The sequence below is a fragment of the Amycolatopsis sp. PS_44_ISF1 genome (genome assembly GCF_032335455.1).
In the GTDB taxonomy this organism is placed as follows: domain Bacteria; phylum Actinomycetota; class Actinomycetes; order Mycobacteriales; family Pseudonocardiaceae; genus Amycolatopsis.
This window is the reverse complement of record NZ_JANUXO010000005.1, coordinates 229,393-441,226: the sequence shown is the minus strand read 5'-3', so window position 1 is coordinate 441,226 and position 211,834 is coordinate 229,393. Positions and strand designations below refer to the sequence as shown.

Genomic DNA, 211,834 nt, shown 5'->3' with positions numbered 1-211,834 from the left:
CACGGCTGTGGCAGCCGCCCGCGCCGCCCGCGCCCGCGCCCCGCCCCGGGTCGAGGGCCCGCTGGGCGGACCCGGGGTCGCCGAATTCCTCGCCGCCGCCCCGTTCCTCGTCCTGTCCACCTGGGACCGGTCCGGCGGGAGCGACACCAGCCCGCGCGGGGACCAGCAGGCCGTGGCGCGGATCCTCGACGACCGGACCCTGGTCATCCCCGACCGCCGGGGCAACAAGCGCGCGGACAGCCTGCACAACCTGCTCCAGGACGACCGGCTCTCGTTCGCCGCCCTGGTCCCGGGCCGCACCGGGGTGCTGCACGTCCGCGGCCGCGGCTCGATCACCGACGACGCGGCGCTGCTGGAGACCATGGCGTTGCGCGGGACTCCCCCGCACGCCGCGCTGCTCATCGACGTCGAGCACGCCGAAGTGACTTCCAGCGCCGCCGTGGCGCGCTCCCGCGTGTGGACCGCGCACCTCGAACGCGGCGCGGTGCCGGACCTGATGGCGCTGGCCGGGGACCACCTCGCGGCGAACACGGCGTCGAGCGGTCCGCTCGCCCGCGTTCTCAAGCTCGTCGTGGGGATTCCCGGGATCGGCCGGGTGGTGCGGCTGGTGATGAACCGCGCGTACCGGTCCGGGCTGCGGAAGGAGGGCTACGAGGACATCGAGGTCGGGTCCCCGCGTCCCGGGGCGGCCGCGCCGGACCCGGGGCGGGAGGTGCGGATCGCCGAGGTGCGCCGGGAGACACCCAGCGCGGTCACCCTCGTGCTGGAGGACACCGAGCGCGCGCGCCCGTTCGACTTCCGGCCCGGGCAGTTCTTCACCCTGGTCACCGACATCGACGGAAACCCGGTGCGGCGGGCGTACTCCGCTTCGTCGGCGCCGGGGCCCCGCGGCTGGAAATCACGGTCAAGCAGGTCGAGGGCGGCCGGTTCTCCACCCACGTCCACCGGGTCCTGCGGGCCGGGGACCGGCTGTCGGTGCGCGGGCCTTCGGGGGCGTTCCACCCCGACCCGGCGACGGCGCACGAGCTGGTCCTGATCGCCGCCGGCAGCGGGATCACCCCGGTGATGAGCATGATCCGCTCGCTCGCGGGGACTCGCCGGATCTCGTTGCTGTACACCAATCGCAGCGCCGACGAGGTGATCTTCGCCGACGAGCTCCGCCGGCTGGGCCAGGAAGACCGGCTCTCGGTCAGCCACGTCCTGACTCGGGACCGAGGCCGGCTCGACGCCGCGGGCGTGCGCGGCTGGCTCGACGAGGTGCGGCCGGCGAAGGACGCGCGGTACTACGTCTGCGGGCCCGAAGCGCTGAGGGACACCGTGCTGGAGGTCCTGGGCGGGCGGGGTGTGCCGGGCGACCACGTGCACCACGAGCGTTACACCAGCGGGGCGGAAACGACCCTCGGAACCACCGAGCCGCAGGAAATGCTGGTGCGCAACGGCTCGGACGAACTCGGCTCCACCGTGGTCGAACCCGGCCAGACGCTGCTCGACGCCGGGCTCGCGGCCGGATTGCCGATGCCGTACTCGTGCACGGTCGGCAACTGCGGGGACTGCCTGGTGAAACTATGCGACGGCGAGGTCGCCCTGAGCGGGCCGAACTGCCTGACCCCGCAGCAGCAGGCCGACGGCTACGTACTGGCCTGCGTGGGCTGCCCCCGGTCCAGGGTCACCCTGGACCTCGCCGAGCCGTGACCCCGGTGGGCGCGGGCGGCCCCGCGCCCACCGGGCCCGGTCGGGCTGGGGTTCCGCCGAGATCGCGGTCGCCGAGGCCCGGGCGAGCTGCCGCCGAACCGCGAGCCGACCGGGACAACGGGCACGCACCCGGTCCGGGCCCCATCGGGCCGCGGGCGTGATGGGTGCCCGCGGCGCGCGCCGCGGGCACCGCCGAGCCGTCAGCCGAGGTGGCCTCGATCACGCTCGCCGGAGCCGGTCAGAACAGCGCGCTCGCCAAGTTGCGGCGGGCCTTCATCACCCGGTCGTCAGCCGGGTCGAACAGCTCGAACAGGGCGATCAGGTGCTCACGGACGCGGTTGCGGTCCTCGCCCGCGGTGCGGCGGACCGTGTCGATCAGGCGGGTGAAGGCGGCGTCCACGTGCTGCTCGGCGACGTCCAGGTCGGCCGCGGCGAGCTGGGCGTCGAGGTCCGACGGGTCGGCGTCGGCCTTCGCGCGGGCGTCCGGGTCGGCGGCTTCGGTGCGGGCGGTGAACTTCACCTGGGCCAGCGCGTTCCTCGCCAGTTCGTTGGCGGGTTCGGCGTCGAGGATGCGCTCGTACGCGGCCTGCGCGGCGGCGAAATCACCCTGTTCGAAGGCGTCCTCCGCCTCGGTGAACCGCGGGTCCTCGGGCTCCTCGACCGGTCCGCCACCGGCCTGCTCCGCGGCCCGGATGCCGGGAAGCTGGTCGCGCAACGCGTCGAGCAGGCCGTCCAGCCACTTGCGGATCTCGGGCTCCGGCAGGGCGCCGGAGAACGCGTCCACGGGCTGGCCCCCGCCGATCGCGACGATGGTCGGGATCGACTGGGCGCCGAACAGCTGCGCGATGCGCGGGTTGGCGTCCACGTCCACCTTGGCCAGCACCCACGCGCCGCCGGACTCGGCGGCCAGGCGCTCCAGGACCGGGCTCAGCTGCTTGCACGGGCCGCACCACTCCGCCCACAGGTCCACCACGACCAGCTGGTTCAGCGAGCGCTCGACCACCTCGGCCTGGAAGGTGGCCTCGGTGACGTCGACGACCGCGCCGGAGGGCGGGGCGCCACCGTTCGCCGGCGGGGCGCCCGCGGGGGGCGCCGGGGGCTGGTTCCGGGACGATTCGGCCCGGGCCTTGAGCGCGGACAGGTCGACCGCGCCGGACAGTGCGGCGGACATCGCCGCCGAGTTCGCTGCAGATCCGCGTGGGTGAGTCACCCTGCCATCCTGGCACGCCCGCCCCCGGCATTTCACCGCCGGTGCCCGCCCCGACCGGTACGGTTCACCCGGCTCGGGCAAGCGCACCCGGGAACGGGCGGGAGGCGGCAGCGAACGTGATGAGCCGGCGGAGGATGACGGTGGCCCTGGCGGTCACCGCGGTGGTCGTGTGGCTCGGCGTGGTCACCGCGCTCATCGCCCGCCGGCCCGACCCGGGCGAGCCCTCCCCGGCCGCCCTGCGCGACGCCCTGGCCTCGGCGCTGTCCGCGCACGACGCCGACGCGCTGGGCGACCTGCTGAACTACCCCGGCTCGGGCGCCTCGGATTTCGCCGACGACTACATCGCGGTGCTGGACGACCGATCCGTGCACGACGTCACCGTGCGCCTGTCCCCCGACGACCGCGCCCCGACCACGGCCGAGGTCAGCGGGCGCTCCGGCCAGGGCCAGCCCTTCAGCTACCGGCTGGCCGTGACCACGGAGGACGGCCGGTGGACGGTGGCGTTCACCCCGCCCCTGCCCTGACCGCACCGTCCTGACCGCGCTGCCCTGCCTGCGCTGCCCTGCCTGCGCTGCCCTGGCCCGATCCTCCTGCCGCTGCGTTGGGCGCGCTGCCCACCCCGTGATGACGGGCACGCCACTCTGCGCCCACCGCCCCGGCCGCACGACGGCGGACACGGCTGTCCCCGGCCGCGCGGCCGGGCTGCGGCGCCTCGACCACATCGTCTCGGTCACGGCTGGCCCGCCAGGGGTACTGCGGCCCGACCGGCCGGTCCCGCCTCAGCGGCGGAGCGTCAGTCCTCCCGCAGGTGCGCCTCGACGCGCTCGACCTTCGCGGTGAGCTGGCCGGAGTCGTAGCCGGGGCGGATGTCGGCCTTGAGCACCAGCCCGACGCGGGCCGAACCCGCCCCCGCGGCCTCGACGGCCTGCTTCACCACCGCCATGCACTCGTCCCAGCTTCCTTCGATGTCGGTGAACATCGCACCCGTGGAATTGGGCAGGCCACTGTCGCGGACCACCTTCACCGCGCGCGAGACGGCCTCGCTGACTCCGCCGTCCGGGTCGCCGCCCGAGGGGCTGACGCTGAACGCGACGATCATGTCCGGGTTCCCTTCAGTTGTCGGTCAGGTCGAAAGCGCGGGCGAACCACGGAGCAGGTCGAGCGGCGCGTTCGGAGTACTCGCTGGTAATTTCGCCTGTCATGAACCGTCCGTTGCCGTTCGACCCGATCGCCCGCGCGGCCGAGCTCTGGGAGGACCGGATCGGCCCGGCCGGAACCATGGCCGCGGTCACCGGTGTGATGCGGGTGCAGCAGATCATCCAGTCCGCGGTGGACGGCGCGCTCAAACCGCACGGCCTCACCTTCGCCCGCTACGAGGCGCTCGTGCTGCTCACCTTCGCCCGCACCGCCAGCCTGCCGATGCGGGTGATGGGTGAGCGGCTGCAGCTGCACCCCACCAGCGTCACCAACATAGTCGACCGGCTGGAAAAGGACGGGCTGGTCAAGCGCGTGCCGCACCCGACCGACCGCCGCACCACGCTGGTGGAGATCACCGACGGCGGCCGCCGCCGCCGCGAGGCCGCGACCGAGGCCGTGACCTCGATCGACTTCGGGCTCAGCGGGCTCACCGAGCGCCAGGTCGAGCAGCTCACCGAACTGCTCACCAAGGTCCGCAAGTCCTCCGGCGACTTCACCGGGTGACCGCGGCCGGGTCATCGCCGCCGGGCCACCGCCGCCGGTAACGCGAACGGGCCCGCACGACACGAGGTCGTACGGGCCCGTCGGGGTCGAACGGGGACGGTCAGGCCGTCGCGGTCTCCCGCACGCGCGGCTCGAACAGGCCGACGCCGCCGTGGGTCAGGCGCTGCGGGCCGTCGAGGCGGCCGTTGCGCAGGGCCCACTTCTCGAACAGCCAGGTGAACAGCGGCGGGATGCTGGACAGCAGCGCGAGCACCAGAGTCTTCGGGCGCCAGCCGAGCGGCTTCGCCACGGACAGGGAGACCAGCAGGTACAGGACGAAGACGACGCCGTGCACCATGCCGATGACGGGAACGCCGCCCTGGCCCGAGGAGCCGACGACGTACTTGAAGAACATCCCGATCAGCAAACCGGCCCAGGACAGGGCTTCGGCGACTGCGGCCACGCGGAACACGAGAGCGGCCTTGCTGGACACGACTTCCTCCTGTGCGTCACACGGGTGCGTGCTGCCTGCACACACGAAAACGTCCGGTCAGCACTGTCCAAGACGGACGGAACCGCTTGGCGTCAACAGCACTGTCGGACGTTGTCTGAGACCAGTGTGAGGCGTGACGGCCCTCACCGGAACACCGGGGGCGGTGATCGTGCTCACGAAATGGGTCCATTGTGGCCTGTGCCACTCCGGTGAAGACCGGTGACGGGCCGGGAAAATCGTGAAGGCCCCCTCCCCCTCCCGCATGGCGGGAAGGAGCCTTCACGGACAGTCTTCGACCGGGCACTAACCGGCGCAGGGGGACGGCGGGGCGGATGAAGGTGACGTTGCCCACGTCGCCCGGGCCGGGTCGCTCGTCAGTGAGAAGTCCAGGTTCGTGCCACGGCGAAGTTGCTCGACACTGACGTAGGACTTGTCACTCGGCCGCGCGCCCACCTCGAGGCCCTGCACGTACTGAAGCTTCGCACCGTCCGCGCCGCCGGCCTTGATCGTGACCGAGCGGCCGTTCTCAAGATGCAGGACGGACCGGGCGAAGCGCGGGGCGTTCAGCACGAAGTTCCCGGTACCCGGGACCGCCGGGTAGAGACCCAGCGCGCTGAACACGTACCAGGCCGACATGGTGCCGAGGTCGTCGTTGCCGGTGACGCCGTTGGGCGCGTCGGTGAACAGCGTGTGCGCCGCGCGCACCACAGCGGAGGTCTTCCACGGCTGCCCGGTGAGCGTGTACATCCACGGCGAGTGCAGGTCGGGCTCGTTGTTCGGGTTGTAGCGGAACTGGTTGTAGTAGCTGTACGGGCCGACCACCCAGTCCTTGCGCACGGTCGCCGCCGGGTCCTTCACCAGGTTGCCGTAGGAGAAGAAGTCGTCGAGCCGCCGGCCGACGTTCGCCGCCCCGCCCATCTTCTGCTCCAGGCCGGGCACGTCCTGCTGGACCAGCCACTGGTACTGCCAGGCCGTGCCCTCGTGGAAGCCGTCCTGGCTCTGCGGGCTGTACGGGCCGTCGGCCGGGGTGAACCAGGCGCCGCCGGCCAGCTTCGGGCGGAAGAAGCCGGTGAAACCGCGGTCGCCGACGCTCGGGTCCCAGAGCGTGGAATACGTGCGGCCCTTCGCGGCCAGCGCGGCCGCGTCCTGCTTCCGGCCCAGGGCCGCCGCCATCACCGACAACGAGCAGTCGCCGAGGGCGTATTCGAGGGTGGCCGAAGCGCCGTGGTCCGGGTCGGTGTCCTGGCCCTTCTTCGGGAAGTCGGTCTGGTACTGGACGAACCCGTCGGCCTGGTAGCTGGCGTTGCCCGAGCGGCCCTGGAAGGGCGAGGCGGCCGGCGGGATCTCCCGCGAGTTCTGCAGCAACGCCCGGTACGCCCGCGCCTCGTCGCCGCTCAGCGCGCCGAACCGCCACAGGTCCACCAGGAACGGCGTGACCGGGTCGCCGGTCATCGTGTTGGTCTCCTGGCTCGCATACGCCCACCGCGGCAGCCAGCCGCCCTGGTCGTGGATGGCGAGGATGCTCTTGGCGATGTCACGGGCCCGGCCGGGCTTCAGCAGCGCGAGCAGCTGGTTCTGCGAGCGGTAGGTGTCCCACAGGGAGAAGAAGTCGTAGTACGTCCAGCCGATCGCCCGGTGCACCTTCCGGTCGAAGCCGTAGTACCGCCCGTCCGCGTCGTTCGCGGTGAGCGGCTGCAGGAAGGAGTGGTAGAGCGAGGTGTAGAACACCGTGCGGTCCTCGGGGGTGCCGCCGCCGATGTCCACACTGGACAGTTCCTGGCGCCAGGACCGCTGCCCGTCGGCCTTCACCGCGTCGAACGGGCGCAGCCGGGAGGCGGCCAGGTTGAGGTCGGCGCCGCGGGCGTCCACCTGGGAGATCGAGGTGGTGGCCGTGAGCTGCCCGCCGCGGGGGAAGGTCAGCCAGGCGCCCCGCAGTCCGGCCGCGCCGGCGGAGGCGCGGCTGCCGGGGGTGCCGCCGGTGGGCGACCAGGTGCCGTAGCGGCTGAACGGCTGGTCGAACTTCGTGGTGAAGTACGTGGTGTACGCCTTGCCGCCGCAGAACGCCTGGGACTCGACCGTGCCCGCGATGGTGTGGTCGTCGACCACCCGCACGCTGCTGCCGGTCACCGGTTCCTTGGCGTTGGCCTGCCCGACGTTGACGAACACGTTGGCCGGGCCGGACCGGTCGAAGGTGTAGCGCTCGACCCCGCTGCGGGTGCTCGCGGTGGTCTCCACGTCGATGCCGCCGTAGCCGGTCAGGTGCACCTTGTAGTAGCCAGGCTTGCCGACTTCGCCCTCGTGCGTGTATGGCGCTGCGTACGCGGCGTTGTCGAAGGTCGCGGGTTTCGTCGTGTCGAAAGCGGCGCCCGGGCCGATCTCGCCGGTGGTGGGCAGCGTGGACACCAGGCCGCCCTGCTCCCAGCAGCCCGCGCCGGAGAGGAAGAAGTGGCCGAAGCCGCGGATCGCGGGGTCGGTGTAGAGGTAGCCGGCGTAGTGGCTCGTCTGGGGGCTGACCTGCGTCATGCCGAACGGGGCCGAAGCTCCGGGGAAGGTGTTGCCCTCGTCCTGCGTGCCGATGAAGGTGTTCACGGCGTCGAGCGGGTCACCGCCCGGGCGGGCCCCGGCGGGCGCGGGGGTCAGCCCGGCCGCGGCCACGGCGAGCGCGAGCGCGCCCGCCAGAACTCTGCTCCTCATCGAGGATTCCTTTCTGGGACAGCGTGAAGGCCACCGCGGGGTTCCGCGGTGGCCTTCACGGCTGAAGGTGGCGGAGATCAGCCGATGCCGATGCCGAACACGTGCAGCACCCCGCCGGTGACGTTCGACGGCAGCGTCACGCTGGCCACCGTCTTGCCCGCGTCGAGGGTGATCGGCGCGGTGCCGAACACCATCGTGCGGATCTGCTGCGGGTCGCCGCCCGAAGCGTTGCGGTACGGCGTGCTCAGCACCGTCCGGTTGCCGAACGCGGGCTGCGCCCCGCCGCCGCCGAGCGTCCAGTCCGACAGCCCGACGGTGGCGGTGGACTTGCTGCCGTCGGTGTAGTTGACCGTCAGCGTGCCCTGGGCGTTGCCGTCGGCACCCGAGCCGAGCAGGGCCAGCTTGCCGGAGCCGGTCACGTTCACCGTCTGGCCGTTCGCGACCGCGTTGTCCGGCTCGCCGGTGGCGAAGGACGGCCAGGTGAACTTGATGCCGTCACTGGTCACCGTGCCACCCGGCTTGGCGCCGGCCGCGGCCAGCGCGTCGGCCGAGTAGCTCCAGCCGCCGCCGTCGAAGTTGGCCGCCGAGGGGTCGGAGTCCGGGGAGATGCCGGTGTTGTCGACCGTGGCCAGCCAGCTGTTCGGCTGCGCCACCAGCACGGTGAGCGTGGCCTGCGTACCGGCCAGCCCCGGCGCCGAGAAGGTCACCGGGATCCGCCGCGGCCCGTCGGAGGTGCCGGCCGGCACCGAGACGGTGAACGTGGCGCGCGCCTTGCCGCCCGCGGGCACCGCGACGCTGCCGGTGGCCGGCGAGACGGTGATGCCGTCGACCGAACCGGCCGAGTAGGTCCACGTCCTCGCCGTGCCGGACAGGTCCTGCACCCCGGCCGAGGCGGCGATCGAGGAGCCGGCCGGGGTCACCACGCGAGCCGGGTCCACGAAGGACAGGCTCGGCTTCTCCTGCTCGCGGAACGACGGCGGGGCGTCGGCGGGGGCGCTGCCCCACGCGGTGGCCGTGGCCGAACGCGTGTAGTCCAGCGTGCCCCCGGCGGAGATCAGCGCCTCCGGCAGCCACGCCTTGGCCTCGGGCGCGCCGTTGACCTTCAGCGAGCCCACGTAGGCACCCGAGCCCGGAGCGTTGACCGTGATCTTCTTGCCCGCGCCCGTGGTGATCACGGAGTGGGCGAACCGCGGCGTGGTCAGCAGGGTCTCGGCCCGGCCCGGGATCTCCGGGTACACCCCGAGCGCGGACCAGACGTACCAGGCCGACATCTGCCCGAGGTCGTCGTTGCCGATCAGGCCTTCGGGACGGGGGTTGTACAGCTCGTCCATGGACCGGTGCACGATCGACTGGGTCTTGGCCGGGGCGCCGGCGAAGGAGTAGACGAACGGCGCGTCGGAGTTCGGCTCGTTGCCCATGAACGCGTACGGCCTCTGCGTGCCCGCGTTCAGCTCGGTGAAGAAGGTGTCCAATCGCGACTGCACGGCCTTGTCGCCGCCGAACGCCGTGACCAGCCCGCCGAGGTCGTAGGGGACCATCCAGTCGTACTGCGCGCCGTTGCCCTCGACCCAGCCCTGCGAGCTGGCGGGGTCGAAGCTGCCGGAGAACGAGCCGTCCGCGTTGCGCGGCTGCAGGTGCCCGGTGCCGGGGTTGTAGAGGTTCTGCCAGTTCTGCGCGCGCTTCATGAACGTGGTGTACGTGGCGCTGTCGCCGAGCCGCTTCGCGAACTGGGCGATGGAGAAGTCGGCGCTGGAGTACTCCAGCGTGTCCGCGCCCGCGCCCGGCACGTAGCCGAGCTTCTGGTACGCGTCCAGGCCCGGCCGCTCGGTGTAGCCCTGCGTCGGCTGGGTCGCGCCCTTGATCATCAGCAGCAACGCCTTCTGGGCGTCGAAGTCACGGGCGCCGAAGGCGTACGCGCTGGAGACGATGATGTGGTACGGGTCGCCGTTCATCACGCCGGTGTAGTCGTTGGCCACGGTCCAGCGGTCCCAGGACCCGCCCTGCTCGGCGTAGGCCATCATCGAGCGGACGATGTCCGAGGTCTGCTTCGGGTCGATCGTGGCCAGCAGCGGGATCTCCGAGCGGTAGATGTCCCACCCGGAGAAGTTGGTGTACATCGCGTGGCCGGCTCGGGCACCGTCGGCCTGGTGGATCTGCCCGTCGAAGCCGGGGTAGCTGCCGTCCACGTCGGAGAACACGTTCGGCTGGATCAGCGAGTGGTAGAGCGAGGTGTAGAACGTCGTCAGATCGGCGTCGGGACCGCCGCTCACGGCGATCTTGCCGAGCTGGTCGTTCCACGCCTGGCGGGTGGCCGCGGCCACCTGGTCGAACGACTTCTTGCCGTTGTTCTCGGCCTTGAGGTTGGCCTTGGCTCCCTCGACCGACACGAACGACACCCCGACCTGGGCGTTGACCTGCGCGCCGTTGAGGTTCGCGAAGGTGACGTAACCGCCGCTGCCGGGGCCGCTGACCGTGGTGTCCTGGGTCTTCTGCTTCGCCGGGCGCGCGATCGCGGCTTCGACGCCGTTCGGCTGGGCCACCTTGGCCTTCGCGCCGCCGGTCTCGGCGGTCTTGCCCGGGGTCACGGCGCCGTTCTTCCAGGTGCCCACGGAGGCGAACGGGGTGTCGAACTTGGCCGAGAAGTAGACCCGGTAGCTGTTGCGCGCCCCGCAGAACCGGCCGCTGGTCGCCCAGCCGCTGATCGTGTCCTTGCCGATGGTGATGGACGCGTCGTCGGTGCCGTTGACCGAACCGGAGGTGTTCACCAGCAGCGTGGACGACGCGCCGGCCGGGTAGGTCAGCCGCGCGGAGCCGGTGCGCTGGGTCGCGCTCAGCTCGACCTTGGCGCCGCTGTCCAGTTTCACGTCGTACTCGCCGGCCGTGGCGTGCTCGTTGGCGTGCGAGAACGTCGAGGTGTAGTGGCCGGGGTCGGTCGCCGGGGAGGTGCCCACCTCACCGACGTAGGGGATGAACGGGATGTCCTCGTAGGTCGAGCAGCCCGCGCCGGACAGGTGCGTGAGGCTGAACCCGGTGAGGGCGTTGTCGTCGTAGAAGTACCCGCCCGGCTGGGACTTCACCGTGTCCGGGCTCCACTGCACCATGCCGAACGGCGCCACCGCGCCGGGGAAGGTGTTGCCGGCGCCCCCGCCGGTCCCCTGGTCCGCCCCGCCGGGCCGGGTGCCGACGAAGGGGTTCACCCACTTCGCCAGGTCCTGCGCGGCCGGGGCCTTCGCCGCCAGTGCGGGCGCGGCCGGGGCCACCGCCGCCACCACCGCCGTGGTCAGGAAGATCAGTCCGGCTCTCCAGCGCGCTCGCGCCATATCGCCATCGCCTCTCCAGTCGTCGGCGCGACACCGGTGGATGACAACCTTGTCGCGCACACCTTCGATGCGGGCAACCTTGGGCAATGCCTCACGAGAACGTCAAGGCCGAGGTGGGAGTCTGTCCGGTTCCGGACAGGCTGATCAACCGTCTGCCCTACGACTTTCGCCGGGCGGATTCCGGTCACCGCGGCACGGGGATTGACATACCACCGCGCCGTGGTGTGAAATCTCCGCCACTATGACAACGTTGTCTCCTCATGGCCGGGAAGCGGACGGGTTCCCCCGCCCGGCGAGCCGGCGGGCCACCATGAGCGACGTGGCCCGGCTGGCGGGCGTCAGCATCAAAACGGTGTCGCGGGTCGTCAACGACGAGCCCGCGGTGCACCCGGACACCGCCGAGCGGGTGGTCGCGGCCATCGAGCAGCTCGGCTTCCGGCGCAACCTCGGCGCGCGCAACCTGCGCCGCGGGTCCACGACCGGCACCATCGGCCTGATCGTCGAGGACGTCGGCAACCCCTTCTACTCCGAGCTCAACCGCGCGGTCGAGCGGATCGCCACCTCGTTCGGCCGCCAGGTGCTCACCGGCTCCTCGGAGGAGAACTCCGACCGCGAGCGCGAACTGGCCCTGGAGTTCTGTGCGCGCCGGGTGGACGGCATCCTCGTCGTCCCCGCCGGCCTGCAGCACGGCTACCTGGTGCCGGAGATGCGCGCGGGCACGCCGGTGGTCTTCCTCGACCGCCCGGCCGGCGACATCGTGGCCGACACGGTGCTGCTGGACAACCTCGGCGGGGCGATCGAGGCGGTCACCCACCTGGCCGGGCACGGGCACCGCCGGATCGCCTTCCTGGGCGACAGCCCGGACATCTTCACCGCGGCCGAGCGCCTGCGCGGCTTCCGGGAAGGCTGCGTGCGCAACGGGATCTCCTACGACGAGAGCCTGGTCGTGATGACCACGCCCTCCCCGGAGACCGTGGGCCACGCCGTGCGGAGCCTGCTCACCGGGCCCGGCGCCGCCACCGCGGTGATCGCCGGCAACAACCGGGTGGCCGTGCACCTGCTGCGCGCGCTGGCGCACGCGCCGCACCGGCTCGCCGTGGTCAGCTTCGACGACTTCGAGCTGGCGGATCTGCTGGAGCCGCCGGTCACGGTCGTCGCGCACGACGTCAGCGCCCTCGGGCACGCGGGGGCAGAGCTGCTGTTCGCCCGCGTCCAGGGGGATCAGTCCGCACCGAGAAAGGTAATCCTGCCCGTGCATCTTGTCGCCCGCGGTTCCGGTGAGGTCGCCCCGTGAGTGAGCGCCTCCAGCCCATCCGGCTCCCGGCCAACCAGCCCCCGCAGTTCTACCGCGGCGGCGACGCCATCGCGGCCCTGCGCGGTGTCGGCTCCGAAACCAAGTTCGGCCCGGAGGACTGGGTCGGGTCCGTCACCCCGATGTTCGGCCAGGACACCACCGGCCTGACCCGGCTGCCCAGCGGCGTGTGGCTGCGCGACGCCGTGCGGGCGGACCCGGCCGGCTGGCTCGGGGCCAAGCACGTGGAGAAGCTCGGCGACTCCACCGGTCTGCTGGTGAAGCTGCTCGACGCCGGCCAGCGGCTGCCCGTGCACTTCCACCCCTCGGACGCGTTCGCCCAGCAGCACTTCGACTCGCACTTCGGCAAGACCGAGGCGTGGATCGTGGTCGGCACCTACGGCGAAGACCCGCGGGTGTACCCGGGCTTCAAGGAGACGGTGGGCAAGGAGACCGTCTCGGAGTGGACCCGTGAGCAGGACGCGCCGAGCATGCTGGGCGCGCTCAACAGCGTGCCGGTCCAGGCCGGCGACACGGTGTACATCCCGTCCGGACTGCCGCACGCGATCGGCGAGGGCGTGTTCGTGGTCGAGCTCCAGCAGCCCACGGACTTCTCGCTCACGCTGGAGTGGCGGGACTTCCTGGCTTCGCCGGAGAAGGGCCACCTCGGCATCGGCTTCGACACCGCGATCGAAACCCTGGACACCTCCGGCTGGGACGAACAGCGGCTGAAGTCCATCGTCAAGCACACCGCGGCCGACCCGTCGTCCACTGTGGACCTGCTGGCGCCCGGCTCGGACGCGTTCTTCCGCGCGGACCGGCTGCAGGTGACCGGCCCGGCGGTGGCGCTCGACCCGTCGTTCGCGGTGCTGGTGGTGCTCGACGGCCAGGGCACGCTGCGCACGGAGCGCGGCGGCGAGCACCCGCTGGCCAAGGGCGACACCTACGTGGTCCCGTTCGACGCCGGCCAGGCCGAGGTCACCGGGACCCTGACCGTGATCCGCTGCCGTCCCCCGCTCCCCGAAAAGAGGTAGCCGATGAGCGAGATCCTGCTCGACGCCGTCGACCTCACCAAGCACTACGGCTCGGTGGAGGCCCTGCGCGGCGCCTGCTTCCAGGCCCGTGCTGGTGAGGTCACCGCCCTGATCGGCGACAACGGCGCCGGGAAGTCGACCCTGGTGAAGTGCCTGTCCGGCGCGGAACAGCCGTCGTCGGGCCGGATCTCGCTCGCCGGGGCCGAGGTGCAGCTCGACAGCCCCACCACCGCCCGGCGCCTGGGCATCGAAACGGTGTACCAGGACCTCGCGGTGGCCCCGGAGCTCGACCCGGCCGCGAACCTGTTCCTGGGCCGGGAGCTGCACCGCAAGGGCATCCTGGGCAAGATCGGCATGCTGGACAAGCCCGAGATGCGGCGGCGGGCGGTGGCGGAGTTCAAGCGCCTCGGCGTGACCCTGCAGAGCACCGACGTGCCGATCGGCACGCTGTCGGGCGGGCAGCGCCAGAGCGTCGCGGTGGCGCGCTCGGTGGTGTGGGCCTCGAAGGTCGTGTTCATGGACGAGCCGACCGCCGCGCTCGGCGTGGTGCAGCGCGAGCGCGTGCTCGAGGTGATCAAGAAGGTGCGGGACCAGGGCATCGCCGTGGTGCTGATCAGCCACAACATGCCCGAGGTCCTGGCGGTCTCCGACCGGGTCGAGGTGCTGCGCCTGGGCCGCCGCGTGGCCCGGTTCGCCGGACCGGACACGAAGCTCGAAGACCTGGTGGCCGCCATGACCGGCGCCTTGGTCCAGGAAGAGGCGGCGTGAGCCACACCATCGCGCCAGCCCGCTCGCGCCGCCGACCGGGTGCGGGTACCCCGCAAAACCCAGGAGGCGGCGTGAGCACACGATCGCGCCAGCCCGCCCCCGCCGCCGACCGGGTGCGGGTACCCCGCAAGACACAGGAGGCGGCGTGAGCACACCGGTGGAGGACCCGGCGATCCAGACCACTGTGGACGGTGATTTCGGCAAGGTGCCGCTGGGCCAGCGGCTGGTCGGGGCGAACACGTTCTGGATCGCGCTGGTGCTGGTGGCGCTGATCCTGGTGTTCAGCGTGATCGCGCCGGACAACTTCCCCACCCTGTACAACTTCCAGCAGCTGATGAACGAAGCCTCGGTGCTGCTGGTGGTGTCGGTGGGCATGACGTTCGTGATCATCACCTCCGGCATCGACCTGTCCGTGGGCTCGGTGCTGATCTTCGCCGGCATGGTGGCGGGCAAGACCATGGAGGCGCTCAGCGGCGGCGACGCGTCGAGCGCCGGCTGGGGGGTGATCACCGCCGGGCTGGTCGCGGCCGTGCTGGGCGGCACGGTCTGGGGCCTGGTCAACGGGTTCCTGATCGCGGTGGCGGGCATCCCGCCGCTGATCGTCACGCTCGGCACCACGGGCGCGGCGCTCGGCGTGGCCTACCTGCTCAACGGCGGGTCCGACGTGCGCAGCGTGCCCACCGCGCTGAACAGGCAGCTGGGCTACGGCACCTCGTTCGGCGGCGTGCCGAACCTGGTGCTGGTGGCCGCGGTGATCACGCTGATCGGTGCGTGGCTGCTGCACACCACCAAGTTCGGCCGCTACACCTTCGCCGTCGGCTCCAACGCCGAAACCGCGCGGCGCTCCGGGATCGGGGTCACCGGGCACCTGCTGAAGGTGTACCTGCTGACCGGGTTGCTGGCCGGGGTGGCCGGGTTCCTCTCCCTGGCCTACTACTCCTCGACCACGGTCTCCGGGCACACCACCGACAACCTGAACGCCATCGCCGCCACGGTGCTGGGCGGCACCAGCCTGTTCGGCGGCGTCGGCTCGATGCTGGGCACGGTGATCGGCGTGTTCATCCCGGCCGTGCTGACCAAGGGTTTCAACATCATCCACGTCCAGGACTTCTGGCAGCGGATCGTGGTCGGCGCGGTGCTCATCGCCGCGGTCTGGTTCGACCAGCAACGTCGCCGCCGCCGCAACTCCCGCTGAATCCTCCCCCGAGTACGAAGAGGTGCTTGAAGATGCAGCTGAGCAAGACCCTGATCACCGCCGGAGTGCTGGCTTCGGCCGCTTCACTGGTGGCGGCGTGCGGCAGCGGGCAGATCGGCGACAGCGGCTCCGGCGGTTCGTCGAACCCGGCGAACAGCAAGAAGCTCGCGCTGGTGCCGGGGGTGCAGGCCGAACCGTTCTACATCTCGATGCAGTGCGCGGCGCAGGAGGAGGCCAAGAAGCTCGGCTACGACCTGACCACGCAGGCGCCGCAGAGCTTCGACGCGGCGATGCAGACCACGATCGTCAACGCGCTGGGCGCGAACCCGCCGGCCGCGCTGCTGGTCACCCCGACCGACGACCAGGCGCTGCGCGCGCCGATCGAGCAGGTGAAGAACCGCGGCGCGAAGATCATCGAGGTGGACACCGCGCTCAAGGACACCAGCGTCGCGGTCTCGTCGATCTCCTCGGACAACGCCGAGGGCGGCAAGCTGGCCGCGCAGACGATGGCGAAGCTGGTCGGCGACAAGCCGGGCTCGGTGCTGGTGCTGGACACCATCGCGGGCACGTCGACCTCGAACGCGCGGGCCAAGGGCTTCACCGACGAGCTGAAGAACCACCCGAACCTCAAGTCGGCCGGCATCCAGTTCACCCAGAACGAGCCCGACCAGGCGGCGGGCAAGGTGACCGCGGCGCTGGCTTCCACCCCGGACCTGGTCGGCGTGTTCGCCACCAACCTCAACACCGGTGAGGGCGCGGCCACCGGTCTGCGCAACTCGGGCAGGATCGGCCAGGTCGACCTGGTCGGCTTCGACGCCAGTCCGTCCGAAGTGGACGGCCTGCGCAAGGGCGAGTACCAGGCCCTGATCGCCCAGGACCCGGCCTCGATCGGCACCCAGGGCGTCGACCAGGCCGTGGCCGCGATCGAGGGCAAGACGGTGACCCGCCACCTCACCGCGCAACTGCACTCGATCACCAAGGACGACCTGGACCAGAATTCGCAGTACTTCTACAAGCAGAAGTGCTGAGCCCGCACTGAGGTGCGCCGAAGGGGACTCTCCCGGCGAGGAGGGTCCCCTTCGGCGTGTCCGGGTCTAGGATCGGCACCCCGGAACCAGCACCGAGGGGAGGCCGTCGATGACCGAGGGTGCGCGCCGGTCCTCGGGCACCGGCCCCGCCGCCGTGCTGGCCGCGGCCCGGAAGGTCTCCGACGAGCTGGCCGACGGGCTCACTGGCCTCCGCGCGCGCCGCGCCGCCCACGGCCTGCGGCGGCTGTTCGGCTTCGCCGGGCTCGGCCTCACCGACCTTTCGGGCTCGCTGCTGTGGTCCGGGCGGCCGGGCGCGGACCCGGCCGTGGATCGTCTGCTGCACGAGGTGCTGCACGGCGAGGAGCCGGTGTCGTCGGGCGGGGTGGACGCCGTGCCGCTGCACGTCCACGACGAGCTGGCCGGTGCGCTGCTGGTGGTCGGCGGTCCGCCGTCCCGGGTGCTGCGGCAGGCGGGTGAGCTGGTGGTGCGGGCGCTGGAGCGCGGGCGGCTGGAGTCCTCCGCGGACCAGGCGGCGCAGGCCGAGCTTCGGGCGTTGCGGGCGGAGATGTCGCCGCACTTCGTGTACAACGCGCTGACCGTGATCGCGTCCCTGGTCCGCGAGGAGCCGGACCGGGCGCGGGACCTGATGCTGGACTTCGCGGACTACACGCGCTACAGCTTGGCGCGCCACGGCGAGTACACCGTGGTGGCCGAGGAGTTCCGCGCGGTGGAGACCTACCTGGCGCTGCAGCGCGCGGTGCTGGGCGAGCGGCTGCGGGTGCAGGTGCGGGTGGCTCCGGAGGTGCTGGCCGTCGCGGTGCCGTACCTGGTGCTGGAGCCGCTGGTGGAGAACGCGATCCGGCACGGCATCGAGCCGCGCGCGGGCGCCGGGCTGGTCCAGGTGCACGGACAGGCGGAAGGGAACGACTGCGTGATCAGCGTGGAGGACGACGGGGTGGGCCTGGACCCGGCCCACGCGGCGGACATCCTCGCCGGCCGGGCCGGCGACGGCCTGGGCTTGACCAATGTGGACAGACGACTCCGCACCGTCTACGGGGCCTGGTACGGGCTGACGGTCGAGACCGCCCCGGGCGCGGGCACCCGCGTCGTCGTGCGCGTGCCGCGGTTCCAGCCGGGGGTGCTGCCGTGAGCGGGCTGCGGGTGCTCGCCGTCGACGATCTCCCGGGGGCGCTGGCCGAGTTGTGCCGGATGCTGCGCGAGGCGCCGGAGGTGGACGAGGTGGTCGGGGCCGGCGACGCGCTGCGGGCGGTGAAGCTGGTGCAGGCGGACCGGTTCGACGCGGTGTTCCTGGACATCTCGATGCCGGGACTCGACGGGCTGGAGCTGGCGTCGCTGCTGGCGAAGCTCTCGGAACCCCCGGTGATCGTGTTCGTCACGGCGCACGACGGGCACGCCGTGGCGGCCTACGGCATCGGTGCGGTGGACTACCTGCTGAAGCCGGTCCGCACGGAACGGCTGGCGGCGGCGCTGGCGAAGGTCCGGCGCCTGGCCCCGGCCGGCGGTCCCCGGCCCGCGCCCGACACGATGGCCGCCCTCCCGGTCGACGCGGGCGGGCGCACCCGTTACGTCCGCCGCGACGACGTCCTGTTCGTGGCGGCCCACGGCGACTACGTCCGCCTCCACACCCGCGGCGGCGTGCACCCGGTGCGCATGCCCCTCTCCCGGCTGGAGGAGTACTGGGAGGGCGCCGGTTTCACCCGCGTGCACCGTGGTTTCCTGCTCGCCGTGGGCGCGGTGCTGGAGCTGCGCAGCGACTCCGCGGGCGGGCTGCTGGCCCACACCGAGGCCGGCGACGTCCCGGTGAGCCGGCGCCACGCGCGAGACCTGCGCGACCGCCTGCTGGAAGCGGCGCAGCGCGGGCAGCCGGGCTCGTGAGCGTGCCGCCCGGTCCCCACCGGCGCAACCACGCGCGGCCCCGGCGGGTCACCGTCACCAGCCCGCAGACGCGGCTGGCCCGTTCACGACGGCAGGCCCGCGGCCGCTGGCGCACGCCCCGGCTCCGGGCGGCCGACGCCGAACGCGCGGCCGAGCTCCACCGCGCCCAGCGACGGCGCGGAATCCCGGCGCTGGTGGCGCTGTTCGGGCTGGTGCTGGGCCTGCCCGTGGTCTTCGCCGCGGCCCCGGTCCTCGACGACGTGCGGTGGTGGGGGATTCCGTTGTCCTGGTTGATGATCGCGGTGCTGCCGTACCCGGTGATGGCCGGGCTGGCCCGCTGGCAGCTCCGCCGGGCCGAGCGCACCGAACGCACCGAGGACCAGCGATGAGCCCGTCCCGATCCGCGCCCACCCGAGCCCTGCCGCCGCCGCACGTCCCGAGCCGCCTCCGAGCCCAGCCGACGCCGCCGCACAACCCCGACCGCCGCCCCCAGCCGACGCCGCACAACCCAGGCCACTCCCAGCCAACGCCGCACAACCCAAGCCACCCCCACCCCCGACCGACGCCGCACAACCCAAGCCACCCCCTCCCCCCGCCGACGCTGCCGCACAACCCCAGCCACCCCCACCACCAACCGGCGCCGCACAACCCCAGCCACCTCCACCCCCAACCGGCGCCGCCGCACGCCACCCCGCACGGAACCCGGTCCGCCGCCACGAACCGGCTCCCCCCGGCGGCTCCCCGCCCCACCCCGGCCGGAGCCCGTTAGTGGACATCGCCCTCGCCGTGGCCCCCGTGGTCCTCATCACCCTCCTGATCGGTGTCCGCGGGGTCGCCGCCATGCGCACCACCTCGGACTTCCTGGTCGCCTCGCGCCGGATCTCGCCCTTCGTCAACTCCGCCGCGGTCTCCGGCGAGTACCTCTCCGCCGCTTCCTTCCTCGGCGTGGCCGGGCTCGTGGTGAAGGACGGGGTCGGCGCGCTCTGGTACCCGGTCGGGTTCACCGCGGGGTACATCGCGATGCTGGTGCTCGTCGCGGCGCCCCTGCGGCGGTCCGGGGCGCTGACGGTGCCCGACTTCGCCGAGGCCCGGCTCGCCTCGCCCGCGTTGCGGCGGCTGGCCGCGGTGGTGGTGCTGGTGATCGGCACGATCTACGTGGTGCCGCAGTTCCGCACGGCCGGGCTGGTGCTCACCGCGGTCGGCGGCACGCCGTACTGGGTCGGGGTGGTCATCGCGGGCACGGCCGTCAGTGTCACCCTCGCGCTCGGCGGAATGCGCGCGGCCACGTACGTGCAGGCGTTCCAGTTCTTCCTGAAGCTGGTGCTGTTCCTGGTACCCGCCTTCTGGCTCGTGCTGCAAGTCGGCGCGAGCGACCGCGAAGCCGCCCTCAACCCGGTGGAATTCACCCACTTCGGCCGCGAGACCACGGTCGAGTTCCAGGCCGGCGTCACGCTCGAACTGCGCGAGCCGACCACCCTGGTCACCGGCGAAGGGCCCGTCACCCGGGAACCCGGCGAGCTCACCGCCCGCAGCGGGGAGGAGCTGACCTTCGCCGCGGGCGCGCCGGTGCCCGCGGTGCGCGGCGGCGCGGCGCTCGGCGGGCCGGACTGGCAACGGCCGCTGCTCGATCTCGAGGACCAGGGCCACCCGCTGCTCGGCACCTGGGCCGTGCTGATCGCCACCGTGCTCGGCACGATGGGCCTGCCCCACGTGCTGATGCGCTTCAACACCAGCCCGGACGGCCGCGCCGCGCGCCGCACCGCGGCCATCACCGTCGCGCTGCTCGGCGTGTTCTACCTCTTCCCCGGCGTCTACGGCGTGCTCGGCCGGGTGCTGGTGCCCGAGCTGTACCTCTCCGGCGCCACCGACACCGTGGTCGTCGCGCTGCCGGCCCAGGTCGACCACGGCTGGGCCGGTCGGCTGTTCACCGCGCTGCTGACCGCGGGCGCGTTCGCCGCCTTCCTCGCCACCTCGCTCGGGCTGCTGCTGGTGATGTCCGGCGCGCTGGCCTACGACCTGACCTCCGGCGGGCTGCGGCGCCTGCGGGTGACGGTGGTGCTCGTCGCCGCCGCGATGGTCCTGCTCGCGCTGCCTTCGGCCGGGCTCGACGCCGGGGTGCTGGTCACCTGGGGCTTCACCGTGGCCGCCTCCACCTTCTGCCCGCTGCTGGTGCTCGGCCTCTGGTGGCCGCGGCTGACCGCGGCCGGCGCGATCAGCGGGGTGCTGGCCGGGCTGCTCGGCTCGTCCGGCTCGATCCTGTTCGCGCTCGCCGGACCGGGCCTGCACGGCTGGGTGGCGATCCTGGTCGCGCAACCGGCCCCCTGGTCGGTACCGCTCGCCTTCGGCGTGATGGCCGTGGTCTCGGTGCGCGGCCGGCCGCCGTCCTGGGGCGGGGCGGCGATGCTCCGCCTGCACCTCGACGAACGCGAGCGCGGTCCCGGGCCGCCCCATTCGACGGCGCCCGCGCACCGCTGGCCAACCGTTCGTCGCCTGGCCCGGCGTTTGGGCCGCTGACGGTTCCTCCCGCGGTGTCCGGCTCCCTACTGTGGCGCGGACCACATTCGCAGCGCAGCGAGGGAGAAGCCGATGACCGACACGGGCGTGACCGGCGATCCGCCGGAAGCGGACTGGACGCAGGTCCAGCAGAGCGCGGAGTTCCGGGAACTGCGCGGGCGGCTGCGGCGCTTCGTCTTCCCGATGGCCGGGCTGTTCCTCACCTGGTACCTGCTCTACGTGCTGCTGGCCGACTACGCGCACGGGTTCATGAACACCAAGCTGGCCGGGAACTTCACCGTCGGCCTGCTGTTCGGCCTGCTGCAGTTCGTCTCCACCTTCGTCATCACCGGGCTCTACGTCCGCTACGCCAACCGGAAGCTCGACCCGCTGTCCGACCGGATCCGCGCCGACCTCGAGGCCCCGGCCGCGAAGGAGTCCGAATGACCACGCTCGCGGCCGGCGTCGAAGGCAGCAACCCGACGCTGAACATCATCATCTTCGCCGTGTTCGTGCTGATCACCCTGGTGATCGTGTTCCGCGCGAGCCGCACCAGCAAGACCGCCTCGGACTACTACGCCGCCGGGCGCGCGTTCACCGGTCCGCAGAACGGCATCGCGATCTCCGGCGATTACCTGTCGGCCGCGTCGTTCCTCGGCATCGCCGGGGCCATCGCGGTCTACGGCTACGACGGCTTCCTCTACTCGATCGGCTTCCTGGTCGCCTGGCTGGTGGCGCTGCTACTGGTCGCGGAGCTGTTGCGCAACACCGGCCGGTTCACCATGGGCGACGTGCTGGCGTTCCGGATGCGGCAGCGGCCCGTGCGCGCGGCCGCGGCCATCTCGACGCTGGTGGTCTCGTTCTTCTACCTGCTGGCGCAGATGTCCGGCGCGGGCGGGCTGGTCGCGCTGCTGCTGGGCATCGAGGGCAAGTCCGCGCAGTCGCTGGTGATCGCCGTGGTCGGCGTGATCATGATCGCCTACGTGCTGATCGGCGGCATGAAGGGCACCACCTGGGTGCAGATCATCAAGGCCGCGCTGCTGATCGTCGGTGCGCTCGCGATGACGCTGTGGGTGCTCGGCCACTACGGCTTCAACTTCTCCGCACTGCTGCAGGGCGCCGTGGACAAGGCGGGCCGGGCCGGGTCGACGCTGCTCGGTCCGGGCAAGCAGTACGGCGCCACCGGGACGACCAAGCTGGACTTCCTCTCGCTCGGCATCGCGCTGGTGCTCGGCACCGCGGGCCTGCCCCACGTGCTGATGCGCTTCTACACCGTGCCCACGGCGCGGGAGGCCCGCCGCTCGGTGGTCTGGGCGATCGGGCTGATCGGCGTGTTCTACCTGTTCACCCTGGTGCTCGGCTACGGCGCGGGCGCGCTGGTGGGGCCGGACCGGATCAAGGCCGCGCCCGGCGGGGTCAATTCGGCCGCGCCGCTGCTGGCCCTGCAACTCGGCGGCCCGGTGCTGCTCGGGCTGATCTCGGCCATCGCCTTCGCCACGATCCTCGCGGTGGTGGCCGGGCTGACGATCACCGCTTCGGCTTCCTTCGCGCACGACGTGTACGCGAACGTGTTCAAGAAGGGCCGGACCGAGCCGGGCTCGGAGGTCCGCGTCGCGCGGATCACCGCGCTGGTGATCGGCGCGGTCGCGATCCTCGGCGGCATCCTGGCCAACGGGCAGAACGTGGCCTTCCTGGTGGCGCTGGCCTTCGCCGTGGCCGCCTCGGCGAACCTGCCGACCATTCTGTACTCGTTGTTCTGGAAGCGGTTCAACACCCAGGGCGCGCTGTGGAGCATCTACGGCGGGCTGGTCATCACCCTGGTGCTGATCGTGTTCTCACCGGCGGTGTCCGGCAAGCCGGTCGACCCCAAGACCGGCAAGAGCGCGTCGATGCTGCAGGGCGTGGACTTCCACTGGTTCCCGCTCGACAACCCGGGCCTGGTCTCGATCCCGATCGCGTTCTTCCTCGGCTGGCTCGGCACAGTGCTGTCCAAGGAGCACAACGCGGCGAAGTACGCGGAGATGGAGGTGCGGTCGCTGACCGGCGCGGGCGCCGAGAAGGCCACCGAGCACTGAATTCCGGTCCTCTGCGAACGGCCCGTTCACGACACCGGGCACGGGCCGTTCGTTCTGGCTCAGCCGGAGCGCGCCGGAGCTCACGCCTGGCGTTCCGGCAGCGGTGAGTGGCTGGCCACCGAGATCCGGTTCCACGCGTTGATCGCGACGATCGACCAGGCCAGCACCCGGTACTGCGCCTCGGTGAACACCCGCACGGCCTCGGCGTAGACGTCGTCGGGCACGTCCTTGTGGTCGGCGATCAGCGTCATCGACTCGGTCAGCGCCAGCGCCGCGCGCTCCTGCTCGCTGAACAGCTCCACCTCGCGCCAGGCTTCGAGCACGAAGATCCGGCGGGGTGACTCGCCCAGGCCGAGGGAGTCGGTGGTGTGCAGGTCGAGGCAGAAGGCGCAGCCGTTGATCTGTGAAGCCCGGATCTTCACCAGCTCCAGCAGCTTGCCTTCGAGCCCGGCGTTCGCCGCCGCCTTCTCGACCTCGCTCTGCAGGTGGGACATGGCCTGGTAGATCCCGGGCACGGAGCGCCCGATCGCGATGCGGTTCGTCATGCCACCGACGCTAGCCCGGACTGGTCCACGAGTATGGTCCAGTTGCGTGGCAGATTCGTGGTCCGGTTCCGGTATCGACGTGCACCTCGACTGGCGGCCGGAGACCGGGCGTCCGGGACTCGCGGACGCGGTCCGCGCGGCCGTCCGGTCGGGCCGCTGGCCGCCGGGTGCGGCGGTCCCCTCCACCCGCGCGCTGGCGGCCGACCTCGGTGTCGCGAGGGGGACCGTCACGCGGGTGTACGCCGACCTCGCCGCCGAGGGCTACCTGCACACCCTTCAAGGCGCGCCCACCCGCGTCGCCACGGCGGGGGCGCTGCCGTTGTCCGCGCCCGGTCCCGTCCCACGCGAGCTGGCGCCGCGCTGGGATCTGCGCCCGGGCCGTCCGGACCTGACCGCGTTCCCCCGCGCCGACTGGCAAGCCGCCACCCGCAAAGCCCTGCAGCGAGTGGCCGCGGCCGACCTCGGCTACACGGCGGAGCTGGGCGCGCCCGAGCTGCGGGCCGCCCTGGCGGCCTACCTCTCCCGCAGCCGCGGGGTGCTCACCGACCCGCAACGGATCGTGGTGTGCTGCGGCTTCTCCCACGCGGTCGCGCTGATCTCCCGGGTGCTGTGCGAACGCGGGGTGACCGAAATGGCCTTCGAGAACCCTTCACTGCCCCTCTACCGCGAGATCGCCGCCGCGAACGGGCAGCGGATCCGGCCGGTGGACGTCGACGCCCACGGGCTCCGTGTGTCCGAATTGGACAGTCCTGCGGTGGTGGTCACCGCCGCGCACCAGTACCCGATGGGCGTCGCGCTCGCGCCCGAACGCCGGGCGGCGCTGGCCCGCTGGGCCGGCGAGACCGGGGCGGTGGTGGTGGAGGACGACTACGACGGCGAATTCCGCTTCGACCGCCGGCCGGTCGGCGCGTTGCAGGCGCTGGCCCCCGAGCACGTGGTCTACGCGGGCACCGCGAGCAAAACGCTGGCCCCGGCCCTGCGGCTGGCCTGGCTGGTGCTGCCGCGGGCCCTGGTCGAACCGGTCCGCGCGGCGATGGCGGGCAGCGGCGCGCGGCCACCCCTGCTCGACCAGCTCGCGCTGGCCGAGCTGATCTCCTCGGGCGCCCACGACCGCCACGTCCGCCGGTCCCGGGCCGGGTACCGGGCCCGGCGCGACCGGCTGCTGGCCGCACTGCCCGGCACCGTCCGTCCACAAGGGATCTCCGCCGGACTGCACCTGCTGCTCGGGCTGGACCGCCCGGGCAGCCCGGCCGAGGCCGAGGTGCTGGCCGCGTGCCGCCGCCGGGCGATCGGCATCGAGGGCCTCGGGCCGTGCTGGCACGGCGAACGCGGACCGGGCGGGGTGATCGCCGGCTACGCCGCCCCGGCCGGGCACGCGTTCGCCGGCGCCACCCAGGCCCTGGTCGACGCGTTGTGGGAAGTGACCGGCTGAGCCCGGCCGGCGGGATCCGGCCGGGTTCGGCGAGTCAGGGAGTCCGGCGGATCGGGAGTTCGGCCGGGCCGGGGGTCAGCCGCAGAACAGGCAGAGCGGCAGCACGTGGCGCAGTTCGGTGGTGCGCACCGGCGTGCCGTCGACCGGGGTGGTGCCCGGCGGGGTGTCCGCGTCCGGCTTGATGCCGCCGGCGGCGACCCGGTCGAGCGTGTGCAGGCCGAGGGCCCCGACCGTGCCGAACACGGTGTAGTTCGGCAGCAGCGTGGAATCGCCGTAGACGACGAAGAACTGCGAGCCGTTGGTGTCCGGGCCGGCGTTCGCCATGGCCAGCAGTCCGCGCGAGTAGATCCGGCGCCGGCCGGTCGGGTCGTTCGGCGCGGGCGGCAGGGTGGTGGGCAGCTCGTCGGCGAACTTGTAGCCGGGGCCGCCCTCCCCGGTGGCCGACGGGTCGCCGCACTGCAGCACCTTCAGCGTCGGGTACGCGGTCAGCCGGTGGCAGGTGGTGAAGTCGTAGAACCGCTGGTGGGCCAGGTGCAGGAAGCTCTGCACGGTGCACGGCGCCTGCGCGCGGTCCAGCCGCAGCGGCAGCGCCCCCTGGCTGGTCGAGATCAGCACTTCGACCTTGCCGCGGTCCGGGGTGGGCCGCGGGTCCGGCGGCAGCGAGACCGGCCGGACCGCGGGGTCGTCGGGGGTCGCGGTGTACTGGCACGGACCGGACGTGACCTTGACCGGCGCGGCGGGCGCGGTGGCGGCGGTGGCCGCGGGCGTGACCGCGGCCAACAGCGCGCCGACCGTCAGCGCGGTGACGAGAAGCCTCTTCATGCGAAACCTTTCCGGTGATCCCCAGTGGCAGGCCCGCAGTATAGGAACGCCCGAGCCGCGGCGGCAGCCCGCAAAAGTCGCGGAAGCTCCCGGGCCCCGGCCAGGGGGCACCGTGACCGTGCTGGCGAGGACGCGGTAGCGCGGTGGGGCCGCGGTCCGCATCGCCGTTGGGTCCGTTCGGTGGCTACTTGGCCGCTGCGCGAGCGGGCCGCGCGGCGACGCTACTGCTTCAGATCAGCGACCAGCTCCGCCGCCGCGGTGAATGGGTCGAGTTCGCGGGTCACCACGCGGGCGGCCAGTTCGGAGAGGCGGTCGCCGTGGTGGAGGTCGGTCAGTTCGGCGTGGAGGCGGCGCAGGGCGATGGCCTCGACCTCGCCGCGGGCGCGGGCGGTGCGGCGGCGGGTGAGTTCGCCGTGGGCGGTGAGCCAGGCGTGGTGGGCGTCCAGGGCTTCGACGACCTCTTCGGCGCCTTCGGCCTTCGAGGCGACGGTGCGCACGATCGGCTGGCGCCAGCTCGCGCCGCGCCGTTCGCGGCGGGACAGGGAGATCATCTGCTTGAGGTCGTGCACCGTGGCTTCGGCGCCTTCGCGGTCGGACTTGTTGACCACGAACACGTCCGCGATCTCCAGCACGCCCGCCTTGGCCGCCTGGATGCCGTCGCCGGCGCCCGGGGCGAGCAGGACCACGGTGGTGTCGGCCAGTTTCACGACGTCCACTTCGGACTGTCCTACCCCGACGGTCTCGATCAGCACCACGTCGAAGCCGGCCGCGTCGAGCACGCGCACGGCCTGCGGCGTCGCCCAGGACAGCCCGCCCAGGTGACCCCGGGTGGCCATCGAGCGGATGAACACCCCGGGGTCGGTCGCGTGCTCGGTCATCCGGATCCGGTCGCCCAGCAGCGCGCCGCCGGAGAACGGCGAGGACGGGTCGATCGCCAGCACCCCGACCCGCTGCCCGGCCGCGCGCAGGGCGGTGAGCAGCATCGAAGTCGAGGTCGACTTGCCGACCCCGGGCGGGCCGGTCAGGCCGATCACCCGGGCGTGGCCGGTGTGCGGCGTGAGCCGGCGCGCCACCTCCGCCACCGCCGGCGAAGCGTCCTCGACCAGCGAAATCAGCCGGGCGACCGCGCGCGGACGGCCTTCGCGCGCGCGGCCGACCAGCTCGTCGAGGTCGGGTCCGGCCACCGGTTCGTCCCCTGGTCCGATCGGCCCGGCTCAGGCCGACGGGACGCGCAGCAGCAGGGCATCGCCCTGGCCACCGCCCCCGCAGAGCGCCGCCGCGCCGAGACCGCCACCGCGGCGACGCAGCTCGTGCACCAGGTGCACGGCCAGCCGCGCACCGGACGCACCGATCGGGTGGCCCAGCGCGATGGCCCCGCCGTTGACGTTCACCTTCGCCGGGTCCAGGCCCAGCTTCTCCGACGAAACCACGCCGACCGCGGCGAACGCCTCGTTGATCTCGACCAGGTCGAGGTCGCCCACGTCCAGCTTCGCCTTGGCCAGCGCCTTGCGGATGGCGTTGGACGGCTGCTCGTGCAGCGAGGCGTCCGGTCCCGCGACCACGCCGTGCGCGCCGATTTCGGCCAGCGGCGTGAGACCCAGCTCCGCGGCCTTCGCCGCGCTGGCGACGATCACCGCGGCCGCGCCGTCGGAGATCTGCGAAGCGGAGCCGGCCGTGATCGTGCCGTCGGAGGCGAACGCCGGGCGCAGCCGGGCCAGGCTGTCCGCGGTGGTGTCCGCGCGCACGCCCTCGTCCACGCTGAACAGCACCGGCTCGCCCTTGCGCTGCGGGATCGACACCGGCGCGATCTCCGCGCGGAAGAACCCGGCCTCGATCGCCGCCGCGGCGCGCTGGTGCGAACGCGCGGAGAACTCGTCCTGCTGCTCGCGGGTGACGCCGTAGCGGCCGTTGTGCTTCTCCGTCGAGGCGCCCATGGCGACCTGGTCGAAGGCGCAGAACAGGCCGTCGTGGGCCATGTGGTCGAGCATCGTCACGTCGCCGTACTTGAAGCCGGTGCGGGACTTGGGCAGCAGGTGCGGGGCCTGGGTCATCGACTCCTGGCCGCCCGCAACCACGAGGTCGAACTCGCCCGCGCGGATCAGCTGGTCGGCCAGCGCGATCGCGTCCAGGCCGGAGAGGCAGACCTTGTTGATGCTCAGCGCGGGCACGTCCATCGGGATGCCCGCGGCCACGGCCGCCTGCCGGGCCGGGATCTGGCCCGCGCCGGCGGTGAGGACCTGGCCCATGATCGTGTACTCGACGTCCTTCGGGTCGACCCCGGCCTGCTCCAGCGCCGCCTTGATCGCGAATCCGCCGAGCTGCGCGCCCGAGAAGTCCTTCAGCGAGCCGAGCAGGCGACCGATCGGAGTACGGGCAGCGCCCAGGATCACGGAACCGGACACGACGTCCTCCAAAGCATCGGCGCACTGGTAGATCCACCGACCATACCCGGGCCGGACCCCTCTTGACGGAGCCAGTGTGAGGGGGCGCACGTACCGGTTCGAGGGGGGAGCGACAGCCGATGAGCCCTTATCATGGCGCCCATGAACGCTGAGTCCGCGCCGCCCGCGCAGTCCGTGCTCGAGCCCTTCGTGACGGCCATCGACCACGTCGGCATCGCCGTGCCCGACCTCGACGCCGCCATCGCCTTCCAGACCACGCACTTCGGACTGGAGGTCGCGCACGAGGAGGTGAGCGAGGAGCAGGGTGTCCGGGAGGCGATGCTGCGCGCCCCCGGCTCCGCGGGCACCGAGACGATGATCCAGCTCCTCGCGCCCCTGCACGAGGGTTCGACGATCGCGAAGTTCCTCGGCCGCAACGGACCCGGCCTGCAGCAGCTGGCCCTTCGGGTGTCCGATGTGGACGCTGCCGCCGAGGCCCTGCGGGCGAAGGGACTGCGGCTGCTGTTCGACGAGGCCAAACGCGGCACCTCGAACAGCCGGGTGAACTTCGTGCACCCCAAGGACGCCGGTGGCGTGCTGGTCGAGCTGGTGGAGCCGGCCTCCGCCCGGCACTGACCAACATTGACCAGCACTGGCCAGCACTGGCCAGCACTGCACCGACCGGAGGCGGGCTTCGGCTCAGTCGGCCGGTGCGGCGGGGCGGATCTTCGACGAGAGGGCGTTCGCCAGGAAGGTGAGCTCACCGTCGAACTCCGCCGGGCGGTCGTCGCGGGAGTGCCGCGCCGTCGCGTGGCGGTGGCTGACCGCGCGGGCCAGCAGGCCCGAGGCGCTGTCGAGGTCCGCCACGGCCAGCCGCCCGCCCGCCGCGCCCGCGATCACCGAGCGGACCAGCCGCACGAGCTGCTGGAAGCGTTCCGCGAGCGCCTCGCGCACCGCTTGGTGGGTGTCGGCCTCGCGCCACAGCAGGTGGGACAGGCCGAGTGAACCGGCGAAGCGCCGGTCCAGCTCGACCACCAGCCGGCGCAGACTGCCCGCCAGGTCGCCGGGGACGACCACCGCGGCGAGCTCGATCCGCTCGTCCGGCAGCCGGTCCACCAGCGCGGCCAGCAGGTCGGACTTGCGGCGGAAGTAGTAGTGCACCAAGCCCTTCGGCACCCCGGCGCGCTCCGCTATGCGGGACGTAGGGGTGGCCTCGAAGCCGGATTCGGCGAACAGTTCCTCGGCGGCGCACAGGATCCGCTCCTGCGCCGAGTCCTCGGTCATGCCGGCTCCTTCGCTGCCAGTCTGCCGCCCGTGCCGTCCGTGCCGTCCGTGCCGTCCGGAGACGATCCGGCTCCCCCGCCGGGGACCACCATCGTCCCCATCGCGGGGTTGCCCGTGCTGAGCCGAAGGGGTGAAAGAGCGGCGAGGACGCCGATGCCCCTTCCGTCCGGCCGGCCGAGATCCGTGGGTCACACCGCGGGTGTGTGGGAGCCTCTTGTCTCCTACAGTTGTGCCACGAGTTACTGACGGGTAATTTCGTGCGCCAGGCCGCGACCGCTCCTGCCGGAGGTATCGATGACGCAGCTCGACGAGATCAAGCAGGCCATCCTCAGCGGGGACTCCGCCGCGGTCGGCGCGCTGCCGGTGCCCGAGAGCTACCGCGGGGTGACGGTGCACGAGGACGAGGTCGGCCTGTTCGACGGACTGGACAGCCAGGACAAGGACCCGCGCAAGTCGCTGCACGTCGACGAGGTGCCGACCCCCGAGCTGGGCCCGGGCGAGGCGCTGGTCGCCGTGATGGCGAGCGCCATCAACTACAACACCGTGTGGACCTCGATCTTCGAGCCGATCCCCACGTTCAAGTTCCTGAAGAAGTACGGCCGGCTCTCGCCGCTGGCGAAGCGGCACGACCTGCCCTACCACGTGGTCGGCTCCGACCTGTCCGGCGTGGTGCTGCGCACCGGCGCCGGGGTGCACACCTGGAAGCCGGGGGACGAGGTCGTCGCGCACTGCCTGAACGTGGAGCTGGAGAGTCCGGACGGGCACAACGACACCATGCTCGACACCGAGCAGCGGATCTGGGGCTTCGAGACCAACTTCGGCGGGCTGGCCGAGGTCGCGCTGGTCAAGGCCAACCAGCTGATGCCGAAGGCGGCGCACCTGACCTGGGAGGAGGCCGCCTCCCCCGGGCTGGTCAACTCCACCGCGTACCGGCAGCTGGTCTCGCGCAACGGCGCCGACCTGAAGCAGGGCGACGTCGTGCTCATCTGGGGCGCCTCGGGCGGCCTCGGCTCGTACGCCACGCAGTACGCGCTCAACGGCGGAGCCATCCCGGTGTGCGTGGTCTCCAGCCCGGAGAAGGCCGGGATCTGCCGGAAGCTCGGGGCCGAGCTGATCATCGACCGCAGTGCCGAGGGCTACCGGTTCTGGAAGGACGAGCACGAGCAGGACCCGCGGGAGTGGCAGCGGTTCGGCGCGAAGATCCGCGAGCTGACCGGCGGCGAGGACCCGGACATCGTGTTCGAGCACCCGGGCCGCGAGACCTTCGGCGCGTCGGTCTACGCCGCGCGCAAGGGCGGCACGATCGTGACCTGCGCCTCGACCTCGGGCTATCTGCACCAGTACGACAACCGGTACCTGTGGATGAACCTGAAACGGATCATCGGCTCCCACTTCGCCAACTACCGCGAGTCGTGGGAGGCCAACCGGCTGATCGCGAAGGGGCTGGTGCACCCGACGCTGTCCAAGACCTACCCGCTCGAAGAGACCGGCCAGGCCGCCCTCGATGTGCACCGCAACGCGCACCAGGGAAAGGTCGGCGTGCTCGCGCTGGCGCCGGAGGAAGGGCTCGGCGTGCGAGACGAAGAGCTGCGGGCCAAGCACCTCGACGGGATCAACGCGTTCCGCGGGGCGTGAGGCCCCGCCATCGGGCGATCCCGTTCGCCCGGTCGGCGCAGGTACCGGCCGGAGACCGTGGGGGCTCACCCGTCCGGGACCCCGTAGCGACTACGGTGGTCCCATGAGCCTTGGCGAGGAACGGGAGCTGGTGCCGCTGGGAGCCGGCTTCGACGTGGCGAAGCGCGGCTACAGCCGAGCACAGGTCGACGAACACCTGGAACGGCTGGACGCCGACCTGAAGATGCTCACCGGCGACCGGGACGCCGCCATCGGCCAGGCGGGCGATCTGGCGCGGCAGCTGGAGACCGCGCGCGGCGAGATCGCCGACCTGCGCGGCCAGGTGGACCGGCTGGCGCAACCGCCGACGAGCGTCGAGGGCCTGTCCGAGCGGCTTCAGCGCATGCTGCGCCTGGCGCAGGACGAGGCCGCGGACACGCGGGCGCGGGCCGAAGCCGAGGCCGGCCACATCCGCGCGAAGGCGGAGACGGACGCGAGCGCCATGCGCGCCCGCTACGAGCAGTTGCTCACCGAGCTCGACCTGCGGCGCAAGGAGATGGAGGCGGAGCACCGCAAGGTGCTCGAAGACGCCCGCGCCGAGGGCAAGGAGATCACGGACAAGGCCGAGGCCGAGCGCAAGCGGCTCGACGCGGAGTCCGAGGCCCGCCGCACCCAGGTGGAAGAGGACTTCGAGATCGCCATGGCCGCGCGCCGGGCCGAGGCCATGCGGGTGCTGGCCGAGCAGGAGGCCGCGAGCAAGGCCGAGGCCGAACGCCGGGTGCGCGAGGCGGCCGAGGACGCCGCCGCGATCCGCTCGAAGGTGCTGGAAGAGGAGACCACCGCGAAGGCGGACATCGAACGCCGCCAGCGCGAGTCGGTCGCCGACGCGAACCAGCGCCGTCAGGACTCGATCAACGAGGCCAACGCGCGGCTGGCCGAGGCGGCCGACGAGGCCCGCCGCCGGGTGCGCACCGCCACCGACGAGTCGAACCGGCGGATCACCCAGGCCAACGAGCGCGTCGAGTCCCTGCGCACCGTGCGTTCCAGCCTGGCCGAGCAGGTGCGCCAGGCCCGGACCGTGCTGGCCGAGGCGCACCACGTGCTCGGCGAAACCGACACGGCCGTGCCCGCGGACATCAAGGCGGCCGTGACGCCGTCGCCCACGCCGAAGCCGTCGGGTAGCGCGAACGGTGCGAAGAGCACCAACAGTGCCAACAGTGCGAACGGCGAGAACGACATCGAGAAGACCGTGCGCCTGAGGGCCTCGGACGTGCAGAAACCGAAGGCCCCGGCCCAGGCGTCACCGCGCCCGGCAGGGAAACCGACTGGCGAGTAACCTTCCACCCGACAAGGGGCGGCAGCGCCCTGTTCGCCGGTCGCTGGGAGGTTCGCGGATGGCTGTGTATCGGACTGTGGTGGTGGGCACCGACGGGTCGGACTCGTCGCTGGCCGCGGTGGACCGGGCGGCCGGGGTCGCCGGTGACGCCGGAGCCACCCTGGTGGTGGTGTGCGCCTACTACCCGGCCAGCAAGCACGACGTGGACCGCGCGCAGGACGAGCTGGGCGACGAGGCCTACCAGGTGGTCGGCTCGGCCCCGGCCGAGGACACCCTGCAGAGCGCCCGCGACCGGGCGGCCAAGGCCGGTGCGAAGACCATCGAGACGGTGGCCCTGAAGGGCGAGCCGGTCGACGCGCTGCGCAAGGTGGTGCACGAGCGCTCGGCCGACCTGCTGGTGGTCGGCAACCGCGGGCTCAACACGCTGGCCGGGCGGATCCTGGGCTCGGTGCCCTCGGAGGTGGCCCGCAAGTCGGGGGTCGACGTGCTCATCGTGCACACGACCTGAGCCGTGGCCACCGGCGATCTCCAGCACCGCCTCGAGCGAGTGCTGCTCGGCGGCCCGCGCAGGTACACGCGCCTCGAAGTGGCCGAGCGGGCCGGCGTGCCCGAGGAGCGTTCGCGCCGCCTGTGGCGGGCCCTCGGGTTCGCGACGGTGGACGACACCGAGGCCGTGTTCACCGACGCCGACGTCGAGGCCATGCGCACCACCGACCAGCTCGTGCACTCCGGTCTGGTGGAGGCGGACTTCGAGGTGGCGGTGACGCGGGCGCTCGGCCAGCACCTCTCACGGCTGGCCGAGTGGCAGGTGCACCTGCTGTGGACGCTGATCACCGAAAACCCCGAGCTGGCGCGCGACGACCGGCAGGTGGCCCGGCTGGTCGAGCGGTTGCTGCCCGAGCTGGAGCAGGTGCAGAACTTCGTCTGGCGCCGCCACCTCGCCGCGTACGCCGCGCGCGCGTTCGCGGCGCCCGACGAGGACCTCGAAACCCGCACGCAGGTCGTCGGGTTCGTCGACATGGTCGGCTACACCCGGCTGACCCGCCAGATCGACGAGGACGAGCTGAGCCAGGTCCTGGACGCGTTCGAATCGCTGGCCACCGAGGTCATCGCCGAGCACCACGGCCGGGTGGTCAAGATGATCGGCGACGAGGTCCTGTTCGTGGCCGACGAGCCCGCCGCGGCGGCCGAGATCGCCCTGACCCTGACCGAGCGGACCAGCGCCGCGCCGGACCGGCCCGCGGTCCGCGCCGGACTCGCTTCGGGCCGCATCCTGTCCCGGCTCGGCGACGTCTACGGCTCGGTGGTCAACCTCGCCGCCCGGCTCACCTCGGTCGCCCGCCCGGGCACGATCCTGGTCGACCGCGAGCTGGCCGGCGCGCTCGAATCCCGGCCGGAATTCGACCTCCGCACCCGGCGTCCGGTGGCGGTGCGCGGCTACCACCGGCTGCGTCCGTCCGCCCTGCGGCGGGCCAGGGACGAGCCTTCGGGCCGGTTCGCCTCCGCACAGCAGCAGGCCGCGGAGATGCTGGGGCTGGCGGAAACCGTGGAGGAGGCCGCCGAGCCCGAGGCCACGGCCGAGGACCTGACGGTGGGCTCGCGACGGCGGCGAAGGCGACGCTGACCGGCCCTCAGTGTCCGGGGTCCTCCGCTCGCGGGAAGGTGGCCACGAACCGCGCCCCCACGGCGCTGTCGGCCACCCGCAGCGTGCCGCCGTGCCGCCGGGTGATCATGCGGGCGATGGCCAGACCGAGGCCGGTTCCCCCCGCATCACGAGCCCGCGCGTCGTCGAGCCGGGTGAACCGGTCGAACACGCGCTCCCGGTCCGCCGCAGCGACGCCGGGGCCGTCGTCGGCCACCTCCAGGACCACGGTCTCCGCCGTGCTGGTCACGGAGACCACCACGGTGGATCCGGCGTGCCGCACCGCGTTGTCGAGCAGGTTGCGCAGCACCCGTTCCAGCGGGGCCGGATCGCCGCGGACGAGGGCCTCGGCCTCCGCCTGGCACCGGATTTCGCGGTCTTCGACGAGGTAACGGCGTTCGGCGGTCTGCTCCTCGGCCAGTGCGGTCAGGTCCACCAAGCCCAGGGGGACCTGGGGTTTCCCCTCTTGTTCGGCGAGCAGCAGGAGATCGGTGACCAGGGCCTGCAGGCGGCCGACGTCGGCCAGGGCGCGGCCGGTGACCGACGGCCAGTCGGCCTGGTCCGGATGGCTGCGGGCACTGTCGAGCCCGGTGCGCAGGGCGGCCAGCGGGCTGCGCAGCTCGTGGCTGGCGTCGGCCACGAACCGCTGTTGCTGGCGCATGGCCGACTGAAGGCGGTCGAGGGTGGCGTTGGTGGTGGCGGCCAGCTCGGCGATCTCGTCACGCGCGGCGGGCACCGGCACGCGCCGTTGCAGCGCGTGTTCGCCGATCTCGGCCATCTCCGCGCGGATCGCCGCCACCGGTCGCAGCGCGCGTCCGGCGACCACCCACGCGGCCGCCGCGACGAACAGCACCGACAGCGGGATGCCGATCCACAACGCCCCGTCCACCCCACCCAGCGCGCGCTCGGTGTAGTACGGCTCGACGAACAGGTACACGGTGGCGTTCACGTACTCGGGCTGCTGCGGCACGGCGAGCGGGGTGCGCAGGCCGGTGAAGAAGAAGTACCCGGACCGCCCCGGCGGGTTCACCACCTCGACCGGGAGCCGGATCGACATGCCCTGGACCTCGAAGGTGCGGTCTTCCAGACTGTTGCTGGGCCCGGAGACCACACCCGGACCGAACGAGACCGTCCGGCTCGGGACCCGGGCGCCGGCGGGTACCGGGGGTAGTGGTGGCCGCCCGGGATAGTAGGTGGCCAAGTCGTGGCTGCGGATCGCCACCCGGCCCGAGTCCAGCACCACCTCGAAGGTGCGCCCATCGAGGCTGGTCTGGGCGACCGGGGCGTCCGGCGCGTTCGGGCCGTCGTAACGGGTGCCTTCGAACCGGGTGAAGAAGAACTGTATCAGCGCCTGGGTGGTGAGGAACCTCGACTGCTCCATGGTCCGGACCTCGACGAAGTGCCGGGCCGCCAGGCCGCCGAAGGTGAACACGAAGGCGCAGGCCAGCCCCGCGACCAGCGCCGAGCGCGCCCGCGTCGGCAGCGGCCACCGGTCACGCATCGGCCAGCAGCCGGTAGCCGACCCCGCGCACGGTGTTGATCGTGCGGCGGCCGAACGGCCCGTCGATCTTGCGGCGCAGCGCGCTGACGTACACCTCGATCACGTTGGAGTCGCCTTCGTAGGTGCCGTCCCACACGCGGTCGAGGATCTCCGACTTCGACACCACGTACCCGGCCTGGCGGGCCAGGCACTCCAGCACGGTGAACTCCTTGGCCGTCAGCCGGATCTCCTGCCCGGCCCGGTGGCAGGAGCGCCGCGCCGGGTCGATCACCAGGTCGCCGACCTCGATCGTCGGGGACCGGGTGGCCGGGGCGCGGCGCAGCAGGGCCCGCAGCCGCGCGGTCAGCACCACCCAGGCGAACGGTTTGCTCAGGTAGTCGTCGGCCCCGGTGTCCAGGGCCTCGGCCTCGTCGTGCTCGCCGTTCTTCGCGGTCAGCATCAGGATCGGGGTGTCCACCCCGGCCCGGCGCAGCCCGGCGCAGACCCGGTAGCCGTTCAGGCCCGGCAGCATGATGTCGAGGATGATCGCCTGGTACGCCTGGGTCAGGGCCTGCTCCAGGCCGACCGTGCCGCTGCCGGCCACGTCGACGGCGTAACCGTCGGCCCGCAGCCCCCAGGCCAGGGCGTCGGCGAGCCGGGTCTCGTCCTCGATCACCAGTACCCGCACCCCACCCATGATCCCTGACCCGGCGGCCGAGGCTGAAACCCGCTTCAGGATCCTTCAGGAACAGCTCACCGCGGAAGGCCGGTCTCGAACGGACCGGATCTCCCGCAGCCGATGCTTCCAGGGCAGGCCGTGCCGACCGGTCCCGCACTGTCCACAGTGGTCACCATCGGTACCCGTCCGGCGTCCCGGCCGATCCTCTTCGGTGGTGCCCGCGGCGCTGCCGCACCCGGTCATCGACGACCCGGCGGGCAACCACCCACCCCGACGGCGTGACTCTGCTGCCGTGGTGGGCTTCACCGCGGTCTGCCACCTCTCGCCGGTGGCCGGCTTCCGGGGCCACCGGGGCGCTCAGACGTCGTAATCGACGGTGACGCGGTCGCTGACCGGGAACGACTGGCAGGTCAGCACGAAACCGGCGTCCACTTCGGACTTCTCCAGCGCGAAGTTGCGCCGCAGGTCCACCGTGCCCTCGGTGACCTTGGCCCGGCAGGTGCCGCACACCCCGCCCTTGCAGGCGAACGGCAGGTCCGGCCGGAAGCGCTGCGCGCCGTCCAGCACCGAGTCCTCGCGGGGCAGGCTCATGGTGGTCGAGCGGCCGTCGAGCACCAGCGTGACCTCCGAGGACTCACCGGCCACGGCGGCGTCCACGTGCTTCACCGGCTCCGGCGGCACCTCGTCGACGTAGAACAGCTCCTGGTGCACCCGCTCGTCCGGTACCCCGAGCGAGGACAACAGCTCCTGGGCCCCGGTCACCATCCCGAACGGGCCGCACAGCCAGAAGTGGTCCACGTCCTCGACCGGGACCAGCGAATCGAACAGGGCCCGCAGCTTGTCCCCGTCGAGCCGGCCGGTGAACAGCTCGGCCTCCCGCGGTTCGCGCGAAAGCACGTGGACCAGCTCGAGCCGGGCCGGCCAGCGGTCCTTCAGATCGGCCAGCTCGTCGGCGAACATCACCGAGTCCGTGCGGCGGTTGCCGTAGAGCACGGTCACGCTCGCGTCCGGGGTCGCGAGCAGGGAGGAGGCGATCGAGAGCACCGGCGTGATCCCCGAACCGGCGGCGATCAGCACGTGGTGGCCGCCCGCGCCCAGGTCCGGCGTGAACGAGCCGGCCGGGGCGGCCACTTCCACCTCGTCGCCGGGCCGGACGTCGTGGACCAGCCAGGAGGAGAAGGACCCTTCGGGCACCAGCCGCACCCCCACCCGCGGGCGCGCGCCCGCCGGGGCGCAGATCGAGTACGAGCGCCGCTCGTCGCGGCCGTCGACCTCGCGCCGCAGCGTCAGCGACTGGCCGGGCGCGAAGGCGAACGTCTCGGCCAGCGAAGGCGGCACGTCGAAGGTGACCGCGACGGCGTCGTCGCAGAGCCGCTCGACGGCGGCGACCCGCAGGGGGTGGAAGCCCGTGCGCCGGGGGGCTGCGGTGGTCACTTCAGATCTCCTTGACGTGTTCGAACGGTTCCAGGCAGGAGCGGCACCGCCACAACGCGCGGCAGGCCGTCGCGCTGAACCGCGACTGCTCTTCGGTGTCGGCCGAACCGCAGTGCGGGCAGGCCACCCGCGTGGCCGGCGGCCCCAGCGTGAGCGGGACCGGCCCGGCCGCCCGTCGCGGCGCGGGCCCCGGCGGGGCGATCCCGGCCGCGGCCAGCTTGCGCCGCCCGTCGGCCGAGATCCAGTCCGAGCTCCAGGCCGGCTCCAGCACCGTGCGGATCTCGACCTCGGTGAACCCGGCGCCCAGCAGGGCGTGCTCCAGGTCGTCGCGCATGGTGTCCATGGCCGGGCAGCCGGTGTAGGTGGGCGTGATGGCCACCGTCACCCGGCCATCCACTTCGGACACTTCCCGCAGTACGCCGAGCTCGGCCAGGGTCAGCATCGGCAGCTCGGGATCGGTCACGGCCGACGCCACCGACCGGGCGTCGAGCACGCCGGTCACCACGTCGCCCCCGGCATCGCCCGGGCGACGCTCTGCAGCTCGCCCACCAGGAAGCCCATCTTCTCCGTGTGCACGCCGTCGCGGCCCATCCGCCCGGAGACCCCGGCCACCGCGCCGCTTTCCGGCCACGAGACGGTCGCCGCGGTGAACACCTGACCGGCCACGGCGTCGAACTCCTCCCGCAGGGTGGCCGCGTCCACCAGCTCCAGGGGGTGCGTGGTGAACAGCTCGCCCACGTACGGCCAGGTCGCGTCCAGCCCTTCCTGCGCGCGCTCGTGCGAAACCTCGGTGCCGTCGCCGAGCCGGATCAGCCACTGGGCCGCGTAATCCCGGTGGTAGGTCAGCTCCTTGACCGCCTTGGCCGCGATCGCGGCCAGTACCGGATCCGCACCGGGCTCGAGCTCCTGCATCAGCGCGAGCCGCCAGGTCGAGAAGACGAACAACCGGGCGATCAGGTGACCGAAGTGGCCGCCGTCGAGCTCGGCCAGCCGCACGTTGCGGAACTCGTTCTCCACCCGCTCGAAGGCGAACGAGTCCTCGCCCCGGTCCGAGCCGTCGGCCCGGCCGGCCCGGGCCAGCAGGAGCCGGGCCTGGCCGAGCAGGTCCAGGGCGATGTTCGCGATCGCGACCTCGTCCTCCAGCTCGGGCGCGTGCGTCACCCACTCCTGCAGGCGGTGCGAGAAGATCAGCGCGTCGTCGCCCAGCATCAGGCAGTACGCGCCCAGCGCGGCGGCGTCCAGCCCGTCCGGCACCGAAGTGTCCACTCCGGACAGTGGGTCTTCGAAGCCGGTGCCGAAGGCCCAGCGCGCGTCGTTCTCCTCGATCAGGGACTCGTAGACGTTGTCGAAGGACATGGCTCTCCCCTACATGTGCGGGACGTCGTCGGGGATTTCGTAGAACGTCGGGTGCCGGTAGACCTTGTCACCGCTCGGCGCGAAGAACGGGTCCTTCTCGTCCGGCGAGGAGGCGGTGATGTCCGCCGCCTTCACCACCCAGATCGAGACGCCCTCGTTGCGCCGGGTGTACAGATCGCGCGCGTGGTGCAGCGCCATGTCGTCGTCGGCCGCGTGCAGCGACCCGACGTGCACGTGGTTCAGCCCTCGCTTGCCCCGGACGAACACCTCGTACAACGGCCAATCGTGCTTCACGCGGAGCCTTCTTTCTTCGCAGCATGGGCGGCAGCGGCCTCGCGGACCCAAGCGCCTTCGTCGTGCGCGCGCTTGCGGTGCGCGACCCGCTGGGTGTTGCAGGGCCCGTTGCCCTTCAGCACGTTCTTGAACTCGTCCCAGTCGACGGCGCCGAAGTCGTAGTGCGCGCGCTCGGCGTTCCACTTCAGCTCGGGGTCCGGGAAGCTGACGCCCAGCGCCGCGGCCTGCGGTACCGACATGTCGACGAACCGCTGCCGCAGCTCGTCGTTGGTGTGGCGCTTGACCTTCCAGGCCATGGACTGCTCGGTGTTCGGCGAGTCCGCGTCCGGCGGGCCGAACATCATCAGCGACGGCCACCACCAGCGGTTCACCGCCTCCTGCACCATCTCCTGCTGCTGGGTGGTGCCGCGCATCATCGTCATCAGCAGCTCGAAACCCTGCCGCTGGTGGAACGACTCCTCCTTGCAGATGCGGATCATCGCCCGCGCGTACGGCCCGTACGAGCTGCGGCACAGCGGCACCTGGTTGCAGATCGCGGCGCCGTCGACCAGCCAGCCGATCACGCCGACGTCGGCGAAGGTCAGCGTCGGGTAGTTGAAGATCGACGAGTACTTCTGCCGTCCGGCGATCAGCTTGCCGGTCAGGTCCGCGCGGTCCGCGCCCAGGGTGGCCGCGGCCGAGTACAGGTACAGCCCGTGACCGGCCTCGTCCTGCACCTTGGCCAGCAGGATCGCCTTGCGCCGCAGGGAGGGCGCGCGGGTGATCCAGTTGCCCTCCGGCTGCATGCCGATGATCTCCGAGTGCGCGTGCTGCGCGATCTGGCGGATCATCGTCCTGCGGTAGCCCTCGGGCACCCAGTCGCGCGGTTCGATGCGCTGGTCGCGCTCGATGGTGTGCTCGAAGAGCGCTTCGAGGTCGGCCTCGGAAACGGCCGCGGGGCGGGAGGCCGCCTCCGCGGCGGGGACCACGTCGGCGGTCATGCCTTCTCCTTGGTGACGAGGGTCAGCACGTCGTACTTGGCCACCGAGTCGCCTTCGGCGTTGGTGACATCGGCGTCCCAGCGGACCTCGCCGTACTCCTGGTCGATCCGCGGGGTGATCTGCTTGGCGGTCAACGTCACCGTCAGGGCGTCGCCGACCTTGACCGGGGTCAGGAAGCGCAGGTTCTCCAGCCCGTAGTTGGCCAGCACCGGACCCGGCTCGGGCGAGACGAACAAGCCGGCCGCGAACGAGACCACCAGGTAGCCGTGCGCGACGATCCCGCCGAACAGCGGGTTGGCCGTGGCCGCCGCCTCGTCGGTGTGCGCGTAGAAGGTGTCCCCGGTGAACTCGGCGAAGTGGTCGATGTCGGCGCGGGTCACCGTCCTCGGGCCGGCGACCACGCAGTCGCCGACCCGCAGCTCGGCCAGCGACTTGCGGAACGGGTGCTCGCCGCCCTCGGTCCTCGGGGCGCCGGGCACCCAGCGGCCGGTGACGGCGCTCAGCACCGCCGGGCTGCCCTGCACCGCCGTGCGCTGCAGGTGGTGCAGGACGCCGCGGATACCGCCCATCTCCTCGCCGCCACCGGCGCGGCCGGGACCGCCGTGCACGAGCTGCGGCATCGGCGAGCCGTGGCCCGTCGACTCCTTCGCGTCGTCGCTGTCGAGCACCAGCAGCCGGCCGTGGTACGGCGCGAGGCCGAGGACCACGGTCCGGGCGAACTCCGGGTCGCCGGTGACGATCGACCCGGCCAGGCTGCCGCCGCCGCGCGCGGCCAGCTCGATGACCTGCTCGACCGAGGTGTAGGGCAGCAGCGTGGACACCGGCCCGAACGCCTCGACCTCGTGCGGCTCGGAGCGCTCGGGGTCGGCCTTCAGCAGCACGGGCGACATGAACGCGCCCTTCGCGGCGTCGCCGTCCACCACGTCGACCCGCTCGGGGTCGCCGAAGACCACGCTGCCCGCGTCGAGCAGGGCCTTGAGCGAACGCCGGACCTCTTCCCGCTGCTCCAGGCTGGCCAGCGCGCCCATCCGGACGCCCTCGGCCGACGGGTGGCCGACGGTCACCTTCGCCAGCCGCGCACCGGCGGCCTCGGCGACGTCGTCCAGCAGCTCGGCCGGCACGAACGCCCGGCGGATGGCGGTGCACTTCTGCCCGGCCTTCACCGTCATCTCGGCGACCAGCTGCTTGACGAACAGGGCGAACTCCGGCGTGGACGGGCGGGCGTCCGGCGCCAGGATCGAGCAGTTGAGCGAGTCGGCCTCGGCGTTGAACCGCACGGAGTGGCGGACCACGGCCGGGTGCGCGCGCAGCTTCTGCGCGGTGGCGGCCGAACCGGTGAACGAGACCAGGTCCTGCGCGGTGAGGTGGTCGAGCAGGTCGCCCACGCTGCCCGCGACGAACTGCAGCGAGCCCTCGGGCAGGAGTCCGGACTCGATGATCAGCTCGACCAGCCGGGCGGTCAGGTAGGCGGTCTGGCTCGCGGGCTTGACCAGGCTCGGCACCCCGGCCAGGAACGCGGGGGCGAACTTCTCCAGCGGCCCCCAGACCGGGAAGTTGAACGCGTTGATCTGGACCGCGACCCCGTGCAGCGGGGTGGCGATGTGCTGGGCGACGAAGGTGCCGCCCTTGCTCAGCGGCTCCACCGCGCCGTCGACGTAGACGGTGTCGTTCGGCAGCTCGCGCTTGCCCTTGGAGGCGTAGCTGAACAGCACGCCGATCCCGCCGTCGATGTCGAACTTCGAATCGCCCAGCGTGGAGCCGGTCCGGGCCGACAGCGCGTACAGCTCCTCGCGGTGCTCGCGCAGGTGGGAGGCGAGCGCCTTGAGCAGGGCCGCGCGCTGGTGGAAGGTCAGCTCGCGCAGGGCCGGGCCGCCGACCGTGCGCCCGTGGTCGAGCGCGGCGGCGAAGTCCACGCCGTCGGACGACACCCGGGCGACCTCTTCGCCGGTGGCCGCGTCGTGCAGCGGGACACCCGTTCCGGACGCCGTGTGCCAACCACCGGAGACGTAGCTGCGGAGCAGAACCATGCCGACCCTCTCACCGAATTACCAACCGGACGTTCAGTAAGTCGCATGGTAGCCGTTCCCGGGCCGGACCGACAGGCCCGGATGCTTGACACCGGCGCCGGGCCCCGCCTTTACTGACCCCGGACCCGCATTACCGGCCATTCGGTCGGTAATCGGCCCGAAGGCATTCCGACACGGAGGCTCCCGACCTTGGCACCCAACGCCGCGCACACCATGTTCGCCCTCGACCGGGCCTCCCACGCGCTGGGCATCGAGCTGGTCGAGGCCGCCGACGGTAACGCCGTCGCCACCATGGTGGTCACCGCGTCGATGGTCAACGGCCACGACATCGCCCACGGCGGTTACCTGTTCCTGCTGGCCGACACCGCGTTCGCGCTCGCCTGCAACAGCCACGGCCCGGTCACCGTCGCCGCCGGCGCCGAGGTCTCCTTCGTCGCGAGCGGCCGGCTGGGGGACCGCCTGGTCGCCACCGCCGCCGAGCGGACCACCTGGGGCCGCGGAACCGGCGTCGGGCACCGCGGCCGCAACGGCATCTACGACGTCACCGTGCACCGGGAGACCCCCGAAGGGCCCGAGGTCGTCGCCGAGTTCCGCGGCCGCAGCCGCGTCGTCCGGACCACCGGGGAAGCCTGATGGAAGATTCCGCCGCGCGGCTGAGCGTGGACGAACTGACCGCCCTGCAGCTCGAGCGCCTGCAGTGGACCCTGCGCCACGCCTACGCGAACGTGCCGTTCTACACCAGGAAGTTCACCGAGGCCGGGGTCCACCCGGACGACTGCCGCGAGCCGTCCGACCTGGCGAAGTTCCCCTTCACCACCAAGGCCGACCTGCGCGAGAACTACCCGTTCGGCCTGTTCGCCGTGCCGCAGCGGGACATCCGGCGGATCCACGCCTCCAGCGGCACCACCGGCCGGCCCACCGTGGTCGGCTACACCGAGGACGATCTGGACACCTGGGCCACCGTGGTGGCGCGCTCGATCCACGCGGCCGGCGGGCGCCCGGGGCACAAGGTGCACGTGGCCTACGGCTACGGGCTGTTCACCGGCGGGCTCGGCGCGCACTACGGCGCGGAGAAGCTGGGCTGCACGGTGATCCCGGCCTCGGGCGGGCAGACCTCGCGGCAGGTGCAGCTGATCACCGACTTCGAGCCCGAGGTCATCATGGTGACCCCGTCGTACATGCTCACCCTGCTCGACGAGTTCGAGCGCCAGGGCGTGGACCCGCGGGCCAGCTCGCTCAAGATCGGGATCTTCGGCGCCGAGCCGTGGACCGAGCAGATGCGTTCGGAGATCGAGGAGCGCTTCGCCATCGACGCGGTGGACATCTACGGGCTGTCGGAGGTGATGGGGCCGGGGGTCGCGCAGGAGTGCGTGGAGACCAAGGACGGCCTGCACATCTGGGAGGACCACTTCTTCCCGGAGGTGATCGACCCGTTCACCGAGCAGGTGCTGCCCGCCGGCACCCAGGGCGAGCTGCTGTTCACCTCGCTGACCAAGCAGGCGCTGCCGGTCATCCGCTACCGCACCCGCGACCTGACCCGGCTGCTGCCGGGCACGGCGCGCCCGGCGTTCCGGCGGATGGAGAAGGTGACCGGCCGCAGCGACGACCTGATCATCCTGCGCGGGGTGAACGTCTTCCCGACCCAGATCGAGGAGGTCGTGCTGCGCACCGAGGGGCTGAGCCCGCACTTCCAGCTGGTCCGCTCGACCCGCGGCCGGCTCGACCACCTGACCGTGCGGGTCGAGGCCCGGGCGGGCTCCGGGGGGCCGCTGCGGGAGTCCGCCGCGTCCGCGCTGGCCGCCGGGGTGAAGGACGGGGTCGGGGTGAGCGTTGCGGTGGAGGTCGTGGAGCCGGACACGCTGGAGCGTTCGCTGGGGAAGATGCGCCGGGTGCTGGACGAGCGGGACCCGGCGTGAGCGAGGCCGAGGAGCGCTCCCCCCGTGGCGGCGCGATGACGGCCCCGGCCCGGCGCGGGCGCCCCGGCTACGACCTGGAATCGCTGCTCCAGGTCGCGGTGAAGCTGTTCAACGAGCGCGGTTACGACGGCACCAGCATGGAGGACCTCTCCCGCAAGCTCGGCATCACCAAGTCCGCGATCTACCACCACGTGCGCAGCAAGGAGGAGCTGCTGCGGCTGTCGGTGGACCGGGCCCTGGACGGGTTGTTCGAGGTCGCCGCGGAGACCGCCCGCCTCGACGGCCGGGCGATCGACCGGCTGGAGCACCTGGTCCGCGGGAGCGTGCTGGTGCTGGCCGACCGGCTGCCGTTCGTCACCCTGCTGCTGCGCGTGCGCGGCAACACCCGGGTGGAGCGGGCGGCGCTGGCCCGCCGGCGCGAGTTCGACCTGGTGGTGACCGAACTGGTCGGACTGGCCGAAACCGAAGGCGACGTCCGCGCCGACGTCGACCCGGCCGTTGCCGCCCGGCTGCTGTTCGGCACGGTGAACTCGCTGATCGAGTGGTACCGCCCGCGCCGCGGCTCTTCCCCCGCCGAACTGGCCGACGCGGTGTGCAAGATGGCCTTCGACGGCCTGCGCTCCTGAACCGGCGCCGGGGACGGCTACTCCCCGGACTTCTCGCGCGAGGGGGCCGCTCGCGGCGGAGGGCGGTCCTGCCACAGCATGGCGGCGCGCAACTGCTCGATCAGCAGCTCGTCGTCCTGCTCCGACGGGTCGGCGCCCAGCGGGATCCAGCGCTCGCCGACCAGGTGGCCCTCGTCGTAGTTGCTGATCGCGATGCCGGGGTAGGACAGGGACAGCCGGTCGTCGGCCTCGTCCGTCTCGTGCACCCGCACGTGCCGGTGCTGCAGGCGCACGCTCACCCAGCGTCCCGCCGGGCCGGTCGGGCCGGCGTTCGCGTCACCCATCTGCTCCTGCCCCCAGCGCGCTGTCCCCTGCCGGTCTCGTCGCACTGGCGGCCGGAGAAGTTACCCGGCTGGTCGTTCCGGTTGGGTAACGACCGCCACGGCACCGGAGAAATGCCGTCGCGGACGTCGGGGGGTCACCCTCTTTACCTGTTGTCAACGAATTGTTGACAGCACCGGGCCCGGCGGGTTGGCTGACCCGATGACCAGCGGAGCGCAGCCCACCCGGCGCCGGCTCGAACCGGCCGAGCGCAAGGCCGAGATCCTCGCGGTGGCGCGGCGGCTGTTCGGGGCCGGCAGCTACGCGTCGGTGTCCACTTCGGACATCGCGGCGGCCGCCGGGGTGGCCCGGCCGTTGATCAACCACTACTTCGGCGGCAAGCGCGAGCTGTACCTCGAAGTGGTGCGGCAGATGGTGATCGTGCCCGCGCCGGTGGTCGAAGCCCTGCCGGACGAGCCGATGGAGCGGCGGCTGGAGATCGGCATCGAGCGCTGGATCGAGGTCGTGGAGCGCAACCGCGACGCCTGGCTGACCGCGATCGGGCCGGAGGCGGCCGGCCGCGATCCCGAGATCGAGCGCATCCTGCTGGAGGCCGACGAGATCGCGGCCGACCGGGTGCTGGCCGCCGCGCTGATGACCGGGGTCACCGAGGGCCGCGAGCCGCTGCGCGCGATGATCCGGTCCTACGGCGGCATGGTGCGCGCCGCCTCGCGCGAGTGGCTGGTCCGCGGCACGCTGGACCGGGCGCAGTTGCGCACCTTCCTGGTCGAGTCGATCCTGGGCCTGCTGAAGCTCACCTACCCGGCCGTGCTCGCGGAGACGAACGGCGCGCGAACGCGGCCGGGGTCATCCCGGTCCACCGTTTGAACGCGTGGATGAAGCTCGACGCCTCGGCGTAACCCAGCCGCAGGGCGACGTCCTCGACCGACAGCGCCCCGGTGTCCAGCATCTCCTCGGCCAGCGCCCGGCGGACCTCGTCCACGAGCTGGCGGTAGCCGGTGCCGGCGTCGGCCAGCCGGCGGCGCAGCGTCCGCGGGCTCACCGCGAGCTGGCGCGCGACCTCGTCCAGGCCGGCGTCGACCCCGCCCAGGCGGACCAGCCGCTCCCGCACCAGTTGTGAGAGGCCCGAGCGCTCCCGCCGGTGCGCGACCAGCGCGTCGCACTGCGCGACGCACAGGGCCACGGTCTGCTCGTTCGCCTGCGGCAGCGGGAGGGTGAGCAGCGCCGGGTCCAGCTCGGCGCGGTGCGACGCGGCGCCGAACGAAGGCACCAGGCCGAATGCGTCCACATAGGACTGCACCGAGGGGGGCGCCGGGTGCCGGAGGGCCAGGCGCTGCAGGCGGACCTGCGGGAGCAGGTCGCGCATCACGGTGTGGATCGCGGCGAGGTCGCGCAGGACCAGGAAGCGGGCCACGTCGGCGGGCACCCGGGTGTCGTCGAGGACCAGGCTGATCCCGTGCTCGCCCAGCTCGACGTGCGGGATGCAGAAGGTGAAGCTGAGGTCCAGGTACCGCAGTGCGAACAGCATCGCGTCGCGCATGGTGGGGCTGCTGATGCAGGCGAACCCGAAGATGCCGAAGGTGGTCACGCGGTAGCGGCGGCCGAGGTCCAGCGCCAGTTCGTCCGAGTCCCCGGCGCGTGCGGCGACGGCGCGGACCACGGCCAGCTCGTGCCGCGCGTCCACCGGCCGGTCCGGCGCGTCCGCGCGACCCGGGCCGCCCGGATCATCGAGCCCGGCTGCGGACCGCAGCTCCCGCGCGGGCACGCCGTGATCCTCGGCGAACCGGAGCATGAGCCGGATGCTGGCCGTGCCGCGGGGGAAGTCCCAGTCGTGGACCGCGGGCGCGGCGAGCTCGGCCATGGCCGGAATTATGGATCAGTCCCCGGTTCCTCCGCTCGTCGAAAGCGCAAACTGCGGCGGGTGAACCGGCCCGCCCTCCCCCGGCGCCGAACACGGCACAGGAGGGCAGGCGCCGTTCCCACCCCGGGAGGCGCCGGCCGGGTGCGAGTCGTGGCCGGAAATCTCGATTTCCTGGCCGCCGCGGTCTTTCCGGCGCGGTGGCCGCTCGGTTAGCTTCCCGGGCATGGGTGACACGGCAAGGACGCCGTCGGTGCTGATCGTCGGCACCGGGTTCGGCGGTATCGGCACGGCGATCGAGCTGAAGCGCGCCGGGTTCCACGACCTCACGATCCTGGAGCGCGCGGACGGGCCCGGCGGGGTGTGGCGGGAGAACACCTACCCGGGCGCGGCCTGCGATGTCGCGTCGCCGTTCTACTCGTTCTCGTTCGCGCCCAACCCGCGGTGGCCCCGGCGGTACTCGCGGCAGCCCGACATCCACGCCTACCTCGAACGGGTGATCGACGAGTACGGGATCGGCCCGCACATCCGGTACGGGCGCGAGGTCACCACGGCCACCTTCGACCAGGGCCGCTGGCGGGTGGAGACGGCGGGTGGCGAGTCCTTCGAGGCGGACGTGTTCGTGCCGGCCGTCGGCCAGCTGTCCACCCCGGCCCTGCCCGCGATCCCCGGGCTCGACCGCTTCGAAGGGCCCTCGTTCCACTCCGCGCGGTGGGACCACGGCGTGGAGCTGGCGGGCCGGCGGGTCGCGGTGATCGGGACCGGCGCGAGCGCCATCCAGTTCGTGCCGCGGCTGCAGGAGCGCGTCGCGAAGCTGACCGTCTTCCAGCGCACCGCGCCGCACATCATCGCGAAGAACGACACGGCGTACACGGCTTGGCAGCAGCGGCTGTTCCGGCTCGTCCCGGCCACCCAGCGGTTCGGCCGGCTGCGGATCTTCCTGCTGGCCGAATACGCGACCTACGCCATGACGCGGCGCCCGATCCTGGCGAAGCTGATCGAGGCCCGTTCCGCGCAGTTGCGCCGCCGGTACCTCAAGGACCCGCAGTTGCGGCGGAAGCTCGAGCCGGACTTCCCCCTGGGCTGCAAGCGGATCCTGTTCACCAACGAGTACCTGCCCGCGATCGCGCAGCCGAACGTCGAGGTCGAGACCACCCGGATCCGCGAGATCACCCCGCGCGGCGTGCGCACCGAGGACGGGACCGAGCACGAGGTGGACGCGATCGTCTACGGCACCGGCTTCGCCGCGACCGAGTTCCTCGCCACCGTGGAGGTGCGGGGCCTCGGCGGGCGGGTGCTGAGCGAGACCTGGGCCGGCGGCGCGCGGGCCTACCTCGGCCTCACCGTGCCCGGCTTCCCGAACCTGTTCTGCGTCTACGGACCCAACACCAACCTCGGCGCGGGCTCCATCCTCTACATGATCGAACGGCAGGCGCGCTACATCCGCCAGGCGGTGGAGCGGCTGGCCCGGCCCGGCGTGTCCTATTTGGACGTCCGGCCCGAGGTCGAGCAGCGCTACGACGCCGAGGTGCAGCGGCGGCTCGGCGGCACCGTGTGGAGTGCCTGCCGCAGCTGGTACCGCCGGGCCGACGGCCGGGTGACCACGAACTGGCCCGGGCTGGTGCGCGAGTACGACCGGCGGACCCGGGTGCTCGACCCGGCCGACTTCCGGGTGGTGACCGAGTGAGCGGCGTGGTGCGCCCGCGAGGGCCCGACCGGCGGACGGGCCGGGACCGGGGCCGGGAACACCACCGTGCGGTACTGCCTCCACCCGGCCGAACCGCCCGGACCGGGCCGCGCACGCGGGCCGTGGTGGACGGGGCTCCCACGGCGGCGATCCCGCCGGCCGCCGGGGAGCCCCTCCCGAGCCGTCCCTACGGCAGGTTCGCCAGGCCGGCGCCGACGGTGTTCGCGAACGCGTACCCGGCGGAGGCGTCCCAGTTGATCGACCAGGTCATCGCCCCGCGGATCGCCGGGTAGGTCGCCGGCGGCTTGAACGAGCCGCAGTCCGAGCCCTTGGCCAGGCAGTTCAGCGCCGAGACCACGTTGGCCGGGGCCTGGTAACCGCCGCCCGCCGAGCCCGAGGCGGGTGATCCGAGGGCCACCTGGTCGGGGCGCAGCCCGCCCTGCAGCTGGATGCAGGCCAGTGCGGTGAGGAAGTTGACCGTGGCCTGGCCGTAGACCTGCCCATCGCAGCCGAGCATGGTGCCGGAGTTGTAGTACTGCATGTTGACGATGGTCAGGATGTCCTTGATGTTCAGCGCGAGCTGGAAGTAGCCGCCCTGCGTGGACTGCATGTCGATGGTCTGCGGCGCCATGGTGATGACCTGCGCGCCGGCGTCGTGGATGCTGCGCAGTGCCTGGGCCATGTAGGTGGGGTTGACGCCGTTCTCCAGGTCGATGTCCACCCCGTTGAACCCGTAGGCGGAGATCAGCGACTTGATCGAGTTCGCGAAGTTGCTCGCCGAGGCCGGGTCGCTGACGTTGATCGTGCCGTTCTGGCCGCCCACGGAGATGATGACCTGCTGACCGCGGGCCTGGACCGCCTTGATGTCGGCGCGGAACTGCGCGTCGGTGTAGCCGCCGAGCTTCGCGGAGAGGTCCGGGTCGAGCGTGAAACTGACCGCGCCGGGCGTACTGGTGGCGTCGGCGAAGGCCACCGCGATGATGTTGTACCGCGAAGGCACGTCCGCGAGCTTCAGCGTCTTCGCGCCGTTGTCGAAGTTCTGCCAGTAGCCGGTGAGCAGGTGCTTGGGCAGGGCGCCGGTGGTCGGCGGGTTCGTGGGCGAGGTCGGCGAGGTGGGCACTGTGGGCGAGGTGGGCACGGTGGGCGAGGTGGGCACGGTGGGCGAGGTGCTGGGAGACGACGGGCCGGTGGTCGGCGGCGCGGTACCCGGTCCGTCGAGGCTCACGTCGTCGGCGAGGTAGGCGGGCTGGCCGTACCAGCCGTGCAGGTACACGGTGACGCTGGTGGAGGCGCCCGTGGTGAAGTTCAGCGAGAGCTGGCTCCAGCCGTTCGCGGCGGGGGTCCAGGTGCTCGGGTCGGTGCCGCCCGTGCCGGAAGCGCCGAGGTAGACGTAGCTGCCCTGCACCCAGGCCGAGAGCCGGTAGGCGGTGTTGGGCTTGACCGGCACCGGCTGCGAGCACTGGGCGGTGTCGGACGAGGACGGGGTGGCGCTGAGCGCGTGGCCCCCGTCGTGGGCGGGGGACGGGACGACCGAGGCGGTGCCGGTGCACGACCAGCCCGACAGGCTCCCGCTCTCGAAGCCGGGGTTGGCGAGGATGTTGGCCGCGGAAGCGCTGCCGCCGGCGGTGAACGCCACCGCCAGACAGGCGGCGACGGTGGTCACCAGCGCGATCAGCGCCGATCTGGGCTTGGGGGACATGGGGGGACCTCCACTGGGGTTCAGCCGGAGCAGTGAGGCGGGTCACCACAAAGTGGACTAGACCAATATGGTTGTCAAGGAGCCCCTGGGCAGGCCCATACGAAAGTCGCACCGCGGCGGACGGCAGAATGCTCGGCACGGAAACGTCGAGACGGAGCAGGAGCTTGGTTGTGAGCGTGCAGTCGGTCGAGCAGCGGATCGCCGAAGAGCTGGAGGTGCGCGAAGGGCAGGTCAAGGCCGCCGTCGATCTCCTCGACGGGGGGTCGACCGTGCCGTTCATCGCCCGGTACCGCAAGGAAGTGACCGGGATGCTCGACGACGCGCAGTTGCGCACGTTGGAGGAGCGCCTGCGGTACCTGCGCGAACTCGACGAGCGGCGCCTCGCCGTGCTGGAGTCCATCCGCACCCAGGGCAAGCTGGACGAGGCGCTGGAGGCGCAGATCCTCGCCGCGGACACCAAGTCGCGGCTCGAGGACATCTACCTGCCGTACAAGCCGAAGCGGCGGACGAAGGCGCAGATCGCGCGGGAGGCCGGTCTCGAGCCGCTGGCCGACGGGCTGGTGAACGACCCGTCGACCGACCCGCACGCAGCCGCCGCGGTGTTCGTCGACGCCGGCCGGGGCGTGGCCGACGCGCAGGCGGCCCTCGACGGCGCCCGCTCGATCCTGGTCGAGCGCTTCGCCGAGGACGCCGACCTGATCGGCGAGCTGCGCGAGAAGATGTGGACCGAGGGGCACATCACCTCGAAGGTCCGCGCCGGCCAGGAGACCGACGGCGCCAAGTTCGCCGACTACTTCGACTTCTCCGAGCCCTACACCAAGCTCCCCTCCCACCGCATCCTGGCCATGCTGCGCGGGGAGAAGGAGGAGGTCCTCGACCTGTCGATGGAGCCCGAAGCTCCCTCGGACGAGCCTCGCGTCGGGCCCACCCAGTACGAGCAGCGGATCGCGCAGAAGGTCGGCATCACCCAGCAGGGCCGTCCGGCGGACAAGTGGCTCGGCGACACCGTGCGCTGGACCTGGCGCACCAAGATCCTCCTGCACCTGGGCATCGACCTGCGGATGCGGCTGCGCCAGTCGGCCGAGGACGACGCCGTGCGCGTGTTCGCGGCCAACCTGCGCGACCTGCTGCTGGCCGCCCCGGCCGGCACCCGCGCGACCATGGGCCTCGACCCCGGCTTCCGCACCGGGGTGAAGGTCGCGGTCGTCGACGCCACCGGCAAGGTCGTCGACACGCACGTGATCCACCCGCACCAGCCGGCGAACAAGTGGGACCAGTCCGTCGCCGAGCTGGCCGCCCTGTGCGCGCGCCACCACGTGGACCTGATCTCGATCGGCAACGGCACCGCCTCGCGCGAGACCGACAAGCTGGCGCAGGAGCTGATCAAGAAGCACCCCGACCTGAAGCTGACGAAGGCCGTGGTCTCGGAGGCGGGCGCTTCGGTGTACTCGGCTTCGGCGTTCGCCTCGCAGGAGCTGCCGGGCATGGACGTGTCACTGCGCGGCGCCGTCTCGATCGCCCGGCGGCTGCAGGACCCGTTGGCGGAGCTGGTGAAGATCGACCCGAAGTCGATCGGGGTCGGGCAGTACCAGCACGACCTGTCCGAGGTCTCGCTGTCGCGCTCGCTCGACGCGGTGGTCGAGGACTGCGTGAACGCGGTGGGAGTGGACGTGAACACGGCTTCGGCGCCGCTGCTCACCCGGGTCTCGGGCATCACCACCGGGCTGGCGGAGAACATCGTGTCCCACCGGGACTCGAACGGCCCGTTCCGGACGCGGACCGCGCTGAAGGAGGTCGCGCGGCTCGGCCCGAAGGCGTTCGAGCAGTGCGCGGGCTTCCTGCGCATCCCGGACGGCGACGACCCGCTCGACGCCTCCAGCGTGCACCCCGAGTCCTACCCGGTGGTGCGGCGGATCCTGACCGCGACCAGCACGGACCTGCGCTCGCTGATCGGCAGCACGCGCACCCTGCAGGCGCTGAAGCCGGCCGAGTTCGTCGACGAGACCTTCGGCCTCCCGACGGTCACCGACATCCTGTCCGAGCTGGAGAAGCCGGGCCGCGACCCGCGACCGGCGTTCAAGACGGCCACCTTCGCCGAGGGCGTCGAGAAGATCGGCGACCTCAGGCCGGGGATGCGGCTGGAGGGCGTGGTGACGAACGTGGCCGCGTTCGGCGCGTTCATCGACGTCGGCGTGCACCAGGACGGGCTCGCGCACGTCTCGGCGCTGTCGAAGAACTTCGTGAAGGACCCGCGCGACGTGGTGAAGCCGGGCGACATCGTGAAGGTCAAGGTGCTGGAGGTCGACGTGCCGCGCAAGCGGATCTCGCTGACCCTGCGCCTGGACGACGAGCCGGGCACCGCCCCGGCCGAACGCCGGGGCGGGGGCGGCCAGGGCGGCGGTCGCGAGCGCGGTCAAAGCGGCCAGGGCGGCCAGCGCCGGGGCGGTCAGCCGCAGAACCGCGGCGGCGGCCGGGGCGGCAGTTCCGGTGGCAGCGGCTCCATGGCCGACGCCCTCAAGCGGGCCGGTTTCGGCCAGTAGGCCCCCCGGAACCGGTCGAGGCCCCTTCTCCCGCGGGGGAAGGGGCCTCGACCGCGTTCGGACCGGCCGGGGTCAGGGGTTCATCGCGTAGGCGCCGGAAAGCCCGCGGACCATCGTCCACACGCGATCGAAGCGCCCGGGGTCGACCACCGGCTTGCGCACGGCGGCCAGGGCGATCGCCTGCTGCGCTTCGGTGGAGCCGGCCTTGCCGTGGAGGTCGACCGCGGCGGCGCTGAAGTCCTGCACCAGCACGGCGAAGATCTGGTCGAGCACCTCGGTCTCCAGACCGGTCAGCTCGGCCTGCTCCAGCACCAGCTGGCCGTAGACGACCAGGGTGAACAACTCGGTCAGGGCCAGGCCGAAGTCGAGGTCCTTCTGCTGCGCCTCGTCCGGCGTGGCCTCGGTGAGCAGCTCGACCAGCGCCGCGGCCTGTTCGGTGAACAGCGCCACGTTCGGGACGCCGGAAGCCTTCTCGTACGCGGTCTTCCAGTCGTGGAAGCGGACCTTCGACAGCCCGCGCGCCGGACCCTGGCGGAACAGGAACTCGTCGTCCGCGGCGTCGTCGCGGGTCGGCACCGGGGCGTAGTCCTCGGGCGCGAAGAGGTACGCGGGCATGAACTTCGCGATCAGCGCGAGGTTGACCGCGACCGTGCCCTCCAGCTTGGGCAGCCCGTCGATGTCGTTCTTCGCCATCGCCAGGTAGGTGTCGGCCTCGAAGCCCTTGGCGGCGACCACGTCGGCGACCAGCCCGATCACCTTCTGTGCCTCCGTGGTCACCTTCATCTTGGTGATCGGGTTGAACAGCAGGTAGCGGCGGTCCCCGGGGCCGGCCGAGCGGAAGTAGTCCACGGCGCGGTCGGAGAACAGCTTCATCGCGACCAGCCGGGCGTAGGCCTCGACGAATTCGCGCCGCACGTGCGGGAAGTCGGTGACCGGGTGGCCGTAGAGGACCCGGGTGTGCGCGTGCGTGATCGCCTCGTACAGCGAGTGCGTGGCCATGCCGATGCCGCCGAAGCACAGGTTGAACTTGCCGATGTTGACCGTGTTCAGCGCGGCGCTGAACGCCTCCGCGCCGACGTGCAGGAGGTCTTCGGCGTGCACCGGGTAGTCCTCGAGCCGGAACTCGGCCACGAACATCTGCGAGGGCACCACGTTCTTGACCACGTGGTAGTCCGGGTGGCGGGAGTCGGCGTAGAAGAACACGTACTGCTCCGGCCCCTCGACCCCCTCGATCCGGCCGAACACCGAGACGGTCCGCGCGCAGTTGCCGTTGCCGATGTAGTACTTCGAGCCGTTCGCGCGGTAGTGGTCGCCGTCGCGGGTCAGCACCAGGTCGGACGAGTAGATGTCCGCGCCGTGGTCCTTTTCGGACAGTCCGAACGCGCCGACGCCGCCGTCCGCGAGCGCGTCCGCGGCCCGTTTGCGCGCGATCTCGTTGCCGCTCTGCCAGACCGGGCCGAGGCCGAGGATGGTGACCTGCCAGGGGTACCAGTAGTTCAGCCCGTAGAACCCCAGGATCTCCGAGAGCGCGGCCACCCGGCTGGTGTCCCAGCGCTTGTCCGGGTGGCCGTCGGCGTTCGCGGCCGGGGTCAGGAAGGTGGCGAACAGGCCCTGCTCGCCCGCGAACTCGAGGAAGTCCGCGTAGAAGACGCGGGCGTGGTAGTCCTCGGTGAGCTTCGCCTTGCCCCGCGCCTCGAACCAGTCGATGGTGGCGCGCAGCAGGCGCCGGGTCTCGGGGTCGAAACGCCGCGGGTCGAAGGCCCGCGGGTTCAGCAACAGCGACGTCGCGGTCATGGCACTCCTGTCGGTAAATTACTCATCGGTAACTTAGCAAGCGGGCGGAGTGCGGGCAAACTCACGCGACGGGAGGGGACCGGGCCGGGTAGACTGATCACGCGGTCCGCACAGTTCTGCCTCGGGCCGCGTTGTCGACTACCACGCGCCGCGGCCGAACCGGGTCTGCGCCGGGCAGGACAACCCTTCTCAGGTATGGAGACCAGGGCGCACCGCGCCCGCACCGCTTATGACGACTTTCACCGAACTCGGCCTGCCCGCCACCCTCGTGGACGCCCTCGCGGCCCAGGGCGTGACCGAACCGTTCCCCATCCAGGCGGCCACCCTGCCGCACACCCTCGCCGGCCGCGACGTGCTCGGCCGCGGCCGCACCGGCTCCGGCAAGACCTACGGCTTCGTGCTGCCGCTGCTCAGCCGCCTGGCCGCGGGTCCGACCCGGCGCCGTCCCGGCCGCCCGCGGGCGCTGATCCTGGCGCCCACGCGAGAGCTGGCCACCCAGATCGAGGCCGCCATTCTGCCGCTGGGCCGGGCGCTCGGCCTCAAGACCACCACGATCTTCGGCGGCGTCAGCGCCGGCCCGCAGATCACCCGGCTGCGCGACGGCGTCGACATCGTCGTCGCCTGCCCGGGCCGGCTGGCCGACCACATGCGCTCGGGCGAGGTGAAGCTCGACCAGATCGAGATCACCGTGCTCGACGAGGCCGACCACATGGCCGACCTGGGCTTCCTGCCCGAGGTCCGGCGCATCATGGACGCCACCCCCGAGCGCGGCCAGCGGCTGCTGTTCTCGGCGACGCTCGACGGCGGGGTGGACGTGCTGGTCAAGCGCTTCCTGCACGACCCGGTCACGCACAGCGTCGACTCGGCCCAGTCGCCGGTCTCGACCATGACCCACCACGTGCTGCACCTCGAGGAGACCCACCGGCTGCCGGTGCTGGTCGACCTCACCGCGGCGCCCGGCCGCACGCTGGTCTTCACCCGCACCAAGCACCGGGCGAAGACCCTCACCCGCAAGCTGGTGGCCAGCGGCGTGCCCGCCGTCGAGCTGCACGGCAACCTCGGCCAGAACGCGCGGACCCGCAACCTCGAAGCGTTCTCCTCGGGCGCGGCGAAGACGCTGGTGGCCACCGACATCGCCGCCCGCGGCATCCACGTGGACGACGTGACGCTGGTCATCCACGCCGACCCGCCGGTCGAGCACAAGGCGTACCTGCACCGCTCGGGCCGCACCGCGCGGGCCGGCGCCTCGGGCACGGTGATCACGCTGATGACCGACGAGCAGGTGCGCGACGTGCGCGACCTCACCCGCAAGGCCGGGATCAAGCCGACCACCACGCAGATCGGCCCCGGCCACCCGCTGCTGGCCGAGCTGGCCCCGGGCGAGCGGAAGTTCGACGCCTCCCCGCGCCGTCCGATCGTGGACGACCGGCCGAAGAAGGTCACCGCGGCCGGCCAGGCCGCCCCCTCCTCCCGCCGCGACGACGACGAGCGGCCCCCGCGCGGCCGGGGCCGTCGAGGCGGCCCCGCCGCGGAGAACCGCGGGGGCGCGGGGGCCCGGGCCGCGGGCCAGGCCCGGCGCGACGAGGGCGGCGGCCGGGGCCGGCGCTCCGGCGGTGGCCGTTCGGGCTCGGGCGGCCGCGGCTCGCGCTCGGAGTACACGACCTACACCACCGAGACCGGCTCGGACCGGCGTGAAGACGGGCAGGGCCGTTCCCGCGGCCAGTCGGGCACCGGCGCGGCCTCCGGCGGGCGTTCGGGTTCCGGCCGCTCCGGCTCGGGCGGCCGCTCCGGGGCCCCGGCCCGCACCGGCCAGACCCCGGCCCGCGCCACCTCCGGCGGCGGCCAGCGCGGCGGTGCCCGTTCCGGCGGCGGCCAGCCCCGCTCGGGCGGTTCCTCGCGCGGCGGCGCGGCGGCCTTCTCCGCCGGCACCCGCGCCGGTGGCCGGCGCTCCGGCCGCTGATCCACCAGCTCACGGCACCGGCCCGCGGGCTCCCCCCGCGGGCCGGTGCCCCATACGGGTTCAGCCGATGAGGGCCACCGCCACCGGGCCGGCCGCGAGCACCGCGCAAGCCGCCGCGTTGGTCTTCCGGTACTGCACCAGCAGGGCGACGAACTCCCGCAGGAAAGCGCTGGGGACGAAGTACGAAGCCGTCCGCGCACCGATCACGTCCAGGCGCAGGCCGAGGCGGCGGGCCAGCACCGCGGTGCGGAACACGTGGTAGTTGTTCGTGACCGCGAGCACGCGGCCGGCGAACCCGCGCTCCCGCAGCAGGTCGACGCTGAAGCGCAGGTTCTCGTCCGTGGTCGAGGCCTGGTCCTCCACCACGATCTGCGACACCGGCAGCCCCGCGGCCACCAGGTAGTCGGCCATCGCGGCGCCTTCGGACCGCAGCTCGTCCGGGCCCCGGCCGCCGGAGACCACCACCAGCGCCTGCGGGCAGCGGCGCCAGAAGGCCACGGCCCGGTCCAGCCGTCCGGCCAGCAGCGGCGGCACCCGGTCCCCCCGCAGCCCGGCGCCCAGCACGATCACGGCCTCGGCCCGGGCCCGGCGCTTCATCCGGCTGTAGAGCACCGAGTACAGCAGCAGCGCGGCGAACACGAAGGCCAGGTACGCCGCCACCAGCAGGGCCGAGAACGCCAGCACCACCAGCCACCGCGGCTGCGCGAAGACCACGGTGGACCCGGTCAGGCCGAACACCGCCAGCAGGGCCAGCCCGGCCAGCAGGGAGAGCAGGTTGGCCGGGCGGTGGCCCTCACGCCGCAACATCACCACGCCGTTGGCCACCAGCGCCCAGGGCAGGACCAGCGCCGACAGCAGCGCCAGCACCGCGAGCAGCACCAGCACCACGGTTTGCAGCCAGGTCACGCCCTCGATCAGGCTGAGCAGCCACAACCCGGTCAGCACCAGCGCGAGGGCGAGCCACACCGCGTTGCCGAACCGGCGCGGCTCCCGCAGGAACCGCGTCACGAAGATCAAGACGGCGACCAGCGCGAGCACCCCGAAGACCATGACCGGGATTCTCGCAGGGGGCCGGCTTACCCGTCAGAGTGACGCCGTGAGACCCCGCGCGCGCAGCACCGCGCGCTCCGCCGGGCGGAACACCAGCAGCTCGATACCGACCCCGACCAGCATGATCAGGAAGATCGCCGCGATCACCTTCTCGATCGCGTTGAGCGAGGAGCCCTGGTTCAGGTAGGCGCCGAGCCCGACCCCGAGCTGGGGCGAGAGCGCGATCAGCTCGGCCGCCATCAGCGAGCGCCAGGAGAACGCCCAGCCCTGCTTCAGCCCGGCCAGGAACCCGGGCAGCGCCGCGGGCAGCAGGATGTGCCGCGCGGAGGACAGCCGCCCGGCCCCCATCACCTGGCCGACCTGCGGCAGGATCGGCGGGATCTGGTCGATGCCCGACACCAGCCCGTTCGCGATCGAGGGCACCGAGCCGAGCAGCACCACGAAGTAGATGGCGCCGTCGTTGATGCCGAACCAGAGGATCGCGGCCGGCACCCAGGCCACCGAAGGCAGGCTCTGGAGCCCGGTCAGCAGCGGCCCGATCGCCGCCCGCACCACGCGGACCTTGGCCACCAGCAGCCCGAGCGGGGTGCCGAGGACCACCCCGGCGGCGAAGCCGAGCGCGGCCCGGTGCACCGAGGTCCAGACGTACTCGGCCACGTCGCCGGTCACGAGCCGTTCCCAGAACTCGTCCCACACCGCGAGCGGCGCGGGCAGGTAGGCCTCCGGCCAGAACGCCGCGGCCCACAGCACCTGCCACAGCACGACCAGCAGCACCAGCGCGAGCACCGGCGGCAGGAAGCCCCGGGCGAAGCGCTTCCAGAAGCCCGGGCGCGATTCGCCGGGCGGGGAGTCGAGCGCGTCGAGGCCGGCGCCGACCGCGTCCAGCTCTTCGGCGGCGGTCACCGCGCCCTTCGCGGCCGAGCGGTCAAGCGGCGCCATGAGTGCTGATCACCTCTCGCAACCGCCCGGTGATTTCCTCGGTCAGCTCCTCGGCGCCGGTCAGCGGCACGTCGGCCCACTCGCACACGACCCGGCCGGGGCGCGAGGACAGCAGCACCACCCGCTGGCCGAGCCGGACCGCCTCGCGCACGTCGTGGGTCACGAACAGCACCGAGGTGCCGGTGCTGCGGTACACCCGCAGCAGCTCGCCCTGCAGCACGTCGCGGGTGATGGCGTCCAGCGCGGCGAACGGCTCGTCCATCAGCAGCAGCGCCTGCTCCGGGTCGCCGCCGACGCGGTGGGTCGCGGCCAGCGCGCGGGCCAGCGCGACGCGTTGGCGCATCCCACCGGAGAGCTCGTGCGGCCGCTTGGTCCCGGCACCGGTCAGCCGGACCAGGTCCAGCAGCTCGGCCGCCTTGGCCCGGCGCTCGGCCCGGCCGAACCCGGCCAGCCGCAGCGGCAGCTCGACGTTGCGGGCCGCGGTCAGCCACGGCATCAGCGCGGCCTCCTGGAACATCACCGCGGGCCGCGAGGTGTTCAGCGTGATCCGCCCGGCCGAGGGCGCGTCGAGGCCCGCCACCAGGTTCAGCAGGGTGGTCTTGCCGCAGCCGGACGCGCCGAGCAGGCAGACGAACTCGCCCGGCGCCACCGCCAGGTCGACCCCGTCCAGCGCCACCACGGCCCGCCCGGCCGGCCCGAACGCCTTGCGCACGCCTTCGAGCCGGACCGCGGCCGGGCCGGTGTGGCTCGTCCGTCCACTCGGGAGGGTCGTGGTCATCGTCGGCCGCCTCCGCGTCACTTGGTCAGGTCAGGGGCGGTGACCGCGGGCCGGCCCCGGGCCTTCAGCACGTCGTTCAGCGGGCCGAAGTCGGCGAAGCCCTTCAGCGCGACGGCCGACTTCGCCACCCCGGCCGTGACCGAATCCCGGGCGAGCTGCGGGAACTCGGCCGCGATCGGGTCGGGGGCGAGCTCGATGCCGGAGAACGCGCGGTCCAGCACCGCCGGACCGAGGCTGCTGCCGGCCAGTTCCTTGAGCTCGCCGTTGACCACGGTCTTGGCCTCGGCCGGGTTCGCCTTCGCCCAGTCGATCGCGGCCAGCTGGCCCTGCAGCAGCGCCCGCACGGTGTCCGGGTGCTGCTGCAGGAACTGGCTGCGCACGATGACCACCGTGGTCGGGAACCGGCCCTGGGGCCACAGGCTCTTCTCGTCGACCAGCACCTTCGCCCCCGCGTCGAGCACCAGCCGCGACGACCACGGCTCGGGCAGCCAGCCGCCGTCGACCTCGCCCTTCTTGAACGCGTCGAGCGTCTTCGGGTTGTCCATCGTGGTGATCTTGACCTGGTCGGTCAGCTTCCGGCCGGCCAGGAACTTCTTCAGCGCCACGTCCTGGGTGTTGGCCAGCTGCGGGGTGGTCAGGTTCTTGCCCGCGAGCTGGTCCACGCCGGTGATGTCGGGCTTCACGACCAGTTGCGCGCCGCCCGAGACCGAGCCGGAGACCAGCTGGATCGTGCCCGCGGACTTGGCGAAGGCGTTGATCGCCGGCCCGGAGCCGATGAACGCGACGTCGAGCGAGTTGCCCAGCAGCGCGTTGACCTCCTCGGGCCCGGCGTTGAAGGTCTGGGTGGTGAGCTTGGTCGAGCCCAGCTCCTTGGCGAAGAAGCCCTGCTTCACGCCGATCAGCGCGGGCGCGTGCGTGACGTTGGGGAAGAACCCGAGGCGGACCTCGCCGGCCGCGCCCTGGTTCGCCGCGGGGGCGGCGGAGGTCTCGGCCCGGGAACAGCCGGCGAGCACGCCCACGGCGGTCAGCGCGGTCAGCGCCGTGGCCAGGAAGCGGGTTCTGCGGTGGGTGCGCACGTCGACGTCGCCTTTCGGGGGTGGTGTCCGGGGGCGAGGTTCGCACGGTCACCCACCCGCGTGCAGCAACATCCGCATCCCGGGAAAACCGATGAGATCCCTTGACATCCACCTCGGCTGCGGCTAGCGCGACCCCCAGTCAGCGACCCGGCGGCCCCTCCGGCCGAACCGTCCTTTTCGGACGTACCACCGGACGGGCGGGGTCAGCGGCGCGGTTCCGGCCGGCGCCCGCGCAGCGGCAGGTACACCGCCAGCGAAACCACGAACCCGACGTAGTACGCCAGGTCCGCGCCACCGAGCGCGGCCGCCACCGGTCCCGTGTAGACGGTGGTGTTCATGAACGGCACCGCAGCCGCGAACCCGGCCACGAACGCGACCAGCGCGGCCCACGAACGGACCGGTCGCGCCAGTTCGGCGGAGACGTCGACCGCGCGGCCGGCGCGGGCGCGGCCCAGCCAGTCCGGCACCACCACGCCCAGGAACGGCGGGATCCAGTAGCTCACGACCAGCAGCACGTTCTGGAACTTCGCCGCCAGATCGCCGCTGTGCATCCACAGGATCAGCGCGAACGCGAGCACGGTCACCAGCACCGCGGACAGCGGGCGGCGCAGCCGGACGCCGACGGTCTGCAGCGCGAGCGAACCGCTGTAGTCGTTCATCGCGTTGGACGAGACCGCGGCCAGCGCGATCACGAGCAGCGCCAGGCCGCCGAGCAGGCCGTCGCCCAGCAGGTGGGAAACGGCCCAGACGGTCTGGTCGCCCATGCCCGGGGCCAGGGCCAGCCCGATGGCCTCGCCGATCGTGTAGGACGCGACGAGACCCACCACGGTGAACCAGAAGACCCCGCGCCGGCTCGTCGAAGCGGGCAGGTAGCGGCTGAAGTCCGAGGCGTAGGGCGCCCAGGAGATGGCCAGGCTCAGGGTGATCGTCGAGAACAGCACCACGGCGGCCACCAGTCCGCCGCCGTGCACGGAATTCGGGGTGGTGAACGGGTTCGCGAGCGCGACCTTCACCGCGAGCGCGACGAACGCGATCGCCAGCACCGCGCTCATCACGGCCTGCACCCGGTGGATCACGGCGTACCCGAACACCCCCAGCGCGCACTGCAGCACCAGCACGACGAGCACCGCGGCCCAGAACGGCAGCCCGGTCAGCAGCGCCAGCGCCTCCCCGCCGAACAGCCCGACCAGCGCGTCCCAGGCGATCGAGCCGAGCCACTGCACCAGCCCGGGCAGCACCACGCCGCGGCGGAACGGCAGCCGGGCGAGCGGGAGCTGGCCGGTGCCGGTGCGCGGGCCCCAGGTCGAGAGGTAGGCCACCGGCAGCGAGCCGAGCACCGTGCCGGCCAGCAGCACGAGGAACCCGGTGAGGAAACCGAGCCCGAGCGTGGCCCCGAGGGTGCCGGTGAACACCGCCGTCATGGTCAGGTTGGGCGCGAACCACACGGTGGCCAGCCGCCACGGCCGGCCGAACCGGTTGGCCTCCGGGATGGGCCGGATCCCGTGCGTCTCGATCGCGAAGTCGCCCGCCCCCGTGGGCATCCGCCCGCCGAACGCTTCCGCGTCGATCCCGCTCATCCACCGCTCCCGTGCTCGCCCGATGCTCCCGTTCACCTTAAGGTCCCGGACGGTGCGAGACCCCTCTTCCGGCGGGGAGAGGGGCCTCACACCCGGCCCCGCGCACGAAGAAGGCCCCCTCCCCGCGCGTGAGCGGGAAAAGGGGCCTTCACCGACCCTCAGTGCATCAGACGAGCAAAAGGAAGGCCAGGCCGTTCGGCGAGCCGAGGCCGGTCACGTCGTCGTAGCCCTTCGTCGTGTGGATGGTCAGGTTCGGGTAGTCGAGCGTCCGGGCCGAGGTGAGCAGGCCGCCGGAGGCGTCGACCCCGTTCGCGTAGTCCACCCGCGCCACGGCCCCGTCCACGTGCTTCACGTCGCTGATCGCCGAAGTGCGCGAAGTCAGCTTGTACAGCACAGGGTTGATGAACCCGTGGTGGAAGTGGTCGAGGCTGTCGGCCACCGCCATCACACCGGCGAACACCGGCGACGCGAGGCTGGTGCCGCCGATCCGGTACTGGTCGTAGTAGGCGCCGTCCGGGAAGGTCTGCGTCTGGCCCATCAGGAAGCCGGTGTTCGGGTCCGCGATCGCCGAGATGTCCGGGACCACGCGGCCCTTGGCGCTGCCGGTCTGGTTCTTGGTCGACAGCGCGTCCGGCACGACGCCCTTCTGGTAGAAGGGCTGCGGGAACAGCCGGCTGGTGCCGCCGCCCGCGCCGCCGTTGTACGCGCCCGGGAACGCCGGGGTGTACACGCCGTTGGTCAGCACGGACTTGCCGGTCTCCCACCCGGTCTCGAACAGCCGCTGGCCGTTCTTGCCGATGGCGATCGAGGTGCCGCCGACCGCGGTCACCCACGGGGCCGAAGCGGAGAAGTCCGCCGAAGGCGTGCCGAGCCGGGCGGCCTCGTCGCCGTTGTCGCCGGAGGAGAAGTACACGCCGATGCCTTCGAGCACGGCCTGGATCGAGATCTGGTTGAACGCCTTGACCTCGTCGGCGGGGATGTCCTCACCGGTGTCGCCGTAGGAGTTCGACACGATGTCGGCCTTGTGCCCCGCGATGACGTAGTTCAGCGCGGCGTCCAGGGAAAGGTCCTGGCAGTCCGCACCGCCGACGTAGAGCAGGTTCGCCCCCGGCGCGAGGGCGTGCGCGGCTTCGACGTCGAGGGTCTCCTCGCCGTACCAGCCCGCGGCGTCGCACTGGTCCGGCGCCTCCTGGCCCGGGGTGGGCGGGAAGACGTGCTGGCTGAACTGCGCCTGGGTCAGCGGGTGCGACGGGTCGTTGCGCTTGGCGTAGGTGGACGCGTCCGAGTAGATGGTCGGCGAGCCGAAGGCGTCCACGATGGCGATCGTGGTGCCCCTGCCGTCCGCGCCGAGCTTCGCGGCGGTGTCCAGGCCGTAGGCCGAGCGCAGCTGCGCCGGGGTGTAGCCGCACGGCGCGTAGGGCAGTTGCTTGCCCTGGTAGGCCGGGTCGGTGGTGTCGACCTTTTCGCCGTAGTAGGCGCTGCACGGCTTGGCGTTGCGGAAGCCGGGGGCGGGCGCCACGGCGCCGGGCTTGGCCGACTGGGCCACCGGGGCGGCCGAGCCGTCGGTGTGGTCCGGCTTGAACAGGCTGGTCGCCTGGTCCACGCCGATCACGCCGAGCACGTCGCCGGCCAGCGGGGCCGGCACGGACAGGTTCCGGTCCGCCGCCCGCAGGGTCTGGCCCTTGACCGCGTACTTGCCGAGCTTGACCGCGAAGGCCTGCTGCACCTGGTCCGCGGTGCCGATCGCCTCCACGTACGCGCGGTTCGACGGCACGTCGCCGATCCGGAACCCGCTGCCCTGCAGCCAGGTCTTCACGGCGCCGACGGTCTGGTCCGAGGCCGCGAACCGGTCCCGGACCTGCTGCGGGGAAAGGTAGTTGCGGTAGCCCTGGCTGCCCGGGTCGGACACGGACTGGGCCGCGGCCTCCGCCCCGGCCTGGTCGCGCAGGTTCAGGTAGACGCGGAAGTCCAGTGTGGACGAAGGCGTGGTGTCGGCCACCTTGGCCTGCGGGCTGGCCCACAGCGGGTGCGACTGGGGGATGTCCTGGCGTCCTTGCGCGGAGGCGACGGCCGGCGCGGTCGCGGCGAGGCCGCCCGCCACGGCGAGCGAAAGGAACAGGGTGAGACTTCTTCGCACAGGCAACTCCCTCGTGAAACGCGGCCCCCAGGCCGCGGACGTTCGCGGCGAAGACTACGTCGGCGGTCGGGCCCGGGGAAGGTTCCCGGCCAGGGGTTCAGAACCGTTATCTGTCCTCACTGGACAGCCCGGCGGCGGGCGGCGGAATTTCCGGGGGAACAGTCCATTTCGTCCCGAGTGTCCGGCGGTAAATGTCAAAAACACGAGCTAAGTCCCTTTTTCTCGATCGGTTCACCGGTACGGCGGAACAAGGGAAACCCTTTCGCGCCACCTACTTCCGTCGGTGGCGCACGCGCTTCAGCCCGGTGAACGGGTGGCCAACCGCCGGTCCACTTCGGCAGGAGCGAACACCGACTCGACCACCGTGGCCACCGCGCCGCTCACCGCCGCCTCCACGCCGCGTCCGCCGATCTCGACGCGCAGGTTCCGCGTCGCGCGCGGCAGGGCGTGGCGGTAGAGCACCTCCCGCACCCCGGCGACGAACGACGGCTCGGCCAGGTCCCCGGCGATCACCAACACCTCCGGGTTCACCACGGACACCACGGTCGCCAGCACCTCCCCCACCCGGCGCCCCGCGACCTCGGCGAGCCGGACCGCGGCGGGCTCCCCCGCGTCGATCCGCTCCCGCACCCCGGAACCGGACGCCGTCGGCAGGCCCTGCTCGGTCAGCCGCGCGGCCAGCGCACCCCCGCCGGCGACGGCGGCCAGGCAGCCGTAGGAGCCGCACTGGCAGCGGGCGTCCGGGAAGCCGGCCAGGCGGATGTGCCCGATGTCGCCGGCCCCGCCGTCGGCGCCGCGGTAGACCTGGCCCCCGAAGACCAGCCCCGCGCCGATCCCGGTGGACACCTTGACCAGCGCGAACGCCGAGGAGTCCGGATAGTTCGCGCGGTGCTCGCCCAGCGCCATCAGGTTCGCGTCGTTGTCCACCAGGACGGGCCCGGCGAAGCGGGGGCCGAGGTGTGCGCCGATCGGATAGCCGTCCCAGCCGGGCATGATCGGCGGGCGGCTCACCCGCGCGACGCCCGGCTCCACCGGCCCCGGCACGGACAGCCCGATCCCGGCCACCTCGCCGGCGTCGTGGCCGCTCTCGGCCAGCAATGCGTCGAACCAGCCGACGATGGTGTCGAGCACCGGCTCCGGCCCGTCCGCCACTCGCAGCGGCCCGCCGCGGCGGGCCAGCCGCCGCCCGGACAGATCGGTGACGGCGGCCTCGGCGTGCATCGTGTCGATGCTCGCGGCCAGCACCACGGCGTGCCGGTCGTCGAAGCGGAGGTGGCGCGCGGGCCGCCCACCGGTCGAGTCCTCGTGGTCACCCTCGGCCAGCAGGCCCGCCGCCTGGAGCTGCTCCAGGCGGCCGACCAGCGTCGAGCGGGAAAGCCCGCTGGCCTCCTGCAACGCCTTGCGGGTGGTCGCCTGACCGGTCCGGACCAGGTACAGCAGCTCGCCCGCCGTGGTCGGGGCCGCTCCGCCGGTCACTGCTGGTCCTCCCTGCGCCGCCATCCGGGTGTAGCGGACATCATCCCAGGTCACCACTTCTGTCCATTGACTCTACAAAAGTGAGAGATAAATTGGACACATGCTGGAAACATCGGGCGCCCTGCGCGCCGCTGCCGCCCGCGTGCTCGAAGACAACTGGCTCGGCTCGTCCACGGTCCCCTCCCGCGGCCTCTACCCGCACCAGTGGAGCTGGGACTCGGCGTTCATCGCCCTGGGCCTGCGCCACCTCTCGCCGGAGCGGGCGCGCCGCGAGCTGGTCACCCTGTTCGACGGGCAGTGGCGCGACGGGCGGGTGCCGCACATCCTGTTCGACCCGGACACCCCGGCCGAGTCCTACTTCCCGGGCCCGGGCTTCTGGCGGGCCGGGCGCACCTCCGGGCTGGTCCAGCCGCCGGTGCACGCGCGCGCGGTGTGGGCGGTGCACCAGGCCGATCCGGCCGGGTCGGCCGCGGAGGCGTTCCTGGCCACGCTCTACCCGAAGCTCCAGGCGTGGCACCGGTACCTGCCGGCGCACCGCGACTTCGGCGGCCACGGGCTGGTCTCGATCGTGCACCCGTGGGAGTCCGGGATGGACAACAGCCCGGCCTGGGACGAGCCGCTCTCGCGCGTCACCCCGGTCGGACCCGGCCTGTTCACCCGCCGCGACCTCGAGCACGGCGCGGCCGCGGACCGGCCCACCGACGAGGAGTACCGCCGTTACGTGCGGCTCGCCGCGGGCTACCGCGACCGCGGCTACGCCGACGTGCACTGGCCGGCCGAGCGCGACGGGTTCACCGTCGAAGACCCGGGTTTCAACGCCCTGCTGGCCGACGCCGAGCTGGCCCTGGCCGAGATCGCCCTAGCACTGGGCCTGCCCGCCGCCGCGGCCGGCCACCGCGAGAGCGCGGCCCGGATGGTCAAGGCGATGACCGAACGGCTGTGGGACGCGCGCGCCGGGTTCTTCTTCGCCTTCGACGTCCGCACCGGCCGGATGGGCCGCGAGTACACCTGCGGCGGCCTGCTGCCGCTGCTGCTGCCGGACCTCGCCGTGGCCCCGGCGCTGCTGGGCACCGCCACCGGTCCGCGCTTCCGCCTCGGCCGGGTGCTCGCCGTGCCGAGCTACGACCTCACCGCCCACGGCTTCGACCCGGCGAAGTACTGGCGCGGCCCGGCCTGGGCCAACGTCGGCTGGCTGGTCCGGGAGGGCCTGCTCCGCCACGGCGAAGAGGCGCTGGCCCGCCAGCTTCGCCTCGACCTGCTGAACCTGGCCCGCTGGACCGGCTTCGCCGAGTACGCCGACCCCTTGAGCGCCGTGGGCCACGGCGCCCGCTCGTTCGGCTGGACGGCCGCGCTGACCGTCGACCTGCTCGCCGACGACCGAACCGGGTAGCGGCGCCCGGCCCGCCGACGGGCGCCGCGGTACTCCTTGCGAGAGACCTCCGGTGCCGCGTTCACCTCCGGAAGCCCACGGCGTGCGGCGGACCCACCAGCGTGACCTCCCTGGGCGCGTAGTGGTCGAAGTACGGCATCGGGATGTGGGTGAGGATCAGCAGGACCGCGCTCAGCACCCCGAGCTGGGGAAGCTTCAGCTCCCGGCCGCGCTCGCCCAGCCAGAGCCACAGCACCACGGCGAAGTTGGTGATCAGCAGGAAGCCCCAGCGGGCCTCGTCCCAGCCGCCGAAGGCCAGCAGGAGCGGGGCCGAGATCGCCGCCAGCGGCAGCAGGACCGCGCCACCGCGCCGGTGCAGCGCCAGGAATCCGCCCAGCACCACCACCGCGATCGGCACCAGGTAGAGCAGGACGTCGGTGATCGAGTACAGCGCCCAGCTCTCGGCCTGGCCGCGCTCGAACAGCTCCAGGGCGTCGGTGCGGTAGGGGAAGTTGGCGCCGGACAGCGCGTGCCCGAGCCGGGCGACGGCCCCGGGCGCGGCCGGGCGCACGGCCAGCACCACCAGACCGGCCAGCGCGGGCGGGGCGAGGAGGACGGCGGCCCGCCGCAGCGGGAGCTTCCGCAGCACCACGGCGCCGAACACCGGGAGCACGGTCAGCAGCGCGATCTCGTGCGCGGTCACCGAAGCCACCATGAGCGCGCTCGCGAGCGCCGGGCGGTCGCGGTGCAGCGCCCACAGCGCGCCGAACAGCAGCAGGTACAGGGCCTGGTCGTAGTAGCCCACCTCGTGGAACAGGTAACCGCCGGTCGGCAGCAGCAGGAAGCCGGTGATCACCAGCCGCCGTCCCGCGTCGGGGCTGCGGAAGTACGCGACCGCCACGGCCACCAGCAGCCCGCCGAGCACGGCGTAGCTCGCGACCGCGAAGACGCGGTAGTCGTATTCGGTCAGCACGGCGAACGGGTGCAGCAGGGTGCCGATCAGGAACCGCCGGTGGAAGCCGTCGGTCAGGGAGGTGGACTCCAGCGTCGCCACCCAGGTCCCCGGCAGCCGGAACCCGGTGTACCCGGCCAGCCCCACGGCGATCGCGAACAGCCCGGTGCCGAGCCACCCGACGGGTTTCCGGACCCGCGCCGGGGCCGGGATCGGGGCCGGCGCGGGCCGTTCGAGCAGGGTTTCCATCGCTTGGTCCTCTCCTGGGCGCTGGAAGCCAAGCTAGGGACCGATCGTGGCCCGTCCGTGACCGGAATTCGACAATCCGGCACCGGTTCGTGACAACTCGGTGACCGTCTCCGGACCGGCCGGAGGGGACGGGAAAACCGATCCGGGAATGGCGAATTCACAACCGTGAACAATTCACAACCGTGAACAGCCGTTTCGGCGGGTGTACAGGACCACGCCGTTCGTGTAAAACTTTGCCGACCTTTCCGTGCGGCATTTCCCCACTGCGAATGGCGGGCCCCGTGAGCGTTTCCCGGCGAACCCTGCTGACCACCGCGGCCGGCGCCGCGGTGGCGGCGACCGCGAGCAGCACCCTCCCGGCCGAGGCGGCATCCCCTTCGGGCGGCCGCACGGAGATCGGCCCCCGGGACCAAAGCCAAGCCGCCACGTTGCGCGCGGCGGCGGACTACGCGGTGCGGAAACTGCGTGCGGTGGCCCCGTCCGTCACGTCCTTTCCGACCGGAACCCGGTTCGAGAAGTGGAAGTATTCCCAGAATGGCGACTGGGTCGGCGGATTCTGGCCCGGCACGCTCTGGATGGCCTGGCTGCACTCCGGCGACGAGCAATTCCGCACGCTCGCCCTCGCGGCGGCGGAAAAGCTGGCGCCGCGGCAGCACGACACCAGCACGCACGACCTCGGTTTCCTCTTCTACCCGTCGTGGGTCACCGCGTGGCGGATCACCGGCGACGAGCGGTGGCGGGCCGGCGCGATCAAGGCGGCTTCTTCGCTGATCCAGCGCTACAACCCGAAGGGCCACTTCATCCGGGCTTGGGGCGCGCTGACCGACCCGAAGGACGCGGGCCGGATCATCATGGACACGATCATGAACCTGGACCTGCTGGACTTCGCCACCCGGCAGACCGGCGACCGCAGGTACCGCGACATCGCGGTCGAGCACGCGAAGACCGCGCAACGCGTGTTCCTCCGCCCGGACGGCTCCACCCCGCACGTGTTCGACCTCGACCCGGCCACCGGCGCCGAGATCGGCCCCGGCACCGTGCAGGGCTACAGCCCCACGTCGTGCTGGTCACGCGGCCAGGCCTGGGGCGTCTACGGTTTCACCACCGTCTACCGCCGCACCGGTGACGGGCAGTTCCTCACCACCGCCCGGCGACTGGCCGACTACGCGCTCGGCGCCCTGACCCCCGACCACATCCCGGTCTGGGACTACCTCGCCCCGCAGGCGCCGAACGACGTCAAAGACGCTTCCGCGGGCGTCGTCACCGCGTGCGGCCTCCTGGACCTGGCCGAGGCCGCCGGGCAGCCGAAGTACCGCGAGGCCGGGCTGAAGATCCTGGAGGCGACGGCGAAGACCTGCCTCACCGCCGAGTCCGCCCGGGCCGAGGCCGTGGTCGCCCGCTGCACCCGCAACCGACCGGCCGAGGACGGTGTCGAGATTTCCCTTCCCTACGCGGACTACTACCTGCTCGAAGGCATCCTGCGGGTGCTCGAACCGCGCGAGCTGGATCGGGCGATCGATCTCTCCGGCCGCTGACCGGGCCCCGGCTCGTCAGTGGTGGCCGTGGACGACGGCGTGTCCCCGGCCGCGGCCGATCATCCACTTGTTCACCGGCACCGTGATCACGAAGGCGCCGGCCAGCGAGAGCACCAGTGACAGCCAGAACAACGCGCTCGACAGCCCGGCGTCCATCGCGCCGGGGATGGCGACGACCACGGTGTTGTCCACGATCTCCATCACCGCGATCGACACCGTGTCGGCGGCGAGCGCGATCTTGAAAGCCGCCGCCGGGGCCAGCCCGGACTTCAGCACGCCGCGCATGGTCAGGCCGTACCCGAAGCCGAACGCGAGCACGATCGACACCACCACCGTGGCCGCGTTGGGCAGCCCGAACGCGGTGCCCAGGACCAGGCCGAGCACCTCGCCGATGGCGCAGCCGGTGAGGCAGTGCAGCGTCGCCCGGGCCGCGGTGGTCCAGGAGGCGCCGGGCTGAGAAGTGGTCATACGGACAGAATACCCCTATGGGGTACCCAAGCGAGCAGGTGAACCACTTCGGGGGACGAGAGAGGGCGCGGGGGTTGGAGTGGCTCTCGTGGTGGAACAGCGGGAAACGGCTTCGCGGAGTGCGGGCCCGACTCCGCGAAGCCGCTCCCGCTCACGGGGGTGGCGGGACGCCGACGGTCAGCCGCCGAGCAGGGACTTCATCGTGGTGATCTCGGTCTGCTGGGTGTCGGTGATGCGCTGGGCCATGGCCTTCGCGGCGGGGTCCTGGCCCTGGGACAGCTCGGTGCGGGCCATGGTGACCGCGCCTTCGTGGTGCTGGATCATCAGGTGCAGCCAGGTGCGGTCGTAGTCCTGGTCGTGCAGCCGGTCGAGGCCGGCGGTGTCGACCATGCCGGGCATCGACGCCCCGTGGTCCATCCCGCTCATGGGCGCGGCCGGGGCCGACCCCCAGGCCGTCAGCCACTGGGTGAGCCGGTCGATCTCCGGCTGCTGGGCCTGCTGGATCTCCTGGGCGAGGCCGATCACCCGCTGGTTCGCGGTGTGCTGCGGCACCGGGGCCGCCATCTCGACGGCCTGTCGGTGGTGCGGGACCATGTCCCGCGCGAAGGTGACGTCCGCGGCGTTGTGGGCCGAAGGCGGGGTCTGCGGCGCCGGGGACGAGCAGCCGGCCAGGGCGGCGGCGATGGCGGGCAGCACGAAGACGGCCTGAAGCTTGCGGTTCATGAGACTTCCTCACTGGGGGTACGGCGGGATCGAACGGACGCGGAAAGATCCGCGCCGCTCAGATCCGCAGCACGCAGGACACGGCGAGGAGTTCTCTGCCGCCTCGACCGGGCGGTGGGCGGGCTTCACCGGTCTTCCCGGGGCCGGCGGTGGCCGTCGCCGGGCGGGATCGGCGGGTGCGGGCGGCCCTCAGCAGCAGGGCCGCCGCGATCAGCAGCACCGCGAGGCAGAGGTGCAGCATCGAATGCGAGGCACCGTCCATCCCGGCCGGTGCGGCCGTGTCCCCCCGAGGATCCGGGGCGGCCGTGTCCCCCCGAGGATCCGGCGCGGCCGTCCCCGCCGCGCGGGCCGGTGGGGCCATTCCCGCGGCCGGGGTCAAGGACGCCGAGGCCCCGGTCATCCCGCACCCCGGAGCCGGCACGTGGTGCATGGCCACCACGCCCAGCAGCACCGCGCCCAGCAGCAGCCAGCGCGCCAGGGCCCGCGCGGGGCCCCGGCCCGGAGCCGCGACCGGAGGGGAGCTCATCACCACCAGCCTAACCCCATACCCCGAACGGGTACCAGGTGAACGCCGAACACCCGGAACTCACTTCCGTAACCCTTTGCACCCGATCGGTTGACCTCCGTGAACGGTCTCCCCTACCTTCCCCTCCAGGTCTCCACCGCGTCTCCACCGTGCAGACCGCGAGACCGGAGGAATGGGCGGGGATGCGAGGGCCGACGAAGACGCTGGCGCTGGGCGTCGCGGCGCTGCTCGGGGTGGTGGCCGTTCTCGTGGGCTGCTCCGGCGGGCTCGGGCGGGCGCCGGCCGACGCACCGGTCAAGATCGCCTTCGTGCCGAAGATCGCGGGGATCCCGTACTACGACGCGATGGAGGCGGGCGGGCAGAGCGCGGCGAAGCGGCTGGGGGCCGAGTGGGTCACGCGCGGGCCCGCGACCGTCGACCCGGCCGCGCAGGCGGCCATCGTGCGCGACCTGATCGCCGAGCACTTCACCGTGATCGCCGTGGCGCCCAACGACCCCGTCGCGCTCGCGCCCGTGATCGCCGACGCGCGGGCGCGGGGCATCCACGTGCTCACCACCGACACCGACGCGGCGGGCTCGCAGCGCGAGGTGTTCGTCAACCAGGCCACCGCCGACGGGGTCGGCACCGCGCTGGTCGACGCGTTGATGGCCAAGACCGGCGGGGCCGGAGAGTTCGCCATCGTCTCGTGCGGGGAAACCGCGGCGAACCTCAACGCGTGGATCGCTGCGGAGAAGGCTTACACCGCGAAGCGCTATCCGAAGGCGCGAGTCGTCGACACGGTGTACGCCGGTGAGGACACTTCCGCCGCGACAGTGCTCGCGAAGCAGGTTCTCGTCCGGCACCCGGATCTGGCCGGGCTGATCGGGCAGTGCACCACGGCCGCGCCGGGCGTCGCCCAAGCCGTGCGTGACCAGCAGAAGATCGGCCGGGTCTACACCGTCGGCGTCGGCACACCGCAGACCATGAAGCCCTACCTGCTCGACGGCTCGTCCTCGATGTCCGTGCTCTGGGACGTCGAAGCCCTGGGCTACCTGACCGCGTGGACGGCCGAGCAGCTCGCCCGGGGCAAACCGCTCGGCCGCAGCAACGACGTCAGCCTCGAACTGCCCACGGTGAAGTACGACGCGGCCACGAAGACCGTCCTCCTGGGCGACCCGCTGCGGATCACCCAGGACAACGTGGACCAGTACAAGTACTAGCGGACCTCGATCGTCACGGTGGCGGTGCTCGTGCGGGCCGGGAGTTTCGTGGTGTCCACGGCCAGGTACTCGCCGTCGTCCTGACGGCCGTCGGGCAGCGTCTTCGGGTGCAGGGTGTAGGGCGCGGCGCCGTTCGCCACCCCGTCGATGCCGAAGTCGTTGTCGTTGCTGATCACCAGGGTGCGGCCGCCGTCCGTGGTGGCGACGCCCTCCACCTTGTCGTGGCCGAAGAAGCCGCCCGCCGGGTCGAGACCGGTGACCAGCGCGCCCAAGTCGAGGTACAGCCTCTTCGACACCGGCCGCACGCCCACCTCCGCGAGCTCCTTCACCGCCTCGTCGGTGGTGTCCTTGCCGACGTAGGCGTCGAGGCTGCGCCGGTCGTCGCCGACGAGCAGACCGCCCTTCGCCGCGTCGTACGTCGCATCCGCCACCCGCTCCCCCGCACCGACATCGGTCGCGCCGGCCAGGTCGATCTCGAACAGCTTCTTGTACGCGCCGGGCTCGAACCCACCGTCACGCTCGTCCACCAGGAACTTCGTCGACGAGAGCGCGGTGATTTCGCTGACCGCCGTGCCCGTCTCGTCCGGGTCGTCGAGCAGGTAGAGGTACTCGTGGGTCGCGCGGGTCCGCAGGTCGACCGTGACGATCCGCAGCGTGGTGACGTTGCCGGGCTTCTTGGTCAGGTCCGGCTGCTGCAGTGCGGACTGCATGATGCCGACCAGCGTCCGGCCGTCCGGGGTGAGCGCGAGGCCCTCCATGCCCTTGTTGGGCACGCGGTACTTCAGCTCCCGCGGCAACGAGCCGTCGAACGGGGAAAGCCGCTCGATCGCGCGGCCGTCGGCGCGCAGGTGCGTGATGAACGGGCCGTACTCGTCCGACACCCAGAACGTACCGTCGCGCAGGGCCACCAGGCCCTCGGAGTCGTAGCCGCCGGGCGAGGCGGGCAGCGGCTTTCCGTTGAGGTCCACGATCTTCTCGCCGGTGTCCGCGCTCGTGCTGACCTGGCCGTTGTACGGGGTGCCGTCGGCGGCGCGCAGCGGGATCCGCTTCTCCAGCACCGCCTTCCCGTCGCGGAGCCGGAACCGGCCGATCGACGGGTCGAACGCGGGCAGCGGCTCCACTTTGGACCCGTCCGGGGCGTTGACGTTGGGGCCGCGGTCGGTGAGGCCGTAGAACTCGCCGGGTGAGCCGGGCACCGGGGTGAGCGCGGAACCGTAGGCCCCGCCGGTGAGGGCCACGCCGCCGATCGTCGCCAGCGGCGGCAGGCTCGTCGGGTACAGCCGGACGGCGTCGGTCGCGGTGTAGGTGAAGCGGTCCTGGCCGTGGAAGCCGGGCGCGGGGGTGTAGCGGAACGCGCCGTCGGCCCCGATCGTCAGTGCGCCGTGCGCGGGCGCGGTGTGCCGGACCACGGAACCGCCGGTGGCCGGGGAACCGGGCCGGCCACCGGCGCCGAGAGCGTCGTTGCCGAGCACGCCGTCGCCGCCGACCTGCAGGATCTGCCCGGACCGCACCCGGTAGTGGTCGTCGCGGGAAGTGGGCCGGCCCCCGTGCGCCGACGCCGTGCCGGTCACCGCCAGCGGCAGGACGAGCAGCCCCGCGGCGACCCCGAATCTCACGCGCTTCATCCGTGTTCTCCTCCTCCGGCGTCGAACGACGCCGGAGGAGGAGTCTTCGCGGCCGAGTTGGACGAAGACCGTCTTCCAGGCGAAACCCGGGTTAACGACCTCGTCTCGCCCGCCCGGCGGCGCCGGCGCCGAGCACCAGGATCAGCACGGTCAGCCCCCAACGGCGCTGCTCCCTGACGTGGGCCGCGGTGCGGTCGACCGGCGTCGCTCCTGGCTTGGGTTTCGGCCGCGTGGACGGCGGCGGAGCCGGTGGCGTTGGCTCGGACGGGGTCGGCGGCGGCTCCACGAGCACCGGCGGGGGCGGGCTGGAGGAGGGCGTCGGGCTCGGCGACGGCGTCGAAGACTGTGGTGGCGAGGGTGGCGGCGTCGAAGGTGACGCAGTAGGCGGGGTGGTGGGGGGCAGGGTGGTGGAGGGCAGAGTGGTGGAGGCGGACGGGGTGGTTGAGGGCGGGGTGGTCGAGGTCGGGGTGGTCGACGAAGGCGGGGTCGAAGGTGGTGCCGTGGGCGGGGTCGAGGAGGAAGGGGGCGCCGCCGGTTCCAGGCAGCCCGCGGCGTCCGAGCTGACCAGGGCCGGGCCGCTGCCGACCTCCACCGCCGGACCGGAGCCGTCCAACCGGAGCCGGTAGGTGACGCTGCGGTAGCCGATCCGGTTGGCCGTCGCGTACAACGCGCCGTCCGGGCCCAGCACCACCGCGCCGTACGCGCTCGCGGCGGGGAATTGCAGTCCGGGCGAGGGTTCTACGTGGCCGTCGCGGGGGTTGATCGTGACCACCCGGTCGCGGCCGGCCGGCGACCCGGAGACGCCGTACAGCAGGCCCGAGGCCGGGTCGTAGGCGAAGTCGTCGACGCCGGAGGACAGCGCCACGGGCCACAGCCGCACCCGGCCGGTCACCGTGAGGTAGTCCGGACCGGCCGGATCCAGGTCCACTGTGTACAGATCGCCGGCCCGCCTCAGGTACCAGGTGGTGCCGTCGATCGCGCCGGCCGTGGCCCCGGTGGCCCAGCCCCACCCGCCGCGGTGGCCCGCGCGGCCGACCGCGCCCAGATCGGTGACGTGGCCGGAGCGGGAGATCTCCACGGCGTGCGCGCCGTCGGGGAACGGGCCGCGGCGCGAGGTGTCGGCGATGCCGTAGACCAGGTCCGGCCCGGCGGAGTAGGCGATCGCGTTGAGCGCGTACCCGGTCGCGCCGAGCTCACGCCGGTCCCCCTCGGGCACGGTGAGGCGCGCGGCCGAGGACGCGCCGGGCCATTCGCTCTCCACCTGGAGGATGTCGCAGGAGGCGGGGGTCGCGGCGGAGGTCCGGCCGGGTGGGCTGAGCAGTCCGGATACGGCCAGCAGACCGGAGACGGCCACGGCGGCGGCCAGCACGGGCAGGAGCCGGGCGGGGCGCACCGCGGTCAGGACAGCCGGGCCAGTGCGGAGGTGAACGCGTCGGGCTGGATCCTCGCCCCGCCCGCGAACGGGTCCTGCAGCTGGAAGATCGCATACAGCAGCAACGCGATGGTGCCGGCCAGCGTGGACACGATGACCAGGTGCGCGGCCATCCGCGTGCCGCCGAACAGGTTGGGCAGCAGCACCGAGATGAAGCTGCCGAGGATCAGCGCGAACCACACGACCGAGCCCACCCCGCCGGACGCCGAGGCGGTGAGCCGGGCCTGGCGCGCCTGGTAGACCTGCCAGAGCTGACCGGCCGCCTCGCTCTTGCGGTCGTCGAGCCAGTCGTCGCCGGCCGGCGCGCCGGCGATGGCCTTGCTCAGCTGGGCGAGCTGGTTCCAGCCGGTGCCGGGCAGCTCGGCCCCGTCGGCCAGCCGCGGCCACTCCTGGCGCGAAACCGTGGTGGCGTAGGCCGAGGCGAGCCGGCGGACCTTCGGCCCGGTGTCGCCCGGCAGCGCGTCGGCGGCCCAGCTCATCGCGACCAGGCCGTCGGCCTCGGTGTAGGAGCCGGCACGCACGTCACTGACGTGGTCGAACAGCGAGATGAGCACGAAGGCGACCAGAACGGCGTGCAGTCCGCCGACGATGGTGAACACCTGCCCGGCCGCGTCGTTGTTGTCCCGCCGGCCTTCGTCCCAGCCGAAGCGCCTCACCAGATAGCCGATCACCGCCGCCACCACGGCGGCACCGACCACCCAGAAGATCCCGGTCAGGTAGACGTTCATCCGCGCCCTTCCGCCTTCGCCCCACGTCCGCGCGCCCTCATTGACCGAATGGTCCGCACGGCTTTCGCCCAAGCTAGTCAGACGTCGAGCGGGCGACAAGACCGGTTTCGCTTTTTCCACCTGGTGGCTCCGGCCGGCTCCGCGCATCGCCGGAACGGAGCAGCCGAAGCGAACCGGAAACCCTTCGAACACAAGGAAATCGCGGCAATGTCACCGAACCGGCTCCTGACCGGGTGACGTGCTCCGACGTTGCGTGACCGAACCCGCTACCGGGCAAGATCGTTTTCGAAACTGGCAACTCGACAACTAATGGGAAAAGCACCAGCGGCCCCCCGGCAAACAGGTGAATCGCGGCTCGCACACGATCGTGTTATTGCCGGGGATGGCCGAGTTGATATGTTGATTCCGCCCGGATCGCCGGGCCGAATCGCCGTAAAGCGAAGATGGGCATTCACCCCCGCAATTCCTCCGTCCGGAAATCGACGATAGGTGGTTTTCGCTGTGACCGTCACGGACCCTGTGGAATCCGCGAACGCGGAGCACCAGCCGCTGAGCCTCGGCCGGGCCGCGGCCCGCACCCTCGCGACGACGACCAAGTCCGTCCCGCAGATGCAGGCGATCTCCTCGCGGTGGCTGCTGAAGCTGCTGCCCTGGGTCGAGGTCTCCGGCGGCTCGTACCGGGTGAACCGCCGGCTGAGCTACGCGGTCGGCGACGGCCGGGTCAGCTTCACCGGCGCCGGCGCGCAGGTCCGGGTGATCCCGCCCGAGCTGGGCGAGCTGGCGCCGCTGCGCGGGTACGACGACGAGGACGTGCTGATCGAGCTGGCCGGCCGCTTCGTGCAGCGCGAATACGCCCCCGGTGAAGCGCTGGTCGAGTTCGGGCACCAGGCCGACCAGGTGTTCCTGGTGGCGCACGGCAAGATCAGCAAGGTCGGCACCGGCGCGTACGGCGACCAGACCGTGCTCGGCACCCTCGCCGACGGAGACTACTTCGGCGAGGGCGCGCTCGTCGCGGACGACGGGATCTGGGAGTACACCGCGAAGGCGGTCACCGCCTGCACCGTGCTTTCCCTGCCCCGCAGCGAGTTCCGGGGCGTGCTGGACCGGTCCGAGACGCTGCGCGCGCACCTCGACGCGGTCATCGCCGAAGAAGCCGGGCCGTCCAACGACCACGGCGAGGCGGTGATCGACGTGGCTTCCGGGCACGACGGCGAGCCGCGGCTGCCCGGCACGTTCGTGGACTACGAATCCTCGCCGCGCGAGTACGAGCTGAGTGTGGCGCAGACCGTGCTGCGGGTGCACAGCCGCGTCGCGGACCTCTACAACCAGCCGATGAACCAGATCGAGCAGCAGCTGCGGCTCACCGTGGAGGCGCTGCGCGAGCGCCAGGAGCACGAGCTGGTCAACAACCGCGACTTCGGCCTGCTGCACAACGCCGACTTCGCCCAGCGCGTGCCCACCCGCACCGGGCCGCCGACCCCGGACGACCTCGACGAACTGCTGGGCCTGGTGTGGAAGGACCCCGGGTTCTTCCTGGCCCACCCGAAGACGATCGCCGCGTTCGGCCGTGAGTGCAGCCGCCGCGGGGTCTACCCGGAGGCCGCCGAGTTCGGCGGGCAGCACGTGCCGGCCTGGCGCGGGGTGCCGATCCTGCCGTGCAACAAGCTCCCGGTGACCGAGACGCGCACCAGCTCGATCCTGCTGATGCGCACCGGCGAGCAGGCCCAGGGCGTGGTCGGGCTGCACCAGACCGGGCTGCCGGACGAGTACCAGCCCGGGCTGAACGTGCGGTTCATGGGCATCAGCGAGCAGGCCATCATCTCCTACCTGGTCAGCGCCTACTACTCGGCCGCCGTGCTGGTGCCGGACGCGCTCGCGGTACTGGAGAACGCCGAGATCGGCCGCGGTGACTGAGCATGACCACGCCGACCACCCCGCCCCGGCTTCCCGAAGCCGGCCCGCCCCGCCCCGGTCCAGCCCCGGCCCCGCCCGGGCCACCGCCGCCGCGGACCGCGGGCACCCCGTTGCCGCCTTCGCTCTTCGGCCCGACCGGGCTCGGCACCAGCGCCGCCCGGATCCGGCCGGGGCCCGCCCCCGCGCCACCCCGTCCTGACCAGCGAGGACCCGCATGACCGTCACGGAAGAACCCCGCGTTCCCCTCAGCCTCTCCACCCAGGCCGCGCGCGCCCTGGCCACCACCACGAAGTCGCGGCCGCAGATGCGCGGCATCACCCCGCGGTGGCTGCTTTCCCAGCTCCCGTGGGTGGAGGTGCCGTCCGGCTCGTACCGGGTCAACCGGCGGCTCACCCACACCGTCGGCGACGGGGCGGTCAGCTTCTTCACCACCGGCGCCCGGGTCCAGGTGGTCCCGGCCGAGCTGGCCGAACTGCCCCTGCTGCGCGGATTCGGCGACGAAGAAGCGCTGTCGGCGCTGGCCGAGAGTTTCGAGCAGCGTGAGTACGAGGCGGGCGACACGATCGTCACGGCCGGCTCACCGCTGAATTCGGTGCAGCTCTTGGCCTTCGGCAAGATCGGCCGGAGCACACCGGGCCGGTACGGCGAAGAAGCGCACCTCGCCACCCTCACCGCGGGCGACCACTTCGGCGGTGAGCTGCTGGGCGGGGACGCGGGCGAATGGCCGTTCACCGCGAAGGCGGTCACGCGCTGCATCGTGCTGGTGCTGCCGGCCGAGGCGTTCGAACGGCTCAACGGGCGGATCGAGAGCCTGCGCGCGCACATCCGTGAAGTGCGGGCGAACCCGGGAAAACCTTGCAACAAGGCCGGGGAAGCGAGCATCGACCTGGCGGCCGGGCACGACGGCGAGGCCCCGCTGCCCACCACGTTCGTCGACTACGACCCCTCGCCGCGCGAGTACGAACTGGCGGTGGCGCAGACCATCCTGCGCACCCGCAACCGGGTCACCGACCTCTACAACCAGCCGATGAACCAGCTCGAGCAGCAGTTGCGGCTCACGGTCGAGGCGCTGCGCGAACGCCAGGAGCACGAGCTGGTCAACAGCACCGACTTCGGCCTGCTGCACAACGCCGACCTCGGCCAGCGGATCACCACCCGCACCGGGCCGCCGACCCCGGACGACCTCGACGAACTGCTGTGCCGGCGGCGCAAGTCCCGGTTCTTCCTGGCCCACCCCCGGGCCATCGCCGCGTTCGGCCGCGAGTGCACCGCGCGCGGGCTGTACCCGGCGAACACCGTGATCGACGGCCGGCGCGTCACCGCGTGGCGCGGGGTGCCGCTGCTGCCGTGCGACAAGATCCCGGTCACCGCGGGCGGCACCACGTCGATCCTGGTGCTGCGCACCGGCGAGGCGGACAACGGGGTGATCGGCCTGCGGCCCGCCTCGCTGCCGGACGAGTACCAACCCGGGCTCAACGTGCGGTTCATGGGCGTGGGCGAACGGGCCGTGACCTCCTACCTGGTCAGTGCCTACCACTCGGCCGCGGTGCTGGTGCCGGACGCGCTGGGCGTGCTCGGCGACGTGGAGGTCGGGCGCTGAGCCCGGCACCGGGGAGGGGACGGACATGACGACCGTGGACGCGCGGACCGGGGCCCGGGCGGTCACCGAGGTGCTGGCCTGGAGCCGGGCCCGGTGGGAGCCGTCGATGCGGGCGGCGGTGGACCGGCTGCCCGGGTCGATGCGCCGGATCGCCGGCTTCCACTTCGGCTGGTGGGACGAGCAGGGCCGGGCGACGCACAGGCGCGGAGGGAAGGCGCTGCGCCCGGCGCTGGTGCTGCTGTGCGCGGAGGCGGCGGGCGGGGACCCCGAGGACGCCGTCGCCGCCGCGGTCGCCGTTGAGCTGGTGCACAACTTCTCCCTGCTGCACGACGACGTGATGGACCGGGACGAGACCCGTCACCACCGGCCCACGGCGTGGACCGCCTTCGGCACCGGACCGGCGATCCTGGCCGGCGACGCGCTGCTGGCGCTGGCGTTCGACGTGCTGGCCCCCGACGGTCCCGACGCCACCCGGCGGCTCGGCCGGGCCGTGCTCGATCTGCTCGAAGGCCAAGGCGAGGACGTGGCGTTCGAGCGGCGCGGCGACGTCACCCCGGCCGAGTGCGTCCGGATGGCCGCGGGCAAGACCGGCGCGCTGATCGGCGTGGCCTGCACGCTCGGGGCGCTGGTGGTCGGCGGCCGGGGCGAGCAGGTGGGGCGGCTCGGCGTGTTCGGCCGCTCGCTCGGACTGGCCTTCCAGCACGTCGACGACCTGCTCGGCATCTGGGGTGATCCGGCGGCCACCGGCAAACCGGTGTACTCCGACCTGCAGAACCGGAAGAAGTCGCTGCCGGTGGTGGCGGCGCTGGCGGCGGGCACCCCGGCCGCGCGGGAGCTGGCTTCGCTCTACGAACGGGAAGCCTCGCTCTCCGAAGGGCAGCTCGCGCACGCGGCGTCCCTTGTGGACTCGGCCGGTGGCCGGGAGTGGAGCCGGTCCCAGGCCGCCACCCTGCTCACCACCGGCCTGACCGCGCTGGCCTCGGCCCGCCCCACCCCGCGCGCCGCCGCGGAGCTCGCGGCGCTCGCGCGGCTGATCACCCGCCGGGACCACTAGGGCTCGTGGAGTGGTCGTGCCGGTTCCCGTCGGCACGACCACTCCAGGACCGGCTCCAAGTCCGGTCCTCGAAGCGGTGGGTGATCTGCTGTGATCTTCGGCCGTGGTGCGTAGGCGTGAGCTGACCGATGAGCTGTGGCAGGTCATCGAGCCGTTGCTGTTCAAGGCCAAGACTCACCACCACGATCCGCCTGGCCTGCGACGGTCACGGGCAGCCGCTGCCGGTGATGCCGACCGGTAGCACCGGCAACGACTGCACCTAGTTCACGCAGTGATGGCGGGTGCCGGCCGGTAAGGGTTACTCCAGCCAGGCCATCCGCTCCTCCCCGCGCCTACGCCACATCCCGGCAACCACCCCCGAACACCGGGACCAGCAAGCCAACCGGCTACGCCGGGGCCGGGCCGGTGGACAACCACCAACCTTCGACCGCGTCACCTGCCAACGCCAACACGTTGCCGAGCGCTGCGTCAACCGCCTCACGCAGTTCCGCGCCATCGCCACTCACTTCGACAAGACCACCACCTCCTATCGGAGCATGACCGACCTGCTCATCCGGCTTTCAGGACCGGCTCTAGCGGCCGGGCCGGGTCAGGCCCTGCTCGCCGGCCCCGCGGGAGAGGACCACCCGGTCGGTGTCGGCCAGTGCCCGCGTCCCGCGTGGGGTGACCGGGCTCGTGGTCAGGTCGCGCAGGCGGAGGGGCGGGCCGAGGTCGATCAGGGACGGCAGGTACTCCGCCTGGTCCACCGTCCAGTGCCCGTCCGCCCGGGTGAAGCGGAAGCGGGCGGCGGTGCCCTCCTCGGTCGAGCCGCGCGGCTCGTCGTGGCGGGCGACCTGGTTGCCCAGGCCGAACGCGACCCACTTGCCGTTGACCTTTTCGAACGGCTGCACCACGTGCGCGTGGTGGCCGATGATCAGGTCGATCTCCGGTGCGGCGGTCAGCTCCTCGGCCAGCTCCTCCTGCTCGCCGGTCAGCTCGTGCTGGTACTCCACACCCCAGTGCAGGCTCGCGATGACCACCTCGGCCCCGGCCCGCTTGGCCGCGCGGGCCGCGGCGAGGATGTCACCGGCGTCGATCTGGTTGGCCAGCCAGGGTTTCCCGGCCGGGCGCTCGATGCCGTTGAAGCCGAAGGCGAACGACAACTGCGCCACCCTGACCCCGCGCACGTCGAGGATCAGCGGGGTCCCGGCCTCCTGGGCCGAGCGGGCGGAGCCGGTGTGCTTCACCCCCACCGCGTCGAGCTTGTTCAGCGTGCGCGTGACCCCGGACTGACCTCGGTCGAGCGTGTGGTTGGACGCGGTGGAGCAGGTGTCGTAGCCGGTGTCCTTCAGCGCGTCCACGATTTCCGGCGGCGCGTTGAACGACGGGTACCCGCTGTACGGCCCGCCCGCCGGCGCGAGCGGCGTTTCGAGGTGGCAGATTCCGAGGTCCGCCCCCGAGACGAGTGGCTTGACCCCGGCCAGCAGCGGCCGGTAGTCGATGACCCCGTTGCCGTCGGCCTCGGCCTGCTCGGTCAGCTTCGGGTGGATCAGCACGTCACCGGTCGCGACCACGGTGAACGAGTCACGCGAAGGCGCGGCGGACGCGGACGAAGACGGCTTGGTGTCCGGCACGGTCACCGCGCCACCGCCGGCACAGCCCGCCAGCAGGACGGCACCCGTCACCAGGGCGGCACCCGTCAGCAGGGCGGGCCTCGTCGGTGAGACAGCACCCGTCGGCAAGGCAGCACCAGTCGGCAAGGCGGCACCCGTCGGCAAGGCGGCGCCCGTCAGCGACCGGGTGGCCCTCGTCCGGATCGCGCTCCGGCGTGCGCCTGCCATTTTTGCCCCCTTTGTCCGGCTGTCCGGTCCATCCTGCCGCATGTCCACCGGACAGGAAGCCCGGCCCGACACTCGCGCACGGTAATCAAACCTAAGTCAACAACAAAACTCACTACCGACCGGACTCATCAGGCCCACCACGAGCCACGACCTGCGCTGGTCAGAAGCGAAAAAGTACGATTAATGCCCGACCCAGGCCCGCCGGGCTGTCACTTTGAGTAGGTATCTGTCCGCTAACTGCTGGGCCATCTGTGGTTGACGTCACCCGATCCAGTGTCTTGTAATACGAGTCATTCGCAGTTCACTTGCCCGAAACACTCGTCCTCGGCCCCCATGGGAGCGCTCGATGTCCACATACCCGCACAGGTCTCGCGCCTGGAGCGTTGTTGGTTGTTGTTTGGTTGCCGGGGTGGTGTTGGTCGGCTGCTCCTCGGGCAAGGACACCGGCGCCCCCGCCCAGCAGGCACCGGCCAACGGCAAGATCACCCTGTACTACCTGCAGAAGCAGGGTGACCAGCAGTACTTCGTCGAGCAGGCGCAGGGCGCGCAGGAGAAGGCGAAGGAGCTGGGCGCCGACCTCAAGGTGGTCAACCTCGGCCAGGACGCCAACAAGGCCATCACCGAGCTGGACGCGGCCGTCGCGCAGGGCGCCAACGGCATCGCCATCGTGGTGCCGGACCAGGCGATCGGCCCGCAGGTGATCGACAAGGCCAAGAGCGCGGGCATCCCGCTGGTCGCCTCCGACGACGTGATCAAGGACGGCTCGGGCCAGAACGCGGCGTTCGTCGGCTTCAACGGCACGCAGATGGGCACCTCGGTCGGCCAGGAGGCCGCGAAGCTGTTCAAGGCCTCGGGCTGGACCGCGGCCGACACCAAGATCATCAGCGCGTACAAGCAGGACCTCACCGTCTGCACCGACCGGGTCAACGGCGCCAAGGCCGCGTTCAGCCGGGACGCCGGGGCGAACGTGCCGGTGATCGACGTCGGCACCGACAACTCCCCGGTCGACGCGCAGAACCGCAGTGGCGCGGTGATCAGCTCCAACCCGGGGGTCAAGCACTGGGTGGTCTGGGGCTGCAACGACGAGAACGAGACCGGCGTGGTCACCGCGCTGGCCAACTCCGGCGTCGCCGCGGACAACATCATCGGCGTCGGGCTCGGCGCGTACCTCGACTGCAAGGACTGGGCCGCGGGCAAGGACACCGGCAACAAGTCCTCGCTCTACATCTCCGGCGCCGAGGTCGGCCGCACCGCGATCCAGGTGCTGTTCGACAAGGTCAAGAACGGCAAGGCGCTGCCGCCGGAAACCATCGCCAAGACCCAGATCGTGAACAAGGACAACTTCAAGCAGGCCGGCGTCAACTGCACCTGAGCACCCGCTCGTGACCGGTGGCGCCGGGGCGACCCGGCGCCACCGGCCGTGACCTGAGGAAGGTCGGACATGTCCAGTTCCACCGCGCTGACCGCCGAGGGCATCGGCAAGCGCTTCTCCGGCGTGACCGCGCTCGACGACGTCACGCTGGAGTTCCGTTCCGGCGAGGTGCTCGCGCTGATGGGCGAGAACGGCGCCGGCAAGTCGACGCTGCTGCGGGTGCTCTCCGGTGACCAGGGTCCCGACGACGGGACGCTGCGGCTCGACGGCGCGCCCGTCGTCTTCGACACCCCGCGCGCCGCGATGGCCGCGGGTGTGCGCGTGATCTACCAGGAGCCCGAGATCATCCCGCACGTCTCCGTGGCGGAGAACGTGTTCGTCGGCGAATTGCCCGCCCGCGCGCGGGTGTTCAACCGCCGCACGCTCAACCAGCGGACGTACGAGGCGCTGGCCGAGTACGGCTTCGAAGGGGTGCTCGACCCTTCGACGATCGGCAGCCGGCTGTCCCCGGCGCAACGCCAGCTCGTCGAGATCCTCCGGGTGCTCACCGCGGCCACCCCACCGCGGGTGGTCGCGTTCGACGAGCCGACCTCTTCGCTGTCCGAGCACGAGGTGGAGGCGCTGTTCCGGCTGATCCGCCGGCTGCGCGACTCCGGGGTGGCCGTGGTCTACGTCTCCCACCGGATGAAGGAGATCTTCCAGCTCGCCGACCGCGTGGCCGTGCTGCGCGACGGGAAGCTGATCGGGGTCCAGCCCGCGGGCGAGACCGACGAGAACCAGCTGGTGCGCATGATGATCGGCCGGGATCTGTCCGCTTTGGAGCGTCGCGAGAGCGCGGAACCCGGCGCGGTGGTGCTGCGGCTCGACCAGGTGACCACGGACGACGTCACCGGCATCTCGTTCCAGGTCCGCGCCGGTGAGGTCGTCTGCCTGGCCGGGCTGGTCGGCGCCGGGCGCTCCGAGCTGGCCCGCGCCATCGTCGGCGACCTGCCGGTGCGCTCGGGCAAAGTGGAGCTGGACGGGAAGCCGCTGAGAGCCCGTACGCCGGGTGACGCGGTGAAGGCCGGTATCGGTTTCGCGCCCGAGGAGCGCAAGACGGACGCGTTGCTGATGCAGCGTTCCGTGCGCGACAACGTTTCCATCGCCGTGCTCGACCGGCTGCGGCGCTTCCGCGTGATCCGGCGGGCGAAGGAGCGTGAGCTGGTCGCGGAGTACATCCGTGAGCTGAGCGTGCGAACGCCGTCGATGGAGCAGGAGGTCCGCAAGCTCTCCGGCGGCAACCAGCAGAAGGCCGTGCTCGCCCGGTGGCTGGCCCGGCGTCCGCAACTGCTGATCCTGGACGAGCCGACCCGCGGCGTCGACGTCGGCGCGAAGGCGGAGATCTACCGGATCATCTCGCGCCTGGCCGCCGAGGGCATCGCGCTGCTGGTGATCTCCTCCGACCTGCCCGAGGTCCTTTCGCTGGCCGACCGCATCGTGGTGATGCGGGCCGGCCACGTCGCCGGCCAGCTCAGCCGTGACGAAGCCACCGAAGAAGCCGTACTCACCTTGGCCATTCCGGCGACGGAGCCGGCCGCCGAAGACATCCAGGAGGTGGGCGCGTGAGCACCCCGACCCGTCCGAGCCCCGCGCAGGAACGCCCCGAAGCGCCCGCACCGGAGCCCGTCTCGCCGGTGCGCCGCGTGCTGAGCGGGATCGGCGTGCAGAACAGCAGCCTGATCATCACGCTCGTGGTGCTGATCATCGTGCTGTCCGCGCTCAACGACAACTTCTTCCGCACCAACAACCTGCTGCTGATCGGCAGCGCGGTCACCATCATGGGCCTGCTCTCGCTGGTGCAGACCCTGGTGATCATCCTCGGCGCGCTGGACATCTCGGTCGGCTCGATGGCCGGGCTGGCCTCGGTGGTCTCGGCGATGGCGTTCACGGCCACCGGCAGCTCCGCGCTCGGCGTGCTGGCCGCGGTGGGCACCGGCATCGCCTGCGGACTGGTCAACGGCCTGATCATCATCTTCGGCCGGGTCAACCCGGTGGTCGCGACGCTGGCCACGCTGGCCACGTACAAGGGCATCGCGCAGGTCGTCTCGGACGGCAAGGCGCAGGGCTACACCGGCGCCGACGACCTGTTCATCTTCCTGGCCAAGGGCACCGTGCTCGGGCTGCCGACGCTGGTCTGGGTGCTCGTGATCGTCGCGGCGATCCTGCACTTCCTGCTCAAGTACACCGACATCGGCCGCAACATCTTCGCCATCGGCGGCAACGACACGGCGGCCCGGCTGGCCGGCATCAACATCAACCGCTACATCATCGGGGTGTACGCGCTGGTCGGCGTGGTCGCGGCGATCGCGGGGGTGCTGATCACCGCGCGCACCGGCTCGGGCCAGCCCACCTCCGGTTCGGAGGGCCTGGAGCTGCAGGCGGTCACCGGCGCGGCCCTGGGCGGCACGATGCTCAAGGGCGGCCGGGGCTCCATCGTCTCCACCGTGCTGGCGGTCTTCATCCTCGGGGTGCTCGACAACGGCATGTCCGGGCTGGGCATCAACCAGTTCTGGCAGAACGTGGCGCACGGCGCGCTGCTCGTGGTCGCCGTGGTGCTCCAGCAGCTGCGCAGCGGGGAGCGCCGCGTCGGTCTCCCGGCCTGAGGTGGCGGCGGCGCCGGGGACGGGCCTGCACGCCCGTCTCGTCGAAGCGCTCGGCCGCCTGATCGTCGAGGGCAGCCTGCCGGCGGGCGAGCCGATCGTGCCCGACGACCTGGGCCGCCGCTTCTCGGCTTCCCGGACGGTGGTCCGGGAAGCGTTGCGGGTGCTGGAATCCAAGGGCCTGGTGGCGGCGCGCCCGCGCGTGGGCACCTGGCCGCAGCCGCCCGAGCGCTGGGTCGCGATCGACCCGGACGTGATCGCGTGGCGGGTCGGCGGCCCCGACGGTCGGCGGCACCTGGACGAGCTGCTGGAGCTGCGGGGGCTGGTGGAGCCGCAGGCGGCGCGGCTCGCGGCCCGGCACCGGCGCCCCGAGGAACTGTCCGCGATGGCCGCGGCCTACGGGCTGATGGCCGACGCGGCCGAACGGGGTGACGCCGGGGCCTTCGCCGAAGCCGACCCGCTGTTCCACGCCGCGCTGGTGCGGGCCGCGGGCAACTCGCTGTTCGCGCAGCTTCAGGTGCCGGTGCTGGCCGCGGTGCGCGCGGTGCCCGAACCCGCGGGCGAAACGCTGCTCGCGCATTCCCGGGTGTTGACCAAGGTGCTGGCGAAGGACGCCGACGGCGCCGAGCAGGCGGCGTCCCGGCTGCTGGAAGCCCTGGCGCAGCACCGCTCAGCGGCACCTTGACCCGCCGCGTGCAGCCCGGCCCCGGCCGGGGCTCCCGCACCGGAACCGCCGGGTCGATGCACCCTGGGTCGATGGGGCACGAGCGGGGCGACTCGTGGGTGCACTGCCGCCTCCCCGCTCGACCCGCTCACGCCCGTCGCCCGCCATCCACCGACAGGGCGATCCCGGTCACGCACGCCGCGGCTTCGGAGCAGAGCCAGACCACGGCCGCCGCGGCTTCCTCCGGGCGGGCCATCCGGCCGAGCGGCGTGATCGCCTCCTGCCGCGCGATCAGGTCCGTGCCCGCCGCGATCCGGTCGAACGCCGGGGTGTCGGTCGGCCCGGGGCAGACCGCGTTGACCCGGATGCCGCGCGGCGCGTAGTCCACCGCGGCGACCTTGGTCAGGCCGACGACGCCGTGCTTGGCCGCCACGTAGGCGGGGGCGCGCGGGATGGCGTACAGGCCGCCGTTGGAGGCGACGTTGACGATCGCGCCGCCGCCGTCGAGCAGCGGCAGTTCGTGCTTCAGGCACAGGAAGGTCCCGCTGAGGTTGACGCCGAGCACCCGGTCGAACTCGGCCAGGGTCAGCTCGTCGAGCTGCCGGTCGTGCGAAGCCATTCCGGCGTTGTTCACGGCGAAGTCGAGACCGCCGTACACCTCGACCGTGCGCCCGATGGCCGCCTTCACCGACTGCTCGTCCGCGATGTCGACGGTGACGGCCAGTGCTTCCCCGCCGCTTTTGCCGATCAGGCCGGCGGTTTCCGCGGCCGCGTCCGCATCCAGGTCGAGCACGGCCACCGCGGCCCCGCCCCGGGCGAACTCCAGCGCCGCCGCGCGGCCGATCCCGCTGCCGGCCCCGGTGACCAGCCCGGTCCGGCGGACCGCCCCGCTCACGACAGCGATTCGTGGTTGGCCCAGGCGACCCGGTACGAGTGCCGCGACTGCCAGCGCTCGATCACCTCGTGCAGGGCGGGCGTGGTGAACGCCTTCGCCAGCGTTTCCAGGTCGGGCACGGAGAACTGCACGATCGCGGTGGCGATCAGGGCCGGAACGGCCTCCTCACCGGGAACCGCGAGGTGCCGCCGGGTCGCGACCGAAGGGGCGAGCCCGGTCTCGACCACCGCCCGTTCCACGTCCGCCAGGTATTGATCGAGTTCTTCGTCGGGGATCGGCTGGGTGAACGAAACCAGCATCGTATGAGTGATCATGGCTCGATTATCGGCCCGGCCGGACCACGGAGTCCAAGATCGATTGCTTATCCACTGATAACCTACGGGAATGATTGAACTGGAGACCCGCGAACTCGAGTACTTCATCGCGGTCGCCGGTGAGCTGCACTTCGGCCGGGCCGCCGCCCAGCTCGCCATCGCGCAGCCGGCGCTGTCGAAGGCGATCCAGCGAATGGAGAGCCGGCTCGGGGTCCGGCTGTTCGTGCGCTCCAGCCGGCACGTTTCGCTGACCCCGGCCGGGGAGGCGCTGCAGGAGCACGGGCGCCACGCGCTCAACGCGATCAGCGCCGCGGTCCGCAACGCCCGCCGCGCCGGCGAGCCCCAGGCCCGGCTGCGGCTGGTGCTCAAGCCCGGGGGCGACGCGAACCTGCTGTCCGGGATGCTGGCCGGGTACGCCCACCAGCCCGACGCCCACCGGGTGGACATCCTGTTCAGCACCCCCTCCGGCGGCGCCGCTTTCGTCCGCGACGGCCGGGCCGACCTCGGCCTGCTGTACGCGCCGTTCGAGGACCTCGACGGGCTGGCCCACGAGACGCTGCACGTGGAGGACCGGGTGGCCGTGGTCCCGTCCACGCACCGGCTGGCCGGTCGCGCCTCCGTGCTGATGTCCGATTTGGACGGTGAGGTCCGGCCCCGCTGGGCGGGCGTGCCCGGCACCCCCGGCGACGCGGGCACCGGCCCCGAGGTGGCCGACGTGGTCCAGCTACTGCACCTGATCACGGTCAGCCGGCTGATCGGGGTGCTGCCCCGTTCGCTGGCCGAGCCGGTTCCGGCCGGGCTGGTGTGCGTCCCGGTCTCCGACGCCCCGCCCAGCCGGCTGGTGCTGGCCTGGAACGAGCGGGACCGGCGGCCGCTGGTCGCGTCCTTCGTGGCCGCCGCGGTGAACCTGGTCCGGGGCTCGGCTACGCCAGGCAGTCCCACGGCTCGCCCCGCGTGAGCGCCGGGTCGGCCTGGGCGAACGTCCGCGCCACCCCGGGCCCCGAGGCCATCGTCTCGAACCGCACCGTCACGCGGTTGTGCCCCGCGCCCTGCACCCAGCCGGTGCCGAATTCGGCGTGCACCACGTCGTCGCCGGGCCGCCAGCCGCTGGACGACACCGGGGCGGAGCCGCCGGGCGAGGGCTCCACCGCCACCACCGCTTCGGCTGCGGCTGCGGCGGGCACGGTGAGCGTGAACAGCGCGTCCTGGTGCGGCACCGAAAGCCCGCTGAACGCGACCCCGGCCAGCCGCACCCCGCCGAACTGCGCGGGGTCCAGCAGGAGCCGCTCCGCGGTGGCGGCGAGCTGTTCGAGGTCGTCGGTCGGCGAGGCCGTGGTCTCCGACCGGGTCACCGTGCTCATGTCGGTGTGCCGCAGCTTGATCACCACCGTGCGGGCGACACGGCCGGCCTTGACCAGGCGCGCGTGGGCGCCGGTGGCGATCCGCCGGACCTCGGTGCGCAGCCGGGCCAGGTCGACCACGTCGAGGTCGAAGGTGGTCTCGGCACTGACCTGCTTGGCCTCCCCGCGCTCGGCCACCGGGCGGTCGTCGGTGCCGCCCGCGAGCCTGCGCAGCTCCCGCCCGACCACGCCGCCCAGCGTCGCCACCGCGTCCGCCTCCGGCAGGTTCGCCAGCTCCCCCAGCGTCAGCACGCCGATGGTGCGCAGGTTCGCTTCGGCCACCGGGCCGATCCCCCACAGCGCGCGCACCGGCAGGGGGGCCAGGAACTCCCGCTCGGTGCCCGGCGCCACCACCAGTAGGCCGTCCGGCTTCGCCCGGTCCGAGCCGATCTTCGCGACCTGCTTGCCCGTGCCCGCGCCGATCGAGGCGGTCAGCCCGGTCTCCGCGCGGATCCGCGCGCGCAAGGCTTCGGCGAACGCCTTCACCTCTTCGATCGAGGCTCGCGCCAGCGACGGCGGCTCCGCGAACGCCTCGTCGAGCGAGATCCGCTCCAGCACCGGCGCGACCGAGGACACGACGTCGAACACCCGCTTGCTCAGCCGTTCGTACAGCCGGAACCGCGGGGGCAGGATCACCGCGCCCGCGGGCAGCAGCCGCCGGGCCTGCGACATCGGCATGGCCGAGCGCACGCCGTGCTCCCGCGATTCGTAACTCGCCCCGGCCACCACCCCGCGCGGGCCGGTGCCGCCCACCACCACCGCCCGGCCGCGCAGCGTCGGCCGGGTGAGCTGCTCGGCGGAGGCGAAGAAGGCGTCCAGGTCGAGGTGGACCACCCAGCGGGGCAAGATCAGCTCCCGCCGGTCGCGTCCAGCAACCGGTGCAGCGCCTGGGTGTAGGCCTCGAACGCGGCGCGGCCCCGGCTGGTCAGCCGGACCAGGGTGACCGGGGTGCGGTGCTCGTGGGCCTTGGTGATCCGCACGTACTCGGCGTCTTCGAGCTTGCGCAGATGGGTGGAGAGGTTACCGGCGGTCATCTCGAGCAGGTGCTGCAGCCGGGGGAAGGTGATCTGGTCCTCGGCGCGCAGCCCGGCCAGCGCGACCGTGACCCGCAGCCGCGCCTGGGCGTGGATCACCGGGTCGAGTTCGGGCAGCGCGGGCCCGCTCACCGCCGCCCCGTCCCGGCCGAACGGGCACGACGCCCCCGCCCGTAGTAGACCAGCGCCGCGGCCAGGAACCCGCCCCCGCCGGCCAGGCACAGCACCAGGAAGTTGCCCGGGACACCGACCAGCACGCTGACCCCGCCGCAGACGATGATCCACACGCCGAAGCCGTACTGCAGCTTGTCCTGCCAGAGCATTCCGCCCGCGAGGTAGAGCACGCCGGTGACCAGCAGCGAGGTCCCGGACCAGAGCACGGAGATCGTCGCCGGGGCCAGCTGGGCCACCGCCATCACCCGGAGGTTGACCAGGGCTAGCGCGGCGAAGGAGATCATCCAGCTCCAGCCGTACATCGCGCCGACGAGCTGAGACGGCCCGCGGATGCCCCGGTTGACCCGGCTGCCGTAGAAGAGGGAGTAGGCGATCCCGGTGACGAACAGCACCGCCACCACGATCGCGGCGACCCAGTTCGGCAGGAGCGGTTTCGCGTGGCTGGAATCGGCCAGGTACACCAGCCCCCAGCCGACCAGCCACGCGAAGGCCCACACCCCGAGCAGCCGCGCCGGGCTCGCCCCCAGCTCCCGGCGCATCCGCTCGTTCTGCCGGGCGATCAGGCTCAGCGACTCCTCCGCCGACAGCGGCGTTTCATCTTCTTCCACCCCGATTCACCCTCCCTCCGTGCCGGCCCCGCATGCTCCCGCGGAAGCTAACACGTCGTTCAGCCGACCTTGGCCGTGTCCAGCCGGAACCGCCGGACCACCACCACCGCGGGCGCCACCAGCCACGCGGCGAGCACCACCACGGCCAGGCCGAACCCGCTCCCGTGGCTCACCGGCAGCGTGGCGACCCGGCCGAGCCAGAAGGTCGGGAAGAAGTGCGCCACCGCCGACATCCACGCGGGCATGATCGACAGCGGCATCCACAGTCCGCCGAACACCCCCAGCGGCAGCATCAGCGCCCCGGTCATCGCGCCGACCGTGTCCCCCTGGCCGAACAGCCCGAGCAGCAATCCCAGCACCGCGAACGGCAGCGCGCCGAGCCACAGCGCGAGCCCGCAGAGCAGCCACTGCGCCGCGGTCAGATCGACCCCGCCCAGCGCGCCGGCCACGAAGACCACCAGCACCACGGGCAACGCCATGGCCAGTGCGGCGGCGAGCTTGACCACCAGGTAGCCCGGACCGCGCATCGGGGTCAGGCGTAGCTGCCGCTGCCAGCCGTCGGTGCGCTCGGTCGCCACGCGGGTGCCGGTGAACAGGGCGCCGCTCATCGCGCCGTAGGCACCCATGTCGATCATCGTGGTGACGCCCGTCCGGATCCCGTCCGGCCCGGTCCCGTCGCCGAAGAGGCTGTCGAACAGCAGGAACATGCCCAGCGGCACCGCGATGGTGAACAGCGCGAACTGAGGGCTGCGGATGATCCGCAGGATCTCCAGGCGCAGGTGGACGAAGTTCATCGGAGTGCCCCTTCCGGCTCGTCGGCGGTCAGGGCCAGGAACGCCGCTTCGAGGCCCACGGCGGTGATCTCGATCCCCGCGGCCTCGGGGAACCGGCCGAGCAGCGCGCGGATCGCGAGGTCGGAGTCGGCACACGACAGCTCGGCCCGCCCGGCCCGGACCCGCGCGGTGGTGACGCCGGCCAGCGCGGCCAGCGCGGACTCGTCCGCGCCCGGCACCGTGGCGCGCAGCACCCGCCCGGAGACGGCGGCGCGGACCTGCGCCACCGGCCCGTCGGCGACCACCCGGCCGTGGCGCATCAGCACCACGCGGTCGGCGAAGTCCTCGGCCTCGGCGAGGTAGTGCGTGGCGAAGAGCACGGTGCGCCCGGTGGCGCTGAATTCGCGCATCGAGGCCCAGAACGCGCGCCGCCCGTCCACGTCCATGGCCGCCGTCGGCTCGTCGAGCACCAGCAGCTCCGGGTCGCCGGTGAGCGCGAGCGCGTACCGCACGCGCTGGAGCTGACCGCCCGAGAGCCGGCCGCAGCGGCGGTTCGCGAATTCGGTGACCCCCGCCCGCTCCAGGACCTCCCGCGCCGGCCGCGGGGTGCGGTGCACCGAGCGCAGCAGCCCGACCAGCTCGGCCGGGGTGACGTCCCGCAGCAGGAACCCGTTCTGCACCATCGCGGCCATCCGCCCGTCGTCGACCGCCGCCCGCGGCTCGCCCCCGAACACCCGCACCCGCCCCTGGTCCGGACGGATCAGCCCGAGCAGCAGCTCGACCGTGGTCGACTTGCCCGCCCCGTTGGGGCCGAGCAACGCGACCACCTCACCCCGGCCGACCTCGAGCGACAGCTCGTCCACGGCCGTCACCGGACCGAACCGCTTGCTCAGCCCGCGCAGGCTGAATGCTTCGTCCATCTCTTCCCCCAGTCGATCTCGCCGCGCCTTCGCCACGACTTTGCCGCGCAAACCCGACGAGCAACTTTGTAACACAAACCTCCCTGCGATGAAAAGCCCCGTCTTGGCCAGCGGCCCCGCCCGGAGCACGTGCTGTGGCCGAGGCAGCGCGATGCGCTCCCCCACACCGCGGGTCTCAGCCGGTGCGGCCGGAGTCCTCGGGCGTCGACCGCCGCTGACACGGTGGAATCGTTGTGCGGTGGCGGTTTCCCGGGCCGGGGTCCGGGCGGTGGCCGCGCCTGCTCAACCCCGGATCTCGTTGAGGTAGTTGTAGATCGTGTACCGCGTGACCTCCAGCCGGCCGGCCAGGTGGTCCACCGCGTCCTTGATCAGGAAGAACCCGGCCTCGTCCAGTTCCCGCACCACGGCCGCCTTGTGGCGCTTCTTCATCAGCTCCACCGGGATTCCCGCCTTGCCGATCGCGCGGGTGACCAGGAAGCGCTGGAGGCTGTCCACATCCGGCGGGAAGGTCTCCCGCGGCGCCTCGGCCTGCGCCGCGCCCGGCAGTTCGCTGTTCACGCACAGGCAGCCCACCGCCGTACCCGAAGCGTCGCGCAGGAACAGGGTGGACGAGCGGATCGCGCGGCCGTCCGGGCCGTGGGTGCGGTAGTTGGTCAGGTCCTGGGTGGTGCCGCGGCGGACCAGGCCGAGCAGCAGGTCCGTCATCGGGCCGCCGACGGTGCGGCCGGTCAGGTCACCGGCGATCGCGACGATCGAATCCGGCAGGCGGCTCAGATCGTGCAGCAGCACCTCGTTGCCCGGGCCCAGCATCGCGGCCAGGCCCTCGACCGCCGGGACCAAGGCGCTGAGCAGTTCCGGCGAGGCCGCGCCCGAGGCGGCGGGCGGCGCCACCGGGTGTGGTTTCCGGGGCCGGGTCAGGGTTTCCAACGCCGTGCGCAGATGCTCGGCGGCGGCCACCGGGGTGGACGCGTGGGGCGACAGGCGCACGTGCTCGGGCCGCACGGTCGCCGCGATCCCGGCCGCGGCCAGTGCCGTGCCGACCTGCTCGGCCGGGTGGCCGGGCAGCGTGAACGCGAGGATGCCCGCCCGTCGCCCGGTCGCCGAAACGATCTCCGCCCCGCACGCGCGCAGCACCTCCTCCAGCGAGCCGACGCGTTCGGCGATCCGGCCCGCGATCGCGCCGACCCCGGCTTCCTCGACCAGCTCCAGCGCGGCGGCGAAGGCGCCGGAGGTGACCGGGCTGAGGTTGGAGATCGACCAGCCCGCCGCCGTGGTCTCGGCCGGGTGGATCTCGTTGTCGAACAGGCCGGGGTCCCGGGCTCCGGTCCAGCCCGACAGGATCGGCTCCGCCCGCTCCAGCGCGCGGTCGGACACCACGGCGAACCCCGTGCCCCAGCCCGCGCGCAGCCACTTCTGGCCGCCGACCACCAGCACGTCCGCGACCTCCCACGGCGCCTCGGTCGCGCCGAAGCCCTGGATGCCGTCGACCACCAGCAGCCGATCGCCCACCACCTCGCGCAGTGCGGCGAGGTCGGCCCGGTAGCCGGTGCGGAAGTCGACCGCGCTGACCGAGACCGTGGTGAGCTCCGGGGTCAGCGCCGCGGCCACCCGGTCCGCCGTCACCGGGCCGGGCGCCAGCCGCCGCAGCTTCACCAGCCCGGCCTGCTCGGCGCGGGCCCACGGGTAGGTGTTGGCCGGGAACTCCGCGGCCGAGACCAGCACCTCGGCGCCCGGGGAGTTGAACGCCGCCTGGAACAGCCCGAGGCTGGTGTTCGGCAGCAGCACGGTGTGGTCGGTGTCGCTGCCGCACAGCCGCGCGGCCGCCGCCTTGGCCCGCGTCTCCTGCCGCATCAGCTCGTCCACGGTGGACGGTCCGGCCACCGTGGTCTCCTCCAGCAGCCGCGCCGTGGTGTCGAGCACGGCGTGCGAGGGCGGGCCGAACCGCGCGAAGTCCAGATAGCCCGCGGGCTCGTCGAACTGCAGCAGGTACCGGGGTGAAATCCGCGTCACGACAGGACCCGCGCCAGGAACTGCCGGGTGCGCTCGTGCTCCGGCGCCTTCAGCACCCGCTCCGGCGGACCGGTCTCGACCACCGCGCCGTCGGCGAGGAACACCACCTCGTCGGCCGCCTCGGCGGCGAAGGCCATCTCGTGCGTCACGACCACCATCGTCATCCCCTCCCGCGCCAACGTACCCATCACCGTGAGCACCTCCCCCACCAGCTCCGGATCGAGCGCCGAGGTGGGCTCGTCGAACAGCATCAGCTTCGGCTTCATCGCCAGCGAACGCGCGATCGCCACCCGCTGCTGCTGGCCGCCCGAGAGCTGTTCCGGGTAGGCGTCGGCCCGGTGGGCGAGTCCGACGCGGTCCAGCAGCTCGAGCGCCTCGGCGCGCGCCCGGTCCGGCTTCACCCCGAGCACCCGCACCGGACCTTCGACCACGTTCTCCAGCGCCGTGCGGTGCCCGAACAGGTTGAACCGCTGGAAGACCATGCCGATGTCACGGCGCTGCCGGGCCACGTCGCGCTCCCGCAGCTCGTACAGCTTCCCGCCGCGCAGCTCGAAGCCGATCGGCTCGCCGTCGACCCACACCTGCCCGGCGTCGATCGTCTCCAGGTGGTTCAGGCAGCGCAGGAACGTGCTCTTGCCCGCACCCGAAGGCCCGAGCAGGCAGACCACCTGCCCCTTGTGGACCTCCAGGTCGATGCCCCGCAGGACTTCGGTGTGGCCGTAGCTCTTGCGCACGCCGACCGCGCGCAGCAGTGGTTCAGGCACGGGCCCTCCTCAAAGGCATGCCGCGCAAGGCCTTCCCCGCCCGCGCCACCGGTCCCCGCCCGGCTGCGCCGAACGCGCGTTCCAGGTAGTGCTGGCCGGCCCCGGCCACGCTGACCACCACCATGTACCAGATCGCCGCCGCGATCAGCGTCTCCATCACCAGCAGGTTGTTGGAGGAGATGTTGTTGGCCGCGTGGATCAGCTCGGTCACGCCGATCACCGAAGCCATCGACGTGCCCTTGAGCAGGTTGACGAAGTCGTTGCCGGTGGGCGGGATGATCACCCGCATGGCCTGCGGCAGCACCACCCGGCGCAGCGTGGCGCGCGGGGTCATGCCGATGGACTTCGCGGCTTCGGTCTGTCCACTGTCGACACTGTTCAGGCCGGCCCGGACGATCTCGGCCATGTACGCGCTCTCGTTGAGCGCCAGCCCGAGCAGCGCCGCGGTGAACGCGCTGATCAGCACGTTCGTCTGCTCGTGGAGCAGGTGGCCGCCGAACGGCAGCGGGATCGAGATGGTCGGGAAGATCAGCGCCAGGTTGTACCAGATCAGGATCTGCAGCAGCACCGGCAGCCCGCGGAAGAGCCAGGTGTAGGCCGCCGCGAACCACTTCGCCACCGGGTTCGCGCTCCGGCGCAGCAGGGCGATCAGGATGCCGAGCACGATCGCCACCGCCTGCGCGAACACCGCGAGCACCACGGTGTTGAGCAGGCCGAGCGCCATCACGCGGTAGAACACGAAGTCCGGTACCGAGTCCCACTCGATCTGGGCCTGCGCGAGCGCGAACCCGAGCAGCACCAGCAGCGCGACGATGACCACCGCGCTGACCCAGCGCCCCCAGTGCTTCAGCCGGACGATCGGCAGCAGTTCAGCTTCCGCCATTGACGGCCGCCTCCTTCACCGCGCCCTGCTCGACACCCCAGGACCGGAGGATCTTGCCGTACGTGCCGTCGGCGATCAGCGACTGCAACGCCTGCTCCACCGCGTCGCGCAGCTTCGGGTTGGCCTTGGCGAAGCCGATGCCGTACGGCCCGCCCTCGATCGGCTGGCCGGGCACGACCTCGAAGAACTTGCCGTCGCCGGCCGTGCGCGAGATGTAGACGGCGCTGGGCAGGTCGTTGAGGATCGCGGCGACGCGGCGGGTGCGCAACTGGTTCTGGTTCTGCGTGTCGCTGTCGGTGGCCGTGACGGTGATGGCCGGCTTGCCCGACTGCGCGCACTTCGCGCTCTGCGCGGCGGCGAACTTCTGGTGGCTGGTGCCCTGGACCACGGCCACGTTCTTGCCGCACAACGCGTCCGGGCCGGTGACGGACTCGGGGTTGCCCCGGCCGACCATGATCGTGATGCCGGAGGAGAAGTAGTCCACGAAGTCGACCTGCTGCTGGCGTTCCTTCGCGTCGTTCATCGCCGCCATGGTCAGGTCGACCCGGCCGGACTGCAGGCTGGTGATCAGCGAGCCGAACGCCATGTCCTGGTAGGCCACCGTGACGCCGAGCTTCGCGCCGACCGCCTTGGCCAGGTCGACCTCGTAGCCGATCGGGGTCTTGCCGTCGCCGGAGTAGAAGTTGTTCGGCGCCGACTGCAGGTTGGACGCGAGGTGCAGGGTCCTGGCCTGCGCCACGGCGGGCGGCAGCGCGGCCGTGAGCCGCGGATCGGCCTTGATGGCGGTGATCAGGGCGGCGTTGTCCGGGATGGCGGCCGAACCGTCCGGCGGCGTGGAGCCACCGGCCCCGTCGGGGCCGCCTCCGCAGGCCGAAGTGACCAGGACGAGGGCGGCGGCCAGAGCAGCCGGCCAGGCGCGGGTACGGGACGGCGACGGCATCGGGGACCTCCAGGGCGTCGGGATGGCGCGAACGCTACAACTCGTTGTTGAATAGGTCAACGAATGGTTGGAATTCGCTGGAATCCAGGTTTCCGCTATGCAGATCGGAGTGCTGGGAGCCGCCCGGATCGGGCCGAACGCGCTGGTCCGGCCCGCGCGGGCGAACGCCTAGGTCGAGGTGGCGGCCATCGCCGCGCGCGACCCGCGCCGCGCCGCCGAATTCGCGGTGAAGCACGCCATCGCCCACGTCCACCCGACCTACGAGGCGCTTCTCGCGGACCCGTCGCTGGCCGCCGTGCGCATCCCCGCTCCGAACGGCCGCTTAACCCTCGCCGCGCTGGAAGCGGGCAAGCACGTCCTGGCCGAGAAGCCGTTCACCGCGAACGCGGACGAGGCCGCCGCCGTCGCGCGGGCCGCCGCCGCATCGGGCCTGGTGGTGATGGAGGCCTTCCCCTACCGGTACCACCCGTTCACCCTGCGGATGGCGGAGATCCTGGCCTCGGGCGCCGCCCGTCGTACGACTCGCGGACGCGATGCTGCGCGGAGGGATCTACCGGGCGGCCGGTCTGGAACCACGGCTCCCCACGCCGTAACCGCCGGCGGCCACCCCCGCGCGAAACCCGGGAGCACCGGCGTAAGCCGGCGGCCCGGGGCAACCGCTAGCGTGGCCCCATGCAGACCGACCTCACCGGCCGCGGCGAAGACTTCCGCGCGTTCTGGACCGAACGCCGCCTCGCCAGCCTCACCACCGTTCGCCCCGACGGGACCCCGCACGTCGTGGCGGTCGGCGTCACCGTCGACTTCGAGACCGGTATCGCCCGCGTCATCACCTTCGACCGCTCGCACAAGGCGAAACTCGTCCGGGCCGCCGGGGAGCGTGGTGTCGCCGCCGCGGTCTGCCAGCTGGAGGGGCCACGGTGGTCCACTTTGGAGGGTCGCATGACGATCAAGGACGATCCGGAGTCGGTCACGGACGCGGAGAACCGCTACGCCGCCCGGTACCGGCAGCCCAAGCCGAACCCGGAACGGGTGGTTCTGGAGATCGCCGTGCGGCGGGTGCTCGGCAACGCCTGAAGGCGGGCGGGCGGTTCAGGCCAGCAGTCCCTCCGCGCTGCGCACCACCACGTGCGCGGCGGCGCGCTCGGCCGGTGGACGATCCGGGCGCTCGGCCTCGTGCCGCCACCGCCGGACGGCGTCGACCCCCGCAGCGTAGACCTCGCGCGGGTCGGCGTCGGGGGCGAGGCCCAGGCGTTCCTCCGGCGTGGTGCCCTGCGCGCCCAGCAGGCGCACGGCCTCCTCGGCCGGATCCCCGGACAGGGCGGTGCGGCCGCCGCGGATGTCGGCGATCAGGCGCAGCTCCCGGAAGTCGTGCGCGGTGGCGGCGAACCGCTCGACGCGCGCGGCCAGCCGGTCGCTGTGCGGACGGGGTTCGGCCTGCAGCACGCTTTCCAGCCGGATCACGGCGGTGCGTGCCTTCAACGCGTCGGCGCGCGCGGCGAAGCAGCCTGCCACCGTGTCGCGCAGCTCGCCCAAGCCGCTGCGGCGTATCAGCTCGCCAGAAAGCTTCACCCGGCTGTCGCAACCCGTGCGGATCAGCGTGAGGGCCAGCCGCACGCCGAAGAGCCCGAAGCGCGCGACGAGCGAGCGCCGGGTGTCAACCGATACCGGGCCGGGGAACGCCGGATCGGTGAAGGAGTCCACGGAGATGAGATACCGCTCCAGCTCTTCGCGAGGCACAGCGGCGAACGCTGCGAGCAGTTCGAACTCGTCGTCGTCGAACGCGCGCGCCCCGTACGCGAGCTGCCCGGCGACAGCGATCACCCCCTGCGAACCGCTGCACAACGGGTCTTCGCGCCAGGCCCGCCGGGCGAGCTGCTTCGCGGAGAGAAGCGCGTCGATGCGGCCCGCGCCCGTTTCATCGGCGCGTGCGAGCACCAGGATGGTGTCCACGGCCGTCTGGCGCGCGAACGCCGACCGGGCCGCGGGTTGCGCCGCTGCCAGCTCATCCGGTTCGAGGTGCCGGACCAGCCGGACCGTGGCGTCGGTGAGGGCGCCCGGTGACGGGTCGTCGAGCAGCGCGAGATTCCGCAGCGCCCGGCTCGGCCAGTCGCCCAGCGCCGCCGCCAGCGTCGACTTCCCCGTGCCCGCCGCGCCGGTCAGGCCGACGCGCAACGGCTGTTCGAGGTGGTCCAGAGCCTCGCGCAGCGGCCTGGCCGCCTGCGGGCTCTCGCGGTAGAGCGTGAAAGCGTCGGCCATCAGGCCGCGGACGTCCTCGGTCACGCCGGCAACTCCCGCGGCGCCGTGCGGCCCGCGAGCAGGCCCAGCTCCCCGGCGCGCTGGTGCAGCGAAGCGAGCCGCTCGATCTCCCGCCGCAGCCGCATCGTGCGGCGCTCGCGCTCGGCCGAACCCGCGATGATGGTCTCGCGCTCCCGCGCCAGTTGCTCGGACAGCTCGTCCGCGAGCGCGGTGAAGTGGTCGCGCAGCTTCCGTTGCGCCCCGCGGATCGCGTCGCGGCAGTCCTTGCTGAACCGCAGGTAGACGTCGTCGACGTGGCGCTGCGCGGTCATCTTGGCCACGGCCTGGCGCCGCTGCCGCCGCATTCCGCCCTCGTCGCTGATCGTCTTGGCCGCGAACGCCGCGCCCGCGCTCAGCGAGATCGGGTTGATCAGCGGCAGCCCGGCGAGGCTGGTGACCAGGCCGAACATCAGCACCCCGCCGTAGGAGCCGCGCAGTCCGGTGAACAGCTTCTGGCCGACCTTGAACCGTTCGATGCGCGGCCGGCGGACCTCGCCGATCAGGTCGGCGCCGGAGTCCGCGAGCCGCAGGTCCGGCAGGTCGTACTGCTCGCCGAAGCTCACCGTGACCGCCTGCGCGATCCACTCCGCCCGGTCGGCGGCCCAGGTGTAGTTGGTCTCGACCGCCTTGGCCAGCTCCTCGTCGAGCCACGGACCGAACTCGTCCCAGACCTTGGCCGGATCGCCGCGGTCGAAGGTCTCGTCGATGGTCTCGACGATGTGCCGGGTCCGCTCCCGCAGGTCGTACTCGGCGTCGGAGAGCAGGTCGGCGATCTCGTCGGAGAGCAGGTTCTGCCAGCGGGTGTTGCGCCTGCGCAGCTCGTCGGCCTTGCGCTGGGCGCGGTGCAGCAGCGTGGTCTGGTCGACCCCGGTGCCCTGCCCCGCCACCTCGGCCCGGGTGCGCAGCGTCTCGACCAGCTCGGCCGCCGCGGCCCGCACGCTGACGGCGGCGAGCAGCGCATCGGACCGCTCGGCCGGGCGCGCCACCTGCTCGGCGATCCAGGACAGCAGCTCCGGGAAGCCGGACCGGGCGTTCAGCTCCTGGTCCCCGGTCTTGGCCGCGGCCTGGCGGACGGTGGCCGAGACCGGCAGCACCGGCGCGTCGATACCGGCCCCGGAAAGCGCCGCGCGGTCCGCCTCGGCCACGGCGCGCCAGCTCGGGCAGACGTCGATCTTGGTCAGGGCCAGCACCACGTGCGGGCACCAGGTGCGGACGTGGTGGGCCAGCGCCAGCTCGGCCGGGCTGAGCGGCGTGGTGGCGTCGGAGACGAGGACCACGGCGTCGGCGTCGGCGAGGACGTCGAGGGCGGCGGCGGTGCGGGCCGAGCGGGGTTCGCCCACGGCCGGGGTGTCGACCAGCACCAGGCCGGCCGAGAGCAGTTCACGCGGCACGCCGACCTCGACGCGGCGCAGCGAGCCGGCGGGCCGCGCGCCGACCTCGCCCGACATCCGCTCGACGGCCACCGGGATGCGCTCGTCGGCGTGGCCGATCAGCGCCGCGGCGGGCTCGGCGGCGTAGCCGATCTCGACCGGCACCGCCGGGGTGGGCGCGTCTCCGACCGCGCACACGGGCGCGTTGAGCACCGCGTTGACGAGATAGCCCTTGCCCTGCTTCGGGAAGCCGAGCACGGCGACCCGGGCACCCCCGGACGGCCGGTCCCGGCGGCGGCGCAGGCGAAGAGCCAGGTCCTCGCGGCCGTGCGTCCGGCAGGCGTCCAAGGTCTCGTCGAGCACTTCGAGCCAAGGTGGAGCGGTCACGACGAAGCAGTGTCCCCCGTGCACGCGGAGTGAACGAACCCGGTGGTGGCTCCGCGGCCCCACCCGGACCGTGGAGCCACCACCACCGGGGCTCGGCTCAGCGGCAAAGATGCAGGTCGCCGCCACCTCGCCGGGTCTCGGCCCCGTCGTGGAGGCCGAGGCGGCCGATCGCGTCGTGCCGCGGGGCCGTCACCGAGGAGACGGTGTCACGCACCACGCCGGCGCCCGTGCCCCGAACTGCTGTGGATCGTGTCGCCGGGCCCGCCGCCGTGTGCTTGGGCACCGGGCGATCGACCCGGCCATCTCCGGACTGGGCGGGGCCCGAGGCAGGGATCCCCCGGGCCCCGGCCTACGTCGGGCTTTGTTCCCCGGTCGCGACTGGCTCGACCGTTAGGGAGTCGATATGAGATCGTTAGGGGGTTAGGGGCTCGTTCGAGCCGGAGGGGGTCAGGCAAATTCCCACCGTCACCTTGCTTGAATAACCCTTACGGGTGAGTATGGACCACCCCCGGTGGTCCGTTGGGCCGGTCGGCGGCCCCCCTGACCGACGAAGGGAGGAATCGGCGTTGCCCTACGTGCTCGGCATCGATATCGCCCACTCCCAGACCCACGCCACCACCCTCCTCCGCCAAGGTGACGGGTGGGAAGACCCCGAACCGCTGTGGCTGGGTGAAGGCGCCCCCGCCGCCGCGACCGCGCTGTTCCTCGACGACGAGGGTTACCTGCTCACCGGTGACACCGCCGCGCGCGCCGGGGCCGTGGTGCCTTCGCGCCGGCTCACCGGGTTCCACCGCCGGATCGGCGACGACGTGCCGATGCTGGTCGAAGGCGAGGCGTTCTCCCCCGAATCGCTGACCACCGTGCTGATCGAAGGCATCGCCGAGCACGCGGCCGCGCAACTCGGCGGCCCGCCCCGCCACCTCGTGGTGACCCATCCCGGTGACTGGGGCGACTATCGGCGCGGCCTGCTGCGCCGCGCGCTGGCCGACGCGGGCTTCGCGGCGGTCACGCTGGTGCCCGGCTCGATCGCTGCGCTCTACGCGCACCTGCCGGAGCCCGGCGCGGCCGAGGAATCCGCCGTCGTCTGCGAGTTCGGTCCCGACGGCGTCACGGTCACCCTGGCGACCACGTCCGGATCGAGCGGCTGGGTGTCGCGGACGAGCACCGAGGGGGTCGCCCCCGCCGCCGCCGTGAGCACGGCCTTCGCCCTCGCACACGGTGCTTCGGTCACCCCGGATGCGTTGGCGGGCATCGTGTTCTGTGGCGAGCCCGGGCCGGGCTCGCTGCCCGGCCGGCTGCCGTGCCCGGTGTTCGCCGGACCCCAGCCCGCGCTCACGGCCGCATCCGGGGCGGGTATTCTCGCCGCCCAACGGACGAGCCCGCCTTCGCGGCGGGCGCGACCGGCGGCCGAAACCACCCTGCTGCCCCGGGTCGAGAGCCCACCCGAGCTCACCGAGCGGCCCACCCGGCCGCCGGTGGACATCAAGCCGTTCGAACTGCCCGAGCCCGAAGGGGCCGCGAAGCTGCTCCGCCGGTGGCGACCGCTCGCCGCCACGGCCGCGGTCCTCGTGGTCGGATCCACCATCCTGATCGCCACCCTCACGTCCCACGAAGCCACCGCGGGCCGGGGGCCGGCCCCGGCCCACCCCGCCACTTTGAGCTCCTGCGCCCATCCCACCGGTGAAGGTCACTGTTGAACGCACTGCTGGCCGAGCCCGGCACCGAAGCCGTCCACCCCGTCGCGCGCCGGCTGCTGGCCGAGCTGAGCGCCACCCCGGAGACGCCCGCGCGGCTCGTCGTCGTAGCGCCGGGCGGTTACGGGAAGACCGCGCTGCTCGACGCCCTCGGCCGCGGCTACCGCGCCGCCGGCGTCGAGGCGACCTTGGTCGACGACGCCGACCAGCTCGGCGAAGCGGACCTGGCCCGGCTGAGCACCCTCGCGACCACGGCCGAAGGCCCGATCGTGCTGGCCCACCGGCCGAACGCCGGTTCGGAGGCGTTGCGCACGCTCGGCGAGGCGTTCGGCCGCCAGGCCCCGGCGATCGTGCTGCCGCCACTGGCCGCCGACGAGGTGGCCGCGCTGGCCAAGCAGCTCACCGGCCGCTCCGTGGACACGAAGACGGCCGCCGCGCTGCACACCCGCACCGGTGGCGTGCCGAGGCTGGTGGAGCGCGTGGTGACCGGCCGCCTTCCGGACTTCCGGGCCGAGCTGGCCGACCTGGACGAGGACGTGCTGCGCTACCTGATCGCCGCCGAGGCGGGCGCGGGCCGGAACCTGGACCTGCTGTGCGCCCTGCTGGGCCGCTCCCCGGACCGGCTCCCGGAGGTCGTGGACGGCGCCCGCGCCACCGGCCTGCTGAACGCCGACGACGCGCTGCTCCCGATCGCCGCCGAAGCCGTGCGCACGTTCGGCCCCCCGGCGCGGCGTCTGACGGCGCTGCAGCAGCTGGTGGAGCTACAGCTGCGCAACGGCCTCCCGGTGCTGGACCTGGCCAAGTCCCTGTTGAACGCCGGGAGCTCCGGCCCCAGCGCCGCCGCCGCCTTCGCCGCCGCCGCGGCCGAAGCCCTCCCCGGCGACGCAAAGCTGGCCGCCCGCCTCTTCGAGGCCGCCTCGGACGCCGGCACCCGCGACGCCCTGGTGACCACGGGCTGGGCCCGCGCCGCCGCACTGTCCGGAGACCTGGACACCGCCCTGCGCCTGGGCGACGGCATGCTGAGCGCCGCCGACCGGCAGACCCGCGCGGCCGGCGCCGAGATCGCGGCCACGGTGCTGGCCCACCGCGGGGAACTCGCCCGCAGCGCCGAGCTGTACCGGTGGTCGGCCCGGTGCGCCGCGGAAGCCTCGCCCCGGCCCGCCGGGGGTGGATTTCCCGACGCCGGTGCGAATTCCGGCACCGCCTCGGATGGCGACGCGGCCGTCCTCGGAACCACCCACGCAAACGCCGACGGCTCCCCAGGCCACGACGACGGCGGTAACGCCGGGTTGACCAGGGCCACTGACAGCGGTCTCGGCCCCAGCAGCAGCGCCGGTAACGGGCTCGGCGACGGCAGCGGATTCGCGGGCAACACCGGCGGGCCCAGCACTACCGGCCTGACCAATACACGATTTCCCGGTGTTACCAGCGGATTCGCAGGCGACACCGGCGGAGTCAGCACTACCGGCCGGACCGACGCCCGATTCTCCGGTGTTGCCAATGGATTCGCAGGCGACACCAGCGAAGTCAGCACCACCAGCCGGACCGACGCCCGATTCCCTGGTGTTGCCAATGGATTCGCAGGCGACACCAGCGAAGTCAGCACCACCAGCCGGACCAACGTCCGATTCCCCGGTGCTGCCAGCGGATTCACGGGCAACACCGGCGAAGTCAGCACTACCAGCCGGACCAACGCCCGATTCCCCGATGTTGCCAGCGGCGGCGGTGGAGCCGCCGGTCCTGGCGGAAAAGGGCCGGTCGCCGGTGCCGGTGCCGGATCATCGGGTCAGGAAGGCATCGTCCCGGGTGCCGGGAACCGTCCGCCGAGTCCTTCCAGGGCGGCGTATCCGGGCAAATTTCCCCTCGCCGGCCCGGACGGGTATCCCGCAGCAGCCGGCGCTTCGCTTTCGCGCGAAGGCCATCGGTGGGCGGGGCAGGGTGCGGTGCACGCGTTCGCCGCGATCGCGCTGGTCGGGACCGGGCAGCCCGAGGGGGCGCGGGAGCTGTTGCGGGCCCCCGTGGCCGGGATGGCGCCGACGTTGTTCGCCGGGGCGGCCGGGCGCACCGCGGACGGGATCGCCGAGTCGGTGACCGGGCCGGGAGCCGAAAGCCTGTCGGTGCTGCTGGGGGCGGCGGCGATGCTGGAGCCGTCCGGGGGCGGCGCGCCGTTGCCGGACAGCCCGGCCGCGCTCGCGGCCATCGTCGGGCTGCAATCGGGAGAGCTGGGACTCGCCGAATCGGTTCTGACCCGGGCGCTCGAGTGCGGGGTCGGCGGTGATCTGCTCGCGACGCGCCACCGCCTGTTGCTCGGCTGGGTCGCGATGACCGCCGGCGATCTGACCACGGCCGGAGAGCACCGCGACGCCGTCGCCGAGTCCGGACGGCTCGAGGCCCGGGACGAGCTGTTCTTCGCGACGCTGGAGCTGGGGCTGGCGCGCCGGGCGAGTGACCTCGTCGGGCTGCAGCGGTCCTGGGACCGCGCGTACCAGGCTTCGATGCGGCAGCAGACGGACCTGTTCACCCTGCTGCCCCTGGGCGAGCTGGCCATCGCCGCCGCGCGGAACGGGGCGCACGCGAAGCTGGCCCGCCAGCTCGATCGCGCCCACGCGATGCTCGGCCGGCTCGGCCATCCTCCACTGTGGACGGTGACGCTGTGCTGGCACGAGCTGCACGCGGCGATCACGCTGGAGGACCGCGCGACCGTCGAAAAGCAGCTCAAGGCGTTGACCGGCTTCGCCGGCGGTGGCCGGTACCCGTCGGCGCTCGCCCAGGCGGCGTCGTGCTGGCTGGCCGTGCTCAGCGGCGCCTTCCAGCCCGACACGATCTCCGCGGCCGCCGCCGAACTGCACGAGCTGGGTCTCGGCTGGGACGCCGCGCGCCTGGCCGGTCAGGCCGCGATCCGCACCTCCGATCGCAAGGCGATGGTGCAGTTGCTGGAGGCGGCCCGCCAGTTCCAAGGCATCACGAACCGCCGCGAGTCCCCCGTCCCGGAGCCCATCGCGGGCGCCGGGCTGAGCGCGCTGAGCGAACGGGAACTGGAGGTCGCCCGCCTGGTCGTCGACGGGCTGACCTACAAGCAGGCCGGCAGCAAGCTCTTCATCTCCGGCAAGACGGTGGAGCACCACATGGCCCGCATCCGCGGCAAGCTGGGCGCCGCCGACCGCCGCGAGCTGCTCGCCACCCTGCGCGATCTGCTGAGCAGGGCCGGCCATTCCTGACCCCTCCCGACTCGGACGAGGGGCCGGACGCCTGGTTCCGCCCCGAGGGTAGGAACGATTTCCTCGACTGTGTCACGAACTTCCGGCCTTCGCGCGGCACACCACGATCGAAGAGCTTCGGGCGAACCCACGGGCCGGACCCCGAGCCGAGACCAGCGGCACGGCGGTCTTCCTCGCGGCCTGGTCCGTCGGGACAATCCGCGGAACCTCGCACCAGCAAGGCCCGGCATCGGCGAATCGGATGAGCCCGAATCGCCGACTTCGCTGCTGGGGACCGTGCTCGGAAGGTCAGTCGCGGCTGGGACCGAAGCGCTCGGTGCGGATGCTGTGCGGGTCGTGACCCAGCGCGAGCAGGATGTCGGCCACGGTTTCCACGAAGCCGGTCGGGCCGCAGACGTAGGTGGTCGCGTTGAAGTCGGCGGGCCAGCCCGCGGTGTTCAGCGTGGCGACGTCGATCCGGCGCGGGATGCCGGACTGTCCTTCGGGCAGCTCGCGCGTGTGGACGTACGTGACATCCAGCCCGGCGATCGGGCGGCGCAGTTCGTCGGCGTAATACCGCTCGGCCGGCGTGCGCAGGGAGTAGACCAGCCGGAACGGCACCTTGCTGCCCGCCTCGCGCCGGGCGCGGATCATCGCCATCAGCGGAACCACGCCGGAGCCGCCCGCGACCAGCAGTACGGGCGCGGGATCGGCGGGGCGCCAGACGAACCAGCCGCCGACCGGTCCGCGGACCTCCACCGGGTCACCGACCGCGTACCGGCCGGTGAGGTGTTCGGACACCTCACCGTCGGGCACTCGCTGAACGGTCAGCTCCACCCGGTCCCCGTCGGCCGGCGCGGCGAGCGAGTAGCTGCGCTGCGCGGTGTAGCCGTCGGCCGCGGTGAGCCGGACGTCCACGTGCTGGCCCGCGAGGTGGCCCGGCCACCCAGGGATGTCGAGGACGAGCGTGCGCGCCGACGGCGTCTCGGGCCGGGCCTCGGCCAGGCGGGCGACGCGCCACGCTAATCGCCCTGATACCGCTGTTCCCGCCATGGGTCTCCGTAGTCGTGGTAGCCCGCGGCCTCCCAGAACCCCGGGTCGTTCCTGGTGGTGAGCTGTAGTCCGCGCACCCACTTCGCCGACTTCCAGAAGTACAGGTGCGGCACCAGGAGCCGCGCGGGCCCGCCGTGCTCGGGGGCCAGCGGCTTGCCGTTGTACTCGTAGGCGATCCAGGCCCGGCCGTCGAGCAGGTCGGCCAGCGGCAGGTTGGTGGTGTAGCCGCCGTAGGAGCGGGCCAGGACGTAGTCGGCGGAGGTTTCGAGATCGCCGATGAGCGCCGGCACCGGCACGCCGCGCCAGCGGGTGTCGAGTTTGGACCACTGCGTGACACAGTGGATGTCCACGGTGAACTTTTCGCTCGGCAGGTCGAGCAGCTCCCGCCAGGACCACGCCCGCTGGTCGCCGTGCTCGGTGACGACGGTGAACTCCCAGCGGTCCGTGCGCACCCGGGGGGTGGGCCCGGTGGACAGCACCGGGAAGTCTTCGGCCCGGTACTGCCCCGGTGGCAGCCGTGGGTCACCGCTGCGCGCCCGACCGGTGAACCCCGGTGTGACGACACCCATCCGGCGCTCCTCCCCGTTGCCCTGTCCGGAAGCCTACCCGCGCACGTGCAGGCCGAGCGAGGTCACGAGCACCGTCGCCTGCTCCGGCGAAACGATCGCCCCGGCCAGCTCCGCCTGCGTCGGATCGAGCGACGAGAGGTCGCTGCCCCGCAACTCGGCCCGCCCGAACTTGACGTTGCCCAGGTCCGCCCCCGAGAGGTCGACGTCGGAGAAGACCGCGTCGGTGGCGTCGGCCCAGGTGAGGTCGGCCTCGCGCAGGCGCACCCGCTCGAACTTCACCCCCCGCAGATCGGCTCGTACCAGGCCGACGAACGACCAGTTACCCCCGTCCACCCGCAACGGCCGCATCGAACACTCCTCGAACCGGCTGCCGACCAGCTTGCACCCGGTGAATTCGGCGTCGAACAGATTGCAGCGCTGGAAACTGCAGCCGGTGAAGGCCGAGTGAAAGTGCCGCGAGGCGTTGAACCGCACGTTGCCGAACACGCAGTCGGTGAACGTCGCACCCCGCGTGATCGACTCGGTCAGGTCGACCTCGTGGAATTCACACCGCACGAACCGCCGGCCGGTGACCTCTTCGCCGTACCAATCCTCACGCCGGTAGGTTCGCTCCTCCTCGATGACGACTTCGGCCGCCGCCCCCTCCTTCGACTCGTCCGCGGACTGGGCGGGATTCTGCGTGGCTTCGGGCACCGGCTCAGCGTAACTCCGATCTCTCGACGGCAACGGGTCGCCGACGCCGAACCGTCCAGAGCGTTCCGGCCACGCGAACCCGGTCCTGGGTGGAGCCGGCACCACCGCGATTCCGCAGCTCACCGTGGTCCCACCGGTGACGGGGAGCAAAGGGCCCGGCCAATCGGCGCAACTTCCCCGCTGGCGCGTTTCAGCATCACCCGAAAGTGGCACCTAGCGGCATGTCCAGATGGCGAGGGTCCACCAGAACCCACACTGCTGCTCGAGTGATCACCGGGATCGGCGCGCTGTTCGCGTTCATCGAGGTGCTCTACATGGTGATGCTACTCGTCGGCGCCAATGCGTCGAACGGCTTCTTCATCTTCATCCGGTCCTTGGCGGACCCCCTCGCACTGTTCTGGCCGGGCCTGTTCCCGGTCGGCAACGCCGACTTGGCCGTGATCCTCAACTACGGTCTGGCTGCGGTGTTCTGGCTGGTGATCACCGGCATCATCGCCCGTCTCGTGGACCGGTGACGCTGATTTCCACGTCTCCCTGACCTTGGGCTCGCACCCGGTCAGGGAGACCTTTTTTCGCGGTACACCTCTTTTCTCGCGCGCCCGAGCGGCACGGTCGAGGCGACGCGGCGAAAAACACAGCCGCGAGCGAACGACGACCGCCCGCCATACCATGGCCGGATGACCGAAGGCCGAAAGTCCGGTGACTCGCCCTTCGGGGGCTTGCCGTTCGCCGGCCTGATGCAGTGGAAACAGCTCACGGCTCTCGCCGCCGCCAGCCGCTCACTACTGCCGGACGTGCCCGCCGCGATCGTGCGCACGGTCACCGAGCAGCTCATCGGCCGGCGCCTGACCACCAGGGTGGACGGCGCTGAGATGGCCCTCACCCTCACCGAACTCGACTGCGCCGTGGACCCCCTGCTCTTAGCGGCCGGCCGTATCGGCGACGTCCGCATCGTGGCCGAAGACCTGGACTGGCCCGAGCCGGGCCGGCGGCCCTCCGACTCACCCCCGGACGGTCCGGACGCCGGTGGCTCCCCGACTGGGCTGGCTTCGGAACGACTTGAGCGGAAACAAGGTCCCGATACCGCATGGGGGAAGGAAAAGCCGCGGCTGAAGTTCGGCCGTCCGCGCGACAAGGTGCGCTGGGGTTCCGGTAAGCATGGTGATCCGGACGCAGGTGAAGCTGACTCGGCGCGCCGGGAAGCGCAGGTCGGTGCACTACCGCCGGATCGGCGGCCAGGTGACCGGGCCGACCCGAGTACACGCGGCGACGAAGATGACCGATCACAGACCGGGACACCGCGTTCCGGAGCACGTGAGACAGCGGAACGAGGCACGCACGCAAGCGGTCGGTCTCGGTCGGAGACACCGCGCGCCGAGGTGCGTGAACCGGCGCAACGGAACACGCGCGACGGGGCGAGCAGCCGTTCACGCTCAGAGACCCGGCTTTCCGGAGCGAGCGAATCGGCGGAATGGGACCCGCACGGCGGCGCAGACGGCCGTTCGCAAACAGAGGCAGAACCCTCCAAAGCAAACGAACCGGCTGAACGGAACCCGCACAGCGGCGCAGACGGCGGTTGGCAGTCAGAAAGACGAGCCTCCAGAACGAGCGGACCGGCGGTTCGGAGCGCTCATCACGGCGCAGACAGCGGCTCGCGAACGGAGACGCGGCCTCCCAGAGCGAACGAACCGGCGGAACAGTACCCGCACGACGGCGCAGACGGCCGTTCACGGATTGAGACGCGGCCTTCCGAGGGGCGTGGAGCAGCGAACCGGAGCGCGCGCGGGGGCGCAGTCGCCCATTCCCGGCCGGGAGCACAGCTTTCCGGGTCGGTGGGACGGGTGCCGTTGCGGCGGGTGGTCGCGCTGGCGAGGGATGTGCGTGTGCGTAGCTTGCCCACGCCGTCGGTGATTCCGGCGGAGGTGGAGCTGCGGATCTTCGTCGGCGGGGATGCGGTCCGGGAGCGGGTGGCGGAGATCCGGCCTGGCATCGTGGCCACGCCGCATGAAGACGGGCTCCACGTGCGATGGGCCAAACGGCCTGGGTGGGGGCGGCTGACGTTGCAGCCGTCGGTGGGGCCGGACGCCGTCGTGCTGACGCCCACCATCCTCCACATCGGACGGTGGCGGCTCCGGGCGCCGCGGAGGGTACGGCCACTTGTGTTGCCCCTGCCGGAATTACCGAACGGGCTGCGGCTGACCGGAGTCCGGATGTCGGAAGACGAGCTGGTGCTGGAAACGGTCGCCGATGAGTGGCCCGAGCGGCTCTCGCGCATTCCGCTCGGCGATCTGCTGGGCTGGCTGACCAATGCCGCGCTGACTTCGACCCTGCCTCGACTCGGTGCACGATCCTGATCCCTCCCCTGGTTGGTGCTGCCCCACGGGATCCAGACTAGTCGAACACGCGTTCGACATACAGTCACACGATCGGGCCGACTTGCGCCAGAAGAGTATCCACATAGGACAGTAAGGGCGTGAAACCGTGGCCTCGGCCCCGCGGTCGCTCGTCAGAGTGAGGCTTGCTCCTCCACCGGGAGGCAGATCTCGAACCGCGTGTCGCCGGGGGCGGACTCCACCTTGATGTCGCCGTAGTGCCGCTCGACCACGATGCGCCAGGAGATGTCGAGCCCGAGACCGGTGCCTTCGCCCACGCCCTTGGTGGTGAAGAACGGCTCGAAGATGCGCTGCCGCACGTCGTCGGGGATGCCCGGGCCGGTGTCGCCGATCTCGACGCGCACCTGCTGGTCGACCTGCCAGGTGCGCAGGGTCAGCGTGCCCTCGCCGGCCATGGCGCCCAGCGCGTTGTCGATGACGTTGGTCCACACCTGGTTCAGCTCGGCCGCGTAGGCCGGCACCCGGGCGATGCCGTGGTCGTACTCCTTGACCACGCGCACGCCCTCGCCGATCTTCCCGGACATCATCACCAGCGTGGAGTCGAGTCCCTCGTGGACGTCGATCCACTGGTGCGGCGCGCGGTCCATCTGCGAGTACTGCTTGGCCGCCCCGACCAGGGCCGAGATGCGCGTGGTCGAATCCTCGATCTCGCCCATCAGCATCTCGGTCTCCAGCGCGTAGGCCAGCCACCGGACCGCGCCGTCGAGCAGGCCCTCCCCGACCGAGTCCAGGACGCCGTCGAGGCTGTCGGCGGTCAGGCCCGCGCTGACGAAGATGCTGGCCAGGTCCCAGCCCTGGTCGACGCCGTGCTCGTCGAACCAGTCGCCGATCTCGTCCTCACGGTCGGACTGCTGCATCGCGGTCAGCTTGGGCGCGTCCGCCACCTGCTTGACCAGCCGCTCCTGCACCTCCAGCAGCAGGTCCAGCAGCTCCGGGTCGATGTCCTTCTTGGCCAGCACGGCCAGTTTGTGCCGCATCCCGGCCACCCGCTCGCGCAACGACGCGGTCGCGCGCACGGCGGCCGCGGCCGGGTTGTTCAGCTCGTGCGTCAGACCCGCCGAAAGTTCACCGAGAGCCAGCAGCCGGCGGCGCGAGGAGATCACCGTGTCGGTGTTGCGCCAGCCGACGTACATGCCCTCCAGCAGGTGCGCGGCCATCGGGAACCAGCCGCGGAACTGGACCGCGAACTCGGCCGCGGGCAAGGTCAGGAACTCGACGTCGCTGACCGCGTGCACCGAAGCGCCGTAGGAGTGCTCGGTCTCCTGGTGCACGAAGAACTGGGTCGCGCCGCAGTAGGAGCCGCGCTGGTCGGTGCGCTTCATCTCCACCTCGACGCCGCTGACCAGTCGGGTCATCCGCAGCGCCCCGGTCAGCAGGACGTAGAAGCAGGTGGCGGGGTCGCCCTCGCGGATCACCACTTCGCCGCTGTCGTGCCGCTCGACCTCGGCGTGCTCGTCGATCCAGTTTAGCTGGGCGTCGGAGAGGTGCTCGAACAGGAACAGGCCGCGTAGTTCCTCGCGCGGCAGTGCGGGAGTGCTCACTGCTCCTCCAGGTAGCGGTGGACCAGGGTGACCGCCATGGCGCCTTCGCCGACGGCGGAGGCCACGCGTTTCACCGACTGCGAACGGACGTCGCCCGCCACGAACACGCCGGGCACGGACGACTCCAGGTAGTGCGGATCCCGGTCGAGCGACCAGCCGACCGGGTAACGGCCCTCGGCCACCAGGTCCGGGCCCGTGCGGACGAAGCCGTGGTCGTCGCGCTGGATGGTGTCGCCGAGCCACTCGGTGCGCGGAGCGGCGCCGATGAAGACGAACAGGTGGCCGCTCTCGACCGTCTCGGTCACCCCGTTTTCGCACAGCGTCAACGATTCGAGGTGCTCCGAACCGTGCGCCTTGATCACTGTGGTCTGCGTGCGGACGTGCAGGTTGTCGATCGCCGCGAGCTGTTCGATGAGGTAGTGCGACATCGACGCCTCCAGCGAAGCGCCGCGCACCAGGATGGTCACGTCCGCGGCGTGGCGCGAGAAGAACACGGCGGCCTGGCCGGCGGAGTTCGCGCCACCGACGATGTACACGTGCTCACCCTGGCACTCGGGCGCCTCCGTGGCGGCCGAGCCGTAGTAGACCCCGCGGCCGGTCAGCTCCTCGATGCCCTCGGCCTCCAGAGCCCGGTAGGTGACGCCGCTGGCCAGGATCACCGAATGCGCGGCGATCTCCGAACCGTCGCCGAAGGTCACCACCCGGCTGGACCCGCGGGCTTCCAGGCCCACGACGTCGCGGGCGGTGAGCACCTCGGCACCGAACTTCTGGGCCTGCCGCCGCGCGCGGTCGGTCAACTGGGCGCCGGAGACGCCGTCGGGGAAGCCCAGGTAGTTCTCGATCCGTGAGCTGGTGCCGGCCTGGCCCCCGGTGGCCTTCTTCTCCACCAGCACGGTCCGAAGGCCCTCCGACGCGCCGTAGACGGCGGCGCCGAGTCCGGCCGGTCCGCCACCGACCACGACCAGGTCGTAGAACTCCTGCGCGGGCCGGGTCGACAAACCGACCGCGTCCGCGATCTGGCCGCCGGTGGGCTGCTTGAGCACGGTGCCGTCGGGGGTGACGACCACCGGGATGTCGGTCTCGGCCGCCTCGGCGGCCTGCAGGATCCGGCCGCCCTCGTCGTCGTCCACCGAGTACCAGCGGTACGGCACGGCGTTGCGGGCGAGGAAGTCGCGGACCTTGAACGAAGGCGCCGAGTAGCGGTGGCCGATCAGCTTGGTCTCCTCCACCGGCCGGTCGCCGACCGCGAGCCAGGTCTCGACCAGGGAGTCGATCACCGGGTAGAGCTTCTCCTCCGGCGGGTCCCACGGTTTGAGCAGGTAGTGGTCGACGTCGACCACGTTGATGGCCTGGATGGCCGCGTCGGTGTCGGCGTAGGCCGTCAGCAGGGCGCGGCGGGCGTTGGGGAACAGGTCCATGGCCTTCTCGAGGAAGACGATGCCGTCCATGTGGGGCATGCGGTAGTCGGCGAGGATGGCCGCGACGGCGTCTCCGCGCAGCTTGATCTCCCGCAGCGCGTCGAGGGCGTCGGCCCCCGAGTCGGCGCGGATGACCCGGTAGTCCTTGCCGTAGCGGCGACGCAGGTCACGGGCGACCGACCGCGACACGGCGGGGTCGTCGTCGACGGTCATCAGGATCGGCTGGCTCACACCGTCCAGCCTACGGCTTGCGGGCCGCCGCCGACCTCGAAGGACCTCGGTGGTGGGGACCGGTGCGCGCCGCGGCCGCCACCACGGCGCGCACCGGTTGTCCGGGGGAAAGCGGCTAGGGGTAGCTCACCAGGTTGACCGGCTTGGTGCCCTCGGGCGTGGTCGCGCCCGAGCCGTTGATCACGTGCGTGATGGTGCCCTGGTGGTTCAACGAGACCGTCACCATGTCGTGGAACCGCACGCCGGGGGTGGTGGGCGCTTCGAACGCGTGGGCGCTGGCGACCGAGGGGTTGGTGCTGAAGAAGCAGTAGCTGCCCAGGCCCCAGGCCTCGTGACTGGTGACGTTCGGGCCCACCTGGTACGCGGAGTAGCCCCGGGTGGAGCCGTTCATCCAGCCGGACTGGTCCGGCACGTCGTAGGGCATCTCGTTCTGGAAGAAGTAGGTCCGCCCGCCGTTGCCGTTCCAGACCACCTGGGTCTTCTGGTAGTGCTCGACGAACAGGCCGTACATGGTGACGTCGTTCCCGCTCACGGTCAGCCCGGTGGCGGCGGTGTTGGTGTTCCAGCCGACGTAGCTGCTGTCCGCCGCGTGGTCGGCGCGCCAGATCCACAGGTGGTCGCCGATCACGTTGTTGCTGTTCACCGCCAGGCTGGTGGTCGCTCTGCCGACGGCGGCGCCGCCGACGCGGAAGTACACGTCGTGCAGCGAGGTCGGGTCGGCCGAGTGATCGGCGCTCGAACCGGGCGCGCCGACCTGCATGAGCGTGGCCGAGTTGGTGGTGCCCGCGTCGATCAGCAGGCCGGCGATCTTGACGCCGTCCACGTCGTCCACGTTCATCGCGGTGACGCCGTTGTCCGGCACCAGGGTGGCGATGCCCAGGCCGAGCACCACGGTGTCCGGGCGGGTCACGTGCAGGGGCTGGTTCAGGTGGTAGACCCCGGGGGTGACCAGCAGGTTCTTGCCCGCCGCCAGCGCCGCGTTCAGCTCCGCGGCGGTCGCACCCGGCTTGGCGACGAAGAACTGGCCGATCGGCAGGGAGCGGCCCGGCGCGGTCCCGCCGGCCCAGCTGGTGCCCGAGGTGCCGGTGCGCACGGACGGGACGAACACCTGGTAGTCACCCGCGTCGTCGAGGTAGAGGAACGGCTTTTCGCGGACCACGGGGGCCTGGCCGACCGTGGTGTAGGGCGGGGACGGGAAGGTGTTGGCCGGGGCGCCGTCGACGCCGACGAAGACCATGTTCCAGTTCGAGCCGTTCCAGCCGCCGAACTGCGAGTTCCGCGAGATCCACTGCTGCTGCGAGCCGGAGCGGACCTGGCCGTCGATCTTGGAGTCGGAGATCCAGCCACCGCTGGCCCAGCCACCGTCGTCGAGCTGCAGGTCACCGCGCAAGTGCATGCGGCGGTACGGCGCCGCCTGCGAGACGGCCCAGCGGTCGGCGCCGCCGGTCGGGTTCACCGACAGGTTTTCGGCGCCGCGCCAGAAGTTCTGCGTCGCGTTCTGCGGCGGGAACCAGTCGGCCTCGACGTGCACGGCACCGTTGATGGTGACCGCGTCCGGCGACAGGCCGAGTCCCAGCACCTGGGTGTAGAAGCCGACGTTGACGTCGTTGGAGTAGGTGCCCGGCTTGAACATCACCGCGTACCGCTGGCTGCCGAACTGGTTTTTCTCCTGCTGGCTGAAGATGCTGTTCAGCTTGCCCTGGATCGTCGACGCGGCCATCGAGGGGTCGAAGACGACGACGTTCGGCCCGAGGTCCGGCTGCCCCGAGGTCGGAGGAGTAGTGCCACCCACAGGGGTAATTGTGAACGATTGGGCATTGGTGCCGTTACAGACGTACTGCTGGAGTTGAACGCTGTCCGCCGCCGAAGCGCCCGGCACGTCCAGGCACTTACCACTGTTGCGGCTCACGAAGTGGTAGGCACCGGAAGCCTCCCGGACCGGTGACCACTGCTGGTTCACCCCGCTGGAGTAGGACCAGAGCTGCACGAGCCCGCCGTCGGCCTTCGAAACGTCGGTCACGTCCCAGACCTGCGCGGCGTCGTTGCCGGAGTTGACGCGGTAGTAGCCGTCGCCCGCGGCCTGGATCTGCCACTGCTGCGAGGCCGACTGGTTGCAGGAGTACTGCTGGACCACGGTGCCGTTCGCCCGCCCCGCGCCCCGCGCATCCACGCACTTCCCGCCGCTCACGGCCGTGACGGAGTACCACTGCCCGGGATCGATCGCCGCCTGCGCGGCTGGCGCCGTAGTCAGGTAACCGGCAACCAGTGTGAACGCGGACAGCAGCAGTATTGAAACTCTCCGTGACCATCGACTCATCGGAACCTCCTCTGCCGCGTCACGCGGCGTTCAGCGAGCAGGAAACGGCAAGGCTTTACCCAGTGATGGAGACGCGGCGTAGCGGGCGGGGACCTCGGCGTCACAACCGAGGGAAAATGTAACCGGGACCACACCAATAATCAATACGGAAGTTAAAATAAGTCATGAACGTGCACCCGACCTGCCCGGACGCCCCAGCGGCGGTTGAGCACCACCCCCCTGCCGAGCGCGTTGGGGCGGGGTGTAGCGTATGGAAACACGAGATGCGGAGTACACCTTCGCTCCGGGGCTATGGCGCAGCTGGTAGCGCACCTCACTGGCAGTGAGGGGGTCAGGGGTTCGAGTCCCCTTAGCTCCACTGTGACGAAACACCGCTCACCGGACTTAAAAGTCCAGGTAGGGCGGTTTTTCGTTGGCTCGAATCTTGAGTTTCTTCAAGCAAAACTTCAGCTACCCGCCAGTAGGTGGAGCAAAACTGGAGCAGCGCATGAGCGGCGGCGGAATGGGGTCATGTGAAACGGCCCAGTGCCGCCCACGAACGGGTGGATCTTCAAAGGCACTCTGGGAACATGACACCTGCGTCACCGAGTGGCTCCATCACCGCGGCACCTGCCCCGACAGATAGTCCACCGATCCTGATCAGACTCAAGAGCCGAAGGTGGCCCGATCACGTCGTAAGTGATTATCGGGGCCAAGGCGTCGTACCGCCCAAAGGTCCCAGCTCACGAGTCACAGCGCGTGCTATTGCTGCCATTCCTCGTAGTGCGGACGCGGCCGTGTGCGAAAGGCTGCGATGGCATGAGCGGCAGGGCTCCGGCGCCCCGCCGGCGATGCCAAGGGTGTGGGGCACCCGCTTTGCGCATAGGGATGGAAATGATCGTGCCAACGTGACCATGTGCGGGCCGGAACGCGGAATGGATCACGCATGCCCTCATCATCGCGTCGCAACCTCAGGGACATCCGGCGTTCGTACACCGGCGAAGACAAGGCGAGCGCGGAAGCCGGCGTCAGCAGGGACGGCCTGGGGCTCGATCGCTGCTCACCGCAACAGCGACGGTTCCGTGCTCTCCTGGCGATCTACCTCTTCAACGCCAATGTGCCCGACACACCCTTCGATACCCAGCACAGCGCGACCGCTTTCCTGTCCTACACCATGACCGTGTCGCCATGGTTCAATACCTTCGTCTGTGTCGTGCCGGGTGCCGCCGAGAACGCCGTCGGCAGGCTTTTGGCCTCATCCGCACGCGATGATCTTCGGTACGGGGTGCCCGGGTTGCGTGTGGCCGCCGGCATCGACTTCGGGACGTACCATCTTGCCCACCTGCCCACCGGCGCGAAGATGGTGGTTACCCGCCGTACAGACTTTCCGCCGCTGAGCGAATTACAGCGCCTCGGCCCCTACCGCAAAACGTGGAGCTCTGAACACTACGTCGGCGCGGAGGTCCCGATGGCCGAGGTTGAACACGAAGCCCTGTCTCGCGTTCCTTCGATGCCGTCGGGCATGGAGCGGATTCTTGCGGCGCTCGTAGCCCGGCTCGATGTACGCGACCCATCTGACAAGTGGGCGCTGGGGTTGTGGTGGTACGACCCCCTTCTCCGCCCTAGCACCCACGACCATCAGCGCAGGCACAGGTTCGCACTGTGGGGCCAAGGCCCAAAGTGGGAACTCCGCTGGAACGGCTGGCCGCAGCCAGAAGACGTCATCGCGTGCTTGACAGCACCCGTCATCGGCGTATCAGGCCTAGATGGTTGATTCCGTGAAGTTGGAGTGTGGTTAGTGGTCGTAGGCGGTCAGTGATCGTTTGCGGATGCTGCCGGTTGCGCCAGATCGCGGCCGCCATCGTGAGTAGGCGCTGGGCGACGCGGGTGAGTACTCCGGCGGGTGTACGGCCACCGTGTTTTTCCAGGTTGAGCTAGCTTTTGAGGGTGTTGTTGACTGATTCGATCCGCTGACGGACACCGCCGAGGTTGCCGTGGGTGTAGGTCTCGTCCTTGCGGTCGGGCCGCAGCAGGCGAAGCCCCAGCGAGTGGGTGAACTCCCTGAATGCTTTCCCGGCGAAGCCCTTGTCTGCGAGTAGGAGTTGACCGTCCCTGATGAGGTGGTGGTTGGTGTCGAGCAGCGCGGTGAGGACTTCACGTTCACCGACCTTCGGGTTGGCCAGGCACCACATGATCGGCATGCCGTCCCCGGCGCATACGAGGTAAAGCTTGAAGCCCCAGTACCACCGCGAGTGTGACGCGCAGTAGCCGTAGCTGGCGTACCCGGCGAGGTCTGATCGTTTCACTGTCTCACGTGAGGTTCCGCAGGGTAGAGGTGTGGCGTCGGTGATCCACAGGTCGTCGAACCAGGATGGGCACTGCGCGGCCAGTACGCGGATTGCTTTACTCAGCAACGACTGTGTTGCTCTGAGTCGTTTGTTGTAACCGGACTGGCCGAGCAGGACGGGGAACATCGCGCGTAGTTGGGGATCGTTGTGGATGTGCCGTATCCAGCGGCGTTCGCTGTGGTGGCCGAGGAGAACGTGAGCTACTGCCAAGGTGATGAGTTCACTGTCGGTGAGTTCCGGTCGGCGTCCGCGGCCGGTGCGGGGTGCGACGACGTGGTCGTCGATCAGGACGTAGAGTGCAGTTAGGAGGGTGTCTAGGTCTTTCGTCACACATCGATCTTGGACACCCTCCGCCTACTTTCCCGGTAGCGACGCGTCTCACGCGATCTTCACGGAATCAACCATCTAGCTGCCGCGCAACGTTCGTCATCCGAATGGGTCGTCACCCTCGACGGATGCCACCTGACCTTGAGGTACGGCACCCTCTGAATGCCGATGATCGCGAGAGCCCCTATTCCCCACCGCTGACCGCAGAGATCATGTACTCTCATCGAGTACTCGGCCTGCAAGGAGCCGGGGCTGCGGCGGATCTCCCCAGACGATCCCGCTGGCGGCAAGAAGGTGTGGGCCACCTACCTTGCAATTGGTTGGTGTTGGTCGTCAGCATGTCTGGCACGTGTCTATAGTCGAGTCTGGGCGACAGGAGACGCGCTATGCCTGAAACGTCCCGTCTGCGCTTCGCTGACCTCCGCAGGCCACTCACACAAGAGCCCCGCTCACTCGCAGCACGAGCCATCCCGCGTATCAGTCACGGGACTACGCCGCCAGCACTGGGACTGGACACCTGCAAACCTGCCCAAAAGCGATTCCGCGCATTCGCAGCACCCTTCTTGCTCAACACTCCAGACGTGCCACCTCACCTCAGGATCGCCGGGGACGCTCAGCTCATCGCTCACTCGGGAGTCTCACGAGTGGGATGGAGCGACGTCGTCGTCTCACCGCAATATGACGACCTCAGCATCCTCTCTGATCTACCCGATCACCTGGTCCAATGCCTCGTCGGCACTCCCAACGGCTCGGGCCACGGCATCCCCGGGTTGCGCCCCCTGGCGGTGGAGGGATCCGGCGATGCCCTGCTGATGACGCATCTCCCCACCGGCGCCCTCTTGCGGATCCGCTATCACGACCCCGAGACGCCCAAGCAGCGAACACCACCGTGGTTCTACCCCACTAAGTGGCGACGCCTGCGACAGGACGCCGCCCTAGACGCGCAAGAGCGCAACACCCTCGACGCGATCCCTCCGATGCAGAAGGACACGGTGGACCTGCTCGCCGGCTTGGTTGCGCGGCTCACATGTCAAAGCGACAAAGAGGGCTGGGCAGTCGGCTGGCTGGTCAGGGACCCCATGTCACGGCCCTTCCGAGAGCAAAGTGGGTCCGACTTCACCCAACTGTGGGGCGGCGAACACCACTGGACACTTCGATGGGGCGGCTATGGCGCGGTACCAGCACGTGATGTAGCCCGAGCGCTTACACACCCCATCATCGGAATCCTCGACGCCCGCGCCACGAAGTCAACCGAGACGCACGCGGAAGTCCGACTCCGCAAAGCGCGCCTGACGCTCGAAGTACACGACATTCTCATATCCGAGTACTTTCCCAGCAAGAATCGCACCACGCCGGACGAGGCACGACGGTGAACCACGCCCAAGAGCCGCCCTCATGGCGGGACATCGTGGACAGCTGCCTCCGCGACCGTCGACGATTCCGCCGCCTACTCGTACTGGTCCTCGTTTTCGCCGCCTTTGTCCTCACACTCGTAGCCATCGCAGGCTGGCCACTAGCCGGCATCGGGTCAGTAGCCACGTGCGCCCTGGCAAGCCGCCACAATCGACAGCCACGCTCGCCCGGCTGACGAATGACCTCATGGTCCTGCAATCAGGGCATTCAGAACGCACCTCACTGAACGGAGTTACTACCGAGCCCCCCACCTGGACCTCCACCGGCAATCAGACCAAGTCATCGCCGACTCCTCAGAGATGAATCGACCGAGACCCTGGCAACTTCATCCCAGCCGTCGAGTTCGTCACCGGGCAGTCCCGTGCTATCGCGCGCATGTTCGCTGCGGTTCGCCGGACCGCCAAGGTCGTACACCGTCGCGCCGGACTGGTAGTCGGCGATCAGCTGCTCGACTTGACCGGCGAGATGGGCGAATGCAGCTCGTGTGAACTCCCGTCGATGATGCGTTCTGCGGCCAACTTCGAGTCGGCCCGTCGCCGTGCCGACCTCATAGCCGAACACGCACCAGCCACGTACCCGCCGCAGGGCCATTAGTCCGCAAGCCGATGCGCCGGCGCCCTTCGGGGGCTGCGACCATGCTGCTGCGGGTTCGTCGAGGTTGTGTACTGCGGAAATCTCTGCCGTCGTGACAACGCATCGTTTACGAGACTTGGACGCGGGGACTGGACACTGCGGTGTCGGCGTCGTCCTCGACGGCGTCGTCCAGCTGGTCTGCGTCGTCGTAGGGCAGCGCGTACTGCAGCGTCAGCTCCGCCAGGTGCAGGATGAGCGGCAGCTTGAGGTCGTCGCGATAGTCGTCGGGGAGGCGCTGCTGGTGCAGGTACATCGCCCAGATCTCGGCCTCGTCGCCGTCCTGGAGACCAGCGACGGTGTACTCGAGAAGATCCGGGTTCCACGCGTTCTTGTTGGCCTTGATGACCGGTACGCCGGCATCGGTGATGTGCGGGGACAGCTTGCTGGCGTCGACGGCGATCGGGTGAGTGCTGGCCTTCTCGCTGGTGCTGTAGAAGACCCGACCGATCTCCCCCTCTGCTGCCTGCGGCGCCCAGAGGCCTTTCGACAGACCTCCCTTACCCCCGGGTTTCGGAGCCCACCACTGCGGTGTCTCGGCGCGCTCCCCCTCGGCGACGCGCACAATACGCAGGCGCTTACCCAGAAGTCCGAGTCGTTGCAGGGGTCCGCTGCCGATCTGAATTCTGTCGGCGACCAGCCCGTTGTTCTGCAGCCAGGGCCACCGGTTGCGGGTGTTCTGGGCGTGGACGACGAGGAGTGTCGGCACGCTGCGCATGGTCGAGAGGGTCTTCTTGATGAAGACCGCGACGGCCGCGGTTTGGTCGGCCTCGCTGGCCAGCTCGTGCGGGCGTACCCGGCCGGTCAGGTCTTTGAGCAAGTCAGGGTAGGGCACCCATTCGTCCATGTCTGCGGTGCGCCCCATGATGCAGTTCTGGCCGGGCCGGATCAGGACCGCGACGGGGGTGAACTGCGGTCGGCGATTGAGGCCGTCGGCGCGGCGCTTGACCATCCAGAAAGCCAGCTGGTTGAGCTGGTCGGGAATGGCTTGGCCGAGGGAGTGTTCCGGGACGAATCGCATGCCGACCTGCCGGAGTCCGTCGGACCAAGCCGCTGCAGCGCGGAACGCGGAGTCGTCCTCGTCATCGGTGGCCTCGGGGTCGCGGGGTCGGACGAACTGGCTGACCATGCCGGCGTCGACGCAACCGAGCCGGATGGCGAACTTCGGGTCTGTCGTGCGCTTGGTGAAGACGTCGAGCCCTTCGAGCTCGACGAACGCCAGTTGCGGTCGATCGGCACGCGCCTCTCTAAGCTCGGCGAGCATCGCCGCTACTGCCGTGCGGCGGTCGTTGATGGCGGTGTCGTGCTGCTCGCCGCGCCGAGGTGCCTTGTCGTCGGTGCCCAGTGGTGCTCCCAGCGCTCCCAGTGGCTGTGTATGCAGGGTCAGGGTGAGTTCTGGGGACTGCCAGGACCAGTGTTCGGGGCCGGCGTGGGTTCGGTGGGTGGAGAGCCCGAGATTGGTCTCGATGGCGTTGATCAGGTGTGTACGCATCGCGTCGGTCTGGTACAGCATCACGGCGGTGAGTCCGGATTCCCCGACTGCGGCTGCGGTCAGCGTTCGCCGCTTGTCAGCGTTGCGGCCGGTGATGCCGACATTGTGCGCCGCGACCTCAGCGAGTTTCAGCTCTGTGGCTTCCTTTGGGACGGAGGCGTTCGCTTCGAGCGTGCGGCGGGGGTTCTGTTTCTTGATCCCGCTGCGTTGCAGCGGTTGCAGGGCGACGAAGTCGGGGGCGAGGGCTTGGGCGGCCCATTCGGTCAGCCGGCGCCGTTCACTCGGCATCAGGCCGGCATTGACGCCGTGCCATCTCATCCTGGTGTGGAAAGCGACGGCTGCGGTGAGGTCGTCGCGGCCGTGGATCCACCTCTCCGGCTCTTTGGCGAACACGTCGGCTGCCGGCAGGTTCTCCACCGCGGAGATCGTGCTGAGGATGCCTTCGGGGCCACCGCGTTTCCACCCGATCTTGCCTGTCTTGTGATCCCACTCGAGGTGCGCCACGGCGAACCGGCCAGGTGAGGCTCCGCCAGCGACGAGGGAGTTCTTAGCCAGGAGGTAGGTCGCCACTCCGGCTCGTGCCGGCATGGACACCGGTCCGCTGACCCATCGGCGGATGCTGGTGCTGATGTGGATCCTCGGCGTCGGAGAGAACGGCACTGTGCGGAGATTGAGCCGGATGACGGCCGAGTAGAACCACACTCGCGTTCCACCGCCCTTGGCCCTCACGTGGTGCTCCAGTGGTGGCCAGGACATCAGCTCAGCGCCTTGCGCGCGCGTATCGACGGCCACGCGCCGGAAGGACAAGGCTTGTCCGCCGTGCTCGTAGGGCTGGAATTGCTCGATCCGTGCGGCCAGCATCTCCGGGACAAGGCGGAACAGCCTGTTCGCGGGGATGGCGGTGCCGCCATCGGACAAGGTCTGTTCGAGCAGGTCGATGTCGGTGGTCTTCCACTGCAGCGCATGGGTGTCGAGCGCGCGCACAGTGTCCCGGAACAGCGGGTAGGCCTCGGGACTGGGACGCAGAGCACGGAGCCAGGCGTTGATCAAGCTGCCCATCACCGGCTGCGGGTACGGGGCGTCGGCGTAGAGCCAGGGCTTGCTTTCGTCGAACGACGCTGAGGCATCGACGGTCATCAGGTCGGGTGCAACAGCGCGCATGACGGTGTTGAGGTTACTGATCGGAACGCTTTTGATCTTAGCCTGGGCAGCCTCGGACCTGCCGTGCCGGTAGAGATCGAGGATGGGCGTTCGCCATGCCGCGGGGAACGCGAGTGTGGAGAGGGTGGTGTGGAGCGGGCCGGAGTCGGGGTTGTGGACGAAGGCGGCGGTTTGGATGTTGTTGTAGGCCACAGGTGAGGTCTTCCTGCTCAGGGAGGTGGATGGTGGTTTAGCGGTCGATGCCGGTGAGCGCTCGGTGCAGCGGTTCATAGAGCGCGGTGACCAGGGACTTGTCGATGTCAGGAAGCGGTGAATCGTCGTCGAAGTAGGGGGCCAGGACCTCGCGCATGCTCTCGAGGAGGCTGGTGGCGGGAGTGTCGACAGCGTTGAGCCCGGCCTCGCGTGGTGAGAACGCCGCATCGACGAACACGACCCGTGCGGCGACGCCGCCTCGGACGAGGCGGCCGATGACCTGCCACATCACGACGAGCTGATCCCAGGTGAACGCCTCTTTCTCCTCGGGCGGAAGGCTGGTCCAGGACAGCTGGCGGGTGAGGAAGCGGTTCCACTTCCTGCGGGCTTCGCGGCGGAACGCGAGGCCGGCGAGGTCCGGCGTGCCGGCGGCGAGAGCGGCTTGGCGGAACTCCCCGCCTGGTCCGCGGACTTGCCGCACGGCCCAGTCGTTGATGGCCTGGATTGCCAGGGTGATGTCGTCAGGGCGGGGATGGGGCCTGGCCAGGAAGTACACACTGCCGATGGCGGCTTTGCCGCCGGGCACGACGATGTTGTGGCCCCGTTCGACTGCCAGCAGCGGTGCCACGAGGATGTCGCCTCCGGTGCCGGCGAAAGTCGCTACATCCCCGCGCCGCAGTGTCCCGACCGCGGAGTCACGCGGCAACGCAGTCCAGGCGTTGTCGAGATCGGCGTCGTCGGAGACCAGCTGAGTGATCCGACCGGCCCATTCGGGGATGGAATTGAGGTACTCGGCGGCCCATTTTGCTTCGGCGTAGCTGCCGACGAGCAGGAGGATCCTGCGGCGGTCAAGGTCGTCGATGTCGGCGAGTTCATCGTCGAACATGCTGGTAGAGCCAGCGAGGCTGCGGTCGGGAACGGCGAGCTGGTGCAGCATCTGGGTCAGGACCAGCGGCCGCCGCTCGGTACCACTGCCCGAGAGCCGCAGCGCGGTGGACGTCCCCGGCCAGTAGAGAAACTCTTTGCGAAAGTCGGTGTCCAGGACGGCCTGGACCTCCTCGGTGTGGGGCCGCAGAACTGCGCCGACGGGGGCCTGGATGTGGTAGCGGCTGGAGGTTCCTGCCCAGCTGGTCGCGGACATGAGCAGCACGTTCGGGCCCGGACGATTGTCGATGGCCGGCATCGAGGCCAACCCGAGAAGCAGTTCCCGGCCTACGCCCCCACAGCGGAAGAACCGAAGTTCACCGCTCTGGTCGCCGTCGCGATTACGGTCACCGAGCTGGAACTGGAAGCCCAGGACATTGCCCATGGGTGATTCGGGGAGAACCGGTTCGTAGTCCTTGGGTGGGCGGCGGGAGAGGACGTTGGAAGTGGCTTCGAGGTTGAGCGCGGCCTCGACGCGCTGCCAGAGGGTCGTCATGTGGTTGAGCCGGTGGTGCAGGGCTGCGAGCAGGAGGGTGAACTCGAAGCGGGTCGCATGGGTGTCGAGGTCGGCGACGACACGGGGATCGTCTTCGACCAGCGTGAGCAGCGCTGCGCGCAGGCGTTGCCGGGTGGTGGAGCCGCGGGGCGCGTGAAGCAGCTCAAGGGCGAGGTGGACCAGCTCGTTGATGGTCCCGGTGTCCTCGAAGTCGTCGTCGGCGAGTTCTTGGAGGGGTTCGTCGCGGAACCGGTCGAGGATCTGGTCGACCCTGGCAATGGCGCGTTCGCGTTCCTCTCGAGTCGTGCCCGCGGGCATGGCGTCGGCGGGAGCGTCGGCTTTGAGTTCAGGGAACCACGCGTTTATCAGCCATTGGTGCAGCGTCAGAGCGCTGAAGTAGTCCTCGGTGATCCACGTCCGCAGCGGTGGATCCTGGATCAGCAACGCGTAGAGGCGGTCTGTTGCGCTGCTGACGGTGTTGACGGCGTTGATCCAGTCGTCGACCTCACGCGCGGAGAGTTGCAGTCGTCCCTGCCGGGCGAGCTCGCCGACCTTGTGGCTGGCGACCTCGTCGAGCCAGGAGTTCGGCAATTTGCCGACGAGCGTGGTGGCAGGAGCGAATGCGGTATCGAGTTGCATCTGGACCCGGTCGGCTTCGTCGACGATGACGAGGTCGCTCAGGCGGCAGGCGAGTTCGAGGTAGCGCATCCGTTCGGCGTGCAGGTGCTGCGGGATGCCGCTGTGCACGAGGCCGGCGGGTGTGGCGACCCAGATCTGGGCATCGACGAGTGCGCGGGCAGCGTGGTGGCGTGGGCACTGGGTCCACAGCGGGCACGCATGACGTTTCGGCCGGGTCCCGTCCCTCTCCGAAGAGGCTGTGTCCTCTGGAGTGTCGGTCAAGGTGGCCGAGGCGGAGACCGGTGTGGTCTTCGCGACGGGGTAGAGCGACAGGCACGGGGCTTCCCCGATGCGCAGCGGCCGGGGCGCTTCCAGCCCACGTAGCGCGTCGAGGGGGCAGGCGCTGCTGAGATAGTCGAAGCTCGGGTCGTCGTGAGCGAGCATCGTGGGAGCGCCGGCAGTGGCGGTGCGCCGATGAAGCCGCTCGATGTTGCGTTCGCGGGTGGAGTGCCCCAGGATCGGCGCTGCGTCCACTCCGAGCTGGCGGAATTGCTGGACGACGGCGAGGGTGTCCGCGACGTCCCCGACGACGATGGTGATCCGCCGTCCGGTTTCGGTGGCGACCCAGAACGCGAGGATGTCGCGCAGGGTCGATTTTCCCGCGCCGACCATGCCCACCATGTTGAGCAGTCCGTCGATGCTCAGGATGTCGCTGTCGACGAATTTGCCTTTGCTGTCGTCGCGCAGCAGGAGTGTGACCCGGGCGAGCCGATTCGCCCAGTCGTGTTGCTTGCTGCCAGGGGTGCGGGCTTCGATGCCGTCCATCGTGGTCGCGGCGTGTTGGAGTTGCGTCCATGTGACGTCGATCGGGGCGCCGGCGCCCCGCGGTGGTGCGGTGAGGTCGTGCGGATGGGGCGCGGGGCCGGGCAGGAGGTCGTCGGTGAAGGTCACGGAGAATCGGCGGTCTCGGACTTGGAACTGGTACTCCCCTGCGCCGGCGATGGGCAGGGGTTTGCGTTCGAAGCGGGGTGCTGAGGTCAGGACTTCTTCGTAGGTGGTGAAGCGGCTGGCCGCCCGCGCTGGTGAGCGGCGTTGAGGCACGGAGTCGAGGTCGGTGAGTGCGTAGCCGCGCAGCTCGACGGGGACAGCGAGATAGGCCTCGACGGCGAGGCGCCATTCGCGGCGGCGGCGCATGTCCCAGAGGTAGTGGCGCGCCCGGTGGATACGGAATCGCTGGTTGTCGGCGCGGACGTCGCCGAAGGCCTCGCTGTAGGGGTAGCCGCCGAACAGTGTCCATGCATCTGCCGCGCAGCGGGTCGGCATGACGGTGGCGAGCAGATACAGCCCCAGTTCCACGTCGAGCAGATCGCCCGGGGTGAACGATGTCAGGTGGTCGGGCCATCGGTCAGTGAGCTGGGCGAGCAGCGGGCGGTGCCAGCGGCTGCGGTCACGCATGGGTCTGCCCTTCGGACGTGGCGGGGTCGGCGCAGGCTCGGCGGATCTTGCGCAGCTCTGTGCTGAGGCGTCGGAGGAACTCCTGGTCCGAAAGCAGCTGCACGCGGCCTCGGAGGGAGTCGGGGAGGTGGTGGGTGAAGATCCGGGTGTAGGCCTCGCGTTCGTCGAGGCGGTATTGAGGCACCACGAGGAATGCGCGGTCGAAGGGCGGGTCGGCGCGGAAGGGTTGTGTGCCGCGGCCGAGGAACGCGGGGTTGGCGCGGTCCTTGACGTCGATCGCCCAGACTTGCCGGTTCGGCAGGGTGATGCGCAGGTCGTAGGCGTCGAAGTTCGGCCACATGTCGGGCATGAGTTTTTTGCTCGTCAAGGCGGTCTCGAGGTCGACTTCGGCGAGGCCTGGGCCGGTGATGAACATGCGGAGTGGGCGGGTGAGCTGGTAGACCCCGCCACTGCGTGCGGGGTCCAGGGTGCGTCCGACGACGGGGCGGGTGTCTCGGCGGCACCGGTCGAGCTCGCAGCGGTATCCGCCGTGCTCGAGCGGTACGAGCAGGCAATGGCAGCGCGCGCATTGCGCGTAGACCCCGTCGCGCAGGTACGCAGCCGACGCTGGTTCGTAGGATCTCTTGATCGTCTCGACGAGCAGGCTCAAGTCCAGGTCCTCGCCCAGGAGTGCGCGTTCGGTCCCGGTCAGGACAGGTCGGGTGATGAGCAGGCGGCGGAACGCGCTGTAGGACTCAGGGGCCTTCGCGACGCGGCATTCGCCGATGGCGCCGAGCATGAGCTGGTTCTCGAACTGCTCGGCGGCGGGATCGGGTGCGGAGACGACCCATTCCAGGCATTGCTGTGTGGGCGCGTGGGTGCCGGCGTCGACGAGGTACCCGTCGGATGCCTCAAGCTCGTCGGGCAGTCCGAGGGGCCAGTCCCGTAGCGGTTTGTGCGCTGCCCAGCGCGCCATGCCGGGGATGCTGGCGGGCGGGGTGACGCCTTGACTCAGGCAGCGCAGGACGAGGTGGTTGAACGCGCCCTGGACGGTGTCGTCGTAGACGGGGTTGCGCGGGGCGTGTTGCCGGGACAGGGTGACGACGGCGGTCGCGATCATCCGCACCAGCGTCTCCCCGTCGAAGAACGCAATACCCGCGGCGGGGCTGGGTCTGACCATCAGAGGTCGTCTCCCTCACTAGACGGACCCGGGCCGGGAAAGCTCGGGCACCATCTAGATACCGGACACCACCGACAGTTTCGGCCCGGCCGGGCGTCGAAGGTCTCGTCGTCGCGCCATGGCTGGGCCAGCTCACGCAGGACTGTGCGGGCTTTGGCGACACGTTCGGGGTCCGTGGGGTCGATCCAGTCGATGTCGGGGCCGGTGGGGCGTAGTACTTCCAGCTCGATGCGGGAGCTGGTGGTGTCCCCGCCCAGGACGCCCTCGGCCAGGAACGACACCGCGAGCGCGAGCTGCGGGAACTCATCGAGCAGGTCGGTGTGGAACCAGCGTCGTTTCTGGGTGGTCTTGACTTCCCGCCACACCCAGGCGCCGTCGTCGAGGTAGAGCATGTCGGGCTTGGCGATGACCACGGCGTGTGCTGCGGTGTCGTGCACAGTGAGGCGTGGTTCGATTCGCACCTCGGTAACGGTGTCGTTGTGGCGTAGGGCGCACACGTCTGGGTGGTGGCGTAGCATCTGTGCGCCGATTCGCGCGTGTTCGCCGCTGACTGTCCATCGGCCGGCTGACCAGGGCTCGTCCCCGGTCGGCATCGCGTCGCGGTCGCACGGTGCCCCGCTGGTGTGGAGGTTCTCCAGCCAGGCATGGACGGCTTGGCCGAGGACGGCTTCGTCGCTGTATTCGCCGTCGCGAGGCAGGTGTACCGACCGCAGGTGTGCTTGTGCTGGGCACGTGCGGTAGTAGCGCAGGTCGCTGGCCGACACGACGCGTTGTGGTGCTCGTTTAGCCGGGAGGCCGAGTACTCCGGGGATCCGCGGCAGTGTGGTGCAACTGGTCAGTTGCTTGCACTCGGGGCAGGACGATCCGGGGTGCGCGGGGCCGCCCTCGGCGATACGTTGGATCTGCGTACGTCCGTGGGAGGCGAAGAAGGTTTCCGCGTCTGCGGGGGTGCCGTCGAACCGGACGACCTCGGAGCCGTCGAGAAGGCCGACATCGACGATCCGGACGTGGTCGATGTTCTGGTGGGCGCCGGTCTGAAACCTTGTCGACCAGGGATCGGGCCACGGAGCGGGGGCGCCGAACGCCGCGGAGAACGCGGCGATCGCGACCTGGGTGAGGTCACGTGGCCGGGAGCTGGCGTCACCGAAGCGCAGGAGTCTGAGTTCGCGGTGGCGTCCGTCTGCGGATTGGTAGCGGCGTCCCCAGGCGTAGAGCTCCCAGGTGCGGGTCTGGGCTTTCTGGACCACCCACCAGTCGCGGACAGGCGTCAGCACGGTGGCGGTGGATGCGGCGGCGTCGAGGTAGGAGCGGACGGCGTGGCGGGCGAAGGTCACGGTGCCCGGATGGCAGGGCTTGCCGGCAGTGCCGATCTCGGCGAGCGCCTTATCGAGATCCCAGTGATCGAGTTCGAAGCGGTTGAGCGCTGTCATCACCGGGTCGAGCGCGAAGGTCTCCAGGCGAGGCCGGAGGCTGTTGACACGGGTGCGGGGTCTGATCTGGGGCCGGACTTTGACGCCGGTGAAGGAGGGGCAGTTCAGGTCGTCGTCGCCTACCGCGCCAGTACCGATGCGAATGAGGTCCGCGCTTCCTGCCATACCGGGTGGAATATTCCATTGTTGCGTTGTCACGAAGCTCCTCACTTTTCGCCGCATGCGCGGGTGAGGTTCAGGTGACGTCCACTCGCGGTGTTCTCGGACGTTAATATTTGACGTGCCGGGCGCCTAAGGTTTGGCCCGACGGTCACCCTTTCGGCGGCGTATCGGCGGTACGAGTACAACATGCGGATTCCCTTCGACGGTGTTGATGTGTGGCGGTCCGTCCCCCGTGCCGGACCGCCAGGACAGACCATTCGCTGTGAACCGTGAACAAACCTGCTGCAAACCTGGAATGCTCTGGTCACGGCTCCGCGCGGAGTCGCCGGACAAGGGAGGTCGCACACTCATGCCGGTGGAGTTCCGCATCCTCGGTGCCACCGACGTGGTCCTCGACGGGGAGCATGTCGAGGTGGGTCACGCGCGTCAGCGCAGCGTCCTGGCTGCGCTGCTGGTCGACGCGAATCGGCCGGTCAGCGTTGCCCAGCTCGTCGATCGGGTGTGGGGCGAGTTCGCCCCACACCGGCCTGTTGACGCGCTGTACAGCTACGTCTCACGACTGAAGCGCGCCCTTGCCGGTATCGGCGAGATGTCAATTGTGAAGGACCGCGGGTACTCACTACGTGTGGATCCTCTCCGCGTAGACCTGCATAGGTTCGACGATCTCGTCACGCACGCCGCCAGAAGTGATGACCACCGCGCCTTGGAGCTACTCGACGAGGCGTTGTCGTTGTGGCGAGGCCCGATGCCGAGCGAACCTGACACTGAGTGGTTCACTGAGATGCGAGGACGGGCACAGCGGCGATACCACGCGGCGATGCTGGACCGCAACGACTTGGCACTGCGGATTCCTGGGCAATCAGTGTCGCTGGCTGCTCTCGCTGCCCAGATCGATGAGCATTCGTTGGACGAGCGGCTAGCTGGCCAGTGGATGCTCGCCCTGGACCGCAGTGGTAGCCGAGCCCGAGCGCTGGAGCACTACGCACAGCTGCGCCGCCGCCTTGTCGACGAGCTGGGTACTGATCCCAGCCCGGCGCTGCAGCTCCTCCATCAGCGAATCCTCACCAGCGACGCCGACGCACCTGCGCTAGCGACCATCAGGTCGCAGCCAGCCCTTGCCACGGCCCCCAGGATGTTGCCCGCCCAGCCACGGTCCTTCACTGGCCGCGAGGAGTACGTCCAGCAGCTTGTGCACGGGCCGCTGGGGGGTCTCGACGAAGATGACTACGGGCAGGCCATGACCGGTGTGTGCACAATCGACGGCATGCCCGGAGTCGGCAAGACCGCACTCGCGGTACACATAGCTCACCAGATAGCACACCGATTTCGAGACGGGCAGTTCTTCCTCAACCTCCAGGCACACACTCCGGGCCAGGAACCACTCGATACCGCAGACGCGTTGAGCGCCCTGCTGACCGCGGCGGGGCTCGAGCCAGAGGCGATCCCTGCGGATCTGGCCAGCCGCTCCGCGGTGTGGCGGCAACTCATGGCCGACAAGGCCATCTTGGTGGTCCTGGACAACGCAGCCGACCACCGCCACGTACAGCCGCTTCTGCCTGCCTCGGTCGCGTCGTTAGTGCTGATCACCAGCCGCCGACGCCTCGAGGCCATTGAGGATGCCGAATCCCTTTCTCTTGACGTCTTGTCGCCGGCCGATGCCCATGACCTCTTCAAACGGGTATCACGGACACGCGAGGACGATTCGGAGCTGATACTCGTACTCGTCGAAATTTGCGGATACCTACCGCTGGCCATCACGCTCCTGGCCGGCCGCCTGCGCCACCACTCGACATGGACTCTGCGCTACCTCACCGACAAGGTGGCCAACACACGGGACAGACTCACCGAACTGCGCGCGGAGAACCTCGACGTCGCGACCGCATTCGATCTCTCCTACCAGAGTCTGTCCCCCAGTTTGCAGCGACTATTCCGACGCTTCGGAACGCATCCAGGCGCCGATATCGATATCTACGCCGCCGCGGCGCTAAACGACACTGACGTCTCGACAACTGCCAGCCAGCTCGATACCCTGTACACGGACCACCTCATCGAGGAACCAGCGCCTGGGCGATACCGGTGTCATGACCTTGTCCGGCACTTCGCCCAGACGCTAGCAACGCAGTATGACTCGGGGACCGATCGCGATCATGCAGTCGATCGGGTCGTCGCGTACTACCTTCATGCGTGCGCTCGGGCCAATCGACACTTTCCTACTTCTCTCACGCCCCTGCCGCCCATAACCGATTCGACATCCTTCTCTGTACCTGAAATTTCAACCCCTCAAGGTGCACACCACTGGCTAGAGGCCGACTACAACAACATAGCTTCCTGCATAAGCAATGCGTCACGGCGGAGCAACCTGATCAACCTCGTCGCAGTCTCAGGATTCCTGTTTCCATTCCTCCGAACTCGCGGCCTGTGGCGACTCGCACTAACACTGCACGAAGCAGCGCTCTCCATGACACATACCTCAGGGGATGCAGCGAGTGAAGCCTTGGTCCTGAATCGACTTGGCCATACACAGGTCTTGATCGATGACTACCCAGGAGCCATAGATAGCTTCAGTCGCGCGCAGCGACTTTTTGCCCATCTTGACGACACGGCAGGCCAAGCCCTGACATTGCATCAATTGGGCCGAATGCGCTATCTTGCGGGAAGCGTTGAAAGCGCAACCGAAATCCTCACCAAGTCTTACGACCTATACGCCAAATTAGAAAACCGAAGAGGGATGGCGCATGCACAGGTAGACATCGGTCAAGTCCACTACCTAACTGGTCACTACACCCTGGCAGTGGAGCAACTCACCGAAGCCCACCAGATCGCCATCTCTATTAACGATCGACTTTGCGAAGCCTTGGCACTCAACAATATCGGACACGCCCACTACCTCACCGGAGAGCGCCAGCTTGCGAAAATCGAGCTAAATCGAGCTTATTCTATATTTACCGATCTTCGAGACAAGATTGGCCAGGCGCAAACCCTGATCGACATCGGGCAACTGCAGTGCGCGGATGGCGAATATTCAATGTCGCTTGAGACATTGCTCGCAGCTAAAGATATGTTCATTGACCTGAACAACGACCTGGGTCTTGCACACAGCCTGTACCAGCTCGGTGAACTTCATCGCAAGTCGGGGAAGCTGGATCCAGCCAGGGAAGTCCTCCGACGCGCGTACGACTTATACCTTCAGCTGGGGAATTCGATCGGGATAGCCGAGTCGCTCAACAGCCTTGGCGAACTTGCGATTACCAGCTCTCCTTCTCGCGAAACCCTCAAGCTGCATCGCGAGGCTCTCAGCCATGCGCGACACTCAGGCTTGCGGGCCGAAGAGGCCCGAGCCCTCCAGGGGATCGGGCGGCATATCGCTATCCTGGAAGGAACCAGTCGCGCCTTGGACCATCTCTCTCAAGCCAAAGTGAGCCACCGTAAAATTAAAGACGAGATTACCGAAGCGAAACGCACACGCCAACTTCATGGCCGCGCAGCACTGAGAACCTCAATTATGTAGTTCGTCATACAGTTACCAATTCCGACATGCAAGGCCCGCCTACAAGCGGACATTTAGGCGGCTCGGTCAGCCCGTACCGCGAGTGGCAGGCCGCTCGCTGCGGTGGCGGCCTGATGCGCTAGCATTGATGCCGAGCCGGGACCGCGACGCCGTTCTTCCCTACAAGCAGACCTTTGGCAGTCAAGACAGTCACCCCTCCTACCACCCCAGACCACGCGCGTCGGGTCTTTCAGCTCGGCGAGCAGCCTCCGGGCGACGATGCCACGGCACCGAACGCGACTTCCCCATATCGAAGAACTCCGCCCTCACCCTACTACCTAGTGTCGCGCGTCTGAGGTTCGTTGACGGGTGGTGTGGGGCAGGATCTCGTCTGAGGTTGTCCCTTTGAGCCGGACACTCTGATCCCAGACAGCGTTCTGGGGAAGGATGTGCCCGTGTCAGGCAAGTCGAAGTATCCCGGGCAGTTCCGCAGGGACGCGGTCGAGCTGGCCCGCTCTTCGGACCGACCGTTGCGGCAGGTGGCCCGCGAGCTGGGCGTCACCCACGAGACCCTGCGCAACTGGGTCCGCACCGCTGAACGCACCCCGGCCGAGCCCGGCGGCACCGCGGGCCGGGGGGAGTTGCTGGCGCTGCGCAAGCGGGTGGCGGAACTGGAGCTGGAGAAGGACATCTTGCGCAAGGCAGCCGCCTATTGTGCCAAGGAGATGGGTCGTTGACCCGCAGCTACCGGTTCATCTCCGAACACCGTGCCTTCTTCAGCGTCACCCGGCTGTGCAGAGCCCTGGGCATGCGACGTCCAGGTTTCTGCGAATGGCTTGCCGCCGCCCCGGCCAGGCAGGCACGCGTCGCCGACGACGAACGCCTGGCCGAGGAGATCACCGAGGTCCACGCCGGTCACCGGGGCGCCTACGGCCGTCCGCGGGTCACCGCCGAACTGCATCGACGAGGCCGACAGGACAACCACAAACGCGTCGGGCGGATCATGCGGGAACGCCGGGTCATCGGTCTCACCCGACGCCGCCGCCGATCACTGACCAGGCAAGACCCTGTGGCGGCACCGACGCCGGACCTCATCGGCCGAGACTTCACCGCCCCAGCACCGGGCCGGCGACTGGTCGGCGACATCACCTATCTGCCCACCCAGCAGGGATGGCTCTACCTCGCCACCGTGATCGACCTGCACACCCGCGAGGTCGTCGGCCACGCGATGGCCGGCCACATTCGCGCCGACCTGGTCCGCGACGCGATCATTCTCACGGTCCGACGTGGCCTGACCTGTCCGGACCCGGTCTTCCACGCCGACCGCGGACCGCAATACACCTCTCAGCGGTTCCGTTCCACGCTTGCCGAATACGGCATACGCCCCTCGACGGGCCGGGTCCGGATCATGTTTCGACAACACGGTCGCGGAATCGTTCTTTGCCACACCCAAGACCGAAATCAGGACCACCATCTGGTCCACCCGCGACGAGGCCCGACAAGCAGTGTTCGCCTACCTCGGCTATGACAACCAACACCGCCTACATTTAACACTCGGCTATCGTCAAAACCTCGCCCCCGCAACATGAAACCCGGCGTCCGGTTATCGGGAGCAACCTCAACACTCGCGCAGCACCGCGTAGCCGTATGACGCCATCACCGAGTGGAAGTGAAGCACGCGTTGACAATTTGACATACAACTTCTCGGTGCGTCGACTACCTGGCGAATGCTCGATTGATCGGCAGCTGAGGGAAGCGCGGCCACAAGTTGATCACCGTCGGCGAAGTAGGCCGCAGAGGTATCCGGCACTCAACTGGGCGCCTCTGCGTTTGCGTTCTTGCGGTGACGGTCGCGGTCCCCGGAGGATCGGCACGGCTCGGCGAGATCAGGCCACAGCGAGCTCCCGCCACCGAGTATGCGGTGCATCAGCTGGACGGTCAGTGACCGCCTTCTCCCAGCGGGTCTGAAGTCCAGCGATAAGCCGCGCCTCCATGGCGGCAGCAACGTGGGAATAGGTCTCCCGGACCTTATCCCCGAGAATGTGCCCTAGGCGGAGGGCTTGGGCGATCTCGGCGATGCCGTCGTCGATCATCCAGGTCTTGTGGCTGTGCCGTAGGCCGTGGAAGGTCAGGCCTGGCTTGACAGGCAGGAGCCGTACTTCAGGGTTTGGGATACGGGCGTTGCCGTCTGCCGCTGGGCGGAACGCTCGGCGGGAGAAGTTGCTGCGCCGGTGCAGCTGCTTTTGCGGGGTGACGAATACGTGCGGGTGCTGGTGGCTGAGCAGGTGTGCTCTGAGCATGATGACCAGGAACGTTGGCAAGGTGATCTCCCGGGCTGACTCCTCGGTCTTCAGTGGTCCCAGGTACAGGTCGCCCTTGTTCGGCTCGTGCAGTGCACCGACGTCGGGATCCAGGATCATCACGCCCGTGTTGTCGTCGAACAGGTGGAGGTTGTGCCGCTGCAGCCCGATGAGCTCGCCCCAGCGTGCGCCTGTCCACGCCGCCGTCACCACCAGCACGGCTCCCTCTGGCCCGTACCTCAATGCGACCTGGTCTGCCACGGCCAGCACTTCGCCGGGTTCGGCCCACACCTTCCGGGGCGTGCGTTTGTACGCTCGTCGGCGGCGGCCCCGGCGGCGTGGCTGGATCGGGTTCGCGCCAATGAACTCGCCCACCGCGTCGGACAGCATGAGGGAGAAGCACTTGATGATGCTGTCGACTGTGGTCTTGGCGAGCTTCGCCGCCCGCAGTGTCTTCTCCCATCCCCGGACCGCGAGGTTGGTGACTGCGTCCAGCGCTGTCGTTCCCCACTTCGGGACGATGTGCTTGTTGATGAAGCATTGGTAGTTCTCTTCGGTCCTCTGGTCGATGTCGAGCGAGTCCAGCCACTTGGGCGCGTACTCCGCGACTGTGGTCTGGCCGGCGAACGGATCGATCCAGGTTCCTTTCCGCTGGCTCACGATCATCTCGTCGATGTGGTCGTTCGCGTCGGCCTGCGAGGCGAAACCAGGAAGCGACGCGACCGATCCGTCTTCACGACGGAACCGGACGCGCCAGCTCCCCTGACCGCTTGGTTCAACCCATGGCATCATGAACTCCTTCGCTGTGGTGTGGGGGTCATCAGTAGGGCGACGTCCATGGACGCTCCGCTGCGGACAGAGGGGAAGCACCGGCCACGAAGAACCTCGTGGCGGAGGGAAAAAGCCTCGAGCGTCATCGCGTAGTGTTTCGGCGCGTGCGACGTGATCGTCCGCTGCCGCGCCCTGCACGCGTGGCACCAGAACGCTGTCCGGCAGCGACGATCTCTTCCAGGTCGGCATGGGAAAATCGCAGATGCTTACCGACGTAGGTGCGCGGGATCGACTGCGTCCCCGCTTTGCGCCGTAACCAGGACTCGCCTATGGCGAGAAGCTCAGCCGCTTGCGAGGGCGTGTAGAGCAGCTGTGTACTCGGCGGCTGGACGCTCCGGTCAAACGAGGCGTCGCAGGATTCGTGGCTTCGCTGGTAGTCGCCAATGCGGGTTGTCAACGGGATCCCACGTGCGATCATGTCAGTTCCTTCCGAGAGCAACCGACATTTGCCTTCTCGGTTACCGGACCGCCGCCACGATGTCCCCGGCGTACAAGGTGATGTGGAATCTGCTGCATGCTGGTCGTGGGGTTCTGGGCTGCCCAGAACAGGGCCGACGTGATCAGGGCGCGGTGCACGGGCTGGTCGGAGGGCACCCGCTGCTCGACGGGACCGAAGGCGCCGTGTTCATCGCGGGTGCCGGTGGGCTGGTAGTCGGCGTACTTGATGTTGGTCAGGACCGCGATCACCGCTGCGGGCGGCCAGGCGGTGTGGATTCCGGGCGGTGGGTAGCGGCCGGGGTCGGCGTCGACGCGGGCGGTGAGGTGCTCGACCGAGAGGCCGGTGACCTCGCGCCAGTAGAAGATGTCCTGCACCACCGCGGCGTGGCGCGGGTTCGGGGTCAGGCGGGTGCGGGGAGTTCCGCGTCGGCTCTGTACCCCGGCCTCGGTCATCGTGGTGTAGCCATATGGCGGGTGGTGAACGTTCCAGCCTTTGCGGATCAGGACGGCGATCGCCTCGGCCGACCGCCGCGTCACCGGATGCCGGGCAGGCTGGACAGGGCAGGGCCCGTAGCGAGTGAGTGCCCGGGTCGGTGGCCGCTGGTACCACAGCCGGAGACGGTGGCGGGCTGTGCGGACCCAGCGGCGCACCCGCGTGGCGAGGTGGCGAGGTGGCGAGTCCTGCTGTGTGTGGGCATGGCGAAGGGCCCCTTCGGCAAGTTGAGCAGAGAGAATCTGAGCGGCGGGTGGAGCGTGGCGCTCCAGGGCGGGATCGGTGGTGTCCTCGCACCCCGGAGCGTCACGAGTTCAGCGGCGCGAGCGAGTACCGCTGCGCCGACCGCGCTCGGTGGCCAAGGTCCGGGCGGCACGAGGCGGGTGCGTCGAACCACCGCGCGCCGGGGCCGGTCGGCCCGCGCGGTCCTTCGTGTGCCATGTCGTGCTGGCCGGCGGGTGGCAGCATGGACGGTGCAGGTGGGTCAGGTCGTCCAGCAGGAGGCGGAGGGCGTGCGCGGCTTGCTGGGGCATGACGCCGTTGCCCAGGGCGCGCAGTTGCGCGGTGCGGGGCAGGTCGAGGTACGCGGCCGTGCTCCAGCCCGGGGGCAGGCCCATGAGCCACTCGACGAACGGCGGCGCGAGCACGGGACGTCCGTGCCGCCCGGGCTGGGTCGGGTAGGGCGCCGGCCTGCCGGTGGCGAGTTCCCAGCGGTGCACGGCGGCGGCGTACTCCCCCCAGTCCACAAGGCCGGACTCACCGCGTGCGGCGCGGCGAACGCGCGATACGCGTGCCACGATCACTCGCCTCCTTCCGCACCCGGGTTGTCGGCGTGGGCGTGGTGACGGCGATGACGACCGAGGGCAGCATCAGGTCGCCCTTCGAGCCGCGCTGCGCGGGGCAGCCTTTTGTCCCGTCGGTCGCACGCGGGGTAGGCAGGAGTCGTAACGTGTCCAAGAGGGACGGGCCTCCTTGTCGTGTGGCAGCGGAGATTCCGTTGGAAGAACCGTCGTGCGCGGTCGGTGTCGGCAGCAGGGCCCCAAGCTCCCGGGGAAAGACAGCTACGAAGCCCCCCCCCCCCCCCGAGTTTGCGTTGCTGCGCAACACGTTGCGTCCGTCGGTGTTGGCGGCGTGCTGAGCGTGCGGACGCGGTCGGGCAGAGACGGTCCTCCGTCGTGGGTATCGTGGGAGCAGTTCTTCGCGTCCGACGCGGTCGGAGTCGGCAGCAGACGTACCGAGTCGGTCAGCGTGACACACCCGGCCGGAATCGGCCGGCCCAGATTGCGCTCGGTCTGGATCGCCGACGACCGGGAGTCCGCCGCCGTCGGCGTCGGCAACAGCTGCGCCGCCCGGCTCACCGATTCGACCGCGTCGTTGAGGTTCACCTGATGCCCGCCCGCGCGCCGCCGCGCCGGGTCGACCGGTCCGCGCGGTTCCCCGTCGCGGGCCTGCGGGGTCGGCATCATCCGCATCCCGTCCCGGCTGGGGGACGGCACACAGGAACACCCGCTCACGCCGGTGGGCGGCGCCGATGTCGGCGGCTCGTACGCAACGCCAGACCGCGTCATACCCCGCTTCGGCCAGCCCTGCGAGTACACGGTCGAGGCCGCCGTTTTTCCAGCGGAGGGCGGCGACATTCTCCACGACGACGAGGCGGGGTCGAAGTACGCGAATGGCGTCCAGGACGCTGCTCCACAATCCACTGCGCGCGCCTTTCTCGATACCCGCGCGCCGACCGGCCGCGGAGATGTCCTGACAGGGAAAACCCGCGGTGAGCACCTCGACCGGCTGCACGGAGGTGAAGTCGACCGCGCGTAGGTCGCCAAGGTTCGCCACGCCCGGTACGCGGGCGGCGAGGATCGTGGCGGCGTGCGGGTCGACTTCGCAGTACCAGGCGATCCGGCCGCCGAGCACGGCCGCGACCCCGAGGTCGAGACCGGCCAGCCCGGTACACAAGGACCCGATCACCGGGCCCTCGGTCGCGACGAACTGCAAAGGACCGTGTCCCACGGCGATCTCGCGCGCAGGGTCAGGGTAAGGTGAGTTCATCGCCCGCCCCCCTAGCTGGTGGAAGACAACCGCACGCGGTGCTGCGTGCCTGTCGCAGTGGCACCGAGCCGGTCTGCACGGAGACCTCGTGGTCGGTCGCTGTTCGGCGCTGCCGCTCCTGCCGTGGCCGTTTCGTGACGACCGCGCAGCGGTGACGGGCTGCGGCGCGGTCAGCGGCGGCGGGGCGGCGGTATCGGGCGTTCCATCCGCAGTCCGTGCATCGTGCTTGAGCGCTCATGACAGCCGCTCCTGACCGTCCTGCGCGGAGGGCTCTGGGGTGGCGGTGGGCTCGAGCGGGCGGCGCAGCACGATGACGTCCTCGTGGGCGATCAGGTGCAGCGGCAAGCCGTGCTCGCGCTGTTTGCGGATGAAGTCCCGCTGGAAAAAGCTGCCCCGGACGACGAGATCGTCCTCCGCGACGCGGGCCAGCAGCGCGACGCACCGTTCCACCGGCACCAGTCCGGCGGCCCGGCCGCAGGCGACGATCTGGGAGGGCAGGTCGATCAGCTCGGAGTGCTCGCGCCACGGCCGCACGGTGATCGCGACGTGCCCGCCCGGGCGCAGCACGGCCGCGCACCCGGTCAGGATGCGGGTGAACCCCGCCAGCAATCGGTGGTGGCCGACGTTGGCCAGGTTGCCCCGGTCCAGGGCGGAGCCGTAGCGGTGGTGGTACTTACGCACCTTCCCGTCGTCCGAGTCGGTGGTGGCGGTGACGACCTGCCCGTGGGTGGAGGGCCCGTAGGGCGGTGAGGTGAGCACCAGCGCGACCTGGCCCCGGTATTTCTCGGGCAGCAGGAACGGCAGCTGTCGCGCGTCGCCGTGCACGACGTCCGCCTCGTGGTCGTGACCGCGTTCCCGGGCCAGCTCAAGGTTCGCGCGGGCGACGGCGACCCAGTGCGGCTCGTACTCCACCCCGACCGCCCGGCGCCTGGCGTCGATCGCTTCCACCAGCGTGGTGCCGGACCCGGCCATCGGGTCGAGCACCAGCTCCCCGGGACGGGTGTAGACGCGGATGGCGTGTGCGGCCACGGCCGGGAGCATCTTCGCCGGATGCGCAGTCGAGTCGGCCGTGTAGCGGCCCTTGCGCTGCGCGGCCGGGGAGGTCTGCGCGGTCGCCCACACCGACAGCGGCAACTCACCGAACGCAGTCCCGCAGGTTGTGCCGGCCGGGGAAGCCGGGACGTCTGCGGACTGGGGTAGCGGCTCTGCCGTGGTGCCGGCGGCGTCGAGGGCGTCGATGAGCGCGCGCGAGATCGGCACGGTCGGCTCATCGACGCCACGAGCGGCGGGACCGGTCGCAGCGGTGGTGGTCGATGCCAGGGAATGCTGGTGGGACATGAGCGTGGCGCCTTTCGCAGCAGTGGGGGCGGCCGGCGGAGAAGCGGCTGGGCGCGGCGAGAGCGGGGTCACCGGCCACCGCCGATACCAGGCGTGTCGCCGGTCATCGCGGTTGCCCGGCCACTCGCGGGTGGCGGCGCGCCGGGATCGGTGGGCTGCGCGAAGATGAGGACATCGCCGTGCGCGCGCAGGTGCGGGGCAGGCAGGCCGCGCACCGCCGCGCGCTGCCGGGCACGGTCGTACTCGGCGGCCACCGCTGCGCCCGGCGCGGCGCGCAGACGGCCCTGTTCGACGGGGGTGTGCAAGGCGACGATGTGCTGCAGGTAGAGCAGATCGGCGTGCTGGCAAGCGGCCACGATCGCGCCGGTCGGATCGGCCAGCGTCCCCTGTGTCCAGTCACTGTGGGTGTACACCGCGACGATGCCGCCACGGCGCAGCGTGCCCGCCGCCAGCAGCGCGAGCCGGTCCAGCGGCACGGTCTCGGCGGCGTGGGCGGGCAGGGATACGAGCACCAGATTCACGCCCCCGCCGAGCCCCGGTACCGGTCCGCCCGCGCGGTCGGGGGCGCCGGTGCGCTCGGGGATCGACGGTGCCCCGGCGAGGGCCGCGCACGGGTCGGCCGCGTCGGTGACAAGCCTCGCCCAGAACGGCCGCGACGCCCTGGCGGAATCCTCCGCGCGCGTGTCGAAGGTGATCGTGGCGGCAGTGCGGTCGAGCGCCTGGACCGCCTCCCGCGCCGCCGCCACCGACGCCTCATGGTCCGTCGGGGCGCCGCCAACTTCGGGGCTCGTGGCCGTGGCCGGTGAGGGATCGACGTCGACCAGGACGACGTGCGCGCCGGGGCTGGTGAACGCCCCGGTGATCGTCTCGACGATCGGCACCGGCCACGGTGCGTGGGCGTCGATCGGCTCGGGTCCGCAGGTCCACACGGTGGCCGGGGTCGGCACTGTTGGCGAGGACGGCGGGCGTCGGCGCGACGGGGCCGGCGGGCCCTCGGGGCGCGCGGGCGCGCGGGTGTTCGCCGCGGTGGTTCGGGTGCGGGCTCCGGGGTAGGGAGCGCGGTCGCCGCCGCGCCGGGTCCGGGGCGGGCGAGCCGAGTCCGTCCGGCGGCCCGGACGGCCGTCCGGGGACTGCGCGCGCTGGGTCATGAGAAGCCTCCTCAGGCGAGGCCACCGGTGCGGGGCCGGCGGTCGATGCGATCACCGGCTAACTCCGCAAAAAGCGCTGTTTGGAGACACCCGAACCCAGAAAATTCACAAACTTCCACGATTGTGGTTCGACGAATCCGACTACGCCTAGTCGAAACGCAGAGGAATAGTCAGGTTTTGCCGATTGGTGAAGGAATCGCGAAATTACTCGCGAAATCTCCGACGAAAAGACCAACACCCATCCCGCCGCCCGGGCTGCCAGCCGAGGCCGTTGAGGCGCCCCTTGGTTACCGACTCAATGCCGAGCATCATTCCAGCTCAAAGGCATACTTCGCGGCGCCCCGCGAGCGCAGCCGACCGACCCGGAGCCCACGGTTGCCGACGTCCAGGACCGTGCAGCCGATTGCATTTGAGGCGCTTTTGATGCGATTCAGAGACGTTTCGGATGCGGTTTTGAGGCGTTTCCGAGGCGCCTCAGATGAGTTCCTGACGGCAGCACTGAATCTGCCTTCATCAGGAGTGGTCACCATGGACGTGTCGTTGCCGGAAACCGATTCCGGGTCAGGCGTTTTCTCCCTTCGCCGCAGCGGTGGTCACGCCGGGGAAGGCGGGGTGTTCGACGTGGCCGCCGGCACCTTCGAGTGGCTGGTGACCGGCCCACATCCCGTGTGCGTGGACGGCGCCTCGATCCTCGGGCTGCCCGCGCGCCCGGTACCGCTGGACGAGCTCGGGGCGCTGCTGCTGGCCACGGGCTGCACTCAGGCCACCCGGGACGCGGCGTGGACTTACCTGATCACCCGGGCGCGCGCGGAGGGCAGCACGTGGACGATGGCGTGCGTCGGGCTGGCGATGCCGGTCCTGCTGCCCGTCGCCGCGCAGCTGACCAACCGGTTCCGCGGCGACAAGCACGACATCCACGCCGCCGTCCTGACGGGGTTCCTCCACGGGCTCGGCGAGGTAGATCTGGCCCCGCCGGCGATCCTGGTCCGGCTGCGCTGGGCGGCCTACCGCGCTGGCTACATCGCGCTGCGCGAAGCCCTCGACGCACCGGCGCCCGTTGAGGACTCCGGGTTCCGCTCCGCCCCGCCGCACCGCCCGGGCGGGCACCCCGACCTCGTGCTCGTGACCGCCGTGCGCGCGAGCGTCATCACGACCGACGAGGCCGCGCTGATCTCGGCCACCCGCTTCGGGGAACTGTCGCTGATCGAGGCCGCACGCGCGCGCGGCCAGTCCTACAGGACGACCCAGCAGGCCCGCCATCGCGCCGAGCAGCGCCTGGCCCGCCACCTGACCGAACCGGCCGACGACACCGCCACTCCGGCGCCGGGCGCCAGCGGTCGCGGCCATCTGCGCGGGCCCCGGCATCCGGCTGTGCGGCTCTCCCCGACCCATCGCATGCGGTTACGCACCGTCACACGCGTGAGCCCAGGATTGGCCAAGAAATTCGTCCGGCCGGTGTCTCCGAACGGCCTGGAATCCGGAGTTAGCGCACGCGGGAGCCGGCTGCTCGCACACCCAATTCCCCGCCGCCGCTCGACCATCCCCGCCGAACATCCTGCGCCCGTCCAGGAGGCCCGCTCATGCGACTGATCCCGCCCCGCCGCCGTCTGCACTCGGCGCCCTCACGCCGCCACGGTTCCCCGGACCTCGCTCTGCCGCGGCGACTGGTACCTCCCCGACCCGCGACCGCGCCTACGCGCCGCGCCGGGAGTCGCTGCGCGCGCCGCGCCGGCACGGGCTTACCCGCGCGGCGGCGGCCACGGCGGGACGCGGACCGCCGCCGTGCCGTGCTGCTGCTGGGGTGGCTGGTCGTCGCCGGGCTGCTGGTGTCCTCGTCGGTCGCGCGGGCGGAGACCGTCCAGGTCCTCGCGCTCGCCAAGAGCGTCGACGAGGTCCTCACCAACATCCGCAACTGGATCATGGGGATTCTCGCCGCGGTCGCCGCGGTGTTTCTGACCATCGGCGGCCTGCGTTACGTGATGGCCGCCGGTGATCCCGGGGAGATCGAGAAGGCCAAAGGCAGCTTCAAGTCCGCCGGCATCGGCATCCTGCTCGCCGCCCTCGCCCCGCTGGTGGTCGAGATCCTCCGGGGCATCGTCGGAGGGTTCCAGTGAACCCGCACCACCCCACGCCCTCCGCCCTGCTGCCCGGACCAGCCCATCGTTGTACGGCGATGCCTGTGGCGTGTCCTGCGCAGACCATTGCGCCGGGCCGTACCTGTGCGGGTTCCGGCACCGGTGACGGCCAGAGGCTCGCGGTCGGCGCACCCACCGCCCCGGCGAGGCGCCGGTGCGGACGCGGCCCCTGGATGCCGCCACGGCGGTGGGCTCGCGCGCTCACGGTGCTGGTGCCGCTGCTGGTGGCCGTCACTGGACTCTCGCTCACAGCCTCAGCTGCCCCCGGGCTCGCGCAACCGCCTGTGCTGCCGCTGCCACCGCAGCCCGGCTGCGCGCCCGGTTCGGCCGAGCCTGCGTGCCTGCTGCCCGGCAGTACCCCAGCGCTGCCGCCCTCAGGGCTGCCCAGCGCTCCGCCCGCACTGCCGCCGTCACAGCCGCCAATGTCTTGTTTCGCGGGTGCGCTGATGCCCGAGTGCGGGGGACTCGGCGCCACATCGACGCCCGCGCCGTGCACGGGGCCGGACTGCATTCCCCAGCCCACGCCGATCGGCCCGGGCGCCCCCGGCACGACACCAGCTCCGGCGGCCGGGAGCGGTGACCAGGCCGACAAGTGCGGCATCACCGACCCGGTCGCCTGCGTCACCGAGGGCATCGCCAGCTTCTTCCGCGGTGTGGTGACCGACGCGCTCAACCCGCTGCTGGACCTGCTGGGCCGGACGCTGCTGACCACGCCCGAGCCGGACACGCTGCCCAGCGTCGGGCAGCTGTGGACCCAGTCCTGGCAGATCCTGCTCGCCGTCTACGTGCTCATCGTGCTCGTCGCCGGGCTGATCGTCATGGGCTACGAAACCCTGCAGACCCGCTACACCATCAAGGAGATCGCACCGCGGCTCGCGCTCGGGTTCCTCGCCGGCACCCTGTCGCTGTTCCTCGCGACCAAGGCGATCCAGATCGCCAACGCCCTCGCCCACGCCGTGATCGGCGAGGGCGTCGACCCGGCCGCGGCGGGCAAGGCCATGACCGACATGGTGCTGAGCGCGTTCAACAGCAGCCTGTGGCTGGTCTTCATCGGCCTCGCGCTCGTGGTCATGATCGTCGTCCTGCTGATCACGTTCATCGTGCGGGTGATGCTGACGATCCTGCTGATCGCCGCCGCCCCGATCGCGCTGATGTGGCACGCCCTCCCCCACACCGAGGGCATCGCGCAGGCGTGGTGGAAGGCCTTCGGCGGGGTCCTGGCCATCCAGATCGGCCAGTCGCTGGCGATGGTCACGGCGCTGCGGGTGTTCTTCACCCCCGGCGGGTTCACCGTGTTCGGGCCGAACGCCTCCGGGCTGGTCAACCTGCTGATGTGCCTCGCGCTGATCTGGGTGTTGATCAAGATCCCGTTCTGGTGCCTGGCCCCGCTGCGCAGCGGACGGCGCTCGATGCTCGGGTCGCTGGTGCGTGGCGCGATCGCCTACAAGACCATGGGCCTGCTCGGCGGCGCCGGCTCGATGTTCGGCAGCAAAGGCCGTCGGCGCGGGCGGCCGCGAGGACACGGTGCTGGTCTTGTCGCGGATCCGCCCTCGACGGTCACGGGCCAGTTCATGCTGCCCCTGCGGGTGCGCCGCACCAGCCCCAGGCCGCGCCGGGCACCGCGCCTGGGGGACCTGCCCGCCACCACCGGGAAGAGCCGCCGGCCGGGGCCGGGGCAGCTGTCGCTGTTCACCACGAGCGGTACCGGCAAGGGCCGGGTGGTGTCGGCCAACCCGCGGGCGCTGCCGCACGACCCGCTACCGGGCGCCCTGCCCCGCGACCAGCTCGGGCTGCCGATCACCACCCGCCGCGACCCCGGCGCGGTCGGACGCCGGTCGCTGGCCAACGACCTCGCCGACCGGACCCCCGGCATGCCGCCGCCGGTGCCGCAGCAGGGGCTGCTGACCCCGGACGGGCGGATCAACCGCCACTCCCGCCCACCCGCGCGCCTGCCTCGCGCGTTGATCGCGCCCAGCACCGGGATGCTGCCCCTGCACCTGCGGCCCGCGCCCCCGCGCCCGCCGCGCCGGACCCTCGCCGACGACCTCGCCAACCCCGCGCCGGCCGGCCCGCCGCGTCAGACCGGGCCCGCCCTGATCACCCCTTCAGGGCAGATCAGCCGCGCCGCGCGCGCGACCCGACGCCCGGCCCGCGACGCCTATACCGGCAATCGCGCGCTAGCCGCGGGCCAGTACCCGCTACCCCTCGGCGTGCACCGACAACCTAAGCCGAAGCCCGCGGCCGGGAGTACGCCTCCTGCCGCACCCCCGACACCCACCTCGGCGCCGAAGCGGCGGGCCGGGACGCAACTACCGCTTCCCCTGGACCTGCCCCGCCGCCGGGCCCCGAAGAAGAAGTGAGGCACCGCTGCCATGACCTCTCCTGTGCGCGTACCCGCCGATGTCGATCGCCCGGACCGGGTCCTCGGCCCGCTGACCGCCCGGCAACTGGAGATCCTAGGCGTCGCCGGCCTGCTGCTTTACAGCCTCTACGCGGCGACCCGCGCGGTGGTGCCGCTGCCGGTGTTCCTGATCCTCGCGGTACCAGCCGGGATCGCGGCCACCGTGCTGGCGCTGGGCCGGCGCGACGGGCTCCCGCTGGACAAGCTCGCGCTGGCCGCGATCCGCCAGCACCTGTCCCCGCGCCACCGCGTCTCCGCCCCCGAAGGCGTCCGCGCGGCCCCGGCCTGGCTGACCGCTCAACAGCAGCAGCCGCGGGCACGAGGCCACCGCGGAAGCCACCCCGCCTCCGCGGAGCCGGTCTCGCCGGCGCCGCTGGAGCTGCCGGCCAGCGGCGTGGCCGACACCGGCGCGCTGGCCGGGATCGTCGACCTCGGCCATGACGGCCTCGCGGTCATCTCCGTCTGCTCCACCGTCAACTTCTCGCTGCGCACACCGGGCGAGCAAGAAGCGCTCGTCGCGTCGTTTGCCCGCTACCTGCACAGCCTGACCGCGCCGGTGCAGTTCCTCGTGCGGGCCGAACGGCTCGACCTCGCACCCCAGATCGCCGAGCTGCGGGCCCGCGCCGGGAGCCTCCCGCACCCCGCGCTAGAGGCCGCGGCCCGCGATCACGCGGACTTCCTCGCCGAGCTCACCACCCAGGCCGACCTGCTGCGCCGGCAGGTGCTGCTCGTGCTACGCGAACCCCTGCGCACCAGCCCGGCACCCACTCCGTCGGCCGTGCTGCCGTGGCGGCGGGGCCGCAGTGACGAGCACCCGGCCGACGACCGGGTACGCCACGCCGCGGAGCAACGACTCGTGCGCCGCCTCAGCGAGGCCACCGAGCTGCTCTCGCCCGCCGGGATCGTCCTCACCCCGCTCGACGCCGCCGCCGCGACCGGTGTCCTGGCCTCGGCCTGCAACCCCGACACCTTCCTGCCGCCCTCGGCCGCGCTGGCCGCCGCCGACGAGGTCGTCACCGCCACCACCACATTCACCGACCTCTACGGCTCCGACACCAGCGACCCGCACCCGTCCCGCCCGGCGCCGCCCTCCGCTCCGCGCGAGCCGGCGGCCCACGTCACCGCGCCCGCACGTCCCGAGGCGCCGCGATCGGGCCGGGCGCAGGCGGGGCCATGGCTGCCTGAGGACGAGGACTGGGACTACGACGACGCGATCGAAAGCAGGTAGACCTCCCATGGCACGCACCAGAAACCACGCCGCCACGGGCCGGGCCGGGTCGGCCGGGGCGTTCACCCCCGACTCGTTGTCGGTCTCCGCCCGCCACCTAGAGGTCGGCAACGAATTCGTCGCGAGCTTCGGAATCACCGGCTACCCGCAGGAGGTCTACCCCGGCTGGCTCGCACCCCTGCTCACCTACCCCGCCCGGCTCGATGTGTCCGTGCACGTCCAGCCCATCGACCCGGCCACAGCCGCCGGCGGACTGCGCAAGCAACGCGCCAAACTCGAATCCTCCCGCCGGCACAACGCCCGCCACGACCGGCTCGACGACCCGGACCTCGACGCCGCCGCCGAGGACGCCGCCGACCTGTCCCGGCGCATCGCCCGCGGCGACGGGAAACTGTTCAAGTTCGGCTTATACCTGACCGTGCACGCCCCCGACGAGACGACGCTCGCCGAGGAAGTCTCGGCGCTGCGGTCGCTGTGCGCGTCACTGCTGCTGGACGCGAAACCCGCGACCTACCGGGCGCTGCAAGGGTGGGTGTCCACCCTGCCGCTCGGCCTGGACCCGCTCGGGCTAAAGCGGACGTTCGACACCGCCGCGGTCTCCGCCGCCTACCCGTTCACCTCCCCCGACCTGCCCCCGACCGACCCCACCAGCGCCGCGCCGTCCGGGGTTCTCTACGGCTACAACGTCGGCAGCTCCGGGCTGGTGCACTGGGACCGGTTCGCCTGCGACAACTACAACTCGGTCGTGCTGGGCCGATCCGGGGCGGGCAAGTCGTACTTCGTCAAGCTCGAGATCCTGCGCAGCCTCTACCGCACCATCGGCGACGGCCAGGCCGCGCGCGGGGTGCAGGTGTTCGTCATCGACCCCGAGGACGAGTACGCCCGCCTCGCCGCCCAGGTCGGCGGCACCTACGTGCACCTCGGCGCGGGCGGGGTGCGGCTCAACCCGTTCGACCTGCCCGTGCATACCGACGCCCACCGGCGGCGCACCGCCCCGCAGGACGCGCTCCGCCGCCGCAGCCTGTTCCTGCACACCGTCCTCGCCGTGCTGTTCGGCGTAGAGGTCACCGGCGCCGAGCGGGCGGTGCTCGACACCGCGATCACCACCACCTACGCGGCCGTGGGCATCACCGGCGACCCCCGCACCTGGACCCGCCCGGCGCCGCTGCTACGCGACCTGCGCGACGTCCTTGCCGCCGGAGGCGACGAGGACGACGCGGTAGCCGCCGATTTGGCCGCACGGCTGCATCCCTTCGTCGACGGATCGTTCGCCGACCTCTTCGACGGCCCCACCAGCACGACCCCGGACGGGCACCTAGTGGTGTTCTCCCTGCGCGACCTGCCCGACGAGCTACGCGCGATCGGCACCCTGCTCGTGCTCGACGCGGTCTGGCGGCGGATCTCCAACCCCGCCGACCGCCGTCCCCGGCTCGTCGTGGTCGACGAGGCCGGACTGCTGATGCGGCTGCGCGAGGCCGCCCTGTTCCTGTTCCGCCTGGCCAAAGCCGCCCGCAAGCACTGGGCCGGGCTGACCGTCGCCACCCAGGACGCTGCCGACGTGCTCGGCAGCGAGATCGGCAAAGCCATCATCAGCAACGCCGCCACTCAGGTCCTGCTCCGCCAAGCCTCCCAGGTCATCGACGAGATCTGCGAGGCGTTCACCCTCTCCGCCGGCGAGCGCCACTTCCTGCTCTCGGCCGAGCAAGGCCAGGGCCTGCTCTCGGCCGGGACCCAACGAGTCGCGTTCCAGGCCCTGGCCTCGCCCGCCGAGAACTACCTCATCACGACCGACCCGGCCGAACTCGCCCACTTCGCCGAGGACGACCCGGACGGCACCGACAGCGGTCTCGCCGACGCCTACATCGACCTCGGGCCCGCCGGCACCGCCGCCATGGGCGCCCAGCCGGACCCCGACGGAGACGGCTTCGACGACGCGGGCCACCTCGGCCTCGACACCGCGTGACCCGGCACCGCACCATGTCCGACTTTGTCCTTGTCCCGCACAATTTCCGGAAAGGAGTTCTGTCGAATGGCTACGTGTGCCGCGGCATCGCCGGTAGTGCAGAACTGGGTCGGTGACTACCTGCGCGACCCCGGCGCCACCACCGCCACCCTGCTCACCGCCCTGCGCGAGTGGGCACTGGCGTGGGGTCCGGTCGTCGTCCCGGCTCTCGTCGTGGTGCTGGCGGGCGGGGTCACGGCACGCCGCTGGTGGAGTGGTCGCCGCCATGCTGCGCTGCTGGTCGATGCCCGCCGGATCACCGTGCTCGCCCCGCCCACGGTGGATCCCGCCGGCGGTGCCGCGGTCTGGTCCAACCTCGTCGGGTTGCTGCGCCCGGCCTGGCGCCGGTGGTGGGCCGGGCAGCCGCATCTGGCGATGGAGTACGTGTTCGGCGAGCACGGCGTCACCGTGCAGTTCTGGGTCCCCGGCGTCATCCCGCCCGCGCTGGTGGAACGGGCGATCGAGGCCGCCTGGCCCGGCTCCCACACCCGCACCAGCCCAGCCACCTGCCCGTTCCCTGAGCTCACGGCCGGGCGCCGGCGGATCACCGTCGGCGGGCAGCTGCGTCTCGCCCGCTCCGAGGCGCTGCCGATCCGCACCGCTTTCGACGCCGACCCGATCCGGGGGCTCCTGGGTGCCCCGGTCGGCCTCGGCCGTGACGAGCGGGCCTGCGTGCAGATTCTCGCCCGCCCGGTCACCGGCCGCCGTGTCGCCCGCGCCCGCCGTGCGGCCCGCCGGGTCCACCACGGCTCCTCGAACCGCCTCGGCGGGCAGATCCTCGACGCGGTCACCCCGGGTGCGAACGCCACCCGCCACGGCCGGACTCCGGACTCGCGCCGCATCAGCCAGGACCCGCAGCTGTCGCTGGAATACTCCGCCCAGAACAAAGCGATCGTGGGCAAGCAGCGCGGCAGCCAGTACGAGACCGTCGTGCGCTACGCCGTGGCCACCGACCTGCCCGCCGACACCGCCGACGACCTGGCCCGCCGCGCCCGGGACACCGCGCGCGGTCGGGCGCACGCGCTGGCCGCCGCGTTCGCCGCATACACCGACCACAACCACTACACCCGCACCAGCCTTCCCCGCCCCGCCCACGCGGTCGCCGAGCGGCGGCTCGCGCGCGGGGACCTGCTCTCCGTGCCCGAGCTCGCGGTGCTCGCGCACCTGCCCACCGACCCGGAGATCCCCGGCGTCGAACGCGCCGGCGCCAAGGCGGTCGCCCCGCCGCCTGGGGTCGCGACTCCGGGACCGGACGTGATCCCGCTGGGGCAGTCCGACACCGGCCACGCCCGTTCGGTCGGCCTGCGGGTCATCGACGCGCGCTATCACACGCACGTGGTCGGGGCGACCGGCTCGGGGAAGTCGACCCTGCTGGGCCGGATCATCCTCGACGACGTCGACAACAACCGCGGGATCGTCCTGATCGACCCGAAAGGCGATCTGGTCACCGACGTCCTCAACCGGCTGCCGCGCTCGGCCGCGGACCGCGTCGTGCTAATCGACGCCGACTCCCGCCACCGCCCACCGATCCTCAACCCCCTGGAGGGCGGGGAGACCGACCGGGAGGTCGACAACCTCGTCTCCGTCTTCCGCCGGGTGTACTCCGCGTTCTGGGGCCCGCGCACCGACGACCTGATGCGCGCCGCCTGCCTCACGCTGCGGGCGCAGGAGGGTGTGCCGACCCTGGCCGACCTGCCGAAGCTGCTGGTCAGTGAAGCGTTCCGGTCCCGCATCACCGCCGGGCTCACCGACCCGGTGCTGCGCGGGTTCTGGGAATGGTACGACGACCTCACCGACAGCTCCCGCTCCCAGGTGATCTCGCCGTTGATGAACAAGCTGCGGGCGTTCCTGCTGCGGCCCTTCGTGAAAGAAGCCATCGCCGGCGGGCGGTCGACCGTGGACATGTCCCAGATCCTCGACGAGGGCGGCATCTGCCTGGTCCGCATCCCCAAAGGCTCCCTCGGCGAGGAAACCACTCGGCTGGTCGGGTCACTGGTCGTGGCACGCACCTGGCAGGCCACCACCGCCCGCGCCCGCGTCCCGCAGCGCCTGCGCCCCGACGCGCACACCGTCATCGACGAATGCCACAACTTCCTCAATCTCCCCTACCCCATCGAAGACATGCTGGCCGAGTCGCGCGCGTTCCACAACGGATTCATCCTCGCCCACCAGCACCTCGGCCAGCTGACGAGAGAGCTCAAGGAAGGTCTCTCCACCAACGCCCGCAACAAGATCATCTACTCCGCCTCCCCCGAGGACGCCCGCGAGCTCGCCCGCCACACCGCACCCAGGCTCTCGGACCACGACCTCTCCCACCTCGGCGTTTACCACACGGCCACGCGGCTGGTCGTGCACGGCGAGGAAACCGAGCCCTTCACCATGACCACCAGCCCCTTGCCCGAGCCGGTCCCCGGACGGGCACGCGAAATCCGGGCTGTGCTCCGCGCCCGGCGCCGCGCGCACAACACCGCCGCCGGTGACACCGCGCCGACGACTCGCGCCACCGCGACCAGGACCGCGTCGGCCGCGAGCCGGGTTCCACCAGCCCGGCCGCCGAAGACCGATCCCCGGCGCACCCGTCCCTGATCACCGCCGGACACGGCATTCCGCCTCAGCACCGACGAGAAGACCACAAGCTACCGGTTCCGCCACGGGCTGAGCCCCGACCTGTCCACAGCCTATTGACATCGCGCCAAAGGAGGGCCCGTTGATCACGACCACGACCCGCCAGCACAGCCTGCGCGGCCATCTGCCCGGCCGCCACACCGCCCGCGCCGCCGGCTCCGTCGAGCACCAGGCCATGCTCGCCGCCCGCCTGACCACCCGCGACAAGTGGCTGCTGGCCCTGCTGCACGAGCACCGGGTCCTGACCACCGGCCAGATCCAGGACGCGGCCTTCCCCTCCGGACGCTCGACGCGCCAGCGGCTGCGCGACCTCTACCTCTGGCGCGCCGTCTCCCGGTTCCAGCCGTTCCGGCAACTCGGCTCCGCACCCATGCACTACGTTCTCGGCCCCGCCGGCGCCGCCGTCCTCGCCGCCGAACACGGCCTCGAGGTCAAGGAACTCGGTTACCGGCACGACCGCGCCATGGGCATCGCCCACAACCAGCGCCTCGCCCACACCGTGGGCGTGAACGACTTCTTCACCTCCCTCATCGCTCGCACCCGCCACAATCCCCGGGCGGAGGCGGTGGTGGCGTGGTGGTCGGAATCCCGCTGTGCCCGCCACTTCGGCGACCTCGTCATCCCCGACGGCTACGGCCGCTGGCACACCCGCTACCGCGGCGGCGCTCGGGAGGCGGAGTGGTTCCTCGAGTTCGACACCGGCACCGAGTCCCTGACCAAGGTCGGGCGCAAGCTGACCGGCTATGCCCGGCTGGCCGAGTCGACCGGCATCGCGACACCGGTGCTGCTGTGGCTGCCCAGCGCCCGCCGCGAAGCCGGAGCCCGCACCGCCCTGGCCCGCGTGCACGCCGACCTCGACGACCCTCGAGCGGTGCCGGTGGCCACCGCAGCGGCCGATCTGCTCGACCCCGCCGCACCACATCCGAGCCCGGCCGACGCGGTCTGGCTCCCGCTGACCTCGGCGCGCGCCGGACCGCGCTACACCCTCTCCGACCTCGCCGACGCCTGGCCCGGCCTGGCACCGCCGGCCGACCCCACCGCGGCCGAGGACGGTGAAGGCGCCGACGCCGCGGCCGCCTCGCCGTACCGGCTGCCACCGCCGAGGCCGATCCCGCCGCCAGCCACACCGAATAGGGGGACGCGCGGCGAGCCCTGACCCCAGCCGCCGTCCGCCACTCCCGGCGCGACACGGGAAAGGAGAGCGATCCAGTCATGGGAAGCAAACTCGGCGCCGGTGTCGCCGCCCTGGCCCTCGCCATTCCGCTGCTCATCGGCGCCGGGGTCGCCGGCATCGTCAGCTCACTCCTCGGTAGCAGCGATCCATCCAGCTCACTGACCTGCACTCTCGACGGCGCGCCGACCAGCACCGTGGCGGGCGTGACCGCCGAGCAGATGGGCAATGCCGCCACCATCGTCGCAGTCGGCAGGCAGAAGGGCGTGCCCCCGGCGGGCTGGGTGGTCGCGATCGCCGTCGCGATCCAGGAATCCGGGCTGCGCAACGTGTACTACGGCGACCGCGACTCGCTCGGGCTCTTCCAGCAACGGCCCTCGATGGGCTGGGGCACCCCGCAACAGATCACCACCCCGGCCTACGCGGCAGCGAAGTTCTTCGACCACCTCCAGGCCGTGCCGAACTGGCAGGCCATGAGCGTCAACGACGCCGCGCAAGCAGTCCAGCGCTCGGGACTCCCGAACGCCTACGCCCAGCACGAGGCCAAGGCCCGCGCGATCGTCGCCGTCGCGTCCGGCGTCCGCTGTCAGCCCGTGCCCGCGCTCGCCGGGACCGGGGACTGCGACAACATCCAGGCCGCCACCACCGCCGCGCTGACCGCGATCAACTACGCCTGCGGACAACGGGGGCTGCCGTACGTGTGGGGCGGCGACGGCCCCCAGAACGGGGACAGCGGATTCGACTGCTCAGGCCTGACCAAGGCCGCCTACGACGCAGCCGGGATCTCCCTGCCCCGCACCGCCGACGCCCAATACCGAGCAGGCAACCATGTGCCCGCTGGGCAGACCCTCCTGCCCGGCGACCTCGTCTACTACGGCTCGCCCGCACACATCCGGCACGTGGGACTGTACCTAGGAAACGGAAAAATGGTGAACGCGCCGGACTTTGGCAAACCCGTGCAAATCAACGACTACCGCTACCCAGGAGACGCCTACGCAGGAGCCACCCGCCCTATGCGATGACGTCCATGCCGGCGATCTGGTTCGCTCCGTCCACGCGGCGATGGCAAGCCACGTATGCGTTTACCGCCGATCCGATGTTATCGCGACAGCCGCGCATCGGATATGTCCACACGAGACAGCTATCTTTTTTGACGAGTCGCTTGACATGGAGGCGGTGACGGAGCGTCCATAGAGGTATAGCCCGCACAGCCGGATGCGCACCGGTGGGCTGACGCCCTGGCCGGGGCATGACTATCCCGTTCCGTTCCAGCCTATGGAGTTCATTATGTCTCGTACGAAGAGCAAGCGCGCAGCCACTCCTCTCGCCATACTTCCCGATGAGGAAGACCGCACGCGTTTCGTGCCTAGCACCGAACAGCTGTCCACAAAGACCACGGAAGACAAGGTCCACCCTGCGCTGGCCGCGATACCGGGGTCCACGACCGCCCAGTTGGCCATGGCGGCAGGAGTCGGCCGTTCAACCGCTGCGAAGATCCTGGCCCGCTGGGCGCGCGAGGGCACCGTAATCCGGACCGCAGGTGACGGCCCACGCATTCCCGACACCTGGGCACTCGCAGCGCCGGACGGCAGCGCAGCCGCAGCCAACACCGGGGACCCTCTGGCGGATACGCTCCTGGCGCTCGACGACCCTGCCGAGCCCGCCGATGACGCCCTCGACGACACAGTCCACGCCCTGGGGACGGCCGAGGAAGCGACCACCGATGTCGACGACACGACCATCGACGACACCACGGCGGCGCAGGAGATCACCGCAGGATCGGAAGCCGCCGAAACGGGACCCGAGAGCGCCGCGACAGCCGCCACCTCCGACGAGTCGGCCCCATCTGCCGAAACCGACGACACCGACCCGTTGCCCGACGCCTCGCCGATTCATCCGATGGACGGCGTGACCGAGCCCGAGCCGTCTCCGGCGGAGCTGCCTGCGGTAGCCGCCATCACCGCCTCCGCCCGCGCAGGCAAGGACCGACTGCCCAAGGGCGGACTGCGAGCCTTGGTCGAGGAATACCTGACCAACCACCCGGGCCAGAACTTCGGACCGGGCAAGATCGCCACAGACCTCACCCGATCGAGCGGCGCGGTCAACAACGCGTGCGAGAAGCTCGTTGCCGACGGCTACGCGATCAAAACCTGCGAGGCACCGAAACGGTTCGCCATCAACCCGGACAAGACTGACGTCCTCGACGCGGCCGGGTAAATCCAGCAGGCCGCAACCGGCAGCTTAAAGGCCCGGGGCGCGTGGCCCGCCCGAGCGGACGGGTTGTGCCGCCCGGCGACTCGATCGCTGTGCGGCACAACCCGGCGTGGGCGAGAACGGAAGCCGCGTTCTAAGCGGTATCAAGTTCTCGCGCCGCGCGCGTAGTTCGGCGCGCAGCTCATCCAACGTCCGCCCGTCGGGCGTCCTGAGCACCGTTTACCCGTTTTGCAGCATTTCGACATCGGCTACGTGTTCACGAGGCGACTGATAGGTCGAATCGATCGGATCAGTCAAGCGTACGACGAGGTCGCCGTCGTAAAAGTCGTCAGCTGGCGGCTTGTCACTGACCCATTGTCCGGCGAACAGGGCCACCTCTTCTCCACTGTCGGAGTCGGTGTCGCCGATGATGTCGACCGCTGTCACGAGCATCGCCCACACACCGTCAGGGCGACGCATCGGCGGCGGGGTGAATGCCGGGGCGAGGATCATCGTATCGGGCGGCAGCGCTCCCCGCGCCCGCATCATCGCCTCGTTCTGCGGCTGTGACGCCCCGGCGGTCGCGTCGGTGTCGTCGGGCAAGGGGTCGGTTCGCGGTGCGTCCACGGCCGCGTTGGCGGCCAGTCCAGATGGTCCGTAAATGTCACGGGCAGTCGTCATTGTCCATTTTTCTCTTCGGTTTTCGTTTGTAGCGGACCAGATGGCCAACATGTATAGACGCTTCGTAATCGCGTCGTTCTCAACGGTTATGTATATAAGGATCCGAAGTGGAACCTTATGGCCCAACGATTCGCAGGTTCGTACCACCATCCACACGAGAAAGACGTCCTATTTGCCGAACCCGGTTGACTTCACGGGTCGAAGGAATCAGCCCTGGTCGATGTAGAAGTCGCGCCGATACGGGCGCGGACGGTGAGTTCGACGAGTTCGACGAGTTCGACGACGCAAGGGTGCAGTAGCGGCTCGAGGTGGATCCGGCGGTCCTCGTCCCGCTCGATCATGACGGTACTCATCATAGGCTCGCCCCACGGCGGTGGAGTTTCAGCGGGTTCGGGTTCGGGCTCGGTTGCACGGGGTGGCTAGAGAGCGGCTGTCGTGGACACGTCGCCTGAGGTGCCAAGCCGTTGAAGGGTGCGGCCAAGACAGATGAGTGGCGAGCGCGTTGACGGTGGACAACGGCGAACTCGTGGCGAGGGGTTCCCGTCCGTCGGCGGCGGCGTCCTACCCCTACGACGGGGCACCGAAGACTTGGCCTCGCCGGCCAAGGGCAGCTCGGCGGGCACGGTCAAGGTCGTGGTCATGCCGACCAGCCGAGGGCATCGGCCGCGATCGCGGGCAGGTAGCCGACCTGTCCACCGGTGCCGATCCACACCACGGGCGGGTCGGTGGGCCGGATGCCCCACGATTCGGCGTCGTCGGGGGTGTGCACCACCCGCGCGACAAGGTGCTCCATCGGGTAGCCGGGTTGGGCGGCGATCCGTAGCGGGGTCGCGGGGTCGTAGCCGAACAGGGCGGCGATCAGGTCGCCCACGGTGTTGGGTCGGGTGTCGGTCATGGCAGGTCACCTCGTGGTCGCGGGGTGGTCCGGGGCGGGGTGTCCCGCCCCGGACCGGTGGGGCTAGCGGGTGGTCGCGCGGAGGGCGGCGGTGGCGGCGTGCCCGATGGCGCGGGCGGTGGTGGTGGGGTCGGGTCAACACGTGCACGGTGGCCCCGGCGAGGGGGGTGTCGTAGGGGCTGGTGGTCAGCCACAGCACGGCGCACTCGGACGCGCGCAACCGGTCGAGCTTGCGCTGCCCGTCGTTGCGAGGCTGGCGGCGGAAGTCGCCGTCGGACACGATGACCTCGGCCGACGCCTACGATGCCGAGGTCCAGGACGTTCCCGGCTTGCGCGCGACCGGCCCGGTGCGGGTGGTGCTGGGTACCGGGCCGGATTCAGCGCCCGCCGCCCGGAGTTGTCGCGGCCGGGTGCACCGCGCCCTCGGATTTCTCCGAGACTGCCTGGAAGGTCCACTCGTCGCTGTCGATCCGGTAGTTTCCGTCCGGGTCGGGATCGATGCGCGAGGGCAGGTAGCCGTCGCGGGCGCGCAGGTGCTGGTGGACGTGGACCAGGGTGTCGCCGTCGAAATACACCTGCGGGTGGTCGTCGGGAAACGTGCCGTGATTGCTCGCGCACCAGACTGCCACGGCCTCGGCGACCTCCGGCCGGAACACCGGGATTGCTGCCTGTCCGGGCGGGGAGTCGACCCGGGCGGGAAACCCGCTCGCGGGCAGGTTGTTGGGGTCGCACGTGACCACGGTTTCGCCGGGTCGAGGGTAGTGGCGCTCGGGGTCGCGCAGCACGTCGAGCTGGCGGTAGAACCGGGCACGGGTGTGAGTCGGGCCGGACAAGAACCAGCGGCCCAGCTCTCCGAGGGGATAGCGGCCGTCCTCGCCGAAAACGATCTTGTGGCGCTGGTGGGCGGCGTCTCCGGTGAGTACGACGAGCAGGTCGTCTTCGAATCGGGCCAGCGGGTACCAGTCCGGGTCGGCCGGGTAGACCAGGTTGAGCCACTCGCACACCGCTTCAGCGGCCTCGGGACGTAGCCGTGGGCGCACCCACAGATTACGGTGGCGGCGGGGTTCGACAACGGCGGGAAAGCTGACCTGGTGTGGCTCGGCATGCGCGGCAGGCACGTACTCGATCCAGAACTCGCCGGCGGCGAGGGCGGGGCCCGCGGACAGGTCCGGGCCGGTGGAGAGCATGGTCATCGCGGTGCTCCTTCGGCTGTCGTGTCCTGGTGGCCGGGGCGGGTCCAGCGGTGTGCGACGGGATCCCACGCGGCCGTGGTCAGCAGGCGATTGAGGTCGGGCAGGTCAGGGCCGAGCATCCAGCCGAACTCCAGGCACTCGGACTCGCCGGGCCACCGTCCGGTCCAGACGTCCCGGGGACAGCGGCACGATTCGCTGTGGCCGAGCCGCTGCAGCCCGGTGGCGAGGCAGCGGGCCACGTCGCAGCCCTCGATATGGGCCTTCCCGATCCCTACCTGGCAGTCCGGGCAGGGCGGTTCCAGCGGTGTGGTGGTGGCTGCGGTCATGCTGTCCTCCTGGATATCGCGTGTGCTGGGTATGGAAGAACCGGGTCCGAGTGCCGGATCTGTGCTCCGAGGTGCGGACTTGGCTCGGCGAAGAAAACGTCGCGAGAAAAGTTTCGGCGGCTGGCGGGATCCCTGTGTAACCGCAGCAGTTTCTGCCGGGCGGGAATTCCAGCGGAGTCTCGCATGGCCAGGGTGGCAAGTACTCGCCACCTCGTCGCGCGGCTCATCGGCCCTCACCGCCGAACCCGGGCATCGGGGTCTTCTCGCGCATCAACGGCATCGGCACCGACGGCGGCGCGGCCGGGTCGCGAAGCCACGCCACGATGTCGGGTGGCCCGAGCGAGTCGTTCTCTTCAGGGAATTGCGAGTGGTGCGGAGCGATCCGATGCCAGCCGACGCCACCGCCCACGGTGACGAACACCGCCTCGGCCTCGGGATCGAAGGTGATGATCCAGCTGCTGTTATGGCTGGTGTACCACGGCCACGGCCAGCCGGGATCCTGGTGATGTCCCTGCTCGTGGTGCTGGCTCCTCCACCCGTCGAGGGTGTCGGAGACGGCGGCCCGGAAGATGTTCTCGTCGATCGTGGTCAGTGCCAGCCATAAAGACGGTACGCTAAGGAAGCTGGATGGGTAGCATTCCCCTTGCAGAGAGCCGATCCAGGTGGCGTTCTCGCCAAGGCCGATGGCAAAGTCTGCGAAACTCGGCGAGCTCGACATGATGGTCCTCGGCTATCGTGTTGGTGTGTGGGGGTTCTTGTAGTGGGTGTCCGGGGCATAGGCGTAAGGATCAGCGGGCGGGCGCTGTGACGCCCAGTGGTGGTGTGCGCCGTCCTGATCGCGCTTGGCGGCGTGGCCGAGGAAGTAGACCAGCACAATCACCGGGGTCCACGGTCCTGGTAGCAGTACCGCCAGCACAGTCCATGTGAGCCGTTTCGTTCTGTCGTGCATAGTGTTTACTCCTTTCGCGTGAATGCGCTTCAGCGTCGCAGTTGTCTCTGTTCGTTTCTCACCGGTCGTCAGTGGCGCGGTGTCGTGGATTGCGTCAGGGATTGTGTTCGTGGCGATGGCCGGATTTCCCCTATCTGGCCTAGAAAAGTGGGGTTAGGAGAGTGGGGGTTGGATGTCGCTCGCGGTGGCAGGTAGGTGGGGCGGGGTGGTCGTCACTCCGCCCCAGTGGGTCAGCGGGTGGCGCGCAGCGCGGCGGTTGCGGCTTGTCCGATGGCGCGGGCGGTGGTGGTCGGGTCGGCCAGGGTGTGCACGGTGGCGCCGTTCATGGGCTCAATTCCCGGCTCGTCGGGCGCCAGCCATAACACCGCGCATCCGTTGTCCCGCAAGCGGTCCAGCATCTGCTGACCGGAATTCCTGTTTGCATGTTCGAAATTGCCATCGGAGATGATCACCAGGAGGCGTGCGGCGTTCGGACGGGACAGGTCGAGGGCGCCGTCGAGGGCGTTGATCGCGGTGTCGATGACGTGGCCGCTGAGACCGGTGCCGAATTCGGTCACCTTCGCGGGGGTGGTGCCGGGACGGGTGACAGGGGTGACGACTCCCGCGCCGAAGACCACGGTGGCGGTGGTGGTGGGTACCGCCGTGTGGCGGGCGGCGTGGGCAAGGATCCAGGCCGCCGAGGCCACGGGCGCGGTGAAGGCGTCCATCGACACGGTGACGTCGCAGATGATGCCGAGCCGCAACGGCGGGGCGGGCACGGTGGCGCGGGTGGTGCGGGTGAATGGTTCGGCGGTGGGGATCGCGCCCGCCGCGCGTTGTGCGTCGACGGTCATCGCGCCCCGCATCCGCAACCGTCCCGGGGGTACGGTCGAGCGGGTTTTGGTGACGGTGCGGTCGCGCAATCCGGCGGTGTTCAGTGCGCGGGCGAGCTGCCGTGCGGCGGCCTGCTCGGTTGTGCTGGGCGCACGGGTGCCCCGGATAAGGGGCGCGTTCCGGGTGAGTCCGGGGCCGCCGAACACGGCGGTCGCCGCGTTCTGGGCCTGCTGGCGCGCTTGGTCGTTGGCGGCCTGGGCATCCATGGCCTGGGTGGTGGGGTCGGTCGGGGCGAGGTCGGCGGAGATGACGTGCGCGAGGGTGGCAGCGGCGGCGGTGATCGCGTCCGCGAGGGGCGAAGGTGTACCGCTGCGGGGCGCGTTCGGGTCCGGGGTGCCCAGGGGTTGGTCGGGGTCGGTGCCGATGGCCTCGCACCAGCGGCGCCCGAGTTCGATCATGGCGGGGGCGTTGTCGTCGACGGTGCGGTGCGCGGCGCGCCAGATGCGGCGCAGGGTCGCGAGGGTGCCAGTGCCGAGGAGGTCGCGCACGACGCGGGCGACGGGGGCGACCTCGCGGCGGTTGAGGATGCCCGCGTCCACTCGTGCCAGCAGCAGTGCGGCGGTCCGGGCAGCGTCGGTCGCGGTCATCTGCGGGGCGGTGGCGGGGTCGGCGGCCTGGGTATCGGCGAGGATCAGGTTGGTGGCGCTGGCGCGGAGCCAGTACCGGTCCTCCGGGCGGCGGCGTATCTGGGCGGCTTCCATCCGGGTCTCTTCCAGCAGGTTCGCCGCATCGACGGCGCCCGGGGGCGCGTCGTCGGGGGCTCGCCACGCGGAATGCTTGGCGTGGCCGCATTCGTGGGTGAGCAGTCCCCACGCGGTGCGGTAGCGCTTGCGGTCCCCGACCCGGTGCGGGGCCACGGTGGCGGGGTCGACCCCGGGGGCCAGGTGGACGCCGTCGACCTCGATGGTGACGAGGTCCGGGAAGAAGCATGCCGGCGCCCCGTGCCCCGCCCCGGGCGACACGGTGACCACGAGATCGTCGCGGTCGGCGATGGCGGGCACCTCGTCGCCGAACGCGGCGGACAGGGCCAGCCATCCCGGGGCACCGGGGAACACGGCGGTGGGTGCGGCGGCGGGTGCGGCAACGTGGGTGGTCATCGCGTTTCGTCCTTTCGCGACAGTGGCGGGTTTGGTTCTAGAACTGGGAACCCAGTGACAGCGGGGTAACGTGGGAGCCGAACACGTTACACACCGCTTCGGAGACAACGTCCTGGTCTTCCTCCGGTGCGATGCCGATCAGATTCCCGGCCGCGTGGGTGGTGCCGAGTGCGTCGGCGACCCGGTTGAACGCGATCAGCTCTCGCAGTTGCGGCGCCCAGCCGATCTCGCCTTTTTCCTTCCGGTTGGCCAGATTCCGCGCCACACGCACTGCTTTCGGATCGATATTCAGCTGCGCCGCGAGGTCGTAGTCCGTCGATACTTGGATCTGGACACCGAAGCGGGATGAGAGCGCGTCACTCAGCACCGCCCCGTGGACTCCGGGGTTGTGTCCGGCCACGACGTAGAAGCCCGGTGCGGCATCGACGACTTCACCGTTGTGCGTCTTGATCAGGATTTGACGGCGTCCGTCCATCGCGGGGTACACCACCGCGAGCACAGTCGGCGGAATGAGCGTGGCGTCGTCGATGAACAGCGTGCGCCCCTCACGCATCGCGACCACTAACGGGCCGTAGGCGAACTCGTAGCGCCCGTCCGGGGTTTGGGCGTAGGAACCGACGAAGTCATCGGTCACGGTGTCGCTGTCACCCTGAATAGTGACCAGGTCGCCGAACGCGGCTTCCACTACCGACGTTTTCCCGGTACCGGGCGGGCCGTACATGAGCGCGGGCACGTTGGCCTCCCGCAACCGCCGTAACGCGGTCACGTCCGACAACCCGGATAGCTTGCGCGGGTGGTACATCTGCCCGTTCGGGCGGCGGACCGGGGCGGTCACCAGCGCGGCCGGGGCTTGCGGCGCCGGGGGTGCCGACGGCGCGGCAGTGTTGGCGCGTGGGACGATCGTCGTGGTTTTCGCGGCATCGGCGGTGGTGGTGGTCGACCGGTAGGTGGCGGGGCTGGTACCGATCCGCTCGGCTTCCCCGCGCGCTTCCAGCGTCGCCAGCGCATTCCCGACCGCGCCGGATGACTTCCCGCCCAATGCGGCCGCGATGGCGCCGGGGGTGAGCGCGGCGGCGGGGTCGCGGGTGAGCAGTTCGGCCACCATGCGTCGGAGCTCGCCGTTGCGCAACCGGGATCCCGCTCCCAGGGAAGTGGGCGTGGCTCCCGTGGCCGGGGTCGTGGCTGGCATGGTCATGGCTGTCGGGTCCTTTCACTGCATGATCTGGAGCCTGGGACGATTTTTAACGAAACACCAATCCCAGGAATTCGGAGCGCTTGAGGCGTTGTCAGATGTACCGAAGATAGACCGATACCGAAGAATTTCCGGTTTCTTGAAAAATCTCGTCGACGATATATTCAAAACCGTCGTGCGGAATTCTCGTGTCGATCGCGAGCACTGCGGGAATCGCGAAACGCACACGTTCTTCGTTAGGTCACAAATCGTCTGGCATGAACAGCCGCGCCCTGATCATGGCATCAATTTCGGGCAGCGGTTCGGGTTCCCAAGCGGAATCGATGGCGTTTACTTCGGGAGTGCTGCCGGACATTGATCGATTTCCTTATGTCCGTAGGATTTTGGTTCTGGGCGAGTGGCGAAACTGGCCTTTCATTGCCACGTGTCAGCGCGCACGGCAGTAGTCGACGGTAACGGCAGGCATCTCAGCCAGTGGCGAACGTAGTGGTGAGGGCTTCCACCGCGTGGTATTCACTGGCGGCGTGGTAGTGGGTTCCGTCGGCGGTCACGATTCGCCAGTGATCGCACCGCACTGGGTCGGCAGGGTAGTAGCTTCCGGCAAGTTTTCCGTCGGGCCGGGTCACCACGCCGTACAATAGTTGTTGGCGGTCGGCGGGGTCGATTATCACAGCCGTGACCGTGCACCCGTTTTCGACAAAGCGGGGCACCGTGATTTCCGGCAGCGGCCCGGGGTCAGCGGCGGGGTCGATCACGTGCACGGTGCGCGGGCTATTGGCTTTGTTCATGGTGCACCCTTTCGGCGGGTGGATTGCGCGAGTTTGGGGCAGCGGGGCAATTGTGGGTTCGGCGGCGTTTACTGCGCGTCAAAGTCGTAGCGTGCCGACCACGCGGCGCGGTCTTCATCGTAAAGTCGTTCCATTTCTTCGAAATCTTCCATGTGGGCACGCCCGGCCACGTGGGCAGCTTCTTGCGTGGGGTGGGTGTCCATCCAACCGCAGTAGCAAAAAATCGTCACGGTCCCGTCATAGTTGACAAGTAATGGGCTTTCTTCAATGACGCACATAGCGTTCCCCATTCGTGTGATTCTGATTTCCGGCTTACCGGTATCGACTTGCTTCCGGGGCGGTGGTTTCCGGGTTTCCCGGTTTCCCGGTGACACAACAAACGTAACTCGATCGCGGGCGTCATGCAATAGTTTTCCGGGTTCAATTTCGTTTTTTTCTTTCATTATCCAACGTGAACACCGGCTCTTTTCGAGACTGTTTGCGCAGGTTAGATACCCTCGGATCGTTTTTGAATGGGAACGCCGACTTGAAGTGAAGCCGAAGATGAAATAGGTTCTTTTTAAGAAAAACCTCCTGGGTACTGCGCAGGGTGAGTCGGGTGCACTGATGACAATCGATAGAATGATAACGAGCACCGATGAAACCGTCGCCGGGCCTGATGTGTTTACCTGCTTGGTGTCAAGCGAGTCTGGGACACCGGCGGATCCCCCTAGAGTGGTTCTGAGCTGCGAGAACAGTCGAGATGGAGGGATCCGCCTTAGGTGGACACCGGAGCGCGAGGCGGATAGGCCCGGTCGCCGGTCCCACGATTGGCACTCACTCTCCGCATTGCCCCAGCCCGGGGCCGTGGCAGTGGGTAGTAGGGAGTGGGAATAGCGCGCGACGCCGGAGTCTCCCCGGACGTCGCGGCCATAAATGTGGAGTCTGGATGTCATGGCGGTATGCGAGAGCCGCATACAACACTCGATGTGCGATAGTACGGGATATTTCGTGGAGTACGGGAGTGTGCTCACCTGGTTCTTTTTCTTCGTCCTCGAAAATGGTGCTACCGCAGTCGACGTTAGCATCGGTCCGGACAGGATCGTTGCTAGGAATCGAGATATTTCGCTGTTCCGCGTCATTACCTTGGGTGGCTGCGGATCACGTCTCGGTTTCTGTCTCGTCGAGGCGTTGTCGAGAACAGCGGGCTCGCTCATGTCATGGCGCCGTGGATCGGGAGACGTTGTCGTCGATGGGGAGTCCGGTGTGGCGGGCGCGCAATCGCTCGGCGAGGTCGACGGTGTCCGCGGTGGGTGTGGCGTCGATTTCGGTCAGCCGTGTCCGCAGGAGGGTGAGGGTGCGGGAGATGGCGTCGTGCCGGCCGAGGGTGTGCTGCAGGCGCATGATGTCGCGGTAGAGCAGTTCGTTGTGCGGGTCGAACGCCCGCGCGGTTTCCAGAAGATCCAGGGTGTAGTCCGGGTCGGTCCCGACCCGGACGCGGGCGAGTGCGGCTACCGCGTCGAGCGCGTCGCGCCGCGTCGCTTCCCGGGCAGCGACAAGCCAGTCGGAGTCCACTCCCTCGGCCAGTAGCCCGCCGTAGTGCGCCACGACCGCCTCGTTGGCGTCGGCGCGCCGCTCGGGTGTGCTGGCGCCGCGGCGGGCGGTGACCGCGTCGGCGAAGCCCCAGTAGTCCACCTCCACCACGGTCCGGTCGAGCTGGTACTGCCCGTGCTCGGCCAGGACCAGCTCGCCGACGGTGCCGCGGGTGGCGGTGTCGAGGGTGCGGCGGATCCGGGAGAGCACTGTGCGCAGCACGCTGGCGGGGTTGCGGGGCGGTTCGTCGGGCCATAGGGCGTCGACGATCCGGTCGCGGGACACCCCGCCGGGATGCACAGCGAGGTACAGCAGCAGTTCGACCGGCCGACTGCTCAACTCGCTGGACAGGTCGCGCGGCTCGGCCTCCGCTCGCGCGGGATCGGGTCGCCAGTGCAGGGTAGGTACTCCGAACACCTTCAGCACCAGCGGCGCGGGCACGGCCGGGGTCGTGTCCGGCATCGGCGGTGGCGGGTGCGGTTCGCCCCTGGGATGCCCGCCGGCGGAGGACGGTTCCGGCGCGGGTGGGCCTGAGGTGATCTCCAGGGGTTCAGGGCCGCTTCCGACGTTCTCGGGATGGGACCGGGCGGCCTCCGGTGGCTGTGCCGCCGGCTCAGGGGTGGGGGCGGTCGCCGTGCCGTCGGCACGGCGTGCGGCGTCGAGTTTGCTGTGGGCGCCGCCGGCGGGCTGGGTGGTGTGCAGGAAGGCGAGCAGGTCGCGGGTGGCGGTCTCGGGCAGGGTGAAGGCGCGGGTGCCGCGCAGGGGCTCGCCGAGGCCGGGGCTGGTCGCGGAGATGTGGCCGCTGGCGGTGACGTAGGCGGTTACTCCGGCGCGCCACTGGCCCAGCAGCACCGCAGTGAGGTCGGGCTGGGCGCCGTTGTCGAGCAGCTGCTGCAGTCGGGCCTGCTGATCTGGCTCGAGTGGCGGCGCCGCGATCAGGACGGCAGGAAGGGGCGATGCCGGGTTCTGTGGATCGAGGTTGTCCATTGCGGTGTCCAGGTCGGCTACGACGGTGACCGTGTCCGGCAGGGCTGTGGCGGGCACCGGCACACCGAGCAGGCGGGCCAGGTCCGCAGCGGGCACGAGCACCCTCGGCGCCGGTCCGCCGTCAGGCACGGTGGTGAGGATGGTGAGCAGCAGGGCGCGGGCCGCGGCGTAGCCGCCCGGTCCGACCAATCCGAGGCCGTGGACACGGGCCAGGTCAAGGGCGATGTGCGATTCTGTGCCCGCCGGGGTGCCGTTGGTCGATACGCCGTTCGTGGTCTCGCCGTCTGCGCCGGAGGCCGTCGCGCCGAGGGCGATTTCCACTGCCGACGGCACGTTCTCCGGTCCAGTTCCAGAGAAGGGGACGCCTATCACGCGGTGGATGCGGGGCGTAGGCACTTGCACCTGGCCCGCGGTCTCGGATCCCGCCTTCCCGGGGTTGCCGGAGGTCGATCGCGGCGACGACTCGGACCGGGCATGCTCGCTTCGTCCCGCTGGCGGGGCGGGGTCGGCGATCTCCTGATCGTTCTCGGCCTCCAGAACGGTGTCCTCGTCATGGTGCTGGGCGCGCAGGTGGGCCAGGCGCAGCTGGTATACCGCCGGCGCGAGCGGCAGGTCGTCGTCGCGTCGGCCGCTGCCGGGCCGGTAGCGTGCTTGGCGCCGCCGTCGCGCGAGCATCAGAAGCGCACTGATCGCCGCGGCCAGTCCCAGGCCGACGAACGTCTCACCGCTGCCCCACATCGCCGCGCCCCCGGCGGGCTGCCCGGTTGCCGTGCCGACGTCACGCACCTGGGTGGGCGCGGGGGATGGCACTGGCTCCGATGGCGCTGGCGTGGTGGTGCTCGCCGGCGGCGGTACGGCCTGGGTCTCGGGTGCAGGGGCCGTGGGTGCCTGTGGTGAAGGTGCCAGGACCGGTGGGGTGGGCGTCTCGGGAAGCCGGAGGGTGTCGCCGGGGTGAATCCGGTTCGGGTCGCTCAGCACGCGTCCGTCGGGTTGGGCGCTGCCCTCGTTGAGGGCCCAGATCTCCGGCCAGCGATCGCCGTCACCCAGGCGGCGCTGCGCGATCCGCCACAGCGAGTCGTGCACCCCGGCCTCTGGTGGGCGGACCCGCTCGGTCCCGGGCTCGGCCGAGGGTTGGGACGGCGGGCTGCCAGTGTGCTTGTGGCTGGCTGGCATCGTCCAGGCGAGGGCAGTCGCGACCGCCGGGGTGTGGCCGACGGGACGGGCGACGACGGGCGGAGCGGCGGTTGCGGCGGTTGCGGTACGGCCCAGCACGGCGAGCAGCAGCGCGCCGACGAGCACGGCCGCGACGCGCCGCACCGGACCGCTTCGGCCCCGCAACTCCGGCCACCGCGCACCACGCGCCGCGTCGAGGACGCACGCGGCTACGTCAACGGCGAACACCAGCCACAGCAGCCAGGCCAGGCAGGCGAGCGTGTCGAGCAGGAAACTCGGCGACATCGGCGCCATCAGCACCGCGCCGATCTCGCCTGCGCTCGGCACGTGACCCGGCAACGGCCACCCCACGCCGTAGATGAGGACCCACGGCAACCCGGCCACCAGCGCGGCCAGCACGAGCGCCGCGACCAGTCCCCGTGCCGCCCGGCCCAGCAGCCGCGCGACGCGCGCGACAGGCCGGTGTCCAGACGCCACGGTCATCAGCTGCCCGCCGCGCCGGCCGCTATCCCGGCCGGACCGGCGGCCTCCAGTTCCACCAAGGCCGCCGGCCGGGCGGCACGCGGCCTAGTGGTCGGCTGCCTGTTCGTGTCGCTGGTCGTCGCACTGGGGCGTTTGCGTTTGCCGCCGCGGGCGAGCTTGGCCGTCTGGTCGCGCCAACGGGTGAGTTCGGCGGCGGGAATGTCGGTGACCTGGGCCAGCTCCGGGACGTCGATGACGTCGCCGGCCCTCATCAGGATCTCGCCGAGCTCGCGTTCGAGGCTGGCGAGCTGCCCGGCCAGTTCGGTGTGCCGGCGGGCCAGCCCGCCCACCGTGGTGGCCGCCTGCGCGCGGCGCACGCCGCGGGCGACGTCTCGTTCCTCGAGGCGGTGGGTGATCTCCTCTTCCGATGTGACCATGCCGTGTCTCCTTCCGGTGAGTGGGTTCATGCGGTCAGGGTTCGATGCCGGTGACCCCGCGCTGCGGGTGGGCGGCGCCCCTTGCGTGGGTGTGGATGTCGCTGATCCCGACCAGCGAAAGCAGCTGGGTCCGGTAGGTGGCGGTGACCTCGACGGTCACCGTGTCTCCAGCCACGGCCACGCTGCCGGTCGCGCCGATGCTGCTGAGATACCGCTGCGCCAGGTCCTGCGCCCTCCGCGGATCGAGCCGAACCACACCATTGGCGCGGTAGGCGGCGAGGTCGAGTGCTTGGGCGCCGGCGCGAGCGGCGGACTCGGCCTGCCCGCCGGCACGGACCTTGCTCGCGAGGGCGAGGCCACCGTCCAGGCTCAGGCCGGTCAGGGCGAGCAACCCGATCAGCAAGGTGAGCACGAACGCGGTCACCCGCCCTTCCTCGGCGCGCCACCACCACCGCCATCGGCGGCGCAGCGCGAAGGGCACGACGGGGGACGCTTCGACGGTGTGGCGAGAATGGGGCGCGTGACCGCCCCCGAAGCCCAGGAACCACCCTTGCTGGACGAGGACTGCGTGACTGCCTGGCACGAGGCCGGGCACGTGGTCGTCTACCTTCTGCAAGGCCGGTCGCTGCGCTATGTCACGCTGCGGCCCCGAATACGTGGGCGGGCCGGGTTCACCGCGGCCCGGCCTCGCCGGGTGGAGCTGTCCTCGCTGGCGGTCGTCGCCCACGCCGACCCGCTCGCCCAGGCCCGCTACGCCCTCGACACGACCAGCGCAGCCGAGCGGGACCGCGAGGATCTGACGGCCGAGCACGTCCGCCTCGAGGCCTACCTGCACGGCGGCCACGACGACCTGGCCGTAGTCACCGACGTCCGCCGCGCCTACCGGCTCCCCGCCCACCGGCCGGACCTGCGGGCCGGCATCGCGCAGGATCTCATCGACCGGTACTGGACGGAGATCGGCCGGGTCTCCACCGGGTTGCTCGAACATCGGACGTTGACCGGGCAGCAGGCCCGGGCGTGCGTCGGCGATCCGGCGCTCGCGCGCTGACGGGCTCACCGTGCACCCTCCGGCCCGGCTTGTGACCGGTAGGTGTCGACGACTTCGCTGGCACTCGATTCCAGAGTTTTCCTGCCGGGCACGCCCAGCAGCAGCGCTTGGCCGAAGTCGACGGTGCAGCGCACCCGCACGGTCACCGCCGCGGCGGGGGTGGGCGTGCCGGACAGCGTGGTGGTAACGCCCCGGCACATCAGTCCGGCCTGGGCGAGCGCTGCTTCGGCGGTGGCGCGGGCGGCGGTGGCAGCGGCCGGGGTGTTGCGTTGCAGTGTGGCGGCGCGGGCGGCTTGGTGAGCGGCGTCGTCGAGCCGCAGCCGGGCATCGACGCCCCGGTGGACCACCACGGCCAGGAACACCAGGAGCATGACCAGCAGAGGCGTCACCAGCACGGCCTCGGCGGTGACCGATCCGGCCTCGGCGGCCCACCATCGCCGTACTGGGGTGGCTTTCGGTGCGCGCCAGGTCATGACGGGCCCTCACCTCGTCGAACCAGCCGTAGCCACGCTTTCCCCGGTGTAGGGCTTCGGTTGAGTCCGCTGGGCAAGAAACGGAGACGTGACCGAGGCAAGGGGTGCTGTTCCCACGGGAACGCTCCGGCGTCGGTGGTGTCGCGGGCTGCGGTGATGTAGGCGAATACGTTCTGCGGTAACGCTTCTGCAGTCTGCGCGAGCCGCTGGACCCGGCTCTGGTCGGTCAGAGCGGCGAGAGTGCCTTCGGTGCGAGCAGCGAGTTCGCCGTGCCGGAGTTTCGCCTCCCACGCTCGGGTCAGCGCGAGGCAGGCATGCACGTGCCACATGACCTCGTCCAGGGCGTCATCGATCACTGTGACCGCCTCGCGGGCCGCGGCGGCCAGCTCTCCGACCGCGGAACCGGGATCGTCGGCGATTTCCGCGGCCAGGCTCCGGGCAGCGCGGGTGCGGTCAAGGCAGCACAACGCCCGCCACACCAACAGGTGCACCTCGCGCGGCAGGTCGGGGCCTATCCAAGCGCGGGCCGGACTGCGATGCAGCTCGTCCACCTCAGCGATTAGGCTCCGCACCCCCTGGCCAACGGAGCCGAGGTCGGCGAAATCGCGACTGCGGAAGAAGAACTCGCCCCGCACGCGATCAAGCCGGCAGGGGTGCGTCAGGCCGTGACGATGATCGGTGAGTACAGCGGCGCCACTGCGCCAGCGGAGCAGCAGGTATCCGGCGAGTGGGAGCATGCTCATGCCCCACTCCAACGCGGCTACCGGACCTTCGCCCTCCGCAACCGCGGAACCCGCGAGGACGGTCAGAGCTGCCCCGGCGAGTCCGATGACGACGATCTGGGGACACAGCAGGGCTCGGATGCGTTCGCGCCGCCACCACCGCTCGGGAACATCAGGGTTCAGCAGTAGGGAATCCGGTCCGTCAGGGAATACGGCCGCGCGCACCGGCATCGCCATGCCCGGCGGTAGCTGGTCTGTCATCGTCTGGTGTCCTTTCGGCCGGTCGCCGAAATCGCCTTTATGGCAAGGGAATTCTTAGGATGTCGGCATGGTGTCGGGCAGGAATCGTTCGGCCTCGCCGGAGGCTTCGGCGTGCACGTGCAGGTGCACGCCGGGCAGGACGGTCGCGGCCTCGCCACGGATACTTACCGACACCGCGGCCGCGCCGCGCGACACGGTCAGAACCGGGTGGCGCAGGGGCCCGGCGGCGAGATCGTCGAGCAGCCGCCGGCCGGCGGCGTGTCCGGTGGCGGCGGTGCCATTCTGGGTGCGGGCCGCGGCCAGGGCCTGGGACGCGGCGGCCTGGGCAACGTGGGTGGCGTGGGACCACTCGGCGAACTGGATGATCGCCAGCAACGCCAGAAGCAGCAGCGGGGTGGCGATGACCAGCTCGAGGGTGACCTCGCCCCGGTCACCGCGCAGCGCCCGCCGGGCACGCTCGACCACCACATGGCCGTGGGATCGGCTAGCTGAGGCCGGCATCGTCAGCCGCCGAGCCCGAGGTTGATCGAGTTCGCCTTCTGCGTCAGTTTCGCCACGATGATCGCGATGATGGCGATCGCGGCGATGGCCATCAGGGCGGTGACGATGACGGTGGTGGTGATCTCCCCGCGCTCCGGTTCGGCACGCAGCAGCGCGACCCGGGCGCGCGTCAGCGCCCAGAGAGTTCGGATGTGGTGCATCATGGTTGTCCTTCTTTCCGTTGTGTTTGCATGCCTTTCTTCGGATATGGGACGGTGATCGGTCTAGAGACCATTGAGGACTTGGATGACCGCCGGGTAGGCCATGAATCCGAGGAAGCCGAGGAACAGCAGAGAGACCGGCAGGGCCATGCGTTCGGTGGCGGCCTGGGCGTCGGTCTCGGCGTCGGTGACCTGGTGGGTGCGCAGTGCTTGGGCTTTCGCGGCCAGGGACGCGCGGACGCGGGCGCCTTCGGTGCCGGCCAGGGAGATCGAGGCGGCGAGCTCGGATAGTTCGGTGATGCCGAGTTCCTCGCCGAGCTGGCGCAGGGTGGCCCAGGGGGTGGTGCGGGTCAGCTGCGCGGCGTGCAAGGCTCGGCGGATCTGATCGAACGCCGGCCCGGCGCCGACGGCCGCGGCGTCGCCGAGGGCGGCCTCGACCCCAGCGCCGCCGGCGAGGGTGATCCACACCAGGTCCAGGAAGGCGGAGAGGGCGTCGCGGAATTCCCGCCGGAGGCGCGTGGCCCGTGCCCGGACGTCGAGGTCCGGGGCCACGAAGCCGAGGGCGGCGAGCACGAGCCCGGCCAGCAGCGGCACCTCGAGCCCCAGCGACAGCCCGCCCACTGCGAGCAGCGCCTGCAGCAGCCACGGGGCGAGCAGGCCGGCCACGGCGAGCAGGGCCTTCGATGCCAGGTGGGTGTCGGTGCCGCGCCTGATGACTCGCAGATCGGCGCTGGTCCTCGTGCCGGGCAGCCCGAACCGGCGCAGGCCAGGGGCGAAGACCCGGCCCCAGGCACGCACCCACGGGGCATCCGCCGCGAGAACGATTGGAGGGGCCGGAGGCCGCGTGCTGGCCTGGGCGAGCCGGTCGCCCAGTGCCGGGCGCGGCGGTACGGCCCACGCCAGCAGGAGCCACAACCCGACCCCGGCACCAGCGCCGAACACGAGAGGCGGGATCACGGGCGCTCACCTCCCCCGGCCGTCGCGGCTGCCGCCAAGGGTTCCGGCAGCGTCCGCGGTATCGAGCGTGAGCACCCTGGCCTGTGCACCGCTGGTGGCGATCCGGGCCAGCCAGGCGAACCCGGCGGCGAACAGGGCGCCGATGGTCAGCAGCACCACCTGGCCGGTGGCGCTGTTGTAGACGTCGAGGTAGGCGCGGTTGAACACCACGACCCCGGCCGCGAAGGCCAGCGTGGTGGCAGCGATGACCCGCACCGAGGTGCGGGTCCGGGCACGCCCGGTCTCCACGCGCATCCGCATCGCGGCCTGCCCCCGCGCGGTCGTGGCAAGCGAGCCGAGCAGGTCGCCGAGCTGGCGGGCCTGGTGCTCGGCGGCCAGGACCAGAGCGGCGAGGACGAGGTCCGCGGTCGGGTCATCCAGCTCACGCGCCAACGCCCGCAGCGCCGGCGCCAGGCGCTGCCCGCTTTCCAGCCGCGCTGCGAGGGTGGCGACCTCGCCGCGGATGGCCGCGGGCGCGAGCGGAGCGGTGGCGAGGACGGCTTGCTCGAGCCCGGCCGCAGCGGACAACACGTCGCGCAGCATCTCCGTCCACGAGGCGATCGCCTCGATCCGCGCGACCCGCCGGACATGGGCATGGTCCGGACCGACCAGCCGCGGCAGGAACCACACCGCCGCCGCGGCCAGCACCGCGCCGACCACCCATCCCGTCAAGACCCCGGCCAGCACGCCCACGCCGACCGCAATAGCCAAGCGCAGCACGACACGGCGGTCGCCGACCCGGCCCCGCGCGGCACGCACCAGCCCGGTGCGCCGCGAGGGCGCCGAGGCCAACGGTGTTCGACTCCCGGCGACGATCAGCAGCATGCCGAGGCCGGCGCCCATCCCGAGGGCGGCGGCGATGATCGTGGTGGTGTCGATGCTCATGGCGTCCACCACCCCTCCGGGCGGACCAGCAGGTCCGGGTCGAACCCGGCCACGATCAGGTCGTCGAGGGTGTCCGCGCGCAAGGCCCCGGCCACCGGGACCGCGCGGCGGCCGGGGCCGCGGCGGTAGACCTCGTTGGAGATCACCGCGCCCGCCTCGGCGTCGATGACCTCACGGACCGAGGCAATCACCCGCGTCGTCCGATCCGCCGCTCGGTCGAGGTGCACTACGAAATGCACCGCAGAGGCGACCAGCAGGGCGGTTGCCTCCAGCGGTAGCCGCTCCGGACCCTGGGCGGCATAGGAGGAGAGGCGGGTGAACGCGATCTTCGAGCTGGAGGCGTGCAGCGTCGCCATCGAGCCGTCGTTGCCCTGGGACATGGCGTTGCACATCGGGATGACCTCGGCCCCGCGGATCTCTCCGACGATCACGCGGTCCGGGGACATACGCAGGCCCCAGCGGACCAGCTCGGCCTGGCCGATCGCGCCTTCGCCCTCGACGTTGGGCTCGCGGGACTGCAGGGCGGTGACGTCGGCGTGCAGCGCGGGGTCCAGGCCGAGGCCGAGTTCGAAGGCGTCCTCCACGGTGACGATCCGCTCCAGCGGGTCCATCTCCGCGGCCAGGCCCCGCAGCAGCGTGGTCTTGCCCGCACCGGTGCCGCCGGTGATCAGCACGTTCTTCCGCGCCCGCACCACCGCGCGTAGGAACCGCTCCAGCCCAACGTCGAGCGTGCCGCGGCGACGCAGCTGGGCGAGGGTGGCAGTGAGGTAGCCGTGCCGGCGGATCGTGCACGCCGTCACCCCGCCCGCCGTCAGGCCCAGCACCGCGAACAGCCGCTCGCCGCCGGGCAGTTGCAGATTCAGCGCCGGGCTACCACGGTCGAACCGGCGCTCCTCCGACGACGCCCGCGCCGCCAGCGTGCGGATCAGATCGGTGAGTTCCTCGTTCGAGGACGCCACCGGCGCGACCTGGGCCCGGCGGCCGTTGCTGTACTGGACGAAGACCCGGTCATAGCGATTGACCGCGATCGTCTCCACCGACGAGTCGGACAGCAGCGGCTGCAGCCCACCCAGGCCGAACACCTCATCCAGCACCTGCTCGACCAGCCGCTGCTCCATCCCGGAGTCGACCAGGGCGCGCCCGGCGAGGAGCTCGGCCTCGCTGTGCGCGGCGACCGCGTCGTCGAGCACCGCGCGGCCGATCTCGCGACGCCGGGCCAAACTCAACCCGCCGCCGCTGGCCCCGGACTCAACCTCGACACGGACGGGCAGGTCCGCGCTCAAGGCTTGCCGGAGCCGGGCACGCAACCGCTGCTCCGCACCACCAGACCGTCTATCCACTGTGGACGATTTGGCCGGGTTATCAGTTTGGATCATGCGAATGGCTCCTTCCCCGTGGCGCTCGGCCCGTGGCCGTTGCGCTGCGGACCAACGGCCGGGGCCGGGATCGGCGGGCGTCCAGGCGGGGTAGTGATCAGGGCGGGAGGCCGACGCACTTGCTGGTCGGGCTCCCCAAAAATGCTTGTCGGCGGGCTCGCCGACGGTGGCGCGGCGGGTCCGGCCAGAGCTTGGGCAAGGGCCGTGGCCTGGCTGGCGAGGCCGCCGTCGCCGCGGCGGCGGGCCGGCGGCGGCCGGTGCCCGGTCAAGGTGGCGGCAGCGTCCGGGTCGTACGGGATGCGGCCGATCGTGCGGACGCCCAGCTCGCGCTCGACATCCGCGGTCGGATAACCCTCGCCGGTCAGCAGCAGGCCGGGCCGAGGGGTCCAGCGGGCCAGCTCCCCCAAGCGGGCTGCGGCATGGGCGAGATCATCGCCCCGGGTCCCGGTCAGCAGGACTAGGGCATCGGCGCGACGCGCGATCGCCTCCGCCGGCGACCCCGGATCCACCCGCCCGCAATCGGCCAGAATCACCACTCCCGTGTCGCGGGCCACCGCGGGCAGCAACGGCCCATCCGGGGCGCTAGCCAGGGTCGACAGCGCGGCGCGGGCATGCGCGCCGCCCGGCGGAGCCACCACCACGAAGGCCCCGTTCGGCAAGACCTGGGTGTGCTCCCACACCACCGAACTGTGGCGGGTGCGCCGCGCAGCGGCGGCGAGGCTGACCAGCCCCGGGGTGGTCGACAGGCCGAAACGCATCGCCAGGTCACCCCCAGCCGGGTCGACTTCGGCAACAAGCCGGCGGATGCTCCCCGCGTGCGGCCACTTCACCGCCAGCGCCACGGCCAGGGTGGTCACGCCCGGCGAGCCCTTCACCGAGCACAAGGCGATCAGCATCAGCGGCCACCGCCCGCCGGTTGCAGCACCAGCGCGAGCTGCCCAGCCGGGACCTGCGCCAGCTGTGACGCCCCCGTGGAGTCCAGGTCCAGCGACACCACGCTGGTCTCATCCGTACTCGCCGGTGCGAAGCCGACCACGATGGCCCGCCAGGACGATCCCGGCCCCGGCCCGGCGGACGAAGTCCCGGCCGCAGTGGCGGCGGTGACCACAACGGTCACCGGGGCTCCAGCGGCGAGCTCGGGCGGGAACTGACCGGGCCTGACCCCGACCGCAACCACCGCCCGACCCGGCTCCGGAATCGCGGCACCGCCCAGCGCGTCCGGAGTCAGAAGCGCGCCGGCGCCGAGGCTGGTCGCCATCGGCCGCCCGAGCACGCCGGACGCCTGGCCCGCCGGAATCAGCGCCACGCCCGGCGCAGCGGAGACGTCGATGCCGCGCAGGTCATCCTGCGTCAGCACGTGCCCGAGCGCGACCGGCTTCGCCAGCGCCAGCATCGGCACCCGGTCCTGGCCGCTGGTGGTCCACCACACCGCGCCCCCGACGCAGAGCACGACCAGCAGGACACCCGCCACCAGATGGGGAAGACGCCGACGGCCACGGCCAGGCCCAGCTGCGGACGGAGATCCTGAGGGATCCAGCCACGACACCGGCCGAAGCTCACCATCCGCGTTCCGGGCTCGTGCGGGAATGCCAATGCTGGTCACGATCAGACCTCCAGGAATGGATCGCCCGCACCACGTATTCATCCGGCAAATTCAGCCGCCGCGAATACGCGGCCAGGAAATAAAAGGAATGGTCCAGTTAGGAGAATTCGCCTCGGCTTATCCGGTGCCCAGTGCTTGGGCTTCGGCGACCCGGAAAGATCCCGAATCGTTGGTGGTCATGTCCGGGAACGTGCCCGACGCCCCCGCGCCCGACCACGTGATCCGCCACGCCACCGTCGCGGTGGCCGGGAATCGCTCGGCTGGAGAACCAGCTGACGAACGCTGGTAGGTGTGGCCACAATCCGGCGACGCCGCCTGCGGATCGCCGTGAGCGGGGAACGGTGTGCCCGGCCCGGCGCAGGTCACGGTGGATCCGTCGCCCATCGACCAGGACGCCGAGGCCGGAGTCGCGGTCGCGGTGACCGACACCCCGGGAACCGAAGCCGTCGCCGACCGCGGTTGCCACATCGCGCGGTCGAGCCAGAGCCAGGTCGGCAGGCGCACCAGCTGCGTCCCCGCAGGGCTCGACGCGATCACCGGCTTCGGCAATCGCAGCTGCGACCGAGCTTGCTCGGCCAGTTCCTCCGGTGACGGCAACGACGCGGCACCAGGCGCTTGACCATCGGGAATCCACACCGGGGCCCGGTAGAGGGCGTCACGCACGCCCTGGCCCGCGCACCGGTAGACGTACCACGCGCCACCCTGGGCCGAGGCCTGCGCCAGCACGTCCCGGGCCTGATGGCGGACCAGCGACACGAAACGCGCCCCTCCGGAGCCCGAGTGGTCCGGACGGAAGCTCGCCGTCTGCACTCCGTTCACCGGTGGCTGGTAGCTGCTGCGCACGTACGAGCAATCGGCCTTATCGCCGCCGCCGATCACTTGGTCGCCTAGCGGCGAAGGAGCCGAGCCCTGGCCCTCGGTCTGCGGCTTCGGGGCGCCAGGTTTCGGCGCGGGTACTGGGCCCGGAGCCGGGTGGCCATCTCGGCCAGCGCCGAGATCGCAGGACGGGTTCCCCGCTTCGCCGCAGGTGACGTTGCCCCAGCCGTCGGCCAGCGCCGAGCTGGCCGTGCCGAAGCAAAGGACGACTACCGTGCCCGCAACCAGGGCCGTCCTGCCTACCCGGTGCATGATCCGACCTCATGTACCGCGAAGGTCGTCACCTTCCACGAGCCGTCGACGGCCTTCTTCACCAGGGCTTCGATCTGACGGTGCCCACTCGGCCCGTCGTCCGCTCGCTGACGGTTGTCCGCTCGGTACTTGAGCCAGTTCGTCGAGTCGCCGCAGTCGGTGAGCGTGACCGATGTCGGATTATCCTGGGGTTCGGCCGAAGCAGGCTTCGGGTGGTTGAGGAGGCGTCCCTCGGTGACCAGCCCGTTGTAGTGATCGGTGTACAAGCTGCGGGAGATGGTCTGCAACGCCTCCCCCGTCGCGTTTTGGGCCAGCTTCGCCGATTGCCAGTCCGAGGTCGTCGCGGCCCCGGCCATATCGCTCCACATCCCCAGGTAGGCCGCAATGGCCCGCTGCTTAGCGAGGTCAGCGGGCGAGGCGACCGTCGTGCTGGAGGTGGGAGGTGATGCTGGGAACGGGGAAGCCGGAGCTGCACCGTTGTCCGAGCTGCAAGCGCTCAGGCCGACGCCACCTGCGGTGATGAAGACGGCCAGAACGAGTCGGGTGCTGCGGCGGTGGGTCATCACGGTCCCCCAGTTCGTCGACGATCGCTGAGCAGTGCGGGCAAGCCAGCCCGGTGGTGCGCTCGCCGCAAGACCGACTCTCGTGGCGCCGGCGCTCCAGGTGGACTCATCGGAATGAAGTTCACCCGTTGGGTTGAGCGTGGGCGGACGCAGCGTGCGGACGGGCAGGAGAACGTAGAAGGTGATCACCGGAGTTCTGGAGGGGGCGTGCAGTCGACGGCGAACTGGTGGTGGGTTGGCGGCGCTACCGCGGCCGGGCTGGTATTCGGCACAGCTGCGAGCACCATCACGCGCCGGTTCGTGCGTCGTGAGAGGAGTCTGGCCGGGGCGTGGTGGTTCGGCTCGGTGCTCACCGTAGCCGTCCTGGGATTGCTCGGCTGGCGCGTCGGCGGCCGCGGCGAACTCGTCGTCTACGGATTCGCGGCCGTGCTGGCGGTCCCCCTGGCGGTCATCGACTGGTGCGAGCACCGACTGCCGCGCGCGCTGGTGTGGCCGCAGCTGGCCGGCGCGCTGACGGGGTTCGCGGGTCTGTGCCTTGTTCGTCAGGATTCCGAGCCTGGTCTGCGGGCGCTGGCCGCGCTCGCCGCGGCCGGCGGGCTGTTCTTGCTCCTCGCCCTCCTCACCGGCGGAGGCGTCGGTGCTGGGGACGTCAACGTCGCGGCCGTGATCGGGCTCATCACGGGCTGGATCGGCTGGGCCGAAGTCGCCGGAGCGCTGCTCGTGGCCGGCGCCCTCGGAGCGATCGTGGCTGCCGTGCCGGTCATACGCCGCCGCGGAGGCAAGCACAACACGGTGGTGCCGTTCGGCCCGTGCCTCTTCCTCGGCGCGCTGGCCGTGGTCCTGGCGTGAACCGAGCCTGACGTGGTGAAAAGCCTGATCGTTCAGCACGGTTCCTCCCGACACGGCCGGATGGTCTGCACGAGCCAGTGGTACGGCGCGGAATAGCGCACGACCTCCGCCTCAAGCTGGTAGCGGCGGGGCTGGGCCGGGTTGTCCAGGTTCTTGCCCGCCTCGCTCGGGCGATCGCTGACCAGATGCTCCACCGACGCGTCGAGGCAATCGACGATCACCACCCGGGCAGGCTCAATCATCGACACCCACCGAACCCTCGGCGAACGGCGGTACTCACCCGTCGAGCGCGCCGGAATCGACGCGAGGTTCGCCAGCTCGTCAACGAAGGTCGTCAACGCCGGATCCGCCATCACATGCGCGAACGACCTCCGCCAATCCTGCCCACCCGGCGACGCCTCAGCCTGCTCACTCAGCTGCCAGTACCGCCCGTACACCTGCAACGCCTCCTCGGCGACGGTCTGCTCCGGCTTCGGAACCCACGAAGACGGGGCCACACTCGAGCTCGGCGGCGCCGCGGCCGGGACCGGAGTATTCGAAAGACAAGCGAGGGCCATGACGCTGATCGCCAGACCAACAGCCGGATACCTGATGCTGCTCATCAGAATCTCCACAGTTCGGCGGTGTGGCGAGCCGGCACCGGCCTGCCACACCGCAAGGGCGATCAGGCCGGGCCGTCGTACCCCGGCTGGCAACCAATGCCGCCGTTCCACCAGGCATCAGCAATCCGCCACCGGATGACCGGCTGGATGTCCGTCGTGCCCGGGCCGACACAGTAGTGGAAAATATTTCCCCAGATGTCCCGGACATCGAGCAGCACCGTCGAGCCCGTCCCGCCATCGCAGTGCCGGTATTCGCCCCCACCGAGATAGCCACACGCCTCCGCAGGTGCCGCCGGCTTCGCAACAGCGGCTGAAGCCTCACTGGCTACTGTGCCAGCGAGCGCCACCGCGCCCAGGCCGGCCAGCACCGGTCCTCGAAACTTTCCGATCGTGGGCATAGGAATCTCCTTCTTCGAATGAAAAATGCACGGCTTATCGAGCCTTTCCGGGGGCGTTGGGTGGCGCCCATCGCGAGCCTGGACGCCACCCAACTGGTGTGCGATCGACGCAACGACGGCCGGCACGGGCGCCGAAGGAGAGGTGGTCGATTCGCATGAACTCACTATTGCAAATCTAGTCACGTCGGAGAAGAAAATACCGAGCACAGATCTGTCCTTCTTCAGTGATGGAGTTGTGCCAAAGTTGTCAAGACGAAAACGATGTTCAGGAATGGTCCGTCTTCGCGACGTTGAACGACCGACCGGCCGCCTCGTCACCATCTGGATCATGCGGCATGACCGCTGGTAACGTCGAGTCGCCTGGAGATCACCGTCATTCCGAGGGGACCGCATGGGAAAGCTCACCGATCACGTAACCGTGGTGACCGGCGGGGCCACCGGCCTCGGCCGCGAGATCGTGGAGGCCTTCGCCCAAGAGGGAGCGGCCGTGGTGATCGCCAGCCGCGACGGCGAGGCGTGCGAAGAAGCCGCGTCGCAGGTCCGCAAGCAGCACGGCGTCGAGGCGCACGCTGTGTCGTGCAACGTCGGCTCCTGGACTGCCTGCGAAGACCTCGTGAACACTGTTTACGCGCAGCTCGGCCGCGCCGACGTGCTGGTCAACAACGCCGGCATGGCACTTCCGTACCGAAGCGTGGAAGATCTCGACGAGCGGATGTGGCGGAAGGTCCTCGACGTCAACTTGATGGGCACAGTGGCGCTTTCCCAGGGATTCGGCACGAGGATGGCCGCGGCCGGCGGGGGCTCGATCATCAACATCACCTCGACCGGGGCCGTGCGGCCGAAGGACCCGTTCGTGCCGTACGCGGTGGCGAAGTCGGCGGTAAACACCCTGACTCAGGCGCACGCGCAGTCGTTCGGCCCGAAGAATGTTCGCGTTAATGCGATCCAGTGCGGCCCGTTCCGGACGAAGATGTCCACCGGCTGGGATGAAAAGACCGTGGCGCTGCTCGAACGAACCGCGGCATTGCGTCGCATCGGCGATCCCGCAGAAATCCGTGCCGCCGCCCTCTACCTGGCCACATCCGACTCAGCTTTCGTCACCGGAACAGTACTGCAGCTTGATGGCGGCGCCACTTTCTGAAGAACAATCACGTCCTTCCCAGCTGGCGTTGCGCGTTCTGTCCCCAATGGATCACGTCCGTATAGTGGCGGCATGAACACGTCTGCATCCGCCGACACCACGCATCGTCCGCACCGGGACCGCGGCTTGTGGATGGTGCTGGACGCGGACGGCCTGCTGTACGCCATCGACAATCGGCTCTACCCCGGCGTTTCGCTCAACAACGCGGACATCGTCGCGCGCAAGCTGCTCGCCCCGCTGGTCACCGAAGTCCGCGAAACGCGGACCGCTCGGCACCACCGCCAGAAGTACGCGACCGAGGAGTACGACCTCACCGCCAAGCCAGTTCTCGGCGGACGGGACGGCCCCCTCATCGCCATCACCGCCGGCTACGTATCCGCCGGGCAAGCGCTCCCGGACGCTCCCCTGATCGCGACCTGGGAATGGCAAGAACCGGAGCCCGGTGACGGCGGCACGATGAAGCACTGGTGGGGCGAGGACGCGCCGCGGCTCTACGGCGTCGCTCCGCCGTCGTCCCAGTGGCACGGCGGCCCCAGCGGTCGTGACCCCTATCGCTTCATCGACTCGATCCTGTCCGACGGCTCGCGGGTCGCGACGACGGCGGTGATCCAGGACTACCGGAAGTCCCTGATCGGCACTCCCCTGATCCGCTTCATGGAGCAACGGCACGCCACCACCGGCGAGTTGCAGGGAATCCGGGCAGTTGGCCGGAAAATCGCGGATCGACGGTACGCGGGGTTCTCGATGCGCGTCGACACCGAAGACCTGCGCCGCGCCCTGCATTCGCCTCTAATGCGGCAGCTCGGCGCCTACGCGGCACTCGTCACCGATCCCCTGATCATCGTCGACGCCGTTCACGACGCCGTCGTCATGACGAGCGATGACTACCCCGCCAAGGAAGTTCCGGTCCCCGATACCAGCAAGATCGCCGAGATGCTCGAACCGGCTGACGTCGATCCGGTCCTCGCTCTGCTGCGCGAAGCGGCCAGCCAACCGGCACAACGACTGCGGACGGTCGACGCGACCTTCCAGCGTCGAGACGGGTCTTCGTGGAAGGTGCGACTCCACGCGGTCGGCATCAGCGTGGACACCCACCCGGACGGCCAGTTCGTCATGTGCCGCATCACCAACCTCTGAAACGCCGCTGCGATCTCCAGCTCACGACGCCACCTCGTGACCGTGTGGAGCGTGAAGGCTCGCGTCCAGGTTGGCGACCTTGCCATGGATGCCGAAAGCTCGCGCATCGTGCAGGCGCTCGAGGATATTGGCGGCCTCGCAGTAGGACTCGCGCGCGCCGTGAGGTTGCCCCAATGCTTGCAGCGCCTCCGCGCGAGCGATGAGCGTCTCCGCTTCGCCCCAGCTTTCCTGGCTAAGGCGACGGGCCGCGAGCGCCGCGTCGAGCTGCGTCAACGCGAGCCGGTGAGCACCATGCTGGAGCAGCAGCAGGCCAAGCTGGTGCTGGGCGAGGCTCAGCACCGGTCTCGACCCGACGGTCTGAGCCAGCGAGAGGGCTCCGTACGCCACGCTCGCCGCTCGGTCTTGGTGCCCGAGGCGGTGCAGGATGCCGGCGAGCATGGCTCGGGTGACCGTGAGACCGAGGTCGAGCTCGGCCTCGGCGAAGAGCCGTTCCGCGTGCTCGTAGAGCCGGTGCGCGTCGGCGAACTGGTCCAGCGAGGCGTGCGCCGAGGCCAAGGCGAACGCGGTCCACGCCTCGAGCAAGCCGTCGTCGAGCTCTTCTTCGAGATGAAGTGCGCTGGCCAGCAAGACGATGGCGTCGGCGGTGTGCCCGGCCGCGTGCCTAACCCAGCCCAGGCTGAGCAGACCTCGTGCAGTCCCAATTCTGCTGCCGATCCGGCGCGCGGCGGCAAGTCCTTCGGACGCGGCCGACAGCCACACTTTCCAGTTCTTCGTCAAGTAGAAGTACGGCAGGAGCATGGCGGGCAGCTGCCAGCTCAGGTCCCCGGTGGCGCCGACACGCGCAACCCGCAGGACCGTCGGGACTTCGATGTCGAGCCAGGCCATGGCAGCGGCGTAGCCACCGTCGCCGAAAGCCAGCGGCTGGACGTCGCCGGGGACGACCGGCGCGAGCTCCGAACCTGCCCAGCTAGGGGCGAGTGCGCTGCTGGCCGCCAGCACGGTCGCGGCGTACCAGCCGAGGAGCCGCTTCTGGCAGCGGTCGAGCTCGGTCACGGGCTCTTCAGCGCTGCAGCGCTGGTAGGCGTAGGCCCGCAGCAGGTCGTTCATGCGGACCCGCCCGGCGCTGACGGGCTCGACGAGATGGGCGCCGCGCAGGGCCTCGAGTGCGGTGCGTGCGATGGCCGGAGTGAGCCCAGTGAGTGCTGCGGTGGCCTCGACGCTCATGCTGCGCGCGGGACTTGCACCGAGCAGACGGAAGACCCGTGCCGGTTGGGGCGCAAGCGCCAGGTAGGAGAAGTCGATGACCACGTGGATGTTAACGGCCGGGTCGACTGAGCTGAACAGGTCGAGCCGGTCACGCTCGGTGCGAAGCTGCACGGCGACGTTACGCAGGGAATCGCCGTGGTGGAGCGCATGCTCGGCGGCGATCAGGATCGCCATGGGCAGGTTCCCGGCGCGGCGGACGATGGTCTCCGCTGCGGGGAGATCGACGTCCACCCGCGCGTCGCCGACGCGTCGACGCAGGAGCTGCAGGGCCTCGTTTCCGGTCAACGGCGGCAGCTCCACGTGCAGGCCCCCGCTGCGCGCGAGCAAGGCGGTCTGGTGGTCCCGGCTGGTGATCACGACCGCGCTTCCGGCACCGGGCAGCAACGGGCAGACCTGCTCGTAATCAGCGGCGTTGTCGAGGATAACGAGAGCCGGCCGCTCAGCCAGCCGTGACCGATAACGAGCCGACCGCTCCTCGATCGTGCCGGTCAACTCGGTCTCCCCGGCGCCGAGTGCACGGAGAAAACCATCCAGTACGGCGGCGGGCTCCACGGCGCGGCCCAGGGCGAAGCCCCGCAGGTCCGCGAACAGGCAGCCGCCGGGGAACTCGGACTGCACACGCGTTGCCCAGTGCACCACGAGCGCGGTCTTCCCGACCCAGAAGCTCCCTTCGACCACGACGGTCAGCGGAGCTTCACGCCGACGCAGCGCAGCGAGCGCGCCGTCGAGATCACGAAGCACTGCTTCCCGGCCGGTGAAGTCGGCGACCGCGGCCGGCAGCTGGACCGGCCGCACGGCATCCACGCCCTCGACACGTTGTGCGTCCGCGATGCGGCGCAACTCGCCACCGGCGGCGAGCGCGGCGTCCAGCTCCCGGACCACCTCGGGCAGCAGGGGCCGATGGCCGTGCATCAACTTCGACACGTAGCTGACGCTGAAGCTGGTCTGCTCGGCGACCTTGGTCATCGACAGGCCACGCTCACGGCGCAGCCGGTGGACCGCGGCAGCGAAACTATTGGTGCTCCTCATCGATGGCCTCCCCAACGACGCAGCCCGAACGCCCTGACAAGCAGAACGGAGGTGAGCGGTGAAATCCGGCGTCCGACGGAACCGATCTGCTCACGCCGCGCGTGCTGACGCCAATCGCACGGAGCAAGACCTGGTACCGCCGGAATCACGGGCCCGCCAAGTTCAAGCTGCAGACCAGCCGAACCACGGGTCTTCCGCTTCAGGAGGGCAATCGATACCGAGAGGTGTCCATGACGAACCACGCCTCCACCAGCAGGGTGTCATCAGCCAACGGGCTCAGCCACGCGGCCACCCTCCCCTTGAGGTGACACGATCACCGGTCCACCATGAATACCTTGATCAACTTCATGTTGGCAACGGAAAACACCCCCAGTTAACTCGAACGGGCTAACCGGGTCGGGAAGAAACGCTCAACGTTACCCTTGGGGTCACGTAGCGTTACCTGAGTAGAACTACCGGCGCGCCGACCGAGCGGCTTCCCGTCCGGCAGCCGCATCTTCGTTCCGGGTCGCTGGCCCGAGCTCAGGCCGCAAACCTCCCCGCGGATCCCCGCCCGCGGTCAGGGTCATCGGCGCGAGCATGCCGGCCCGCCGGCTCAAACATCGGACCCGCCGCAAGCACAACCCTTTCCCGCCCAAGCAGATCAGGCGACGACCGCCGATCACCTCCCGCATGCGGCGTCGTGGCGGGCCCAGGATGCTTTCGCGCCTCTGACGCTTCCGCGCTCAGTCGACCGTACGCATCTAGCGCGTCTCGCAGAGCAGCCCGTAGCCGACCGGCGCTCAACGGGTCGAAGGCCAGTACCGTTCCGCCGTCTAGCACTACGCAGGGGCCGGACTCCCTCACCGTCACGTGAACCTGGGACCGCCGACCATTCTCATTACGGCATCTCACCGTCCACGAGTGCCGGCTCGCCTCCGCAGGCACCTTGGCCAGCAGGCTCAACACGCTGAATCTTTCCGCTCGAAAGCGTTTCATCGTCGCCGCCTGACATCAAGAAATTTACCCGTGTCAAATACGTAAATTCAACGTATCCGAACTCAATTAAATCGGGAAGCGAAATCCGGGTCGAAACAAAGATTTCCGTGTGAAACTCGAGCGCTCCTGTCAGTATTTCCAGGTCGATCCGGTACCGCGGTATTGCTCCACTGGAATCGGCTCGACGCCGTCGCGCATCCGGTCGGTGTACAGCTTGCCGTGCAGGTGATCGACCTCGTGCGCCACGAGGCGGGCGACTCCACGTTCGAACACCGTGATCTTCGTCCGGCCGTCGATGTCGATGTGCTCGACGTGGATCAGGTGCGAGCGCGGGACCTGGCCCCGGACGTCGAAGAAGGACAGGCAGCCCTCGTATTGCTCATCGACGTCGCCGGCGGACTCGATGATGGTCGGGTTGAAGAGCGTGATCGCCTCACCCTCGGGTGTCCGCACGATCGCGGCGGCCCGGTCGATGCCGATCTGCGGGGCAGCGATGCCCATGCCCTTGCCGAACATGTGGGCCTGAGCAACCCGCTCACACGCGGAGTTCAGCGCAGTCACCACGCGGCGGGCGTCCTCAGCCTCAGCCGGGAGGTCGAACCTCCGGGCGACCTGGCGCAGGGCCGGGTCGGTGTCCTGCACGATGCCGAGCGAAGCCATCACCGTGCTCGGCGCTGGCGGCGAGTCGCCCGCGGCAGTGGCACGGCCCCGGAAGTCCCATTCGAGGCGGTAGCGGGCGTGCAGCGGCGGATCTTCGCACGACCACGAAAAGATGTGCCGATCGCCGGTGTCATCGCGGCCGATGGCGGTGGCGAACGGCATGGCCTGCGCGGTCATCGACGTGTGCAGCCCCCAGACCGCGGCCGACAGGTCGGCGGGGAAGTCGAGGCAGACCGAGAGGGTGTGAGTCGGGAGCCGGACAGCGCGCTGGAACCAGTTGCCCCAGTGGGTCTCGCTCACGGTGTACTCGTACTCGATCCAACAGGATTCCCCGGGATACAGGGGAAAACGCCCGTACTTGGCGGCGAAGAGCAGCCAGACCTCTTTGAACGCGTCGCGGTCGTGGTGGGTGGTCCATTCCATCGGGTTCGAGCGGGCGCGGCCATGCCAGGCGTGCAGGTCGATCTCATCCCAGGTCAGCGGGTCCTCGGAGTAGAGCTGGTTCGAGCGCTCCGGATCCCCTGGATAGCGGTCGACGGAGATGCGGATCAGGTAACGGGTGATCGGCTCGGTACCCCGGTTGACCAGGTGGCGGCGCTGGGTGAGCCGGTAGACGCCATCCTCGTAGCGCAGGGTCGCATCGTCGTGGTCGACTACCAGGCTGCCGGTCCCGGTGTGCGGGTCGGACATCGGCGGCGCCACCGGGCGGACCTTCGCCGGTCGGTGGGTCTCGAAGTCGCGGAACGCGGAGTGCAGAGCACCGCCGGCGCGCAACGCGGCCTCGGCGTGTCCAGCGAACGCCTCCGACGGCCGTTCGGCGCCGGAGAGCACCTTCGACACGTAGGAACGGTCGTAGCCCATCGCCTTCGCCAGCGCGGCACGAGAGAAGCCACGCACGTCGCGCCACCGTTCGAGCTCAATCGCGAACACGTTCGCCTCGGCAGCCGAGCCGCTGGCGTCGTTGGTGGTCGCGTCCGTCGTCATCGCCGCCTCGCAAAGTTCGGGGACCGTGAGTATGCGTGAACCTACCGTGAGTCGTCCTTCAGCCTAGTTGCCCATCCCCCGGTCGCGGTGTCCTCAGGTCTCCAGCGCGCTCGCGCATCCGATCAGCCCAGGGAGACGAGGAAACCATCGTGTATCGCTCGACATTCCCCACCAATCCGCATCTGGAGGCGTATCTGCGCGCCGGCCGGATGATCTCCGAGCACGAGACCGCCCAGGACATGGTCACCCGCGTCGTAGCCACGCTCGAGGCCGCCGACGCCCGCTTCGACCGCGCCGGCGCCGAGGCGTTCGGCGAACGGCTCGGCTGGGCCCTGGACACCGAACGGATCGTGTTCTCTACCCCGATCATGACCAACGCCGGACGCCACTTCGACCGGCCTCTCGCCGCGTGCGCGGTCCCGCCGGTCGACCTGCGCGGAGACCTGACCCAGGTCAAGGCGATCGTGGACAGCTACCACCAGGCCGGGATGGGTACCGGCTTCGCCCTCGACGAACTCGACGACCCGGTCGGGGTCCTGCGTTACCTCAACGAGGTCGCGGTGGCCGGCGCGGCCTCCGGAGCTGAGGATCGGCCGGTTGGAAACATGGCCATCCTGTCGCTCGATCACCCGTCCGTGAAGGACTTCATCGGCTGCAAGGTAGGCGCCGACGCGCGTGGCGAGGTGTGGAAGTTCAACATCTCGCTGCACGTCACCGACAGGCAGATGCGAGTCGCGCTCAGCTCCACCGGACGCGAGCGGGACCTGCTGGTCGCCGCGGCTGAGGCCGCGCACGCCTGCGCCGACCCCGGTCTGCTGTTCGCCGACCGGATGAACGAAGGCAACCCGACCCCTCACGTCGGCGCCTACGTGTCGACCGCGCCGTGCGCCGAGGTCGGTCTGGTCGCCGGAGAAACCTGCCAGTTCGGTTACCTTAACCTCGGCCGCTTCCACACCGGCGACGCCACTGTCCCGGTCGACCTCGGAGCCCTGGCGGACACCACACGAACCCTGGTACGGGCGCTGGACGACTCGATCGAAGCCAGCCTGGCCCACTACCCGTCAGCGCTGTCAGCGCAGGTCATGAGCACAAAACGCAAAATCGGGGTCGGCGTGTGCGGCCTGGCCGACTTGCTGCTCGCCGCCGGGCTGCCCTACGACAGCGGTGACGGGCGCCAGCTGGCACGAGAGGTGCTGGCATTGGTCAACTACACCTCCAAGCTCGCCTCGGTCGAGCTTGCCCGGACTCGCGGCGGCTGCCCGGCAGTGCTCGGCGGCCGGTCCCGCTACGCCGACCCTGCCTTCCTGCGCCGCTTCGCAGAGCTGGGGGTGACCAGCGTGACCCGCGGCGACTGGAACGCCCTCGCCGACGAGATCGCCACCACCGAACTGCTGCGCAACTCCTCCACGATCGCCGTCCCGCCGACCGGCCGCTCAGCGCCGGTCGTGCACGCCTCGACCGGGATCGAACCGCTGTTCCGGCTCTCGGACGACCTGCCCGGACATCAACGGGCCGAGGTCGCCGCGGCGCTCGCGAGCGCCGACCGAACCGACGTACTCGGGTTCGTGTCCACGCATGGCCGCCTCCCGGACGACCCGACCCTGCCGGGACAGCTCCGGGCTCTGCTCGCGACGGCGACCCAGATCAGCCCCTCCGGCCACCTCGCGATGGCGGCAGCCGTGCAGTCCTGCGTGGACGAGGCCGTGTCCAAGACCGTCAACCTGCCCGGCACGGCACTGCCGGGCGATGTATACGACACCTACGCCACCGCCTTCGAGCTCGGTTGCAAGGGCATTACCGTGTACGTCGACGGATCGCGTTCCATCCAGCCTCAAGGCCTCGCCACCGCCCCCGCGGCCGTCAGCTGAGGAGACCCATGGCCACCCCGAAGTATGTCTTCGACACCAAGCACGACCGCTACCCGGTGGCCGTGCACGTCTTCTTGGTCCAGCAAGGCAAGGTGCTCCTGATGCGAAGGGCCGGGAGTGGCTACGGAGACGGGCAGCTCGGGCTGCCAGCCGGACACGTCGACCTCGGCGAGACCCCGACAGCGTGCGCGGTCCGCGAAGTCGACGAAGAACTCGGCATCCTCCTGAACCCGGGCGATCTGCAGCCGAGCGGGACGATGTTCCGCAACTCTCAGGAGCCGCGGGTGGACATCTTTTTCGTCGCCCGGTCATGGGACGGCAGCCCGGAGATCCGGGAGGCGAACAAGTGCACCGAGCTCGTCTGGGCCGACCCGATGAACCTTCCTGCGGATACGCTGGACTTCGTCGCGGTGGCCTGGAATGACACGCGGAACGGATGCAGGCTGCGGGAGTTCGGCTTCACGCCGGTCCCGGCCTGACCCGACGACTTTAGGAGGGTCTGCCACCGAAACCCGGGGGCAGGCCCTCCTCAAGCGTGCCATCTGGCGACGCCAGAGTCAGCCTCACTTGAGCCTGACTCGTTCACCGGGGCGACGTTCATTCGCAGAGTTCCCTTGCCCTCTGAGCGCCCACCTGCGGAAATGAATTGACCGCAGCGTGTAGCCGGAAGGAATGACCATGGGCCAGCCCCGTATCAGGCTCAGGCGAGCGCGCAAGAAGGCTGGTTACACGCTCGAGCAATTGGCTTATGCCCTTGGCGTCGACCGCAGCACGGTATGGCGCTGGGAAAAGGGGGACATGGAGCCGCTCCCGTACAAGCGCCCGGAACTGAGCAAGGTGCTGGGCGTCACGGAGGAGCAGCTCGAGGAACTGCTGTGGGAGGGCCCAGCCCCCGCTCCGACGTCCAGCCCGACCGCGGCACCGCACGGCCACGCTGGCCTTCGTGCAGACCTCGATGTCGACGAATGGGCCGATGACCTCGACCGGGCATCAACCCACTTCGGCCGCCAGGACTTCCAGATGGCCGACCACCTGGTGCAGCGCTGGCTGCGACGATATTCGCCCGACAGTGCGGATCCCGTCGGCCAGTCCCTCTACGGCCGATCCCTGCGCCTGCAAGGAGACCTACGGCAAGACCAGGGGAACCTACGCGGGCCGCTTTCAGCGAGCCACAGCTACCGCCGGGCCCGCGAGGTCTTCCAAGAGCTGAAGGTGCCACGCCGGACGGCGCAGATCGACTTGCAACTCGCCGTGATCGAAGAAATGGCCGGTGCTCACCACCAAGCCGCGAACCTCTACAAGCAGCTAGCCGACGACCAACGCCTCTCCGGCCGGGACCGGACCCGATCGCTGCTCTGGGTCGGCACCGCACTGAGCAAGAGCGGGCGTGCGGCCGAATCGGTCCAGTTCATCGAACCGGCGATCCGCAGCTTCGAGGAGCTCGAAGAGCCTCTCGACTGGTCCGTTGCCCATCAGAAGCTCGCTCTGGCCCGTCGCAGCGCCGGCGACCTGCAGGCCGCAGCGAACGCCATCGACATCGCGCTGCTCACCCGCTCCAAGGACACGCCGATGCAGCAGGTCCGGCTCGACACCGTGCAAGGCCACATCCTGCTGTCCGACGCCCAGACCGCGGCCAGCGGCATCAAACTCCTGGAGCGGGCCGCACTCGTCGCTGGGCGCTGCGGCATGATGCACCAGTTGGAGAGCATCCGGTCTATCCGCCTGGCCTTCGAGGGGCAGGTGCCATCGTGAGGAGTTAGCGGGGCGTGGAGCGCGAGTTGACGGCCGCCGAGTGGGCTGACGCGGAACTCATCTGGCACTACCACCACCTCGGACACGACCTCCTCCCCTGCTCGGCCGCCCTGGTGCTCGGTGGCAACGACATCTTGGTCGCCTCCTACGCCGCCGAGCTCTACCACCGCGGGCTGTTCCCGATGATGGTGATTACCGGGGCGACCAGCCCGGCAACGGAGCATCTGTACCCACGCGGTGAAGCCGTGCACTTCATGGAGATCGCCCTGCAGCTCGACGTGCCCGCGGAGGCGATCTTGGTCGAGCCCAACGCCCGCAACACCGGCCAGAACTTCACCTTCTCCCGGCAAGTCTTCGAGCACGCCGGCATCACCCCGACCTCGCTGCTACTCATCGCCATGCCTTACATGGAGCGACGCGCCTACGCCACTTGCCTGAAACAGTGGCCTGAAGTCGAACCGCGCTGCAGCTCAGCGCCGGTCACGCTCCGCGAATACGTGACGATGATGGGAAGTGCAGTCGAGGTCGTTGAGATGATGGTGGGCGACCTCCAACGGATCATCGAGTACCCCCAGCTAGGCTTCGCTATCGGCCAGAACGTGCCGCAGGTAGTGCTGGCAGCGTTCAATCGTCTGCTCGCACGTGGATTTACTCGACTATTGCGCTAGAGACACAGAGAATTAACGAATTCCCGAAGGCTGACGCACACCACGCACCATTAGCGCACACTTTTCGCCCTGGCGAAACGCGCGGATACAGCTCAAAATTAGGTTGACAGAACGACATCCGACGCGCTCGACATCTGGCACTCAAGTAGCTCGCCAGCGGAATACCAATTTTGCGCGCGGGTGAGCTTCAGGAAACGAGTATCTCAACACGCTCCGAATCCGCCAGTGACACCTGCCATGACAGGAAGACCGAAATCCCATGCCGACACAAACAGCCGCAGGATCGCCCGCAGCGATCGCGTTTGGCGTCACGCTGCGCTCCACCCGGTTAAGGCACGGTTTCGGCGTCCGCCAGCTTGCGCGGCAACTCGACCTGGCTCCCGGTCTCTTGTCCAATTGGGAGAGCGGCGCGCGCGTTCCACACGAGGCCGAGGTCGCTCGACTGCTTGGCTCTCTGAGGGCGCCCACCTTCGAGTACTCTCGAGTGATCGAAGCATTCAACCAGGTTCGAATCAACGAATACGCCGAGCCCGCAATGCCCGATTACCCACCCCTGATGCACGCCTACGAGCAGATCTCCACCCAGATTTTCGAGTGGGCACCGATCTTCACGCCCTCGCCGTTCCAGACAGAGAATTTTGCTCGTGAGATCGTGAACCCCTCTCTATCCAACTCCAGAAAACTCGATAATCTCGCAACATTCAACCAATCCAGGAAAGAAGCGCTGATCGCCCGGAAGGGTCTAGTTCAGTACGAGTTGTTTCTTGGCAGTCGCGCCTTGACACCAGGCCATGTTTCAGCGCACGTGAATTCAGAGCAAAACCGCCATCTGCTTCACCTTGTCGAGAGCGGCACAATAACGCTGAGAGTAATGCCAGCGGCAGAGTGGGGACTGGAATCGACGAGCCCTTTCGCCCAGTACCGACTAGCCGATAAAAGGCGGCTAACCGCTGTTGCCGTCAAATCGTGGCCGACCACCGTATATCTCACCACCAATGGCCAGCTCCGCGACTTTCGCAAAATGCTGGAGGTCCTGGATGAATTCGCGTACGGGGCAGAGATGTCTCGCAATCTTTTGCTCGAAGCCATCGCCGACGACTGAAAACAGGACGCAGCACCGGTCCACCAGTTCCACCTGGACCACAGTGACACATCCAGTTCGCTTGAGATCCAGCCCTCAGGTCATCTTCGTGACGGTGCCGTTCCACAGTCCCCTGATGGCGGGCCCGCCCGTCGGCGACACCCTCGCCGGCGAGGTCATAGACGGTGAACCGGAGCTGGTCGTCGGTGCTGCGCAGCTGGTGCCCGAGCCCGTCGCGGCGGTTCGGGAGCGAGTCCGGGGTCTGACGGCCGTAGCACCGGCGGGGTCCGGCACATGTTTGCCGCGCTCGATCTGGCCACCGGGCAGATGTTCTATCGGTTCCGCGACCGCAAACGCTGGCCACAGTTCCTCGAATTCTGCAAGCAACTGCGTCGTCGCCTCCCGGTCGGCAAGCTCTATCTGATCTGTGACAACTGTGAGGATGATCAAGTGCCGTCCCGGGCTGTGGTCTGACCCGTGTGACAACCGGCCGTGGTGCCTTTCCGTAGATCTGTCGACCATGGTTCGGGGCGGTGCTTGCTGCCGTCGGACCGGCGGGGCGTGTCCCGATAGGGGCCTTACCATGAACAGGGCACCATCACAGTTCTGACCGCCTCCACCGGCCCGGCGACGGCCATCCGTTCCCGAGTAGGTCAGGAGCCAGACGACCGTGCCCAGCATGCCCCACCCCGCCCTGCCCAGCCAAGACGACGCCCCTGCCAGCGAGGTGATCCTCGGGGTGGACAGTCATAAGGATCTGCATGTCGCAGCGGTGATCACGGCTCTGGGCGCGCTGCTGGGCAGCCGTGGGTTCGCCGCGTCTCGGGCCGGCTACGAGCAGCTGCTGACGTGGGCACGAACGTTCGGCCCGTTGCAGCGGGCCGGGGTGGAATGCACCGGCTCCCACGGTGCGGCACTGGCCCGGCACCTGCGCACGGAAGGCGTGCAGGTAATCGAGGTCAACCAGCCGGACAAGACCACTCGCCGCCGACGCGGCAAGACAGACGCCATCGACGCAGAAACAGCCGCTCGCGCCGTCCTGACTGGACGGGCGATCGGCAGCATGAAGACCGGTGACGGGCCGGTGGAAATACTCCGAATGTTCAAGCTGGCCAAGGCATCCGCCATCAAGGCCCGGACACAGACGATCAACCAACTCAAGGCCGTACTCATCGCTGCCGACCCGGCGCTGCGCGAGGCATTCGCAGATCTGAGCAACCCCATACTCTTCCGTCGCTGCGCGGAACTGCCGCCCACCACACCCCACGACGTCACCAGCGCCGCGGTCTACACACTTCGGCTGCTAGCCCAACGAATTCGCGAACTGACCAGCGAAATCCGTGATCTGGAACGGCGGATCACCGATGCTGTCGCCGCACATACTCCGGCATCGCTGGGACGTCCCGGAATCGGATCCGACAGCGCGGCAGCCCTGCTCGTCACGGCCGGCGACAGTCAGATCGCCTGCGCAGCGAGGCGTCTTTCGCGGCCCTCTGCGGCGTCAGCCCCGTGCAGGCATCCTCGGGCAAGACCCACCGGCGACGACTCAACCGCGGCGGCGACCGCCAGGCCAACGCCGCACTCTACCGCATCACACTCTCCCGCCTGCGTTGGGACCAACGCAGCCGCAACTACCTCGACCGGCGCACCACCGAAGGCAAAACCCGTCGCGAGGCCATCCGCTGCCTCAAATGCTACATCGCCCGAGAAATCTACCAGCTGATCACCGCAAATGATCTTCAACTCAGCTCTTGACTTCCATAGGAGCATCCGAGTGGGGTCGCGCTAGAGGTCGGTGGTTCCATCCGCTCGGACTGGTCGCGGCGGTATTCCAGTAACGGACGGTTATGCCGTGGCCGGAGCCGGTGCCAGGCGTCGGGGACTCCGCGGGGTGGAGGGGTGAGGTCGCCGCCGGCGGCGCGGGCGAGCTGGACGGCGATAGTCAGGCCGAGGCCGCTGCCCTCGCCGGCGTGCTGGTCGGTGGGGTTGCGCCAGAAGCTTTCACAGGCCCGCGCCCCTGCTCGGCCGTCATCCCCGGGCTCCGGTCGAGGACGTGCAGGGTGACGTCGCCGCCGGAGGTGCGGGTGGTGGCGAGGGTGATGGTTCGTGCCGGGTGGGGTTGCGCGCGGTGCGTTGGTGAGCAGGTTGTCGATGATCTGCCCAAGTACGCCCAGCAAGACGATCACCGCCCGGGCCGGGTGCCGCGGCGCAGCAGCCGGACGTGGTGTTCGGCGGCGAACGCGGACCAGCTCTAGACGCGGTCCCAGGATCGCGTCGAGGTCGGCTGGTTCGGGTGTGGTGGCTGTGTCCTCGATGCGGGCGAGGGCGAGCAGGCCGACGATCAGCTGGATGAGCCGGTCGATTTCGCCGAGGGCATTGTCCAGGCTGGGCTGGCACTGGGGCGAGATCGGGTTCGAGGTCTCCAGGCGCAGCCGACAGTTTGGACTCGGCGCGACATGGCCGCCCGTACATGGTGGACGGCTTCGACCAGCCTCGAGTCACTCTACGCGACGCGTCATCGATGTCACGAATTTGTCCAATTCCCGCCAGGTCGCCGCTGGATAGGGCGGCGTCGCCCGGCCGCAAGCGTTAACGGCCAGGGTAGCGTCAAGCCCGCGGGCAGGCGCGCTCCCTCTCCCCCGGCGCGTCGGCCCGCGTTTCCATCGTACTCGATCGCCGAGGCAATCCGACGAGATCCAACACCCACGCAGCCGAACTACGCGCGCGAGTATCGGTGTGTCGACCTACATCCTGCACAGGTCTCAGTGCACGATCGAGTGAACGTTGCCGCAGTTTGCTTCTGATCAATCCCGCGGTGGACCTACGGTACCGACGTCGGTTGCTAGGGACGATGGGCATATGCTCGACCCTCCCCGAGCACGGCTTGATCGGCAACATGGCTTCGACATAGGAGCTCGACGGGTGCATCGGACAAGCGGCTCGTGGCGGTGACATTATCCTACCGGTGACGTGCAAAATTCGCCTGTCCGCAGCTGGTGTTCACCTGTTCGACCGCGTCTCCGGGACGAATGTGCTGTTCGACGAGGTATCTGTTCCCGCTGAGCAGTTCTCCTGCGCTCCGCGGTACCTGTCCGTCGCGCTGACCAACGCTTGCGAGCTGCGCTGCACCTACTGCTACGCGCCCAAGCACGCCGCGGCGCTCGACAGAGAGCGTGTAGTCGCGTGGGCTGTTGAACTCGATGCTGCAGGGTGCCTCGGTGTCGGCTTCGGAGGAGGCGAACCGACCGCATACCGAGGGTTCACCCAGCTGTGTTCGGACATAGCCCAGTCCACGTCTATGGCGGTGACCTTCACAACCCATGGGCACCGGCTCACACCCGAACTCGTCGAATCCCTACGCGGGGCCGTTCACTTCGTCCGTCTGTCAGTCGACGGAGTCGGAGCCACCTACGAACGGCTCCGCCGCCGGCCGTTCGCGGCTGTGGTCCAGGCCGCCGGGTTGCTCGGCTCCCTCGCCCCGTTCGGCATCAACGCCGTCATCAACGCCGACACGGTCGGTGAACTTGATGACCTCGCCGAGTTCGCCGACAAGGTCGGCGCGTCGGAACTCTTGCTTCTGCCGGAGCAGCCGACTGCGGCAACTCCCGGTATCAGCGACACCGACGCTAAACGCCTAGTCGAATGGGCCGTGACCGCCACAAACGGCGTTCGGCTGGCAGTCTCTCGTACCAGTCTCGAATCCGCGCTGCCCACAGCGGAAGCCATCCCAGGCGAGCACTCTCTCGACGCGCATATGCACATCGACGCGACCAGCGTCCTGCGCCCTCACGCCTACGCGCCCACGGGATTGTCAGTCGGAAGTTCCATCATGGAAGCCGTACAGGCGTTGCGGGAGGCACAATGAGGATCTGGAACGGCTACGGCTCGGAGCACTCGATGGACCTAATTCTGATCGGCCGATTTCAGACGGTCACCGGCGCGAAGGCAGCGGAGGAGCGCATGGAGGCTCTGAAGGCTCTTGCCGAGGACACGTGGTCCGATGACGACTGGCGGAACCCTGGCGAGCGCATGCCTCGCGAACTCGGCAAAGCACTCGCCGAAATGAAGTTGTACGACATGGGGAGGTACGACGTCGACATCTTCGCCCTTGACCACACCGTCTCCCGCACCGGAGAGACGGTCCGGATCTGGACCGACGAGTCTGACGTCCAGGGATTCCTGAAGGCGCTTCTCCACTACGGCGCGAAAGTCGAGATCTTTTCCCGTCACGAATGGGACGAGGACACGATTACTCGGTCGGATGCAAGCGCTGGGAGCGACAGTGGATCTGACTGAGCTGGAACGTCTGCCCGGCGCCGCCGACCAGAACTTCGAAGCCCTCACTCGGGCCATCGTCTCCCGCCGCTACGGCGCGCTGGGCACGATGCGGGAGCGTCGGAACCAGCCCGGCGTTGAGTTCTACCTGTGTGTAGACCACGCCGGTGTCCTGGGTGAACCTGGCCGGGTATGGGGTTGGTCGTGCAAGTGGTTCATCCTCGACAGCAAGAACCGCCTGACAGTGGGCCAGCATGATCAGATCGAGGACTCACTCTCCAAAGCGATCAAGCACGTCGCCGGCCTGACCGACTTCGTGCTCTGCCTTCCACAGCGGCCCGCCAAGAGCGACGAGGAATGGATCAACGGGCTCCGTCGGCCGGGCGTCAGAGTCCAACTGTGGTCCACCGAGAACTACGACGCAGAACTAGCCGGACACGACGAGTTGCGCTCCACCTTCTTCGGTGAACTCGCCCTCACATCAGAGGTGCTGGCGCAAGCACACAAGCGATCTGTTGCACCCATCGAGGCACGGTGGATGCCACGGCTGCACACCTCTCACCACGTCGAACATCGCATCGACCGGACCTTGCTGCGCCCCGCGGCGTTCGAGTGGCTGCAGCAGCGCACTGACGACATCGCAGCCCGCATCCAGGCACTCCGCGCAGGCCTCGACGGCCTCGACGGCCTCGACGGCACCCTCCACCAAGACGCCGCAAAAATTGCTGACGACCTGGACCAATTCGTCGACGACATGCGGGAGATCTTTCACGCCGGCAGGAGCCTCCGGTCCTCGGAGGTCCGCGAGCGCCTCGCCGCACAGGGGCCGCCCGCAACCTCTCCCCGAACGCTGCGACGCCTGGTGCTCAAACTGAGGCAGCGTCGCCGGCCCGAGGCGCTGCTGGTCACCGGTCTCGACGCGGACATCCGCGACATCGTCCAGTGGCTGCGCAATACACGAGCGGACACTGAAGCTCCCCTGCTCGCCGTCATCGCCGCCGCGGGACAGGGCAAGACGCACCTTGCCGCGCAGATGACCTCACCGAACGACCAGCCCACGGCAGGAGTCTTCATCCAGGGCGGGAACCTGCGCGCTGGCGGAACCCTCCACGACCTCGTGCGAAAGATCCCCGGACTCAAGGTCGACTTCTTCGAGGATCTGCTGGAAGCTCTCAACTCAGCCGGTAACCGCGCCGGCTGCCGGATTCCGTTGATCATCGACGGCCTGAACGAGGCCGAACGGCCCTCGGAGTGGAGGTCTCTGCTCGCCGGATTGGCACCTGCTCTAGGCGCCTACCCTCACGTGGCGGTGATCGTCACCCTCCGCGAAGCGCTCGCCGACCTGGCCCTCCCGAAGGACACGGTGCGCCTGGACCTGGAGTGGCAGCGCGCGGAAGTAGACGACATCCTCCGCGTCTACTTCCGTCACTACCTGATCAACCCGGCCGGCGCCTGGCTACCGATGGGAGAGTTCCACAACCCGCTCTTCGTCCGCATGTACTGCGAGGCCGCAAATCACGACCGCCGAATGTCCGTGGGCGTGGAGGCGCTTCCCCAGTCTCTCATCGGCGTCTTCGAGCTGTATCGCGAGGGCGTAGTCGAGCGGCTGGCCCAGGATCCGGCTCGCATCCCGGTGCCGGCCGACCAGATTCAGCGCCGCCTCGCGGCTCTGGCGAGACACATTTGGACGAACAACGTCCGTTGCCTTCCGTTCGACGAAGCGCGAAGAATCCTCGACGCCGACCAGCCGAACTGGGACGAAAACCTGCTCCAGCGCCTCGTAGAGGAAGGAGTGATCTTCCGCGAGGAGGTCAGAGGTTCCGACGACACTGAGTGCGGCTTCGTTTTCGACCGCCTCGCTGGATACTTGATCGCCGACGCGATCCTGGAGCGTATTACCCCCGCGGACGTCAACGAGCAACTCGCGGAAGAATTTCTCTGGCAGTTCCTCCTGGGGGACCAAGCGCACCCCCTCGGCGACGACATCCTCATTGGCCTCATCTCACTGGTGCCACGCCGCTTCACCCGGCACCACCTGTGGCGCGTCGCCCCGGATGAGCACCGTTCGTTTGTGCTCGCTCAGGAACTCACGACCGAGTCAGACTTCCTCGACAACGAGACCGTCGACGCGCTTGCAACCGCACTCGTTACCGCGCGCCCCGGAGGGAGGAAGGGCCGCCCAGCGTTCGGCCGTCTGTGGGAGATCCGCAGCTCCGCCCCGCACCGCCTGAATGCAGTATTCCTCGACCGCGTCCTGCGTCAGCTGCCCCTTCCCGAACGTGACCTGCGATGGAGCGAATGGGCTCGGAATCAGGCTTCAGACCGCCTAGCAGCAGATGTGGAACTAGCGATCGACAGGTGGTCCGGAAGCAGCGACCGCGCCGAGAGCGACGACCTGGACGCGCTGGCCATTGCTTGGCTGCTGACATCCACGGACACGAGCATGCGGGACCTGGCGACGAAAGCCCTGCAGCGCTACGGCCGGCCAGAACCCAAGCGGCTGTTCGACCTGGCCACCCGGATGCTCGATATCGACGATCCGTATGTCATCGAACGGGTCGTCGGCGCAGCGTTCGGCGCCGTCAGCTCCCACCAGATGCCCGACCCCGGCGGGCCGCTCGAAGGCGCGTTGCGGGGCTGGCTGGTGCAGCTGCGCGACCGCTTCCTCGACGGCGGAACCACACCCACCTCGCACGAGCAACTGCGCGGCCACATACGGGCCACTTACGAGTTCGCCGGCACCCTCCATCCCGCTGCCGTCCAGGATCAGGATCAGGTCGACGCCTTCGCGCTGACGTTCGCCGCCACAGCGCCCGCCGAGGTGATGGAGGACGACGACCCCAACGCCGAGGAGTGCGACCGTACTTTCGGCATGGACTTCGAGAACTACATCATCGGGAGTGCCATCAACGGCAGGGGCAACTACGAATTCGACCACCCCGATTACCGCATGGCCCGCGCCGAGGTCATGGCCCGCGTTTGGGAACTGGGCTGGCGCCTTGAGGATTTCGGCAGCGTTGACGAGTCCATTGCTGCGGACGCCCAGCGGCGCTACGGATCCAAAGAGAACGTTGAGCGGTACGGCAAAAAATACGGCTGGATCGCCTACCACGAGATGGTCGGCCGCCTCGTGGATGTCGGTCGCGCACCGGCCCACTTCGGTGAAGCAGAACGCTTGATGCCCGACATCGACCCGACCTTCCCCGACGAGCCCCCAGTAGCACCCATGCCCCTTCCGCTGTGGGCGCCCGTGGAGCCCACTAACGACCAGACCTGGCTCACCTCAGGGACGGTGGCCGTCTCCGACCAGCTGTGGTCACCCGAAGAGATCCACGGAGTGGACGGCGGCTGGCTTCTGGTCGAGGGATATCTGGACCACCGCCGCGATGGACGGGAGGTGTTCGGGTTCTTCCGAACCCTCTTGCTGGAGCAGGAGGACGCTGAACCCGCCCAACAGCTCGCCAGTGAGCAACAGTATCTCGGGAACGACTTCTTCCCTCGGCTGCCGATGGTACGCGACGTGCTGGCCGCTGAGATGCCGTGGAGCCCCCGGTTCGAGCTGACCTTCGAGGACAATGCCCCGGGCGCCTTCTCGCGCCGCGCACTGTGCCGCGACTGGCAAGACGACGGCATCACGTTCGACCAGGTCGCCGTGGAGTTCGCCCCCGACAGCACTTCGGAGATCGGGCTCGGCGGAGGCTACGACGTGCCGTCGTTCGAGTTCGCCGTCCGATTCGGCCTGCGCCAGTTGCCCGGCACCGTGGACCTCGTGAGCCTGGACGGCCGACGTGCCTCCGCCACCTTCCGTGCGGACAAACCCTGGCGCGGCCACCTACTCTTTCTGCGCCACGATCTTGTCGAGGACTTCGCCGGTGATCGCCGGATCATGCAGGTGGCTTGGGGCGAGCGTCAGGTGGCCGCCGATTGGAACTCTGTTCCTTCCTGGATGCGCGCGGTGTACCGCCGCTACGGCCATGTATGGCGCCACATCCGAATGCTTGGGTCGGATTAGCGCTGCGCAGTGAGCCGTCCCGGTGGTTTCGGATAGCGAGACGAACGCTCATGCCGCTTATCGGTCATTCGGGAACGCTGAAATTCACCCCGAACGGTGGACAAGGGCTTAAACGGGTTCAGGCGGCCGTGTGGAGTGACTGCTCGAAGTCGTCAGGGCTGAGCACTCCGACCGAGGAGTGCCGCCGCACACTGTTGTAGAATTTCACCCAATTGTCAATTGCAGCAACGATTTCCGTCTTCGTGGCGTGGACGTGCCGGTAGTACTCTTCGTGCGGTGCGACGCGAAGTCGCGTATGTGAGTGGGCTTCTCGATAGGAGGCTGGCTGTGCCAGATCAGTAGCTCTCGAGCAGTGTTCGAGGTCGATCCCCGCCTCGACGTGCGCCGACAGGTCTTACCTGTTTGGGGTGCGAAGCTTGAGGAAGAAGCCCAAGGGCCTGCGTTCCGTCCGCGGGAGCAACCGGGCAAGGGGAAGACCGGGCGGGTGAACGCCAGTGAATCCTCATTGATGCCTCGTCAGACTAATCCCAGGGAGACGGGACGAACGCCTGGGCTAGTCCAGATACATGTTCGTGATCGGTCTCTCCAAAACCGACGACCTCACACCTTTTGTCTGGTCGGCCGGAGGCGGATGTCATCGAGGTGCACGTGGTTCGGTCGGGTGACCACGAAGTCGACCACGGTAGCAACATCCTCGGGCACCAGCAGCGGCCCGTACTGGTCAGCGACGGACTCGAACCACTCCTGGTCGTAGCCCGCCGTCTGCTGGAACCCCGACCGCACGAACCCAGGCTCGACGAGCGTTACCCGGATGCCGAACTCGCACACCTCCTGCCGCAGAGCCTCGACTAGGGAATGCACGGCAAACTTCGTCGACCCGTACACCGGGTTGGCTGCCGACACCTGCCTGCCGACCGTCGATCCGATCACCACGATGTCGCGGGCCTGGCCGCCGCCGTCAGCCTCAGCCTGCTCGCGGAACCGCGCCCCGCACACCCGCAGCTGGTCGAGTACAGCGAAGTAGTTGACTTCCAGCAGCTCGCGCCATCGGGCCGGGTCAGAACCCAGGACGGTGCCCGGCAGGCCCTGTCCCGCGGCCAGCACGGCGATGGTCGCCGGGCCCCACTCGCGTTCCGCCGTCCCGAGCAGCTCTTCGGTGTGCCCGGGCCTGGTCATCTCGGCGGCGAACGGCACGATCGCGCCATAGGTCGCCAGTTCGGCGAGGGCTTCGGCCCGCCTGCCCGCTGCGACCACCCGCGTGCCCGCGCCAGCGAGATTCGTCACCACCGCCCGTCCGATCCCGCTTGACGCTCCGGTCACCACTGCGACACGTGCCTTAGTCATCGCACCCCTTACTCGCCGTCGTTCCCGGTCGGGCCAAGCCGGTTCCGGTCGGTCAGCCCGGCGAGGAACCTGCGCAGCCACACGCGGTCCAGCTCCGGGAACACCACGCCCAGCTCGGCAAGCAGCCGGTGGGTGCGGGTGTGGTTGTAGCGGACGTTGCGCTCGGGCCGGTTAGCCCAGAAGTACGCCAGCCCGAGGTCGTGGTGGCCGCCGACGTGAGGAGCGAGCAGCTCGGCGAAGTCGCGAGCCGGACCTTCGGCGAGATCGTGGCCCAGATCGCGGAGCACCGCGAACACGTCGCGGTAGACGAGGGTGTGCGGGGTGTCGACGTGGAAAGTCCCCCCGGACACGGTGGCGTCCCGCGAGATCGCCAGGATCCCCTCGGCAACGGTGTCGACGGGGCTGAGCGCCAGTGTCCGGTCACCAATCGCGGGCACCCGGCCCAGCGCCACCGCGGCGCGCAGCATCTGGACGAGCCGGTTGTCTTCGGCGTTGCGTTGGAACCTGCCGGTGGCGGAGTGGCCGGTAACGTCGCCGGAACGGTAAATGAACGCGGTACCGCCGCGGGCGGCGAACCTGGCGACCAGCCGTTCGGCATCGAACTTGCAGCGTTCGTATTCGTTGAGGAAGCGCTGGCCGATGTCCAAGCAGTCTTCGAAGAAGACCGCGGCCCGGCCTTCCCCGCCGTCACCGCAGACCGCCAGAGTCGACACGTGGTGCAGATCCTTCACCCGGCAGGTGGTGGCGAGCTGAATCAGTGCGCGGACCGGCTCCGTGTTGGTCCTGGCGAACGTTCCGTGGTCGCCGAACAGGCGCGTGTCAGCCGCCAGGTGATAGATGGCCTCCACTTCGTGACACAGTGCGTCGTAGACCGGCTCAGCCAGACCGAATGTCGGCGCGGTCAGATCGCCGGTGTGCACGGTGATCCGGTCGGCGTACCGGCCGAGTTCGCCGCCTGGCACCGCCCACGTGTAAGCCGCGCGCAGCCGAGCGTGCCCGGCGTCCCTGGCACCACCGCGCACGAGGCAGTGCACGTGCGCGTCGGTGCGGGTGAGCAGCAAGTGGAGCAGGTGCGCACCGATGAACCCGGTGGCACCCGTTAGCAGCAAGCTGCGGTAGTCACGCGTGGCCCGGGTGGTGTGTTCCGGTTGGAGGTCCGGCGGGCGATAGCCGAGCAGCCCAGTGGTGGAACCCGGCTCCACCACGTACTGCCCCTCGGTTACCGGATGACCACCCAGCCGTTGTAGGTGGGCACGGGTGGCCCTGGCCAGTGCAAGCACGTGCTCAGGCCGGTGGCGCCTCGGTGTGTACGAAAGATCGGTGACCAGCTGCCCGCCCTGGATCCTGGCGGTGAGCTTCAGCCCGTACACCCGATCGTTGGCGGCACCACGCGCGGCGCTGACGGGCAGCCGAGAGAACACCGGACGCAGGTCGTCGCCGTACGGGAGAGTCAAGGTGCCCAGGTAGTTGAAACAGACGTCCGAGCGGCGCGGGAGGTCGTGCAGGCTGTAGGCGACGCCGAGGTGGGGCACATCGTCGAGCGCGGCGGCGGCGTCCTTGACAGTGACGGCGCCCTCAGTACCCGCCACTTCGATGCGGATCGGGAAAGTCGCGGTGAACCAGCCGACAGTGCGGGAGATCTCGACGGTGTCGCCGAAGGATTCTCGGCCGTGGCTCTCGACGTCGACCACCAGGTGGTCCACGTCGTCCAGCTCCGCCGAGGCCTGGGCGAAGGCGCCGAGCAGCGCGGCGGCGGGCGACAGGCCACCCTGGCTCAATGCTTCGGTCTCTGCGCGGCACAGCCCGAACCACACAGCCTGGGCCTCGCCTTCGACATTGTCTCCCGCCGGCGTCGCAGACTCCTCGGCGAGCCCATCCCAGTGCGCAAGGTCAGCACGAAGGTCTTCGGAGCGGGAGTGCAAAACCGTGGCCCAGGTACCGAAATCCGGGGTGGCGGCGGGAATCCGCGGCGGCTCGCCGTGCAGCAGCTCGCTATAGCGGCAGCTAATGTCATTGACGATCACCCGCCAGGACACCACGTCCACACACAGGTGGTGGCAAACCAGCAGAAGATGCGCGCGTCCGGGACCGAGCGCCAGGTGGCCCTTGAACACGACACCGCTGCCGATGTCGATTTCGGCCTGGCGGTCAGCGGCAACCGTCAGTAAGTGGGTCTCGGCATCCTCAGTGAACCGAGAGACCGTGAACGACGCGGGCGGCCGCACCCGCTCCCGACGGCAGTCGCGAAAAGCGGTGTGCAGCAGCGGATGGACCGCCACGACGTGGTCGACCGCAGTGGCCAGGTCCGCGGACCGCACGTCCGGATCCACGTCGAGCAGCAACGCCTGGTTCCAGTGACCAGGCTGGGCGAAGTCCTGCCGGAAAAACCACTCCTGGGCGGGAGAGAACGCTTTGTCGTCCGATGGCAACTCGCTGCGGAGCCGGCGAGGTTCAGCAGCACCGGAACGCAGCCGAGTCACCAGTGCGGCGGCTGTCGGCGCTGCCAGGAAAGCGGCGGCTGACATCTCGTACCCGCGTGCCTGGAGGTCGGCGATCACCCCGATGGCGTCGATGGAGGTGCCGCCGATGTCCAAGAAATCGTCGTGCGCTCCGAAATCGCCGTGGCCAAGATGGCGGCGCCACACGGCAAGCACCTCGGCCAGCAGCGGGTCACAAGACTCGGGTTCGCGGTGGATGGCATCGGTCCCACGCCGATCCAGCAGCGAGCGGAGGGCGGCCAGGTTGACCTTGCCGTTGCCGTTGCGCGGAAACTCTTCGAGAATCTCGACCCGCTCCGGGATCATGTAGCGGGGCAGGCAGTCCCGCAGCGCCGCCCGCGGATCGGTAATGCCGTGGCCGAACACCGCGGCCAGCAATGCCGGGCGATCACCGGTCCGGTAGAGCACGACGGCATCCACGACGCCGGGCAGTTCGCGCAGCCTGGACTCGACATGGCCCAGTTCGATCCGGTAGCCGCCGATCTTGACCTGCCGATCGCCCCGACCGAGAAACTCCAGCACGCCGTCGTGATCGACCCGGACCCGGTCGCCGGTCCGGTAGACGCGACCGACACCAGGCTCGTCGGTGAACACGGCGGCGGTGGCCCCTTCGTCGGCGCGATAGCCCGCTGTGACCGACGGGCCCGCGACAAGCAGCTCGCCCGCAGCGTCGCGGTCGCTCAGAGTACCGTCGTCCAACCGCACCAGCAGTCTAGTGCCGCCGATGGGAGTGCCGATAGGGACGGAAGCGGTGCCGAGCACGTCCACCTGCGTGGTATCGGTGAGGATGTGCGCGGCGACCCCCACGGTCGTCTCGGTGGGGCCGTAGTGGTTAACCAGGGTCCCGGCCACGCCGGAGGTGAGCACCGCGCGGGCGAGGCCATGCGGCAGCAGTTCGCCGCCCAGCAGCAGGAACCGTAGCCGTGGCGCTACCTCGCCGCCGAACGCCCGGAACACGGCGCCCCAATGCGAAGGCGTCGTCTTCACGAAGTCCACCCGTTCGGCGGCGAGGTAACGCAGCATCCCGTCGGGATCACGCCGCTCGTCACCGACTACATGCAGCGTTCCGCCAGTCCACAACGCCAGAAACAGGCTGGTGTTGCCGAGGTCGGCGGCGAGCGTCGTCACGTGCGCGTAAGCCAGCGGCTCGGTTATCCCCAGCCGTGCACGCAGCGATTCCGTGTAGTGCGCGATGTTGCCGTGGGTAACCATGACGCCCTTCGGTACCCCGGTAGATCCCGACGTGTAGAGCACGTACGCGATGTCGCCGGGCGCCACCTCGACGATAGGGAAATCCCCTCCCACGGCGCCCTCTGTCACGGCGGCGAGCCCGGCCGCGCGGATCGTGTCGAGGTAGCGGGGCGAGGTGAGCACCAGGTCGGGGCACGCGACGGCGAGCCTGCCGACACCTTCGGCCACCGGGTCGGAGGGCTCGACCACGGTGTAAGCGGCTCCCATGCCGAGTACGGCGAGCGGCGCCGCCACGGCATCCACCCCGCGACCGAGGTGGATGCCGACGAGTGCCCCTTTTTCGAGGTCGGCGGCAGACAACGCCTCGCGCCAGCGGGCTATCCGACGTTCGAGCGCCGCGTAGGTCACCCGCTCGCCACCCGCGACGACGGCCACCCGACCAGGATGGGACTCAGCGTGCGCGCGAACCGATGTCGCAAGCATTTCTGGCCTCCGATGGGACTTCAGCGGTGGGTGGGGCCTCAACTCCAGAAGACGAGCGGTTCGGCTCGGCCCTTCGAGGCAATGAACGCGGCGGCGCCGACCCGGTGCACGCCCTTGCCCGAGGTGACCGCGTGCAGCATCCGGGGGCTGAAGATGATGAGGTCGCCAGCTTCTGGGTGGATCTCCAGCACCGGTTCCTCCACTGTGGACGCTTCGAGTCCCTCCACCTCGAGGATGGTCTTGGTCTCCTCCGGAGTCGGCTCACGCAGCCACAACTGAAGGTTGCCGCCCTCGTCGGGCACCTGCAGATAGACGTTGGCCACCAGCTGGTTGAGCACGCCCTCGATCTCCGGAGCATCGGTTTCCTGGTCGATGGCATCGTTGTGCGGGTAGAACTCCGAGGTGTCCGGCTGGAACACCCGGAACGCGCCGACGAAGCAGGCCCGGCCCCGAAGTCGCATCAGGTTCGCCCCCGCCGGCCACAGCTCCTGCAGTTCGAGGCGAATCCGGTCGATCGGGGCGAGATAAGGGTGGAACATCGAGCGCACCTCGGTGATCGCGGGCAGCGCCGCGTCGTGATACTTAGCGGTCAGATTCGGATCCCACTTGGTGTCGATGTGCGGCATGTAGACCCGGCCGACACTGCTGGTGTGCTCCTTATGATAGTGCCCGAGCTGGGGATGGTTGATCGCCTTGTCGACGACCTGCGCGGCGATCTCGACCGGGTAATAGCCGCGCACGTGAATCGCACCGATCTGCCGCTCGGCAAGCGCGATCAAGGTCTCGGTGGTGAGCTCGCCGGCGACGTCATTCGTCGCAGTCCTGACGAGCTGGACAGGAACGGTCACAGGGTTGACTCCTCGCAGATCGGAAAATCCACTGAACACATATCAAAACAAATTCGCCGGGAAATAGTTGTCCGCCGACATCTTCCGCAAGGCCGTTAGTCCGACGAAATGAGCGCCGCGATCGATTCCCTCCAATACCACGCAGCTGACCGGTGACGCCCCCACCAAGCCTCCCTCATACGCCCAGAAAAATCCAGTCGATGGATCCTGCACACCCGCCAGCAACCTCGGCTGAAGGTCAAATCGCCTCCGGAGCATCCGGCAGGTCACGCCTACGGCGGATGGGAGAAAGGAAGAGTATGCAGACACTCAAGGTCGTCCCGATGACGGAAATCCAGATCGTCGACCGGAGACCGATCAGCTCTCCGAGAACACCGCCAGTCAAGGCGCCTAGCGGAACACCACCCTGACCGATCAACCGCATTGTCGCAGTGGTCCGCCCCAGCAAGTGGGCTGGAGTGTACCGCTGCCGAAAACTGCCGCCGATGATATTGGAGGCAATGATTCCCGACAGGTAGAAAACCTGACCGACGACGAAGAACGTCAAACCCGCCCCAGCGGTGGTCAAAGGAGTGAGTAGCCCAAAGGGAACCGACACTCCCTCACAGATGAGCATCGCCCGAGCCGTGCCGAACCGGTTGGCGATCTTCGACGAGATCATCGCCCCGATGACACCACCGAGGCTGGTCACCGCGATCAGGACACCGGTGATGCCCGGGCTCACCCCCACCGTGCGAATCAAGAACACGACGAGGACCGCGCCCATGATCGATTCCGCGAAGTTGGCAACACCTCCGTACGTCGCAAGTACACGAAGGTACGGATCACGGCGGATGAAACCAAGCCCCTCACGGATATCTCTGCGAAGGGACCTCTCCTCGTCGGGCGAGGTCTTTCGACGAGGCTCGTGCACCCGGACGCGCAGCAGGCAGATGGCCGAGACGACGAACGAGAGAGCATCGGCCAGGATCCCGACGACCGCACCGAGGAACTGCGCCACCAGACCGGCCAGCCCGGGGCCCGCGAACTGCGCAGCAGATTCGCTGCCCTGGAGCTTGGCATTAGCCGCGGGCAGGAATTCCTTGTCGACCAGCAATGGCAGATAGGACTGGTAGGCCGTCGTGAAGAACACACTGGCCGCCCCCGCCATGAGAGCGACTGCGACGAGGTGCACGCTCGTCAGCAACCCGAGCCAGGCGGCGACCGGCACGCTAAGAAAGAGCACGAAGGAGACCGCATCGCAGATCAGCATGACCGGCCGCTTCCGCAACCGGTCGATCCACGCACCGGCCGGCAGGCCGACCAGCAACCAGGGCAACCACACCGCCGCCCGGAGAACGCCGACCGTGAACGTGCTCGCGTTCAACGCGACCACGGCGACCAGCGGCATCGCGATGGCCGTCATCGACGACCCGATCTTGCTGGTTGTCTCACCAAACCAGAACCACCGGAAACCCCGGTCCCCGGCCGATCCAGCGGGGCGTGTCGGCTCCACAGCCACCTTTGGCTGTTTTTTCATCAACAAACTCCAGAAATTGATCGCGGATGCGATCGCGTGCGACTACCGGGCGAGGACATAGCCGTCACCAGGCCTCCAGTCACGCGAGCGACGTATATCAGAAAAAGAATAGCAGCGCTGCAACCAGCGATCCATGCCGTCATACCGAGGACGAAACGCGGTCCTGCCATGCACCGCGACCCGGTTGTCCACTATAGCCATATCGCCCGGAAGCAGCATCGTTGTCCGGGAAACCTCTTCCAGAGTCTCGTCAAGCACATGAAGTGCATCTTCGGCCCTAGCCGTCATCGCGCTCGTCGCCGCGAAATCGACCTGGACGTCGGGATCGCTACGGTCACCGGAAAGAATAGCGTGCACAACCGGTTTTTCCATATCCACGGCGAAGGACGGCGGCGCTTCGGTCGAGAACTCGGCCTCGAACAGAACTTCCCGGATGTCCGACGGCAGCAGAGGTAAGGCGGCCCTGATGCACGCAGTCCTCAGGCCGGCGACCCGATCATGGTCGGCGCGCAAGCACAAGAGTTCAATATAGTCGGGACGACAGGCATGAAAAGCGTTTTCGTTATGGAACGTCAGCTTTACCGAACCGAGGTTTCCCTGGAATTTTTCCCGCCCCCGGACCGGAACCACGTCCTGCACCAGTGACCCGGACTTCTCCGCTTGGAACGATCCCGGATCTCCCAAACCGCACGCGACCAAGACGAGACTCACCGCCGCAGGCGTCGCGTACCGCTGGACGGAGCCCTCAGCCCCTGGCGTCTCCGGCAGGCCCGCAACGCCGATCGGGAACCCCCGCAGAACGAGGACGCCGTCCTCCGACGACCGGCGCCGAAAGGCGGAAACTACCTTCCGCAACGCAGACGTCGACTCCTCCCACTCGGCGCGAGCCGCGTCCACCCAGTCGACTTCATCGACCAGTCCTTGCTCGGCCCGGCTCAAGCACCGTACCGACTCCATGATCCGGGCGGTCTCGTCGTGCCCGAGATGCCAAGTAGGCACAGGTGCGTCATCTTCACAGTGCAAACGCAACATTCGGATACCCATTCGTGATGACTTCACACCGTCAAGCCGATTCGTCCATCATCTGCACCAGGCTCGTCGGTCGCATGTCCGTCCAGTTCTCTTCGACATAGGTCATGCAAGTTGCCCGGCTATCCGGTCCGAACACGGTTTTCCACCCGGCCGGGACCTCGACGAACTCCGGCCAGAGCGAATGCTGCCCTTCGTCGTTGACTAGCACCAGATATTGGCCGTTCTCGTCTTCGAACGGGTTGGTCATGGCTATTTTCCTTCCTGGTCGGCCTTTCGAAGTCTCACCGGCTCGCCACAGCAAGCAGGCCGGCGACCGTTGGGGCGTCGAAAAACCTTTCCATCGGAACTTTGATCCCGAATTCGCTCCGGACCCGGTCAAGCAACCGGCAGACCAGCAGCGAACTGCCGCCTGCGTCGAAGAAGACGTCGTGCGAACCGATCCGCTCGACTCCGAGAATCTCGGCGAACGTCTTCCTCAGCCGTTTCTCGAGCCCTGGGGCGGGCGCCAGCCCTTTCCGGTCGTGAACCGCGGCAAGCTCGGTTCCGGCTTCATCGATGAACTCGAGCGAACCGCTTGCCGCCCACCGCGCCAGTACACCTGTGCGATACATCCGAGCACCGACCTCGCCGAACGGACAGGCCACGAACCGCTCGGCGGTCAGGCCCGCACGACCCACGTATCCCCGCCCCACGTCACCCACGTACAACTCCCCCACCACACCAATCGGCACCAACCGCAACCCACCGTCCAGGACATACGCGGTGCGCCCTGGAGCAGGTGTCACGAGCGAACTGGGCCGGTCACCGCAAGGAGATGACCTCAGCACAGGCCCGACCTCGACGGTCGCACCCCAGGCCAGCG

At 70.3% G+C, this 211,834-nt stretch carries 176 protein-coding genes, 1 tRNA gene and 8 pseudogenes (1 of these 185 cut by a window edge); 80 read left to right on the top strand and 105 right to left on the bottom strand.

Features of this window, described 5'->3' with window-relative positions:
- Positions 1-7 precede the first annotated feature (7 nt).
- The 3 genes and pseudogenes from NYF13_RS35460 to NYF13_RS35450 form a co-directional block, all read left to right on the top strand.
- A pseudogene (locus tag NYF13_RS35460) lies at positions 8-286 on the top strand (pyridoxamine 5'-phosphate oxidase family protein); the annotation flags it as partial.
- 170 nt (positions 287-456) lie between these two features.
- Positions 457-948, top strand: a pseudogene (locus tag NYF13_RS35455) (hypothetical protein); the annotation flags it as partial.
- 27 nt (positions 949-975) lie between these two features.
- Positions 976-1,692 carry an iron-sulfur cluster-binding domain-containing protein gene (locus NYF13_RS35450; protein ID WP_315662510.1) on the top strand — a complete coding sequence of 239 codons (717 nt, stop codon included), beginning with the start codon at positions 976-978 and terminating at the stop codon, positions 1,690-1,692.
- Between the two features lie 238 nt (positions 1,693-1,930).
- Here NYF13_RS35450 and NYF13_RS35445 read toward each other — a convergent pair whose 3' ends face one another.
- Positions 1,931-2,863, bottom strand: a complete 933-nt coding sequence (locus tag NYF13_RS35445) for a tetratricopeptide repeat protein (protein WP_315661875.1) — start codon at positions 2,861-2,863, stop codon at positions 1,931-1,933.
- A gap of 173 nt (positions 2,864-3,036) precedes the next feature.
- Here NYF13_RS35445 and NYF13_RS35440 point away from each other — a divergent pair, with 173 nt between their 5' ends.
- Positions 3,037-3,426 (top strand): hypothetical protein, encoded by a 390-nt coding sequence (locus NYF13_RS35440; RefSeq protein ID WP_315661876.1) that lies wholly within the window; start codon positions 3,037-3,039, stop codon positions 3,424-3,426.
- Between the two features lie 269 nt (positions 3,427-3,695).
- Here the strand turns inward: NYF13_RS35440 and NYF13_RS35435 are convergent, their stop codons facing one another.
- Entirely contained in the window at positions 3,696-4,001 is a 306-nt protein-coding gene (locus NYF13_RS35435) for a thiamine-binding protein (RefSeq protein WP_315662489.1), read from the bottom strand.
- A gap of 101 nt (positions 4,002-4,102) precedes the next feature.
- Between NYF13_RS35435 and NYF13_RS35430 the strand changes: the two genes are divergently transcribed.
- A complete protein-coding gene (locus tag NYF13_RS35430; protein WP_315662487.1) occupies positions 4,103-4,603 on the top strand; it encodes a MarR family transcriptional regulator in 501 nt (166 codons plus the stop codon).
- 100 nt (positions 4,604-4,703) lie between these two features.
- Here the strand turns inward: NYF13_RS35430 and NYF13_RS35425 are convergent, their stop codons facing one another.
- From NYF13_RS35425 to NYF13_RS35415, 3 genes are all read right to left on the bottom strand, one after another.
- Positions 4,704-5,075, bottom strand: coding sequence for a DUF3817 domain-containing protein (locus NYF13_RS35425; RefSeq protein ID WP_315662486.1), 372 nt, complete (start codon positions 5,073-5,075; stop codon positions 4,704-4,706).
- 303 nt (positions 5,076-5,378) lie between these two features.
- Positions 5,379-7,769, bottom strand: coding sequence for a GH92 family glycosyl hydrolase (locus NYF13_RS35420; protein ID WP_315662485.1), 2,391 nt, complete (start codon positions 7,767-7,769; stop codon positions 5,379-5,381).
- 77 nt (positions 7,770-7,846) lie between these two features.
- A complete protein-coding gene (locus tag NYF13_RS35415) occupies positions 7,847-11,089 on the bottom strand; it encodes a GH92 family glycosyl hydrolase (RefSeq protein WP_315662483.1) in 3,243 nt (1,080 codons plus the stop codon).
- A 310-nt stretch (positions 11,090-11,399) separates the two neighbouring features.
- Here NYF13_RS35415 and NYF13_RS35410 point away from each other — a divergent pair, with 310 nt between their 5' ends.
- From NYF13_RS35410 to NYF13_RS35360, 11 genes are all read left to right on the top strand, one after another.
- The gene (locus tag NYF13_RS35410) at positions 11,400-12,383 is read left to right on the top strand and encodes a LacI family DNA-binding transcriptional regulator (RefSeq protein ID WP_315662482.1); all 984 of its coding nucleotides are present in this window, start codon (positions 11,400-11,402) and stop codon (positions 12,381-12,383) included.
- Positions 12,380-13,414 carry a mannose-6-phosphate isomerase gene (locus NYF13_RS35405; RefSeq protein WP_315662481.1) on the top strand — a complete coding sequence of 345 codons (1,035 nt, stop codon included), beginning with the start codon at positions 12,380-12,382 and terminating at the stop codon, positions 13,412-13,414. The genes NYF13_RS35410 and NYF13_RS35405 overlap by 4 nt, the downstream gene beginning before the upstream one ends.
- Positions 13,415-13,417: 3 nt before the next feature.
- Positions 13,418-14,182 (top strand): ATP-binding cassette domain-containing protein, encoded by a 765-nt coding sequence (locus NYF13_RS35400; RefSeq protein WP_315662480.1) that lies wholly within the window; start codon positions 13,418-13,420, stop codon positions 14,180-14,182.
- A gap of 145 nt (positions 14,183-14,327) precedes the next feature.
- Positions 14,328-15,377 carry an ABC transporter permease gene (locus NYF13_RS35395; RefSeq protein WP_315662479.1) on the top strand — a complete coding sequence of 350 codons (1,050 nt, stop codon included), beginning with the start codon at positions 14,328-14,330 and terminating at the stop codon, positions 15,375-15,377.
- 32 nt (positions 15,378-15,409) lie between these two features.
- Positions 15,410-16,405: an ABC transporter substrate-binding protein gene (locus tag NYF13_RS35390; protein WP_315662478.1), complete on the top strand. Its 996-nt coding sequence runs from the start codon at positions 15,410-15,412 to the stop codon at positions 16,403-16,405.
- Positions 16,406-16,514: 109 nt separating this feature from the next.
- On the top strand, positions 16,515-17,555 hold the full coding sequence (locus NYF13_RS35385) for a histidine kinase (RefSeq protein WP_315662476.1): 1,041 nt from the start codon (positions 16,515-16,517) through the stop codon (positions 17,553-17,555).
- On the top strand, positions 17,552-18,301 hold the full coding sequence (locus NYF13_RS35380) for a LytTR family DNA-binding domain-containing protein (protein WP_315662475.1): 750 nt from the start codon (positions 17,552-17,554) through the stop codon (positions 18,299-18,301). Before NYF13_RS35385 ends, NYF13_RS35380 begins: the two co-directional genes overlap by 4 nt.
- Positions 18,298-18,690: a hypothetical protein gene (locus NYF13_RS35375; protein WP_315662474.1), complete on the top strand. Its 393-nt coding sequence runs from the start codon at positions 18,298-18,300 to the stop codon at positions 18,688-18,690. The genes NYF13_RS35380 and NYF13_RS35375 overlap by 4 nt, the downstream gene beginning before the upstream one ends.
- Before the next feature lie 379 nt (positions 18,691-19,069).
- Positions 19,070-20,815, top strand: coding sequence for a cation acetate symporter (locus tag NYF13_RS35370; RefSeq protein ID WP_315662473.1), 1,746 nt, complete (start codon positions 19,070-19,072; stop codon positions 20,813-20,815).
- 72 nt (positions 20,816-20,887) lie between these two features.
- Positions 20,888-21,241, top strand: coding sequence for a DUF485 domain-containing protein (locus NYF13_RS35365; RefSeq protein ID WP_315662472.1), 354 nt, complete (start codon positions 20,888-20,890; stop codon positions 21,239-21,241).
- Positions 21,238-22,869: a cation acetate symporter gene (locus NYF13_RS35360; RefSeq protein ID WP_315662470.1), complete on the top strand. Its 1,632-nt coding sequence runs from the start codon at positions 21,238-21,240 to the stop codon at positions 22,867-22,869. Before NYF13_RS35365 ends, NYF13_RS35360 begins: the two co-directional genes overlap by 4 nt.
- Before the next feature lie 80 nt (positions 22,870-22,949).
- On the opposite strand, the gene NYF13_RS35355 is transcribed toward NYF13_RS35360, so the two are convergent.
- On the bottom strand, positions 22,950-23,414 hold the full coding sequence (locus tag NYF13_RS35355) for a carboxymuconolactone decarboxylase family protein (RefSeq protein WP_315662468.1): 465 nt from the start codon (positions 23,412-23,414) through the stop codon (positions 22,950-22,952).
- Between the two features lie 46 nt (positions 23,415-23,460).
- On the opposite strand from NYF13_RS35355, the gene NYF13_RS35350 reads away from it, so the two are divergent.
- Positions 23,461-24,846, top strand: a complete 1,386-nt coding sequence (locus NYF13_RS35350; RefSeq protein WP_315662467.1) for a PLP-dependent aminotransferase family protein — start codon at positions 23,461-23,463, stop codon at positions 24,844-24,846.
- 75 nt (positions 24,847-24,921) lie between these two features.
- On the opposite strand, the gene NYF13_RS35345 is transcribed toward NYF13_RS35350, so the two are convergent.
- The 3 genes from NYF13_RS35345 to NYF13_RS35335 all read right to left on the bottom strand — a co-directional run bounded on the left by NYF13_RS35345 (position 24,922) and on the right by NYF13_RS35335 (position 28,070).
- On the bottom strand, positions 24,922-25,668 hold the full coding sequence (locus tag NYF13_RS35345) for a peptidylprolyl isomerase (protein WP_315662465.1): 747 nt from the start codon (positions 25,666-25,668) through the stop codon (positions 24,922-24,924).
- Positions 25,669-25,889: 221 nt separating this feature from the next.
- The gene (gene meaB / locus NYF13_RS35340; protein WP_315662463.1) at positions 25,890-26,852 is read right to left on the bottom strand and encodes a methylmalonyl Co-A mutase-associated GTPase MeaB; all 963 of its coding nucleotides are present in this window, start codon (positions 26,850-26,852) and stop codon (positions 25,890-25,892) included.
- A gap of 30 nt (positions 26,853-26,882) precedes the next feature.
- Positions 26,883-28,070, bottom strand: coding sequence for an acetyl-CoA C-acetyltransferase (locus NYF13_RS35335; protein WP_315662461.1), 1,188 nt, complete (start codon positions 28,068-28,070; stop codon positions 26,883-26,885).
- 141 nt (positions 28,071-28,211) lie between these two features.
- Here NYF13_RS35335 and mce point away from each other — a divergent pair, with 141 nt between their 5' ends.
- Positions 28,212-28,685, top strand: coding sequence for a methylmalonyl-CoA epimerase (gene mce / locus NYF13_RS35330; protein ID WP_315662459.1), 474 nt, complete (start codon positions 28,212-28,214; stop codon positions 28,683-28,685).
- Between the two features lie 63 nt (positions 28,686-28,748).
- Here mce and NYF13_RS35325 read toward each other — a convergent pair whose 3' ends face one another.
- Positions 28,749-29,333 (bottom strand): helix-turn-helix domain-containing protein, encoded by a 585-nt coding sequence (locus NYF13_RS35325; RefSeq protein ID WP_315662457.1) that lies wholly within the window; start codon positions 29,331-29,333, stop codon positions 28,749-28,751.
- Positions 29,334-29,627: 294 nt separating this feature from the next.
- Between NYF13_RS35325 and ccrA the strand changes: the two genes are divergently transcribed.
- The 4 genes from ccrA (at position 29,628) to NYF13_RS35305 (ending at position 33,907) form a co-directional block, all read left to right on the top strand.
- Positions 29,628-30,968 carry a crotonyl-CoA carboxylase/reductase gene (ccrA, locus tag NYF13_RS35320; RefSeq protein ID WP_315662455.1) on the top strand — a complete coding sequence of 447 codons (1,341 nt, stop codon included), beginning with the start codon at positions 29,628-29,630 and terminating at the stop codon, positions 30,966-30,968.
- A 130-nt stretch (positions 30,969-31,098) separates the two neighbouring features.
- Positions 31,099-32,283, top strand: coding sequence for a chromosome segregation protein (locus NYF13_RS35315; protein WP_315662509.1), 1,185 nt, complete (start codon positions 31,099-31,101; stop codon positions 32,281-32,283).
- Positions 32,284-32,341: 58 nt separating this feature from the next.
- Complete coding sequence (locus NYF13_RS35310; RefSeq protein WP_315662454.1) at positions 32,342-32,791, top strand: universal stress protein; 450 nt, start codon at positions 32,342-32,344, stop codon at positions 32,789-32,791.
- A gap of 3 nt (positions 32,792-32,794) precedes the next feature.
- Positions 32,795-33,907: an adenylate/guanylate cyclase domain-containing protein gene (locus NYF13_RS35305; protein ID WP_315662453.1), complete on the top strand. Its 1,113-nt coding sequence runs from the start codon at positions 32,795-32,797 to the stop codon at positions 33,905-33,907.
- 7 nt (positions 33,908-33,914) lie between these two features.
- Here NYF13_RS35305 and NYF13_RS35300 read toward each other — a convergent pair whose 3' ends face one another.
- From NYF13_RS35300 to paaZ, 8 genes are all read right to left on the bottom strand, one after another.
- Positions 33,915-35,426, bottom strand: a complete 1,512-nt coding sequence (locus tag NYF13_RS35300) for a HAMP domain-containing sensor histidine kinase (RefSeq protein WP_315662451.1) — start codon at positions 35,424-35,426, stop codon at positions 33,915-33,917.
- A complete protein-coding gene (locus NYF13_RS35295) occupies positions 35,419-36,093 on the bottom strand; it encodes a response regulator transcription factor (RefSeq protein ID WP_315662449.1) in 675 nt (224 codons plus the stop codon). Before NYF13_RS35295 ends, NYF13_RS35300 begins: the two co-directional genes overlap by 8 nt.
- A gap of 348 nt (positions 36,094-36,441) precedes the next feature.
- A complete protein-coding gene (gene paaE / locus NYF13_RS35290; protein WP_315662447.1) occupies positions 36,442-37,518 on the bottom strand; it encodes a 1,2-phenylacetyl-CoA epoxidase subunit PaaE in 1,077 nt (358 codons plus the stop codon).
- 1 nt (position 37,519) lies between these two features.
- Positions 37,520-38,011 (bottom strand): 1,2-phenylacetyl-CoA epoxidase subunit PaaD, encoded by a 492-nt coding sequence (paaD, locus tag NYF13_RS35285; protein ID WP_315662446.1) that lies wholly within the window; start codon positions 38,009-38,011, stop codon positions 37,520-37,522.
- Positions 38,012-38,016: 5 nt separating this feature from the next.
- Positions 38,017-38,874: a 1,2-phenylacetyl-CoA epoxidase subunit PaaC gene (gene paaC / locus NYF13_RS35280; RefSeq protein ID WP_315662445.1), complete on the bottom strand. Its 858-nt coding sequence runs from the start codon at positions 38,872-38,874 to the stop codon at positions 38,017-38,019.
- Positions 38,875-38,883: 9 nt separating this feature from the next.
- Positions 38,884-39,168 carry a 1,2-phenylacetyl-CoA epoxidase subunit PaaB gene (gene paaB, locus NYF13_RS35275; protein WP_315662443.1) on the bottom strand — a complete coding sequence of 95 codons (285 nt, stop codon included), beginning with the start codon at positions 39,166-39,168 and terminating at the stop codon, positions 38,884-38,886.
- Entirely contained in the window at positions 39,165-40,148 is a 984-nt protein-coding gene (gene paaA, locus NYF13_RS35270) for a 1,2-phenylacetyl-CoA epoxidase subunit PaaA (RefSeq protein ID WP_315662441.1), read from the bottom strand. Before paaA ends, paaB begins: the two co-directional genes overlap by 4 nt.
- On the bottom strand, positions 40,145-42,175 hold the full coding sequence (paaZ, locus tag NYF13_RS35265; protein ID WP_315662439.1) for a phenylacetic acid degradation bifunctional protein PaaZ: 2,031 nt from the start codon (positions 42,173-42,175) through the stop codon (positions 40,145-40,147). The genes paaA and paaZ overlap by 4 nt, the downstream gene beginning before the upstream one ends.
- A gap of 213 nt (positions 42,176-42,388) precedes the next feature.
- Here paaZ and paaI point away from each other — a divergent pair, with 213 nt between their 5' ends.
- The 3 genes from paaI to NYF13_RS35250 are packed head-to-tail and all read left to right on the top strand — an operon-like array spanning position 42,389 to position 44,717.
- Positions 42,389-42,808 carry a hydroxyphenylacetyl-CoA thioesterase PaaI gene (gene paaI, locus NYF13_RS35260; protein WP_315662507.1) on the top strand — a complete coding sequence of 140 codons (420 nt, stop codon included), beginning with the start codon at positions 42,389-42,391 and terminating at the stop codon, positions 42,806-42,808.
- Positions 42,808-44,091, top strand: coding sequence for a phenylacetate--CoA ligase PaaK (gene paaK / locus NYF13_RS35255; protein ID WP_315662437.1), 1,284 nt, complete (start codon positions 42,808-42,810; stop codon positions 44,089-44,091). The genes paaI and paaK overlap by 1 nt, the downstream gene beginning before the upstream one ends.
- A 35-nt stretch (positions 44,092-44,126) precedes the next feature.
- Positions 44,127-44,717 carry a TetR/AcrR family transcriptional regulator gene (locus NYF13_RS35250; RefSeq protein WP_315662505.1) on the top strand — a complete coding sequence of 197 codons (591 nt, stop codon included), beginning with the start codon at positions 44,127-44,129 and terminating at the stop codon, positions 44,715-44,717.
- 17 nt (positions 44,718-44,734) lie between these two features.
- On the opposite strand, the gene NYF13_RS35245 is transcribed toward NYF13_RS35250, so the two are convergent.
- Positions 44,735-45,040, bottom strand: a complete 306-nt coding sequence (locus tag NYF13_RS35245) for a hypothetical protein (protein ID WP_315662436.1) — start codon at positions 45,038-45,040, stop codon at positions 44,735-44,737.
- Positions 45,041-45,239: 199 nt separating this feature from the next.
- Here NYF13_RS35245 and NYF13_RS35240 point away from each other — a divergent pair, with 199 nt between their 5' ends.
- Complete coding sequence (locus tag NYF13_RS35240) at positions 45,240-45,905, top strand: helix-turn-helix domain-containing protein (RefSeq protein ID WP_315662434.1); 666 nt, start codon at positions 45,240-45,242, stop codon at positions 45,903-45,905.
- Here NYF13_RS35240 and NYF13_RS35235 read toward each other — a convergent pair.
- On the bottom strand, positions 45,832-46,899 hold the full coding sequence (locus NYF13_RS35235) for an AraC family transcriptional regulator ligand-binding domain-containing protein (RefSeq protein ID WP_315662432.1): 1,068 nt from the start codon (positions 46,897-46,899) through the stop codon (positions 45,832-45,834). The two genes, NYF13_RS35240 and NYF13_RS35235, sit on opposite strands and share 74 nt — an antisense overlap.
- 223 nt (positions 46,900-47,122) lie before the next feature.
- Between NYF13_RS35235 and NYF13_RS35230 the strand changes: the two genes are divergently transcribed.
- Positions 47,123-48,583 carry an NAD(P)/FAD-dependent oxidoreductase gene (locus NYF13_RS35230; protein WP_315662431.1) on the top strand — a complete coding sequence of 487 codons (1,461 nt, stop codon included), beginning with the start codon at positions 47,123-47,125 and terminating at the stop codon, positions 48,581-48,583.
- A gap of 187 nt (positions 48,584-48,770) precedes the next feature.
- Here the strand turns inward: NYF13_RS35230 and NYF13_RS35225 are convergent, their stop codons facing one another.
- Positions 48,771-50,282, bottom strand: a complete 1,512-nt coding sequence (locus NYF13_RS35225) for a carbohydrate binding domain-containing protein (RefSeq protein WP_315662429.1) — start codon at positions 50,280-50,282, stop codon at positions 48,771-48,773.
- A 128-nt stretch (positions 50,283-50,410) separates the two neighbouring features.
- On the opposite strand from NYF13_RS35225, the gene NYF13_RS35220 reads away from it, so the two are divergent.
- Entirely contained in the window at positions 50,411-52,822 is a 2,412-nt protein-coding gene (locus NYF13_RS35220; protein WP_396287849.1) for a Tex family protein, read from the top strand.
- A gap of 72 nt (positions 52,823-52,894) precedes the next feature.
- Here the strand turns inward: NYF13_RS35220 and NYF13_RS35215 are convergent, their stop codons facing one another.
- On the bottom strand, positions 52,895-54,616 hold the full coding sequence (locus tag NYF13_RS35215; protein WP_315662427.1) for an acyl-CoA dehydrogenase: 1,722 nt from the start codon (positions 54,614-54,616) through the stop codon (positions 52,895-52,897).
- Between the two features lie 229 nt (positions 54,617-54,845).
- Here NYF13_RS35215 and NYF13_RS35210 point away from each other — a divergent pair, with 229 nt between their 5' ends.
- A complete protein-coding gene (locus NYF13_RS35210; protein WP_315662426.1) occupies positions 54,846-56,576 on the top strand; it encodes a DEAD/DEAH box helicase in 1,731 nt (576 codons plus the stop codon).
- Positions 56,577-56,636: 60 nt separating this feature from the next.
- Here NYF13_RS35210 and NYF13_RS35205 read toward each other — a convergent pair whose 3' ends face one another.
- The 7 genes from NYF13_RS35205 to NYF13_RS35175 form a co-directional block, all read right to left on the bottom strand.
- Positions 56,637-57,626: a YdcF family protein gene (locus NYF13_RS35205; RefSeq protein ID WP_315662425.1), complete on the bottom strand. Its 990-nt coding sequence runs from the start codon at positions 57,624-57,626 to the stop codon at positions 56,637-56,639.
- 33 nt (positions 57,627-57,659) lie between these two features.
- Positions 57,660-58,565: an ABC transporter permease gene (locus NYF13_RS35200; protein WP_315662423.1), complete on the bottom strand. Its 906-nt coding sequence runs from the start codon at positions 58,563-58,565 to the stop codon at positions 57,660-57,662.
- Positions 58,552-59,343: an ABC transporter ATP-binding protein gene (locus tag NYF13_RS35195; RefSeq protein WP_315662421.1), complete on the bottom strand. Its 792-nt coding sequence runs from the start codon at positions 59,341-59,343 to the stop codon at positions 58,552-58,554. The genes NYF13_RS35200 and NYF13_RS35195 overlap by 14 nt, the downstream gene beginning before the upstream one ends.
- Positions 59,344-59,360: 17 nt before the next feature.
- Complete coding sequence (locus tag NYF13_RS35190) at positions 59,361-60,419, bottom strand: ABC transporter substrate-binding protein (protein WP_315662419.1); 1,059 nt, start codon at positions 60,417-60,419, stop codon at positions 59,361-59,363.
- 203 nt (positions 60,420-60,622) lie between these two features.
- The gene (locus NYF13_RS35185) at positions 60,623-61,996 is read right to left on the bottom strand and encodes a cytosine permease (RefSeq protein WP_315662418.1); all 1,374 of its coding nucleotides are present in this window, start codon (positions 61,994-61,996) and stop codon (positions 60,623-60,625) included.
- Positions 61,997-62,162: 166 nt separating this feature from the next.
- Complete coding sequence (locus tag NYF13_RS35180; protein WP_315662417.1) at positions 62,163-64,133, bottom strand: S53 family peptidase; 1,971 nt, start codon at positions 64,131-64,133, stop codon at positions 62,163-62,165.
- Positions 64,134-64,430: 297 nt separating this feature from the next.
- Positions 64,431-65,609 carry an ROK family protein gene (locus tag NYF13_RS35175; RefSeq protein WP_315662415.1) on the bottom strand — a complete coding sequence of 393 codons (1,179 nt, stop codon included), beginning with the start codon at positions 65,607-65,609 and terminating at the stop codon, positions 64,431-64,433.
- Between the two features lie 100 nt (positions 65,610-65,709).
- On the opposite strand from NYF13_RS35175, the gene NYF13_RS35170 reads away from it, so the two are divergent.
- A complete protein-coding gene (locus NYF13_RS35170) occupies positions 65,710-66,999 on the top strand; it encodes an MGH1-like glycoside hydrolase domain-containing protein (RefSeq protein WP_315662413.1) in 1,290 nt (429 codons plus the stop codon).
- Positions 67,000-67,060: 61 nt separating this feature from the next.
- Here NYF13_RS35170 and NYF13_RS35165 read toward each other — a convergent pair whose 3' ends face one another.
- Positions 67,061-68,179 (bottom strand): hypothetical protein, encoded by a 1,119-nt coding sequence (locus NYF13_RS35165; RefSeq protein WP_315662411.1) that lies wholly within the window; start codon positions 68,177-68,179, stop codon positions 67,061-67,063.
- A 281-nt stretch (positions 68,180-68,460) separates the two neighbouring features.
- Between NYF13_RS35165 and NYF13_RS35160 the strand changes: the two genes are divergently transcribed.
- Complete coding sequence (locus tag NYF13_RS35160; RefSeq protein WP_315662410.1) at positions 68,461-69,714, top strand: glycoside hydrolase family 88 protein; 1,254 nt, start codon at positions 68,461-68,463, stop codon at positions 69,712-69,714.
- Between the two features lie 15 nt (positions 69,715-69,729).
- Here NYF13_RS35160 and NYF13_RS35155 read toward each other — a convergent pair whose 3' ends face one another.
- The 3 genes from NYF13_RS35155 to NYF13_RS35145 form a co-directional block, all read right to left on the bottom strand.
- On the bottom strand, positions 69,730-70,182 hold the full coding sequence (locus NYF13_RS35155) for a DUF4396 domain-containing protein (RefSeq protein ID WP_315662408.1): 453 nt from the start codon (positions 70,180-70,182) through the stop codon (positions 69,730-69,732).
- Positions 70,183-70,359: 177 nt separating this feature from the next.
- Positions 70,360-70,905 carry a DUF305 domain-containing protein gene (locus NYF13_RS35150; protein ID WP_315662406.1) on the bottom strand — a complete coding sequence of 182 codons (546 nt, stop codon included), beginning with the start codon at positions 70,903-70,905 and terminating at the stop codon, positions 70,360-70,362.
- 58 nt (positions 70,906-70,963) lie between these two features.
- Positions 70,964-71,431, bottom strand: coding sequence for a hypothetical protein (locus tag NYF13_RS35145; protein ID WP_315662405.1), 468 nt, complete (start codon positions 71,429-71,431; stop codon positions 70,964-70,966).
- A 182-nt stretch (positions 71,432-71,613) separates the two neighbouring features.
- On the opposite strand from NYF13_RS35145, the gene NYF13_RS35140 reads away from it, so the two are divergent.
- A complete protein-coding gene (locus tag NYF13_RS35140; protein WP_315662404.1) occupies positions 71,614-72,630 on the top strand; it encodes an autoinducer 2 ABC transporter substrate-binding protein in 1,017 nt (338 codons plus the stop codon).
- On the opposite strand, the gene NYF13_RS35135 is transcribed toward NYF13_RS35140, so the two are convergent.
- The 3 genes from NYF13_RS35135 to NYF13_RS35125 form a co-directional block, all read right to left on the bottom strand.
- The gene (locus tag NYF13_RS35135; protein WP_315662402.1) at positions 72,627-74,255 is read right to left on the bottom strand and encodes an esterase-like activity of phytase family protein; all 1,629 of its coding nucleotides are present in this window, start codon (positions 74,253-74,255) and stop codon (positions 72,627-72,629) included. The two genes, NYF13_RS35140 and NYF13_RS35135, sit on opposite strands and share 4 nt — an antisense overlap.
- A 91-nt stretch (positions 74,256-74,346) precedes the next feature.
- Positions 74,347-75,648 (bottom strand): DUF6923 family protein, encoded by a 1,302-nt coding sequence (locus NYF13_RS35130; protein ID WP_315662401.1) that lies wholly within the window; start codon positions 75,646-75,648, stop codon positions 74,347-74,349.
- A 5-nt stretch (positions 75,649-75,653) separates the two neighbouring features.
- On the bottom strand, positions 75,654-76,415 hold the full coding sequence (locus NYF13_RS35125) for a hypothetical protein (protein WP_315662400.1): 762 nt from the start codon (positions 76,413-76,415) through the stop codon (positions 75,654-75,656).
- A 501-nt stretch (positions 76,416-76,916) separates the two neighbouring features.
- Here NYF13_RS35125 and NYF13_RS35120 point away from each other — a divergent pair.
- From NYF13_RS35120 to NYF13_RS36880, 4 genes and pseudogenes are all read left to right on the top strand, one after another.
- On the top strand, positions 76,917-78,329 hold the full coding sequence (locus tag NYF13_RS35120) for a family 2B encapsulin nanocompartment shell protein (RefSeq protein WP_315662398.1): 1,413 nt from the start codon (positions 76,917-76,919) through the stop codon (positions 78,327-78,329).
- A 214-nt stretch (positions 78,330-78,543) separates the two neighbouring features.
- Positions 78,544-79,929, top strand: coding sequence for a family 2B encapsulin nanocompartment shell protein (locus NYF13_RS35115; protein ID WP_315662397.1), 1,386 nt, complete (start codon positions 78,544-78,546; stop codon positions 79,927-79,929).
- Positions 79,930-79,954: 25 nt separating this feature from the next.
- Complete coding sequence (locus NYF13_RS35110; RefSeq protein WP_315662395.1) at positions 79,955-80,983, top strand: family 2 encapsulin nanocompartment cargo protein polyprenyl transferase; 1,029 nt, start codon at positions 79,955-79,957, stop codon at positions 80,981-80,983.
- Between the two features lie 103 nt (positions 80,984-81,086).
- Positions 81,087-81,531: pseudogene (locus NYF13_RS36880) on the top strand (hypothetical protein); the annotation flags it as partial.
- A 24-nt stretch (positions 81,532-81,555) separates the two neighbouring features.
- On the opposite strand, the gene NYF13_RS35105 reads toward NYF13_RS36880, so the two are convergent.
- A complete protein-coding gene (locus NYF13_RS35105; protein ID WP_315662394.1) occupies positions 81,556-82,647 on the bottom strand; it encodes a CapA family protein in 1,092 nt (363 codons plus the stop codon).
- 565 nt (positions 82,648-83,212) lie between these two features.
- Between NYF13_RS35105 and NYF13_RS35100 the strand changes: the two genes are divergently transcribed.
- From NYF13_RS35100 to NYF13_RS35085, 4 genes are all read left to right on the top strand, one after another.
- Positions 83,213-84,175: a substrate-binding domain-containing protein gene (locus NYF13_RS35100; RefSeq protein WP_315662393.1), complete on the top strand. Its 963-nt coding sequence runs from the start codon at positions 83,213-83,215 to the stop codon at positions 84,173-84,175.
- A 69-nt stretch (positions 84,176-84,244) separates the two neighbouring features.
- On the top strand, positions 84,245-85,780 hold the full coding sequence (locus tag NYF13_RS35095) for a sugar ABC transporter ATP-binding protein (RefSeq protein WP_315662391.1): 1,536 nt from the start codon (positions 84,245-84,247) through the stop codon (positions 85,778-85,780).
- Positions 85,777-86,817, top strand: coding sequence for an ABC transporter permease (locus tag NYF13_RS35090; protein WP_315662390.1), 1,041 nt, complete (start codon positions 85,777-85,779; stop codon positions 86,815-86,817). The genes NYF13_RS35095 and NYF13_RS35090 overlap by 4 nt, the downstream gene beginning before the upstream one ends.
- A gap of 1 nt (position 86,818) precedes the next feature.
- On the top strand, positions 86,819-87,499 hold the full coding sequence (locus tag NYF13_RS35085) for an FCD domain-containing protein (RefSeq protein ID WP_315662389.1): 681 nt from the start codon (positions 86,819-86,821) through the stop codon (positions 87,497-87,499).
- A gap of 127 nt (positions 87,500-87,626) precedes the next feature.
- Here the strand turns inward: NYF13_RS35085 and NYF13_RS35080 are convergent, their stop codons facing one another.
- On the bottom strand, positions 87,627-88,373 hold the full coding sequence (locus tag NYF13_RS35080; RefSeq protein ID WP_315662388.1) for an SDR family oxidoreductase: 747 nt from the start codon (positions 88,371-88,373) through the stop codon (positions 87,627-87,629).
- Positions 88,370-88,687, bottom strand: a complete 318-nt coding sequence (locus NYF13_RS35075) for a hypothetical protein (RefSeq protein ID WP_315662386.1) — start codon at positions 88,685-88,687, stop codon at positions 88,370-88,372. Before NYF13_RS35075 ends, NYF13_RS35080 begins: the two co-directional genes overlap by 4 nt.
- A 70-nt stretch (positions 88,688-88,757) precedes the next feature.
- Here NYF13_RS35075 and NYF13_RS35070 point away from each other — a divergent pair, with 70 nt between their 5' ends.
- Entirely contained in the window at positions 88,758-89,645 is an 888-nt protein-coding gene (locus NYF13_RS35070) for a LysR family transcriptional regulator (RefSeq protein ID WP_315662384.1), read from the top strand.
- Here the strand turns inward: NYF13_RS35070 and NYF13_RS35065 are convergent.
- The 9 genes from NYF13_RS35065 to NYF13_RS35025 form a co-directional block, all read right to left on the bottom strand.
- Positions 89,611-90,933: a DNA polymerase IV gene (locus NYF13_RS35065; RefSeq protein ID WP_315662382.1), complete on the bottom strand. Its 1,323-nt coding sequence runs from the start codon at positions 90,931-90,933 to the stop codon at positions 89,611-89,613. The genes NYF13_RS35070 and NYF13_RS35065 overlap by 35 nt on opposite strands.
- A gap of 2 nt (positions 90,934-90,935) precedes the next feature.
- Positions 90,936-91,253: a transcriptional regulator gene (locus NYF13_RS35060; protein WP_315662381.1), complete on the bottom strand. Its 318-nt coding sequence runs from the start codon at positions 91,251-91,253 to the stop codon at positions 90,936-90,938.
- Positions 91,250-91,903 carry a hypothetical protein gene (locus NYF13_RS35055; protein WP_315662379.1) on the bottom strand — a complete coding sequence of 218 codons (654 nt, stop codon included), beginning with the start codon at positions 91,901-91,903 and terminating at the stop codon, positions 91,250-91,252. The genes NYF13_RS35060 and NYF13_RS35055 overlap by 4 nt, the downstream gene beginning before the upstream one ends.
- Positions 91,904-91,962: 59 nt before the next feature.
- Complete coding sequence (locus tag NYF13_RS35050; protein ID WP_315662378.1) at positions 91,963-92,697, bottom strand: ABC transporter permease; 735 nt, start codon at positions 92,695-92,697, stop codon at positions 91,963-91,965.
- The gene (locus NYF13_RS35045) at positions 92,694-93,596 is read right to left on the bottom strand and encodes an ABC transporter ATP-binding protein (RefSeq protein WP_315662377.1); all 903 of its coding nucleotides are present in this window, start codon (positions 93,594-93,596) and stop codon (positions 92,694-92,696) included. The genes NYF13_RS35050 and NYF13_RS35045 overlap by 4 nt, the downstream gene beginning before the upstream one ends.
- A gap of 282 nt (positions 93,597-93,878) precedes the next feature.
- Entirely contained in the window at positions 93,879-95,606 is a 1,728-nt protein-coding gene (locus NYF13_RS35040) for an aminotransferase class V-fold PLP-dependent enzyme (RefSeq protein WP_315662376.1), read from the bottom strand.
- Entirely contained in the window at positions 95,603-96,370 is a 768-nt protein-coding gene (locus tag NYF13_RS35035; protein ID WP_315662375.1) for an amino acid ABC transporter ATP-binding protein, read from the bottom strand. Before NYF13_RS35035 ends, NYF13_RS35040 begins: the two co-directional genes overlap by 4 nt.
- The gene (locus tag NYF13_RS35030) at positions 96,363-97,253 is read right to left on the bottom strand and encodes an amino acid ABC transporter permease (protein WP_315662374.1); all 891 of its coding nucleotides are present in this window, start codon (positions 97,251-97,253) and stop codon (positions 96,363-96,365) included. Before NYF13_RS35030 ends, NYF13_RS35035 begins: the two co-directional genes overlap by 8 nt.
- Complete coding sequence (locus NYF13_RS35025; protein WP_315662372.1) at positions 97,240-98,193, bottom strand: ABC transporter substrate-binding protein; 954 nt, start codon at positions 98,191-98,193, stop codon at positions 97,240-97,242. The genes NYF13_RS35030 and NYF13_RS35025 overlap by 14 nt, the downstream gene beginning before the upstream one ends.
- A 178-nt stretch (positions 98,194-98,371) precedes the next feature.
- Between NYF13_RS35025 and NYF13_RS35020 the strand changes: the two are divergent.
- Positions 98,372-98,629: pseudogene (locus NYF13_RS35020) on the top strand (Gfo/Idh/MocA family oxidoreductase); the annotation flags it as partial.
- A gap of 236 nt (positions 98,630-98,865) precedes the next feature.
- Positions 98,866-99,267, top strand: a complete 402-nt coding sequence (locus NYF13_RS35015; protein WP_315662371.1) for a TIGR03618 family F420-dependent PPOX class oxidoreductase — start codon at positions 98,866-98,868, stop codon at positions 99,265-99,267.
- Positions 99,268-99,282: 15 nt separating this feature from the next.
- Here the strand turns inward: NYF13_RS35015 and NYF13_RS35010 are convergent, their stop codons facing one another.
- Together NYF13_RS35010 and NYF13_RS35005 are read right to left on the bottom strand one after the other, a co-directional pair.
- On the bottom strand, positions 99,283-100,473 hold the full coding sequence (locus NYF13_RS35010) for a GTPase (RefSeq protein WP_315662369.1): 1,191 nt from the start codon (positions 100,471-100,473) through the stop codon (positions 99,283-99,285).
- Positions 100,470-102,245 carry an isoniazid inducible protein IniA gene (locus tag NYF13_RS35005; RefSeq protein WP_315662368.1) on the bottom strand — a complete coding sequence of 592 codons (1,776 nt, stop codon included), beginning with the start codon at positions 102,243-102,245 and terminating at the stop codon, positions 100,470-100,472. Before NYF13_RS35005 ends, NYF13_RS35010 begins: the two co-directional genes overlap by 4 nt.
- 566 nt (positions 102,246-102,811) lie before the next feature.
- On the opposite strand from NYF13_RS35005, the gene NYF13_RS35000 reads away from it, so the two are divergent.
- Together NYF13_RS35000 and NYF13_RS34995 are read left to right on the top strand one after the other, a co-directional pair.
- Entirely contained in the window at positions 102,812-103,942 is a 1,131-nt protein-coding gene (locus NYF13_RS35000) for a molecular chaperone DnaK (protein ID WP_315662367.1), read from the top strand.
- Positions 103,939-107,157, top strand: a complete 3,219-nt coding sequence (locus tag NYF13_RS34995; RefSeq protein WP_315662366.1) for a LuxR C-terminal-related transcriptional regulator — start codon at positions 103,939-103,941, stop codon at positions 107,155-107,157. The genes NYF13_RS35000 and NYF13_RS34995 overlap by 4 nt, the downstream gene beginning before the upstream one ends.
- A gap of 288 nt (positions 107,158-107,445) precedes the next feature.
- Here the strand turns inward: NYF13_RS34995 and NYF13_RS34990 are convergent, their stop codons facing one another.
- From NYF13_RS34990 to NYF13_RS34980, 3 genes are read right to left on the bottom strand one after another with little or no spacing between them, the layout of a single operon-like run.
- On the bottom strand, positions 107,446-108,189 hold the full coding sequence (locus NYF13_RS34990; protein WP_315662364.1) for a ferredoxin reductase: 744 nt from the start codon (positions 108,187-108,189) through the stop codon (positions 107,446-107,448).
- A complete protein-coding gene (locus NYF13_RS34985) occupies positions 108,159-108,758 on the bottom strand; it encodes a sulfite oxidase-like oxidoreductase (protein ID WP_315662362.1) in 600 nt (199 codons plus the stop codon). Before NYF13_RS34985 ends, NYF13_RS34990 begins: the two co-directional genes overlap by 31 nt.
- A gap of 33 nt (positions 108,759-108,791) precedes the next feature.
- A complete protein-coding gene (locus NYF13_RS34980; RefSeq protein ID WP_315662360.1) occupies positions 108,792-109,451 on the bottom strand; it encodes a pentapeptide repeat-containing protein in 660 nt (219 codons plus the stop codon).
- Between the two features lie 221 nt (positions 109,452-109,672).
- Here NYF13_RS34980 and NYF13_RS34975 point away from each other — a divergent pair, with 221 nt between their 5' ends.
- Both NYF13_RS34975 and NYF13_RS34970 read left to right on the top strand, forming a co-directional pair.
- On the top strand, positions 109,673-109,966 hold the full coding sequence (locus NYF13_RS34975) for a hypothetical protein (RefSeq protein ID WP_315662358.1): 294 nt from the start codon (positions 109,673-109,675) through the stop codon (positions 109,964-109,966).
- A 1,368-nt stretch (positions 109,967-111,334) separates the two neighbouring features.
- A complete protein-coding gene (locus NYF13_RS34970; RefSeq protein ID WP_315662356.1) occupies positions 111,335-111,805 on the top strand; it encodes a DUF2993 domain-containing protein in 471 nt (156 codons plus the stop codon).
- Between the two features lie 152 nt (positions 111,806-111,957).
- Here NYF13_RS34970 and NYF13_RS34965 read toward each other — a convergent pair whose 3' ends face one another.
- From NYF13_RS34965 to NYF13_RS34955, 3 genes are all read right to left on the bottom strand, one after another.
- Positions 111,958-113,385 (bottom strand): ATP-binding protein, encoded by a 1,428-nt coding sequence (locus tag NYF13_RS34965; RefSeq protein WP_315662354.1) that lies wholly within the window; start codon positions 113,383-113,385, stop codon positions 111,958-111,960.
- A complete protein-coding gene (locus NYF13_RS34960; protein ID WP_315662353.1) occupies positions 113,382-115,034 on the bottom strand; it encodes an FAD-dependent oxidoreductase in 1,653 nt (550 codons plus the stop codon). The genes NYF13_RS34965 and NYF13_RS34960 overlap by 4 nt, the downstream gene beginning before the upstream one ends.
- A gap of 115 nt (positions 115,035-115,149) precedes the next feature.
- Positions 115,150-117,351: an RICIN domain-containing protein gene (locus NYF13_RS34955; RefSeq protein ID WP_315662352.1), complete on the bottom strand. Its 2,202-nt coding sequence runs from the start codon at positions 117,349-117,351 to the stop codon at positions 115,150-115,152.
- A gap of 285 nt (positions 117,352-117,636) precedes the next feature.
- Here NYF13_RS34955 and NYF13_RS34950 point away from each other — a divergent pair.
- Together NYF13_RS34950 and NYF13_RS34945 are read left to right on the top strand one after the other, a co-directional pair.
- Positions 117,637-117,709: transfer RNA gene (locus tag NYF13_RS34950), tRNA-Ala, on the top strand.
- Positions 117,710-118,276: 567 nt separating this feature from the next.
- Positions 118,277-119,104: a hypothetical protein gene (locus tag NYF13_RS34945; protein WP_315662349.1), complete on the top strand. Its 828-nt coding sequence runs from the start codon at positions 118,277-118,279 to the stop codon at positions 119,102-119,104.
- Positions 119,105-119,125: 21 nt separating this feature from the next.
- Here the strand turns inward: NYF13_RS34945 and NYF13_RS34940 are convergent.
- Positions 119,126-120,008 (bottom strand): annotated as a pseudogene (locus NYF13_RS34940) (IS982 family transposase).
- Positions 120,009-120,649: 641 nt separating this feature from the next.
- Here NYF13_RS34940 and NYF13_RS34935 point away from each other — a divergent pair.
- Positions 120,650-121,378, top strand: a complete 729-nt coding sequence (locus tag NYF13_RS34935) for a hypothetical protein (protein WP_315662347.1) — start codon at positions 120,650-120,652, stop codon at positions 121,376-121,378.
- Positions 121,379-121,697: 319 nt separating this feature from the next.
- Here NYF13_RS34935 and NYF13_RS34930 read toward each other — a convergent pair whose 3' ends face one another.
- The 5 genes from NYF13_RS34930 to NYF13_RS34910 form a co-directional block, all read right to left on the bottom strand.
- Positions 121,698-121,979, bottom strand: coding sequence for a hypothetical protein (locus NYF13_RS34930; protein ID WP_315662346.1), 282 nt, complete (start codon positions 121,977-121,979; stop codon positions 121,698-121,700).
- A gap of 139 nt (positions 121,980-122,118) precedes the next feature.
- Positions 122,119-124,893: a pPIWI_RE module domain-containing protein gene (locus NYF13_RS34925; protein ID WP_315662345.1), complete on the bottom strand. Its 2,775-nt coding sequence runs from the start codon at positions 124,891-124,893 to the stop codon at positions 122,119-122,121.
- Between the two features lie 37 nt (positions 124,894-124,930).
- Positions 124,931-128,386 carry a hypothetical protein gene (locus tag NYF13_RS34920; protein WP_315662343.1) on the bottom strand — a complete coding sequence of 1,152 codons (3,456 nt, stop codon included), beginning with the start codon at positions 128,384-128,386 and terminating at the stop codon, positions 124,931-124,933.
- A complete protein-coding gene (locus NYF13_RS34915) occupies positions 128,379-129,545 on the bottom strand; it encodes a hypothetical protein (protein ID WP_315662341.1) in 1,167 nt (388 codons plus the stop codon). The genes NYF13_RS34920 and NYF13_RS34915 overlap by 8 nt, the downstream gene beginning before the upstream one ends.
- A complete protein-coding gene (locus NYF13_RS34910) occupies positions 129,545-131,140 on the bottom strand; it encodes a PD-(D/E)XK nuclease family protein (protein ID WP_315662340.1) in 1,596 nt (531 codons plus the stop codon). Before NYF13_RS34910 ends, NYF13_RS34915 begins: the two co-directional genes overlap by 1 nt.
- A gap of 352 nt (positions 131,141-131,492) precedes the next feature.
- On the opposite strand from NYF13_RS34910, the gene NYF13_RS34905 reads away from it, so the two are divergent.
- The 4 genes and pseudogenes from NYF13_RS34905 to NYF13_RS36875 all read left to right on the top strand — a co-directional run bounded on the left by NYF13_RS34905 (position 131,493) and on the right by NYF13_RS36875 (position 136,213).
- A complete protein-coding gene (locus tag NYF13_RS34905) occupies positions 131,493-134,645 on the top strand; it encodes a BTAD domain-containing putative transcriptional regulator (protein ID WP_315662339.1) in 3,153 nt (1,050 codons plus the stop codon).
- A gap of 434 nt (positions 134,646-135,079) precedes the next feature.
- Positions 135,080-135,361: a transposase gene (locus tag NYF13_RS34900; RefSeq protein ID WP_315662338.1), complete on the top strand. Its 282-nt coding sequence runs from the start codon at positions 135,080-135,082 to the stop codon at positions 135,359-135,361.
- A pseudogene (locus tag NYF13_RS34895) lies at positions 135,337-136,014 on the top strand (IS3 family transposase); the annotation flags it as partial. The gene NYF13_RS34900 and the pseudogene NYF13_RS34895, both read left to right, overlap by 25 nt.
- A complete protein-coding gene (locus NYF13_RS36875) occupies positions 135,989-136,213 on the top strand; it encodes an integrase core domain-containing protein (protein WP_396287842.1) in 225 nt (74 codons plus the stop codon). The pseudogene NYF13_RS34895 and the gene NYF13_RS36875, both read left to right, overlap by 26 nt.
- A 297-nt stretch (positions 136,214-136,510) precedes the next feature.
- Here NYF13_RS36875 and NYF13_RS34890 read toward each other — a convergent pair whose 3' ends face one another.
- The 4 genes from NYF13_RS34890 to NYF13_RS34875 form a co-directional block, all read right to left on the bottom strand.
- Positions 136,511-137,713: a tyrosine-type recombinase/integrase gene (locus NYF13_RS34890; RefSeq protein ID WP_315662334.1), complete on the bottom strand. Its 1,203-nt coding sequence runs from the start codon at positions 137,711-137,713 to the stop codon at positions 136,511-136,513.
- Positions 137,714-137,837: 124 nt separating this feature from the next.
- Positions 137,838-138,173 (bottom strand): helix-turn-helix domain-containing protein, encoded by a 336-nt coding sequence (locus tag NYF13_RS34885; RefSeq protein ID WP_315662333.1) that lies wholly within the window; start codon positions 138,171-138,173, stop codon positions 137,838-137,840.
- Positions 138,170-138,730, bottom strand: a complete 561-nt coding sequence (locus tag NYF13_RS34880; RefSeq protein WP_315662332.1) for a hypothetical protein — start codon at positions 138,728-138,730, stop codon at positions 138,170-138,172. The genes NYF13_RS34885 and NYF13_RS34880 overlap by 4 nt, the downstream gene beginning before the upstream one ends.
- 270 nt (positions 138,731-139,000) lie before the next feature.
- Positions 139,001-139,483: a hypothetical protein gene (locus NYF13_RS34875; protein ID WP_315662331.1), complete on the bottom strand. Its 483-nt coding sequence runs from the start codon at positions 139,481-139,483 to the stop codon at positions 139,001-139,003.
- 451 nt (positions 139,484-139,934) lie between these two features.
- Here NYF13_RS34875 and NYF13_RS34870 point away from each other — a divergent pair, with 451 nt between their 5' ends.
- On the top strand, positions 139,935-140,075 hold the full coding sequence (locus NYF13_RS34870; RefSeq protein WP_315662513.1) for a hypothetical protein: 141 nt from the start codon (positions 139,935-139,937) through the stop codon (positions 140,073-140,075).
- Positions 140,076-140,234: 159 nt separating this feature from the next.
- On the opposite strand, the pseudogene NYF13_RS34865 reads toward NYF13_RS34870, so the two are convergent.
- From NYF13_RS34865 to NYF13_RS34855, 3 genes and pseudogenes are all read right to left on the bottom strand, one after another.
- A pseudogene (locus NYF13_RS34865) lies at positions 140,235-140,735 on the bottom strand (DNA cytosine methyltransferase); the annotation flags it as partial.
- A 234-nt stretch (positions 140,736-140,969) separates the two neighbouring features.
- Entirely contained in the window at positions 140,970-142,073 is a 1,104-nt protein-coding gene (locus NYF13_RS34860) for a DNA methyltransferase (protein ID WP_315662330.1), read from the bottom strand.
- A 68-nt stretch (positions 142,074-142,141) separates the two neighbouring features.
- The gene (locus NYF13_RS34855; protein WP_315662328.1) at positions 142,142-143,221 is read right to left on the bottom strand and encodes a hypothetical protein; all 1,080 of its coding nucleotides are present in this window, start codon (positions 143,219-143,221) and stop codon (positions 142,142-142,144) included.
- Between the two features lie 393 nt (positions 143,222-143,614).
- Between NYF13_RS34855 and NYF13_RS34850 the strand changes: the two genes are divergently transcribed.
- The 9 genes from NYF13_RS34850 to NYF13_RS34810 all read left to right on the top strand — a co-directional run bounded on the left by NYF13_RS34850 (position 143,615) and on the right by NYF13_RS34810 (position 157,000).
- Positions 143,615-144,811, top strand: coding sequence for a sigma-70 family RNA polymerase sigma factor (locus NYF13_RS34850; protein WP_315662326.1), 1,197 nt, complete (start codon positions 143,615-143,617; stop codon positions 144,809-144,811).
- A 197-nt stretch (positions 144,812-145,008) separates the two neighbouring features.
- A complete protein-coding gene (locus NYF13_RS34845) occupies positions 145,009-145,335 on the top strand; it encodes a pilin (protein ID WP_315662325.1) in 327 nt (108 codons plus the stop codon).
- Positions 145,336-145,802: 467 nt separating this feature from the next.
- The gene (locus NYF13_RS34840) at positions 145,803-147,716 is read left to right on the top strand and encodes a hypothetical protein (RefSeq protein WP_315662324.1); all 1,914 of its coding nucleotides are present in this window, start codon (positions 145,803-145,805) and stop codon (positions 147,714-147,716) included.
- A 12-nt stretch (positions 147,717-147,728) separates the two neighbouring features.
- Positions 147,729-148,985, top strand: a complete 1,257-nt coding sequence (locus tag NYF13_RS34835; protein WP_315662323.1) for a PrgI family protein — start codon at positions 147,729-147,731, stop codon at positions 148,983-148,985.
- A 7-nt stretch (positions 148,986-148,992) separates the two neighbouring features.
- The gene (locus NYF13_RS34830) at positions 148,993-150,948 is read left to right on the top strand and encodes a helicase HerA domain-containing protein (protein WP_315662322.1); all 1,956 of its coding nucleotides are present in this window, start codon (positions 148,993-148,995) and stop codon (positions 150,946-150,948) included.
- A 66-nt stretch (positions 150,949-151,014) separates the two neighbouring features.
- Entirely contained in the window at positions 151,015-153,573 is a 2,559-nt protein-coding gene (locus NYF13_RS34825; RefSeq protein ID WP_315662320.1) for a helicase HerA domain-containing protein, read from the top strand.
- Positions 153,574-153,694: 121 nt separating this feature from the next.
- Complete coding sequence (locus tag NYF13_RS34820) at positions 153,695-154,768, top strand: replication-relaxation family protein (RefSeq protein ID WP_315662318.1); 1,074 nt, start codon at positions 153,695-153,697, stop codon at positions 154,766-154,768.
- 56 nt (positions 154,769-154,824) lie between these two features.
- On the top strand, positions 154,825-155,805 hold the full coding sequence (locus NYF13_RS34815; RefSeq protein WP_315662316.1) for a C40 family peptidase: 981 nt from the start codon (positions 154,825-154,827) through the stop codon (positions 155,803-155,805).
- A gap of 265 nt (positions 155,806-156,070) precedes the next feature.
- Entirely contained in the window at positions 156,071-157,000 is a 930-nt protein-coding gene (locus NYF13_RS34810; protein ID WP_315662315.1) for a hypothetical protein, read from the top strand.
- Between the two features lie 216 nt (positions 157,001-157,216).
- Here the strand turns inward: NYF13_RS34810 and NYF13_RS34805 are convergent, their stop codons facing one another.
- The 8 genes from NYF13_RS34805 to NYF13_RS34770 all read right to left on the bottom strand — a co-directional run bounded on the left by NYF13_RS34805 (position 157,217) and on the right by NYF13_RS34770 (position 164,185).
- A complete protein-coding gene (locus NYF13_RS34805; protein ID WP_315662314.1) occupies positions 157,217-157,708 on the bottom strand; it encodes a hypothetical protein in 492 nt (163 codons plus the stop codon).
- A 140-nt stretch (positions 157,709-157,848) separates the two neighbouring features.
- Complete coding sequence (locus NYF13_RS34800; RefSeq protein WP_315662312.1) at positions 157,849-158,010, bottom strand: hypothetical protein; 162 nt, start codon at positions 158,008-158,010, stop codon at positions 157,849-157,851.
- A gap of 284 nt (positions 158,011-158,294) precedes the next feature.
- Positions 158,295-158,552 (bottom strand): hypothetical protein, encoded by a 258-nt coding sequence (locus NYF13_RS34795; protein WP_315662311.1) that lies wholly within the window; start codon positions 158,550-158,552, stop codon positions 158,295-158,297.
- 377 nt (positions 158,553-158,929) lie between these two features.
- Positions 158,930-159,745 (bottom strand): hypothetical protein, encoded by an 816-nt coding sequence (locus NYF13_RS34790; RefSeq protein ID WP_315662309.1) that lies wholly within the window; start codon positions 159,743-159,745, stop codon positions 158,930-158,932.
- On the bottom strand, positions 159,742-160,071 hold the full coding sequence (locus NYF13_RS34785) for a hypothetical protein (protein ID WP_315662308.1): 330 nt from the start codon (positions 160,069-160,071) through the stop codon (positions 159,742-159,744). The genes NYF13_RS34790 and NYF13_RS34785 overlap by 4 nt, the downstream gene beginning before the upstream one ends.
- A 223-nt stretch (positions 160,072-160,294) precedes the next feature.
- Positions 160,295-160,789 (bottom strand): hypothetical protein, encoded by a 495-nt coding sequence (locus NYF13_RS34780; RefSeq protein ID WP_315662307.1) that lies wholly within the window; start codon positions 160,787-160,789, stop codon positions 160,295-160,297.
- A 461-nt stretch (positions 160,790-161,250) separates the two neighbouring features.
- Entirely contained in the window at positions 161,251-162,990 is a 1,740-nt protein-coding gene (locus NYF13_RS34775) for a VWA domain-containing protein (protein ID WP_315662306.1), read from the bottom strand.
- A gap of 37 nt (positions 162,991-163,027) precedes the next feature.
- Positions 163,028-164,185, bottom strand: coding sequence for an AAA family ATPase (locus tag NYF13_RS34770; RefSeq protein WP_315662305.1), 1,158 nt, complete (start codon positions 164,183-164,185; stop codon positions 163,028-163,030).
- On the opposite strand from NYF13_RS34770, the gene NYF13_RS34765 reads away from it, so the two are divergent.
- Complete coding sequence (locus tag NYF13_RS34765; RefSeq protein ID WP_315662511.1) at positions 164,148-164,540, top strand: hypothetical protein; 393 nt, start codon at positions 164,148-164,150, stop codon at positions 164,538-164,540. The two genes, NYF13_RS34770 and NYF13_RS34765, sit on opposite strands and share 38 nt — an antisense overlap.
- 109 nt (positions 164,541-164,649) lie before the next feature.
- Here NYF13_RS34765 and NYF13_RS34760 read toward each other — a convergent pair whose 3' ends face one another.
- The 5 genes from NYF13_RS34760 to NYF13_RS34740 form a co-directional block, all read right to left on the bottom strand.
- Entirely contained in the window at positions 164,650-164,970 is a 321-nt protein-coding gene (locus tag NYF13_RS34760; RefSeq protein ID WP_315662304.1) for a hypothetical protein, read from the bottom strand.
- A gap of 68 nt (positions 164,971-165,038) precedes the next feature.
- Positions 165,039-165,413 carry a hypothetical protein gene (locus tag NYF13_RS34755; protein ID WP_315662302.1) on the bottom strand — a complete coding sequence of 125 codons (375 nt, stop codon included), beginning with the start codon at positions 165,411-165,413 and terminating at the stop codon, positions 165,039-165,041.
- Positions 165,414-166,167: 754 nt separating this feature from the next.
- Positions 166,168-169,185 (bottom strand): BTAD domain-containing putative transcriptional regulator, encoded by a 3,018-nt coding sequence (locus tag NYF13_RS34750; protein ID WP_396287838.1) that lies wholly within the window; start codon positions 169,183-169,185, stop codon positions 166,168-166,170.
- Positions 169,185-169,601 carry a hypothetical protein gene (locus tag NYF13_RS34745; protein ID WP_315662300.1) on the bottom strand — a complete coding sequence of 139 codons (417 nt, stop codon included), beginning with the start codon at positions 169,599-169,601 and terminating at the stop codon, positions 169,185-169,187. Before NYF13_RS34745 ends, NYF13_RS34750 begins: the two co-directional genes overlap by 1 nt.
- A 34-nt stretch (positions 169,602-169,635) precedes the next feature.
- Positions 169,636-170,025 carry a hypothetical protein gene (locus NYF13_RS34740; RefSeq protein WP_315662299.1) on the bottom strand — a complete coding sequence of 130 codons (390 nt, stop codon included), beginning with the start codon at positions 170,023-170,025 and terminating at the stop codon, positions 169,636-169,638.
- A gap of 96 nt (positions 170,026-170,121) precedes the next feature.
- Between NYF13_RS34740 and NYF13_RS34735 the strand changes: the two genes are divergently transcribed.
- Positions 170,122-170,649 (top strand): hypothetical protein, encoded by a 528-nt coding sequence (locus NYF13_RS34735; RefSeq protein WP_315662298.1) that lies wholly within the window; start codon positions 170,122-170,124, stop codon positions 170,647-170,649.
- Between the two features lie 5 nt (positions 170,650-170,654).
- Here the strand turns inward: NYF13_RS34735 and NYF13_RS34730 are convergent, their stop codons facing one another.
- The 11 genes from NYF13_RS34730 to NYF13_RS34680 form a co-directional block, all read right to left on the bottom strand.
- Positions 170,655-171,122 (bottom strand): TadE/TadG family type IV pilus assembly protein, encoded by a 468-nt coding sequence (locus NYF13_RS34730; protein ID WP_315662297.1) that lies wholly within the window; start codon positions 171,120-171,122, stop codon positions 170,655-170,657.
- Positions 171,119-172,105: a hypothetical protein gene (locus NYF13_RS34725; protein WP_315662296.1), complete on the bottom strand. Its 987-nt coding sequence runs from the start codon at positions 172,103-172,105 to the stop codon at positions 171,119-171,121. The genes NYF13_RS34730 and NYF13_RS34725 overlap by 4 nt, the downstream gene beginning before the upstream one ends.
- Before the next feature lie 54 nt (positions 172,106-172,159).
- On the bottom strand, positions 172,160-172,570 hold the full coding sequence (locus NYF13_RS34720; RefSeq protein WP_315662295.1) for a TadE/TadG family type IV pilus assembly protein: 411 nt from the start codon (positions 172,568-172,570) through the stop codon (positions 172,160-172,162).
- Positions 172,571-172,608: 38 nt separating this feature from the next.
- Positions 172,609-172,809, bottom strand: coding sequence for a hypothetical protein (locus NYF13_RS34715; protein WP_315662294.1), 201 nt, complete (start codon positions 172,807-172,809; stop codon positions 172,609-172,611).
- A gap of 60 nt (positions 172,810-172,869) precedes the next feature.
- The gene (locus tag NYF13_RS34710; protein WP_315662292.1) at positions 172,870-173,763 is read right to left on the bottom strand and encodes a type II secretion system F family protein; all 894 of its coding nucleotides are present in this window, start codon (positions 173,761-173,763) and stop codon (positions 172,870-172,872) included.
- Between the two features lie 6 nt (positions 173,764-173,769).
- Positions 173,770-174,687 (bottom strand): type II secretion system F family protein, encoded by a 918-nt coding sequence (locus tag NYF13_RS34705; protein WP_315662291.1) that lies wholly within the window; start codon positions 174,685-174,687, stop codon positions 173,770-173,772.
- Positions 174,684-175,913 carry a CpaF family protein gene (locus NYF13_RS34700; protein ID WP_396287835.1) on the bottom strand — a complete coding sequence of 410 codons (1,230 nt, stop codon included), beginning with the start codon at positions 175,911-175,913 and terminating at the stop codon, positions 174,684-174,686. Before NYF13_RS34700 ends, NYF13_RS34705 begins: the two co-directional genes overlap by 4 nt.
- 146 nt (positions 175,914-176,059) lie before the next feature.
- Positions 176,060-176,959: a carbon monoxide dehydrogenase maturation protein gene (locus NYF13_RS34695; protein ID WP_315662288.1), complete on the bottom strand. Its 900-nt coding sequence runs from the start codon at positions 176,957-176,959 to the stop codon at positions 176,060-176,062.
- Positions 176,959-177,534, bottom strand: a complete 576-nt coding sequence (locus NYF13_RS34690; RefSeq protein WP_315662287.1) for a hypothetical protein — start codon at positions 177,532-177,534, stop codon at positions 176,959-176,961. The genes NYF13_RS34695 and NYF13_RS34690 overlap by 1 nt, the downstream gene beginning before the upstream one ends.
- A 249-nt stretch (positions 177,535-177,783) precedes the next feature.
- Entirely contained in the window at positions 177,784-178,485 is a 702-nt protein-coding gene (locus NYF13_RS34685) for a hypothetical protein (protein ID WP_315662285.1), read from the bottom strand.
- Positions 178,486-178,781: 296 nt separating this feature from the next.
- A complete protein-coding gene (locus tag NYF13_RS34680) occupies positions 178,782-179,546 on the bottom strand; it encodes a hypothetical protein (RefSeq protein WP_315662284.1) in 765 nt (254 codons plus the stop codon).
- An 18-nt stretch (positions 179,547-179,564) separates the two neighbouring features.
- Between NYF13_RS34680 and NYF13_RS34675 the strand changes: the two genes are divergently transcribed.
- Positions 179,565-180,206 (top strand): prepilin peptidase, encoded by a 642-nt coding sequence (locus NYF13_RS34675; RefSeq protein ID WP_315662282.1) that lies wholly within the window; start codon positions 179,565-179,567, stop codon positions 180,204-180,206.
- Between the two features lie 32 nt (positions 180,207-180,238).
- Here the strand turns inward: NYF13_RS34675 and NYF13_RS34670 are convergent, their stop codons facing one another.
- On the bottom strand, positions 180,239-180,808 hold the full coding sequence (locus NYF13_RS34670; RefSeq protein WP_315662281.1) for a hypothetical protein: 570 nt from the start codon (positions 180,806-180,808) through the stop codon (positions 180,239-180,241).
- Positions 180,809-180,870: 62 nt separating this feature from the next.
- The gene (locus tag NYF13_RS34665; protein WP_315662280.1) at positions 180,871-181,536 is read right to left on the bottom strand and encodes a DUF6355 family natural product biosynthesis protein; all 666 of its coding nucleotides are present in this window, start codon (positions 181,534-181,536) and stop codon (positions 180,871-180,873) included.
- Between the two features lie 61 nt (positions 181,537-181,597).
- Here NYF13_RS34665 and NYF13_RS34660 point away from each other — a divergent pair, with 61 nt between their 5' ends.
- Together NYF13_RS34660 and NYF13_RS34655 are read left to right on the top strand one after the other, a co-directional pair.
- Entirely contained in the window at positions 181,598-182,347 is a 750-nt protein-coding gene (locus NYF13_RS34660; protein ID WP_315662278.1) for an SDR family oxidoreductase, read from the top strand.
- Positions 182,348-182,473: 126 nt separating this feature from the next.
- Positions 182,474-183,484, top strand: a complete 1,011-nt coding sequence (locus NYF13_RS34655) for a hypothetical protein (RefSeq protein ID WP_315662277.1) — start codon at positions 182,474-182,476, stop codon at positions 183,482-183,484.
- 21 nt (positions 183,485-183,505) lie between these two features.
- Here NYF13_RS34655 and NYF13_RS34650 read toward each other — a convergent pair whose 3' ends face one another.
- The gene (locus NYF13_RS34650) at positions 183,506-185,779 is read right to left on the bottom strand and encodes a helix-turn-helix transcriptional regulator (RefSeq protein ID WP_315662275.1); all 2,274 of its coding nucleotides are present in this window, start codon (positions 185,777-185,779) and stop codon (positions 183,506-183,508) included.
- A gap of 1,107 nt (positions 185,780-186,886) precedes the next feature.
- The gene (locus tag NYF13_RS34645; RefSeq protein ID WP_315662273.1) at positions 186,887-188,401 is read right to left on the bottom strand and encodes a peptide deformylase; all 1,515 of its coding nucleotides are present in this window, start codon (positions 188,399-188,401) and stop codon (positions 186,887-186,889) included.
- 239 nt (positions 188,402-188,640) lie between these two features.
- Between NYF13_RS34645 and NYF13_RS34640 the strand changes: the two genes are divergently transcribed.
- From NYF13_RS34640 to NYF13_RS34595, 11 genes and pseudogenes are all read left to right on the top strand, one after another.
- The gene (locus tag NYF13_RS34640) at positions 188,641-190,269 is read left to right on the top strand and encodes a hypothetical protein (RefSeq protein WP_315662272.1); all 1,629 of its coding nucleotides are present in this window, start codon (positions 188,641-188,643) and stop codon (positions 190,267-190,269) included.
- Between the two features lie 8 nt (positions 190,270-190,277).
- Positions 190,278-190,748, top strand: coding sequence for an NUDIX domain-containing protein (locus NYF13_RS34635; RefSeq protein ID WP_315662270.1), 471 nt, complete (start codon positions 190,278-190,280; stop codon positions 190,746-190,748).
- 199 nt (positions 190,749-190,947) lie between these two features.
- Entirely contained in the window at positions 190,948-192,021 is a 1,074-nt protein-coding gene (locus tag NYF13_RS34630) for a helix-turn-helix transcriptional regulator (RefSeq protein WP_315662268.1), read from the top strand.
- Positions 192,022-192,035: 14 nt separating this feature from the next.
- The gene (locus NYF13_RS34625) at positions 192,036-192,689 is read left to right on the top strand and encodes a YdcF family protein (protein ID WP_315662267.1); all 654 of its coding nucleotides are present in this window, start codon (positions 192,036-192,038) and stop codon (positions 192,687-192,689) included.
- Positions 192,690-192,948: 259 nt separating this feature from the next.
- Entirely contained in the window at positions 192,949-193,791 is an 843-nt protein-coding gene (locus NYF13_RS34620) for a Scr1 family TA system antitoxin-like transcriptional regulator (RefSeq protein WP_315662266.1), read from the top strand.
- A 273-nt stretch (positions 193,792-194,064) separates the two neighbouring features.
- Positions 194,065-194,244, top strand: coding sequence for a hypothetical protein (locus tag NYF13_RS34615; RefSeq protein ID WP_315662265.1), 180 nt, complete (start codon positions 194,065-194,067; stop codon positions 194,242-194,244).
- A 205-nt stretch (positions 194,245-194,449) separates the two neighbouring features.
- Positions 194,450-194,929, top strand: a pseudogene (locus tag NYF13_RS36870) (transposase); the annotation flags it as partial.
- Positions 194,930-195,279: 350 nt separating this feature from the next.
- A complete protein-coding gene (locus NYF13_RS36865) occupies positions 195,280-195,525 on the top strand; it encodes a transposase (protein ID WP_396287834.1) in 246 nt (81 codons plus the stop codon).
- 1,210 nt (positions 195,526-196,735) lie between these two features.
- Entirely contained in the window at positions 196,736-197,635 is a 900-nt protein-coding gene (locus tag NYF13_RS34605) for a radical SAM protein (protein ID WP_315662263.1), read from the top strand.
- A complete protein-coding gene (locus NYF13_RS34600) occupies positions 197,632-198,066 on the top strand; it encodes a DUF6375 family protein (RefSeq protein ID WP_315662262.1) in 435 nt (144 codons plus the stop codon). The genes NYF13_RS34605 and NYF13_RS34600 overlap by 4 nt, the downstream gene beginning before the upstream one ends.
- A complete protein-coding gene (locus NYF13_RS34595) occupies positions 198,053-202,057 on the top strand; it encodes a hypothetical protein (protein WP_315662260.1) in 4,005 nt (1,334 codons plus the stop codon). Before NYF13_RS34600 ends, NYF13_RS34595 begins: the two co-directional genes overlap by 14 nt.
- Positions 202,058-202,175: 118 nt before the next feature.
- Here the strand turns inward: NYF13_RS34595 and NYF13_RS36860 are convergent, their stop codons facing one another.
- From NYF13_RS36860 to NYF13_RS34560, 8 genes are all read right to left on the bottom strand, one after another.
- On the bottom strand, positions 202,176-202,391 hold the full coding sequence (locus NYF13_RS36860) for an IS3 family transposase (RefSeq protein WP_396287857.1): 216 nt from the start codon (positions 202,389-202,391) through the stop codon (positions 202,176-202,178).
- A gap of 266 nt (positions 202,392-202,657) precedes the next feature.
- Complete coding sequence (locus NYF13_RS34590; RefSeq protein WP_315662258.1) at positions 202,658-203,401, bottom strand: SDR family oxidoreductase; 744 nt, start codon at positions 203,399-203,401, stop codon at positions 202,658-202,660.
- Between the two features lie 8 nt (positions 203,402-203,409).
- Positions 203,410-207,573, bottom strand: coding sequence for an AMP-binding protein (locus NYF13_RS34585; RefSeq protein ID WP_315662256.1), 4,164 nt, complete (start codon positions 207,571-207,573; stop codon positions 203,410-203,412).
- A gap of 38 nt (positions 207,574-207,611) precedes the next feature.
- Positions 207,612-208,421, bottom strand: a complete 810-nt coding sequence (locus NYF13_RS34580; protein WP_315662254.1) for a 2OG-Fe(II) oxygenase — start codon at positions 208,419-208,421, stop codon at positions 207,612-207,614.
- A gap of 238 nt (positions 208,422-208,659) precedes the next feature.
- Entirely contained in the window at positions 208,660-209,940 is a 1,281-nt protein-coding gene (locus tag NYF13_RS34575; protein ID WP_315662253.1) for an MFS transporter, read from the bottom strand.
- Positions 209,941-209,982: 42 nt separating this feature from the next.
- Positions 209,983-210,879, bottom strand: a complete 897-nt coding sequence (locus tag NYF13_RS34570; protein WP_315662251.1) for a TauD/TfdA family dioxygenase — start codon at positions 210,877-210,879, stop codon at positions 209,983-209,985.
- Positions 210,880-211,003: 124 nt separating this feature from the next.
- Positions 211,004-211,219, bottom strand: a complete 216-nt coding sequence (locus NYF13_RS34565; protein WP_315662249.1) for an MbtH family protein — start codon at positions 211,217-211,219, stop codon at positions 211,004-211,006.
- Positions 211,220-211,253: 34 nt separating this feature from the next.
- Positions 211,254-211,834: the end of a non-ribosomal peptide synthetase gene (locus NYF13_RS34560; RefSeq protein WP_315662248.1), read on the bottom strand. The gene runs 5,140 nt beyond the window's last position; only the last 581 of its 5,721 coding nucleotides appear in the window; its start codon lies beyond the right edge, outside the window — the gene reads right to left on this strand; its stop codon occupies positions 211,254-211,256.

Coding starts and splice junctions, on each gene's coding strand:
- NYF13_RS35310 (WP_315662454.1), top strand. CDS start 32,342: ATGGCTGTGTATCGGACTGTGGTGGTGGGCACCGACGGGTCGGACTCG.
- NYF13_RS35360 (WP_315662470.1), top strand. CDS start 21,238: ATGACCACGCTCGCGGCCGGCGTCGAAGGCAGCAACCCGACGCTGAAC.
- NYF13_RS34730 (WP_315662297.1), bottom strand. CDS start 171,122: ATGACCTGGCGCGCACCGAAAGCCACCCCAGTACGGCGATGGTGGGCC.
- NYF13_RS35220 (WP_396287849.1), top strand. CDS start 50,411: ATGCTCGGCACGGAAACGTCGAGACGGAGCAGGAGCTTGGTTGTGAGC.
- NYF13_RS35235 (WP_315662432.1), bottom strand. CDS start 46,899: ATGGCCGAGCTCGCCGCGCCCGCGGTCCACGACTGGGACTTCCCCCGC.
- NYF13_RS34695 (WP_315662288.1), bottom strand. CDS start 176,959: ATGCTGATCGCCTTGTGCTCGGTGAAGGGCTCGCCGGGCGTGACCACC.
- NYF13_RS35240 (WP_315662434.1), top strand. CDS start 45,240: ATGACCAGCGGAGCGCAGCCCACCCGGCGCCGGCTCGAACCGGCCGAG.
- NYF13_RS34860 (WP_315662330.1), bottom strand. CDS start 142,073: ATGTCCCACCAGCATTCCCTGGCATCGACCACCACCGCTGCGACCGGT.
- NYF13_RS35135 (WP_315662402.1), bottom strand. CDS start 74,255: ATGAAGCGCGTGAGATTCGGGGTCGCCGCGGGGCTGCTCGTCCTGCCG.
- NYF13_RS34585 (WP_315662256.1), bottom strand. CDS start 207,573: ATGCTTGCGACATCGGTTCGCGCGCACGCTGAGTCCCATCCTGGTCGG.
- NYF13_RS35430 (WP_315662487.1), top strand. CDS start 4,103: ATGAACCGTCCGTTGCCGTTCGACCCGATCGCCCGCGCGGCCGAGCTC.
- NYF13_RS34650 (WP_315662275.1), bottom strand. CDS start 185,779: ATGAGGAGCACCAATAGTTTCGCTGCCGCGGTCCACCGGCTGCGCCGT.
- NYF13_RS34990 (WP_315662364.1), bottom strand. CDS start 108,189: ATGGCGGGAACAGCGGTATCAGGGCGATTAGCGTGGCGCGTCGCCCGC.
- NYF13_RS34725 (WP_315662296.1), bottom strand. CDS start 172,105: ATGACAGACCAGCTACCGCCGGGCATGGCGATGCCGGTGCGCGCGGCC.
- NYF13_RS34920 (WP_315662343.1), bottom strand. CDS start 128,386: ATGCGTGACCGCAGCCGCTGGCACCGCCCGCTGCTCGCCCAGCTCACT.
- NYF13_RS35230 (WP_315662431.1), top strand. CDS start 47,123: ATGGGTGACACGGCAAGGACGCCGTCGGTGCTGATCGTCGGCACCGGG.
- NYF13_RS35170 (WP_315662413.1), top strand. CDS start 65,710: ATGCTGGAAACATCGGGCGCCCTGCGCGCCGCTGCCGCCCGCGTGCTC.
- NYF13_RS35365 (WP_315662472.1), top strand. CDS start 20,888: ATGACCGACACGGGCGTGACCGGCGATCCGCCGGAAGCGGACTGGACG.
- NYF13_RS34620 (WP_315662266.1), top strand. CDS start 192,949: ATGCCGACACAAACAGCCGCAGGATCGCCCGCAGCGATCGCGTTTGGC.
- NYF13_RS35325 (WP_315662457.1), bottom strand. CDS start 29,333: ATGACCGAGGACTCGGCGCAGGAGCGGATCCTGTGCGCCGCCGAGGAA.
- NYF13_RS35205 (WP_315662425.1), bottom strand. CDS start 57,626: ATGGTCTTCGGGGTGCTCGCGCTGGTCGCCGTCTTGATCTTCGTGACG.
- paaK (WP_315662437.1), top strand. CDS start 42,808: ATGGAAGATTCCGCCGCGCGGCTGAGCGTGGACGAACTGACCGCCCTG.
- NYF13_RS35355 (WP_315662468.1), bottom strand. CDS start 23,414: ATGACGAACCGCATCGCGATCGGGCGCTCCGTGCCCGGGATCTACCAG.
- NYF13_RS34825 (WP_315662320.1), top strand. CDS start 151,015: ATGGCTACGTGTGCCGCGGCATCGCCGGTAGTGCAGAACTGGGTCGGT.
- NYF13_RS35215 (WP_315662427.1), bottom strand. CDS start 54,616: ATGACCGCGACGTCGCTGTTGCTGAACCCGCGGGCCTTCGACCCGCGG.
- NYF13_RS34975 (WP_315662358.1), top strand. CDS start 109,673: ATGTCCAGATGGCGAGGGTCCACCAGAACCCACACTGCTGCTCGAGTG.
- NYF13_RS34890 (WP_315662334.1), bottom strand. CDS start 137,713: ATGCCATGGGTTGAACCAAGCGGTCAGGGGAGCTGGCGCGTCCGGTTC.
- NYF13_RS34600 (WP_315662262.1), top strand. CDS start 197,632: ATGAGGATCTGGAACGGCTACGGCTCGGAGCACTCGATGGACCTAATT.
- NYF13_RS35140 (WP_315662404.1), top strand. CDS start 71,614: ATGCGAGGGCCGACGAAGACGCTGGCGCTGGGCGTCGCGGCGCTGCTC.
- NYF13_RS34665 (WP_315662280.1), bottom strand. CDS start 181,536: ATGATCCAGATGGTGACGAGGCGGCCGGTCGGTCGTTCAACGTCGCGA.
- NYF13_RS35445 (WP_315661875.1), bottom strand. CDS start 2,863: ATGTCCGCCGCACTGTCCGGCGCGGTCGACCTGTCCGCGCTCAAGGCC.
- NYF13_RS34835 (WP_315662323.1), top strand. CDS start 147,729: ATGACCTCTCCTGTGCGCGTACCCGCCGATGTCGATCGCCCGGACCGG.
- NYF13_RS35145 (WP_315662405.1), bottom strand. CDS start 71,431: ATGAGCTCCCCTCCGGTCGCGGCTCCGGGCCGGGGCCCCGCGCGGGCC.
- NYF13_RS35030 (WP_315662374.1), bottom strand. CDS start 97,253: ATGGCGGAAGCTGAACTGCTGCCGATCGTCCGGCTGAAGCACTGGGGG.
- NYF13_RS35015 (WP_315662371.1), top strand. CDS start 98,866: ATGCAGACCGACCTCACCGGCCGCGGCGAAGACTTCCGCGCGTTCTGG.
- NYF13_RS35095 (WP_315662391.1), top strand. CDS start 84,245: ATGTCCAGTTCCACCGCGCTGACCGCCGAGGGCATCGGCAAGCGCTTC.
- NYF13_RS34780 (WP_315662307.1), bottom strand. CDS start 160,789: ATGTCGAGCTCGCCGAGTTTCGCAGACTTTGCCATCGGCCTTGGCGAG.
- NYF13_RS34830 (WP_315662322.1), top strand. CDS start 148,993: ATGGCACGCACCAGAAACCACGCCGCCACGGGCCGGGCCGGGTCGGCC.
- NYF13_RS34715 (WP_315662294.1), bottom strand. CDS start 172,809: ATGATGCACCACATCCGAACTCTCTGGGCGCTGACGCGCGCCCGGGTC.
- NYF13_RS34705 (WP_315662291.1), bottom strand. CDS start 174,687: ATGAGCATCGACACCACCACGATCATCGCCGCCGCCCTCGGGATGGGC.
- NYF13_RS35420 (WP_315662485.1), bottom strand. CDS start 7,769: ATGAGGAGCAGAGTTCTGGCGGGCGCGCTCGCGCTCGCCGTGGCCGCG.
- NYF13_RS34840 (WP_315662324.1), top strand. CDS start 145,803: ATGCCCGAGTGCGGGGGACTCGGCGCCACATCGACGCCCGCGCCGTGC.
- NYF13_RS34915 (WP_315662341.1), bottom strand. CDS start 129,545: ATGGTCAGACCCAGCCCCGCCGCGGGTATTGCGTTCTTCGACGGGGAG.
- NYF13_RS34805 (WP_315662314.1), bottom strand. CDS start 157,708: ATGTTGGCCATCTGGTCCGCTACAAACGAAAACCGAAGAGAAAAATGG.
- NYF13_RS34955 (WP_315662352.1), bottom strand. CDS start 117,351: ATGAGTCGATGGTCACGGAGAGTTTCAATACTGCTGCTGTCCGCGTTC.
- NYF13_RS35070 (WP_315662384.1), top strand. CDS start 88,758: ATGATTGAACTGGAGACCCGCGAACTCGAGTACTTCATCGCGGTCGCC.
- NYF13_RS34810 (WP_315662315.1), top strand. CDS start 156,071: ATGTCTCGTACGAAGAGCAAGCGCGCAGCCACTCCTCTCGCCATACTT.
- NYF13_RS34760 (WP_315662304.1), bottom strand. CDS start 164,970: ATGAACAAAGCCAATAGCCCGCGCACCGTGCACGTGATCGACCCCGCC.
- NYF13_RS35025 (WP_315662372.1), bottom strand. CDS start 98,193: ATGCCGTCGCCGTCCCGTACCCGCGCCTGGCCGGCTGCTCTGGCCGCC.
- NYF13_RS35410 (WP_315662482.1), top strand. CDS start 11,400: ATGAGCGACGTGGCCCGGCTGGCGGGCGTCAGCATCAAAACGGTGTCG.
- NYF13_RS35115 (WP_315662397.1), top strand. CDS start 78,544: ATGACCGTCACGGAAGAACCCCGCGTTCCCCTCAGCCTCTCCACCCAG.
- NYF13_RS34795 (WP_315662311.1), bottom strand. CDS start 158,552: ATGACCGACACCCGACCCAACACCGTGGGCGACCTGATCGCCGCCCTG.
- ccrA (WP_315662455.1), top strand. CDS start 29,628: ATGACGCAGCTCGACGAGATCAAGCAGGCCATCCTCAGCGGGGACTCC.
- NYF13_RS35075 (WP_315662386.1), bottom strand. CDS start 88,687: ATGATCACTCATACGATGCTGGTTTCGTTCACCCAGCCGATCCCCGAC.
- NYF13_RS35400 (WP_315662480.1), top strand. CDS start 13,418: ATGAGCGAGATCCTGCTCGACGCCGTCGACCTCACCAAGCACTACGGC.
- NYF13_RS34565 (WP_315662249.1), bottom strand. CDS start 211,219: ATGACCAACCCGTTCGAAGACGAGAACGGCCAATATCTGGTGCTAGTC.
- NYF13_RS34790 (WP_315662309.1), bottom strand. CDS start 159,745: ATGACCATGCTCTCCACCGGCCCGGACCTGTCCGCGGGCCCCGCCCTC.
- NYF13_RS34590 (WP_315662258.1), bottom strand. CDS start 203,401: ATGACTAAGGCACGTGTCGCAGTGGTGACCGGAGCGTCAAGCGGGATC.
- NYF13_RS35110 (WP_315662395.1), top strand. CDS start 79,955: ATGACGACCGTGGACGCGCGGACCGGGGCCCGGGCGGTCACCGAGGTG.
- paaC (WP_315662445.1), bottom strand. CDS start 38,874: ATGTCCTTCGACAACGTCTACGAGTCCCTGATCGAGGAGAACGACGCG.
- NYF13_RS35155 (WP_315662408.1), bottom strand. CDS start 70,182: ATGACCACTTCTCAGCCCGGCGCCTCCTGGACCACCGCGGCCCGGGCG.
- paaI (WP_315662507.1), top strand. CDS start 42,389: ATGTTCGCCCTCGACCGGGCCTCCCACGCGCTGGGCATCGAGCTGGTC.
- NYF13_RS34750 (WP_396287838.1), bottom strand. CDS start 169,185: ATGACCGTGGCGTCTGGACACCGGCCTGTCGCGCGCGTCGCGCGGCTG.
- paaZ (WP_315662439.1), bottom strand. CDS start 42,175: ATGGTTCTGCTCCGCAGCTACGTCTCCGGTGGTTGGCACACGGCGTCC.
- NYF13_RS35045 (WP_315662377.1), bottom strand. CDS start 93,596: ATGGACGAAGCATTCAGCCTGCGCGGGCTGAGCAAGCGGTTCGGTCCG.
- NYF13_RS34660 (WP_315662278.1), top strand. CDS start 181,598: ATGGGAAAGCTCACCGATCACGTAACCGTGGTGACCGGCGGGGCCACC.
- NYF13_RS35440 (WP_315661876.1), top strand. CDS start 3,037: ATGACGGTGGCCCTGGCGGTCACCGCGGTGGTCGTGTGGCTCGGCGTG.
- NYF13_RS35245 (WP_315662436.1), bottom strand. CDS start 45,040: ATGGGTGACGCGAACGCCGGCCCGACCGGCCCGGCGGGACGCTGGGTG.
- NYF13_RS35165 (WP_315662411.1), bottom strand. CDS start 68,179: ATGGAAACCCTGCTCGAACGGCCCGCGCCGGCCCCGATCCCGGCCCCG.
- NYF13_RS35390 (WP_315662478.1), top strand. CDS start 15,410: ATGCAGCTGAGCAAGACCCTGATCACCGCCGGAGTGCTGGCTTCGGCC.
- NYF13_RS35435 (WP_315662489.1), bottom strand. CDS start 4,001: ATGATCGTCGCGTTCAGCGTCAGCCCCTCGGGCGGCGACCCGGACGGC.
- NYF13_RS35200 (WP_315662423.1), bottom strand. CDS start 58,565: ATGGCGCCGCTTGACCGCTCGGCCGCGAAGGGCGCGGTGACCGCCGCC.
- paaA (WP_315662441.1), bottom strand. CDS start 40,148: ATGACCGCCGACGTGGTCCCCGCCGCGGAGGCGGCCTCCCGCCCCGCG.
- NYF13_RS35185 (WP_315662418.1), bottom strand. CDS start 61,996: ATGAGCGGGATCGACGCGGAAGCGTTCGGCGGGCGGATGCCCACGGGG.
- NYF13_RS34775 (WP_315662306.1), bottom strand. CDS start 162,990: ATGACCACCCACGTTGCCGCACCCGCCGCCGCACCCACCGCCGTGTTC.
- NYF13_RS34985 (WP_315662362.1), bottom strand. CDS start 108,758: ATGGGTGTCGTCACACCGGGGTTCACCGGTCGGGCGCGCAGCGGTGAC.
- mce (WP_315662459.1), top strand. CDS start 28,212: ATGAACGCTGAGTCCGCGCCGCCCGCGCAGTCCGTGCTCGAGCCCTTC.
- NYF13_RS35345 (WP_315662465.1), bottom strand. CDS start 25,668: ATGAAGAGGCTTCTCGTCACCGCGCTGACGGTCGGCGCGCTGTTGGCC.
- NYF13_RS34645 (WP_315662273.1), bottom strand. CDS start 188,401: ATGACGACGGACGCGACCACCAACGACGCCAGCGGCTCGGCTGCCGAG.
- NYF13_RS34770 (WP_315662305.1), bottom strand. CDS start 164,185: ATGACCATGCCAGCCACGACCCCGGCCACGGGAGCCACGCCCACTTCC.
- NYF13_RS34945 (WP_315662349.1), top strand. CDS start 118,277: ATGCCCTCATCATCGCGTCGCAACCTCAGGGACATCCGGCGTTCGTAC.
- NYF13_RS34630 (WP_315662268.1), top strand. CDS start 190,948: ATGGGCCAGCCCCGTATCAGGCTCAGGCGAGCGCGCAAGAAGGCTGGT.
- NYF13_RS34885 (WP_315662333.1), bottom strand. CDS start 138,173: ATGATCGCACGTGGGATCCCGTTGACAACCCGCATTGGCGACTACCAG.
- NYF13_RS35225 (WP_315662429.1), bottom strand. CDS start 50,282: ATGTCCCCCAAGCCCAGATCGGCGCTGATCGCGCTGGTGACCACCGTC.
- NYF13_RS34910 (WP_315662340.1), bottom strand. CDS start 131,140: ATGGCAGGAAGCGCGGACCTCATTCGCATCGGTACTGGCGCGGTAGGC.
- NYF13_RS34635 (WP_315662270.1), top strand. CDS start 190,278: ATGGCCACCCCGAAGTATGTCTTCGACACCAAGCACGACCGCTACCCG.
- NYF13_RS34615 (WP_315662265.1), top strand. CDS start 194,065: ATGTTTGCCGCGCTCGATCTGGCCACCGGGCAGATGTTCTATCGGTTC.
- NYF13_RS34785 (WP_315662308.1), bottom strand. CDS start 160,071: ATGACCGCAGCCACCACCACACCGCTGGAACCGCCCTGCCCGGACTGC.
- NYF13_RS35210 (WP_315662426.1), top strand. CDS start 54,846: ATGACGACTTTCACCGAACTCGGCCTGCCCGCCACCCTCGTGGACGCC.
- NYF13_RS34800 (WP_315662312.1), bottom strand. CDS start 158,010: ATGAGTACCGTCATGATCGAGCGGGACGAGGACCGCCGGATCCACCTC.
- NYF13_RS34640 (WP_315662272.1), top strand. CDS start 188,641: ATGGTCACCCGCGTCGTAGCCACGCTCGAGGCCGCCGACGCCCGCTTC.
- NYF13_RS35385 (WP_315662476.1), top strand. CDS start 16,515: ATGACCGAGGGTGCGCGCCGGTCCTCGGGCACCGGCCCCGCCGCCGTG.
- NYF13_RS35050 (WP_315662378.1), bottom strand. CDS start 92,697: ATGAACTTCGTCCACCTGCGCCTGGAGATCCTGCGGATCATCCGCAGC.
- NYF13_RS34575 (WP_315662253.1), bottom strand. CDS start 209,940: ATGAAAAAACAGCCAAAGGTGGCTGTGGAGCCGACACGCCCCGCTGGA.
- NYF13_RS35195 (WP_315662421.1), bottom strand. CDS start 59,343: ATGACCACGACCCTCCCGAGTGGACGGACGAGCCACACCGGCCCGGCC.
- NYF13_RS35125 (WP_315662400.1), bottom strand. CDS start 76,415: ATGAACGTCTACCTGACCGGGATCTTCTGGGTGGTCGGTGCCGCCGTG.
- NYF13_RS34745 (WP_315662300.1), bottom strand. CDS start 169,601: ATGGTCACATCGGAAGAGGAGATCACCCACCGCCTCGAGGAACGAGAC.
- NYF13_RS34815 (WP_315662316.1), top strand. CDS start 154,825: ATGGGAAGCAAACTCGGCGCCGGTGTCGCCGCCCTGGCCCTCGCCATT.
- NYF13_RS35150 (WP_315662406.1), bottom strand. CDS start 70,905: ATGAACCGCAAGCTTCAGGCCGTCTTCGTGCTGCCCGCCATCGCCGCC.
- NYF13_RS35300 (WP_315662451.1), bottom strand. CDS start 35,426: ATGCGTGACCGGTGGCCGCTGCCGACGCGGGCGCGCTCGGCGCTGGTC.
- NYF13_RS35250 (WP_315662505.1), top strand. CDS start 44,127: ATGACGGCCCCGGCCCGGCGCGGGCGCCCCGGCTACGACCTGGAATCG.
- NYF13_RS34855 (WP_315662328.1), bottom strand. CDS start 143,221: ATGACCCAGCGCGCGCAGTCCCCGGACGGCCGTCCGGGCCGCCGGACG.
- NYF13_RS34670 (WP_315662281.1), bottom strand. CDS start 180,808: ATGAGCAGCATCAGGTATCCGGCTGTTGGTCTGGCGATCAGCGTCATG.
- NYF13_RS34755 (WP_315662302.1), bottom strand. CDS start 165,413: ATGAAAGAAAAAAACGAAATTGAACCCGGAAAACTATTGCATGACGCC.
- NYF13_RS35415 (WP_315662483.1), bottom strand. CDS start 11,089: ATGGCGCGAGCGCGCTGGAGAGCCGGACTGATCTTCCTGACCACGGCG.